Origin of the sequence: Streptomyces sp. NPDC098781 (assembly GCF_044759995.1) — a bacterium.
Lineage (GTDB): Bacteria > Actinomycetota > Actinomycetes > Streptomycetales > Streptomycetaceae > Streptomyces.
Genome location: NZ_JBIWAK010000001.1, coordinates 1051231 through 1278884, shown reverse-complemented (window position 1 = coordinate 1278884; position 227654 = coordinate 1051231). Strand labels below are relative to the sequence as shown.

Genomic DNA, 227654 nt, shown 5'->3' with positions numbered 1-227654 from the left:
CGGGCGGTGTCGGCGACGTAGGCGTCGTAGCCGGCGGCGTCCAGGGGGTGGGCTCCGTAGCGTTCGTGGGCGCGCAGGAAACTGTCCGTCTCGGCGGCGTGCACCCAGGCCAGCAGGTGCGGATCGGCCGCGTGGTAGGGCGTGCCCTCGTCCGTCGTGCCGCGGATGCGTTCGTGGATACCCCGCACATGGTCGACCGCCCGCTGGGCGTCCGCCGCGGTGCCGAACGTGGTCACGGCCAGGAAGGTGCTGGTGCGCTGGAGGCGGCCCCACGGATCGCCGCGATAGCCCGAGTGGCCCGCCACCGCCGCCATGGCGAGCGGATGCAGGGATTGCAGGAGCAGCGCGCTCAGCCCGCCGATGAACATCGAGGCGTCGCCGTGCACGGTGCGGATCGGGCGGTCGGGGGTGAACCAGCGCGGGCCGGGAGTGTGGTGGATGCGGGCGCGTGTCGCCGATCCGTCCGGGCCCGCGACGCGGCGGAACAGGGCCTGGCCCAGCTGTTCTCGGACTGCGGTCAGCACGGTCGGCCTCCCCTCTTCCCTGTAGCCCAGTGTCCGCGATACGCGGTGAAACCGGGCATGGCCGAGTGGTTCACCCACCGGCGGGCTCGGGCCGTGGTGCACGGTCGGACGCCGGCCACACGTACGGCAGGTCGTCGGGGACGCCTGGAAACAGGTCGGCGTACGCCTCGTGGTCCTTGCGGAGCAGTGCCGAGCGGTGGCTTTCGTGGAAGGCCGCGTCGCCCAGCCAGGGCGGCAGTTCCCCCGCTGCCGCCAGTTCCTCCTGGTCACGCACCGGCGCGCCCGGTCGGTCCGCGGCCAGCCCGGCGACCAGCGAGGCGGCACAACTGTCCTGATGCCCTCGCTCCCGCCAGACCCGGCAGATCTCGAGTCCGTAGCGCACGAGTGCCTCCTCGTACCCCGTCCACATCCGTACGGCCGGATGCCGGCGCCATCCGTAGCCGGGGACGGTCAGACCGCGCAGGACCTGCAAGGCCTCGACGCGCTGCTTGCCGAGCCTGCGCCGGTCCAGCAGCAGGGCGGTCTGCCGGAAGCCGGGGTCGGGCAGGAACGTCTGCATCGCTCACCCGGTCACTTCGGACGCGGCACGGTCGGCCTGGCCGCCGGCGCCGAGTGGTCCGGTGTACTCGATCGGCTGCTCGGCCTCCATACGGGGCAGCGCGCGCCGCGACACACGCAGCACCACCGGTGGCAGGGCCGCGCGCACCGGCTGGGTCAGACGCAGCCACGCCGGGGCGTACACGGCCGTACGGCGGCGCTCCAGGCCCGTCACCAGGCGGGCGGCGACCGTGTCGACGGAGTAGACCCGGCGGGCCGGCGGGGGCATGTGGGCGCGCAGTTCGCGCAGGGCGGCGTGCTGGTCGGCGTCGCGGATCATGTCGGTGTCGGTCCAGTTGATGTAGCCGATGCCCACGGCGACCCCTCGGTGCGCCACCTCCGACCGCAGGGCGTGCGCGAAGGCCTCAGCTCCCGCTTTGGAGGCGCAGTAGGCGCTCATCAGCGGAGCGGCGCCGATCGAGGCCAGCGAGGCGATCTGGAGGAAGTACCCCGCCGTGTCGTACAGGTCCGGCAGGAACGCTCGGGCCGTGTGGGCGCTGCCGGTGAGGTTGACGTCGATGACGCGGCGCCAGGCGGCCGGGTCCGAGGTGAGGAAGGGGCCGCCCTCGGCGATGCCCGCGTTCGCCACCACGGCGGAGGGGCGCCCGAGTCCAGCCCGCACCGTACGGGCCGCGGCGTGCAGTGCGTCGGGGTCGGTGACGTCGACCTCGACGGCCAGTGCCGGGCCCGGCAGGGACGCGGCCACGGCCTCCAAGGAGGCTCGCTCGTGGCCGAGCAGTGCCACGCGGGCTCCGCGCCGGGCGATTTCGTGGGACAGCGCCGCGCCGAGGCCGCGGGCGGCTCCGGTGACGGCGACCGTACGGCCGGCGAGCGGACTGCTGTGCACGGGCTGCTCCTCTCCTCGGGCTCGGGCGGGCTTCTGGTCGGCCGTACGGTCGCTCGCGGCCACGATGTGCCGGTCGGGGCGCGGCGGCTCGGTGGGCGGTCAGGGCCTGGCTCCGGTGCGGTCGCGATGGGTCAGGAGCCGTTGGGCGTGGGTGAGGCCGGGCGGTCGGCGGCGGTGCAGTGCGGCTCGTGCGGCGTTGGCGCCCGGGGCGCCGTGCACACCGCCGCCCGGGTGGGCCCCTGCGGAGGCCAGGAAGAGGCCGGGGACGGGGGTCTCGGGGCGTCCGGTGCCGGGCACGGGGCGGAAGACGAGCTGCTGGTGGATCGCGGTGGTGCCCCCGTTGATGGCGCCGCCGCACAGATTGGCGTCGAGCGCCTCGAGGGTGGGGGGTGCCAGGATGCGGCGGGCGCGGATCAGGTTGCGGAAGCCGGGCGCGAAGCGCTCCACCTGGCGTTCGACCCGGTCGGCCATGAGCTCTTGGTCCTTGGTGTCCCAGCGGCCGGTGATGCCCTCCTCGGCGGCGTCGGAGGTGATCTCCCGGGACACGTGGGTGTAGGCCCACGCCGATTCGGTGCCGAGCGGGGACCGGGTGGCGTCCGAGGTGGTCATCTGGCCGAACAGCAGGAAGGGGCGGTCCGGGACCTGCTTCATGGCGATCTGCGCGGTGAAGCGGGTGAGCTCGTCCAGGCCGTCGGCGAGGTGGACGGTGCCTGCCCGGGACGCCTGCTCGGCCTGCCAGGGCACCGGGCCGTCGAGCGCCCAGTCCACCTTGAAGGTGGCGAAGTCCCACTGGAAGCGGCGCAGGTCGTCCAGAATCTGCGGGGGCACGTGCTCGGGGTCGAGCAGATCCGTGTACAGGGCGGGCACGGACACGTCGGCCAGCACCGCCCGCCGGGCCCGCACCGCGTCACCGGCCGCGGTCCGCACGCCCAGGGCCCGCCCGCCGCGTACGACGATCCGCTCGACGCGCTGACCGCAGCGCACCTGCCCGCCCCGGGTCCGCAGGCGTCGGGTCAGCGCCTCGGTCAGCGCGCCGGAGCCGCCGACGGGGACCGGGAAGCCGTACGTCTGTCCCAGCATGGCCATCAGCCAGCCGAAGCCGCCGCTGCCCGCCGACTCGGGCGCGAGGTCGGCGTGCAGGGCGTTGCCGGCCAGCAGCAGCCGGCCGCCCTGGCCGCTGAACTCCTCCTCCCCCAGGCGGCGCACCGGCAGGACCAGGGAGCGCGCCACGCGCAGGCCGCCCGCGCCCCGCAGCCGGAGCATCAGTCGGGCCGCCGAGCGGACCGGCGGGAAGGGAGTGAACAGCGAGTTCAGCAGATCGGGCTGGAGGCGTTGCCACAGGCCGACCAGCCGGCGCCAAGCGTCCCCGTCGCCCGGTGCGAAGGCGTCCAGTGACGCCGCCGTGATGTCGACGTCCCGGTCCAGCACGGCGCAGCTGCCGTCGGTGAGGGGGTGCGCCAGCACACTGGGCGCGTGGCTCCACCGCAGGCCGTGGTCGGTCAGGCGCAGGCCGGCCAGCACCGGTGAGGCGGCCGCCAGCGGGTAGAACGAGCTGAAGAGGTCGTTGACGAAGGCGGGGTCGACGCCTCGGTCGTGGCGCACGGCACCGCCCGGCTCCGGCTGATCCTCCAGCACCTCGACGCTCCACCCGGCGTCCGCGAGCACGTTGGCGGCCACCAGGCCGTTGGGGCCGGCGCCGATCACCACGGCGTCAGGCATGACCGGCTCCCTCGACTCCACGCACCGCCGCCGCGGCGACCGCGGGACCGTCCTTTTGTGCCTGGCTCTCACAGAGTCTCGCGAGGCGGGCGAGCATGGCACGGTGGCGCAACTGGATGAAGGGCTCGAAGCCGACGTTGTGCAGTCGGCCGCCCGCTCCCTGGAGGGGGTGTTCATCCACGATCACCAGACACAGGTCCCCCCACGGCCGTAGCTCGATGGCGATCCGCGCGGTGCCCAGCGCGCCGGCGTGGGCCTCCAGCTCCAGGCGGACGCCCTCTTCGCAGTGGCGGACGACGGTGTCGTTGACCAGCTGGACGGGACCGATCCGGACCTTGTACCGGATCGCCGCACCGACGTGCGGCCACTGCCCGCGCACCGGGTGCGACTGGGAGGTTCCCACCACCCAGTCCGCATACCGGCGGCCGTCGGCGAGGACGGCCCAGACAGCACTCGGGGGGACTTTGATCAGACGATGGCGAATGGCCACGGAGACCTCCAGCTTCCTCGACCGGGTTGTCCGTCGACCAGGCCCCGAGTGCCCGCGCGTCACGGGTCCAACCAGTACCTCTGGCACCCATCGGTTTCCTGACGGCGATCCTGCGTGCGCACGCCTGGTGAGTCGGCGGTCCGAAACCGGGTGCGTACCGCCGCTGCCGTGGTGTGTGATCGGGCGCATGCCGATCGTGTTGGACAAGCCGGACGTCGACGGGCTGAGCCAGGCCGTGGCCGCGCTGCGGGAGTGGCAGGACGACGGGGCTCCGACGCAACTGCACCCGGGGGACCTGGGCTGGTTCTGGCGGTCGGGTGCGGAAGCCACCGCCGCGGCGGTCAGGACGTGGAGCAGGGACGGGCGGATTCTCGCCGTCGGGCTGCTGGACGGTCCCGGACTGCTACGGCTGACGATCGCACCCGACGCCCACCGGGACGAGGAACTGGCGCGGAGAGTGGTCGAGGACGTGACCGAGCCGGAGCGCTGCGTGCTTCCCGAGGGGCGGGCGAACATCGAGGCGCCGATGGGCGCGCTGGTCCAAGATTTGCTGTGCGCGGGCGGCTGGAAGACAGCTGAGCCATGGACACCGCTGCGCCTCGGCCTCCGCGAGCCGGTGGATGTTCCCCGCGTACGGATCGAGGTGATCGGCCCGGATCAGGCTCATGTGCGGACCGCCGTACAGCGGGCGTCGTTCGACGGGTCACGGTTCACCGACGAGCAGTGGCACGCGATGGCTGCCGGACTGCCGTACGCCGAAGCCCGATGTCTGGTCGCCCACGACGACCGGGGCCATGCGGTGGCGGCGGTCACGGTGTGGTCGGCCGGTCCGGGCAGACCTGGGTTGCTCGAACCGATGGGCGTGCACCGGGAGCATCGCCGTCATGGCTACGGCAGGGCGATCACCGTGGCCGCGGCGGCGGCACTCCGGCAGCTGGGCTCGTCGAGCGCGAACGTCTGCACGCCGAGCTCCAATACCGCTGCGGTCGCCACCTACGAGTCGGCCGGTTTCCGGCGACGCGCCGAGCTTCGGGACCGGTGCCGGGACGCTTAGGGCTGTGCCCGGGGCGCCGGCCCCTGTCGGTCGCGGCACACGGCCTCCGGTGGCCGCGGCCGCTAGCCCTGCTCGGTTCCGAAAACGTTGCGCAGGACGACCGTGGCCTGGTCGATCGCGCCACGGGCGGCTTCGGACTGACTCAGGGAGTTGATCATCATGAAGTCGTGGACCGTGCCGTCGTAGCGCACCGTGGTGACCGGAACACCGGCGCTGCGGAGCTTGGCCGCGTACGCCTCGCCCTCGTCGCGCAGCACATCGGCCTCGTCGACGAGCAGCAGGGCGGGCGGCAGGCCCGAGAGCTGTTCCGTGGTGGCTCGGTTGGGGGACGCGGTGATCTGCGCGCGCTCGTTCGGGTCGGTGGTGTAGGCGTCCCAGAACCATTCCATCGCCTCGCGGCGCAGGTAGTAGCCGGTGGCGAACTGCTCGTAGGAGCCGGTGTCCATGGCCGCGTCCGTGACGGGGTAGTACATCGACTGGTGCAGGAAGTTCACGTCACCGCGTTCCTTGGCCATGAGGGCGAGTGCGGCGGTCATGTTCCCGCCGACCGAGTCCCCGGCCACGACCATCCGCTGGGCGTCCAGCCCCTTGGACGCTCCGTCGCGGACGATCCACTGCGCGGTGGCGTAGCCCTGCTCGATCGCCACGGGGTAGTGGGCGTCGGGCGACGGCGTGTACTCCACGAAGGCCACCGCCACTTGTGCGCCGACCGCCAGTTCCCGCACCAGGCGGTCGTGGGTGCCGGCGTTGCCCAGAACCCAGCCGCCGCCGTGCATGTACACCACGACGGGCAGCATGTCGGTGGTGCCCTGCGGTTTGACGATGCGCACCCGTACGTCGCCCACGGCGGCCGGTACGGTGATCCACTCCTCGTCGACCGGCAGTTTGTCGACGGGTGCGGCCTGGAGGTCGTCGAGGACCTTGCGCGCCGCGGGCGGCTCCATCTCGTAGAGGAACGGGTGTTGCGAGGTTGCGTCGGCGAGTTCCTGTGCCTCGGGCTCTAGAACGATTGAGGCGGACTGGGCGGCCATGGGAATACTCCCTGGAAGTTCGAGAAGCGCGCTTGGTGACGAGCGAACGACGCTGTGAAAAGCGTCGCGCCGCGCTCGAGATATGGGGCGGCCGGCTCGGGCCCGCACCCTGGATCAAGCCCCCGATGGAGTTCAATCCAGCATAATCAGGCTCCTCCGTCGCTGCATTCCAGGAAACCGCCTCAGCCGGTCTGGGGATCCCTGCACGTGGGATCGCCGCATGGCGCTGCGATCAGTGACGGCGAACGGCCGCGAGTTCCGCGTCCTCGCCTTGCCCCGACGACATCTGCCAGGACCGGGGCGGCAGTTGAAGCGCGGCTCGGCGTCTCCGCCGGCCCGCGAGCTCAGAGCGCCGAAACTGGGTCGACGTAGATCGTTGCGGTACTCGATCATGCGTTCATGCCCCTGATGGAGACTCTTGCCCGAGTCGACGCGGACCTCGCCGCCGGCCGGGTTCCGATCGCACGCCAGCGTTTGCGCGGTCTCGTCTCGTCCTTCCCGTACGACCTGACGCTCCGGCGACGTCTGGCCGAGGTGTACCGGCTCTACGGCGATGCCGCCGAGGCGGGGCGCTGGATGTACCTCGAAGAGGACCGCGATGCCGACGAGGCCGCCGCTTTCGAGGCGCGGTACGGGTCTCCGGCACGGCGGATGAGGGCCCTCGCCTGGCGCGGCCCCGAGGCGATGGCGACCACTGTCTTCGCGGAGGGTCAGCTGGTCGCCGTGCGGACCGCCTGCGCGGAGGAGTTGGGGCATCCCGTCGACTGGGACGACCCGGACTCCTACCGGGACGGCCTGGAGGAAGCGTCCGAGGGGCCCTCCGAGCCGTGGTCGTTGAGCGGGGTGCTGGCGGGCGTCGGCTGCCTGGTGGGCGCGCTCGCGTTTCTCGCGGTCTGGGTGAACGGAGTCGTTGCTCTCTTCGACTGACCCGCGTCATCGGGGTCGGTGAGCGGCGCCGCGAGAGGTTCGGTGGACCGTCGTATGCCGCGGCACGACGCGGCGGAGCGACGCTCGAACGCTTCCGGGGACGCGGTCGTGTCGTGGAGCGGACGTCGGCGGCGGGAAGGTTATCGTCGCTGGCAGCGTCCCGGGTGCCGCCGACGATCCAGTGGGGTGTGCCGTGGCCTCGGGCGACGGCCGCAGCGTGACCGTCGACATCACGGCAGGCCGGTCCGACGTTGGATCGAAGCCGGATGGAGTGTCATGACATCAGCCGGGTCCGGGCAGCAGCCGTCGCGCGTCCGCGCGGTCGTCGTCGCGCGGCGCGCCAGGCTCTGGCTTGTGCCGACCGTCCTGGCCGCCCTGGTGGCGCTGTTCCTGTCGCTGCTCTACATGGGTGGCATTGTCAATCCGAACGACAGCCTGCGCGATCTGCCCATCGCACTGGTCGACAAGGACCAGGGGCCGCCCCTGCCGGGCCAGCGACAAACCGTGGGGAAGCAGTTGAGCCAGGCGGTCGTCTCATCGACTCCGTCGGACAAGGTGAAGTGGCGCAGGCTGAGCCAGGCCCAGATGGAGGACCAGATGGCGTCGGGGAAGATCTACGGCGCCCTTGTCATCCCTGACGACTTCACCGCGTCGGTGGCGGCCCTGACGACGTCGCGCGCCACGGAACGGCCCGCCCTCAGCGTCCTCACCAACCCCGGCCTGGGCAGCCTCGGTTCAGCGCTGGCCAGCCAGATCACCCAGAGCGCCGCACACCGGAGCTCCCTGGAGATCGGCCGTCAGCTGACCGCTCGGGCGACGTCCCAAGGGACCGACTCGACGCTCCGCGTTCTGCTGTCCGACCCGGTCACCGTCACCACCCGGGTGGGCCACCCCATCGGCCGCCACAGCGGCCTGGGTCTGACCGCGTTCTACTACACGCTGCTCCTCGTGCTCACCGCCTTCGTCGGCGGCAACATCATCAACAACGGCGTCGACGCGGGCCTGGGCTACACGGACAACGAGATCGGACCCTGGCACTCGCGACGCCCGACGGTCCCGATCAGCCGTACGCAGACGCTGCTGCTGAAAATGATCATGAGTGCGGGCATCGCGGTGATCACCACCAGTCTGACCATGGTCGCCACGGTCGCCATCCTCGGCATGGACGCCTCGCACCTGCCGTTGCTGTGGATCTTCTCCTACTGCGCGAGCCTGGCCGTCGGATTGGGCGTGCAGGCCATCAACGCGGCCTTCGGCGGGATCGGCCAGGTGGTGTCCATGTTCGTCTTCATCGCCCTCGCACTGCCGTCCTCGGGAGCGACGGTGCCTCTCCAGGCGGTCCCCGACTTCTACCGCTTCCTCGCCCTTTTCGAACCGTTCCGCCAGGTGACCGATGGTGTGCGCGCCATCCTCTACTTCGAAGCCCGCGCCGACGCCGGCCTGACCCGCGGCTGGACCATGATCGTCATCGGCCTCGCCGTGGCCCTGGTGTTCGGCTTCGCCATGACCCGCTACTACGACCGCAAGGGCCTGCACCGCCTGGTCCTCCAGGAAGCCTGAACAGCCCTCGCGTCGCGGGTTCGCTACGTGGTGTGCAGGGGTTCCTTGAACGACTTACGGAACACCGACCCGGCGAAGGGAATGATCGGCGACAGCATCTTCGCCTTGAGCGAGCTGGGATGCCGTTCGAGATCCACGTCGATGCGGGTGCCGTCGTCCGTCGGAGTCATGTGGAAGTTCCATCCGCCCGAGCCGAAGGGCTTCGAGTCGTGCGTGGTGACGGTGACGGTGTTCGCCGACGGGTCCCACTCGTAGCGTGCGCGCTCCCACGATTTGTCGTTTCCCTCGGTGACCTCGGCCCAGGTGTCGCCCCGCTCGTGGACCTGGAAGTGATCGGCGTCGATCGAAGGCCATTCCTCGACACGTGAGGGGCTGAAGTTGGTCAGCACCCCCATCACCTCGGAGGGGGTCATCGAGGAGTTCACATGAAAGTGCAGGGATGGCATGTCCTGCTCCTTGGTTCGAGAAGACCGCTGTTCGCCGACGGCCCGGCGCACTCCACCCCGAGTTGCGGCGCCTCGGCCTCGTGGGGGCTCATCGGGCAGGCCCTTGGGCCTGGAGGACCCACACCTCTCAGGATGCACCTGCGCTCCGCGCCGCGCACCGGCAGGTCGTGGACACGGGGGGTGCGGTCGGTCCTGGACCTGAGGGCCAAATGCCCCCTCAGCTGGACAGGGTGCGGCGGAAGAGGTAGGCGGCGTGCCGGAGTTGCTGCCGGAGACTTCTGCGGTTGCCGCGGCTCACGAGCCGAGTTACCACGTGACTACCAACTGTCAAGCGTGATCGCAGCACGCCCTGGGAGGTTCACATGGCCTTGGAGATCAAACCTCTGGTGAAGCCATCCAAATTCCGGCAGCGCGCCGGCTTGCCAGGCGAGTGCATGGCGGAGTTCCTGGGGACGTTCGTCCTCATCGCCTTCGGTACCGGCGTGGTGGCGATGGCAGTGGCAGCGCTGCCCGGCTCGGGGCGTACCGAGGGGCCCACCACGTTCTTCCTCGGCACCGGTGACTGGCTGCTCATCACCTGGGGCTGGGCCATGGCCGTGATGCTCGGCATCTACGTGGCGGGCGGCGTCAGCGGGGCGCACCTCAACCCGGCGGTGACACTGGCCTTCGCCGTTCGCCGCAGGTTCTCCTGGGCCAAGGTCGTGCCCTATTGGATCTCACAGGTGGCCGGCGCTCTGGCCGGGGCGGCGCTGGTCTACGGCGTGTACCACGACGCCATCAACACCTTCGACGACATCGTGGAAGGGCCCAAGACGAACGGGCACACACTCGCGACGTTCTCGATCTTCGCGACCTTCCCGGCCCCTTATTTCAACGGCGGGATCTGGGGCCCGCTCATCGACCAGATGGTCGGCACCGCGTTCCTGGTCATGGCGGTGGTCGCGGTCATCGACCTGCGCAACACGGCCGTGAAGGCCAATCTCGGTCCGCTGGTCATCGGTTTCGTGGTGGCGGCGATCGGCATGTCCTACGGCGCGAACGCGGGGTACGCCATCAACCCGGCCCGCGATTTCGGTCCCCGTCTGTTCACCTGGATGGCGGGTTGGCAGGATCTGGCTTTTCCGGGCAGCTTGGCCGGGGCGTTCAGCGACTACTGGTGGATTCCGATCGTCGGGCCGCTCATCGGCGGTGTGATCGGAGTTCTGGTGTACGACCTCTTCATCGGCGATGTGCTCCACGCCCGCGCGAAGCAGGGCGAGGGCCCGGAGCCGGGCCGTACGCTCCCCACCACCTCCGACGACGAGTAGCCGATCGGGGGCAGGGCTCGGTCGGCCCTGCCCCTCCTCACGTGGTCAGGCGACCTGCATCCCCGTCAGCACGCCGACGGTGGCCGCACCTGTCCCCACCAGCCAGCCGGTGAACGCTCTCAGCCCGGCGATGCCGTACAGCCCGCTCTGCGTCAGGCCCAGGAGCTCGTGCCCGAAGATGCTGAAGGCCGTGATCGCACCGCCCAGGAAGACGTAGACCGAACTCGGCTGGTCACTCGCGATCAGGGCGCCCAGAAGCACGCCGATGGTGAAGCAGCCGCCGAAGTTCACCACGAAGGCGGCCCGTGGCATCGACTCACGTGACCACACCCTGAAGAGTGCCTTTTCGAGGCCGAAGCGCAGGGCGGCGCCACCGACTCCTCCCAGGAACAGCAACAACGGCATCATGGGAAGCAGTCCTCTCAGCGACCATCGGGCAGATGTGGGGGCGAACGTCCGAGGGACGTGCCCCACCGCCTTGGAGTGTGGTCGAGCGAGGGGCCGCGGACGGGGACCGAGGGCGGCGATGCCACCGGACGTTCACCCGAAGTGCTGAACCGAGCGCGAGCGGCCCACGTGCTCGGCCGTCCGTCACCGCTCGGCGACAGCATCACGACCGGACCGTGTCCATTCTCCAAGTCCGGTTCAGACATCCCGAGTTGGTGTTCGAGAAAGCCCGTGTGCGCCAGACTCCCTTCCAGACGCACCGCCTCGACGGCGGCAGCGCATCCAGAGGGGTGGGGGGCTGGGATGACCGAGTGGAGACCGGTCGTGGCAGCGGTGGCGGGGACACTGCTGCTGGCCGGGTGCACCAATGGGTCGGACGGGGACGACGCGACTACGGGGTCGGACGGGCCCGCGCAGGCCACGAGCGGGGCGGACGGTGGCGGCTCCTCGGCGTCGGCTGCCGCCGAGCCCGAGGGCGGGAGCGCCGAGGCGACCGATGAGCCGTACACGATGTCGGACGAGCTGGCGCCGCGGACCCGGCCCGAAGCCGTGGCCTTCGTACGCGGATTGACCGCGCGTGCCGACAACTTCGGCCCCGGCTTCCGCAAGGCGCAGCCCTACGAGAGCGACCCGGCCGAGTGGGCCGTGCTCGACGAGGACTGCGTGTGGCAGCGAAGGCCGCTGCCCGGCACGGCGCTGGCCAGTCTCACCAGGCGATTCGTGCTCCCGGCCAGCGGGGACAAGGGACCGGTGCATGTGTCGCTGACGGTCACCGTCCACAAGGACACCACGGCCGCCCGCCGGGACATGGCGGTGTCCCTGGAGGAAGCGTTGCGCTGTCCGAACCAGCAGCTGAACGCCACCGAGCGGGTCCAGGGACTGTACTCACGGGCCGATCCGTTCTCCGAGGCTCGCAACGGTGTCACCGACGACGACCTCATCGAGAGCGGGAAATACCTCGTGGACGGCGCGCGGGACGCGCTGCCCTTCGACTGGTTCAAGTACCGGCTGGGTCCGGTGACGGTGGCCGCGACGGACCGTATCGGAGCGGGCCACGCCGACGAGGAGGCGACCCGGATCGCCTCGCAGGTGGCGCAGGGCGTGGCCTACACCGCCGCCGAGATCGACAGCATCGGCGGGAACCGGGCCCGGGAAGACGCGGACACGGACGGCAAGGACAGTACCGCCAGAGACGAAGCGGAGGGCTCGCGATGAGTGAACCGCTGAGGCCCACCGACCCCTCCCGCATCGCCGGCTTCCGGCTGCTGCGGCGGCTCGGCGCGGGCGGCATGGGCGTGGTCTATCTGGGTCGCCACGACGACGGCACCCTCGCGGCGGTCAAGGTGATCCGCGGCGAGAGCGCGGACGACCCCGCCTTCCGGGAGCGGTTCGCCCGAGAGGCGCGGCTGGCCCGGCGGGTGACGAGCCGTTGGGTTGTGCCCGTCCTCGGCGCGGACGCGGAGGCGCCCGAACCGTGGCTGGCCACCTCGTTCGTTCCCGGTCCCTCGCTCGTGGAGGCCGTCGCCGCGCACGGCCCGCTTCCCCGGGCGACGGCACGTTCTCTCGGCCGGTTGCTGGCCGAGGCGCTCACCGACCTGCACGCGGCCGGCCTGGTCCATCGGGACGTCAAGCCCGGCAACGTACTGCTGGCCCTGGACGGCCCCCGGCTGATCGACTTCGGGGTGGCGCGGGCCGACGACGACACGGCGCTCACGGCATCCGGCGTGGTCGTGGGCAGTCCCGGCTTCCTCTCGCCCGAGCAGGCCCGCGGCGAACCGGCCACCCCGGCGAGCGACGTCTTCGCGCTCGGCTGCGTCCTGGCGTACACGATGACCGGCCGCCCGCCCTTCGGGAGCGGCGCACCCGAAGCCCTGCTGTACCGCACCGTCCACGACGAACCCGCGCTCGACGGAATCGATGAGGACTCCCGGGCTCTGGTGGCCCGGTGCCTCTCCAAGGAGCCGGGAGACCGGCCCACCGCCGAGGAACTACGGCTCCTTCTGACCGAGGACGACAGCCAGGACGACACCGGTGAGTCGACCGAGCCCGACGGCGGCACCCCGGTCCTTCCCGACGCGGTCGCCCGCATGATCGCCGCCCGCTCCGCCGAGGGTCTCGCGCTGCCCGAGATCGAGCCGACCGAGCTGGACGACTCCGGCGCGGCACCGGCGCCCGCCGAGGGCGAACCGCGGGACGCGGCGGACCGGCGCCCGAGCCGGCGTCGGCTTCTGCTGGCCGGTGGGGCCCTGCTGCTGGCCGCGGGAGGTGCGAGCGCCGCCGCGGTGCTCGCGACCCGGGACGACGACGAGGCACCGCCGGAAAAGGCCCGTCCCGTCTATGTGCTGGGTGTGCATGTCACCGAGTCCTCGGAGGTCGTCAGCCGGGTCAGCGAGCGCGCGGCGCGGCTCGCCGTCGCCCAGCACAACGCGGTCCCGGATCGTGCGTACGACCTGAAGGTCCGCGTCCTGCGTGATCGGGGCGACGCGGCCGGCGCCCAGGACGTGGCCGGCCGGTTCACCGCCGACCGGAACGTGGTCGCCGTCCTCGGGCCCGTCACCGAACTCCCGATGCGCGCGGCCGCGAAGGTGTACGGCCAGGCCGACTTGACCCATGTGTCGAGCACGACCGGCCAGCAGGACTACTTCGTGACCTCGCCCAGGGCGTCCTTCCAGACCGGTATGGCCCACACCGCGCTCGGCGGCTGGATCGCCCTGCACGCGATGCTCACCAACCGGCTGGGGCGCATCGGCGTCGTGCTGGACCGCTCCGGCGGTACGACCATCCAGGACCAGGCCACCTTGCTGGTGCAGCAGTGGCGGGACTCCCTCGGCGGGCAAGTGGTGCCGCAGGTCGTGGCGGAGGAGACCGGCGAGGGCCCGGACGCGGTACGCGCCCTGCTGGCTTCCGGGGTGACGGCCTTCGCCTACCTCGGGCCGATGGACGCCACCGTCGCCGCTGCCGGCCAGCTCGCCGAGGCCGGTTTCGACGGCCCGCGCTGGATGCAGCACCTGCTGTACGGCACGGACTTCCCGCGCCGCGCCGGAGCCGCGGGCGAGGGCTGGTACGTGGTCGACTCGGCGGCCGATCCGTCCGCCCTCACCACCAAGGCGGCCCGGGACTTCACCGCCGCGTGGCGCACTCGGTACGGGGCCGCTCCGGAGCCGTACGCCGCGGAGGCGTACGACTCGGTGCGCCTGCTGCTCGGCGAGTTCGCCCGGACGGTGCCCGAGCGCGGGGGTGCCCGGCCGTCGCGGGCCGAACTCGGTGAGCGGATGGCGAAGGCCAAGTACGCGGGCATGGACCGGACGTACGCCTTCGGCGCGTACCACCAGTTCGACAGCAGCGGGCAGGGGTGGATGCGCAGCACGTACGTGCACGAGGTGCGGGGCGGGCGGTTCCGTCAGGTGGGGTCACTGGCGGATCTTCAGAGCGCGGGCAGTGCCCAGGGCTGAGGGGCGGGTGCCAGGTCGGGGCTCGGTGCGGGTGGGTGACCGAAGGGGGTCCGTGCGATGGAACGGCTGCTGCCTTCCGACCCGTCGATGATCGGCGGCTATCGGTTGGCGGCGCGGCTCGGTGCGGGCGGGATGGGCGTGGTGTACCTGGCGCGCTCCCCGCACGGCACTTGGTGCGCCCTGAAGTCGATCCGCTCCGAGCACGCCGACGATCCCGGGTTCCGGGCCCGCTTCCGGCGCGAGACGGAGCTGGCGGCACGGCTGAGGGGCCGCTGGACGGTGCCGGTCCTCGCCGCCGACGCCGAGGCCCGCTCGCCCTGGCTGGCCACCGCCTATGTGCCGGGCCCCTCCCTCGCCGAGGCCATCGCCCGCAACGGCCCCTGGCCGACCACGCAGTTGCTCTGCCTGGGGGCCGCTCTGGCCGAGGCACTGGAAGGCGTCCACGCGTGCGGTCTCGTCCACCGGGACGTGAAACCCGCCAACATCCTGCTCGCCGCCGACGGGCCGCGCCTGATCGACTTCGGCATCGCCCGCGCGGTCGGAGTGACCGCGCTGACCGCCGACGGCTCGGTCATCGGCTCGCCCGGCTACCTCTCCCCCGAGCAGGCTCGCGGCCGCACGGTGGGTGCGCCGAGCGATGTCTTCTCGCTGGGCTGCGTCCTCGCCCACGCGGCCACCGGCAGCCCCGTGTTCGGGGTCGGCGGCGCGGCGGGTGTCCTGTACCGAACCGTGCACGAGGAACCCGACCTGGACGCGGTGCCCGGGGCGCTCGACGGGATCGTACGGCGGTGTCTGGCGAAGGATCCGGAGCGGCGGCCGGACGTCGGCGAACTCCGGGACGCTTTCAGCCGGTTCGACGAACGGAACTGGCTGCCCGAAGGGCTGCCCGCCCTGGTGGCGGAGCGTGCGGCGCGGGTGCTGGAGCTCCCCGTGCCGCAGAGCACGGTGGCCGACGGCCCCGCGCTGGACGGGTGGGCCAACGCCGTGACGCAGGCCGCCGAACCCACGGCAGGGGCACCGACGTCTCGCCGGCGGGTCCTGGCCGCCGGCGGCGCGGTGCTGGGGGTGAGCGTGGTCGGGGTGGGCAGTTGGTGGCGTTGGGGTCGCTCGAACTCGTCCGGCGCGGCAGGGTCGGGAGCCTTGCCGCGCCGGGTGATCGGTCTCCTCGGCGACCGGTCCGACTCCGCCTTCACCGCCCATGAGCGCGGCGCCCAGGTGGCGGTGAGCGAACACAACGGCACCGCCGGGCGGGCGTTCGATCTCGTACTGCGCACCGCCGACGACGGCGGCACGGCGAAGGGTGCCGCCGCGGCGGCCGCCCGACTGGCCGTCGACCCGGAAGTGTCCCTGCTCATCGGCGCCGGCACCAACGCCACCGCACCGGCGGCGGTGGAGGCCTGCACCCGGGCGCGGGTCACCCAGTTGGTGACGCGGGCGGACACCGATGAACTCGACGCCGTCAACCTCACCACCACCCTGCTGATGCGTCCTACCAGGACCGCTGGACCACCGGCGATCCTGCGCTATCTGAACCGGGTGGTGAAACCGGTACGCACGACGATCGTCCACGATCTCACCGACGCGGCGGAGAGCGTTCAGACGGTCCGTATCGTCACCGTGCACAAGAAGCTCGACGGCGACGCCAGGGTCGAGGAGGTTGCCCCGGACCGCGGCTTCGGGGCCGTGGCCCGGCTGATCGCCGCCCGTGGCGACGACGCGGTCCTGTTCGCGGGCGTCCATCCCGAGCGGGCCGCGTCCTGCGCTCGCGCGCTGCGCGAAGCGGGGTACGGCGGCCCGCGCGTGGCCGACGAACACGTACTCGGCGGCCGTTTTCTGGCCGAGGCCGACGGCTGGATGATCGGCACGGGATACACGGACGCCACCGCCGACCCGCGCACCAAGGCGTTCGACACAGCCCACCGCGCGCGCTTCGGCACCTCCCCCGCGCCCTGGGCCGCCGAGGCCTACGACACCGTCCGCTTCGCCGCTCACGGCCTGACCGCCGCAGGCGACGACGCCCGCTCCGTGCTCCGCTCCGAACTGTTGCGCCGCCCCTGGCAGGGCATCACCCGCAGGGTCGGTTACGACGCGGACTCCGAGTTCTTCGAGGCGCGACAGGACGCGGGCGACTTCCTCTACCGGGTGACGGACCGTGCGATCCGCTTCGTGGCGAGGGCGGACGACATCGCCAAGACGGCACGGTGACCGCGCAGTTGAGGGATTGCGTGCTCGCCGGCTCTCCCGGTCAGTTCCGGCTCACGTCCGGCGCCCATCCCGGGGGCCCGAAGACATAACCCGCCCGGTCGCGCCAGCGGGTGGCCTCTCGTACGTCGTGCCAGGTGGCCGCGTACTCGTGGAAGGCGACGCGCAGCGGGTTGTAGGTGTCGATGTTCTTGGTGAGGCCGTACACGACGCGCTCACCCTCGGCTTGGAACGTGCCGAAGAGCCGGTCCCAGATGATGAGGATGCCGCCGTAGTTGCGGTCCAGGTAGGCGTTGTTGGACCCGTGGTGGACGCGGTGGTGCGAGGGCGTGTTGAAGAAGAACTCGACCGGCCGCCACAGGCGGTCCACCCGCTCGGTGTGCAGGAAGAACTGGTAGATCAGACTGACCGACTGCTGGAGCAGGATCATCCAGGGCGGGATGCCGAGCAGGGCCAGCGGCAGCCAGAACGGCAGGGTCGTCATCGGGGTCCAGCTCTGACGCAGGGCGGTGGAGAGGTTGAACCGCACGCTGGAGTGGTGGACCACGTGGCTCGCCCACAGCACCCGGACGCGGTGGTGGGAGCGGTGGAAGACGTAGTAGGCGAGGTCCTCGGCGAAGAACAGCAGGACCCAGGTCCCCACCGACGTGGGAGACAGCTGCCAGGGCGCCAGGCTGTAGAGGGCGGCGTAGGCGACGATCACCACCGCCTTCCACGGCAGCGCGATGACCTGGCTGCCCGCGCCCATCGACATGCTGGTCACGGTGTCGCGGGTCTCGTAGCCGCGTTCGTCGTCGTCCGGCAGGAAGCGGTACGACAGCGCCTCCACGGCGACGAGCAGGACGAAGGCGGGTATCGCGTAGACGACCGCGGGTATCACGTCGTGCCTCCCTCGGGTTCCCGGGTGTGGTGGGCGGCCGGAAGGCTGCGGGCCAGCAGTGCGCGCGCCGCGGCCTCGGCGCCCTGTTCGTCGCGTGAGGCGATGAGCGCGGCCAGCTTCATGTGCCCGGCGACGTCGAGGAGTTCGGTGGCGCGCAGTTCCGTCGGCACCTCGCCGGCGGTGAAACCGTCTCCGACCAGGCTGTTGAAGGCGAGCAGGTAGGCGATGTTGCCGGAGCCCTCGACGATCAGCCGCCACCAGTCGACGTCCGCCACGGCCAGGTCGGCGAGGTCGGGTCCGCGGTTGATGTACGCGGCCGCGGCACTGACGATCTCGGCCACGCTCTGGTCCGGGCACCGGGCGGCGCACAGCCGGGCCGCGTCCGCGCCGATGGAGGCCCGCATCTCCAGGACGTCGCGCCGAAGATCGTAGGACGTGGACAGTTGCTCGGTATGGGCGAGCTCCAGGGCCAGATCGAGGCCGGCGGTCCGCCGCCAGTCCAGCACCGTGGTGCGTTCGCCGTGGCTGACCTCGACCAGCCTCGCCTGCTGAAGCCGCTTCACCGCCTCACGTACCGCGTGCCGGTTCACTCCGAATTCCGTGGCCAGATCGCGTTCGGCGGTCAGGGCCGTGCCGGCCGCGAGCGCGCCGCTCAGGATGCGGTCGCGAAGCAACGTGAACAGCTGGTCGGAGACCGCCTCGCGCCGGATGCGCTGTTCTGTCATGCACACAGCCTGGCGGTGGCGGGTGGGAGTGGTCAACTGGTTGGACCAGATCGATCGGGCGTCCTTCGTACGGCAGCGGCTCCGGTTCCGGGGTGCCCAAGTGCTACTCGGGTCGGTACACGACATTCGGTCCGGCAGATCCGGGGGCGCACCCGCGGACGAAATCGCGCATATGCCGTGCGACAGTGGAAACCCGGCGGTGAAGCGTTGTGCCCCCGCGGAGGGAGTTCGATATGAGCCAGGTCAGGACGAGTGCGTCGGATCTTCCTCAACCATTGCGGGTCATCGGCTCCACGCTCAGTCGCATACCCGGCGCTGAGCAGGTGGGCAAGGTCGCCGACGGGGCGCTGGACTGGATCGGAGCGGTTTCGCCACGCAGTCGTCGGATCGCGGTCTACACCGGAGCGGGACTGCTCGGTGCGGCCGGGGTGGTGGAATGGCCCGTGGCCATCACCGGCGCGGCCATTGCCTGGGTGACGCAGCCGCACGCCCGACAAGGGGCGAAGGCGGACGCGGGCCAGGTGAACAGCGGCAGGAAGGCCGTGCGTGCCGACACGCAGCCGGACGCCGTACCCGTCTCGGAGCGGTACGGTCCCGGCGACCAGTTGGGCCCCGCCCACTTCCGCCACGACCCTGAAGCGCACCCCGCGCATGAGCAGCCCGCCAAGATCGGTGACCCCGCCACCACCTCGGCCCTCAAGCAGGTCGCGGAAGCCTCGGCACACCACGACGAGCCGGCCCCCTCCCCCGGGCAGCACTCAAGCGGTCGGGGACGCTAGCCGGCGAGTCGCCGCGTTGCGGACGCGGCGGGTTCGTCCGTGTTCCGCGAGCAGGCTGAGAGCCCTGGTCGAGGGCGCAATCCGCGGGGTCGCGAGCTGCGTCGTCACGGCCTTGCGCTGGAACCAGTCGGTGGCTGCGGTGACCTCCTCCGCGGTCCATGGGTCGCCCAGGGAGATCGCTCTGAGGAGGGCCCACTCGCGCAGGCGGAGGGTGAGGAAGTCGCGACCCGCCACGACCTCGGTCAGGGTCCGGGCCGAGCTCGTGAAGCCGGGGTCGGTGAGCAGGTCGGCGGCACGGCGGTCGATGTGGCGGACCACCGCGCTGTTCGCCATCGTCGCATCCTGGTCGCGTAGGACGGCGGCCACGAGGTCGGCCTCGTCCTCCTCGGCGACGGCCTCCAGGGCTTGGAGGTAGTCGGCGAAGCGTCGGTGCTCGGCGGGTTCCTCGTCGAGGTCGGGGTCGGGGTCGGGGTCGATCATGCCGCGATTCTTTCCCGGCGGGGCTGGGCTCGTCATCAGTACTCCGCCGCAGAGGCCACCGGCACGGCCTTGTGTCCTCGGTGCCGGTGGCCAGCAGGCGGAAGAGAAAGGGAGAGGGACGACATCGTCGTCGGCAGATCACCTTCCCCCGCTGCTCAGTTGAACGGGTCGAGGGTGAGGTAGGCCTCACGCGGGTTGCCGTCATGGACCAGCGACTCGTGGTGGCCCACGTCGTCGAAGGCGAACGCGTATGCCTTGCCGTCGGCCATCTGGGCGTGGATCGTGCGAGCGTAGTGATTGGTGACGGCGTCCTTGTAGAAGGCGGCGGCCGTGGAGTCGGGCTGGTTGGGGTTGACCAGCAGGGTGGAACGGTTGAACCCGGCGCACAGTGTGCGCGAAATGGGGCCGCGCACCAGGTCGTTCGGCGCGTCGAGCCTGCGATGACAGCCGAAGACGGAAGACGCGTCGGGCTTCTCGAAGCTGGTGACGACCGCGCCGGCACTGTTGGTGAAGTTCATGACGCCGCCCGAGACCCGGCCGTAGTACTTGGTGTTGGGCTGGTCGGCGAACGGCATGACCGTCAGCGTCGAGGACGCGTACTTCTGCCAGACGCGGTTGATGTAGTCGTCCATGACGGAGGCGGGCAGTGCGCCGGTCTCCAGGCCGTACAGCGGTGACAGGGCGCGCAGTACGGTGCCGTCGGGGCGGGTCTGGATCAGGTTGGCCCAGCCTCCCGATTGCCCCCTGAGGGCATTGAAGAAGCCGTTGTAGCCGCCGGGCTTGAGTCTGCCGGCGCTCGCGGTGCTCCCGTCCGCCCGCTGCACTCCCACGGTGTACGGCGCGGAGAACATGTCGACCTGTGTGCTGTTGATCCACAGGCCCGCGTCGTTCAGTGTGTACTCCGACCAGTTGAACAGGATGTTGCGGTTGGGGTCGCTGGGGTTCTGCACGGCGGGCTGGACCAGGCCGCCGGTGGTGAGCTTGAACACGAGTTTCTGACCGTAGGAGAAGTAGACCCGGCCCGAGAGCTTCGGCATGCGAATGGTGGCGGACCCGCCTGCCGCGGGCCCCGGGATCGCCGCGTCCGGGGCGGGGGTAGGCGGGTTCCCGCCCGCGGGCCATGGGTGGAACGTGCCGTTCGCGTCCGCCCATCCCTGGCGCCCGGACGACAGTTCGGTGCCGAGGTTGTAGATGTAGACCTGCTCGCCCCGCGCCGAGCTGTTGGTGATCTTCAGGGGGATCGTCGCCGGGACGGCGGCGTGGGCCGGCGTCTCCACTCCGGTCGCGAGCAGCGTGCCGGCGAGGACCGCGGCGAGGGACAACCCCGCGGCGGTGGCACGGCGTTTGAGTGTCCGTAACACGCTCTGTCTCCGTTCGTCTGTGGCCGATGCAGAGTTCTGAGAGCGCTCTCAGCGTTGCGCGCTGGTATGGACCTGTCAATTGGCGCGGTGGGGTCACCTGTTGTGACCTGTTGACGCACGAAGGAGGTACGGCTGCGGCACGCGGCGTGATCAGCCGATGCTCACCCGGCTGATCACGCCTCGGCCGAACTTCGGGTCGGCGCCCTTCGCAACTGCGGAGACAGGGGCGACAGGCCGTCCGCCGACTGATCCGCCGGGCGGACCCTAGTCCCCGCCGACGGGGCAACGTCGGCCGTTGTACCAGGCGTTGCGGATGGAGAGCGTGGATCCGAGCTTGGTCGTGCCGGGGCCCACGCACCGGTAGTCATCGGGCCAGTTGGGGATGTCGATCCGGATCTCGACCCACGTCCCGGTGTCCCCGGCGCAGTGGTTGTAGTAGGCGGTGCCGGTCCGTGCGAAGAAGCCGCACGGGTCGGCGGCCGCAGCGGGCGGGGCTGCCGCCAGTCCGGCTAATCCGATCAGTGCCGCGGCAAGGGCAGCGCGCAGGACACGCATTGGTCTCCCCCGTGGTGGTCTCGGGTCAGGGCACGGGCAGGCTAGCCGCTGCCCGGTGCCGCGCCTACCCCGCGTTCCCGGCGGGTCGGGGAAACCATCCGGCCGCCGCGAGGGGGACGGGCGGCGAAGTCGGTGTGCGCGGTGGCGGTGACGCCGCACGTCAGGGAACACGCCCCGTCGGCGCGGATGCCGTGCAGCCGGACGAATGACAGACTGAAGCTCTGGATTCGGGGGTCTGCGCCGGTGAGCACCGGGCATGCCCTGCACGCCCTGGCGGTCCCATGCATCCTGCGTTCCAGCGGCGATCGATCGCAGGCGCTACGCCGGCCGAAACTCGCAGAAGCCTTCGAGTCCCCATCGCGCCCCGCCCACTCATGCGGGCCGAGCACCCGGAACAGGTGAGGCGCGCTACGCCGCGGTGAGCGGATGGACGTACGTACTCAATCCGTGTTCTGAGGAGCGTGACCCCCGTGAATGGGACCGATGCAGACGCCGGTGGAGCGCGCGGAGAGCTGGCCGGGCAGACGGTCGTGGTGGTCGGAGGTACTTCGGGCATCGGGCTGGAGACCGCGCGCCAGGTACGTGCGGCCGACGGAGATGTGGTCCTCGTGGCGCGCGACGCCGAACGACTCAAGAAGGTGGCGGACGAACTCAGCGCCCTGAGCACGGCCGCTTTCGACGCCCATGACACCGACCGCCTGGAACAGTTCCTCGGCGACCTGCCCGGGCAGGTCGACCACGTGATGGTCACGGCCGGCAGCCCCTCGTACACCCCCCTCGCCGAACTCGACCTGGCCAAGGCCGGACCTGACTTCGGCGGGCGTATCGCGATGGTGCTGGCAGTGGCACGCGCCGGCAAGCACAAGGTGAAGCCCGGGGGCACCCTGCTGTTCATCGGCGGCACGGGCGGCCGGCGACCCGCACCCGGGATGGCCGTGACGAGCGCCCTCACGGCGGCGCTGCCGGCACTGACCGCCAGCCTGGCACTGGAGGTCGCCCCGGTACGGGTCAACCTCATCGCGGCCGGGTTCGTGGACACGCCTCTGTCCGCCACCCTTCTGGGTGACCAACTCGAAGCACGCCGCGAGGAGTTGAGGTCGACCCTGCCCATCCGCAGGGTGGTGGGACCGGCGGATGTCGCCGCCCTCGCCCTGCACCTCATGATCAACGGCGCTGTCACGGGGGCCACGTACGACATCGACGGCGGCCAGCAGTTCGTCGCACGATGATGTGAAGGTCTTCCTGTAGCCGCCGGAGGTTCGGGCGTGCGTCCACATGCGCCCTCATCGCCGCCGTGTCTACGCTGGACGGGGCACAGCCAGTCCGCCGGGCGCCGAGGGCGCCTCCGCGTCGGACATGGGGGCGAGACGCGCACGACGCGATCGAGTGCCGTCGGATACGTCCTTCAAGCCCGTCGCCATCGCGGATCTGGTCGTGGCCGATATCCCCTCCGACGTGGGAGGCGCAAGCCATGGACATGAAACTGGAGGTCGTCGTCGTGCCGGTGTCCGACGTCGACCGGGCCAAGGACTTCTACACGGCGCTGGGCTGGAGGCTCGACGCGGACGTCGCTCCCGAGAATGACTTCCGGGTGGTACAGGTGACACCTCCCGGCTCCCCGGCGTCGGTGATCTTCGGTGACTCGGTCACCGATCAGGCCCCGGGCTCAGCTCGTGGCCTGCACCTGGTCGTGGACGACATCGACGCCTCCCGCGACGAGCTGATGCGGCATGGCGCCGAGCCCAGCGATGTGTTCCACGACGCCGACGGCGTCTTCCACCACGCCGACGGCGAAGCCCGCGTGTCCGGTCCTGCTCCGCAGCACGGCAGCTACGGCTCTTTCCTGTCGTTCAACGACCCGGACGGCAACGGCTGGCTCTTGCAGGAGATCACCACCCGGCTGCCGGGGCGGCTGGATCCGGCGACCACCTCGTTCGCGTCGGCCGAGGACCTCGCGGGCGCCCTGCGGCGCGCCGCGGCCGCGCACGGCGAGCACGAGGCGCGCATCGGTGCGGAGGACCCGGACTGGCCGGACTGGTATGCCCGCTACATGGTCAGCGAGCGGGCCGGGACGGAATTGCCCACGTAGGTGGATGGCCGCGGTCGATGGCCGCGGTGGATAGCCGCGGTGAATGGCAGCGGTGAATGGCAGCGTGACTGTCGAAGCCCGTCTGCACGTCGGCCGGTCATGGACGGCGTCGCGATCAAGCTGAGGCCGGCGGTGTGTGCATGGAGCCGGCCCGGCACCCAGCGTGATCGCGGATGTCGGGCCGAAGCCTGCGGAGAGGCGGTCCGTCAGCCCTGGCGGGCCTTGAAGCGCGGCTCCTTCTTGTTGATCACGAAGGTCACACCCCGTCTGCGCACCACCTGCGCGCCGGGCCTGGCCTTGAGTGATCGCAGGGACTTCTTCACCTTCATCGTCGTGGTCTCCTTTCGACGGACCGGTGCCTGTGCGGTGCGTGTGGCTCGCCGACGAGAGCGTTCGTCACGGCCTCCGCCGCCGGGCACCGGGATGCCGACGTCAGCGCTGCTCGCGGAACAGGACGTGAGCGCCGGCGACCGGGTCGTACTTACGCAGGACGAGCCGGTCGGGGTCGTTGAGCCGGTTCTTGCGGGTCACGTACGTGACGCCGGTGCCGGCCGTCGACGTCAGCCTCACTACGGGTCGTGCGGTGCTGCGTGCCATGGGGGACTCCTTTCCGCCGCCACGTGAGCCGATTGGCTCGAACATGTCAGGCGACGGTTTCAACAACAACGCTGGTCGTCGCATTCCCGAGCCTTGTCACGGGGCTACCGCCGCTCGCTCGTGTCATGCGGCCAGCGTCTCGTCGTCCCGCCCGTTGCTCGTGCGATCGGCGCGGTACCGCTGAAGCAGCGCGTCCGCCGTGGCCAGAGCCTCGTCCGCGGTGCGGGCGCCGGTCAGCACGCAGAGTGTGTACGTGGCGTCCTCGAGAGCCCGGCTCGTGCGACCGGTCGGAAGCACGTCGTGCTCGATGCGCGACTCGGCGTACCGGGCCAGCGCGGCGCGCAATTCCTTCTCAGCCGGAAGGATCATGGCAAGTCCCCTCTCAAGAACGCATGCCCGCATGCCGTTCGGCGTCGCAGGCCGAACAGGCCGGATGCAGGGCTTCTCACGCAACTGCCCGGCACCGAACAGCGCCGAGCAGAACCCCAAGTGCCCAGCGTTGAAGGATTTACGCCTGAAACGGCCCCGGAGACCCCCGTACGGAGCAAGGGTCGGCCCGCCCGTCCCTTCACCGGCGTTCTCTCTCCCGTTGAACGGGGCCGACGGAACTGAATGCGGCTGATGAGCCGTCTTGGGCAGCAAGGTCAACAGATGGGACGGCATGGCGGAGACGAAGACTTCTCACGCCCAAGCGTGGCGTACGGCCTGTGGACGGGGGCATGCACTCGCCCTGCTCGCGGTCGTCACGGCCGGACTGATGGCCTTCCCTGGAGCGGTGCCCAACTCCGTGGGGCGACTGGGCAGTCTGCTGGAAGCGTTTCTCGCCTGGCTCGGCTTGTTGGTGCCGACGCTGCTCGTCCTGGCCCTGTTGCGTCGCTCGGCCACCGCGCTGATCGCGCTACTGCTGCCGGTGGGAATCTGGACGCACCTGTTCGGCGGGCTGCTGCTGCCCGGATCAGCCCCTGACCCACGTGACCTGCTGGTGGTGCAGCACAACGTCAGCGACGAGAACCCCGACCCGGCAGGCACGGCACGCGCGCTGGCCGACGCCCGGCCCGATCTGATCGCGCTGGAGGAACTGGTGTCGCCGGCACTGGCGGTGTACGCGAAGACGCTCGCCCCGGACTACCCGTACCACGCCATCCGGGGCACCGTCGGGCTCTGGTCGAAGCATCCGCTGACCGGCGCCCGGTCGATCGACATCAAACCCCGGCAGATCACCGAGCCCTGGAGCCGCGGCCTGCGGACCGTGGTCCACACCCCGCACGGCGCGGTCGCCGCCTACGTGGCACACCTGCCGTCGGTCCGTATCCGGGCGAGCGGCCTCGCCTCCTCCGCGCGCGACGAGAGCGCCCGCCTGCTGGGTGAGGCCATCGCCGGCGAGGAGCTGAGGACGGTCCTGCTGCTCGGCGATCTCAACGGCACCGTGGACGACCGTGGGCTGGCTCCGCTGACCTCACGTATGAACCCAGCGGTGCGGGGCTTCGCCTTCAGCTTCCCCGTCGCCCTGCCCCTGGCACGCATCGACCAGGTCATGGCCCGCTCAGCGACCGTTGCCCACATCCGCACTCTGTCCGCCACGGGAAGCGACCACCTGCCTGTCATCGCTCGGGTCACGCCGACTTGAACGAGAGAGCGCGAGGACAACAGACAGGATCAGGTCAGCCCTGGTTCTGACCGCCCCGCAGCACCTGGTCGGTCATGTCGGCCACCTGATCGGCGGGCGGGGCCTCGGCGTCGACCTCCGTTCCGAAGTCGGAGAACTCCATCAGCGTGCTGACCTTGACCTGTTGGGGTGAGGCGCTGGCCTCGGGCTGTGCGGAGGCCGGGGCCTTGATCGTCATGTCGACCTGCTGGCGCCGGATCCGGCCCTCGTCGTCCAGCCAGATCTGCATGGGCAACGTCGGGCCCACTTGTTGGCGGAGTCGAGCGCCGCCGGGGAGCCGGGCGACGTCGACCGAGACCTTGTAGCGGTCGGTGTTGACCCCGTCGATCTTCTCCGTGCCGACCTTGGAGACGTCGTCGTCCGTGATCGCCTTCGCGTAGGCGGCGGACTGGGCCGGGTCGCCGACCTGCTGCGGGTTCGCGCCCTGCCGTTCCGCGACCTTCTTCAGGTCGATCTTCATCCAGGACTTGCCGTCGGACGACTTCTGGCCGGGGGCCTTCTGGTAGAGGACCTGGTCCACGACGCGCTGCTCGATGGTCTTGCCCTCGGCGGTGAGGGTCATGGTGCTGTCGCCGTCGGCGAGGTCGATGGCTCCCTCGCCGTCGGATGTGACGGACTGGCCGCCCGCCGCGGCCTTGACCTCGACCGTCATTTTCGCCGTCTCGGCCTCGGCGGTCTTGTCGTAGGCGCCGCGTACCGCTGCTGTGCTCTGTTCCTCGGCACCGGCGCTCCCGCTTTCCGAGGCCGCGGGCTTTTCCGCCTTCGAACCGCCGTCGTCACCGCAAGCCGTCAGAACGACACTCCCCACGACTAGGGCCGTTCCGATCGCGGACGCCTTCAGCATTCTGCTCCGCATGAATTCCCCTTGTCCTCACGTTGCCCGACCGCCTCTGACATGCCGTCGGCTTGCAGCGTGAGTGCCCCTGAGCGGGCGCAATACGCCCACGGATATGAGGGATTGGCCGGTATCCGGGGCTTTCGGATCGCCCTCAGGACAATCTCGTGGGTGCAAGGTGTTGAAAGCTGGGAACTCCGATACTCCAAGGTGTTGTCGGAGAAAAGCGGAACTTAGTGATCCGGAATGCCCGATTGGCCAATTGAGCTGAGACCGCCACATAGTCGAGGCAGGCGTCGCGGTCACAGGAGCATCAGGATGACGCGGCCGGCCCCGCACGGTTCGGGCACTGATGCCCGGCCCGTAGGCCAATTCCATCAGGTCGGCCAGGTCGAACGCACGGTTCCGATGACCTCAGCCCCGCTCGTCCACCCCTGACACCCGCTCCCCCGCATCAGCCCCACCCCCGCCCTCCTCCACGGGCGGCATGAACGCCCGCAACCACCTCTCCGTCTGCGCGACATGCGCCTGCGCCGCGCCCGCCGCGGCGACGGGGTCGTGGTCGGCGATGGCGGTGGCCAGGACGCGGTGGTCGTCGTCGCTCTTTCGGCGCAGGTCGGGGCCTTCGGGCAGGGTGAAGACCTGGTACTTCCGGGAGCGGGCGCGGAAGACCGCCAGCAGGGAGGCCAGGGTGGGGTTGCCGCCCACGCGGGCGATCTCGGCGTGGAAGCGGTGGTCGAGTTCGGAGGCCTTGGTGGGGTCGCTGGTGGCCTCCATGTCCTCGATGAGGGAGAAGAGCGTGCGCACGGACTCCGGTGTACAGCGGGCCGCCGCCTGGGCGGCGACGTGCGCCTCGAGGACGCGTCGGATCTCGTAGACCTCCAACAGGCCTGACAGCGGGAGGAGTTCGAGCGTCAGGGAGAGGCTGCCGATCACGTCCTCGGGTCTCAGTTGCGAGACGTACGTACCGGAGCCGTGGCGCGGCTCGATGACGCCGAGGGCGGCGAGCATCCGTACGGCCTCGCGCAGCGACCCCCGTGAGACGCCCAACTCCTCACAGAGTTCACCCTCGGAGGGGATGCGCTCGCCCGGACCGAGGCGCCCCGTCGCGATCATGTGCCGTAGGCCGTGGAACGCCCTCTCGACTGCGGACATCCGTTCCCTCTTCCTCCGCTGACGGGCCCGCGACCGTGCCGCGGTCCCCTCGGAGCACTCTAGCGAGCCTCAGATGTGGCGGATGTGTGTCGCCCCAAAGTCATCTGATGACTTTCACTGTACGACCCTTGTTTCCGCCCTGGAAGCCGTGCAGGATGCCGAGTCATCATATGAGTCCCGGGAGGGCGACTGCTCTTCCAGGGGACCCGTCCTGCTCAGATGTGGAGTCCTGTGAGCGAGACCGAGGTGATCACCGCGCCGCGTCCCCTGCTGCTGGGAGACGGCAGGCCCGCCGGCCGGGCGTGGTCGCTGGATCCTGACCTGAGGCACCTGAACCACGGCTCCTTCGGGGCGGTTCCGCTGGTGGCTCAGGAACGTCAGGAGCTGCTGCGTGCGGAGATGGAACGCTCGCCCGTGGTGTGGTTCCCGGCGCTGCCGCAGCGGATCGCCGGCGCCCGTGTCGAGCTCGCCGAGTTCCTGCGGGTCGACGCCGGCGACCTCGCCCTGGTGCCGAACGCCAGCGCCGGCGCGAGTGTCGTCTACGCCGCCCTCACTCTCCGCCCCGGCGCGGAAATCGTTGTCACCGACCACGGCTACGGGGCGGTCACGATGGGGGCGGAGCGGCTGGCGCGTCGCTGGGGCGGCCGGGTCCGTACCGCCCGGGTGCCGCTCGACGCGGACCAGGACGAGGCGTACGAGGCAGTGGCCCGCGAACTCGGTGACGCCACCGGGCTCGTCGTCGTCGACCAGATCACCTCGGCCACCGCGCGCCGGCTGCCCGTGGAACGTATCGGGGCGGAGGCCCGCCGGCACGGCATCCCCGTCCTCGTCGACGCCGCGCACGCGCCGGGACTGCTCGCCGCGCCGCTCGCGGACGCGACGTACGACTTCTGGACCGGCAATCTGCACAAGTGGGGCTGCGCCCCGCGAGGCACGGCCGCGCTGGTCGCCCGCGGCCCCTTGCGCGATCTGCTGTATCCCCTCATCGACTCCTGGGCCGCGGGCGAGCCCTTCCCCGACCGCTTCGACCAGCAGGGCACCGTCGACGCCACCGCCTACCTGGCCGCGCCGACGTCCCTCGCCTTCGTCGAGAGCGCCTGGGGCTGGCCCGCCGCGCGCCGGTACATGGACGACCTGGCCGACTACGGCGCCCATGTCATCGGTGGCGCGCTGGCCGAACTGACCGGCGTGGACTGCGCGGTGGACCTCGGTATGCCCGTTCCCGGCATGCGTCTGGTGCGCCTTCCCGACGGCCTCGCAGCCGACCGGATCGAGGCCGACGCGCTGCGCGACCGGGTGGCCGGCGAGCTCGGCGTGGAGGCGGCCTTCACCAGCTTCGACGGCGTCGGCTACCTGCGCCTGTCCGCGCACGTCTACAACACCGCGGCCGACTACGAGTACTTCGCCGAGGAATGCGTCCCCGTCCTCGGCGCGTGGGCACGAGAGAACTCAGGGAAGAGGTCAGCACAATGAGAAGAAGGACGGCAGTTCTCGCGCTCGGCACCGCCGCCGCGATGGTCCTGACCGGCTGTTCCACGATGAGCCCCGGTGCGAGCGGAACCGTCACGCTCAACATGGTCGAGAGCCTGACCAATCCCACCCGCACCGATCTGCTCAAGGACCTCATAGCCGACTTCGAGCAGCAGAACCCCAAGATCAAGGTCAACCTGGTCTCCCCGCCCACCGAGCAGGCCGACCAGAAGCTCCAGCAGATGCTCCAGTCGGGCAGCGGGGTGGACGTCCTGGAGGTCCGCGACATCACCGTCGGACCCTGGTCGAACAACGGCTGGCTGTACGACATGAAGAAGGACCTCGACGGCTGGAAGGGCTGGGAGGCGATGACGGAGAACGCCGTCAACGCCTCCAAGGACGCCAAGGGCAGGACGTACTTCGTCCCCTACGGCTTCTACGGGCTCAGCCTCTTCTACCGCACCGACCTGATCAAGGAGGCGGGCTTCAGCAAGCCGCCGGGCACATGGGAGGAGCTGCTTCAGCAGGCCGACGCCATCCACGACCCGGCCGCGCGTCGCTACGGCTACGCCTTCCGTGGGGGCGCCAACTCCAACAGCAACGCCACCGCCGCGATCGAGGCCTACCTCGCCGACCAGGTCGACCCGGCGAACGGCTTCAAGCTCAAGGACGGCCGTACGATCTTCGCGGCCCCCGAGGCGCAGGACGCCATGGAGAACTACCTCAAGCTCTTCAAGCAGGCCTCGCCCAAGTCGTCGGTCTCCTGGGGCTATCCGGAGATGGTCGAGGCCTTCTCCAACGGCTCCACGGCGTTCCTGCTCCAGGACCCCGAGGTGATCGCCACGGTCTCGGAGTCCAAGGCGATCTCGAAGGGGCAGTGGGGCACCGCGCCGCTGGTGGCCGGGCCCGGGGGCAAGACCGTGCAGCCGCTGGCCACCGCCGGGTGGGGTGTCGCCCAGGGCAGTGGGCACAAGGCCGAGGCCGTGAAGCTGGTCGAGTTCCTCTCGCAGGGCGAGGCTTCGACGGCGTTCACCAAGAAGAACAGCCTGGTGCCGATCCTCAAGTCCGCGACCAGCGACCCGTTCTACAAGACCGGCCCCTGGTCCAGCTACGTCACGATGACCGAGCAGCCGGACAAGTACCTGGTCGTCACCCAGCCGCGAGGCGTCACCTGGTGGGCCGAGTGGCAGCAGAAGGCGGACGCCGACGTGCAGAAGCTGGTCCTCGGCAAGACGACGCCCAAGGAGCTGCTGGCGGGCTGGGACGCGTATTGGACCGAGAAGTGGCAGCAGGAGCAGTAGACATGTCCGTCACGTCCACAACGGCGACGAAGACGACGGCGTCCGGCGGTGGGGAGGCCTCCCGCAAGCGAGGTCTCCCCCACGGGGGCCGCCGGCGGGAGTTCACCACCCGGCGCGGCCTTCAGATCGCCGCGTTCATGGCGCCGGCCGCGGTCTTCGTGGCCGTCTTCACGTACTACCCGGTGATCGCGGGCGGCCAGATGGCCTTCCGTAACTGGAAGTTGACCGATCTGACCGACACCTCCTGGGTCGGGCTGGGGAACTTCCGTGACGTCTTCGCCGACCCCGCCTGGGGCACCGTCCTGAGCAACACCGGGGTCTGGGTGATCGGTTCGATCGTCCCGCAGCTGGTGATCGGGTTCGCGCTCGCCCTGTGGCTGCGCCGCCGGTTCCGGCTGCGCGGGCTCTACCAGGCGCTGATCTTCTTCCCCTGGGCGATCTCCGGGTTCCTCATCGGGATCCTCTTCCGCTGGCTGTTCAACAGCGAGTTCGGCGTCGTCAACGACCTGCTCCAGAAGGCCGGTCTGATCGACGAGCCGATCGCCTGGCTGGCCGACCCGAAGACGGCGATGGTGGCGGTGCTCGTAGCCAACATCTGGTACGGCGTCACGTTCTTCGCGATCATGATCCTGGCCGCGCTCCAGTCGATCCCCGACGAACTCTACGAGGCGGCGGCGCTGGACGGGGCGGGCAAGGCGCGCACGCTGTTCCAGATCACCATTCCGTACATCCGCACCACGCTGGCGCTGACCGTGCTGCTGCGGGTGATCTGGATCTTCAACTTCCCCGACCTGATCTTCGGCATGACCGGGGGCGGGCCGAACAACGAGACGCATATCGTGACCACTTGGATGATCAAGATCACTCAGCAGGGCGACTACGGCAGGGCCTCCGCGCTCGGCCTCCTCGTGGTGGCCGCGCTGCTGGTGTTCGCGGTGTTCTTCCTCCTGGCCACGCGTGAGAAGAAAGGGGTGAGGCCGTGATCGGCAAGGAGTCCGCAGCCGGCCGGGCCGTCAAGTTCACTTTCCTCGGCGTGTGGCTGCTCTTCACCGTGTTCCCGCTGTACTGGATCACCGTCACTTCGCTCAAGGCACCCGGTGACATCTTCCACTTCCCGCTCGCCTACTGGCCCGAACGGTTCTCCCTGGAGAACTACAGCGGCCTGTTCGGAACCGCGGACTTCGGGACGTATCTCACCAACAGTCTGGTGGTCTCCACCGTGGCCGGGGTGACGGCGACGGCGATCTCGATGCTCTCGGCGTATGTGCTGGCCCGTTTCGAGTTCCGCACGAAGTCCGCGCTGCTGATGGCCGCGCTGGTGACCCAGATGATCCCTTCGTTCATCGCCCTGGGACCGCTCTATCTGCTGATGACCGACCTGCGCCTGGTCGACAATCGCTTCGGTCTGATCCTCGTCTATGTAGCGGTGTGCATTCCGTTCTGCACGGTGATGCTGCGCGGGTTCTTCGAGAACATCCCGGACGCGCTCGAGGAAGCCGCCATGATCGACGGTCTGTCGCGGTTCGGGGCGCTGTTCCGGGTTCTGTTGCCGGTGATGCGCCCGGGAATCATCGCCGCGTTCATCTTCAATTTCGTCAACTGCTGGAACGAGCTCTTCCTGTCGGTGACGCTCATGAACAGCGACAGCAACAAGACCGTGCCCACGGCCCTGAACGGCTTCATCTCCAGTTTCAACATCGACTGGGGTTCGATGTCGGCGGCGGCCGTGCTCACCATTGTGCCGACCATGCTGCTGTTCGCTTTCGCCAGCCGCCATATCGTTCAGGGTCTGACTTCGGGGGCGGTGAAGGGCTGAGGGGATGAACACGTCGCCCGCCCTTCACCGTCTTCGCGAAGGAGACGACGGCGTCCGGTCTCACTCCCCCGGCCCGGGATCCGGCCGGACCGCTGATTCGATGCCGGCGCGGGCCGCTTCCAGTTGTGCGGCGAACGCGATGCCGAGGAAGAGTGCGACGGCGGTGAGGTTGGCCCACAGCAGCAGGGCGATGAAGGCGGTCAGGGGGCCGTACACGGCCCCGAAGGCGCCGCTCTCCTCGACGTACAGCGCGAGCAGCCAGGTGGCCGCCACCCACAGCAGGAGGTGCACGGCCGAGCCGAACGCCAGCCAGGTGTAGCCCGGCTGGACTCGGCGGGGCGACCAGCGGAAGATCACGGCGGAGGCCACCCAGGCCAGGGCGAGCCCCACGGGAATGTCGAGCACGCCCCACCACTGCGGTCCGCCGCCTTCCCGACCGGCGGATTCCGCCACGGCGTCGCCCACGGCCTCTCCGGCGACGAGTACGACGAAACCCAGCACCAGGGGCAGACCGGCGGCGAGCGCGAGCACCAACGCCCTGCCGTACTTGCGCGGGAAGGGCCGGTCGCGTTCGATGCCGTAGATGCGGTTGGCGCCGCGCTCGATCTGGCCCATGGCCGAGGCGAGGTTCAGCAGGGCGAAGCCCAGACCGAGCCAGAGGGCGAGCGTGCTCCAGACGTCGCCGTGAGCGGTACGCCGGGTTCCCTGGAACGCGTCCTCGACGATCTCCGCGCTGGCACCCGGCACGATCCGGCCGAGTGTGAGCTCGATGATCCGGCCCACGCCCTCCGTGTGCACCGAGGTGGCCAGCCCGACCAGCGCCACGGTGCACGGCACCAGCCCGAGCACCACCTGGAAGGCGAGAGCCCGCGCGTTGGTGAATCCGTCGGCGTAGCGGAACCTGGCGAACGAATCGGTCAGCAGGCGCAGTCCCCCGTAGTGGCGCAGCGCGGCGAAGGCCTCGTCTCCGGAGAGTTCGTCCCCGATCATGTCCCGGGTCTGCGGGACGTGGACGGCAGTGCCCATGGCGTCAAGGCTCCTCGCTGCGCGGCTGGTCCCTGTCCGGATGCCCCGTACGGCCGCTTGTCCATCCAGTCATCAGTACTCGTTGCGGCGCCGCATCCCGAAGGGCCGGCCGTCCGGGTCGATGAGCAGGCGGTGCAAAGGCGTGCAGAGCGCCTTGGTCGTACGGGGGAGGGTCGGCGGGCGATAGGCGCGCAGGCGTCCAGGTGGCCTGGGACCGCGACGGCCGTTGTCGTGCCAGGCGTCCAGGGCCGCCGCGCTCGCGGCGAAGGCTTCGAAGGCCCGCTCGGGGTCGCACAGCGGGTCGGCGGCGTCCGGTGCCGGGGATTCCTCCAGGTCCAGATGCTCTCGGGAGAGTTCCAGGCGCAGTTCCCTGGCGAAGCCGCGGGCGCCGTCCCCGAGACCGGCCGGGTCGCGGGGCTCGCGCGGGTCGGCGGTCTCGTCCAGTACGGCGCAGGTGAGTTCCGAGTCGTGGGTCCAGGAGCGGAGGTTGACGTTGTCCGAGCCGACCGAGGCCCATACGTCGTCGATCACACACACCTTGGCGTGTACGTACACCGGTGTCCCGGCGTGGTTCTCCAGCCCGTACACCGCGACGCGTCCGCCCCCGGCGCGGCGCAGGCTCTCCAGGGCGGTGATCCGGCCGATCAGGTTCATTGGCAGGGTGAGCCGGCCGTCCTGCTCGGGGACGGAGGGGATGACGGCGATCAGCCGCAGGTCCGGGTGGGCGTTCAGGGCCTCGGCGAAGCAGTCCACCACGTGCGGTGACCACAGGTACTGGTCCTCCAGGTAGATCAGGGTCCGGGCGCGTGCGAGTGCCTTGCGGTAGCCGCGCGCGATGCTGCGCTCCCCGTCGGGGGCGAAGTCGTAGCCGCGCAGCAACCGGTTGGGGTAGGTGCGCAGGACCTGGAGGGTCTGGGTGCCGCACGGCGCGGGGTCCGGGGTCTGGGGTGGCAGGCGGTCGGCGCGGGTGTCCTCGTCGTGGGCGAGTTCCCGCAGGCGGACGAAGGGACTGCGGGTGAGCGGTGCGGGGTCCTCCCAGCGTTCGCGGAAGACGGCCTCGATGTCGCCGACGGCGGGTCCGCGTATCGCGAGCTGGACGTCGTGCCAGGGCGGGTGCGGTCCGTACGCGGCGGCGATGCGCAGCGACTGCCGGTCGCCGCGGTGCGTGGCGTCGTCGTTGCGGTTGTGGCAGAGGTCGATCCCGCCGACGAACGCGACGTCGAGCTCCGGACGGTCGACGTGGCGGAGCACGACGAGCTTCTGGTGGTGGGAGCCGCCGGGGCGTACGCGCATGTCCAGCAGGCATTCGCCGCCGGCCGCCTCGATCTCCTCACCGAGGTGCCGGTTCTCGGCCTCGCTGAACTGGAAGCGGTCCAGGTGGGAGCGCCACAGCAGCCCTTTGACGATCACCTTGCGCTCGGCCGCCTCGGCCAGGACCCGGCCGATCTCGCTGCCGGGGCCGTCCAGCCGCTCGTCGGGGTCGCCCCGCCAGTCGGTGAACAACAGCAGGTCCCCGGCGCGCTGTGCTCTGATCGCGCCGAGGAGTTCCCGGAAGTACGTCGCCCCGTGGACGAGCGGGCGCACCAGGTTTCCGCGCGACCAGGCCGCTCGATCCGGGCGGCGCCTGTCCAGGCGTGTGGCACTGTTGCCGCGTTCGCGTGAGGTCAGCAGCCATTCGGTGAGTTCCACGGACCCGGCCCTCCAGACAGCCGGCCGGGTACCCACTTCGCGTGGGGAGAAGCCCATGGCCTTCGGCGGAGGGCCGGGTGGCGCGTCACGGGGCGGCAGGAGACGCCGCACCTCTGCCCTCGCCGCCGTCGGAGAGGCCCTCCGCCCGTATCCTGTAACGGCGTCCGGGAACCCGACCGAGTGCCCAGCATTTCCCAGGTCATGCGTCCCTGTCGGTGAGTTCGCTGTATTGCCGTACCCGCCCCGGCCAGGCTTTTGTTGTCGCCCGGCAACTGAGTTAACCTTCACCGGATCTTCTCATCCGATCGGACCCGTGAGCAGCGGAAACCGGCTGGTGAGTGGGCCCTTCACAGCATGGCGCGGTTCCGAGTCCTCGGTGTGGGGGCTCTTGGGGAGCGGAACGAGGGTGCGCATGACGAGCAAGACGATCGAGGCCGTCGACGGGGCCCCCGGCGAGCGGGAGCTACGGCAGCTGCTGGCCGGACTGACCGCGGTACGGGACGGTGACTTCGGCACCCGGCTGCCCTCCGACGGCGAGGGCCTGCTCGGCGACATCGCCACCGTGTTCAACGGCATGGTGGACCAGCTGTCGGTGTTCACCTCGGAAGTGACCCGGGTGGCGCGCGAGGTCGGCACCGAGGGCACCCTGGGCGGCCAGGCCGAGGTGCCGGGCGTCTCGGGCACCTGGGCCGATCTGACCGACTCGGTCAATGCCATGGCGGGCAATCTGACCACCCAGGTGCGGGACATCGCGCAGGTGGCGACGGCCGTGGCCAAGGGCGATCTGTCGCAGAAGATCGATGTGCCCGCGCGCGGCGAGATCCTCCAGCTCAAAGAGACCGTCAACACGATGGTCGACCAGCTCTCCGCGTTCGCGGACGAGGTCACCCGCGTCGCCCGTGAGGTCGGCAGCGAGGGACGCCTCGGTGGTCAGGCCCAGGTGCCCGGTGTGGGCGGTGTGTGGCGCGATCTGACCGACTCGGTCAACTTCATGGCGGGCAACCTCACTTCCCAGGTCCGCAACATCGCCCAGGTGACCACCGCGGTCGCGCAGGGCGACCTCTCGCAGAAGATCACCGTGGACGCCCGCGGTGAGATCCTCCAGTTGAAGAACACCATCAACACGATGGTCGACCAGCTCTCCGCCTTCGGTGACGAAGTCACCCGCGTCGCCCGCGAGGTCGGCACCGAGGGACGTCTCGGCGGTCAGGCGGACGTCAAGGGTGTGAAGGGCACCTGGCGCGACCTCACGGACTCCGTGAACTTCATGGCGGGCAACCTCACCGCGCAGGTCCGCAATGTCGCCCAAGTGGCCACGGCCGTGGCGCAGGGCGACCTCTCGCAGAAGATCACCGTGGACGCCCGCGGCGAGATCCTGGAACTCAAGACCACCATCAACACGATGGTCGACCAGCTCTCCGCGTTCGCCGACGAAGTCACCCGCGTCGCCCGTGAGGTCGGCACCGAGGGCAATCTGGGCGGCCAGGCGATCGTCCGGGGCGTCTCGGGGACGTGGAAGGACCTGACGGACAACGTCAATGTGATGGCGTCGAATCTGACCGGTCAGGTCCGTTCGATCGCCAAGGTCGCCACGGCCGTCGCACGCGGTGACCTCTCCCAGAAGATCACCGTCGAGGCCAAGGGCGAGGTCGCGGCCCTGGCGGACGTCATCAACACGATGGTCGACACCCTCTCCGCCTTCGCCGACGAAGTCACCCGCGTCGCCCGCGAGGTCGGCACCGAGGGACGCCTAGGCGGTGAGGCGCACGTGCCGAACGTGGCGGGCACGTGGAAGGACCTCACCGACAACGTCAACTCCATGGCCAACAACCTCACCGGCCAGGTCCGCAACATCGCGCTGGTGACCACGGCGGTGGCCAACGGCGACCTGTCGAAGAAGATCGACGTCGATGCCCGCGGCGAGATCCTGGAGCTGAAGACCACCATCAACACGATGGTCGACCAGCTGTCGTCGTTCGCCGCCGAGGTCACCCGCGTCGCCCGCGAGGTCGGCAGCGAGGGCCGGCTCGGCGGGCAGGCGGAGGTCGAGGGAGTCGAGGGCACCTGGAAGCGGCTGACGGAGAACGTCAACGAGCTGGCCGGCAACCTCACCCGCCAGGTCCGCGCGATCGCCGAGGTCGCGAGCGCCGTCGCCGAGGGCGACCTGACCCGCTCGATCACGGTGGAGGCTTCCGGCGAGGTCGCCGAGCTGAAGGACAACATCAACTCCATGGTGGGGTCCCTGCGGGAGACCACGCGGGCGAACCAGGAGCAGGACTGGCTGAAGACCAACCTCGCCCGGATCTCCGGGCTCATGCAGGGCCACCGTGACCTGCCCGTCGTCGCCGAGCTCATCATGGACGAGCTCGCTCCCCTGGTCTCGGCGCAGTACGGCGCCTTCTACGCCGCCGAGGACAGCGCGAGCGGGCCCGAACTGCGGCTCGTGGGCTCGTACGGCTATCCCGACGACTCCGACCGGCCGGAGCGCATCCGGTTCGGACGCTCGTTGGTCGGGCAGGCGGCCCGGAACCGCCGTCCTGTCAGCGTGGAGGAGCTGCCGCCGGGCTACGTGGCCATCTCCTCCAGCCTCGGGCAGGCAGTGCCCAGCGCCCTGGTGATACTGCCCATCGTCGTCGAGGACCAGGTGCTCGGTGTCATCGAGCTGGCGTCCGTCACCCGCTTCACCCAGATCCACCAGGACTTCCTGGGCCAGCTGATGCCGACCATCGGTGTCAACCTCAACACCATCGTGGCCAACGCCCGCACGGACGAGCTGCTGGACGAGTCCCAGCGGCTGACCGCCGAACTTCAGGCCCGTTCCGCGGAGTTGCAGGTCCAGCAGGACGAACTCCAGCGCTCCAACGCCGAACTGGAGGAGAAGGCGTCGCTGCTGGCCTCGCAGAACCGCGACATCGAGGCCAAGAACCTCCAGATCGAGCAGGCCCGGCAGGAGCTGGAGACCCGCGCGCAGGAGCTGGCGCTGGCGTCGAAGTACAAGTCGGAGTTCCTGGCGAACATGAGCCACGAGCTGCGCACCCCGCTCAACAGCCTGCTGATCCTGGCCCAGTTGCTGGCGCAGAACCCGTCCCGCAACCTCACGCCGAAGCAGGTCGAGTACGCGGGCATCATCCACTCGGCGGGCTCGGACCTGCTTCAGCTGATCAACGACATCCTCGACCTCTCGAAGGTCGAGGCCGGCAAGATGGACGTCACTCCCGAACGCCTCCCGCTGCGCGAGCTGCTGGAGTACGTGGAGGCGACGTTCCGCCCGATGACCTCGCAGAAGAGCCTGGAGTTCTCGGTGGCCACCGCGCCGGGCACGCCGGCCGATCTCTTGACCGACGGCTCGCGGTTGCGGCAGGTCCTGCGCAACCTGCTGTCGAACGCGGTGAAGTTCACCGAGCAGGGCGGCGTCGAGCTGCGTATCGAGCCCGCCGCCGACCGGGAGGTGCCCATGGGCGTCCTGCGCGGCGGTCCCGTCGTGGCCTTCCGCGTCAAGGACACCGGTATCGGCATCCCCCAGCAGCAACTGGAAACGATCTTCGGGGCGTTCCAGCAGGCGGACGGCACCACCAGCCGCAAGTACGGCGGCACCGGCCTCGGCCTGTCCATCACGCGGGAGATCGCGCATCTGCTCGGCGGCGCCGTCACGGTCGACAGCACGCCCGGCCAGGGCAGCACCTTCACGCTGTACCTTCCCGTGGCCCGCGCCGACTTCGAGGGCCTGCTCGAAGGCGGCGGCCGACAGGCGGAGCAGCCGCACACCACCACCGCCGAACTGCCACCGGCCTCGCCGTCGGAGGCACCCTCCATCAAGGCTCCCGAGCAGCGCAGACGCCGTCTGCTCGTCGTCGAGGGCCGTACCCGGGGACTGCTCACGCTGGTCGCCGAACGGGCGGTCGCGGACATCGCGCCCGATTCCGACGACCCGCTCGCGGCGATCGACATCATCACCGCGGTCGGGGCCCAGGAGGCGGCGAGCACACTGGCCGCCGAACCCTGCCACTGTGTCGTCCTGGAGCTGGGGATGCCCGACGACGAGGGCGCGCGACTGATCCAGGCCATCGAGGGCGACTCGGCGCTGGCGAGCGTGCCCGTGCTGGTGCACACCGGTCATCACATGGACCTGGCTGAGGAGCAGCTGTTGCGCTCGCGTGCGGACGGCCGCCCGCTGGACTTCCTCTCCAGCCTGGACGAGCTGCGCGAGCGGATCACCCTGCACCTGTCCGCCGAGGAGCCCGGTGACGTGCTGCAACTGGTGCGCGCCGAGGAACCCCAGCACGCGATCGCGCAGGTCGTCGACAACTCCCTCGTCGGCCGTACGGTGCTGGTGGTCGACGACGACGCGCGCAATCTGTTCGCGCTCAGCGGGGCGTTGGAGCTCCACGGCTTCCATGTGCTGCACGCCGACAACGGCCGCAAGGGCATCGAGACGCTGCTCGCCCACAAGGACGTCTCGCTGGTCCTGATGGACGTGATGATGCCGGAGATGGACGGTTACGCCGCCACCGCGGAGATCCGTTCGATGCCCCAGTACGCGGACCTGCCCATCATCGCGGTCACCGCCAAGGCGATGCCGGGGGACCAGGAGAAGAGCCTGGCGTCCGGGGCGAACGACTACGTCACCAAGCCCGTCGACACCAACGACCTCCTCAGCCGCGTCCAACGCTGGCTGTCCATGTGACGGTCGGTCACACCGCTGTGCACCCCAGCCGACCGCCTGGCGTCCCCGGACGTCCCAGCCGAGGAACAGGTCACCCGTGAGCCATCCCCACCATCCGGCCGAGCCGGAGACCGCCGGTGCTCCGGCGAGCGCCGAACTGCTTCCCGCCGACCGGGCCACCACGTTGGCCGGGTTCGACAGGGACGGCCGGGACGAGGAGGGTCAGCACTCCCCCGTCGGCAGGCTGGCGGCGACCGTGGAGCGGCTGCGCCGGGAGGTGCGGGAGGCCCAGGCCGAGGCGGACGGGCGGGCGCTGCTCGAGCTGGCCAAGGGCATCCTCGTCGAACGGCTCGGGTGCGGGCCGGCGCAGGCGGCGCGGCAGCTCGCCGAACTGACCGAGCAGGCGGGGATGACCCCGCTCGAATTCGCCGTCGAGGTCATCAACCAGGCCTCGCGCGACCGGCTCTCGGAGGTGACCACCGCCTTCCTCGCGAACACGGCGGGCGGCACCGACGCCACCGGCCAGGCGGCGGCCGGCTCCTCCGCCGTACGGCTGCGGGCCGCCGAGAGCGGCGCACTGGCCGCGCACGACGCGCAGGCGGTCGCCGAGTCCCTGATGGAGCACGCCCTGAGGCCGCTCGGCGCGGAAGCGGTGGCCATCTGGGCGCTGGGCGGCGACGGCTCGCTCACGCTGGCGGGTAGCGCCGGGTTCTCCGTCGCGGAGGCGGGACGCTGGCGTTATGTGCCGCCGGGCGTGGCGACCGTGGCGCGTCGCGGGCTCGGTGAGCGCGGCGAGAACTGGATCGGCTGTCTGTCGGAGACCGGGCTGCCGTCCATCGGCCAGCACCAGCACCCTGACGGCGGCCGGGCCGCTGTGCCGGCGGGCACCGGTGGGCGGATGCACGGGGTGCTGGAGATCGTCTGGCCCGCGCCGCTGGAGCCGCAGTCCCCGCAGATCGTCCGTCAGGTCGAGGCCCTGGCCGAGCTGTGCGCGCACACGCTGGAGACCTCCGCGCCGCAACACGCCGACGCCGACTGGCGGCCCGCCGTCCTGCCGGACGTCGCCGAGCTGATGGACCTGGCCGACGGTCTGCACGACCCCGCCCTGGTGCTCGTCCCGCATCTGGACGCCGCCGGGGAACTCGTCGACTTCCGTATCCACCACGTCAACAGCCACTTCCTCGATCCCAGCGGCCGGCCCCGTGGCGTCGTCAACGGTTCCCTGCTGCTGGAGGCGTACCCGATGGCGGCCGGGGAGAGCGAGCTGTTCGGGCAGATCGAACGGGTCTACGCCACGGGCGAGCCGTTCCGCGCCCAGCGGGTGCGCCTGACCGCGCTGGTCGACGAGGTGCCGCTGGCCGCGGTCGCCGACATAAGCGTCAGCAGGCACGGTGGGTGCGTGCTGCTGATCTGGCGCACGGAGAACGAGACGGCACGGCTGGCGAGCCTGTTGCAGCACGCCCAGCGCCTCGGCCGCATAGGGGGATTCGAGGAGAACCTCCTCACCGGTGAGATCACCTGGAACGTCCAGCTCTACAGCCTGTACGGCAAGTCCCCGGCGAGCGGCCCGATCCCGCTGGAGGACCTGTCGGCGCACGCCCACCCGGACGACGCGGTCGTCATCGGTCGATTCCTCCGTACCGTGCTGCACCACCGCCGTCCCGCGTCCGCGGCGTTCCGGCTCCTGCGGCCCGACGGCGTGACCCGGCACATCCGGGTGGTGGCCGAACCGGAGCTGGACTCCGACGGCCGGCTGTTCGTCGTACGGGGCGCCTACCAGGACATCTCCGCCCACCACTGGACGGAGGTCGCGCTCGCCGCCACCCGTGACCAGCTGGCCCACTCCGAGCAGCAGGCCGTGGAACGCAACCGGCTCGCCCTCCAGTTGCAGCACGCGATCATGCCGCCGGCGCAAGCGCCCCTGGCGGCGCCGGGCCTGCGGGTGGCCGTCCGCTACCGGCCGGCCGAGACCCAGCATCTCGTCGGCGGCGACTGGTACGACGCGGTGGTGCTGCCGTCGCGGCTGGTGCTGCTGTGCGTGGGGGACGTCGCCGGACACGGTATCGACGCGGCCACCTCCATGGTGGTGCTGCGCAACGCGCTGCGCGGCCTCGCGGTGACGGGCGCCGGGCCGGCGCAGTTGCTGTCCTGGCTGAACATGGTGGCCCACCATCTGACCGGCAGCATCACCGCAACGGCCGTCTGCGGCCTGTACGACCCCGAGCACCGCACCCTGCGCTGGGCCAGGGCAGGCCATCTGCCGCCCGTCCTGGTACGTGCCGGCGAAGCGTCGCCGTTGCCCCTGGTCAAGGGCCTGCTGTTGGGTGCGGTGCCCGAGGCGACGTACGAGGAACACGAGGTCCAGCTGGCCGTCGAGGACACCCTGCTGATGTACACGGACGGCCTGATCGAACGCCGCGACCGGTCGGTGGAGGAATCCCTGACGCAGCTCCTGGTGGCCGCGCGGACGGTCCCGCCGACGCTGGAGCAGCAATTGGACCGGCTCCTGACCTACAGCAAGTCCGACACGGATGACGACACCTGCATCGTGGGGGTCCGGGTCGCCTAGCCGGCGGCGAGCCTTCCTCGACGAAAGTCGATGCAGGCTGAAATGAAACCGACGTCACAGGTCTGCGATCACGAAAGCAGGGCACCTGAACTCCTACTTCATCCCTACGGAAGAGGAGTTGCGAACATGGCGCGGGACCTCACCCCCAAGTACACGGTGCCGGGCATCGAGCGCGAGGCGGCGGGTCGGCTCATCGACGTCCTCCGCCTGCGGCTGCACGCCCTCAACGATCTCCACCTCACGCTGAAGCACGTCCACTGGAATGTCGTGGGTCCCCACTTCATCGCCGTGCACCAGATGGTCGACCCGCAGATCGACCGGGTGCGCGACATGGCCGACGACGTCGCCGAGCGGATCGGCGCGCTCGGTGGGGTCGCGCAGGGCACGCCGGGCTCGCTGGTCACGGAGCGGACCTGGGACGACTACTCCATCGGCCGCGAGGACGCCATCGCCCACCTCGGTGCGCTCGACGTGGTCTACACCGGCCTCGTCGAGGACGTGCGCGCCGCGGTCAAGGTCGTCGGGGAGATCGACCCGGCGACCGAGGACCTGCTCATCGAACAGCTGCGGGACCTGGAACAGTTCCAGTGGTTCGTCCGGGCCCACCTGGAGAACGCCGGCGGCACGCTGTCGACGGCTCGGGCCGAGACGGAGGAGGACGGCGCCAAGGCCGCCAAGGCCTGACCCGCCGCGAAGCAGCCCCGGCCGTCGTAGGGCGGCCGGGGCTTTCCTGTGCCGACAGACCCCTCCGGGCCCGCCCAGGGCTCCCCGATATGTTGGGGAGCCTCACACCAGCCTGAGGAAACAATGATCACCATGGATTCGCAGGATCACTCCATGCGCCGCATCGCGCAGTGGATCCGCTCTCAACCACTGGCGGCGACGCCACCGCTCAACGCGCCTGCCTCGGAAGCGGACATCACCTCCCTCGGTCGAGCGATCGGCCGTGAGACCCCGACCCCGCTGGCGGCACTGCTGCGCTTTTCGAACGGCCTCGACTGGTACAGGTTGTTTCCCACGGGCGAAGGACTGCTGAGTGGTGCGCAGATCGCACGTACCCACAGCAGGAACCTGGAGATCGCCCGACAGAACGAGGACCAGGATTGGTGGCGGGCCGAGTGGGTTCCCTTCGCTGAACGCTACGACGGGCACGAAGGGTTCCTGATCGATGCCGGACACCCGGCGCATCCGGTCCTGAAGTACACGGAGGCGGACTATCCGCGTCCTTACACCCCTTCGATGGCCTGGCTGCTGCACGCCCTCGCCGACGCTCTGCACGGCACACAGAACAACCCGGAGCTTCCCTTCTCCGGACGTTCGGCGTCCGTCGTGGACGGTGCGATCGAGTGGGCGTGACGACGGAAACAGGTAGGGCGCCGACGGATGTCGTCGGCGCCCTACCGTTTCCTTCACCTACGGATCAGCTGGGTTTCTGCGCGTCGAGCCAGTAGTTGTCTCCCTCGATCACACGGTTCTTCGCACGCCAGTTGGGGAACTGCTGCATCGACTGCGTGTTCTGATAGTTCGACATGCTGGATCGTCCACAAGGTTCATCCCACGTCGGCACGTGATACCGCGCATCCGGAACGAGGCGCCACTTACCGTCCGTCCCCTTCTTCGCAATGGTGTTCACACACTCATCGCCGGAAGTGACCTGCTTGAAGTTCTTGCCGCCCCACGATTTCGGAGTGGCGGCACTCTGCCAGGAACGGGCGAAGGGGAACTCGTCGCAGCTCGGCTTGTCGTCCGGCCAGATGTCCGTACTCAGCGTCGCGTCCGGGCTGCGCACATACTTGGGGGGATCGGGGCATATGGTGTCCCGGTTGTAGTCGTAGATCGATTTGCTGGAGTTCGGCGGATCGGGAACGAGGACGTCGTCGCTGAGGAACGTGAGCGGCTCGCCGCCCTGGACGCCGTACTTGGCCTTGGTCTTGTTCCGGATCAGCCAGATGTGCGCGGCGGCCGCCGGGAACTTCTTGTGGTTCATGGCATAGGTGGGCTTGAACCAGGAGAAGACGCAGCCCGCGCCGACGGTGTTGAACTCGTTGTCGCAGCGGACGTCGAGGCCGGTCTTCTCGACCGTCATCGGGTTCTTGATGACGTCACCGTTCGTGCTGCCGCCGAAGGTCCAGTACGGGACGATCGGCCCGCTGTCACCCGTTGACTCGGTCCACTTCATCCTGGTGGTCACGATCGCGGTGTGAGTGTCTCCCATGACCCACTTGTCACTCCCGCTCCATGTCACGCTCTCCACGGAACAGTAGCCACGGCACTGGTATCCGAGGTCGAGATCGACCGTGGTCATGACACCGGCCATGCTGTTCAGCTTGATGGTCGTCGTCTGGGTGAACGTATCGCTCTTGACGTCCGTGTCGATCTCGTTGCGGTAGTCGAACAACGCCTGTCCGTCAGGCGATCCTGTTCGCCCGTCGACGTGGAGCACACTGAGTTCGGAGTGAATACAGGCATCGGTCCGGGTGTAGGTGACGGACTTCTCCGTCACCGAGCACGCCGCGGTGTCGCCGGCCGAAGCGGTGGTCGCCGCGAGCGCCGTCGCAGAGGACTGACTCGCAGCGGACTCGTACGGGAAGAATCCGCCCTCAACCGTGTTCGGTGTCTCGTTCGGCACCGGGTCCGCGGCGTTCGGGTCCGGGTCGGAGAAGGTGAGATCCGTGGGGATGCCCGAGTAGTCGCCGGGCACGAAAGCGACGGCATCGTAGGCGATGTCCGCGGTTCCGTTGCCTCCGTTGAAGTTGTGCAACGTGACTTCAGGAGTCATCCCGGTGAAGAAGTACGCACCCAGGTCGACCCACTTGTTGGACTGATTGGCATCCTGGGAGATCGCCTTGACGGTGGTGCCGTGCGCGTGCGTGATGCGGTATTCGGCCTTGGAGGTCTGCGCCCCGTGATCGGGAATGTGCGCGTACACCTTGGCCTGGCCGTCGTTGGAGGTGATCTGGCTCCCGAGCTTCCACGTTCCCGTCACCTTCATACGGTCGCCGGGCGCCGGAAAAGACTCGGGTGAACGGGTGTGCGTGAACCAGAAGTGGTTTCCGTACCCCGCACCGATCTGGTGCGTGTCGATCTTCCCCGGATAGGTAGTGATCGTCTGCCCGGTATCGGCATCGATGATGTCGGAGGGCTTATACGTGAGGGTGAACGTTCCGTCCGATTTCGCCGCCCCACATCCGCGCGAATCCGATCCCGCCGGCGTCGTCGCGTTGGGCACGTCGTCCACGATCAGTGCGTTCGAGGACAAGCCACTGCTACAGCGCGGCGGGTAGGAATTGGCGTCCGCCTGTTCCGGGTACGACGTGTCGAAGCGGTGAACCTGGTGGCCGCATTCGGCCGACCGGTCGCAGTCCTTCCACTGAGCCGACTTGTCCCACCAGCAGTGCAGCCAGTGCGGGTTGGTGTCGGAATCACCCGCATCGAGCCGGCAGGCGCCGAGGCCGGGATCGTTGGAGTCGTTGTCGCCGATCTTGGACGCGTCGCAGTTGTTGGAGGCGTCGCAGAAGAGGTCGATCGGCGGCTTGACGCTGCTGCGGTAGTCGTTGGTGTTCCACCAGGCACCCAGGTAGCCGGGCTTGAAGTCGCCCGGAGCGAACATCGCCGAGATCGGGCGGGCGGCCCAGCCGAGGACCTTCTCCTCATACGGCCAGTCCTGCGGGTGCGCGGCGTGACTGTAGTCGTCCCGGGACGGGTCCGTGGCGTGTTGCAGGAAGGGGACACGGTTGGCCTTCCACAGCGGGTTGGCCGGGTTGTTGGTCCAGCCCAGCCCCTTGTGCCCGGCGGAGTCAGCCGTCTCGTAGAAGCCGGAGTTGTACGCCCACAGGGCGAAGAACCAGTTCTCGATCCACTGCGGGTGGCCGTCGTTGACCTTCATCCCGGCTCGGTAGGTCTGGTTCCACTTGTCGGAGAGGATCTGCACGCCGTAGGCGACGTTGGCGGTGTAGTCCAGCGCCACGGCGTCCTGGGTGAGCGGAGACAGAGCCGTCTCGCCGTCCTTCTCCTTGCCTGCCAGCCGCATGCCGTCCGTGGCCTGCGTGATGCCGTAGCCGCAGTCGGCCTCGGAGAAGTTGATGCGCCACGGGTCGGCCTGCGTACCGTCCGAGGTGTACTCGGTGCCGTAGTAGTTGCCGACGAGGCTGTTGGCGGTGACACCGGGGACGGCGAACCGGGTGGCCTGCCACATGTTGGATTCCTGCGCGGTGACGCCGAGCATCACCTGCGAGGGGATGTGCCAGCGGTCGGTGACGTCGGGGTCCTCGTTGTCGAGGGTGCCGTTGGGGTCGCCGGCCAGCACGATCGGCGGGAACAGGCCCTGCGGCTGGTAGCCGCCCATGCCGGTGTTCTTCCAGTTCGGCGAGCGGTAGAAGTCCAGCTCACCGACGACGGCCTGGTCCACCGCCCACTCCACCTGCCGCGGGGTGGGCTGGAATGCCTGCTTCCTGACGTCGTTGCGGGCCACCGCGCAGTAGCGTTCATCGGTGCCCTCGCTCGGACCGGTCGCCGACGCGGTCAGAGCCTGGGTGCGCACCGTCTGCGTGGACAGACCCTCGCTGTCGCCGCTGACCGATCGATCCGAGGACGGCCGCTCTCCCGTCGGAAAGCCCAGCGCCGGGGAGAGACGGCTTCCGGCCTCGGCCCGCTCGGCGGACAGCTGAGGTGTGGCGTCCAACTCGGTGCGCTTGCCGGTGACGACCACGTCCAGCGTGATCCGCGCGTCCCGGACCTCCTTGGACTCCTCGGGGGTGATCAGGCTGGTCTTGCCGTCCGCCCAGGAGGTGGACACGCCCGCGTGGCCCAGACTCGACATACGGGCGCCCTTGGCGAGGTGCCCGGGGTTCTTCACGGCTCCCGGCAGGGTCCCCGTGGTCTTGGCCCTACCCGTGAGGAACACCGTCCCGCCGGGCGTGGCGGACAGGTCCCAGTCGGTGAGGTTTCCTTCAGCCACCGTCTTCGGGGTGGTCTTCTTGCCCTTCACCTGGGTGGCGTCCAGGTGCTTGGCCCAGGACTTCGCCTTGGCCTTCTCGGTGTCGGCTTCCCGGTCGATGAAGGTCACGCCGTCGCCGCTGTCGGCCGCGATCTGGAACGGCACATGCTTCGTGACAGCGAGAACGGTTTCCCTCTGTCCGTTGATGCGGACGAGCTTGTTGCCGTGGCCGGCCACGATGCCGTGCCGGGTCGGGACGGCCGAGGTGACCTGACCGGGGAAGGCGACCGGCTTCGACTGCTTGCCGGTGGCCGCGTCCACGGTGATCAGACGGGTCTTCTGCTCATCGTCCCCGTCGTAGGTCAGCTGCGTGAACACGACGTCATCCCCCGTGCCGCAGCCCGGCGAGAAGTAGGCCAGCGACGCGGTGAACGGCAGCTTGGTCACCTTGGCGCTGCCCAGGTCGACGACGGCGGTGAACGCGCCGCGCACCATCAGCTCGGGGTCGTTGGTGAACGTCCGCGGTGCATAGGCGATGGCCGCGTACTTCCCGGACTCGGTCACGCACGCGTTCCCGATCCAGGAGTCAGCGTCGAATCCGTCCTCGCGCAGGGTGGCTACGGTGGTGAACCGGTAGCCGTCCTTCTCCTTGCCCGTCAGGACATGGAAGCCCGCGCCGTCGCCGGAAGTGGACAGGGCCACGTCCTTGGAAGAAGAGTGGTTCTTGCCCAGGACGGCCGCGCGGTCGTTCTTGGCGACCTCTCGGGGCTTGCTCGTAGCTTTCGGCAGGCTCTGCCCGCCTTGAACGGCGTTGTCGGGGACCTTCGGTCCCTGAGCCCTCGCGGAGATGGACAGTGACGAGGCGAGAAGCGCAGTCGCTGCCGCTATCACGACCGCGCGTTTCCTCTGTCTCATACGCACAGTAGAGGTGTTCTCTTTTCTATTGTCGGTCGACGATGGGCGTGAATTCGTCCACGTAGATCTTCGGAACCTGCGGAACCTGGCCCATGTCTGGTGAGCCGATCACCGCAACTTCCCTACCGCTCTTGCCCGGAGGGACATCCTGAAGCCAGAACCGGTTGTGGGCGGTCCAGCCCTCACCGTCAGCGATGCTTATCTGCACCGAGTACGTCGCATCCCGCTCGTAGGTGTTGGCCACCTCGATCTCGGTCCGCACGCCGCCGCTTTCCGGCGTGGCACGTACGACCAGGTCTCCGTACTCCAATACACGCGTGCGGCCTTCGGAGTGCACCGACGGCACAGGGGACGGCCGCGCTTGTGGAGTGCTCTGCTCCGCGCTCGGTGTCTTCGGCGGCCGTGACGCGGGGGCCCGGTCAGCGGCGTCGTCCGTACAGCCGGCGGCCAGCGCACACGCCACGATCAGGTACAGGCCCCGGACCCTCCACGGTCCGGGCATTCCCGCACCGGCCTTCACTGGGCGGAAGTCGCCATCTGCTCGCGCGCGGCGCCGACTTCCTTGCCGTGCCGCTCCTTGATGCCGGTCAGCCCGCTCTTGTTGTCGGCGATCTGCTTGTCCTGGATCGCCGACTCCACACCGAACCAGATCTTCACCAGGTCCGTCTGCTTCTTGCAGTCGATGTCGTCGACCGCCAGAGCGATGGACTCCTGCGTCGGTTCCCCATCGCTGGTGACACCTTGGTCCATCGCCTTGTACGGATCGGCAAGTCCGGTGTGCCCCTTGCCGTCCATGCACGAGGACCACGCGGCGAGGGCCTTGATGACCTCGTCGTCCTTCATCGATTGCACCAGGCTGTCGCCGGCCAGCTGCGCCACGATGATCGGGTCGGCTTCCGCCGCGCCGAGTTGATCCTTGGACCAGCCGATGCAGCCGCCCGTCTTCAGCTTCTTTCCGTTGTACTCGGTCCGAGCGGGCTTCGTGCCCTGGCCTGGGGCGGCGAACGCGCCTCCCTCCTTGACTCCCTCGGGCGCTTGGGGCAGTTCGGGCTTGGTGTGGCCGGTCAGGACCTCGACCTCGACATCGGACAGATCACGCATGGTCTGCCTGGTGTGCTCCCGCAGCGCCGGCGCAAGCTCGTAGCCGTACTTCTCGGCCTCGGCTCGGTCGGTGAGGCCGTATCGGCGTTCGATGTTGGCGTCGTTGTCACTGGGAGGCGGGTTGGCGCCCGCTCGCGGCAGCGTCAGGTCGAAGCCGTAGTCCTTCATGCACGACTGCTGAAGGTCGTTGGCGGCCTGCTCGACGGTGACTTGGTCCTCGTAGGAGGCCATGAACGCCTCCAGTGGAAGGGTCAGATCCTTGGTCAGGCCGCTGGTGGGGGTCTTCTTCGGCCAGTTCTCCTTGTTGACGATCGGTCTGCCGTCAGCCGCGTTCGTCGTGGCGTCCGAAGTCGTGCCGGAGGAGCAGGCACTGACCAGGAGTGCCGAAGCGGTCAGGGCTACTGCGGCGGCGGTTCGCTTCAAATGCTGCACAGGGGTTCCTTCTTACGCGAAGTGGGAGGAGGCGTTGTTGTTCTTCAGGGCGGAGATCAGGTCGGTGATGTTGCAGTCTCCGTAGGGGCCGTTCTTCGCGAAGTACTGAGATGTGCCGCCGTAGCCGGAGTTGAAATAGACGCGGTAGTTGTCGTCTCGGGCGCAGTTCTGCACGGACGCCGCATTGTTCTTCATGTACTGGCCGTTGCCGTTGCCACCGTTGCCGAAGACGTACCGGTAGGTCGTCAGCGTCGACCCCTGGTACTGGCTCGTCCCCCAGTGGTCGTTCACGTTGCCGTAGAACAGCGTGTATGCCGACTTGTAGTAGCCGTCCTGGACGGCGATGTCCTTCGAGTTGTAGAACAGCCACAAATCACCGTACGAGCAGGTGATCCAGGCGACTTTGCAGTTGTCGGTGACGTTGTAGGTGGCCGAGTGCGCCGGGCCGGCGGTCGCCATCACGGCCGCCACGGCCGCGAAGGACGTGGCGCAGGCGGCCAGTTTCGTCTTGAGGCGGGAACCCCTCATCGCATCTCCATCGATAGATCATTTGTGCGTTGAGGATCTTCACACCACAGCAGGTGTCATGACCATGAGCGTTGCCTGATCGAGACCTACCGATCCCCGGAGAGCGGGTTGATGGCCGAGATCCGGGACGTTCGAACCCATTTCGCCGTGGACGCCCGGCGGTTGAGGGCGTAGTCGGGCTCTCGCCCAGACCCGAACACTCGCCCCATTCAGGCCAATTCGCACCCCGGGCCCCCCAGCCACACCCGCCACCGATGAGCACCCCGAAAAGCCGCTCACCTCCGCACACATGACGCAGGGTCAGCCAATCAAGCCACTGCTTCAATAGGCAATTTGGTCCGGATTGCAGCGACGCGAGCGGTTCGTTTTTTGTCCTCCGTGAAACGGGAGCAATATGGCGGGTACTTCGAGGCCTTGAGCATCCGACCAGAAGGGAGAACACACCATGCGACCGATGGCACGCTGGGCAATGACAGGAGGGCTTCTCACCGCGGCCCTGGCGGCGCCTTTGAGTACGCCCGCCCATAGCGCCCCAGCCACGCTGTACGCCCCCTCGGCCCTGGTCCTCACGACCGGCCACGGCGAATTCGCCGCCACCACGGCGCCCGAGCGCGCGGTGACGCTGAACTGTGCGTACACCACCTCCGGAACCCACCCGGACCCGCGGCGGGGATGCGCCGATCTGGACCGCGTGAACGGGGACCTCGATCGCTTGGCCGTGCTCCGCGGAAATGAGGCGGAACGGCCCTGCACAAAGGAATACCGGCCCGTTGTCGTCACCATTCAAGGCGTTTGGCGAGGCACGCGTGTGAACTACGAGCACACGTTCGCCAATTCATGCCTCAAGGAAACCCAGGGCGCCTCGGTATTCTCCTTCTGAGCCACCAGGGCTCAGCGAGCGTCAAGCGGCCGGGCCGCGGCGATGATGCCGCGGCCCGGCCGACGTGTCGGGGGAATTACCCGGGGTCAGGAGGTCCGGGAGGCGAGGTACTCCTCCACACCGGGCGCGGTGTGCGCTTCCTCCACGTTCACCGCGGCACCGACCGCCTTGGCGTCCGGCTTGTGCACGTAGGTCGAGGTGCTCGCGGGCTGCGCCTTGTCGGAGAAGTTCTGTGCGGTACCGAGACCGACGTCGACGTTGGACTGGGAACGGTGAGCCTTGACCACGTCCTCGCGCGCGAGGCTGCCCTTCTCGCAGGCCTTCTTCAGGTCGGCGCCCATCAGTTGGGCGGCGTTGTAGCCGGAGAGCACGCCGGAGTCGACGAGGGAGTCCGGGTACTTCTTCTGGTACGAGGCGACCATCTTGCGCACCCCGTCGAGGTCGGAGCTGACCGCGGGCGCGGCACTGACCACGTTCAGCATGGCGGTGAGGGCGGGCGCGGCCGGCGTCTTCATCAACTGCGGGGCGTATCCGGGGGCGCTGCTGACGACGGGCACCTTCAGGCCGCGCGAGGCCGCGACTCCGACCAGCGAGGCGGTCTGGGCGGGGCCCGCGCTGATCAGGATGGCCTTCACGCCCTCCTTGCGCAGCGCCGAGACCTGCGCGGACAGGTCGGTGTCGGTGGCCTTGATCTTCTGGCCGACGACCTTCAACCCCGCCTTCTTCCCGGCCCATTGCGAGCCTTCGAGGGCGTTCGCGCCGTAGTCCCCCTCGAAGTAGACGTGACCGATCGTGTCACCCTTCGTCAGGCCCTTGGTCCGGGTGAGAAAGTCGACCGCGGCGATCATGTCGATGTCATAGGTGGTGCCCAGGACCTGCACGGACTCCCGGTCGAGCAGGGAGGCGGCCCAGGCCTGCGGGAAGGTCAGCACCTGGTCGCGCTCGATGTCGTCGAGCAGCGCGGCCATCACGGGCGAACCGATGACCTGGGGCAGCGCCACGACGTCCGCGGAGATGTCCGCGTAGGCGGTGACGGCCTTCTGCACGTCGTAGCCGTGGTCCTTGACGACGATCTCGACGCGCCGGTCGCAGATGCCGCCCTTGGCGTTGACCTCGTCGGCCCACATCTGCTGGGCCTGCACGATGCTCTTGCCGAGGGTCGCGTACGGGCCGGTGAGGTCCGTCAGGGCGCCGAGTTTGATGGCCTTGTCGGTCACCCCTGGACCGGTCTTGACGCCGTCGGCGCCGTCGTCCGCGCTCCCGGAGGAGTTGGCCTTGGAGCTGCATCCGGTGCCCGCGAGCAGCAGGGCCGCGAGGGCCACGGCCAGAAGCGTCCTGGTGCGCGGGGCGGAGCGGTGCGGGTGGTCGTGCGTGGGCTTCACGGGGTGGGCTCCTTGGCTCGTACGGCTGACGCTGGTGGTCGGGACGGGGAGGTAGGGGGAGCGGCTGGTGGGCCGGCCCGACGGGTGCGCAGCCGTGCGCGCAGGCGGCGGACCAGGCCGTGCAGGCCGTCGGGGGCGAAGAGCAGGATCAGGACGATCGCCGCTCCGTAGAGGTAGCGGGCCGCCTCGGTGGGGCCGACCGTGCCGTCGGTGGTGCCGGGGGCGGCGACCAGCGGCAGTTGGTCGGCGTAGCGGGTCATCAGCAGGGGCAGCGCCGTGACGAAGACGGCGCCCGCGGTGGCTCCGGCCACCGATCCGAGTCCGCCGATGACGATCATGGCGAGGTAGTCGACCGACAGCACGAGGCCGAAGTAGTCGGGCACCACGCGGCGGAAGGAGAGCGCGAGCATCACCCCGGCCAGGCCCGCGTACATGGACGAGACCACGAAGGCGGCCGAGCGGTAGCGGGAGACGTCGACGCCCATGACCGCGGCGGCGGTCTCGCTGTCGCGCAGCGCGACCAGGGCGCGTCCGGGGCGGCCGCGGAGCAGTCCGCGGGCGGTGAACCAGGTGACCGCGAACAGGGCGAGCCCCAGGTACCACAGCCGTTCCTCGGCGCCGAACGGCACACCCAGCAGGACCAGTTCGGAGTCCGCGGAGAACGAGAACCCGCCGACGTCCAGCGGTGGCACCGAGCGGCCGTTGAATCCGCCGGTGACGGAGTCGGCGGTGAGCAGGACATGGTGCCCGAGGAAGACCAGGGCCAGGGTGGCGACGCCGAGGTAGATGCCGCGCACCCGGCCGGCGACCGGACTGAACAGCCCGCCCGCCGCCCCGGCGAGGAGCACGGCGAGTACGGCGGCCACTGCGGTCGGCAGCCCGGGGCCCGGCTCACCGGCCAGCCATACGTAGCCGTAGGCGCCGACGGCCAGGAAGAAGGCATGGCCGAGGGAGAGTTGACCCGCCGTGCCGGCCAGCAGGCCCAGGCCCACCGCGCCGACGGCGGCCGCCATCGAGAACAGGCCGATGCGCAGCCAGAACGCGTCGAGGTAGAAGGGCAGCGCGCACAGGACGGTGACGGCCGCGAAGGTCCAGCCGAGGCGGACGGCGCGGGCCCGGGAGAGTCGCTCAGACACGGACCGCCGCCTTTCCGCCGAACAGCCCGGTGGGCCGCACCAGCAGCACCAGGACCATCACCGCGTAGGGAGCGACGTCGCCGAACCCCTCGCCGAGAAGGTGCAGATCGGACTGGTAGCCGGCGACGAGCGCCTCGGTGAGGCCGATCAGCAGGCTGCCCGCGAGGGCGCCGGGCGGCGAGGCCATTCCGCCGAGGATCGCCGCCGGGAACGCCTTGAGCGCGATCTGTCCGGTCGTACGCTCCAGGCCGGGCGCGGGGAACGCGGCGAGGAAGACCGCCGCCAGGGCCGCGAGCGCTCCGGCCAGGCACCAGGCGAGGGTGCGTACCCGGACCAGTCGTACGCCCATCAGGGCGGCCGCCTCGACGTCCTCGGCCGAGGCGCGCAGCGACAGGCCCCAGGAGGTGTACCGGAACAGGGCGAAGACACCGGCGATGACCACGGTGGAGACGACGATCGCGGCGATCCGGCTGTCCGCGACGGTCACCGGCCCGAGCCCGGTGACCGAGTCGCCCCAGGGGTCGCCGAGGGTGAGCAGGTCGCCGCCGATGCGTCGGGACAGGTCGGTGAGGATGACGATGTCGACGCCGATGGTGACGATGGTCTGCACATGGGCGGCGTGCGGGTCCGCTCCCCCGCCGGCCTGGAGCAGGAAGCGGTCCATGGCGCCGGCCACGGCCGCGGTGACCAGGACGGACACGGCGAGAGCGCCGGCGAAGCCGAGGTCGTCGTGGAGTACGGCGGTGAGGTAGCCGCCGAGCAGGAGCAGCGAGCCGTGGGCGAAGTTCATGACGCCGGAGGCCTTGAAGATGATGACGAAGCCGAGGGCGACGAGGGCGTAGACCGCGCCGAGGGCGAGGCCGTTGAAGATGTTGTCCAGGAGGGTCGTCATGCCGCGTCCTCCTCTTCGGCGCCGGTGCCGAGGTAGGCGCGCAGCACTTCGCGGTCGCCGCGTACCTCGTCCGGGGTGCCGTGCGCGATGACCCGGCCGAAGTCGAGGACGGTGACCTCGTCGGCGAGCCGCATCACCAGGCCCATGTCGTGCTCGACCAGCACGACGGACAGGCCGAGTTCGGCGCGTACGGTGTGCACGACCTCGGCCGTGCGGGCGCGTTCGGCCGCGTTCATCCCGGCGACCGGCTCGTCCAGCAGCAGGACGCTGGGCTCCAGGCACAGGGCGCGGGCGAACTCCACGCGCTTGCGGTCGCCGTAGGAGAGCAGGGCGACGGGGCTGTCGAAGTGCCCGACGAGACCGGTCAGTTCGGCGATCTCACGGGCCCGGGCGAGGTGGTCACGCTGTTCGCGTCGCGCGTGCGGCAGGCGCAGCGCGCTGGCGGCGAACCCGGCGCGGGACAGGGCGTGACGGCCGAGCATCAGGTTGTCGGCGACCGTGCCCTGGGTGGTGACGATGTTCTGGAAGGTGCGGGCGACACCGAGGGCGGCGATGCGGTGCGGGGCGAGCCGGGTCAGGTCCGCGTCACCGAGGCGTACGGTGCCCGTGGCCGGGCGGCACAGCCCCGACAGCACGTTGAAGCAGGTGGACTTGCCGGCTCCGTTGGGTCCGATGAGGGCGTGGACGGAGCCCGGGGCGACGGTGAAGGACACCGCGTCCAGGGCGGTGAGCCCGGCGAACCTGACGGTCACGTCCGTCACGGCGAGCTCGGGCGGTGCGGTGGTGCGGACGGTCACGCGGATACCTGCCCCTCGGTGGTCCCGGCGGCCTCGGTGGCCCCGCGGTTCGTTGTGGCCTCGCCCGTCTTCGCGTCCTCGGTCGTCTCGCCCAGGTACAGGCGGCGTACGGCGTCGGTGCGGGCGAGTTCGTCGGCGCGCCCGGAGAGGCGGACCTCGCCGACCTCCAGGACGTGGGCGGTGTCGGCGAGGGACAGCGCCATGCCGGCGTTCTGCTCGACCAGCAGCACGGAGGTGCCCTGGGTGTTGATCTCGCGGACGACCTCGGCGATCCGCTGGACCATCTGCGGGGCCAGGCCCAGCGACGGCTCGTCGAGCAGGAGCAGGCGCGGGTGGGCCATCAGGGCGCGGCCGATGGCGAGCATCTGCTGCTCGCCGCCGGAGAGCAGCCCGGCGGCCTGCCGGGTGCGCTCGGCCAGCCGCGGGAAGAGAGCGAGCACCCGGTCCCTGGCCTCGGCGACCTGGCCCGGGCGGCGCCGCCCGAGGCCGAGGCCGCCGGTGCGCAGGTTCTCGTCGACGGTGAGCCCGGCGAAGACCCGGCGCCCCTCGGGGACCTGGACCACTCCGGCGCGCACCGCGGCGACCGGGTCCCGGCCGTCGAGTTCCGTGGTTCCGTAGCGGACGCGACCGGCCGTGATCGCACCGCGGTGCAGGCGCAGGGTGCCCGAGACCGCCCGCAGCAACGTCGTCTTGCCCGCGCCGTTGGCGCCGAGCAGGGTGACGACCGTGCCGTGCGGGACGGTCAGGGACACGGAACGAAGGGCGGACAGGGCGCGGCCGTAGGTCACGTCGAGGCCCTCGACGTACAGGGCGGGCTCTTCGTCCGGTGGTGCTTGGGGCATCACGTCTCCTCGGATCCGTGCCGTCGGGCACGGCTGCGTCGGGGGGAAGGGCAGCCCACGACAGCACGGGCGCGGGAGCGCGGTACAGGTGTTCGGGCCAGGTCGCTGCGTGGTCCCAACGGGGGCGGCCGGGGGTTGTGCGGCTGCCCAGGGGAAGTGCCGGGAGCAGCCGGGACGCGGATCAGCAGAGGCCGGGGCGGGCTGACTCGACGACCACGGTGAGGCCTGCGCTCGAAGCCGCCCCTACAGGCTGTGCAGGATGGTGTTGCGGCGGTCCCGGTACTCGTGATCCGTGATGGCGCCGGCCGCGCGCAACTGGTCCAGGGTTCCCAGGCGTGCGGCGATGTGATCGGCCGACCCGAGCACCGGCGCGGGCCGTACCTCGCTCCGCCCCGCGGCGGTGGCCGAAAGGCGTTGCCCGAGCAGATCCGCGAGTGCCTTCCCCTGCTCCCTCGGCACCTGCCCGATCTCGGTCCGGTCGCCGGACGCGATCACACTCAGCGTCCCCATCAGCAGTCCGCCCGACCACTGCACCGAGCTGATGCGGCTGTACGGGAAGTCCTCCACCTTCTGCGACAACACGCCGTGGGAGTAGAAGACCAACCGCTGATCCGTCATCGCCAGCAGCCCGTTGCCTCTGCCGTAGCTCCCGGTGGCGAGCATCTCCACCGTCTCGCCCTCCAGCAACACCTCGGGCAACCGCCGGACCTCGCGCCGCACGCCGAAGGAGAACACCCTGGAGGCCACCGCGTTGATCCGGGCCATCAGGCCGAGGCGGACCCAGGGCCGCCGCAGGTGCGGGACGGGTCCACGCCGCGTTCGCCTGCCAGTCATGGCGCCTCCCGCCGACCGGTCCCCCACCCCGAGTGCACCACCGGGACCGGTCACACGCATCTCCGACGGGTGTGCGGCGCCCACCCGAGCCGGCGAAAGGCCTGGTCAGCCGCGCAGCAGCCGCCGTGCCGTCAGGGCCAGGCCGATCTGCACCACGTCCACCGGGCGGGCCAGGGAGCGGCCGGTGAGCTGCTCGCAGCGGCGCAGCCGGTTCAGGACGGTGTTGCGATGGCAGTACAGGCGCTCACCGGCACGCTGGGCGGAGCCGTCGCAGACGAACCAGGCGGCCAGGGTGTCCAGCAGTACGTCCCGGTCGGCCGGGTCCAGCCGTAGCAGGGGGCCGAGAACCTGCTCGGTGAGCGTCGCGCCCAGCTCCGGGCAGGAGACCACCAGGGCCTCGGGCAGGTGCTCGGTGAGCCGGACGGTGCCGCCTTCGGGCGGGCAGATGTTCAGGGCCAGGTCGGCCAGGCGCCGGGCGTCGCCCACCGCGGCCAGTCCCGACACGGCGCTGCCGACGCCGATCCGGTCGGCGGACGTACCGTCGGAGGTCAGGCCCAGCGCTTCCACGGGGTCGCGGTCGTCCTCGCCGTCCCCTTCGTCGCCGACCAGGACGATGCCGTAGTCCACTTCCACTCCTGAGTGCCAGTACAGACTCGCGCCGGGTGGTACGGCGGCGGCGCGGACGCCCGTGGGGAGCTGCGGCCGGCTGCCGGTGACCGCGACGACGACGTACCGGCCGTGCTCCGGCAGGCGCAGTCCCTCGGCGGTCTCGGGCAGATCGGCGATCCGGCTGGTGCCGTCCAGGAGGGCCGCCGCGAGCAGCCGTACCCGGTTCTCGCGGCGCCAGGCCAGCTGCCGTTCGGCCTGCCGGTAGGCGTCGGCCACGAGGCTGCAATGCTCGTCGACGAAGTTCCACACGTCGGTGGCCACATGCACCAGGAGCCGGATGTCCTCGGGCGCCGTGCGGGAGGTCTCCTCCACCAGCCGCTGCCACACCAGGGACCCGCCCAGCCGGAACGCGTGCAGCAGGGCGTCCAGCGGCACCCCCTGCTCGGCCCTGGCGATGCCGATCCGCCAGGTGCAGCGCTGGGCGGCGTCGCGGGTGCCGCGGGGGTCGAGGAGCGAGGCCACGCTGTGCCGCAGCGAGCGGTGCACCTCCTCCCAGGTGGCGGTGCGGTCGTTCTCCAGGGCGGTCCGGTACGCCGGTTCCTGCTCGCTCAGGACCGCCAGCAGACGGTCGGTCAGCTCCGGCAGGTCGTCCAGCAGGACGCGGGCCGCCCGGTGCAGGGCCCGCAGCGCGTCGGCGTCGATCAGCGACCGGACGCGGCGTGTCCGGGGCTGTGGAACGGGCTTCGGCCCGGTGCGGATCGTCGTGCGGGTCCGTACGGCAGGATGCATCGCGGTCCCTCCCCCAACCTCGGCTTCCCGGCCCCGCCCCGGCGCCGGGCCGACTGAGCGGGGTCCGGCGGGGTGCGCTGCTGATGCGGCGGCCGCCACCCGACTCGTCCTGCTCCGAAGGATGGCATACCGTCCGGTCGGTCCCTAGGGGTGTGCAGCGGCATTCTTCCGTGCGTACCACTGGGGTCCTCCCGTGGGCTCGGGAACCCGGCTCGGCCGGGCGGGGGTTCAGCGGGTCTCCTGGTCGACCATGCGGGCGAGTTCGACGCGGGAGCGTACGCCGAGGGCAGCGAAGACGTTGCGCAGGTGGTAGTCGACCGTGCGGGTGCTGACGGCCAGCCGCTGGGCGACCTCGCGGTTGGTGGCGCCGTCGGCCACATGCCGTGCGATGCGCAGTTGTTGCGGGGTCAGCCGCGACAGGCCGCCGGCCGCCTCCGTCCTGGACACGGCCCCGTTGGCGCGCAGTTCGCCGCGCGTCTGGTCGGCCCAGGCACCGGAGCCGCAGCGCTCGAAGCCGACCAGGGCGGCGCCGAGCCGGCTCCGTGCCTCCCGCAGCCGGCGCCGGCGTCGCAGCCACCGGCCGTACAGGAGTTCCGTACGGGCGCGTTCGAAGTCGCCGCCCGAGTCGTCGTGCAGGGCGAGCGCCCGCAGGTAGAGGGCGTCGGCTCGGTCGCCCGGCGCGAGCAGGGCGCGGCAGCGCGCGAGTTGGGCCGGGGCGTGCGGGTCGGCGCCGAAAGCCGCCCACAAGGCGAGGTCGCTCAGGACCGACCGTGCCGCCTCCGGGTGCCCGGCGAGCACCGCGGCCTCCACGAAGCAGGGCACGGCGAGCATCCACACGGCGAAGTGGCCGCGCCCTGCGCCGGGCGCCACGAGCGGTCCGAGCCGGTCGGCGGCGTCCACCGGACGCCCACGGGCCAGGTCGGCGCGGGCGACGGCCCACTCGGCCAGGGTCGCGGCCTGGGCCAGGCCATGGCGGCGGGCCGTGGTCAGGGCGGCGGAGGCGTGCGCCTCGACCGCGCCGGTCTCCCCCTCGATCGAGGCCGCCAGGGCGAGCATCGCGTGGTGACTCGCCGCCGTGTTGCGGTGACCGGCCGCCAGCGCGACCCGGACGCCCTCCTCGGCGTGGCCGCGCGCCTGCGCATGGCGGCCGGCGCGCAGTTCGCCGTAGGCCAGGTATTCCAGGGCCCGGGCCTGGAACGCGGGACAGTCGGCGTTGCGGGCCGCCGCGAGGGCGCGGGCTCCGGCGGCGCGGGCCGCGCGGACGTCCCCGAGCAGCAGGGCGGCCGACGCGGCGCGCAGCAGCCGCTCGGGGCGTGCGTCGGTGCGCGCGCGGTCCAGCACCCGGCGCAGCGGCTCGACGGCGAGTTCCGGACGCCGGGTCAGCAGCGCCCGCATGCCGTCGCGGTAGTCCCGCACGAATTCGTCGCGGGCCCAGCCCGGATCCGGCGGGCCGTCCTCGTCCAGGACGGCGGCCGGCGTCGTGGCTTCGGACGTGGGCGTACGGTCGACATCCGGTACGGGGACGGAAGCGACGGTGGCTCTCTCGGTGCCGGCGATGTCCGGCCCTGCGTACCCCGCGGCGTGCCCGGCGCCGTCCGTGCCGTTCAGCGTGCCCAGGCAGGCCGCGATGTCCCCGGCCGCCCAGGCGGCGTCGGCCGCGCAGAGGCGGGCGGCCTCGGCCTGTTCGGGGGCGCCGGCGGCCAGCAGGGACTCGGCCAGCAGCAGGGACGCACGGGCGTCGCCCACCGGCCCGTCGAACAACTGCCGTCTGCCACGCGCGAGTTCGAGATGCCCCCGGTCGACCACGACCGACCCGGCACTGTCGTCTCCGTCCCGGCTCCGTTGGCGCGGAGCCGTCCGCACACTGCTCCTGTCTCCGGTCATCTCCGGGACGTTACTTACGCGTAACGAGGACCGGAAGGCCGAGGTCCACCGCCCTCGACGCCCAAATCGGTGGCGTCACCTGCGTGTTGACGGGAAACGGTGGCCGAAGGGACTGTGCGCCCGCCCAGCCGCCCACCGCCACAGCCGTGCCCCGGCACAACAGCGGCGCCGAGGAGGGCGCGTCGCGTCGACGCGTCTCCTCGGCGCCGGAGCGCGGGGCCGGGTCAGGAGGTGTGCGGGCAGTTGCCCCGGTACTCCTCGATGGTCAGGCTCGGCCTGGGCAGCGGGCAGAGGAACTGCTCGTAGCGGGTGTCGTTGTCGATGAACCGCTTGAGCCAGGAAATGCTGTACTTCGCGATCGTCGTGTTCGACGAGTTGGGCGTGAAGTGGGTCGCCGAGTTCAGCTCCAGATAGCCCCGGTCCAGCGAGGAGGACAGGCTGGAGTAGAACGGTTCGGCGTGGGAGGCGACCGGGGCGATGGTGTCGCCGTCGGCTCCGAAGATCAGGGTCGGTGTGGTGACCTCGGGCCAGGTCTTGTCGAGGTTCCACGGAGTCAGCGGAATCGCCGCCTGGAGGGCGGGACGCGACTTGGCGGCCTCCAGGCTGCCGCCACCGCCCATGGAGTGGCCCATCACGCCGAGGCGGCTCGCGTCGACGCGGCTGCGCACGGAACTGCGCTCGGTGAGATAGTCCAGCGCGGCCAGCAGCTGACGGCCGCGCGAGTCGGGCTGGTCGAGCGTGGTGAGCGTGTCGATGGTGAACACCACGAAGCCCTGCGAGGCGAGGCGCGGTCCGAGCCACGCAATGGACGACTCGTAGGCGGTGTAGCCGGGTGAGACGGCCACGGCCCCGAAGGTGCCGTCACTGGTGCTCGTCGGGTAGTAGATCGTGCCGCCGCCGAATCCGGTGACCGACAGCGAGGAGACCGACGTCTGCGACACGGCGTACGAGCCGCGCGCCGCCTCGATGCTGGACGTGGTCGGGGCCGGGCCGCGCTCGTAGGGGTTGTCCGCCGCATGGGCTCCCGGGCTGGTCAGGGTCCCGAGCCCGACGACCGCGGCGAGCGCCGCCGCGGCACCCGCCAGTCGACCGGTGCGGCGCCGGGGAGAGCCGGAGGCATGCGTACGCGGGGTGGTGTGGGGGTGAAGCTGCACGACGAGTCGTCCTCTCTGTCGTGGCGGGCACCGTGCCGCGAGCACGCATGACGTGGGGACGTCGGCCGCGTGCCCCGGCGATGGCACCGCCGTGGGGCTGGCCGTGCCACTGTCGGGGACCGGCCGCCGCACGCGGACCGGCAATGTCACCGGTCTCGCGCCACCGACTCCAACCGGACTCGAACGAACGTGCCATTCGCGGCGTACCCTGACAGAGCGGTGACGGACGGCCGTCACCCCGAACAGGGCGCACCCGATGACGACCTCCCCTCCCCCGGTCACCGAGCCGGACCCGTCCGCCCTCGTCTGCGGCGGAGACCGGGTCGGTCCGTGCGCCGTGTGCCACCGCAAGACACACAGATACGGCCGCGGCGGCGCTCCGCTGTGCCACTGGTGCATGGCGCGGGCGCAGGCGGAATGGGGTCCGAACGTGCGGTACGTCGGTATGCGCGCCTAGCGCGGCCGGGACGTACGCCGGCGACGCGGCACGCGGCGTTCCAGGCCGCCGGACCGACACCTCCGGTGTCCGCCGTTCACATCGCACGGCACGGCACAGCAGTGAGGCCGTCGCCTGCCTCCGAACCTCTCCCCCGAACATCCGCAGCCTCGTGGGACACGCCTGTCACCACCTGCGACTCGGCCGCGTGTGCGGCGGCCGGGCCGGGGCATCCGGATTGCCGGGAGGTAGGCATGAACACGAGTGCGTCGGCATGGACCGGTCGGTTGCGGGCCCGGAGGGTTGCGCGGGGTTCGGTCATCGAGTGGGCGGCACGAGCGGGGCTCGCCGCCCGGGGCGTCATCTATCTGCTCGTCGGTGCCCTGGCCCTGCGGATCGGCTTCGGCGACACGAACGAGCAGGCCGACCGGGGTGGGGCCTTGGAGGAGCTGTCGAAGCAGCCGTTCGGCGCGGTGCTGCTGTGGGCGCTGGGCATCGGCCTGGTCGGGATGGCCCTGTGGCGGTTGTCCGAGGCGCTCTTCGGCTCCGTCGGGCGGGACGGACGCAGCGCGCGCAAGCGGCTGCTGGCGACCGTCCGCTTCGCGTTCTACGTCTTCGTCGCCTACTCGGTGCTGTCGTTCGCGGTGAGCCGGGACCAGAGCGACAGCGGTTCCAGCGACCAGCAGTCCCGGGACGCCACCGCGAGGGCGCTGGAGATACCCGCCGGTCAGTGGTTGGTCGCGGCGGCGGGGATCGGCATCGTCGTGGCCGGCGGCTGGATCGGTGTACGGGCGGTCCTGCGCAAGTACCACGATGAGCTCAGGCTCGGGCAGATGAGCCGGCGCACCCGGCAGGTGGTGGATGTCACCGGTGTGGCCGGCGGCGCCGCCCGTGGGCTGGTGTTCGCGGTGGCCGGTGTCTTCGCCGTTCGCGCGGCCATCGACTACGAGCCCGACCAGGCCAAGGGGCTGGACGACACGCTGCGTACTTTCGTCGACACGCCGCTGGGCCCCTGGCTGCTGGTCTGCGTCGCGGCCGGGCTGGTGCTGTTCGGTGTGTTCTCTTTCGCCATGGCTCGCTGGCGGCGGGTCTGAATCGCGTTCTTCGGGAAACCCGTGGGGCATGAGTGAATCCGAGATTCCGCATGGCGACGGACGGCCCGTGGACCTGTACCTGGAGTTCCTGCGCATCCGGATGGACACGAAGGACTACCGCCTTCTGCTGGATGTGGTCGAGCCGATACTCAGGGCGATCGAGGAGGAACGCCTGTCCAGCCTCGATCTTCCGGTCGAGTCAGGCGCCGGCGAGGAACTGCCGCAGGAGGTGCGTGACGAGGCCGCCCTCGTCATCGCCACGGCTGCCACCGGCCGCCTGGACAACGAAGTGATCGAGATCGACGTGGACGAGACCGGCCCGGTCAGGATCGTCACGGACGCGGCCACCGCTTCCGATCCCCATCGGCTGGACGAGATCGCCGACTACATCAGGGAAAGGCACAGGCAGACGGAGGAACTGCGGGGCATCGCCGAGGCGAGCGGGATGCCGACCGACTTCTGACCGGCACCGATCTCCAGCGGCGCCCCGCAGGGCCTCTCCCACACCCTCAAGTCACACCCGCGTACTGGTCGTCTCGTGTACGGCCGGTACGCGGGACCGCGCGGTCGGGCACCGCATAGAGTCCGCTTGTGCGTTGATCCTCCGGGCGACGGCCACGCGCCGCCGCGGATGATTCCGGCGCCCTGGTCAGCCGGGGCGCCGATCCGGCCTGTCCACGATCACGCCACCGGAGCCCTCGCACATGACTGCTCAGCAGCACCTCGGCTACGACGCTTTCGTCGAGCTCGCCGCCACTGACCCGGCGGTTGTCGGACTCGTCCTCAAGGGCTCCCGCGCCCATGAGGGCATGGTCACCGAACACTCCGATCACGACCTGTACGTCGTCCTCGCCGAGGGCGCCACCTCGGCTCTCACCCGGTACGCGGGGTACCGCACGCCGGAGCTCGACGTGGTCGTCCTCACCTTGGACGAGTTCCGCGCCGCCGGAATGCCGGGCTTCGAGCGGTACGCCCTCGCCCGCGCCCGGATCTTGCTCGACCGGCTTGACGGAGCCATCCTGACGATCCTGGCCGCCAAGGCACGGCTCGACGCCGATGAAGCGTTCCGGGAGGCGGGTGGGTGGCTCGATGCCTACGCCAACTCGCTTTACCGGTCGCTCAAGAACGACCGCGACGGACACGCGCTCGCGGCTCGTCTCGATGCCGCGGACAGCATGCGTCTTCTGCTGGAGCTGCTCTTCGCTCTCGACCGCCGCCCTCGCCCCTACAACAAGTTCCTCGCATGGGAGCTCGAGCGCTTCCCGCTTCCCGGCTGGGACGGCCGCAGACTGCTCGACGAGGTCGGCCGCATCTCAGGAACGGGCGACGCATCAGCGCAGCGTTGCCTCTTCGCCCAGGTCGAGGCACATGCCCGGCGGGCCGGGCACGGCGCGGTGCTGGACGCGTGGGGCGAGGACCTGGACGTGATGCGACCGCAGTAGCAGAGCGCCCCAAGACTCCCGCCGCCCCACCCCGGCACCGTCACGCGTCGCCACAGGACGCCTCAGGCCAGTTCCCGCAACCCGTTCTCCAGCAGCGCGAACGCCTGCTCCGCGTCCGCCACCGCCCCGTCGAACCGGGCCTCCGCCGCCGACTCACCGTGCGCCAGGCGGTCGGCGTTGTCCTGTGCGAGGGCCCAGTGGACCCCGACGATCTGGACGGCGGCGATCCGTGCGGTGAGTTCGGGGGTGTCCGCCGTCTCCCGCAAGGCCTGCGCCAGGGCCCGTTCGGCGACGGATTTGAAGCGCTCCATCCGGGCCACCAGGGACGGAGCGTCGAGGATCATCCGGTGGAGCTTGCGCACCGCGGGGTGGTCGTTGAGGCCGGTGATCGGGTCCCGGTCGCGCAGGCCCCTGAGGAAATGCTCACGCACGGCTGTCAGAGGCGCCGTGCCGGGCGGACGGGCGCGCACCACGCGCGCGATCTCGCTCTCGTGGTCGGCGAGGCGGTCCAGCACCAGGTCTTCCTTCGTCGGGAAGTAGGCGAACAGCGTCCGCTTGGACACCTCGGCCGCCTCGGCCACCTGGGCCACCGAGACCTGGTTGAAGCCGTGTTCGAGGAACAGCGCGATCGCCGCGTCGGAGATCGCCGCGTGGGTCCGCTGCTTCTTTCGTTCCCGTAGCCCTGGCTTGCCGTCCACGGCGTCACCGTAGCAGATCACTTCCCCGAGGATATTTCTGCACCTGGTATACATTTACTCCGAGGCGAGAGTTGCAGAGGAGTGAAGGTGCTGTCCGAGATCGAGACCGAGGTCGTGGTCGTGGGCGCCGGCCCGACGGGGCTGACGCTGGCGCACGAGCTGGCGTTGGCCGGGGTCGACACCCTGGTGCTGGAGAAGCTCGACCGGCGGATCGAGCAGGTGAAGGGCGGGGGTGTTCAGCCGCGTACCGCTGAGCTGCTGGACTCGCGCGGGCTGCTGGAGCCGTTGCTGGAACGGGCCGTGCCGCGTGATCCGGTGGGTGGGCATTTCGCGGCCCTGCCGGTGCCGTTGGACTGCGCACCTTGGCGGACCGAGCACCCGTTCCCGATCGCGATCCCGCAGTGGGGAGTCGAGGAGGTGCTGGAGAAGCAGGCGATCGGCATCGGCGCACGTTCGCTGCGCGGGACCGCCGTCACAGGGGTCGAGGCCGGCGAGGACGGTGTCGTCGTGACGGCGGACGGGCTGCGGGTGCAGGCCGGCCATCTGGTGGCGTGCGACGGCGGGCACAGCACGGTGCGGAAGCTGCTCGGGCTGCCGTTTCCCGGCAGGCCCGGCACGCATCAGGCGGTGCTGGCCGACATCCGTCTGACCGCCACGTCGTCACTGGTGCCACGTCGGATGGGGCACATGAGCGGTCTCACCCGGCATGCGGGCGGCTACTGGGCGATGCTGGTGCCGCTCGGCGAGGACCGCTACCGGATCACCTTCGGCCACGCGGACCGCACGGACACCGACCGCGACACCCCGGTCGCCCCCGAGGAGATCGCCGCCGCGCTCACCGCCGTCTACGGCCCCGAGACCACCCTCGGCACGGTGGAGAACGCCTCCCGCTTCGGTGACGCGACCCGCCAGCTGGAGCACTACCGCGTCGGCCGTGTCCTGTTCGCGGGCGACGCGGCCCACATCCACTCCCCCCTCGGGGGCCAGGGCCTCAACCTCGGCATACAGGACGCGTTCAACCTCGGCTGGAAGCTCGCCGCGGTCATCCAGGACCGGGCGCCGGACGGCCTCCTGGACAGCTACCACACCGAGCGCCATCCCGCCGCGGCCCAGGTCCTGCACCACACCTCGGCACAACGCGTCCTGGCGGGCCCGAACCCGAGCGAGGACGTGTCCGCGCTGCGCGACATCGTCATCGACCTGCTGCGTCTGCCCGACACCAACCGGCACATCGCGGGGCTGATGTCCGGCCTGTCGCTGCGGTACGCCCTGCCCGGCGACCACTCGCTCACCGGACACCGCGTACCCGACACCGACCTCATCACGGAGACCGGTGCCGTCCGGCTCTCGTCACTCTTCCGCTCCGGACACGCGGTCCTGCTGGACCTCACCAGAACCCTGCCGGCCGACCTTCCGCTGCCACCCCGCGTCGACCTCGTCCACGCCGAATCCAGCGACGACCTCGGCGCCACAGCGCTGCTCGTCCGCCCGGACGGCTACATCTGCTGGGCCACGGACGACAGCGCCCCTCGCCCGGACGCCGCCCTTGCCGCGATCACCAGCAACATCGCGACGACGCTGCCGTCGGAGCAACCTTCTGCGACGACGTGACGCCCTCGCCCCGCAGGTCAGACGAGTTCGGGCTGCGGCGCCGGCTGGAGTGCCGTACCGGCCTTCGGTTCCCACTGCCTGGTCGTCCGCAGGTAGCCGTAGACCACCGACGCCATGGCCGCGATGAGCAACGGTCCGAACAGCCACGGAAGTCTGGCCATCTCCATCGGCAGATAGCGGTAGGACAGCAACAGCGCGGCGAACACCGTCGTGCCGTAGGCGACCAGTTGGGTTCCGGACCGGTCCCAGCCGCGTGCGAGTGAGCGCAGAGCCGTTTCGATGGTGAGCGCGAACACGACGCCTGCCACGAGGTCGACGCCGTAGTGGTAGCCGAATCCCAGGGTCGCGCCGAGCGTGGCGATCAGCCAGAACGTGCCCGCGTATCGCAGCGCCCGCGGGCCCTTGCGGGAATGCAGGAACAGCGCGGTCGCCCAGGCCGTGTGCAGGCTGGGCATGCAGTTGCGGGGTGTGATCCCGTCGAAGGGCATCGGCTGGGGCGTGGTGAAGGGTGGCGGTGTTTCCGGCCACAGGTTGCTCGCCGCCCACTGGCCGCCGTCGTCGCCGAAGGCGAAGACCGGACCGACCACCGGGAAGATCATGTAGAAGGCCGGACCCAGCAGGCCGATCACCAGGAAGGTGCGCACCAGGTGGTGGCTGGGGAAACGGCGTTCGGCCGCCACGTGCCGCAGTTGGTACAGGGCTACGGCGACCGCGGCCAGCGCCAGTTGCACGTAGACGTAGTCCAGGATGTGGGCGCCGACGGGACCGGTCGCCCGGACGAGCCGGCCCACGAGCCACGACGGGTTGCCGAGCGCGTTGTCCGCGGTCGCCACGTACTGGTCCAGCACCATCGGGCGGGTCTTCGACGTGATCAGCAGCCAGGCATCGCCCGTCTTACGGCCGGCCACGAGCAGCAGGCCCAGCCCGACGCCCTTGAGCAGCAGGGTGCGTTCCCGGCCGGTGCGGCGGGTGAGCGCGATGACGGCACAGCCCAGCATCACCAGCAGCGCGCCGTTGCCGAAGGGGTGGCCTTCCGTCACCTTCACGCCGAGTGCCCACCGGGCCAGGAGGAAGACGACGTCGATGCCGATCGCGGCGGCGGCCGCGATGAGCCGTTGCCGCCAGGTGAGCACCACCGCCGTCAGGGCCAGGCTGCCGTAGAGCAGGAAGCCCGACTTGGGCGGGAACACCACCTCTCGCGCCTGGTTGGTGAGGGGTCCCGGCACGCCGTAGCGGCGTGCGGCCGCCTCCAGCGCGATCAGGAACCCGAGGGCCACCACGGCGACCCCGGCCCACCCCATCACCCGCGGGTTCCACCGCAGGGCGAAGTTGCTTCTGCGGTCTTTTCGCGTTATTCGCGCCGTATGCGACAACCACCGCGATGATCTGTTTATCAATTGTCTTTAGCCGATATTTTCGATGTAGTTGACAGGGGCACACTTCGATTCGGACAGCACGGACTCTCCGGCGAAGCACGAACGCACATGCTCGCTCGTAAGTTCGATCATGCTAACGGAGTAGTGCACAAGAAACACACAGTTCACGCGAATGGGGGCTTGCGTTTCTGTCGTCCCTGCCGTCAGTCGAGCAAAACGCCCGGATTGAGGATGCGGTGGGGGTCCAGGGCGTCCTTGACCGCGTGCAGTGCCAGGGCGAAGGGAGCCGGGCGCTGGCGGTCGTAGCCGGGGCGGTGGTCGCGGCCGACGGCGTGGTGGTGGGTGATCGTCGCGCGGTGTCGGTGCAGGACGTCGCTCGCCACGGCCTTGATCTCGTCCCAGACCTGGACCTCGTCGCCCGGGCGGCCGGCGACGGCCACGGTGAAGTAGGGGGCGGCGCCGTCGGGATAGACGTGGGTGAGACGGCAGTTGACGGTGGCCTGCTGGCCGGTCGCCTTGAGGGCCGCGGCGCTCACCTCGGTGCGAACGGCGTCGATCAGGGCCGGAACCCTGTCCCAGGTGGCGGCGGTCTCGAAGGTCTCGACGACGGCACCCATGCGGGCCAGGCCGTCACGCAGATAGGGCATGCGAAGGAAGGCCGAGCGCCAGGCACTCACCGCCGCGTCGGACTTGCCGTCGGTGTCGGCTTTCGGGGTCCCGCCGTGGCCACCGTGGTCGCGGGCCAGCTCAAGGGCGGTCGCGAGGCGGTCGTCGACGGGGGCGGTCGCGGACTCGAAGCCCAGGACCAGGACGCTGGAGCCGTCTTTCGAAGCGCCGGACAACAGCGCCTCCCCGGGGTCGAGCAGGCGGCAGTTGGCCGGGGCGAGGTCGGACTGGGCGATGGCGCGAACGGCGTCCAGCGCGCGGTGGAAGTCGGTGAAGGTCACGGACGCGGAGGCCTTGTGCCGGGGGCGTTCCCGGACACGCATCCATGCCTCGGTGATGACGCCGAGCGCCCCTTCGCTGCCTAGGAAGAGCCGGTCGGGCGAGGGACCGGCACCGGAGGCCGGCAGACGCCAGGACGCACCGGTGCCGGCGGGCGTGACCACCCGCAGGGACTGCACGAAGTCGTCGATGTGGGTGTGGACGGTGGCGTAGTGGCCGCCGGCCCGGGTGGCCAGCCAGCCGCCGAGGGTGGAGAACTCGAAGCTCTGCGGGAAGTGGCGCAGGGTCAGGCCGTGCGGCCGCAACTGGTCCTCCAGCACCGGACCGAGCGCCCCCGCCTGGATGAGCGCCGAACGGCCTGCGGTGTCGACCTCCAGGACCCGGTCCATCGCGGTCATGTCGAGCGAGAGGACCGCCTCGTGCGTGTCCCCGCGGTACTCCACACCGCCGACCACCGAGGAACCGCCGCCGAACGGGATGACGGCCACGCCGTGCTCACTCGCCCAGTCCAGCAGGTCGGCCACTGCCTGGTCGTCGGTCGGGCGGGCGACCAGGTCCGGGATACGGCCGGGCTGTCCGCGCAGGGCCCGGATCACGTCCCGGTACGCCTTGCCCATGGCGTGGGATGCGCGCGCTTCGGGATCGGCGGTGACCACGTGCGCCAGGCTGCGCGGAGGTGTGGCGCCGGGGCGCCCGATGGCGAGGTCGGCGACCCGGGGTATCGGCAGTGGCCGAGGCAGGGTGCCCGGCAGCAGGGCGCCCATCGCGGCACATTCGGCGTCGTCGGGGTGGGCGTCGGCATAGCCCCAACCCCACCAGGAGCGGGTACGGGAGGTGCCGGCGTCGGTCGCGGTGGCGGACATCAAGGGTGCTCCCAGCGGCTCAGGGGGAACTTACCAAACGGTAAATTACCCTAGGGTAAGATCGAGGCCATGACAACGCTCCCCTCCAAAGCCGGCACCAAGGGCGTGCCGAGGGCCGCACGCGAACGGCAGGTTCTGGCCGCGGCCACCGAGGAGTTCGGCCGCCGGGGCTACGAGGCCACCACCGTCGCCGCGGTCGCCGCACGCGTGGGTGTCACCAAGCCGCTGCTGCACCAGTACTTCGGCAGCAAGCAGGACCTCTACCTCACCTGCCTCGACCCGGTCGGCGACCGCCTGCTGAACGCCGTCCGCACCGCGATGACCGAACCCGCCCAGGACGCGCCACCCACCCACCTGCGCGTACTGGACGCCCTGTTCACCGCGCTGGACGGGCAGCGCGAGGCATGGTTCGTCCTCTACGACGCCACGCTCCCGCCCGACAGTGAGGCCGCCCGCCGCGCGGCGTACTACCGGGGCGCCATCGACGACCTCGCCGCGAGCGGCACCGCCGATCTGCTGCACACGGCCGGATCCGCCGATCCCCTCGACGCGGACGCCCTCAAGTACGCCTGGCGCGGGCTGTGCACCGCCCTGGTCCGCTGGTGGATCAACCATCCCGACCAGTCGCCCGAGGCCATGACCCGACGCTGCGCACGGCTCTTCGCCGCGGCCCGGTCCATCGGATCCGCCGAGGGCGACGAGGCGTGAGCCGCATCGACGCGGGGGTGGATTTCCGAACGTGAGTCCCTGAAACGGCAGACGCCTCAGCGACCGACAGACCTACGGCCCAGTCGCATCAGCGGTACACCGGCAGCCGCGACGGCGCACACCGCCAGCGCCACGGGAAGCACTCCGGCCCACTCCGGAGCCGCCCGCAGCAGCGCCACCGAGAACCCGGCTCCCGCCACCAGGGCTGCCAGCCGAACCGGCACCCAGTGATCCGGACGGCCCGCTCCCGCGCCCTTCACGATGTACGTCGCCAGCGTGCCGGTGAGATAGGTGGTCGGGGCCGCCGCCCGTCCGGCCGCCACCATCGCCGCCGACTGGATGCCCATCGTCGCCGCGGCCCCGAACTGAAGGACGTCACGCGCCGTATGGCCCGGCTCCCCGCCCAGGGCGGCCCAGATCCCCGCGCCCACGGTCAGCAGGAGCACCTCGGCGACGAGGCAGAACATCACCGGCGGCGACCAATGCGTGACCACGCTCGCGCCCCGACGGGTGAACGCCGCGGTGACGGCCGCGCCCACGGCGAAGCCCGTCAACGCCAGCACCGCAGCGGTGACCCCCGTCCCCTGCCCCCGGCCGATCGCCATCCCGAGCAGCGCGATGTTGCTCGTCATGACGCCGGCGAAGACATGGTCCAGCGCGACGAAGGAGATGGCCTCCACGGCGCCGGAGGCCGCGACCAGAAGGACGACGGCCAGTCGCAGGGCGACGCCCGGTTCGGTCGGTGGTTGCGCCGGCTGCTCGCCGGTTCGCCCTTCCCGTGGGTCACTCACAGTGAGCGAGCATAACGACAGGTAGGGGCGAGTCGCGGTTTCAGAGACCGGCTGCGCCCGCCCGGACCTCAGGGCGGGCGCTCTCCCGGCGCAGTCGTTGCGCCTCCTCGAAGAGGCGGTTCGTGTGCTGGGCGAGCACGCCACCCAGGAGCAGCTCCGGAGAGTAGAAGGAGCTTGCCGAGGCGGCCACCTGCCGTGCGGTGAGGTCGATCTGGATGACTCCGGTGCGGCGGATCTCGTCGATCGAGCTGCCCCAGACGACGCGCCGCAGATTGGCCCATGCCATCGCGCTCATGCACATCGAGCAGGGCTCCGCGGTGGTGTAGAGGGTGGTGTCGGACCAGCCCTGGTTGCCCTGCCGGCTTACGTAGTCGTTCATCGCGACCATCTCGCCGTGCAGGACCGGGCTGACGTCCCCGGTGTTGACCCCGCTGCCCAGGATCTCGCCGGTCCGGGCGTGGACGATCACCGCGCCGAACGGCCACTGAGGGTTCTTCCGTGCCTCTGCGACGGCGAGCCGCATGAAGCGGTCATGACCTTCCGGGAGCGGGCCGTCGGGGACCGGGAAGGGCACGGCGACTCCCGTCAGCGCGGCCGCGAACCTTCCGATGAACTGACGCCTGCCCGAGTCCATGTGCTGCCCCTTGTCCCACGCCCGCCGACTCCGAAAAGTATTCGGATCGTCACAGATCGTGTCCAGCATGGCTCGGGCCCATGCCTGTCAGGGCGTCTTGGCCGGCTCCCACTCGAATCCGTCCGGGTCAGTGAAGGCGCCCGCGGTGCCGCCGAGGATCACCCGGTGCGAACCGGTGCCGTCGGCGGGGACTCCGAGGTCCTTCGCCAGGCCGCGGCGCTTGTACAGCGCGAACTTGACGGGGCCGTCGGCGGACTCGAACTCGGCGTACTTGCCGCCGAAGCTTCTCGCCACGGTCAGGCCCCGGCCGACGTAGAACTGCTTGCTCGCCTTCACGTCCTCCACGCCCAGCAGCAGGACGATCTCGTCGATCTCGGCCGTGGCGGGTCCGGTGTCCTTCTTCGCCGGGGTCGCGGCCTTCCAGATCGTCCCGTCGGGTGCCTGGACGACTCCGCCGTAGCCCCACAGCGACTTCGCGGCGGGCTTCAGGACCGTGGCGCCTGCTTTCACGGCGGTGTCCAGGAAGTGGTCGACGGTGGCCGGGCGGGACACCGTGAGCGCGAGGGTGAAGCCGCGGAAACCGGTGGAGGGCGCCTCGGATTCCCGCAGGCGGATGTGGCCGTCCACCCCGAAGGCGGCGTAGAAGCGGTGAGCGGCCTCGGTGTCCGCCACCTCGAGGGTGACGGAGGCGAGGGACGCGGTGGTCGCGGTGGCTGTGTTGGTTTCCATGGCTCACACGCTAGGCGCGAGCCGGCGGCGGGAGCTTCTCGATTCCTGACCGTCTTGTCGCCCGCTGCGCGACGGATGGGTGGGCGACGGCGTGCGCGGGCACGGTTGAAGGCACCGGCCTCGGTGATCTCCGCGGCGGCGAGCCCGCGCCGCCGCCCGGGGTGGCCGGCCGAGAGGAGGTGTGCCTGGATGGAACCGCGACGGGTGACACGACCGGTGGGGCTGTTCGTCGGCCTGTGCACGCTGGATGTCATCCAGCTCGTCGATCACGTCCCGGCGTCCGACGAGAAGCTGACCGCCCGTGAACAGACCGTGGCCGCGGGCGGCCCGGCCACGAACGCCGCCGTCACCTTCGCCCACCTCGGCGGCACCGCCACGCTGCTCACCGCCATCGGCTCCCATCCGCTGGCGCCGGCGGTCACGGCGGATCTCGACCGGGCGGGCGTGACCGTGTCGGACCTCGCGCCCCACTCGGCCGACCCGCCCGCCGTGTCGTCCATCATGGTCACAGCCGCCGGCGGACAACGAGCCGTCGTCTCGACCAACGCCGCCGCACACCGGCTCGCCCCGCCCGGCGGCCTAGACGCGCAGGTGGCCGCCTGCGACATCGTCCAACTCGACGGCCACCACATGGCGCTGGCCACCGCCACCGCGCGGGCCGCACGCGCCGCCGGCCGCCGTACCGTCCTCGACGCGGGCAGCTGGAAGCCGGGCACGGTGCGCCTCCTGCCCCACATCGACGTCGCCGTCTGTTCCGCGGACTTCCACCCGCCCGGTTCCGACCGCTCCCCCGACGGAACGCTGCGGTTCCTCCGCGGGCAGGGGGTCGCGTGGGCGGCGGTCACCCGGGGCGGGCAGCCCCTCGTGTGGGCCGGCCCCGACGGCGGCGGGACGATCGAGGTGCCCGCCGTGCCGGTGGCGGACACCCTCGGCGCCGGTGACGTCCTGCACGGAGCCCTGACGCATCACCTGGCCGGGCAGCGACAGCTGACCGAAGAGCAGTTCGTCCGCGCTCTGCGTGCCGCCGCCCTCGTGGCATCCGAGTCGTGCACCTCGTTCGGCACCCGATCCTGGATGCGCCGCCCCGGTTCGCCGTAGCCCTGGGTGAGGGGTGTCGGTAGGGCCACCCCGTGTCCGGTGTCCAGGCCCAGGGACGGGCGGCGCCGCGGCCGGGAGGATTCATGACGTCGGAAACGAGCCGACGAGATGAACCCGTCACCGGACTTCGGGGGATCCCATGAACGAGACCTTCGCCAGGCGTCTGTCGGGCCTGGCCGCCCTCTGCACAGCGGCCCTGCTGATCATCGAGGTGCCGCTGTACTTCGTCTACTCCGGTCCGCCGCCGGACTCCAACGTCCTGGCCAGGCTGCTGATCGCGATCGTCGCGCTGGCGTTCCTGATCGTGTTCGTGACGGCCTTCCGCGAGCTGATCAAGCGGGTGGACCCGGGCCATGAGTGGGTGGGTTCGATGGCGTTCGCCACCGGCCTGGTCTACGCGACGGTCACCCTGGTCTCCAGCGGGCTGGAAGCCGGGGCGGTCATCGCCGCCGACCATGCCATCGATCCGACCATCAGCGTCAGTGGCACCTACATCCTCTACGGGTCGATCGGGCGGCTGATGCTGGCGCTGTTCCTGACCGCCGTGGGCTACGGCATCTCCCGCACGAACCTCCTGCCCCGCTGGACCGGGCGCTCCGCCTACGTCCTGGCCGGGATCAACCTGGTCTTCGTACCGTCGCTGTTCTTCGGCAACGAGCCGGCGAACTTCTACGCCGCGAACGGCTGGGGCACCACCGCCTCGATGGGTGCGCTCCTCAGCTACTGGCTGCTCGCGCTCGGCATCTCGACGTACCGCAGCGCCACCCGCCGTGCGTCGTCGGCCGGGGCGCCGTCCCCGGGGCACTGACGGGGCGCCTCGCCCGACGCCACCCACCGGCCGTGCGGCCGGTGGGTGGCGTCGCTGCGGGCGCCGGGGCACGGCAGGGTGTATCCAGAACGTATGGTGCCGCGACGCCTCAAAGATCATCGTTGGTCACAGGAGCCACGCATGGCGCTGATGGCAGTGCCGATCGCGCTGATCGTGATCGTCACGGCGGTCGACATCCTGGCTCCGTCCCGCGTTCACCTCGGGCCGTTCCTGGTGGCCGCCCCCGCCGTCACCGCGTCGTTCGCCGGTCCCCGCGCGACCGCGTGCATCGGCGCGCTCGCGGTCACGGCCCAGGCCGTGGTGGCGGCCGTGCGCACCAGCCTCGTCGATCTGAACCACTCCGTGCAGCTGATCACTCTGATCCTGATGTCCGCGTTCGTGACCTACTTCGCGGCCTGGCGGGAGAACCACGAAAGGGAGCTGGTGCAGCTGCGGTCGGTTGCGACAGCCGCGCAGGAGGTCGTCCTCAAGCCGCTCCCCCAGCGGGTCGGTCCGCTGCGCATCGCGTCCGTCTATCTGGCGGCCGAGTCCGAGGCACAGATCGGCGGCGATCTGTACGCCGCCGCTCGCACCGAGCACGGGACCCGGATCGTCATCGGCGATGTCCGGGGCAAGGGCCTGGAAGCGGTCGGCGATGCCGCCCTCCTGCTCGGCGCGTTCCGGGGCGCGGCCCACAGACAGGCCGATCTCTCGGCGCTCATGGAGTTCCTGGAGGGAACCGTCTCCTCGGACCTGGACGACCCCGCGGCTCCCGAGGACGCGACCGAGGACCGCGGCGAGGCGTTCATCACCGCCGCGGCGCTGGACCTCCCCGACGCGGAGCCGCTCCTCCACCTGATCAACTGCGGGCATCCCCCGCCTCTGCTGCTGCGCCACGGCCGGATCAGCGCCCTGGAAGTGCGCAGCCCGGCGCCGCCGCTGGGTCTCACCGAGTTCGTGACGACCGAGCTGGCCGAGGAGACGTTCGACTTCCGGCCGGGCGACATCGCCCTTCTGTACACGGACGGTGTCATCGAGGCCCGCGACGGGGACGGCACCTTCTACCCGCTCGCCGAGCGGATGGCGGGCAAGGCCGGCAAGGGTCCCGACGCCCTCCTCGCCAACCTGTGCAAGGACCTGTTGCGGCACGTCGGCGGACACCTCGGGGATGATGCCGCGATGGTGGCGATCGAGCGCCTGCCGGAGTCCTCCTGACGGTGCCCGTGCCCGCCGGCGGTGCCCGGGGCGCGGCACGACGCCGCCTCGGACGGGGCCCGACGGTGCCGGCGACGCCGCCGAGTCGTCCGGTCGGCCGGTCGTAAGAGACGGGCCTCGTTCGACGGGTCGTAACCATCGCTTCTTCGCCATGGCATGGGCTGGACTCAGCCTGGGTCCCGTTCAAGACCCGTTCCGGCGGCGCCCCAGGGGGCCGTTTGAGGAGAAATCGAACGATGCTTCCTGTGATCCGGCGCAATCTCGGCGTCCTCGCCCTCGGTGCCACTTCCCTTCTCGTCCTGGCCGGCTGCGGTGAGAGCGCGGCGACGAAATCCACCACCTCGTCGGACGGAAACGGCGGTGACACGCTGGTGATGGCCGCCGTCCCGGCCGAGAACTCCACGGACCTCAAGGCTTCCTACGCATCCGTGATCAAAATGCTGGAGAAGGAGACCGGTAAGACCATCACCTTCCAGAAGGCGACGAATTACGCGGCCGTCATCGAGGGACAGCGCTCCGGCAAGATCCAGATCGCGGCCTACGGCCCGTTCTCCTATGTCCAGGCCAAGAGCTCCGGAGTGAAGGCGACGCCCGTCGCCGCCGGTGTCGAGAACAAGGGCGACAAGCCCGGCTACCGTTCCTACGCCATGGTGAAGTCGGGCTCTCCGATCAAGGATCTCAAGGGTTTCGCGGGCAAGAAGGTCTGCTTCGTCGACCCCAACTCGACCTCCGGCTACCTGTACCCGCGCTCCGGGCTGCTGGACGCCGGAGTGGACGTGGAGAAGGGCATCACCCCGGTGATGGCCGGTGGCCACGACGCGTCCGTGCTCGCCGTGAAGAGCGGCCAGTGCGAGGCCGGTTTCGCCTACGACACCATGGTCGACAAGCAGCTGATCGAAAAGGGTCAGCTCAAGAAGGGCGAGATCACCACGCTGTGGAAGTCCGACCTCATTCCCGGCTCCCCGGTGGCGATCAGTGACGATCTCGACGCCGAACTGAAGCAGAAGATCACGAACGCCTTCCGGACGATGGCCAACGTCGACTACCTGAAGGCCCACGGTTTCTGCGCCGAGGGTGGAAAGTGCGAGGTCGACGACGCCGGCGACTGGGGTTACGCGACGGTGGGCGACGCCGACTACGACGGTGTCCGCAAGGTCTGCGAGGTCACGCGGGACAAGCAGTGCGTGGAGTCCTGACCCGCACCCGCGGTTCCCATCCAGCGCGACACCCATAAGCGGCAGACCGGGATTGCGGTGCCACTCGGCCCCGCAATTCCGGTTTTCCCTACGCCAGTTCAGTTCACCGAAAGAGCCGGAGCGACCATGACCACGGACCATCTGCCCGAGACCGTCGTGCGATTCGAGGGTGTGAGCAAACAATTCGATTCCGATGTGCGCGCACTCGACGACGTCTCGCTCACCGTGCGGGCCGGGGAGATGGTCGTGCTGCTCGGACTCTCCGGGTCCGGCAAGTCGACGCTGCTGCGCCACGTCGACGGACTCCAGCGGGCCACCGACGGCACGGTCGCCGTGCTCGGCACCGACGTGGGCCGCGCCCGGGGGACGCAGTTGCGCCGGCTGCGGCGTCGGATCGGCTTCGTCTTCCAGCAGTTCCATCTCGTCGGCAGCCTCACGGTGCTGGAGAACGTGTGCACCGGCGCGCTCGGCCGGCTGCGCGGCCCGCGCCTGGGGCTCCTCACCTACCCCCAGTCGGTGCGGCGCGAGGCGCTGCGGCACCTGGAACGCGTGGGTCTGATGGGCCAGGCCTTCCAGCGGGCGGACACCCTCTCCGGCGGTCAGCAGCAGCGCGTCGCCGTCGCCCGGGCCCTGATGCAGCGACCCGAGATCCTGCTCGCCGACGAGCCCGTCGCCTCGCTCGACCCGGAGTCCTCGGCGCAGATCATGCGGCTCATCAAGGAGATCGGCGAGGAGGAGCGGCTCACGGTGCTGTGCAGTCTCCACCAGGTCGACCTGGCGCTCTCCTGGGGCCACCGGATCGTCGGCCTGCGCGGCGGCCGCGTCCTGATGGACCGTGCCGTGTCCGGTCTGACCCGGGACGATGTGATGTCGGTGTACGCCGGGCTGGGCGTCCCGTCCCCGGCGGTTCTCGCGGCGACGGCGGGCTGAGGCCGTGACCGTGTCGACCACGACGCCGCCCTCCCCCACGCCGACGAAGCGAACCGCCGACACCCACCGGACCGCGCCCCGGCCCCGGGCGGGCGGCCTCGTCGCGCTGCTCGTCATGGCCGCGCTGACCGGCTTCGCCTGCTGGGCCTTCGCCGACCTGCGGATCAACGCCGCCACCCTCGTGGACAGCGCCTCGAACGCGGCGGACTTCGCCGGGCGGATGTTCCCGCTCGACTTCCCGCCCCCGGCCGAGCTGCTGCGGCTGTGCGGGCAGACGATGGCCGTCGTGGTGTGCGCGACGCTGCTGTCGGTGCTGCTCAGCGTCCCGGTGGCGGTGCTGGCCGCCGGCAACACCACTCCGCATCCGAGCGCCCGGTTCGCCGCGCGCGGTGTCGTCGTGCTCGCCCGGGCCGTACCGGACGTGGTGCTGGCGATCGTCTTCTTCCGTGTCTTCGGGCTCGGCGCGCTGACCGGCGTCCTGGCCATGGGCCTGCACTCCGTCGGCATGGTCGGCAAGATGTACGCCGACGCCATCGAGCAGATCGACGAGGGACCGCGGACCGCCGTACGCGCCACCGGCGCCGGCCGGCTCCAGCAGCTGGTCTCCGGGGTGCTGCCCCAGGTGCTGCCGTCGCTGGTGGCCAACGCCCTGCACCGGCTCGACATCAATCTGAGGATCTCGGTCGTCCTGGGATTCGTCGGCGTGAACGGCCTCGGCTTCGAGATCGCCGGGGCGCTGAACGCCCTCGACTACCGGCGGGGCATGGCGCTCGCGCTGGTCGTGCTGGTGCTGTGCGTCCTGGTGGAACTGGTCTCCGGGGCCATCCGCCGGGCGCTGCTGCGGGGCGCCGACACCGGCGGGCGCAAACGGGGCGCCCGGACGCGGCGTGGGACGGGTGGGCGTACCGCGCCGGTCCCCGCCGGCGCCTCCCTGGCCGCCGTCCCGTCCGCCGTCGGCCCCGCCGCCGAACGGCGCGTCGGTCCGCCGTGGAACGCCCGCCGTGTCCGCCGTACCGCCTACGCGGGCGTCACCGTGCTCGCGCTGGTCGCCTCCGTGTGGGGCGCCGGTCTGGCGCCGGGCCAGTTCTTCGGGGCGCTCGGCAACATCGGCGGCACCCTCGGGCTGTTCTGGCCGCCGCAGACCGGCGGCATCATGCCCGTTCTGCTGTCCGACCTCTTCGACACGATCAAGATCGCATTCGCGGCGACCCTGATCGGCGCGGTGCTGGCGCTGCCCATCGGTGCGCTGGCCGCGCGCAATGTCGCGCCGTCGCCCGGCACGGCCGCCGTGTTCCGGGTCGTGGTGGTGCTGGTGCGCGGGATACCGGAGCTCGTCCTCGCGATCGTCTTCGTGGTGATCACGGGTCTGGGCGCGGTGGCCGGGGCGCTGGCTCTCGGCGTCGGCGCGGTGGGGCTGCTCGGCAAGCTCGTCGCCGACTCCCTGGAGGAGGTCGACCCGGGAGTGGAGGCCGCGGTGCGGGCCACGGGTGCCGGGCGCTGGCAGGTCTTCTGCTCGGCGACGCTGCCGCAGGCCGCGCCCGCGTTCGTCGGGCACGTCCTCTACCAGCTCGACGTCAACATCCGCTCCGCGACGCTGCTGGGCATCGTCGGCGCGGGCGGTATCGGTTTCGACCTCCTCAACGCCTCGCGCGTCCTGGACTTCGGGGTCGTCACCACCGTGCTGCTGATGGTGTTCGCCACCGTGCTCGCCGTGGAGCTGCTGGCGGTGTGGTTGCGCCGGGTCGTCCGCTGACGGACGGCCACCGGTCGTACGGCTCCGCTTGGACACGAGGTCTTCCGTCAAGGCATCCATGGAATCCAAGGGAAAAGGCCGTTCCGAACCGCGAAACAACTGACACGGCTGTTCACACTCCCGGTCGGAGGCGTTGGTCGGCAGCAGGTTGTCCGGACGACTTGGCCGACGAGAGTTCCTCATGTGAGTGCGACCAGGTATCTGGAGATCGCGGAGCAGTTGTCCGCCGAGCTGGCCGAGTGCCCCAGGGGCACCCGGGTCGCCAGCGAGGCAGAGATCGCCCGGCGGTTCGGCGTGGGCCGGGCCGCCGCACGGGCGGCCGTCCAGGAGTTGGAACGCCGGTTCGTCGTCCGCCGGACCCAGGGGTCGGGCACGTACGTCAACCGGCGTATCGACTACGTCATCTCGCGCAGCGTCCCACCGTCGTGGTCCGCCACGATCTCGGCGGCCGGCGCGACGCCCCGGGCGCTGGTCAAGTCGGTGCGCAGGATCCCTCTGCCCGCCGGCCTCGCGGAACGGTTCGAGCGACCCGCCGGCACGCCCGTGCACGAGGTGGAGCGCGAGTTCTACATCGACGACCTCCTCGCCTCCTGGGTCCATGAGTGGATCCCGGTGGACGAGGTGCCCGACCTGGATCTGGCGTTGCACACCGTCGACTCCCTCGACGTGGTGCTCCGGCAGATGGGGCGGGTGCGGCCGACCCGGGCCTGGTGTCGGGTCAGCATCGACGTCCCGCCGCCGGAGGCCCTGCGCGCCCTGCGGGTGGAGAGCAGCCTGCCGGCGTGGCTGGTGGAGAGCGTCAGCCGCGACGAGACGTCCGGCAACGTCCTGATGTGCAGCCGCACCTGGACCCGCGCCGACGCCCTTCGCGTCGTCGTCGAGCTCGACGAAGAGGCCGTGACCGACGTGACCGTCGCACCACAGGGCGCTCCGGCGCCACAGACAGCGAGCACCGCAAGGAACTGGGAGTAGTGGTGACACACGAGTTGAGCAGGGAGCGACGCAGTGCCCTGCTGGCCGAGGCCGACAGGGCCGAACTGATCGAAATGGCCGACGCCTGCATCGCCGACGGCGCCCGGGTACGGGTCCTGGTGGCCCCCGAGGTCGGCTGTGTGACCGCGCAGGTCCGCGAACCGGTCCTGGAACAGAGGTTCCTGCTCGGTGACGTCCTGGCCTGCCGTGCCGAGGTCGAGCTGGACGGTCATCGCGGCTGGGCCATGCGCCTCGGTGACGATCGCGCGGCCGTGCTGGCCGCGGCGGTGCTCGACGCCGAGGTGGAGGCCGGCCGGTCCCGGGCCGCCGACGTCGACCTGCTGTGCGCACGGGTCGCGGACCGCCGGGAGCGGCGGGAGAGCCAGGAGTGGGCGGAACTCGCCCCGACCGTAGTCGAGTTCGAGGAGCTGACGTGACCGCCGTCGAAACCGTGCCGAGGCCGGCCCACGACGCCTTCGGGACCGCGGAGCTGGTGAGTGCGGCCAAGCTGCGCCCCGACCAGGCGCAAGGTGTCTTCCGCGCCGTGCTGGACGCCCTCGCGCGGCCCGGCACCGTGACCCGCTTCCCCGCCTCCGTGGCCGCCGAGGTTCCACCCGCGCTGCTGCCGGTGCTCGCGCTGGCGGATCTCGGCAGTGGCATCCACGTCCTGGAGGAGGACGGCGTCCGGCGCTGGTCGGACGTGGTGGGCCTGGCGACCAACGCCCCGGTGGTGCCGCTGGAGCTGGCCCGGCTCGTAGCCGCCGTACGGGCCGTGGAGCCCGGCGAGATCCTGCGGCTGGCGCGGGGCGGCGCTCAGGCACCGGAGGACGGCGCCGTGCTGTGCCTGCCCGTGACCGCGCTGGAGGGCGGGCCGCACACCTGGCGGCTGTCCGGGCCCGGCGTCCCGGGTGAGCGGGACGTGGCTCCCGCCGGTCTGCCGGACGGGTTCGTCGAGGCACGCGCCGAGGCCGTCGGCGGTTTCCCCGCCGGGGTCGACCTGGTGCTCGCCGCACCGGACGGCAGCCTGATGGGCCTGCCGCGCAGCACCAGCGTCACCGTCATCGCCGATGCCGTGTCCGAGGAGAAGAGCTGATGGGGTACTCGGGAGCACGCGGAGGACTGGAGGCGATCCTCGCCGCCGAGGACCTCGTCCGCCGCAAGCGCGACCACGCGCCCGCGCCCTGGGCGTCCACCGAGCAGATCACGGCCCGGTTCCGGCTGGCCGTGGACCGGGTGATGGGCGAGGCCGGGCTGTACGACGAGCCGACCGCAGCCGCCGCTTTCCGCCAGGCCGAGGGCGACACGCTGGAGGCCTCGCACCTGTTGCGCGCCCAGCGGTCCACCCTGCCGCGCCTCGCGGTCAGCGAGCCCGTCGACCCGGGCGACATGACCGTGCTGCGTCGGATCGTGCCGGCGTTCCGCGAGCCGGACGGACCTCAGCTCCTCGGCCGTACCTCCGACTACACGGGCCGGCTGCTGGAGCAGCCCGAGGGCGCTCCGGAGGTTCGGCCCGAAAGTCCCGCCGCCGTGGGCACCGCCGAGCGCACCGACGAGCAGCGCAACCCGCGCCGGTTCCTCGACCTGCTGCGCAAGATGGAGCTGGTCGCCGAGGGCCGCACCGGTGACGACCCGGAGCCGCACGACATCACCCGCAAGCCGGCCCGGCCGCCGGCCGACCGGTCCGCCGTCCTGGCTGCCATGGCCCGTGCGGAGTCCGGTGCGCTGATCGCCCTGTGGTACCGCTCGGTGCTCGGTCCGGACGGCGACGTGCACGAGATCACCCTGGGCGAGCTGAGGCACGGCCGGCTGCCGCTGCGCGTACGGCACCCGTACACCGGAAACCCGGTGGCCGTGGGCGAGTTCCGGGTCACCGAGGCCGAGGCCATCGAGGACCTGGACGGCGCCGAGGAGGACCGTACCCGCTTCGACGTCGGCTACGGACTGTGCTTCGGGCACAACGAGCGCAAGGCGATCGCCATGGCCAACCTGGACATCGCCAACCGCCGGTTCGGCCGCAGCGGGCCGCTGGAGCAGCTGCTCCTGCTCACGCTGGACGGCCTCGACTCGGGCGGCTTCCTGGAGCACCTGAAGCTCCCCCACTACGTCACGTTCCGCTCGATGGTCGAGCGCAAGCAAGCCATGCGGGCGGCCGTCGAGGCGGGCGAGGACCTGCCGGACCGGGCCGCCGAGCCCGCGGGAAAGGAATGCCGATGACCACGGCACACCAGGCCTCCATCAGTGCGCTCGTCGCCGAGGCGGACGCGGGTCGCCCGCCGGCCGGGATCCTCGACGAGGACGCCAAGCGCGAGATCCGCCGTGCCTCGCTCGCCGCGGTCTGCGTGCCGGGTTACCAAGTCCCTTTCGGCTCCCGGGAGATGCCGGTCGCGCGGGGCTGGGGCTCGGGCGGACTTCAGGTCACCCTCGGTGTGATCGGCGCCGAGGACACGGTGAAGGTGATCGACCAGGGCGACGACGCCGGCGTCAACGCCACCAACCTGCGCCGGATGATCGCGCAGAGCACCGGGTGCGAAGAGTCCGCCGACACCCGTGAGGCGACGGTCGTACAGACCCGGCACCGGGTTCCCGAGGAGGCGCTCGGCGACCGGCACGTGGTGGTCTACCAGGTGCCGGTGCCCGAACCGCTGCGCGGCGTGCAGAAGTCGGTGGCCGAGTGCGCGCGGATGCACGCCGAGGGCGACTACTCCGCGATGTGGGTCAGCCTGTACGAGGACATCGTCCGCAACGGCATGATCACCGCGAGCACCGGCTACCCGGTGCTGGTCGGCGGCCGCTATGTGATGGCGACCAGTCCCATCCCGCGCTGGGACGTGCCCCGGCTGGACCAGGCGGAGCACCTCAACCTCTTCGGCGCCGGCCGGGAGAAGCGCATCTACGCCGTGCCGCCGCACACCGAGGTACGGCCCCTCACCTTCGACGACGTGCCCTTCGAGGTCGAGCACGAGCCGGGCGGGCGCTGCAAGTTCTGCGGCAGCGACGACGTCTACCTCGTGAACGCGGGGACCGAGGGCGCCTTCGCGTGCAGCGACACCGAGTGGTGCGCGCGGGTCCAGGCGGGGGACGCCGACACCGCCGCCCACCGTGAGCGCGCTCCGCTCGGCATGCTGCCCGATCCGGCGGCCCGGGCGGGGCGGCGCGCCGCCCCCGAGGCACCGACGGCCGCCGCGGACGACACACCCGCGCCGGCCCGCAAGGCCCCTGCGGGCGGCCCCGAATGGGCCCTGCGGGTCGACGGCATCGGCAAGGTGCACGGCGCGGGCGGCGCTTCGGCCGTACCGGGCACGGGTCCCGAGCACGGCACCGCGGTCAGCCCGGCCACGGGTGCGGTGGTGGCCGCCTGGGACGTCTCCTTCGACGTCGCGCCGGGCGAGGCCCTGGGCGTCATCGGTGAGTCGGGCTCCGGCAAGTCCACCGTGCTGCGCTCCGTCATCGGCGACGAGCCGGCCACGGCTGGCCGCGTGCACCTCGCCACGGTGGACGGCGGCGCGACCGACGTGCTGACCCTGCCCGCGGCGGTACGGCGACGGCTGCGCATCGACTCGATGGCCGTGGTCTACCAAGATCCGGCCGCCGGACTCGACCTGCGCGTCTCCGCCGGCGGCAACATCGCCGAGCGACTGACCGCGGCGGGCTGGCGCGGCTACCACGCCATCCGGCGCCGGGCGGCCGAGCTGCTCGACCGGGTCGAGGTGCCGCTGTCCCGGATGGACGACCCCGTGCACACCTTCTCCGGCGGTATGCGCCAGCGCGTGCAGATCGCCAAGGCCCTGGCCACCGAGCCGCCCGTGCTGCTGCTCGACGAGCCCACCACCGGTCTCGACGCCTCCGTCGCCGCCGGCGTGCTCGACCTGCTGCGCGGCCTGCTCGCCGAACGGGACGTCGCCGCCGTGGTCGTCAGCCACGACTTCTCGGTGATCGAGGCGCTGACCGACCGCACGCTCGTCATGCAGACGGGCCGGGTCGTCGAACAGGGCCTGACCGACCAGCTCTTCCACGATCCCCACCACCCCTACACCCAGCGGCTCGTCGCCGCCGCCCGGAGGTGAGCCAGGTGAGTACCGCCGCGTCCCAGGACGCCGTCCTCTCCGTACGCGCCCTGTCCAAGTCCTTCACCCTGCACAGCATCGACGGCCGTGTCGTCCCGTCCCTGCACGGCGTCGACCTCGACGTCGCCACGGGCGAGCACGTCGCCCTCGCGGGCCCCTCCGGGGCCGGCAAGTCCTCGCTGCTGCGCTGCGTGTACCGCACCTATCTGCCGGACTCCGGTTCCGTACGGCTGCGTACGGCGGCCGGGCCGGTCGAGCTGACCACGCTGCCGGACCGGGCCATGGCCCGGCTGCGCGGCCGGGAGTTCGGCTATGTCTCGCAGTTCCTCGCCGCTCCGCCGCGCACCGGCCCGCTGGAGGTGGTCGCCGCGACCGCCCGGCGCCGCGGACTCGACCGCGGTGCGGCCCGCGACGCCGCGGCGGCCGCGCTGCGCCGGCTGAACCTGGACGAAGCGCTCTGGGACGTCGACTGCGGGGTGCTGTCCGGCGGTGAGCGCCAGCGGGTGAACCTCGCCGCGGGCACGGTGCAGCCTCCCCGGCTGCTGCTGCTCGACGAGCCGGTCTCCGCGCTCGACCCGGCCAACCGGGAGGCCGCGCTGGAGCTGATCGACTCACTGGCGGGGCAGGGCGTCGCCGTGCTCGCCGTCTTCCACGACATGGACGCCATCCGGCAGTTGGCGTCCCGGGTGGTGTTCGTCAGCGACGGACGGATCGCCCGGCAGGGCACGCCGGCGCAGATGCTGGAGGCAGCCGCATGAGCACGCAACTGATCGGCAGCCGACCGGCCGAGGGATGGACGCTGGGCGGCCCGCCCGCGGACTACGTGCTCGGGCACGTACGGGCGGTGCTGCCCGACCGGGTGCTCGACGACGCGCTCGTCGCCGTGCGCGACGGCCGGATCGCCGCCGTCGAACCGCACCCGGCCGGTGTCGAGGCCGACGTCGACGGGCAGGGCCTGCTGTGTCTGCCCGGCCTGGTGGACGTGCACAGCGACGGCCTGGAGAAGGAGATGCTGCCCCGGCCCGGCGCCGAACTGCCGCTGGAGTTCGCGCTGTTGTCCTTCGAGGGCAAGCTGCGCGCGGCCGGGGTCACGACCGCGTTCCACGGCGCGGCGTTCGAGGAGAGCGGCGGGCGCGGGATGCGCCGCACCCTGGAGAACGCGCGGCGGATCTGTACGGCCGTGGAGAGCCGGGGCGGCGAGGGGCTGGTGGACCACCGGGTCCTGCACCGCCTGGACGTCCGCTGCCCCGAGGGTCTGGCGGGGCTTCGGCAGCGGCTGGAGGAGGCCGACGGGGAGCCGGTGCTCGTGTCGCACGAGGACCACACGCCCGGCCAGGGCCAGTACGCGGACCGGGCCTACTACGAGCGGTATCTGGTCGGCACCCGTGGGGTCACCGAGGACGAGGCGCGTGCCTACGTCGACCGGCTGATCGTGGAGCGGGACGGCCGGCTCGACGTCCGTGAGGAGGCGATGGACTGGCTCGGCGAGCAGGCCCGCGCGGGCCGGATCCGGCTGCTGGGCCACGACCCCAGCTCGCCCCGGGAGATCGAGGAGCTGTGCGAACGGGGTGGCTCGGTCGCCGAGTTCCCCACCACGACGGACGCCGCCAAGGCGGCGCGCGAGCACGGCATGCCGGTGGTGATGGGCGCGCCGAACGTCCTGCGCGGCCACTCGCACAACGGCAACGCCTCGGGCCGGGAACTGGTCGCCCGTGGTCTGGTCACCGCGCTCGCCTCCGACTATCTGCCGTCGGGACTGCTCGGGGCGGCGCTGCTGCTCGCCGAGGAGGGGCTGGCTCCGCTGCCGGAGGCGGTCGGTCTGGTCACCGGCGGTGCCGCGGACGTCGCCGGTCTGCGTGACCGGGGGCGGCTGGAGGCGGGTCTGCGGGCCGACCTGGTGCTGGCGGAACCGGGGCGCCCCTGGCCGGTCGTCGCGGCGGTGCTGCGCGCGGTCCCGGGAGGTGGTGCGGCATGAGCGGCCTTATCACCTGGCCGGTGCCCGAACCGGTGCTGCCGTCCGGCGTCCACCCGGCGCTGGCCGAGGCCACCCGGGCCGCCGTGGGCGCGTTCCGGACGGCGCGCGAGACGTACGACCGGGCCCAGCTGGCCGAGAAGGTGCAGCAGGGCGCGGACGGGACGCCGACGATGCGGCTGGACATCCTGGTGGACACCGCGATCGCCGAGGTCGTGGACGCCCACCGGATCAACCTGCTCAGCGAGGAACTGGGGCACATCGACAACGGCTCCGCCGTCACACTCGTCACCGACCCGGTGGACGGCACGGCGAACGCCGCCTCGGGTGTCCCGCTGTCCGCCTTCGCGGGCGTCATCGCCGTGGACGGCGTGCCGACCGAGGCGCTGACCTGCTGGCTGGACACCGGGCGCTGCTGGCACACGGTGGCCGGTCAGCCGTCGCCGTACCGCACGACCGGCCGCACCGAGCTGGACGGCGCCGCGGTCAGTCTCCTGCGCCCCCAGCCGCACATCGCCGACGCCTGGTGGCGGGTGGCGAACCGGGCCGCCAGGATCCGCATCCTGTCGACGAGTTGCCTGGAGGCGGTACTGGTGGCCGAGGGCTCGACGGACGCCTTCGCCGACGCCGGCTCCGACACGCACCGGATCGTGGACCTGGCGGCCGCGATGCTCACCGTGCCCGCGGCGGGCGGCGCGGTCATCGATGTGCACGGCCGCCCCCTGGAGATCGACCCCGATCTCACCCGTCGCTGGTCGGGCGTGGTCGCGGCGACCCCGCGGCTCGCCGAGGAACTCGCGGAGACGATCCGCACCACGGAGGAACGATGACCACCCACACCCCTCAGGCTCCGCTCTCGGACGAGGAACTGACCGCGCTGATCGACGGCCTGGCGGGCCTGCCGTACGGCGGTGAGGCGGTCGACCAGCGCACGCACGCGCTCCAGACGGCCTGGCTGGCGGCGGACGCGGGAGCGGACGACGAACTGGTCGTGGCGGCGGCGCTGCACGACATCGGACGCGCCCGGCCCGTGCGGACCGAACACCCGGGCCTGCCGCACGAGTTGGCGGGTGCCGCGTTCGCCCGGCGCCGGCTGGGTGAGCGGGCGGCGTGGGTCATCGCCCAGCACGTGCCGGCCAAGCGTTACCTGGTGGCGACCGACCCGGCGTACCGCGCCCTGCTGAGCCCGGTGTCCATCGCCTCGCTGAAGGTGCAGGGCGGCCCGATGGACGAGGACGAGGTGGCCGAATTCGCGGCGCATCCGCTGGCCGAGGAGGCGGTGGCGCTGCGCCGCTGGGACGACGCGGCAAAGGACCCGGACGGCCCGCTGCTCCCGATGCCGGCGCTGCTGGCGGCCCATGCCCGCTGCATCGCCTGGGGGCGGGACTGACCAGGGCGGTTCAAGGACCGTGCCGCGGTTCCCGGGCCTGCGCGCCCGGGTCCGCGGTGTCCGGTCGTGGAGGTGCCACGGGCTCCAGGGAGAGGGCGAGGACGGCTCGGTCGTCCTCGTCGGACGCGGCCGACCAGCGTTCCGCGTCCCTCCGTACGAAGGACACCACGGTCTCCGGGTCGGGTGCGCGCTCGCCGGAGAAGCGTTCGTCGAGCCGGTCCAGGACCGGGTAGAAGACACCGTCGGCGTCGCGGGCCTCGCTCACCCCGTCCGTGTGCAGGACCAGTACCTCCGACGGCTCCAGCCGGTGCACGGTCGTGGCGTCCCCGTCCGGCGCCAGCGCGCCCAGCCCCAGGGGCAGTCCGGGCGCCGTGGACAACCGCCGGGCGCCGTGCGGGCCGACCACGAGGGGCGCGGGGTGGCCGCGGTCGACGATGCGTACCTGGCCGCCGTCCGGCGGGAACTCCAGCACCAGCGCGGTCACGAAGAGTTCCGGGTCGCCGCCGTCGCCGGCCGGACTGTTGCGGGCGATGCTGAGTTCCAGCCGCGCGGCCAGGCTGCTCAGGCTCCGCCATTCGTGGGCCGAGACCCGGAAGCTGCCCAGCACCGCCGCGACCGTCTGAACGGCGTCCAGCCCTTTGCCGCGGACGTCACCGATGATGACCCGCACCCCGAAGGGCGTCTCGCACACGTCGTACAGATCCCCGCCGACCATCGTGCCGCCCTCCCCCGCCTCGTAGAACCCGGCGGCGCGCACCGGGCCGAGTCTGCGCGGTACCGGGCGCAGCAGGGTCCGCTGCACGGCCTCCGCGACGGAGTTGGCCCGGATCAGATGCTGCCGGGCCCGCTCCCGCTGCCGGGCGAGCGCGACGCTCGCGATGCCGATGAGGGCTGTGGCGATGTAGGCGGCGACGTGGTGCTGTTCGTCGAGGTGGCCGGGCCGGCGGCCGGCCATCCACATCTGTAGTCCGAGGCACACCACCGTCGACAGGGCGGTGCCGCGCGGGCCGCGCGTCGCGGCGGCCAGCGGCGGTACGGCGATGAGCATGAAACTCACCGGCTCGCGGCCCCGCACGATGAACTCGGCGGCCACGTCGACGACCACCGCGGCCAGCGGCAGCCACCACACCCACCCGCGGACCGTCGGGGGCCGCAGCTCGGGGGGCACGCTCGGGCCGCTCATGGCGTGCCCTGGCTTCCGTGCCGGGGTCCGGGGGTGCCGGCGGCGGCCGGCGGGCCGGGTGGTGTCTGGCCGACGGCTTCGGGCAGCTCGGCCTCGACGCGGGTGAACTGGCGGGAGAGGCTGCGCAGCCACACATCGAGGTCGACCGAGGCGGGCAGCGGCAGCGGGGTCGGCTCCGACGGCATGGGCCGGGCGCGGTGCGGCGGCGGCCGGTCCCCGTCGCACAGGGCGGCGAGCCGGTCGGTGGTCCCGGCGAGCGCGTCGGCGCCGGCCCGTGCCCGGTCGGCGGCTGCCGGGGGCAGTGGGGTCGCGGGTCGGTCGAACCGGGGCAGCCACTCGGCGCCGAGCAGGATCTGGTTGGACGCGATCAGAACGGCGTGCCAGTCGGCGCTGACGGGCGCCTGGCTCCTCGGTTCGCTGCGGAACTGGGCGTAGGCGGACTCGGCGAGGTGCAGCCGGTGCAGGAGGGGGAACGTCGACGGGGCGGGCGCGGAGCCCGGCGGCAGGGCGGTCAGGGCGCCGACGACGCCCTTGACCAGCGGACCGCACTCCCGCAGCAGTCCCGCCATGGTGCGGCGGACCTCCCGGTGGGCGCCCGCCGGCCAGGCGAGCGTCGCGCACAGCAGTCCGATGGCGCTGCCGGTCACCACGGCCACGATCCTTGCCTCGGCCAGCAGCCAGGAGGCCGGCGCGATCTGGGCGAACGCGGTGGCCACCACCAGCGTGAACAGGCCCTGGGCCCAGGCGATGCCGAGCAGCGGTCCGACCGAGAAGGCGATCAGCATGGCCGGGGCGAGGATCGCCGCGTAGGCCTCGGTGTGCCGGTCGAGGCCCAGCAGCAGCGCCCCCGCCGCGACCGCGCCCACGAGGTTGCCGAGGACGGCCGACCGGATGGCCGACCAGGTCGCCCCCACCGTGGTCCGGCTCAGCGTCAGCACCGCCAGCAGCACCCAGAAGCCATGGGCCAGATCGAGTGAACCGGCGACCAGCCGGGCGGCGGCGAGCGCCACCGCGATGCGCGCGGCGTTCTGGAACTGCACCGAGCTCGGCGTGATGTTGCCCTTGATCCGCCGCGCCCAGAGCCGGACCGTGGCGGCCTGGGTGTACCAGAAGAGCTCGCGGGGTTCGATCGGCGGGGTGCGCCGCCCCTCCAGGCCGACCCGTACGGCGATCTCCAGGATGCGCACCGACTCGGCGACGGCCAGCAGCGCCGCCTGCCGGCGCAGCACCGCCACGGGGGGCACCTCGTCGGCGGGGCCCGACACCTGTCGGCTCCGCGTCTGCTGGAAGGCGTCGATGGCCTTGTCCATGCGTTGCGGGCCAGGGGCGGTGCGGCCCGTGCGCAGGGCGGCTACGGTCCGGTCGCACAGTGCCGACACCTGCGTCAGGAGCGAGCCGGAGGCGGGGTCGGTACGGCTCCTGCCGGGTGCGCCCGCCCCGGAGCCGTACCGGACGAGTTCGCGCAGCACCCCCATCTCGGTCAGATGGGCCAGTTGTTCGAGCAGCCGACGGGTGGCGGACCCCGCTTGGGCGAGGCCACGGACCGCGCGCCCCGGTCCCGCGGGACGTTCCGCGGGCGGGATGCATGACAGGCGCAGTCGCGCGCCCGCCGCCCGCAGAGCCTCGGGCGAGAGGTCGGTGCGTCCGGCGATGGTGTCGCCCGCCGTCGTGAGGACCTCGGCGAGGGTGGTCCGGTACGTCGGGTCGGGCGGCTGCGGCAGCAGGAACAGCTCGCACAGCGCCAGCACCAGTACTCCGAAGGTGAGTCCCCCGAGGCGCAGCCAGAGGGTGCCGGGTTCGTAGGGCGGGAAGCAGGCCAGGATGTAGAAGAGCTGGAGGCCGGGCGCCGCTCCGGCCGGGCGTGGGCCGGCGACGGCGGCGAAGGCGAGCAGGAAGCCCACGACGAGCATGCCCAGCACTGCCGCCCAGGTCCGCACCGCCAGCGCGGTTCCCAGCGTCACCAGCAGCAGGCCGACGGGAAGCGCCTTGAGCATCACCTCGGCCCGCTGCCGCCCGGAGCCGGGGATCGGTGACAGCAGGCCGAGGGAGATCGCCGCGAACAGGGAGTACAGCGCCGGCACCGGTTCGTCGAGTCCGTACACGAAGAGGTAGAAACCCGCGGACGCGGCGAGGCTCACCCGGATGGACCGGTGCAGGATCGGTGTCCACTGCGCCCGGCCCGTCACGGCACGCGCCCGCCTCGTGGCACCCGTGAGCCGAGCGGGGGGACTCTGCCGAGGACCACGAGCCGGTGCCGTACGGCCATGACGACCACGGAAGCCGCCAGGATCACCAGGCCTCCGAGGCGCAGGACGGCGTCGTAGGCGGCTTCCGGCGAGCGTTCCGGCACCATCGCCGTGATCGCGGCCGCCGCCGCGGCCAGCGCGACGCCGCCGAGCGTGACCAGGAACGTCAGCAGCACGCCCGAGGCCTCGCCGGCCCTCTCGGGCGGCACGACCTGCTGGGTGGCGACGCTGGCGAAGGTCCAGCCGAGTCCGAGGCCGAGGCCGCACCAGGCGAGCACCGGTACGTACAGCCACCAGTCGGTGACCTGGGCGAGCGCGATCATGCCGGTGCCGGCGACCGCTCCGGCCAGCGCCATCACCACCGTCGGCCGCAGGTGCGCGGACAGCCGCGCGCCGAGCGGCCCGCTGAGCGCCACGAGCACGGCGGGCGCCAGGAACACCACGCCCGCGTCGAGCGGGGAGAGCCCGCGCACCTGCTGGAGGTACAGCGTCGAGACGAAGACGGTGACGGCGTAGCCCATGTTGGTGACGGTTCCCGCGCCCGTGACCAGCACATAGGGCGTGTTGCGGAACAGGCTCAGGTCGATGAGGGGGTGCCGGGCGCGTCGCTCCCGTCGCAGGAACAGGGCGCCGGCCAGCACGGCGATGCCCAGCAGCGTGAGCGTGCGGGCGTGGTCCCAGCCCCACACGCTGCCCCGCTCCACGGCCAGCGTGATCGCCGCCAGGGCGCAAACGACGGTCAGGGCGCCGGTCAGATCGAGCTGGCGCGGGGCCGCGGGATCCCGGGAGTCGGGGACGTACGCGTACGCCACGATCAGCGCCAGCACGCTCAGGGGCGCCAGGAGCCAGAAGATCCAGCGCCAGCCGGGCCCCTCGGTGAAACCGCCGCCGACGAAGGGCCCCAGTGCCGTGCCGACGTTGGCGATCCCGAACACCGCTCCCAGCGCGCGTGCCCGGACGGTGTCCGCGAAGGCGTTGGTGATCACGGAGACCGACACCGGGAAGACGAAGCCCGCGCCGACCCCCTGCACGATCCGTGCCCCGACGAGCGCCCACAGGTCGGGCGCGAGCGCACAGCCGACCGACCCGGCCGCGAACAGCGCCGTCCCGCCGAGCAGGGCTCCCCTGCGGCCGAAGACATCGCCGACGCGGCCGCCCACGATGAAACAGCAGCCGATGGCGAGCATGTACGCCGACAGCGTCCACTGGGCGACGGACGGCGTGACGGCGAACTCGTCGGCGATCCCGGGCACGGCCAGGTTCAGCGCGAAGAAGTCGAGCTGGATGCAGAACAGGGCGATCGCCACCGCGATGAAGGCTCCTGTCCGCGCGGCCTGCGAAGACTCAGCGCGCATGAGCACGTTCCTCTCGTGCCGACGCGCCGCCGCGGCGGCGTGGTCGGGCCGGGCAGGCGATCCACTGCCCATTGTCGGCCGACCCGGTGGGGACCGCAGCCCGACGTCCGCCTACGGAAGGATGGAGTCGACGTACCCGCCGTCCACGCGCAGCGCACCGCCGGTGGTGGCGGAGGCCTGGTCGGAAGCGAGGTACACCACCATGTTGGCGATCTCCTCCGGTTCGATCAGCCGCTGGAGCAGGCTCTGCGGGCGGTACTCCCGCATGAACGCCCGCTGGGCCTCGTCCCAGGGCAGGTCGCGGTCGACGAGTTCGTAGACGAAGTCCTCGACGCCGCCCGTGTGGGTGGGCCCGGCGATGACGGAGTTCACGGTCACTCCGGTGCCGGCCGCCTGCTTGGCGAAGCCGCGGCTGACCGCCAGCAGCGCCGTCTTGGACATGCCGTAGTGGATCATCTCGGCGGGGATGACGATCGCCGAGTCGCTGGCGATGTACTGCACGCGTCCCCAGCCGCGTTCGGCCATGCCCGGCAGGAAGAGCCGCGTCAGCCGGACGGCGGACAGCACGTTCACCTCGAAGTAGCGGCGCCACTCCTCGTCGGTGATCTCCAGGGGGTCGGCGGCGCCGAACGTACCGAGGTTGTTGACGAGGATGTCCACGTCGGGCAGCGTCTCGGCCACCTTGTCCGCGCCCTCCTGGGTGGTCACGTCCGCCGGCACCGGCACCCACTCGGCGCCGGGCACCTGCCGGGCCAGTGCGGCGACGCTCTGCTCCACCCGCTCCGGGTTGCGGCCGTTGACGCCCACCCGGGCCCCGGCACGGGCCAGACCGGCGGCGATCGCCGCGCCGATGCCCTGGGTGGAACCGGTGACCAGCGCGGTGTGGCCCTTCAGATCGATCTGCATGCCTGGCAGCCCCTTTCGCGTGCGGATGTGATCGACGAGTACCCGGGAGACCGGTGGCGCACGCGGCCCGCCCGCCTACGTCCGCGCGGGCTTCGGCGGCACGCTCGCGTACGCCAGGATTGCGGCGGTCAGATAGGCGAGCGCGCCGATCGCCATGCTGACGCGCAGTCCGGTGCCGGGGTCGGCGGACGTGGCGAGCAGGCTGCCGCCGAGGGCGACGCCGGTGGCGCTGCCGATCTGCCGGGTGGTGTTGAACAGTGCGGACGCGGTGCCCGAGTAGCCGGGAGGCGCGGCGCCCATCACGGTGGCGGTCGAGCCGGTCAGGGCGAAGGAGGTGCCGAATCCGGCGGCCATCATCGGGGCCACGAGCAGACCGTAGGCGGGGTCGGCTCCGGCCGCGGCCCAGCCGGCCAGTCCCAGCGCGGCCAGCAGCATTCCGGAGATCACCAGTGGACGGTCGCCGGTACGGCGGGTCAGCCGTCCGGACAGGACGGAGGCGAACATCGTCATCGCCACCGCCGGGAACAGCGCCACGCCGGTTTCGAGGGCGCTGTAGTGGCGCTCGTGCTGGAAGTCCAGGCTGGCCGTGAACACCATGCCGTAGAAACCGAAGTTGAACAGCAGGCCGATGACGGCTCCCCCGCTCATCGCGCGGGAGCGCAGCAGGTCCAGCGGCAGGGCGGGTGACCGGGCGAGCCGCTCGCGCACCGCGAACGCCACGGCGGCCGTCACGGCCAGCCCCAGCCCGGCGAGCACGGCGGGATCGGACCAGCCCCGCCGTCCGGCCTCGTTCAGGGCCGCCGTGAGCAGCGCCACCGCCGCCACGACCGCGCACTGGGCCGGCCAGTCGAGGGTCCGGTCCGGGCGCCGGGGCGAGCGTGCCACGTGCCGGAGTGTCAGTGCGACGCAGCCCGCGCCGACGGGCAGGTTGATGAGGAACACCCAGCGCCAGCCGACCGTGGAGACCAGCAGCCCGCCCAGCAGTGGGCCGGCGGAAGCCGCGATGCCGGCCATCGAGCCCCACAGTCCGAAGGCCCGTGCGCGTGCGGCCGATTCCGGGTACGCCTGCTGGAGCAGGGCGAGCGATCCGGGCACGATGAGTGCCGCGCCGAGTCCCTCCACGAGGCGGGACACCACCAGGAACGGGGCGTTGGGCGCGAGTGCGCACGCGGCCGAGGACGCCGTGAACACCACGACGCCCGAGCAGAAGATCCTGCGGTTGCCCAGCCGGTCGCCCAGCGCGCCGCCGGTCAGCAGGAATCCGGCGAAGACCAGGGTGTATCCGTCGGTGATCCACTGGATGCCGGTGAGTGAGGCGGACAGTTCCCGGCCGATCACGGGCACGGCGACGTTGATGACGGTGACGTCCAGGATGACCATGAAGTACCCGGCGCAGACGGCCAGCAGCGGGGCCCGGGACCGGCGTTCGGTGTCGGGGGCGGAGGCGGGCTTCGAGGGGGGCGCCGGCTCGCCTCTGCCGCCCGAATCCGCGAAGGCCACGGCCCCAACTCCATCCGTCCACGGCAGTGCTGTACCCGACGGCCACAGTAGGGGACGTATGCCGCATATCAGTGGATAGCTCACCCGGCGTCATGGGCAGGGGACTGAGACAGCCGGCCGAGCGTCCGGTCGGTGGCGCTGGGGCGGTCCAGGTCGAGGGCCACGGTGAGGTGGTCGAAGCGCCGCCGCACGAAGGGTGACCGGGCGTCGCGCTTCCCGCAGCAACCCCACCCGGGCCTCAACGACCGTCGAACCCGCCGGTCAGGGCCGCTTCGCGGACAGGCGGGGGCACCCGGACTCTCGCGTGACATGCTGGGAACAGGGCCCGACCGGGTCGGACCGAGAGGTGGATGCGATGGACTGGCCTCGGTTCGCGCAGAACATGGCGTCGATGGCCCGGGATCTGCTGGCCCAGGAGTCGGTCGACGCCACTCTGGAGCGGATCACCAGCTCGGCGATCGAGCTGGTGGAGGGGTGTGACGCGGCCGGGATTCTGGTGCTGCACAGCAAGAAGGTCCAGACGCTGGCGCCCACACAGCAACTGGTCGTCGACAGTGACATGCTTCAGGAGCGGCTGGGTGAGGGGCCGTGCTTCGACGCCGCCCGCACCAAGCAGGGCGAGCGGGTGTTCCGCATCCCGGACTTCACCAAGGACCAGCCGAAATGGCCCAAGTTCGGGCCCGCGGCCCACCGGCTCGGCGTGGGCAGCATGATGGGTTTCCTGCTGTACACGGAGGACGAGGACCTCGGCGCGCTGAACATCTACTCGTACAAGCCCGGGTCCTTCACGGACGCCAGCGAACTGGCCGGCTGGCTGCTGGCCTCCCACGCCGCGGTCGCCTTCTCCAGCGCCCGCACGCATGCCCAGATGGAACACGCCGTGGCCACGCGTCACATGATCGGTGAGGCCATGGGCATCCTCATGGGCAGCCATGAACTCACCGAGGACCAGGCGTTCGACGTGCTGCGCCGCTATTCGCAGGAGAACAACGTCAAGCTCCGTGAGGTGGCGCGCCTGATCTGCGAGCGCGGCAGCCTCACCTGACTCCCCCTGCGGCTCCTCCGGCTCACGGTCTGAACCAGAGGAGCCTGGCCGGACCAGCCCCCAAGGGGTACGCCGCTGAGCCCGGCCTTATGGCCAAGTCCCCAGCCCGTCCGCTTTCACTCGGACCAGGACCGACGGAGTCGATGTCGGAAATTCCACTGGAGACGAGACGGTTCGTTTTGTTATGGTGGGCGCATGGCTTTCTTCTACTTCCTCTGAGCCCGGGCACGGCCCGCGTCGCCGTCACCGCCGCCCGTAGACCCTTCGTATCCCCAGGGGAAGTCACATGCGCGAACGCGCCCATACCGCCATGCCCGCTGCCGTGGCGCAGCTGTCCGTCAAGGACGTCACCAAGACCTACGGCACCCGCACCGTCCTCGACCTGGTCTCCTTCACCGTCCGCCCCGGCGAGAAGGCCGCCGTCATCGGTGAGAACGGCTCCGGCAAGTCCACCCTGCTACGGCTGCTCGCCGGAGCCGAGCCGCCCGACGCCGGGGACCTCACCGTCGTCTTCCCGGGTGGCGTCGGCCATCTCGCCCAGACCCTCGACCTCGACCCGGACTGCACCGTGCAGGACGCCGTCGACCTCGCCCTCGCCGACCTGCGCGACATGGAGCGACGGCTGCGCGCGGCGGAGGAAGGGCTCGGTGCGGCGTCGCAGGACGAGCTCGCCGCCTACGGTGAGCTGCTGATCGCCTACGAGGAACGCGGCGGGTACGAGGCGGACGTACGCGTCGACGCCGCGATGCACGGCCTCGGGCTGGCCGGGATCGCCCGCGACCGGGTGCTCGGCTCGCTGTCCGGCGGCGAGCAGTCGCGGCTGGCGCTCGCCTGTGTGCTGGCCGCCGCGCCCGAACTGATGCTGCTGGACGAACCGACGAACCACCTCGACGCCGCGGCCGTGCACTGGCTCCAGGAGCATCTGCGCGCACACCGGGGCACCGTCGTCGCGGTCACCCATGACCGCGGGTTCCTGGAGCGCGTCGCCACCACGATCCTGGAGGTGGACCGGGACGCACGCGCGGTGCGTCGCTTCGGCGACGGCTGGGCCGGGTACCGCGCCGCGAAAGCCGCCGCTCGACGGGGTGCGGAGCAGGAGCACCGAGAGTGGCTGGAGGAGGTGGCCCGGATCGAGGAGCTGCTCGACCACGCCGGGAGGCGGCTGGCCGGCACCGGCAAGGACCCTCGGCAGGGCTTCGGCAAGCACCGGCGCTCGCACGAGGCCAAGCTCGGCGGGCAGGTGCGCGCGGCCCGGGAGCGGCTGGCCCACCTGCACCGCAACCCGGTGCCGGCGCCACCGCAACCCCTGCGGTTCACCGCGGCCATGACGGTGGCCGGCGACGAGCGGCCCGAGGCCCGTCTCCCGCTGGCCGAGCTCGACGGCGTGGCCGTGGGTGAGCGGCTGCGCCTGGACGGGCTGCTGACCGTGCGGCCGGGTCAGCGGCTGCTGGTCACCGGCGAGAACGGAGCGGGCAAGACGACACTGCTGCGTGTCCTGGCCGGTGACCTGGAGCCGGACGAGGGCACCGTACGGCGCCCCGCCCGGATCGGGTACCTCGCGCAGGAGCTGCCGGCGCGCTCCACGCGGCTTCCGCTGCTCGCGGCCTTCGCGGCCGGCCGGCCCGGGCTGCCGCACGAGTACGCCGAGCGGTTGCTGGCGCTGGGGCTGTTCCGCGAGGAGGACCTGCACGTACCGGTCGCGGCGCTGTCCGCGGGGCAGCAACGGCGGCTCCAGCTCGCCCGTCTCGTCACCCGGCCCGCCGACCTGCTCGTACTGGACGAGCCGACGAACCATCTCGCGCTCGACCTCGTTGAGGGCCTGGAGGCGGCGCTGGCGGCCTATCCGGGAGCCGTGGTGGCGGTCTCGCACGACCGCGGCTTCCGGGAGCAGTTCCCGGGAGAACGGCTGGAGTTGCGGGGTGGGCGCACGCGGTGACCGGGCCGTGCGGGGCACCGGGCTGTCGGCGGGCTCAGGAGGAGGCCGCGCCCCACTCGTGGGCGAGGGCGGCGGCCTCTCCGCGGGAGCTGACGCCGAGCTTGTCGAGGATGTTCGCGACATGGAACTTCACCGTGGACTCGCTGATGTGCAGGTCCTGGGCGATGTCCCGGTTGCGGCGGCCCCGCGCGAGATGGCGCAGCACCTCCAGTTCCCGTTCGCCGAGCGCGGTCAGTGGGTCCTCGCGCGGGGTCTGGGGCGCGGCCAGCGGCACCCGGACCGTCACGGTCGTGCCCCAGCCGGGTACCGCGTCGAGTTCGACGCTCCCGCCCAGGGCCGACAGCCGCTCCCCGACCCGTCGCCGGTCCAGGGCGGCGCGGGAAAGGATGCCGGGCCCGTCGTCCCGTACGGTGGCGCGCAGTTCGTCGGAGTCGGCCTTGAAGGCGATGTGCACCCGCCGTACGGTCTGCTCCTCGCCGTCCGCCGTCGGCCCGGGCCCTGCTCCCTGGTCGTCCAGGGCGGCGTGGACGACCGCTCGGACCACCGCCTGGGCGGTGTTGGACACGTCGGCGGGCAGCACCCGGTCGGCGCCCTCCTCCGCGCCGGGCGTGCCCAGGTCGAGACGTACGCCCCGGGCGCGCAGCGACGGACGCAGTGAGTCGGCGAGCCGGGCGAACGCGTGGTCCGTGCGCTGCTCCACCAGCGCCTGGTCCCGCTCGCCCTCGGCGCGCAGGTCGATCAGCGCCACGGAGGCCAGGTCGATGGCGCGGGACCGGGCCGTCGCGTCGTCGAGGTCGCGGCGGCGCAGGACGTCGAGCAGGGCGGTGAGCGAGGCGCCGTGCGCGTCGCCGAGTTCGGCGATGGCCGCCGCGCGGGCCGCGGCCGCCGCCCTGGACGGCGCCAGGGTGCCCGGTACCGCCTCCATGACCATGCGTTCGCGGTGCGCGGTCATCAGGTCCCACAGCGCCTGAGCGGCGGCGAGCCGGTCCGCCGGCACGGGGCTGTCCTCGGTGCGGACGAGCACCAGCCAGGCGCCCCGTTCGGTCAGGTCGCTGGCGAGGACCAGCACGGGCACCTCCGCGCCCGCGATCCGGGCCCGCCCCTGCCAGGTGCCGCGCACCGGGACGAACTCCCGCAGGGCTGCCACGTCGGCGGTGGTGATGACGGATCCGGGCCGGCCCGGTGGGGGGCCATGGGTCTTGAACGGCGAGTGCGGGCAGTTGCTCGCCAGCTCGGCCGCCGCCGTGTGCGGGATCTCCTCGCCGAGCACGGCGGACAGCCGCGGCAGTGTCTCGCTCAACGGTGCGCGGATCACGTCGACTGCTCCGGTGAGGTCCATGCACACCACCGTAACCAGCCGCTTCCCCCCTCACCCTGTCCTTTCGACGAGCCCGAACCGGCCGAAAGGACAGCCCGGTGCCGGGCGCGCCGACCAACCATGGAGTCGTGACCCGCGGTCCTCGGAAACCGACGGACCGCACACTTACCGATCATGAGGAGTGGCTGAGATGAAGGCGATCGTCTACGACGAGTACGGCGGCCCCGACGTGTTGCGACTCGCGGAGTACGAGGAGCCGCACGCGGGCCCCGGCCAGGTGCGGATCCGGGTGAGGGCGGCGGCGGTCAACCCCATCGACCACAAGATCCGCCGCGGCTGGGTGCCCGTGCTGGCCCCCTCCACCTTCCCCGCGATCCCCGGTGTGGAGGCCGCGGGCGTCGTCGACGAGGTGGGCGAGGGCGTGACCGGCGTCGCGGTCGGGGACGACATCCTCGGCTGGACGGAGACCGGCGCCTACGCGCCGTACGCCCTGCTGAGCGACTTCGCCGCCAAGCCGGCCGCGCTGGACTGGGAGACGGCCGCCGCCCTGCCGGTGGCCGGCGAGGCGGCGATCGGTGTGCTGGAGCTGCTCGGTGTCACGGAGGGCGAGACGCTGCTGTTGCACGGGGCCGCGGGCGCGGTCGGTTCGCTCGCCGTGCAGTTGGCCGTGGCCCGGGGCGTGACCGTGATCGGCACCGCGTCGCCCGGCAACCACGATTATCTGCGGTCGCTCGGCGCGGTGCCCGTGGCCTACGGCGAGGGGCTGGCCGACCGGGTCAGGGCGGCCGCTCCGCAAGGCGTGGACGCGGTGTTCGACGCGGCCGGCTCGGGCGATCTGCCCGCCCTGATCGAGCTGCGCGGGACCACGGACCGCGTCGTCACCATCGCCGACCCACAGGCCGCGGAGCACGGCGTCCCGTTCCACACCGGCGGCGCGCCCCACGTGGACGCCCTCGCCGAGCACGCCCGGCTGGCGGCCGAGGGCCGGCTGCGGATCCGCGTCGCCGAGAGCAGCCCCCTCGCGGACGCCGTCCAGGTCCACGAGCGCAGCGAAGCGGGCCATGTGCCGGGCAAGTTGATTCTGGTGCCCTGAGCGCCGATAGCCCTTGTCGGAGACGGTCCCCCCGGGTGTCCCGGGGGGCCGAATCTCCACGGGTCTCACCCCCTCCGTCCTAAGGGACTGTTAGGACTTCGTTCGCGATCTTGAACGGCCGTCTCGCTCCGCCGACTCTGTGTGCCTCCGGGCCGCAGACAAGGGAGTTCTCGATGGCCACACAGACCACGACCGAAGGCGCGGCGGGCTCGCGCCGCGGCGAACGCAGAGTCGTCAGCAACATCCTGCGCGGATCGATCGGCAACCTGATCGAGTGGTACGACTGGTACGCGTACACCGCGTTCAGCGTGTACTTCGCCGCCGCGTTCTTTCCCTCCGGCGACCAGACCGCCCAGTTGCTGAACACCGCCGCGGTGTTCGCCGTCGGGTTCCTGATGCGCCCGATCGGCGGCTGGGTGCTGGGGCGGTACGCCGACCGCCGGGGGCGCCGGGCCGCGCTGACGCTGTCGGTGACGCTGATGGCGGCCGGCTCGCTGATCGTGGCGTTGACACCGTCGTACGACGCGATCGGTGTCGTCGCGCCGGTGCTGCTGGTGACCGCACGGCTGTTGCAGGGCCTGTCGGTCGGCGGGGAGTACTCGACGTCGGCCACCTATATGTCCGAGGTCGCCTCACCCGGCCGGCGCGGTTACTACTCCAGCTTCCAGTACGTCACGCTCATCGCCGGCCAGCTGACGGCGCTCGGGCTTCAGATCGTCCTCCAACAGGCGCTCAGCGGAACGCAGATGGAGGCGTGGGGCTGGCGGATCGCGTTCGTCGTCGGTGCCGCCGGGGCGATCGTCGTGCTGTGGCTGCGGCGTGGCATGGACGAGTCGGAGAGCTTCGAGCGGGTGGCTGCCGAGGACGCGGAAGTCGAAGAGGGACGGCCGGCGCGTGGCAGTCTGCGGATGCTGCTGTCCTACCCTCGCCAGTGCCTGGTCGTCGTCGGGCTGACCATGGGCGGCACGCTGTTCTTCTACACGTACACCACGTACTTGCAGAAGTTCATGGTCAACACCAGTGGCATCGCGAAGCCCACGGCGGCCTGGATCAACTTCTTCGCGCTGCTGGTGTTCGTGGTGCTCCAGCCGGTCATGGGCTTGCTGTCCGACCGGGTGGGGCGGCGTCCGATGCTGATCGCGTTCGGCGTGCTCGGTGCCGTCGTCGTGGTGCCGTCGCTCACGCTCCTGTCGCACACCAGCGATCCCGTGTACGCGTTCCTGCTGATGGTCGGTCCGCTCGCGGTCAGCTCCCTGTACACCTCGATCAGCGCGGTGGTGAAGGCCGAGCTGTTCCCGACGTCGATCCGGGCGCTGGGCGTCGGGCTGCCGTACGCGCTGACCGTGGCCGTGTTCGGCGGGACCGCCGAGTACATCGCGCTGTGGTTCAAGGACGCCGGTCACGAGAGCTGGTACTTCTACTACGTCACCGCCTGTGTCCTGGTCTCGCTGCTCGTCTACATTCGGATGCGCGAGACGTCGGACGGATCGCCGCTGGAGAGCGAGGCCAAGGACTGACCGGGAGGGTGGCGAGCGTGCGCGTACTGCTGGCCGAGGACGACGACGGGGTGGCCGCGGCGCTCACCGAGGTCCTGCACGAGCACGGTCATCTGCCCACCCGGGTGCGGCGCGGCGAGGACGTCCTCGCCCGCCACCGCCAGACCGATCTGCTCCTGCTCGACCTGGGCCTGCCCGACCTCGACGGCCTCGACGTGCTGCGCAAGCTGCGGGCGGTGAGCGGTCTTCCGGTGGTGGTGCTCACCGCGCGCGGCGACGAGCGGTCGGTGGTGCGGGGACTGCGGCTGGGCGCCGACGACTACCTGGTCAAGCCGGTACGGCTGGCCGAGCTGCTGGCCCGGATCGAGGCCGTCACCCGCCGCGCCGCCACCCGGGCCGCGCCGGCGCCGCGCACGGTGTGCGCCGCCGACGTCGAAGTCGATCTCGACGCCCGGCGAGTGACCGTGGGCGGTGCCGACGTGCGGCTGACCACCAAGGAGTTCGCGGTGCTGGCCGCGCTGGCCGCCCGGGCCGGCACGGCCGTCAGCCGCCAGCAGCTGATGGACGAGGTGTGGGGCGACGCGTATCTGGCGGTGTCCCGCTCGCTCGACGTCCATCTCACCCAGCTGCGGGCCAAGCTCGGCCGGCCGGAGGTGCTGACCACCATCCGCGGTTTCGGCTACCGGTTCGGCGGCTGAGCGGGCCCATGCGTACTCGGGTGCTGACCGTCGTCCTGGCCTTCGCGGTGCTCGCGGTGGCCGGGTTCGCCGTGCCGCTGCTCGGCGTCACCGCCACCCAGCGCACCGAGCAGCTCGTCGCGGCCCGCACCGGGGACCTCGACCGCTTCGCCGGGCTGGCCGAGCAGGCCGCGCAGAGCGGTGACACCGCGGTGCTGGCCGCCGAGGTGGACCGGTACTCCGAGCTGTACGGCGAGGCGGTCGTGGTCGTCGACACGCGGCGCGCCCCGGTCGTGCGGAGCGGCGGCATGCGCGCGGCGGACCCTGCCGTGGCCCGCCTGGTCGACGCGGCGCTGCGCAACCAGCGGGTGGCGCCCGGCGGGACGCTGCGCCCCTGGTCCCGCGGCACCCGGCTGCTCGCCCGCCCGGTGGGCACCGGCACCCGGGTGTCCGGCGCGGTGGTGCTGCGGGCGTCGGTCCGGGCGGCCGCGGACGACATCGCGCTGCGCTGGGCGCTGGTCCTGGCCGGTGCGGGTCTGTTCGCCGTGGCCTGCGTGCTGCTCGCCCGCGCCGCCACCCGGTGGGTCGTACGCCCCCTGCATCATCTGGACCGGGCGGTCGGCACGCTGGCGGCCGGGCTGCCCGCCGAGCACGCGCACGCGGGTGGGCCGCCCGAACTGCGGCAGCTGGCCACCGGCTTCAACCGCATGGCCGACGCCGTGACCACCGCGCTGGAGCAGCAGCGCCGCCTGGTGGCGGACACCTCCCATCAGCTGCGCAACCCGCTCGCCGCGCTGCGTCTGCGCATCGACTCCCTCCAGCTCCGTCTGCCCGACTCCGCCACCCGCACCTACACGGGCGTCACGGCCGAACTCGAGCGCATGGAGCACCTCCTCGACGACCTGCTCGCCCTGGCGAACGCCGAGCACCGGGCGGGAGAGCTGGCCGTCACGGAGGCGGCGCAAGCGTGCTGCGACGCGGTGGCGGTCGCCGTCGCCCAGGCACAGCTGTGGCACCCGGTGGCCGAGCAGGCCGGGGTGCGTCTCGACACCGTGCCCGGCCCGCCCGTCCTGGTCGCCTGCGCGGAGCCCGAACTGGCCCAGGTCGCCGACATCCTGCTCGACAACGCGATCAAGTACGCGGGGCGCGGGGCCCGCGTCGCCACCCACTGCTTCACCGACGGCACGGACGCGGTGTTCGAGGTACGGGACGACGGCCCGGGCCTGGTCGCGGCCGAACTCTCCGAGGCGGGAACCCGTTTCTGGCGCTCGGAACGCCACCGTGACGTGCGTGGCAGCGGTCTCGGCCTGGCCATCGCCGAACAGCTCGCGGCCGGCCGTGGCGGGCATGTCGAGTTCACGTCGGCCGAGCCGCACGGCCTGCGGGTCAGGGTCGTGCTGCCGCGCGCCGACGCGCGCACGCCACGGCCGCCCTCGGCGAAGGGCCGTACGCCATGAGCCGCCCAGGTCGTCGCACCGCCCTGCGCGCGGCCCTCGCGGCGGCGTGCACCGGTGTGCTCGCCGCCGCCGGGACGGCCGACGCACGGCACGCGGACCGTGGCCCGCAAGGCAGGGTGCGGATCGCGACGGGCGAGTCCGGCAACTTCTACGCCGCCTTCGGGCGACTGCTCGCCGACCAGGTGCGGGCCGTGTACCCCCGGCTGTCCTGCGAGGTCGTCAACAGCGAGGCCAGCGTGGCCAACATACGGCTGCTCCAGGAGGGCCGCGCCGAGGTGGCGCTGGCCCTGGCCGACATCGCGTGGGCCGCGCACGCCGGTTCGGCGCCCTTCGCCCGCCCGGTCCCCCTGCGGGCGATCGGCCGGGTCTACGAGAACTACCTCCAGCTGGCCGTGCGCGCCGACACACCGGTCCACACCGTCGCCGACCTGGCGGGGCGCACGGTTTCCCTGGGCGCTCCCGCCTCCGGGGGTGCCGTGCTCGGCGACCGCCTGATACGCGCGGCCGGGCTGACTCCGGGCGCCGACGTCCAGGTCCGTCACCTGTTGCTGCCGCAGGCGGCACGGGCGATGGGGGACGGCGCGATCGACGCCCTCCTCGTGTCGGGCGGCATCCCGCTGCCGACACTCTCCGACCTCGACAGCCGGCACGGCGTCCGCCTGCTGCCGCTGGCCGATCTGCTCCCCCGGCTGCGCGCCGGCACGGATCGATTCGGATCGGGCCTCGAGGCGGTGACGGTGCCGGCCGGGGCGTACCGGGGCACCCCAGAGGTGGCCACCATCGGGGTGGCCAACCTCCTTCTGTGCGGCCCCGATCTCCCCTCCCCCATAGCGGCCGCCCTCACCGACGTCCTGGTACGCCGGGCCACCCGGCTCGTCCCCGCGACGGCCCTCGGGACACAGTTCCTCGACGCCCGAAGCCTGATCTCGACGGGCGCCGTGCCGCTGCATCCGGGGGCGGTCGTGGCGTACCGGGAACTGCACGGCTAGCCGAGGGAGGCGGACTCGGTGAGGGCTTCGTCCGGCTGAGCGCTGTCCACGATCCAGATGCCGCGCCTTCGATCAGCCGTCACGGCCGACAGCGCCAGCAGGAACGCGAGGGCGGCGACCGCGACGGCCACCAGGAGCGCGCCGTCGCTGCCGTGGCTCTCGGCGAGCGCGCCGGAGGCGGCCTGTCCCACCGCCGTACCGAGGGGACCGCCGGCACACAGGACGGTCATCGCGAGGGCGGCCCGCTCCGTGGGGGCGAGTCGCTCGGTCAGGGCGTAGAGACTGATCATGTACGGCGCCACGGCGAACCCGGCCACGGCGACGGCGGCGGGCAGGGACACCAGACGCGCACCGGCGAACAGTGCGAGCGTTCCCGCGAGAAGGGTCGCGGCGAACGTGAGATAGCGGGCGCGCGGCGAGAACCTCTGGGGCAGCCAGGCACATGCGGCTCCGGCCAGGGCGCTGCCGATGCCGAACTCGGCGTAGAGGAGTCCCCACGCGGCGGGCTCTCCGATGCTGTCGGCGTAGACCGTGACGGCGGTCTGGAGCGCACCGAAGACGGCGCCCATCGCCACCATGGCCAGGAACATGACGGTCAGGGGGCGGCGGGGCAGCCGCGCCGCGCGGCGATCCGCCCCGGGTCGCCCGAGAACGGCGCGGTGGGAGTGGAGCAGGGCGAAGGGCAGGGTGGTGGTCGCGATCAGGGCCATGATCAGGGCCGCGGGTGCGAGGGGGCCGGCCACCGCCAGCAGGCCGACGAGGGCCGGTCCGGCGACGAAGCTCAACTCGTCGGCGGACGCCTCGTACGCGAGGGCCGTGGTCAGCAGCCGGCCCTCACCGCGCGCCCGGAGAAGCCGTGACCAGTGCACTCGGACGAGCGGGCCGACCTGCGGCTGGGTCAGCCCGACTGTGACCGCGGTGCCGAGCATCCCCGCCCGGGTGCCCTGGCTCGCGGCCAACAGGGTTGCCCAGGCCGCGAAGTTGGCGAGCGTGGCGAGGGCCGCGACGGTCCGGTGGCCGTGGCGGTCGGCCAGGACACCGACCACGGGCCCGCCGACGGCGATGGCGATGCTCTGCGCCGCGGCGGCGAGCCCGGCGAAGGCGTAACTGTGGGTGGACGACTGGAGCAGGACCAGCGTGGCGAGGGCCGAGGACGCGTACGGCAGCCGGGCCAGGAATCCCAGCGGGAAGAAGCCGACGCCTGAAACGCGCAGCAGGGAACGATAGGACACGGACGTCTCCATCGGGCATGTCGAGGAGACGCGCTACCCAGCCACCAGCGCGCCGACGGGCCCGATTCCGCTCGCAACGTAGGCCACCCGACGGACGGCTGTACAGATCCCTGGTGCGCCGCCGGCCTCGGCGTCTGACCTATCTTGGCCTGCATGCAGGCATACACGATCGGCCAGGCCGCACGGCTGCTCGGCGTCAGTCCGGACACCGCGCGACGGTGGGCGGACGCGGGGCGGGTGGCGACCCATCGGGACGAGGGCGGCAGGCGGCTCATCGACGGGAAGGACCTGGCCGCCTTCTCGGTGGAGCTGGCCAAGGGCGGCGGCGAGGAGGACGCCTCCTACACCTCGGTCCGCAACGCCTTCCCCGGCATCGTCACCGCGATCAAGCTGGGTGACGTGGCGGCCCAGGTGGAGATCCAGGCCGGACCGCACCGGCTGGTGTCGCTGCTGACCCGGGAGGCCGTGGAGGAGCTGGGGCTGGAGGTCGGGATGGAGGCCACCGCCCGCGTGAAGTCGACGAACGTGCACATCGACCGGGTCTGAGGCTGGCAGGCGGGCAGGCGGGCAGGCGGGGGCGGCCTGTCCCTGCACGTCCCGGAACAGCACTCCCGTACAAACGCACATGCCACGCCTGTCGCCGGATGATCCCGCTCATGCAATGCGACAAGAGACTTTCACCTCGCACTTGCGGCACTATCATCGGCGTATGCACACCTACCGGGCGTGGCCAGGGGCGCTGGACCCTGGCCGAGTCCGTTCAGGCCCAGAGGGAGTGGACCCGTGATGACCCGTTCCGTGCGCCGGACCCGCCGGATGCTGAAGGTGACCGGCGCAGGTGCCGCCGCCCTGCTCGCCCTGAGCGCCTGCTCGTCCTCCGACTCGGACTCCTCCGCCGACTCGGACTCGGCCGCGTCGGCCTCCGCCTCGGACAAGCTGTCCGGCGAGGTGATCGTCTTCGCCGCGGCGTCCCTGAAGGAGAGCTTCACGACACTGGGCGAGCAGTTCGAGAAGGAGCACCCGGGTACGAAGGTGACCTTCAGCTTCGGCGGCAGCGACGCCCTCGCCGCGAGCATCACCGGCGGTGCGCCCGCGGATGTCTTCGCCTCCGCCAGCCCCAAGACAATGAAGATCGTCACGGATGCCGGGGACGCTTCGGGCACGCCCGCGACCTTCGTCCGCAACCAGCTGGAGATCGCCACCCTGCCGGGCAACCCCGGCAAGGTCGCTTCCCTGAAGGACCTCACCAAGTCGGATCTGAAGGTCGTGCTGTGCGACAAGACGGTGCCGTGCGGTGCCGCCGCCCAGAAGGCCCTGGACGCGAGCAAGCTGAAGCTCACGCCGGTCTCCTACGAGGAGGACGTCAAGTCCGCCCTCAACAAGGTGGTGTTGAAGGAGGCCGACGCGGCCGTCGTCTACAAGACCGATGTGAAGGCGGCGGGTGAGAAGGTGGAGGGCGTGGAGTTCCCGGAGTCGGCCGACGCCATCAACGACTACCCGATCACCCTGCTCAAGGAGTCGCGGAACACCGAGGCGGCCAAGGCGTTCATGGCGCTGGTGCGGTCGCCCGAGGGCCAGAAGGTCCTGACCGGAGCAGGGTTCCTCCAGCCGTGACCTCCTCGTCCTCCCCGGGCAAGGCCGGCGCCGCGGACACCCTGACCGGTGGCCCGCGGCGCCGCCGCGTGCGAGGGGACGGCCGACGCGGCCCGCGCGGCCGCGGCGGCGCCCCCTTGCCGCTGCTCGTGCCCGCGCTGATCGGCCTGGCCTTCCTGGTCCTCCCGCTCGTCGCCCTGTTGATCCGCGCCCCCTGGCGCAGCATGCCCGATCTGCTGACCAGTTCGGAGGTGTGGCAGGCGCTCCAGCTGTCGCTGGTCTGCGCCACCGCCGCCACCGCGGTGAGCCTGGTGATCGGGGTGCCGCTGGCCTGGCTGCTGGCCCGGGTCGAGTTCCCGGGCCGCGGAATCGTCCGGGCCCTGGTCACCCTGCCGCTCGTCCTGCCGCCGGTCGTCGGCGGTGTGGCGCTGCTGATGGCGCTGGGCCGCAACGGGGTCGTGGGCCGGTGGCTGGACGACTGGTTCGGGGTGACGCTGCCCTTCACGACGGCGGGCGTGGTGGTGGCGGAGGCGTTCGTGGCGATGCCGTTCCTCGTCATCAGCGTGGAGGGCACCCTCCGAGCCGCCGATCCGCGCTACGAGGAGGCCGCCACGACCTTGGGCGCGTCGCGCTTCACGGCGTTCCGCCGGGTCACTCTGCCGCTCATCGCGCCCGGTATCGCGGCCGGCGCCGTCCTCGCCTGGGCGCGGGCGCTCGGCGAGTTCGGCGCGACGATCACCTTCGCCGGGAACTTCCCGGGCCGTACCCAGACCATGCCGCTCGCCGTCTACCTCGCCCTCCAGAACGACCCGGAGGCGGCGATCGCCCTCAGCCTGGTGCTGCTCGCCGTGTCGGTCGCGGTGCTGGCCGGGTTGCGTGACCGATGGATGACCGCCTCATGACCGACCTGGAGAGAATCACCACCGATCACCCGGTCCCGGCCGGTGCGGGGCTCGACGCCCGCCTCGTGGTGGAGCGCGGCTCGTTCCGCCTCGACGTGGCGCTGGGCGCGGCGCCGGGTGACGTGGTGGCGCTCCTCGGCCCGAACGGCGCGGGCAAGACGACCGCCCTGCGGGCCCTCGCCGGTCTCGTCCCGCTGTCCGGCGGCCATCTCCGGCTGGACGGCGAGGACTTGGACCGTACGCGACCGGAGTCGCGTCCGGTCGGCGTGGTCTTCCAGGACTACCTGCTCTTCCCGCACCTCACCGCTCTGGACAACGTGGCCTTCGGGCCGCGCTGCCACGGCGTCGGCAAGGCGGAGGCCCGGGCCCAGGCCGCCGGGTGGCTGGAGCGGATGGGTCTCGCCGACCACGCCGGGAGCAAGCCCCGCAAGCTGTCCGGCGGTCAGGCCCAGCGCGTCGCCCTCGCCCGGGCCCTTGCCACCCACCCGCGCCTGCTGCTCCTCGACGAACCGCTCGCCGCGCTCGACGCCCGGACCCGCCTCGACGTGCGCGCCCAGCTCCGGCACCATCTGGCCGACTTCGAGGCGGTCGCGGTACTCGTCACACACGACCCGCTGGACGCGATGGTGCTGGCCGACCGGCTGGTCGTCGTCGAGGACGGCCACGTCGTCCAGGAGGGCACACCGGCCGACATCGCCCGCCGTCCACGCACCGACTACATCGCACACCTGGTCGGTCTGAACCTCTACCGGGGCGAGGCCGACGGGCACACGGTCCGTGTCGACGGCGGTCCCGCGATCACGACCACCGAGGACCTCACCGGCCCGGTCTTCGTCGCCTTCCCGCCCGGCGCGGTCACCCTGCACCGCGATCACCCCACCGGCTCCAGCGCCCGCAACCTCTGGCGCTGCGAGGTGGCCGGTCTGGAGACCCACGGCGACCAGATCCGCGCGGACCTGACCGGCGAACTGCCCCTGGCCGCCGACCTCACGACCATCGCCGCCGCCGAACTCGATCTCCACCCCGGAGCCACGGTGTGGGCGACGGTCAAGGCGGCCCAGACGCACGCGTACCCCGCCTGAGGCCGAGTTGCGAGGGACCCTCGGGGTCTCGCCTCGCGGTTGCGACGGGGTTCCCGCGGGGAGGGACTCCGCCCGATTACGGTGGGCCTCACAGCACCCCCAAAGCGGGCAAATCGCCGCCACACTCTCACCTGCGAGGCGTACGACCATGACCCTGACCATCCGCAACCAGATCCCCGGCACCGTCACCTCCGTCACCCAGGGGGAGGCGATGGCGACGGTCAGGGTCCGCCTCGACGGCGGCCAGGACGTCACCGCCGCCGTCACACTCGACGCCGTCAAGGACCTGGGCCTCGCGGAGGGGTCTGCCGTACGCACCCTGATCAAGGCCACGGAGGTCTCGCTGGCGACCGGCCCGGTGCAGGGCCTGTCCATCCGCAACCAGCTGCCCGGCACCGTGCGCGAGGTCGCTGCGGGCGCCGCCATGGCCTCGGTCAAGGTCTCGGTCGACGGCGGCGAGGTGACCGCCGCGATCACTCAGGACGCGGTGGCCGATCTCGGACTGGCGGCGGGCTCCGCGGTCACCGTGCTGTTCAAGTCGACGGAGGTCTCGCTCGCCACCGTGTGAGACCGAGGCTCGCCACCGTGTGAGCGGGCGCGCTCGCCTCACCGAGTACGCCTCGGCTCATGTCGGGGAAGGACCCTTGGGTGCGCCGCCCTCGCCCAGCGCCCCTCGCCGCGCTCATCCGCCGGTCGACGCCAGCCACTTCTCGCCGCCGACGGGGAACTCGTACGCCGGCCGGCCGTTGTTGCCGCTCGTGCGGAACGGCCTGCCGCCGTCGTCGACGACCAGCGTGCCCTTCCGGCCGCCGCTCGACCACGCCAGCTCCAGATACCAGCTCACGTCGTACGCCGACGCGTCGGCCGTGATCTTCAGGACCTCCGGTTCCGACTCGCTGACCTTGAACGGGAAGTCCCGCTGTCCGGCCCCGGCCTCGACGCTGGGCCGCGCCGCATCCAGCGCGACGGTGAAGGGCCGGGTCGGCACATCTCCCCCGCAGCCGACACCCATGACGTAGTCGTTCCAGTTCAGGGGCCTGTCCTTGCCGACCACACGGACCTTCAGACTGTCCAGGACCACCGTCTCCCGGCCCGTTCCCTGGACGGTCACCGTCACCAACTGCTCCCCGGCCGACACGGCCTTGTAGGCCCCGACCCAGGCCGGCGCGTCCTGTTCCACCGGGGGCGGGCCGACCTCGGTCTCGGGCCGGTCGATCAAGTAGTGCTGGGAGCACGGGTGTTCCCAGGTGAACGGACCGCTGTTGACGGTGAGCGGAGGCCCGGCGTCCGACTCGTCGGCCGTGCCGGCCCCGCCGTCGGCGGTGCTCCTCGCTGAAGGGGCCGAGCGGGACGGGGAGTTCTTCCCGTCGGGTTCGGCGCTCTTGGAAGGGGACTTGGGCCCGGTCCGCGTCGGCTGGGCCGTGGCTTCCTTCGACGCGGCGGCACCGACGGGGCTGCGCCGGTCCTCGTCGCCTCGCGCCCCGCCCGAAGGGAGGTTCACGGCCAGCGCGACGGCACCGAGAACGACGGCCACCCCCACGGCGGCCATGACGGCGGTACGGCGACGGGGGCGGCGGGCGGTGACGGGGCGCTTGGGAGGCGCGGGCGACTCGGCGGGGCCGGAGGTCTCGGCAGGGACGGACTCGGCGTTCGTCTCGACTCCGGCTTCGGCCTCGGCCTCGGGTGGGGTGGCCGGGACCGCGCCGTCTTCGGGGAGGGCCACCGCGCCTTCCGGAGCGGTCACCCCCGCCGCCCTCTGCCCCCGCATCGCGTCCGCCCGCACCCACCGCCGGTGCAGCTCCACGAGTTCGTCCGGCGTGGCCTTGCACAGCCGGGCCAGCCGTTCCACGGGCGCGTAGTCGGTGGGGACGGCGTCCCCGTTGCAGTACCGGTGCAACGTCGAGGTACTCATGTGCAAGCGTTTGCCGAGGACTCCGTAACTGAGTCCCGAGCGGTCCTTCAACTGTCGCAGCAGCGCCGCGAAATCGGCTGCCGCAGTGCCTTCCGACACCGTTCCTCCATCCCCCGTGTCCCGTTCCCCCGTTCCAGGGGACGGACATAGCGCCAGGTCAGACGTGTTCCAGCCGTTCCAGTGTCCCTGATCGTCCGCCGGGGATGGCGGCCGGGACAGGAACCGGATCAAGCTCTGGTCATCCAAGCACGCCGCTCCCGGCAACCGGTCGAGCGGATGCCTCAATCCCTTTGCACGGACAAGGAATCAGCCATGCGCACCTTCCGCCACGCCCGCCTTCTCGCCGCCACCGGAGCGGCCCTCACGGCCCTCGCCCTCACCGCGTGCCAGAACGGCTCCGGCACCCGTGACGAGGGCGCGGCCGCGTCCGAGTCGGCGACAGCGAGCGCGAACGTGTCGAAGCCCGGGCAGGACCAGGCGTCGCAGCAGACGGGCCAGAACAGCGGGTCGGGACAGTCTTCGGACAAGTCCGTTCAGCCGGGCGAGTCGGCGCCGAAGAACACCACCGGCAACGCCGGTCAGGCTGCCGGGAGCGAGGGCGGCGACGCCCCGCAGGACCTGGCCGTCTGCAACGGGTCCAACACGAAGACCACGGCCCAGCCGGTCCCCCGCCCGCTGAACCACATGCTGCTCACGGTCACCAACACCGGCTCGAAGCCGTGCGCCCTGATGTACTACCCGGTGCTCCGCTTCGACGAGATGCAGTGGGTGCCGCAGGCGATCGACGGCACCAAGCCGCAGGCCGTGCCGACGCTGGAGCCGGGTGCGTCGGGCTATGCGGGCGTCCTGCTCAGCGCGGCCGACGGCAGCGGCACGGGCGGCGACACCGGCCGTGAGCTGACCGTCGCCTTCCAGGGCCGGACCCCGAACAGCGACGGCGGCCCGTCGGCCAAGCCCTCCCTGCCCGCCAAGGGCGTCCACTACGACAGCGCCCTGAGCGTCACCTACTGGCAGTCGGACGCGGAGACGGCTCTCAACTGAGCCCGGCTGTACGTATCTCCACGTACGGCCCCTGGAGTGGTTCGCGCGCCCGGCAGGCCGGGCGCGCGTCGCCCGCGTGAGGGCGGGCGGACGCAGTAGCGTCGGTCGCGGGCAGCCGCCCCGGAAAGGAGCCACGATGGAACCCACCGGCATCACGGCCAACCTCCACGTCCCGGACATCACGGCCGCACGCGACTTCTACCTGGGCTACCTCGGCCTGAGCGACGAGGCCATGAACCTCGGCTGGGTCGCCCGCTACCAGTCACCCGACGGGCGGGCGCAGATCCAGCTGGTGACCCGCGACGCGACGGCCCCGGAACTGGCCGCCGTCTCGGTCCGGGTCGGGACGGGCGTCGACGCGGCGTACGCCGAGGCGCTGCGGCTCGGATACGAGATCGTGCACCCGCTCACCGACGAACCGTGGGGTCTGCGGCGCTTCCACGTCCGCGCCCCCGACGGGAACGTCCTCAACATCGTCAGCCATCGGGACGACTGAGGGGCGTGGCGGGTCAGGTGCGGGGCTCGTGCGTCGCCGCGAACTCGTCCGCGCCCGCCAGGTCGAAGTCGCCGTGGTCGCTGCCGAGCCCCTGCGCGACCAGTGCCGCCGCCGCGCAGCCGAGGACGGCGGAGTCGTACGGCGTGCGGCCCAGCCCCATGCCGCGCACGAAGCCGGCCGAGAACGCATCGCCGCAACCGGTCGTGTCCACCACGTCGATCGCGAAGGCGGGCACCTTCCGGGTGCCGTCCGGGGTCACCAGCAGCGCTCCTTCGCCGCCCAGCGTGACCGCCACCAGACCGGCGCCGGCCGCGAGGAGTTTCCGCGCGCCTGCCACCAGGTCCGTCTCGCCGGTGAATCCGATGACCTGGTCGTCGTTGGGCAGCATGTGGTCGATGTACGGCAGCGCGGACTCGATCTGTTCGAAGCCGCCGAGGACGCCTGGTGCGAGCAGGTCCACCGAAGTGGTGACGCCGTGCTCCCTGGCGTACGACAGGATGCGGGTGGCGGTGTCGACGCCGATCAGTTCGGGGCCGCCGAGGTGGAGGTGGGTCGCGTCGGCGATCGTCTCCCAGGGCACGTCCTCGGGGCCGTAGGTGATGTTGGCGCCGAGGAGGTGGAGCGAGGGGCGGTCGCCGTTGGGGCGGATGGGCAGGACGCTCGCGGAGGTCGCCGTGTCCGTGCGGCGGACGAGGTGGGTGGTGTCGATGCCGGCCGCGCCGAGCAGTTGGACCAGCAGGTCACCGGTGGGGTCGGATCCGATGGCCCCCGCGCTGTGCACCGAGGCTCCGAGCTTGGCGAGGGTGAGCGCGGTGCCGCCGGCCGTCCCGGCCGCGGTCATCCGGATGTCCTCGACCAGGGTCGCGCCCTGGCCCTCGGGTATGGCCTCCACCGGCCGCACGAGTACGTCCAGCACATGCACGCCCAGCGTGACGACCTTCATCGCTTTCCCTCCTGGACGGGTGGTACGGGGTGAGTGGTGCCGTAGTCGCGGGCGAGCGCGGCCTCGATGACCGCGAGTTGCTGGTGTTCGTCGAGGACGCGGGGTGTGCCGAGGGCGGCGGCGTGCTGGTAGACGCCGCACGCCCACTCCAGCAGCAGCGCGTGTTCCACGGCCTTGTCCAGCGTCGGAGCGTGCGTGAGCGCGCCATGGCTGGCCATCAGTGCGGCGCTACGGCCTTCCAGTGCCGTCAGCACGGACTCGGCGAGCTCGGGTGTGCCGAAGGTGGCGTAGGGCGCCACCCGTACCGAGCCGCCCAGCGCCAGCAACTGGTAATGAACGCAGGGTAGTTCGTCGAGCACGCAGGACAGCGCGGTCGCCATCGGCGCGTGGGTGTGGACGACCGCGCCCGCGCCGTAGCGGTGGTAGACGCCGAGGTGCAGGTCGAGTTCGGAGGTGGGCCGATACGTCCCGGCCACCACGTTTCCATCGAGGTCGACCACGCTCACCTGGTCGGCGGTGAGTTCGGCCAGCACGGCTCCGGTGGCCGTGACGGCGACCCGGTCCTGCACGCGCACGCTGACGTTCCCGGCCGTTCCGATGAGCAGCCCCTCGGCCCCCAGCCGACGGCACGCCTCGGCCACGGCCGTACGCTCCTGACCCAGCACCGAGCTTGAGCCTGTCATGTTCGCGACGCTAGCCTAAACCTGAAACAAAGTCACGTTCACTTTCGGAGGCCGCATCCATGGGCGACCCGACCCCGGAGCCCGACCACACCTGGCAGGTCCCCCTGCGCCGCACTCCGCAACAGGCCCGCAGCAAGGCCCGGTTGGCCCGGGTCCTCCAGGCCGCGGAACGTGTCCTGGTCCGCGAGGGTGCGCAGGCCCTGACGACGACCCGGATCGCGGCGGAGGCCAAGGTCTCGGTCGGGTCGCTGTACCAGTACCTGCCCGACCGGGACGCCATCATCGACGCTCTGGCGGCCGGCTACCTGGCTCGGCTGGAGGCCACGATGGACGACCTGGTCCGCGCGGCGGCGGCCGAGCGATGGGACGACCCCGTGGACGTGCTCATCGACACCTACGCCGGGATCTACCGTACCGAACACGGCTTCCGGGCCCTGTGGTTCGGCAGCAGTCTCACCGACCAGACGCGCGCGGCCGACCGCGAGCACAAACGCCGTATGGCGGACGGGATCCGGCGCGTCCTGCTCGCGCTCGGCGTCGGCCGCGACGACGAGGCGCTGGCCCGCGCCTGCCACGCCGCGATCCTCGCCGCCGACGCCCTGGCCCAGGAGGCGTTCCGCCGGGACCCCGAAGGCGATCCCGGGCTCCTCGGCGAGGCCAAGCTCATGCTGCGCGGGTACCTCGCCGCCATCGCCGCCCGCTCTCACTGATGTCGGGGCCCCGGCGCGACGAATCGGGACTCTGCCATGCTGTCGTGGTGCTGCAACCCACACCTGTCACACCGGACGCGCCCGCCGGCATACGCATGCCCCTGCTCACCCAGGAGTGGCTCGACCTCGCCTTCATCCACTGGGCCGTGGAACCGGACGTCGTGGCCGGGCTGCTGCCCACCGGGACGGTTCCGGACACACACGACGGTCTCACCTACGTCGGCCTGGTCGCGTTCCGGATGCATCGGGTCGGCTGGCTGCGGCTGCCCGGGGTGCCGTATCTCGGGACCTTCCCCGAGACCAACGTGCGCCTGTACTCGGTGGACGAGCACGGGCGGCGCGGCGTCGTGTTCCGGTCGATGGACGCCGCACGGCTGATCCCGGTGATGATGGGGCGCGTCGGGTTCCGGTTGCCGTATCTGTGGTCCCGGATGACCGTCCGCACCGAGGGCGACACCGTCACCTACACCAGTTCCCGCCGCTGGCCCGGCCCGCGCGGCGCGTCGAGCCGTATCACCGTACGCACCGGCGAGCGCATCGAGGAGCCGACCGAACTGGAGCACTTCCTCACCGCCCGCTGGGGCATGCACAACGCCTTCTTCGGCGGGCCCACGCCGGTGGCGTACCTGCCCAACCATCACCCCCGCTGGCCGCTGTACCGGGCCGAGCTGCTGACCTGCGAGGAGAACCTGGTCAGCGCGGCCGGGCTGCCCGCTCCCAGCGGCGCGCCGGTGAGCGTCCTGTACTCCCCCGGCGTACCCGTCCGCCTGGGTCGTCCGGCGCGGCCCGCGGGCATCCCCACACCCTGATCCGCGCGCGGGTGTCGAATTCCGGGTCCCGGCGCCGACGTACCGGATGAGGGCTGGGTCGCGCCGCGCGGCCCGGAGGGGCTACGGCCCGACCGGAACGGAGATCGAGATCATGCTGCTCAAGGACAAGGTCGCGGTGGTGTACGGCGCGAGTGGTCCCATCGGCGGGGCCGCGGCGCGCGCTTTCGCCCGCGAGGGAGCGCGGGTCTTCCTCGCGGCGCGCGACTCGGCCGCGCTGGAGAGGCTTGCCGGGGACATTCGTGCCGAGGGCGGCACGGCGGAGGCGTCCGTGGTCGACGCGCGGGACGCGACCGCGGTGGACTCCTTCGTGGACGGGATCGCCGCGAGGACGGGGCGCGTCGACGTCTCGTTCAACGCCATCGGTTACGGGGATGTCCAGAAACCGCTGATGGAGATCTCGGAGGCGGACTTCCTCCAGCCCATCGTGACCGCGACGCGCTCACAGTTCCTGACGACCCGGGCGGCGGCCCGGCACATGATCGCCCGGCGCACGGGAGTGATCCTCTCCTTCGGCGGCGGTGGCCCGCAGACGCTGCCCGGACTCGGCGGTTTCAAGATCGCGCTGGACGCGTTGGAGGGCCTGCGTCGCCAGTGGGCCGTCGACTTGGGTCCGCACGGCATCCGGGTCGTGACGCTGAAGTCCGGCGGCGTGCCGGAGACCCTGCCCGAAGGGTTGCCCGGCCGGGACGCGATCGTCGACAGCCTGGTCGAGGCGACGCAGCTCGGCCGGGGCGCGACCCTCGCGGACGTCGGGGACGTGGCCGCCTTCGTCGCCTCCGACCGGGCGCGCACCCTCACCGCGACGGACGTGAACATCTCCTGCGGCGCCATCGTCGACTAGGGCGCGGGCGACGGGTCAGGGCCGGGAAGGCGAAGGGCCCGGACCGGGGAGGCCGGTCCGGGCCCTGTCGGGACGTCAGCGCGTCGTCCCCGTCATCGGGCGCTGCGCCTGCTGCGGATCAGCACCAGGAGGCCGCCCATGAGGAGGACGGCGCCGGCCGCGGCCGGCCACAGCGTGGTGCCCGTCTCGGCCAGGTCACCGGAGACCGCCTGCGGCTTCGTCCCCAGACTGTCTTCGGTGTCGTCGGCCCCGCCGACGGGCTGCGTCTGCGCCGCGGCGCCGCCCTCGTCCGCGTCGTCGTTGCCCGATCCGCCCTGTGCGGCGGCACTGGCCGACGGCGTGCCATAGGACTTGGGCGCCACCGTGCTCGACACGGTGGGCTTGTCGTCCTTCGGCTGGTCGGTGGCGGGTGCCTCGTCACCGGGCTCTTCGGTCGCCGGCTCGTCGTTCGCCGGGTCCTCCGTGGCCGGGTCCTCGGTGGCGGGCGCCTCGGTCGCCGGGTCGTCGTTCGCCGGCGGGTCGGTCTGCTCGCCTCCCTGGTCGCCGTTCCCGTTGCCCGGCTCGGGGTCGTCGTCCCCGGCCGGCGGAGTCGTGGGAGCCTCGGTCGGCTCCTGGGTCGGCTCCTCCTGGCCCGGGTCGCCGCCCTCGTCGGCGCCGACGCCGCACTCGCGGCCCGCGTTGATGCAGTCGACCATCTCGCTCATCAGGTCCTCGTCGAAGACGTTGATGAAGTCGCCGTGGTCGGTGACCGGCTTGTGCAACTGCTCCGGGAAGGAGTCCACCGCGAACAGCGGAGTCGTCTTGCCGCCGTCCTGGAGGCTCGGCGTGTCGACGTCGTAGACGATCCGCTGCACCAGCTGCGGAATGGCCTTGAAGCCGTTGGCGCAGCTGCCGTCCGCCGCGGCGAACGCCACATGGGTGCGGTGGTTGGCGCTGTCGATGTTCTGGCCGTCCCAGCAGCTCTGGAACTTGAAGGTGCGCACCACGTCACTGCCCTGCGGGCACAGCGGGTACTTGTCCTTCAGCTGCCGGTCCTCGAAGCCCGTGCAGCTCCAGGAGGCGTTGGCGTTGGCGGTGCCGTTGACGAACGCCTTGGCGTCACCGGTGATGATGCGCAGCAGACGCGGCATCTCGGTGACCTTGCTGCGCGGGTTGCCGACGAAGTTCAGCGTCACTTCCTTGGGAGTGACGATCTCGCCGGCGTTGCCCTCGATGCCGCCGCCGGGCGAGTTGGCGTCCTGCTCCTGCGCTCCGTTCTGGAGCCGGATCACGGGCCAGTAGTACGTGGACTTGTCGCCCTGGTCGACACAGCTCGTCTCGGCGTTCGCCAGGTCGTCGTCGCTCGCGAAGGCGTCGTTGGACTGGTTGCCGATGTAGTCGTGGAAGTGGTGGGCGCCGTTGGAGACACCGGGGGCCACGATGACGTTGTCCGAGTTGAACAGGCCGTTCTCGTTGACGCCGCAGCTGGTGGCGAAGGTGCCGCGGGAGGCGTCGTTCGTCAGCGCCGGGGCGGCCACGTTCGGCTGCACGGACTTGATGTCCACGTAGTCCGCGGCGACGGGGCCGTTGCCGGCCTGTCCGCCGTTGCCGTTCTGACCGCCGTCGCCCTGCTGTTGACCGCCCTGGTCGGCGCCACCCTGGTCCGCGCCGTCCTGTTCGCCGCCGTCCTGGGCGCCGTCCGCGCCGTCACCGCCGCCGACCTGGTCCGCGGGGACGTTCTCCGGTGCGCGCAGGGTGCAGGCGGCGAGGGCGTCCAGGCCCTCCGGCCGGTCTGCCACCCGGTCCACGGCGATGGCGATCCGCTCGATCGTCGCGCCGCGCTTCTCCTTCAGCGGATTCATGATCGCGTTGTCGGCGAAGGCGGCGTCCTGCTGGATCGCCTGGGCCGAGTCGAGCAACCGCTGGTAGGCGTCGGCGATCTGCTGGTCCAAGAGGGCCAGCTCCTTCGCGACGTCCTCCTTGGCCCCGTCGGGCACCTCCGTCAGCTTGTCGCCGACGTCCGGGCAGTCGATCGTGCCTGCCGGAGTGGACAGCGTCCGAGCGGAGTCCGCTCCGTCGTCCTCCGTCGCCGAGGCATAGACGTTGGCCCCTACCAGGCCGCCGCCGCCCAACATCAGCGCGACCGCTGCAAAGGTCGCGCGCCGTGCGCCCGTTGGGCGTCTTCGCGTGCTGCGTCCCAAGGAAGTACTCCTACGCCTCGTGATCGGTCAGGGCATCAAAATCCCCTGGCCCTATACGGAGGCCGGCCCCATGGTGTTCAACCGCCTCGGGAATTCACAGAAATATCTTATGAGCTCCGTAAACCTCACCCGAGCATGGAGGTTCGGTGCCCTCATCCCCCCTGCTCACACGGGTGGACGCGGCGCGCTCACTCCATCAGTCCGGCCGCGAGCGTCGCTCCCAGTTCCCAGCAGGCCTCGATGTCGGCCTTGCCGGGCTCGCCCGTCACCGTCACGGGCTGGGCGGCGCGGCGCCAGGCGAGGCCGGTCGTGATCGAGTCGATCGCCCGCACGGCGCCGGTCACGTCGCTGCCACCGTGGACGTAGTAGCCGAAGGGCCGGCCCCGGGTCGCGTCCAGGCACGGGTAGTAGATCTGGTCGAGGAAGTGCTTGAGGGCCCCGGAGATGTAGCCGAGGTTCGCCGGGGTGCCCAGGAGGTAGCCGTCGGCCTCCAGCACGTCCGAGGCGGTGGCCGACAGCGCCGGCCGCCGCACGACCTCGACGTTCTCGATCTCGGGTGCGGTCGCGCCCGAGACGACGGCTTCGAGCATCGCCTGGCAGTTGGGCGAGGGCGTGTGATGGACGATCAGCAAGGTAGGCACACCCAGAACCCTGCCGTCGCGCCGCCGATCAACGCAACCGCGACTCTCCGGCCTCCGAGTTGACCCTCGCGACCGCGGTCGACAGCTGATCACGCATCCCGTCCGGCAACGCCTCGCCCTGCACCGCGGTGACCAGGTCCCCGGCGAGGGTGTGCAGTTTGGTGTTGGTGTTCTGCGAGACGGTGACCAGCACCGTCCAGGCGTCGGCAGGGCTCAGGTTGAAGGAGGCCATGAGGATGCCCCGGGCCAGGTCGATGGCCGGCCGGGTCTGCATGGCCCGGCGCAGCTGGGCGACCTCGATCCGCAGGTCGTCGTCGAAGTCATCGGCGCTGCGCGTCTCCTCGGCCGCCGCGCTCTGCCCGTCCGGGCCGGCGAACAGCGCCCGCGTGCCGGTCAGGGCGAACAGCCGGTCGACGGTCGCGCTGCTTGCCTGAATGGCCACGGTCTTGCCCTGCTTCAGCGCGCGTTGGCGCAGGCCGAGCAGGATGTTGAGGGCGGCGCAGTCGCAGAAGGAGACGTTCTCCAGGTCCAGATCCACGCCGCGGACCGAGCGGCTCAGCGCCTCACGCAGGGCGCCGCGGAACCGTTCGCTGGTGTCGAGGTCCAGTTCTCCGCGCACCTTCACCATGATCCGGTCGCCGTCCGCGCGCAGCGCGGTGGTCAGCGCATGCGCCGATGGCGCCTGTGCCGCCCCCGCGGTGTTCGCACGGCCGTCTGCGTCCCCTGCGGGCTGCGTGAAGGACGTGAGCTCGGGCATGACCGCCTCTCTCCCACAGTTGCTCCCCGTCTCCTCACCAGGGTGACCCGAACTGCGGAACACGTCAACAGATACATGAAATGGAGTGCGTGTTTTTGTATACGTGAACTCCAAGTCGTAGTCTTGGGCCATGGATGCAGTTCCTGAGCCGCACACCGGATGGACATTCCTGACCAATCACGCTCGCGTACTCGCGACCATCGCCGACAACCCGGACGTCCGAATCCGGCAGATCGCGGCCCACTGCCGCCTCACCGAACGGGCCGTTCAGAAGATCATTTCCGACCTGGAGCGGGACGGGTATCTCTCGCATGTCCGCGAGGGCCGCACCAACACCTACCGCATCGAGCCCGGCAAGCTGCTGCGGCACCCCGCCGAGGCCGGGCTGCCGGTGGCCGCGCTGCTCTCGCTGCTCATCCAGGACGCCGACGATCGAGGCGACGCGCCCGACCAGCTCAGCGCAGCCCGCCCGCGGATCCCCGTCGAGGGCTCGTGAGGGTGGTGCGCCGAAGGGGGGCCGGCGCGCGACACGCGCGTGTCGGGCTCAGCACAGCACGCGCAGGGCTCCCGGCAGGACTCTGACGGTGACCGGGAGGGTCGCCTCGACCTCGCCGTCGGCGCCGTAGGGCACCTCGCGGTCGGCGGTGATGCGGATCTCCTTGCCGCGCAGGATCTCCACCTGGGGGCGGCGGACATGGGCGCCGGTCTTGAGTTCGTTCATCAGGGCGAAGAAGAGGCGGCGCGGTGCCTCTCGAATCATCACGACGTCCAACAGGCCGTCGTCCACGCGCGCGTCCGGGGCGATGAGGCGACCGGAGCCGTAGAAGCCGGAGTTGGCGGCCACGACGGTGTAGCCGGTGTGCGGGTGCTCCTGGCCGTCGACGGTGACCCGGTAGCGTGCGGCGCGCCAAGTGGTGACGGCGCGCAGTCCGCCCGCGTAGTAGGAGGCGGCGCCGCGCAGCACAGTGGCGTTGTTGGCATGGCGGTTGGCCAGGGCGTCGACACCCGCGTAGACGCTGCCGAGGACCACGGTGCGCTGGTGGACGGCCGACTCGACCTCGATGGTGTCCACCCTGCGCGGCTCGTGGTGCAGCAGCACCTCGGCCAGGGCTTCGGGCTCGGTCGGCAGTTCCAGCGCGCGGGCGAAGTCGTTGCCGCGCCCGGCGGGGACCAGGCCGAGCAGGACGTCGGTGCCGCTGAGGGCGCCGCCGATGCCGCCGGCCATGCCGTCGCCGCCGACGGCGAGCACCACCCGGCCCCGCTCCCCGGCGTCCCGCGCCAGCTCCTGGGCGTGGACCAGACTGCGGCTGTACTGGGTCTCCAGGTCGGCCCCGGCCTCCCGCAACGGCCGGGCGACGTCCAGCAGGGCGGCCGCCGAGGCGGATCCGCCGGCCGTGGGGTTGACGATGGCGGTGAACTGTCGCATCGGTGTGCCTTTCGGGCCGACGGGCGCTGCCGGAGGCGGGCGGGGTGACGGATGAGCGGGAGTGGTGCGCGAGCGGGAGTGAAACCTACGTGAGCCGGGTCAGTCCAGGGGCAGCAGGACGCCCGGGTTCAGCAGGCCGGCCGGGTCCAGGCGGCGCTTGACGGCACGCAGCGCCTCGATGCCCAGGGGGCCCGCTTCGCGGACGTACCAGTCCCGGTGGTCGGTGCCCACGCCGTGGTGGTGGCTGATGGTGCCGCCCGCCGCGAGGATCGCCTCGTTGGCGGCGCGCTTGGCCTTCTCCCAGTGCGGGAGGGGATCGTCGCCCTGCGCCGAGACGACGGTGAAGTACAGCGAGGCGCCGTTCTCGTAGACGTGCGAGATGTGGCACATGACCAGGGGCGGGGTGCCGGCCTCGGTGAGCGTGCCGTTGAGGGCGTCGCGGACGGACGCGTACAGCTCGGGCACGCCCGACCAGAAGGTCGCCGTCTCCAGGGTCTCCACGAAGGCCCCGGCGTCCAGCAGCGAGTCCCGCAGATACGGCGCCGAGTAGCGCCCGTGCGCCCAGCGCTCGCCCGGTTCCTCACCCAGCGGGGTGCCGCCGCAGGCGCGCAGGACGGCGGCGGCCCGCTCCCTGCGGTACGAGGTGTCCTCCTCGGTGCCCTCGTAGCCGGCGATCGCCATGCATCCCACGGACTGCTGCCCGGCGCCGATCGCGTCGGGCTGCGCGAGGCCGATCAGCGTCTCGGTCTCGTCGGACAGCCGCATCACCGTCGGGCGCGGGCCGTCCTGGGCGAGGCGGCGCAGCGCGGCGGCGCCGGCCTCGAAGGAGTCGAAGCGCCAGCCCTCGTACACGCACGTCGCGGGGACGGGCCGGATCCGTACGGTGACGGACGTGATGACGCCGAACGCGCCCTCCGAGCCGAGCAGCAGCTGCCGCAGGTCGGGGCCGGCCGCCGAGCGCGGTGCGCGGCCCGTGTCGACGGTGCCCTCGGGGGTGGCGACGGTCATGCCGAGGACCATCTCGTCGAAGCGGCCGTAACCGGCGGACGCCTGGCCGCTGGAACGGGCGGCGGCGAACCCGCCGATGCTGGCCCACTCGTAGGACTGGGGGAAGTGGCCGAGGGTGAAGCCCTGTTCGGCCAGCAGCGCCTCGGCGTCGGGCGCGCGCAGGCCGGGTTGCAGGGTGGCGGTGCGGGAGACCGGGTCGAGGGCGAGCAGCCGGTTCATACGGCGCAGGTCCAGGGCGACGAAGGGGCCGCGCCGGGACGGCGCGAGGCCGCCGACGACGGAGGTGCCGCCGCCGAACGGGACGACGGCCAGGCCGTGTTCGGCGCATGCGCGCAGCGCGGCGAGCACCTCGTCGTGGCCGCCGGGGAGCACGACGGCCGCGGGGATGTCGTCGACCTCGCCCTCGCGGATGCGCAGCAGATCGGGAGTGGACTTGCCGCGGGTGTGCCGGACCCGGCTCTCCGCGTCGGTGCGCACGTGCGCCTCGCCGCCGACCGCGGCGGCGAGTGCCTCGCGTGCGGCGGGTTCGAGTCCCGGCTCCGGTACGGCGATGTCCTCCAGGGCGACCGGCGCGGTGGAGCGGGGCTTGACCCCGAGGAAGTCGCGCAGGAGGCCGATCACGTTCTCGGGCAGCGGCGCCGCCTTGGCCGGGTCGCCCCAGCCGCTCCAGAGCATGTCCATGGATCTCGTCCTCACCGGTCGATTCGAGCGATGCCGTGTTCTCGTCGGCCCCGCAGGCGTTACACTGTGACACATGACGCCTATTCGTCACAACCACTCGGACAGCGACGCGGTCCTCGACGCGGTGCGCGACTGTGTCCTGGCCGTAGGGGTCCGCCGTACGACGCTGACCGACGTGGCCCGCAGAGCGGGTGTCTCCCGGATGACGCTGTACCGGCGCTGGCCCGATGTACGGTCCCTGGTGGGGGACTTGATGACCCGTGAGTGGGTCGCGGTCGCCACCGGGGCGATGCCCGAACGGCGGCCGGGCGCGCCCACGCGCGGTCTGATCGTCGACGGGCTGGTGGCCGGTGTGGAGGCCTTCCGCGCCCACCCGCTCTTCCGGAAGATCGTCGACGTCGACCCCGAACTGCTGCTCCCTTACGTCCTCGACCGCCGCGGCGCCAGCCAGCAGGCCCTCCTCGCCCTGCTCGCCGACGCCCTGCGCGAGGGCCACGCCGACGGATCCGTACGTGACGGCCATGTCGAACGGCAGGCGCGGGCCCTGCTGCTGATCGTGCAGTCCTTCACCCTGTCCCTGCGGACCATGACCGACGAGGACGACGCCGACCTGGGCAGTGAGGCCTTCCTGGCGGAACTGCGCAGCATCCTGGAGAGGACCCTCACGCCATGACCCCTGCCACTCCCCCGGTTCCCGGATCGTCGCTGTCCGCGGCCCGGCGTGCGCGCGAACTGGCCGAGACCGTCGGGGGCCCGGCGGTGGACGTCCTCGTCGTCGGCCTGGGCGCCACGGGCGCCGGAGTCGCGCTGGACGCCGCCGCCCGGGGTCTGACGGTGGCCGCCGTCGACGCCCACGACCTGGCCTTCGGCACCTCGCGCTTCAGCAGCAAGCTCATCCACGGCGGGCTGCGCTATCTGGCCTCCGCGCAACTGGACGTGGCCCACGAGAGCGCCGTGGAGCGCGGGGTGCTGATGGAGCGGACGGCACCGCATCTGGTGCGGGCCCAGCCCTTCGTGCTCCCTCTGACGCCCCTGGTCTCCCGCGCCCAGTCCACCCTGGCCTGGGCCGGGTTCCGGGCCGGCGACGCCCTGCGCCTGGCCGCCCGCACGGCCCGCGCCACCCTGCCCGCACCGCGCCGCCTCTCCACCGTCGAGACCCGGCATCTCGCGCCCGCCCTGCGCACCCAGGGCCTGCGCGGCGGCCTGCTGTCCTGGGACGGCCGGCTCACCGACGACGCCCGTCTGGTGACGGCGATCGCCCGCACCGCCGCCGCGCGCGGCGCGCGGATCCTGACCCGCGTCAGGGCGCTGGAACTCACCGCGTCCGGCGCCCGGATCCGCGACGAACTCACCGGCGAGGAGGGCGAGATCAGGGCCCGTGCCGTCGTCAACGCCTCCGGCGTCTGGGCGGACGGCCTGGTGGACGGCATCCGGATCCGCCCTTCGCGCGGCACCCATCTGGTCCTGCGCTCCGAGCACCTGGGCCCGCTCCCCGCGGGGCTGCACGTCCCGGTCCCCGGCGAGACCAACCGCTTCGTCCTCGTCCTGCCCCAGGGCGACGGCCGGGTCTACGTCGGCCTCACCGACGAGCCCGTCGAGGGAGACATCCCGGACGTCCCGGAGGTACCCGAGACGGACGTCGGGTTCCTGCTCGACGTCCTCGGTTCCGTCCTGGACGTCCCCGTCCGGCGGGACGACGTCGTCGGCGCGTTCGCGGGTCTGCGCCCCCTGCTCGACACCACTGCGCCGGCAGGCTCCGGCGAGTCCGCGCGGACCTCCGACATCTCACGCCGGCACGCGGTCCTCACCTCCTCCGAGGGTGTGATCACGGTGGTCGGCGGCAAGCTCACCACCTACCGCCGGATGGCACAGGACGCCGTGGACACCGCCGTCGCCACCCACCGCCTCGGGGCCGGCCCCTCGCCCACGGCCTCCCTCCCTCTGGTCGGCGCCGCGTCACACGCCGCCCTGGGCACCCTGCGGGCTCCGCGCCGCCTGGTCCAGCGCTACGGCACGGAGGCACCGGCCGTTCAGGCGCTGGGCGCGCGCGATCCCCGGCTCGACGAACCCGTCCTGCCGGGGCATCCCGTCACCCGTGCCGAACTCCTGTGGGCCGTACGTCACGAAGGCGCCCTCGACGAGTCCGACCTGCTGGACCGACGCACCCGCATCGGGCTGGTGCCGGCCGACCGGGCGGCGGCACTGGATGCCGTACGGGAGGCACTGGGTGAGGTGTCGGCGCAGGTGGGTGAGCCTTAGGGGCATGAGCGGAGGGGCCCCGCCGGCTCGTACGGCGTCAGGATGCGGGCAGGCGCCAGGTGGCGAGGGGCTTAGAGGTGGGTTGGGCGGAGCCCGCGCTCGGTTCGACGGTGATGGCGAGTGCGGCGGCGGGGCCTGGCGGGGGGAGTGCCATGGCCTGGAGGGCGGATCGGGACGGGAGGAGCCCGGCGGAGCGGACGTGGTTCCCGGCGGCGACGTACCAGAGCTGGTAGGTCTTGTCCGCGGGCAGCGGAGCCAGGTCCTGGCAGAAGTAGGCCGCCTGGTCCAGCCGGCGTGACACCGCGACGGTGCCGGAGCCGCCGTAGGCCACGTCCTGCTTGACGAAAGTCGTGTCGGGGGCCGCCACGAGCCGGGCGAGATCGGCGGACTGGCTCTGGGCCTCCTGGCGTGTCTGCCGCTCCTCCTGGTGCTGCCAGGCCGCCAGACCACCGAACGCGGCGGCCGCGGCCAGGCACGCGGCCAGCGCGAAGTACAGCAGGCGTGGCGTGGACCGCCGGCCGCCGGCCCCGCCCGGCTCGCGGGGGGTCGTCGGCGGGAGCTGGGGGGTCCGGTCCACCGCGTCGAGGACGCGGTCCTTCAGACCCGGTGGGGGTGTTCGGGCCGCCCCCAGGGCGAGCCAGGCCGCGGCCTCCTGCTGGCCCGCGGTCTCCTCGGCGCATTCCGGGCAGTCGGCGAGATGTCGCCGGAACGCCTCCCGCTCCGCCCGGCTGAGGGCGTCAGCCGCGTAGGCACCCGCGAGCTCGTGCGGGTCGTCGGGGATCAAGGGAGGGCTCCCAGACAGTGCCGCAGGCGGGTGAGTGCCCTGCGCAGGCGGCTCTTCACGGTGCCCAGCGGCAGCGACAGCGCGGCGGCGATCTCGGTGTGGGTCAGGCCCTGGTAGTACGCGAGCACCACCGGTTGCCGCAGCTCGGCGGTGAGCTCCTTCAGGCAGGAGCGGACCTGCTCGCGTTCGCCGAGCGACTCCACCGTCTCCACGACGTCGTCGAAGGCGGGAGTCGACTCGTGCTCGGAGACGGCACGCTCGCGGTCAGCGGACCTTCGGACGGTCCGGACGATGTCGACGGCGCGATGGTGGGCGATGGTCAGCATCCAGGTCATGGCGTGCCCGCTCTCGGGTCGATAGCGGGGGGCGCTCTGCCAGACCTCGAGCATGACCTCCTGCGCGACCTCCTCGGCGCGTGCCGGGTCCCGGAGGACTCGGCACGCGATTCCGTAGATGGGGCCGACCGCCACGTCGTACAACCGGCTGAAGGCGTCCTTGCTGCCGGCAGCGACGGACATCAGCAATCGGTCCGTCTCGGATGTACCGATGTGCCTGGCCCCGGCCGCCTGCCGCTTCGCCACACCCTCTCCCGTGTGCGTGTTTGCCCCAAACCCTCATGGTGGGTGTCACCCGCTCTCTTCCACAGTGTCCGAGGCCCGGACGTCGTTCGCATCCCGCAAGGAGCCGGGTGAGCGCGGACCTGGGCCTACGGACGTGATGTCACCGGTCCACGCTTCGTCCTCGGGGCGCCGGGCCCGCAGCCGGGGTCCCGGCGCGAGCACCGGGGGCACCAGGTCGGCGGTGTCCGAGCCGTCGGGGCGGAGCACGTCCTCGCCGTAGAGGTCCTGGACCCAGTTGGCCTGGTAGACCGTCTCCAGGTAGCGCTCGCCCAGGTCAGGGGCGATGGCCACCGCGGTGAGGCCGGCCGAGTCGTGCGCGGCCAGCCAGCGCATCGCCCCGCTGACGACGGTGCCGGTGGAACCGCCGAAGAGGTAGCCGCGGCGGGCCAGGTGGTGGCAGGCACGGATGGTGTCGGCCTCCTCGACCCGCACCGCCTCGTCGACGAAGGACTCGTCGAGCAGCGGAGGGGTGACGCTCATACCCAGGCCGGGAAGCATGCGACGGCCGGGGGGACCGCCGAAGGTCACCGAGCCGACGGTGTCCACCGCGACGATGTGGACCCGCCGGTGCCACTGCCGGAAGTAGCGGGCGCAGCCCATCAGCGTCCCGGTCGTGCCGGCCCCGACGAACAGGACGTCCAGCCCTGGGAACGAACGGGCGATCGCCGGCCCCGTCCTGCGGTAGTGCGCTCTCCAGTTGCCCGGGTTGGTGTACTGGCTGAGCCACACGTAGCGGTCGTCGAGGTCGGACAGCCCGCGGACGTAGTCGAGTCGCGCCCGCAGGAAGCCGCCGTGGGCGCGCGGCTCGGTGACCACGTGCACCTGGGCTCCCAGGGCCTCCATCACCAGCCTGGTCGACAGGTTGCAGCGGGAGTCCGTCACGCACAGGAAGCGGTAGCCCTTGCTCGCCGCGATCATGCTGAGCGCCACGCCCATGTTTCCCGACGAGGACTCTACGAGGACCGACCGCGGGGTCAGGACCCCCGACTGTTCGGCGGCCTCGATCATCTCCGTGGCGGGCTTCAGCTTGATCGAGCCGGCGAAGTTGAAGCCCTCGCACTTCAGGAAAAGCCTGCGTCCCAGGATCGACTGGAGGTCGACGTAGAGGTCCTCCTCGTTGAAGGTGTAGGGGGCGGATATGACTGACACGATGGCCTCCGCGGATCGAAGGGGCCGGGCCGGGGTTGTTCATCCGTACCGGCGCAGCTCATGGAAGAAGCCGTCCACGACGTGCAGTTCGCCGGAGCCGGCGACCTCGTCGTAGACGTACTTGCCGACGGCCAGGTCGAGCACCCCGAGGCCGAACGGCGAGAACACCACCGTCCGGTCGGCCGACGGTGTCACCTGCCCGGCCATCACGTTCGCCAGCGTTCCCGTCAGGAAGTCGCGGCTGCCCGTGAGCCGTTCGGCGAGGTGGACGGAGGTCTCCGCCCTGAGACAGTGCTCGATGTCGTCGACGATGTTGTCCGAGGCGAGCACCACCTCGGGAGCCAGGTCGCGCAGCGACACGTGCAGCACGAGCGGATGGTGCGCGAACCAGGACGGGTCGAAGATGTGCGGCCGGGCGGCGACCGTGGCGAAGACGACCAGGTCGCTGCCGCGGATCAGCTCCTCGGGGCTGTCGTGCACGACGATCCAGCCGTCGGCGCCGGACTGCTCCAGGTAGCAGCGGAAACCGGCGGCGCTGTCGGCGGACACGTCGTGTATGCCGATGGTGTCGAACGACCAGCCGGTACCGGAGAGATGGGTGTGGATGTAGCGGGCGATCAGACCGGTTCCGACGAATCCGATGCGCGTGGGGCGCCCTCGGCCACGACTGAGCGTGTCCGCCGCCAGCGCCGCCGACGCGGCCGTCCGCGTGGCGCTGATGATCGAGGCTTCCATGCAGGCGAACGGATAGCCCGTGTGAGGGTCGTTGAGGATGAGCACCGCCGAGGCCCTCGGGACCCCGGCCGCCACGTTCTGCGGGAAGCTGGAGATCCACTTCAGGCCGTCCACCCCCGCCGCCCCGCCGATCGAGGCGGGCAGGGCGATGATCCGGGACGTCGGGCGGTCGGGGAAGCGCAGGAAGTGGGACGGCGGGTTCACCGAATCACCGGCGTCGTGCAGCCGGTAGGTTTCCTCGACGACGTCCACTATCTGCTTCTCCCGCCCTTGCAGCGCTCGTTGGACCTGGCCGCCCGGCACGACCGCGAACGGCGGCACGGTGACCGGCCCGGGCGGTGCCGGGTGCCAGGTGCCGGAACTGGTGGCGGTCATGGGGTGGTCACCTCCTCGCTCGGCGGGCAGTCGGCGGCCCGCACCGGGTCCGCCATCGCGACGAGCACTTCGCGGGGCCCCTCGTACGGCTCTCTGCTGTGGGCGGTGCGGATGTTGTCGACGAGCATCAGATCGCCGGACTGCCACGGCTCGCGCACGGTGTGGGACTGATAGACCTCGTTGAGCAGCCGCACGGTGTCCTCGCCGATCGGCGCGCCGTTGCCGTAGCGGGTGTTGAACGGCAGCCCGTCGGCGCCGTAGACGTCCACGAGGTACTCGTGTATCTCGGGGGCGAGCGTCCACTCGTTGAGGAACGCGATCTGGTTGAACCAGCACGACCGGCCGGAGACCGGGTGCCGCACCACGGCGCTGCGGCGCTGCCAGGTCCGCAGTCCGCCGTCGGGTTGCCACTCGAACTCGATGGCGCTCGCTCGGCAGTAGCTCTCGACCGTGCCCGGGTCGTCACTGCCGAAGGCGTCGGTCAGGGACGCGCCGATCTCGTCGTTGTAGTTACGGGTGAGCAGCCAGCCCTCTCGCAGGAATCGAACGACGAGATCGGTGGGCAGCGCGCCCAGCACGGTGGGTGCGTCGGCCAGCGCGGTCGCCCCGCCGGCGGCGGGGGCGGTGAGGCAGGCGAACAGCATCAGGCCCGGGAATTCCAGGGTGTAGCTGAGTTCGTGGTGCATGCACATCGGCTGCTGCTGCGGCCACTTGGACGAGGAGTACACGCCGTCGGCATAGTTCTGCCGGGACGCGAAAGCCTCCTTCTCCGTCATCAGACCGGTGGCCAGCCGCCGGAAGACGGCCGCGGTCTCGTCCTGTTCGCCCAGCCCGAGGCCGCGGATCAGGACCGCGCCGTGCTCGGTGACGAGGGCGCGTACCGCGTCCCGGTGCTCGGCGGCCCAACTCGGCGCGTCACCGGCGGAGTCGGCACGAAGGATCGGGGGCTTGCCGGGCTCCAGGTCGACGCCCGGCATCGACAGGGACAGCGAGGACGGCATCTCGGTCTCCTTTCGGTTCTCGGTTCAGGAGGAAGCCGGTGGTGCGGTGCCGACCGTGGCGGGGGCCGACGGCCGGCCGGCCCGGGATCTGCCGTTGACGACGTGGGCCAGGTCGGCGAGGACCGGGTGGTGGGTGAGGTCTTTGATGTCCACGGCACGGTCCAGGGCGATCGCGAGCCGCACCGCCGCGAGCGAGGTGCCGCCACGGTCGAAGAAGTGGTCGTGCCGGCGGATGGTGTGTTCCGGTATGTCCAGCACCTGTGCCCACAGGGCGGCCAGCCGCCGTTCGGTCGGCGTGCTGGGCGTGTCGCGGTCTTCGTCGGCGGCGCGGGCGAGGTCCGGTGCCACGGCACCGAGTTGTGCCGCGAGCGCGGTCAGGGCCCTCCTGTCGACCTTGCCGTTGGCGGTCACCGGCAGGCTCTCCCGCCAGTGGAACTCCGAGGGGACCATGTACGCGGGCAGCGACCGGCCCAGCTGTTCACCGAGGACGCCGTCCTCCAGCGGGCCGGGCCCGGAGTAGAAGGCCACCAGGCGACCGCCCTGGCCGCCGGAGCCGTCGACGGCCACCACCGCCGCGTCGCGGACCCCGGGTGTGCGCAGCACGGCGCTCTCGACCTCGCCGATCTCGATCCGGAAACCGCGGATCTTGACCTGGGTGTCCTTGCGGCCGAGGAACTCCAGCTTGCCCTCGGGCGTCCAGCGGCCGTTGTCGCCGCCCCGGTAGAGCCGTAGGCCGGGTCGGTGCGGATCAGCCGAGAACGCCTGCCGGGTGCGCTCGGGGTCGTTGACGTAGCCGCGGCCGACGCAGATCCCGGAGAAGACGATCGCACCCGGGGCGCCGAGGGGCACCGGTGACAGGTGCTCGTCCACGACGTAGACACGCACGTTGCTGATGGGCGGGCCGAGGGAGATCCGTCCGTCGTCCGGCGCCCGGTCCATCACTTCGTGGTTGGTGTCGTCCGATGTCTCGGTCAGTCCGTACGCGTTGACCAGCCTGACTCCGGGCTCGGCGGCGAACCAGCGCTGCACGAGCTCCCGTTTCAGCGCCTCGCCGGTGACCGACACACACCGCAGGTCCGGCAGCGCGCGGGGATGCCGTTCCAGATAGGCCACGACGGCGTCCAGGTACGACGGCACGACCTGGAGGACGTTGACACCGCCGCGGGCGATCGTGTCGACGAACCGCGGGACGTCGAGGATCGCTTCCTGTTCGACGAGCACGGTCCGTCCGCCGGTCAGAAGCGCGGAAGCCAGTTGCCACAGTGAGATGTCGAAGCACTGGGGCGCGGTCTGGGCGACCACGTGCCCCTCGCCGATCCCCAGGTCGTCGATCTTGGCGTGGAGGTGGTTGAGCATGCCCGCGTGCTCACACATGGCTCCCTTGGGCTCCCCCGTGGAGCCGGACGTGAAGTAGATGTAGGCCAGTTGGTCCGGCTCGACGGCGACGCCGAGGTCGGCATCCGGGTGGCCCTCCGCGTAGGCCGCGTCGACGGAGAGCGCCCGGACCGCGGGCAGCGTGTCGAGGGCCCGGTCGAGCATCGTGGTGCTGCCCGGCTCGGTAAGCGCGAGGCGGCAGCCGGCACGGGAGAGCATGGTCGCGATGCGCGCGGCCGGGAAGTGCGGCTCGACGGGCAGGTACACCCCGCCGGCTTTGAAGACCGCGAGGACGGCGGCCGCCCAGTCCAGGTTCCGCTCCATGACCACCGCGACGACGCCTTCCCGGCCCAGCCCGCGTGTCCGAAGGGCCCGCGCGAGCCGGTTGGCCCGCGCATTGAGCTCCCGGTAGGTCCACCGCTCGTCACCCCGTACGGCCGCGACGGCGTCCGGATGCGCCCCGGCACGTTCCTCGAACAGCTCGTGGAAGCGGCGGTCGGGCAGTTCCCGGTCGGGTCCGGCGAGTCCTTCGAGCTGGTGGCGGCGCTCATCGGTGGAGAGCAGGCTCTGCGGCCCGTGCGCGGCGTCCGGATCGGCGGCGATCAGGGTGAGGGCGGTGAGGTGGTAGCCCGCGATCCGCGCGGCGCAGGACGCGTCGAGTGCGTCGGCCCGGTACTCCAGTCGCAGCGTGAGCGCGTCGCCGCGTGGCGTGGTCCCCACCCGCAGCACGGCGTTCTCGGCGAGCTCGCCCCCGTCGCCGATCGGGTCGAACTCGGCCTCGCTGGACGGTCCCGGCAGGTCCAGCTCACGCCGGAGTCCGTCGACGGGGAAGTCCTTGTGCAGCAGCAGCTCCGACTCGGCCCGGTGGGCGTGGTGCACCAGCGTCCGCCACGAGTCGTCGGCGACGGTCAGCCGACAGGGCAACGGCGGCCTCCCGCCCGGTTCGACGACGTACCCGGTGGTGACCTCCTGCTCGCCGGTCAGAGCGGCGAGCACCTTGGCGTGCGCGGCCAGCAACAGCGAGCTCAGCGGCACCGAGAGATCGTCCATCAGGCGGCTCAACGCCTTCGTCAGCTCCCCGGGAAGCGTCGCCTCGTGCTCGGCGGTGCGGGGCACCGGGTCCAGGGTCCACCGCGGGACCGTGGTCACCCCACCGCCGGCGAGCACGCCGCGCCAGAAGTCCCGGCCGGTCTGCGCGGACGTCGTCATGGCCGACATGCGCCCAGCCTCCTCTCGTCCTCGCCGTCGGGGCGGATCGGCAGTTCGTCCTCGCCGTCCGGGCGGATCGGCACCGCCGGATTCCCGCCCCACGACGCCTGCTGCGGGACGACCTCCCCCTTCATCAGGAAGGAGTCGGGGCCGAGCACGGCACCGTCGCCCACCGTCACGCCGTAGTGGACGAAGGCGCCGACGCCGAGGGTGCACCGGGAGCCGACCGTGCTCCGGTCGGACTTGAAGGCGCCGTCCTCCTGCGAGTGGCACTGGACCACGCTCCCGAAGTTGAGCGTGCAGCCGTCCCCGATGGCGGTCATGGCCCGTTCCGTCAGGAAACAGCCGTCGTCGAAGACCATGCGGCCGATCCGCACCCCGAGCAGCCGCCAGATCAGGTTCTTGAAGGGGGTGCCGTTGAGCGCCTTCATGTACGTCTCCGACGGCACCTTCCAGTAGCGCTCGTGCTGCCAGAAGTCCTGGGTGTAGATCGAGCAGAACAGCGGCCTCAGGGGACGGACCGCCGTGACGACGCGTTCCACGAGCACGAAGTACGCGAGGGTGAACAGCACGGCGAGCAGGTCGGCCAGCACGATCCCGGTCACGCCGAGGGGCCCGTACAGCTCCGCGGCGCCTGTGAGGAGCAGGGTGAGACCGAAGACGTAGATCCAACGCGTCAGCAGGTACCACGCCATGGTGGCGGCGTTGTGCCGGTTCTTGGCGGCAAGGCCGCGCCGCAGGTCCTGGGGGCTCTTGAGCCGGTCGAAGGTACTGTCCCGCAGCACCGAACGCGGAATCTCGAAGCTGGGTGAGCCCAGCAGCCCGACGCCCTCGCGGACCTCCCCGTCGACCGGCACCATCACCTTCGTCGCGAGGAGGCAGTTGTCGCCGGTCCTGCCCCGCGAGGGGTACGCGATCCGGTTCCCGAGGAAGTTGCGCGGCCCGATCGACACCCGGGACACACGGAACGCGGTGCTGGAGAAGTCTGCGTTCATGATCGACAGGCCGTCCGCGATCATCGTGCCGCGCCCGACGGAGCTCAGGTAAGGCGTCTCGTGCTTCATCTCCGTGCCGAAGTTCGAGCCGGTCTGCTCGACGCGGGAGAGGTCGTAGCCGAGGCCCCGCAGGTAGTGGACGATGGCGGAGCTGTCGCCGAACAGGCGCTTGAGGAACTTCCAGTTGGTCAGGAGCGCGATCGTGCGGTGGGCCTCGAAGTGGACTCCGTAGAGTCGGTAGGTTCTGCCCGGCTTGAGGAGCAGGCTGAGCAGACGGGGAACGGCGGTCAGGACGAGGAGACCGGCGGGCACGGCTCCGAAGACGAGCGTGAAGGAGATCACCAGAGCTTCGAGGTAGAACGTCCCGTCGCCGAGGACCGCGGGTCCCGGCTCCAGAGCCGTACTGAGCTGCGGGACCTCTACGAGCAACGCGACCACGCCACCGACCGCCACCGGCATGTACACGGCCAGCGCGACCAGCAGTTGGACGACGCTGTGAGCGGCCCTGCGCACCGCTCCGCAGCGGGCCGACCCCACCACCTGGTAGTCCACGTCGGTCGGCTGTGCCGGGGATCCGTGCCAGTGCTCGCCGTCGGGCACCGCCTGCCCCCGGTGCAGCGAGGAGGCGTGTCCGAGCTGTGCCCCGTCGCCCAGCGATGTGTCGATGTCGAGCACCGTGGCCTCGCTGACCAGCACGTCCCTGCCGAGGGTGACCGGGCCCGGCTGGATCACTCCGGCGTGCGCCCGGTAGCAGGAGAAGAACGAGTCCTTGCGGATGACCGTGCCGTCCCCGATGGCGAGCAGGTCGGTGCACACGGGCACGTTCCGGGACAGGACCACGGCGCCCCGCCCGACCTTCGCGCCCAGTGCCCGGAGGTAGAGCAGATAGAGCGGCGAGCCGCTGAACAGCACCAGGGGGTCCGACCGGACCAGTGTCTTGACGATCCAGAAGCGGACGTACGCGAGGCTCCAGACGGGGATGTGCCGGGTCTTCCACCTGCCGACGAGTGTCCACTTCGCGAGGACGGGGAGGGCACACAGGACCAGGAAGGCGATGCCCCCGAACAGGACCGATCGCAGGTAGGTGTCGAGCACCCCGGATCCGGCGGAGATCCACTCGTAGCCTCGGGCGGTGCCGAAGGCGATGAGGTAGACGTATCCGAGGAAGGCGAGGAGTTGCAGGGCACCGCACAGGACGTACTGGTGCCTGCCCGCCGGGGACGGCGCCGCCACCGGCGCGGGGGCCGGCTCTCCTGCCGGTGCCCCGGCCGGCGGCTCCGCCCGCGGAACGGGCGGGGCGTCCGCGAGCGCCGTCGCCAGGCTTCTGATCGTCGGGTACCGATAGACGTCCTTCATCGACACCGACGGCAGGTCGGCCCGCTTTCTGACACGCGCGCAGAAGTGCGCCATCAGCAGCGAGTCGGCGCCCAGGTCGTCGAAGAAGTTCCCGTCCACCGGCACCTGTTCGGTGCGCACGACCGAGGCCAGGACCGCGGCGAGGGTCGTCTCGATTGCGGAGGGTTCACCGCCACCGTCCAGGAGGGCCGTGGATCGCTCCCGAGCGGTGGGCAACGTTTCCGCCGGATTGTCACCCATGCACTTGATTCGACGCCGGGAGGCGGGCGGATCTCCCGGACCGCAAAATTCTCATACCGGACGCGATATTCGAGGCCGGGCATCAGGCATCGGGCGTCAGGCCTGGGGCATCAGGCGTCAGGCATCAGCCCGCCGGAAACGCCACACGTTGTCCTCCCGGAAGCCTTCCGCGCCCTCGGGCGACTTGTGTGCGCTGCGCACCGCCTCCAGCGTCTCCACGGTCCACTCCGCCTCGGGCAGCGCGAGCTCCGCCAGGACGCCGTCCAGCGTCGGGAAATCCGCCTCGAAGGGCGGTTCGCTCTGCCACGACGGCCAGCCGCCGTGCATGACGATCAGCAGCGTGCCACCGGCGGCCACGGCGTCGGCGGCCCGCTTCAGAACGCGCCGCCGGTCGAGTTCCACCGGCGACTGTAGGAACTGGGCGTTCACCAGGTCGAACGAGCCCTCCGGGAACGTCTCCCCGAGCACATGACGTTCCCAGACCGTACGGTCGCTCACTCCGGCCTCCGCGGCATGCCGTGCGGCGCGCTCCAGGGCCGTGTGGGAGATGTCGGCGCCGGTGACCCGCCAGCCACGCGAGGCGAGCCACACGGCGTCGGCACCTTCGCCGCATCCGAGGTCGAGCGCGCGGCCGGGCGCGAGGTCGCCGGCCTCACGGACGAGCAACGAGTTGGGGCGGCCACTCCACAGCCGGCCGTTGTCGCGGTAGCGGGCCTCCCAGAACTCGGCGGCCTCGAGGGGGTGGGTGTCGGTCATGTCGCCTCCGGGTGCGCAGGTGTCGTAGCGGCGGGACCGGGTCGCAGCGCGGGCTGCCCGGGCCTCGTTCAGGAAGCCTGCGCGAAGCACCCCAGGAGTGACAAAGAGTATTGCCGGTTCGGCAAAGTCGTTCACCCCGCCCCAGCCGGCCCGCTCACTCCTGCGGTGCCTCCAGCCAGAAGCCGGCGCGGGTGCGCCAGAGGTCGAGCAGTGCCGTGTCCCCCTTCGTCTCGACGGCGGGTGCGGGGCGCTTGTAGAAGAACAGCAGCAGGTCGGTCACCGGGCCGCGCGCGGTCGCGGTCGCGGCGTCGGAGCCAGCGCGCAGAACGGGCCGCTCGCCGGTGAGGTCGACCAGCCACTGCCCGGCGCCGGGCGCGTCGAAGTGGAGCGTGCGGTCGGAACCGAGCAGGTCGGGCAGGTCCGGCCGGGGTTCGAACGCCTCGGGGAAGGTGGAGTACTCCAGCCACTCCTCCACCGCGTCGATGGCGAGATCGGCGTGCAGGCGGAACTCGGCGCCGGCGGCGAGGGCCGCGTCGGCCCGGTGCACGACCGTCTCGTACGTCATCCGCCGGGCCCAGAAGGTCAGGGGCGCCGACCGCTCGTCGGAGGGGTTCCAGGCGAGGGCGTCGGGTCCGGCCGCGCGAAGGGTGGCGCTGAGCCGTGCCGCTCCCTCGGTGAGCCACGGGACGAGGACGGCGGCGTCCTCGTCGGTGTACGCGGTGAGGTCGTTGACCCCGTCGTCGGGGACCGGACCGGTGGCCCCGGTACGGACGATCTCCTCCGCCCAGCGGTGGTCGCCGCCGACGTGCCGCAGCAACTGGCCGAGGTTCCAGCCGGGGCAGGAGATCACCGGGGTCTTCATGTCCGCGCCGCGCACATGGGCCGTGAGCCGTTCGGTCTGGGAGACGATCTCGTCGCAGTGACGGTCGAAGCTCAGCGAGGTCATCACCTCATGATGCCGGAGGACCCGGACCGGCCCTGTCGGTGGTCTCGGATACTGTGTGCCGCCTGAGCAAGATCGGGTGGGGAGAGAACACCATGCAGGTGGGGGCGGGAAGAGTACGGCGAAGACTGGCCCAGGCGGCTTTGCTGGCCGGGGTGTTGACGGGCTGTGCGGGGGCGGCGGACGGCGACGCGAAGACGTCGACGAGTGCGTCGGCGTCGGCGGACGCGGAGCGTGCGAGCGATACGGCGGTCAGGAGCGCGGGGAGCATCGGCGCGGCCGGCTCGGCCTGCGAGCTTCCCGTCACCTTCGACATCGCCGAGGACTGGAAGGCGGAGGCCATCGACACCGGGACGGGTGACGGTTCCGCCGAGCCGGAGAGCGAGTTGGCCCAGGAGGTCGCCGACGCGCTCCTGCACCAGGGGCCGGTCACGGCCGCCTGCGAGGTCGACGCCAAGCCCGCGGGGAACATCGGCTTCCTGCGCGTCTGGACGGGCGAAGAGGGCGGCGACGACGCCCGCGCCGTGCTGGAGGACTTCGTCGCGGCGGAGAAGGGCGCGAGCAAGGCGAAGTACAGCGCCTTCGCAGCGGGAGGTCTCAAGGGTGTGGAGGTGAAGTACCTCTACACGAGCAAGCTCCTGGAGGAGACGAAGGAGGAGGCCGCGCTGGCCGTCGCGACGAAGCAGGGGCCGGTCGTCATCCACCTCGGCGGGATGGACACCGACGAGCACCGGGCGATGCTGCCGGCGTACGAGCTCGCCAAGCGGACGCTGCGCGCCGGCTGAGCGGTGTGGGTCCTGCACGGGCACCGGGCGAAGGGCGCCCGCGCCGGACTCGGATCACCGTCGTGGGTCGGCGCCGCTCAGGATGCTGAGCAGGAACCGATCGCGGGGGCCGCGCTGTTGCCGTTCTTCATGACGGTGAAACCGAAGCTGGTGGACGCTCCGGCGGCCAGTGTCCCGTTGCCGTTCGGCCTCACCGTCATGACGTTGCCGCTGCTGTCCCAGCTGGGCGTGCCGTTCCAGGTCGCGGAGACCTTCTGCGGGACCGTCACCGTGACGTTCACGCTCCAGGTGCTGATCGCCGAACTCCCGGCCGTGATGGTGACCTTGCCGTTGAAGCGGTCGCTCCATTCCTCGGCCTTGCTGTAGCCGGCCGTGCAGGCCGTGCCCGGCGTGCCGCCGCCGGAGGAGCCGCCGAGCGCGGTCAGCACCGCGCTGTACGCGGGCTTCTTGGCGTAGTTGCCGTCGAACAGCAGCGGTGTGCCGCTCGCACGCCAGGAGTACTTGTCGGTGACGCCCCACACGGTGATGCCGGTGCAGCGCGAGACGGCGAGGCAGGCCCGCACCACGCCGCCGTAGCTGTTGGCCTGTGCCGTGCCCGAGCCCTCGATGTCCAGCTCGGTGATCTGCACGTCGACGCCCAGGTCGGCGAAGCGCTGGAGGTTGGCCTGATAGTCGGACGGCACCGGCGAGGCGCTGTTGAAGTGGGACTGGAAGCCGACGCAGTCGATCGGCACGCCACGGGACTTGAAGTCCCTGACCAGGTTGTAGACGGCAGTGCTCTTCGCGTTGACGCCGTCGGTGTTGTAGTCGTTGTAGCAGAGCTTGGCGGCGGGGTCCGCGGCGCGGGCGGTGCGGAACGCCTCCTCGATGAAGCCGTCGCCGAGCTTGTCCTGGAAGGGCGAGCTGCGGCGGGCGCCGCTACCGCCGTCCTGGAAGGCCTCGTTGACGACGTCCCAGGAGTTGATCTTGCCCTTGTAGTGCTGCATGACCTGGGTGATGTGGTTGTGCATCGCCGATCTGAGGTCGGCCGTGCCGAGGCCGGCGACCCAGCTCGGTAACTGGGAGTGCCAGACCAGGGTGTGGCCGCGGACCTTCATGCCCCGGCTCTGGGCGTGGTTCACGATCTGGTCGGCGGAGCCGAAGGTGAAGGTGCCGCGGGTGCGCTCGGTGGCGTCCCACTTCATCTCGTTCTCCGGGGTCACCGAGTTGAACTCGGTGTCGAGCGTCGAGGAGTAGGCGGCTTCGCCCAGGTGGTTCGCCGCGACCGCGGCACCGAAGTAGCGGCCCTTCTCGGCGGCTGCCGCGCCGAGAGTGCTCGCTGCCTGGGCGGTGCCCGCGAGGGCGGTGACGCCGGCCGTGGCGAGGAGGCCGGCCATGCCGAGGGCCAGTAAGGATGTGCGGGTCACCATCTCGTCCCCTTCTTCGGGTGATGGGGCAGGGGTCATGGAGCCGAAACATTCGGAGCTCATTCCGAATTTCGCGGCAGAACCTAGGAGTCCTGCCCTCGGCCGTCAACAGACGTCACACCCGCTCGCCCGAGTTGGCCGAAGAATGCACCACCAGCCACGACACGCACGAGGGGGTCGAAAGTTTCGACCCCCTCGACGACCTATCCGCAGTCCCGCGTAGGACTCGGCCCCGCGTAGGACTCGGCCCCGCGTAGGACTCGGCCCCGCCTAGGACTCGGCCCCGGTGTAGAACGCGATCGTCGCCGCTGTCGTGGCCGCGACGACCTCCTCGTCCGCGCCCGACGCCGCGTAGGCCTCGCCCCACAGCTCGCCCGACCTCGTCGCGTACGCCTTGCCCTCGTCCGAGAGCTGCCAGGCCTCGGATTCCTCCCTGCTCATCCCGCCACCACCGGCGAGGTGCATGCCGAGGCCGAGCAGCGCGCCGTCCCAGCCGACACCCACGGCGCCCGGCCCGAAGCGGTCCCAGAAGTCGGGCGGCACCACGGCCACATGCTCCAGCTCCAGCACCGTGCGCTCGGCCCCTTCCGGGGTGAGCCGCACCTCGACCTCACTGAAACCCGGATCGGGCCCGAACAGCCAGCTGACGCGCAGCTTGGACGGCTCCTGGCACTCCAGGATCTCCCCGCCGGCCTGACCCTCCAGCTGGTAGCGCCCGCCCACCTTGAACTCCCCGCTCACGGGCAGGAACCAGCGGCCGATGCGCTCCGGCGACGTCACCGCGTCCCACACGTCGGCGACATCGGCGTCGAAGGTCCGCCGCATCAGCACCGTCCGGGCCTCGCCGGCCTCGACCTGCCGTACACCGACCTGCCGGTGCAGTCGGTTCAGCTCGTCGACGATCTCACTCATCCTCGTCCGCTTCCTTTCTCAGTCTGCGCTCGCGCCTGCCTCGCGCGAGTTCCGTTCCGAGGGCGTCCAGTCGCTGCTCCCAGAAACCCCGGAACCTCTCCAGCCATGCGTCCACCTCGCGCAGCGGAGCGGCGTCGACGGCGTACAGCCGCCGGGTGCCCTCCGCCCGCACGGACGCGAAGCCGCTCTCGCGCAGCACCCGCAGGTGTTGCGAGACGGCAGGCTGCGAGATCCCGAACTCGTCCTGGATCACGGCACTGATGTCGCCCGACGCCTGCTCGCCGGACGCGAGCAGCTCCAATATCCGGCGTCGCACCGGATCACCCAGCACATCGAAGGCGTGCACGGATGCCACTATGCCAGCACCCGCTTATATAAGGCAAGGCTTAAATAGAACCCGGGGGCGGGCCGGGGCCCGGACGGGGTGCGCAGTGGCTATGCGCGGTCGGTGAGGAAGCGGTCGAGTGCCGTCGTCAGCTCGGCGGGCTTCTCCACGGGCAGTTCGTGGCCGGCGTCGACGACGCGGACGACCGCGTCCGGGTAGGCCTTGGCCATGCGCAGCATCTGGGACAGGGGCAGCTGGATGTCGTGGTAGCCGTGCACCATCAGCGTGGGCGTCGTGATGTCGCCGACCTTGTCCAGCACGTCGAAGGCGCGCATGGCGCCGTAGAGCGTCATGACGACGTCCCGCGGTGTGTCGGCGGAGGCGCGGATGTACTCGCGGATCTCCTCCCGCGGGTACCCGGGGGCGAAGGCGCGCTGGATGTTGGTGGCGACGAACAGCTTGAACGGGACGAGCGTGGAGGCGGCCATCAGCAGGGCGCGGCCACGGCTGTAGGCCATCTTTCCGATGGAGTTCACCAGCACCATGCGCTCGACCCGCTCGGGGTGGGCGAGCGCGATGGTCTGGGCGATCATGCCGCCCATGGAGTGTCCGACGATCACGAACCGCTCGATCTCCAGGTGCCCGAGGAGCGCGAGGACGTCCTCGGCCAGGGCGTCGATCGTGCGCACTCCCGCGCCGCTGCTCTCGCCGTGTCCGCGCAGGTCGAGCCGGACGACGCGCCGCGTCTTGGAGAAGTGGGCCAGCTGGTGGTCCCAGCGGTGCCGGTCCGCCGTCCAGCCGTGGACGAACACCAGGGGCACACCCTCGCTGTCGCGGGGGCCCTCGTCGTCGTACGTCAGTCTCGCGGCGTCGACTTCGAGCTGCGGCATGGCTGGCCTCCTGGAGTGCGCTACCGGTTACTGACCGGTACGGTATCCGTCCGTCCCGGCTCCCGTCACCGGCGTTCACCCAGGAAGTCAAGGATGTGACCCGGGCACGTCGAGGGCCGCTCCCTTGCCGACCCGACCTCGCCATCGAGGCCCTCCGGGCAGCAGCGGGTGCCCGTCCGGACCGGCGAAAGCCCGGACACCCTCGGTGTTCGAGGTGTCCGGGCGTTGAGAACGGGGCTCGATTCAGCCGTCGCCAGTACCCGTCGTCCGACCCGGCACACGACGCGGAAGCGGCCATTCCCACACCCTCCGGCCAGGGCTCGCGAAACCACCGATCGGCGTCAACTCGGCTGTGGCGTAAGGAAATCGAGATAGTCACCGCAGAAGCGAGCAGAACCCCGTCACTTTCGAAGCGAAGTAGCCGTCCACCGTGCGAGATCGATCGATGACGGTGTGTACTGTGCTCCGAGCGGCTCGCCCGACGGCCCTCGGAACCAGCCCTGCCCGACTGCCCCGAACCGACCTCTGGACCGACTCGATGATCGAATTACCGGACCTGGCCACCGGCGGTCTCGCCGTCGGCATGGTGTCCGCACTCGCCTTGGGCGGCGGGCTGCTGCGCGCACAGCGGCAACTGGCGCGCAGACGCGCCGAGATCGCCGATCTGCGCAGGCAACTCGACGGCGCGGTGCACGCGTTCACCGCCGAGATCGAGCATCTGGCGACCCGGCGTGTCCCGGCCACCGCCCAGCAACTCGCCCACCCGCACGTCCCCGTCCCCGGTCCGCTGCGTCCGCAGACCGCCGCGTCACCGCTGGGCCCGGCCCTGGAGCAGGTCCTGACCGGGCTGCGCACCGAGCTGGCCGGGCAGCGCACACGCATCGACGCGGCCGCGCAGGCCGGTATGCGCGGTGCGACCCGTGAGATCCAGGCGGCCCTGTACCGGCTCCAGGACGCGCTGCGCGGGTTGCAGCAGCGGTACGACGACCCCGAGTTGGCGCAGACCCTGTTCCAACTGGACCACGAGAACGAGCAGTCGCTGCGGCGGGCGCAGGTCGCGGCCGTGGTGTGCGGCGCCTGGGTGGGGCTGGCGCGCGAGGAGTCGCACCTGGTGGACGCGGTGACCGGCGGCCAGTCCCGGCTCGACGGCTACCACCGGGTCCGGATCCACCACCACCTCACCGCGGGCACCGCGCTGGTGTCGCACGCGGTGGAGCCCGTCGCGATCATCGTCGCCGAGCTCGTCGACAACGCCCTGCGGCACTCCGCGCCGGACACCGACGTCGTGGTCAACCTGGAGCACGTCCACCACGGCGTCTGCGTCACGATCGACGACGCGGGCCTCGGCATGACCCAGGACGAACGCGCCCGCGCACAGCGGTTGGTGGCCGGCTCCGAGCCGATTCTGCTGACCGAGCTGGGCGATCCGCCGCGCATGGGCCTCGCCGCGATCGGGCAGCTGACCCGGCAGTTCGACCTGGAAGTCGATCTGTCCTCGCCTTCGCCGTACGGCGGAGTCCGGGCCGTGCTGCGGGTGGACAGCGGGCTGCTCAGCCGTATCGACCCCGACGAGCGGCCGCCCGCCGCCAGCGCACCGCGCTCCACGCGCCCGGCCTCCCGGGACGAGACACAGGTCGTCTCAGGGAACGGGACACCCGGCGCGCCCGACTCCTCGCCGACCGACGCGCCCGCGCCGGTGACCGCCCGGCCTGCCACCTCCTCTCACGGATACGGGCCCGACCACGACGAGGACGGCTCCGGCACCCCGTCCGGCCACCACGGGCCACGGGACACCGGCGGCCTGCCGCAGCGCCGGCGCCGCACACGGGTGTCCGGCGCATCCGGTTCCGCCGACACGCCGGCACCGAGGACCGCGGCACGCGGCGCCGAGCGGGCCGCCGCGGCGCTGGGCGCGCTCCAGGCCGGCACCGCGGCGGCGAGGTCGGCGGCCGGGGAGCCGGTGAACGGCGACGCCTCAGCCGCCGTACCGGAGTCCGCGGGGCCGGAGGGGCGGCGACCGGAAGCGAGCGGGGACGACCCAGACCGAACCGCACATGACCACGAAGGGGGAACGGCCCGATGACCAGCCGCGATGCGGGGGACACCGCATGGGTGCTCGATCCGATCGTGCAGGTGCCGCACGTGGTGGCCGCCGTACTGCTCACCCGGGACGGACTGGTGACCGGGTACACGGACGCGCTCACCCGGCCCACGGCCGAGCGGGTGGCCGCGATCACCAGCACCGTGCAGGGGGCGTGCCGGACGGCCGCGGCGGCCTTCGCCGACCGGGAGGGGGCCGAGGTGCGGCAGGTCGTGATCGAGTCGGACCACGGGTACGTGCTGATCGTGCCGACCGACCACGGCACCTGTGTGGCGGCCTACGGGGACGAGGAGGTGCGCCTGGACCTGCTCGCGCACCGGGTGCACTCGCAGGTGGCGCGGCTGGGTGAGAAGGCGATGGCCGCCGCGGCCAGAGGTACCGACGGCGGCGCGTCGGCATGACGGGGCGCCGTCCCGGCCGCCCCCTGGTTCCCGCGTATCTTTCGACCGGCGGTGTGGCCCGGCCCAGCCGGCCCCAGTTGGAGCGGCTGTCGGTGCTCACGCGCACCGAGGCATCCGCGCCCACGGGTCTGCCCGCCGCCCAACTCGCCCTGCTGGACAACCTGGACGACGGTTCGCTGACGGTCGTGGAGGCCGCCGCGCTGCTGCGGCTGCCGGTGTCCGCCGTGCGTGTCCTGGCGGGCGAACTCATCGACCGGGACCTGGCGTCGGCCCGTCCGCCGATCCCGCCCGCCGAACGCTTCGCCCCCGACCTGCTGGAGAGAGTGGCCGATGGCCTTCGCGCCCTCAAGCACACCTAGCGCCGCGCCCCCGGGCCGGTCCGGGGACGTCCACCTGCCCGACACCGCCCGCGACCTGGTCAAGATCCTGGTCGCCGGGCCGTTCGGCGTGGGCAAGACGACCCTGATCGGTTCCGTCTCCGAGATCCGCCCGCTGCACACCGAGGAGCCGATCAGCGAGGCGTCCGCGCCGCTGGACGATCTCGCCGGGGTGCGGGACAAGGCGACCACCACCGTCGCCGTCGACTTCGGCCGGATCAGCCTGCCCGGCGGGGTCGTGCTGTATCTGTTCGGCACACCCGGGCAGGAGCGGTTCAGGGCGCTGTGGGACGACATCGCCTACGGCGCGCTGGGCGCTCTGGTGCTGGTCGACAGCCGTCGGGTCGACGCGTCGTTCGACGTGCTGGGCCTGGTGGAGGAATCGGCGCTGCCGTACGCCGTCGCCCTGAACGCGTTCCCGGACGCGCCCCGGCACCACACCGTGGAACAACTGCGCGCCGCCCTGGACCTGGCGGCGGACACGCCGATGGTGACGTGTGACGCGCGGGACGCCGACTCGTCCGTCGACGCACTGCTCGCGCTGGTCCAGCATCTGATCGACCGTCACGCTCCGGAGGGCCGTTGACCACCCACTCCCCCGACCGGCAGGCCTTCTCCCGCTCGGCGCCCGTGCGGCTGTGGGAGGACGGCTTCGCACTGGATCCGTACCGCTACTACGACGCCCTGCGCGCCCAGGGACCGGTCGGCTGGGCCGAGTTGGCGCCGGGCGTGCCCGCGTACGTGGTGACCGACCGGCGGGCGGCGCTGGAACTGCTGCACGACACGGACACGTTCTCGCACGACCCGCGCCCGTGGGAGGCCACGGTCGCCGACGACTCGCCGGTCCTCGGCATGATGCGCTGGCGGCCCAACACGCTGTTCGCGGACGGGGCCGCCCACGTCCGGTACCGGACCACCCTGATCGACACCTTCGACCGGATCGAGCCGCACGACCTGCGGGCCCGGGTGCACCGGGCGGTGCGGGTGCTGGTGGGCCGGTTCGGGCCCGAGGGGGAGGCCGATCTGGTGGCCGACTTCGCCCGGCCGCTGATGGCGCTGGTCTTCAACAGCCTCTTCGGGATGCCGGACAGCCAGAGCGACCGGCTCGACACCGCGCTCGGCAAGATGATGGAGGGCGGCGCCGAAGCCGCCGAGGGCGAGGCCGAGTTCGGCGGCTACGTACTGGAGCTCATCGCGGCCAAGACACAGCAGCGCGGCGAGGACCTGCCGAGCCGGCTGCTCGACCACCCCGCCGGGCTCACCCCCGAGGAAGTCACCTGGCAGGTCTTCCTCACCCTCGGCGCCGGGCACGAGCCGACGGCCAACCTGGTGTCCAACGCGCTGTCCCGCATCCTCGGCGACGCGCGCTACTACTCCACCCTCACCAGCGGCGCCCGCCCGGTGACGGACGCGGTGGTGGAGGTGCTCCGCCACGAGACACCGCTGGCCAACTACGGCATCCACTACGCGCGCGGGCCGGTGTCCTTCCACGGCACCTGGCTGAGGGCAGCGGTACCGGTGGTCGTCTCGTACGGGGCGCTCGCGCACTTCGCCGAGAAGGAGAGCACCGGCGACCGGCACCCCCGGGACGCCTCGCACCTGTCCTGGTCGGCCGGTCCGCACGCCTGCCCGGTCCGGCAGCACACGCTGCTCATCGCCACCGAGGCGATCGAGCGGCTCACCCAGTGGCTGCCCGACCTGGAGCCGGTGCTGCCCCGGGCGCTTCTGACCTGGCGTCCCGGCCCCTTCCACCGCTCGCTGACCTCGCTGCCCGTCCGGTTCAGCCCTCGCTCCCCCGACCAGCCAGGAGTTCCGCAGTGACCGTGTCCGACCGTATCGACCGCGTCGCCATCGACCCGTTCGGCGCCGACATCCCCGCCGAGAGCGCCCGGCTGCGGGCCCTCGGCCCGATCGTGCCCGTGGAGCTGCCCGGCGGCATCCCCGCGTGGGCGCCGACGGGCTACGACACGCTCAAGGGACTCATCCTCGATCCCCGGGTCAGCAAGGATCCGCGGCAGCACTGGCGGCTGTGGCCGCAGATCGGGGAACACCCCTCCTGGGGCTGGATCCTGGGCTGGGTGGGCGTGGTCAACATGCTCTCCACGTACGGCACCGACCACACGCGGCTGCGCAAGCTGGTCGCGCCGAGCTTCACCCAGCGGCGCACCGAGGTGATGCGGCCACGGGTGGAGGCGATCACGGCGGAGCTGCTCGACGTCCTCGACAAGGGCGAGGCGGAGGTCGATCTCAAGGCGGGGTTCGCCCATCCCCTGCCGATGCGGATGATCTGTGAACTCTTCGGCGTTCCCGACGAGTTGCAGGAGTCGACCGCGACCCTCATCGCGGCGATCATGGACACCACCGACCCGAGTCCGGAACACGCCGCGTTCGTGCAGGAGCAGATCGGTACGGTGCTGCCCGCGCTGATCGGCTACCGCAGCGAGCACCCCGGGGACGATCTGACCACCGAGCTGATCCGGGTCCGGGACGAGGACGGCGACCGGCTCAGCGACGAGGAACTGCTCTACACCCTGCTGCTGGTGATCGGCGCCGGGTTCGAAACGACGGTCAACCTCATCGGCAACGCGGTCGTCGCCCTGCTGTCCCACCCCGAGCAGCTGGCCTTCGTACGCGCCGGCAAGATCGGCTGGGACGCGGTGATCGACGAGACGCTGCGGGTGCACCCGTCGATCGCGTCGCTGCCGCTGCGGTTCGCGGTGAGCGACATCGAGGTCGGGGACGTCACCGTCGCGGCCGGCGACGCCATCATCACGACGTTCGCCGCCGCGGGCGTGGACCCGGCTCACTACGGCCCGGACGCGGACACCTTCGACGCGTCACGCGGGGCCGACGACCATCTGGCCTTCGGGATCGGTGTGCACCGGTGCATCGGGGCGCCCCTGGCCCGCGTCGAGGCCCTGACGGCGCTGCCCGCGCTCTTCGACCGCTTCCCCGGCATGGAACTGACCGTCGGCGCGGACGAGCTGCGCCAGGTCCCGTCGTTCATCGCGTTCGGCTGGCAGGAGATACCGGTCCGGCTCCGCGGTTGACGCGCTCGGGCACGGGGACCCGACCGGTCCCCCGTTCCGGTCGTGTCCCCGCGGAGAGACGAACCTACGTCTGCGGCGGCCGGATTGGGTATCGCGTCGATGCCCACTGTGCCGCCGGCGGGACTCACCCGTGCACAGATGAGTCCTAAAGGCCCGGTTTCGCACCGTGCAGGGCGGGCTGATCGAGGTCGCCGAGCGCCAGATGCGCGAGGACGACCTCGTACAGGTCGGTGCCGCCGGCCAGGAGCTGGCGTTCGAGGACGGGTTCGGCGCTGCGCACGTGCTCGCGGACGGTCTGGGCGTGGACCCCGAGGGTCTGCGCGGTGCGTTCGGCGTTGCCGCCCGCCGCGATCCAGGTCCGCAGGGTGCGCCGCAGATCCCTGGTGTCCCGGTCCAGCCGGGCGAGGAGGTCCTGCGCCCACGTCCGCATGGCGGGCCCGGACAGCAGGTCGAGGGAGGCGGACGCAGCGTCCCGGGTGCCGGTGCCGACCGGGGCGTCCCCCCGGCTCACCTGGATGTTGAGCGCGAGGTGGACCACGGCCCGGGCGGTCAGATCGGCGAAGTCCGCGCACAGCAGGGACTCCACGCGTTCCATCCGGGCGCGGACGGTGTTGCGGCTGACGCCGAGGATCTTGGCCGCGTTCACGGCGGTGAACTCCAGGCCCAGCCGGGTGGTGGCGAGCAGTTCCGCCCGGGTGTGGTGCGGCAGGGCGTCCAGCGGTCGCAGCAGCCGGTCGGTCCAGTCGCGCAGCGCCACCGGGTCGACGAGGCGCTCGGGGTGGGTGCGTTCGGCGTAGACGGCGGCCTTGTCGGGCCGGAAGTGGGCGACGGCGAGGGCGCTCACGGCCTGTCCGTACGCGGTGGCGGTGCGGGCCAGGCTGTGCCGGGCGCTGCCGCCGAGGAAGGTGCGCGGGCGCGGGCCGATGAGCGAGCGCAGTTCGCGGGCCTCGGCCTCGCCGGGCGTCACGACGATCACATGCTGGTCGACCGCCGGGCACAGCACGACCAGTGCCCGCTCGCCGGTGGCGTCGATGCATTCCTCGGCGAGCCGGTCGCGTTCCTCCACCGTGCCCTCGACCACGTGGACGGACGCGGTGTCCGTGTCCAGCAGGCCGGGCCACAGCCCCGCGGCGACGCGGCGCGCCGAGACGGTGTCCTCCACCATCAGCAGCTGAAGGATCGCCAGCCGCAGGTCGGACGTGGCCTGTTCGAGCCGGAGCCCGGCGGCGGTCGTCTCGTCGGCCCTCAGCAGCAGTTCGATGACCTGGACGGTGTGGGTGACGATGTCGGCGGCGCGCCGGTCGAACGGTGACTCACGGGACACGGCGAGGACGCCCGCCGCCGATGAGTTCGGACACGTCACCCTGACCAGCCGCAGGTGCAGGCCCTGGCCGTCCCAGGCGGCCGAGGCGATGCGGCCGGCGGCGACGGCCTGGACGAGATCGTCGTCGAGCGGCTGCCGGGTGCCGGCGAGGTGCGTGCCGGTGTCGTCCTGGAGCGAGACGACGCCGCGCACGGCGTCCGCCAGCCAGCTGACGACCTGACGGACGTCCCGCCCGTTCGGCCGCAGATGCCCCAGCAACTCCTCCGCCCACGCCGAGCCGTCGGCGTGCCTCATCCCGGCCTGACGGTTTCCGTCCTCTCTGCCAGCCACGTCGGCCTTCACCTCGTCCTGCACCGTTCCACGACGTACCGGTCGGGGACGTTACCTCACGTGTCCATGACCATGGGATGGGCGGGACGCCGACTCGAAGGTCCAGACGTTGCCGGTGTTTCGGCCACCCCGGCGCATGACGGTGCCCAACACGGCGGTGAGGTCGGTCTCGACCTCGGCGAGCAGCTCGGCGCCGAAGACACAGAGTGACTCCTCCCCGGGGTGCCAGAAGGTGCCCAGGCGCAGGTCCGCGGTCAGGTACTGGTGATAGTCGCCCGGTTGGCAGACTGCCCTGGGCCAGGCCGGCGCACCGGTTCCACCGACGCGGTCGGGGTCGAAGACGTAACCCTCGTGGTGCCGGTCGGCGGAGTAGAGCCGCTCGCCTGGGCGGAGGCGGGCGAGCAGGCCGCGCTCGACGATCGCCTGCACCAGCCGGACCGGGTGCTGGTCCGGGAGGTCGGTCGGCCGCCCGACCACGGTGTCGCCGAGGTCGCCCACGTGCCAGGTCACCGAGGCAGCCGGCTCCTCGATACCCGGGTGGTGCGTGAGGCTGGGCCTGAACGAGAACCTCTCCTCGAAGGCGTCCAGCAGAGCGGTGTACTCGGGTTCGGCGAGCAGTGCCCGCACCGGGCGAGTGGTGGCCGGGGTGGATCCGGGCGGCTCCCAGCGATACGTCCGTACGCTCGACACCTCCTCGAACCCCGCTTCGATCAACGCCGCCTTGAGCTCGCTGTCCCCCGTCTCGGCGGCGGCGTGTGTGACGGAGCCGGATGCCCACCGCACCCACTGGGGCAGGAACTCGGGGTGCGGACCGGTCATCCCGTGGATCAGGAGGAAGCCGGCATCCCGCAGCCGCTCGGCCCATCCCACGCCGGTGAGTCGCGTCTCCGACTCCAGCAGCTGCACGTGGACCTGGTGGTACAACCCCACATGGTCGGCCCGCAGTTCCGCGTAGGCCGTGCGGTACCGGCCGCCGCGCGCCGCCATCGCCGCGACCTCGCGGGTCCGGTGGTCGCCGTGACGCAGCCCCCGCACACGGTGGCGCGGCGGGGGCTGCGCACCGACGCTCAGACACGACAGACCGGCGATGAACAGGGACCGTTCGGGTCCGGGGCGGAAGCCGGCCGTGCGCAGGGGTTCGTGCAGTGACACCTCGTCATGGGCGTAGGCCCGTCACTCCACCGGCTCGTTCCGCCCGGCGCACACCTGCTGCTGCCGGCGGATCGATCCGGCCACCTCCGTCGGCGTGGTCGTGCGAGGCAGGGGTGCGTGCCGCACGGTCGCGTGGGTGCCGTAGTGGACGCGCAGGATCGGGCCGTCCTGGGCGAGCACCGCTCCGACGGGCGGGCACGACGGGACATGTCCGCGCACCTGTGCGTCGTACGCCGCCGACAGCGCAGCCATCTCGCCCCCTCCCCCTCCGTTACCCGGGCCGGGGTCATTCTGCTGCCGACCGCACCCGTTCACCAGCGATTTTTCGTCCGCGCGGACCCCCGCCGGACCCGGCCTGCGCGGACGCCGGGCATCCAGGGCATAGGCTCGTCCAATGGCGAAGTACTTCGATGTGCACCCCGACAACCCCCAGCCGCGCACCATCGCCCAGGTGGCCGACAGCATTCGCTCCGGCGCGCTGATCGCGTATCCGACGGACTCCTGTTACGCACTGGGCTGTCGGCTGGGCAGCCGTGACGGCATCGACCGGATCCGGTCGATTCGCCGTCTGGACGACCGGCACCACTTCACCCTCGTCTGCCAGGACTTCGCGCAACTGGGCCAGTTCGTGCGGATCGACAACGACGTGTTCCGGGCGATCAAGGCATCGACGCCGGGCAGCTACACGTTCATCCTGCCCGCGACGAGGGAGGTGCCGCGCATGCTCCAGCATCCGAAGAAGAAGACGGTGGGCGTGCGCATTCCCGACCATGTCGTCACCCAGGCGCTGCTCACGGAGCTCGGGGAGCCACTGCTGTCCAGCACGCTGCTGCTGCCCGACGAGGAGGAGCCGATGACCCAGGGCTGGGAGATCAAGGACCGGCTCGACCACGTGCTGGACGCGGTGGTGGACTCCGGGGACTGCGGCACCGAGCCCACGACGGTGATCGACTTCTCGTCCGGTGAGGCCGAGGTCGTGCGGAAGGGAGCGGGTGACACGTCCCGGTTCGAGTAAAGCCGTGCCCAAGTGGGAGGGGGTGCGGCGGCCGGTTTGGATGGTACGTGCAACCATGCGTGCGGCCCGATTCCGCCGGGTCGGCGACCGGTTCGCCGTGGACTGCGCAGAGAGGCAAGCCCCATGACCTCCGTACAGGGAACAGACGTGGACGTCCCCACCGAGGACGGCGTAGCGGACGCCTACCTCGCTCATCCGGGCGACGGCCCCCACCCCGGTGTCCTCCTCTACCAGGACGCCTTCGGGCTGCGCCCTCATCTCAGCGCGATGGCCGACCGGCTGGCCGGCGCCGGCTACACGGTCCTGGTGCCGAACGTCTTCTACCGGCACGGACGCAGCCCGGTCTTCGACCTGCCCGAGCACATCGACCCCGCCGCGCGGCCGGAGCTGTGGGAGAAGATCGCCCCCGTCATCCAGTCCCTGACACCCGAGCTCGCGATGCGCGACGCCGGTGCCTATCTGCGCTGGATGGCCGAGCGGCCCGAGGTCGCCGACGGTCCGGTCGCCCTCACCGGTTACTGCATGGGCGCGCGGCTCGCGCTGCGGACGGCCGGCGCCTACCCCGACCGGGTGGCGGCCGCGGCCGGTTTCCACGGCGGGCAGTTGGCGACCGACGCGCCGGACAGCCCGCACCTCGCTGCCGAACACATCACGGCCGAGCTGTACTTCGGGCACGCCGACGCGGACCACTCGATGCCGCCCGAGCAGATGGAGCGCCTCGCGACCGCGCTGACCGCGGCCGGCGTCCGCCACCAGTACGAGGTCTACGAGGGCGCGCACCACGGCTACACGCAGGCCGACACCAGCGCGTACGACCACGGCGCCGACGAGCGGCACTGGGAGGCGTTGCTCGATCTGCTGAAGCGGACTTTCTGAGTCCGCGGGGCACGGTCCGCCGGAACTCCGACCGCGCCCGCGATGCCTGCGTGTCCGGGTCGGCGTCACCGGGTCCACGGCATGCGGTCGTTGGACGACGGTGGGGCCTGCCCCAGCGGTCTTCGCGGGTTGTCCCCAGTGACCCCGGCGACCGGCCCTCGACACACTCGACCCATGAGGACCCCATCGAGCCCGAGGATCATGTCCGTGCTGCTGCTGGTGGTCGGGGCGCTGCTCCTGCCCGGCCCGCCGGCGGTCGCCGACTCGCGCGAGAGCCGGCTCCAGCGTGACCTGGACGCGTTGCGCGACCTGGGCGTCACCGGGGCGCTCGCGCGTCTGGAGACCGACGTCGGTGCCGAGACCGTGCGCAGCGGCGTGGCCGAACTCGAAACCGCCCGCCCCGTGCCGGAGGATCCGTTCCTGCGCGCCGGCAGTGTGACGAAGACCTTCGTGGCCACCGTGGTGCTGCAACTGGTCGCGGAGGGAAGGCTGTCGCTGTCCGACTCCGTGGAGCGGTGGCTGCCGGGGGTCGTGACCGGCAACGGCAACGACGGCCGCCGGATCACCGTACGGCAGCTGCTGCGGCAGACCAGCGGGCTCCACGACTACGCCGGTGACATCTACCCGACGCTCACCACGCCCGAGGACTACCGGCGCAACCGTTGGCGAACCGCCCGCCCCGACGAGCTCGTCGCGACGGCGATGCGGCACGCGCCCGCGGAGCAGACCTGGGCCTACTCCAACACGAACTACGTCCTCGCCGGGATGCTGATCAGGTCCGTCACCGGCCAGGACTGGACCACCGAGGTCCAGGAGCGGATCGTCGGGCCGCTGCGGCTGCGGCACACCACCACGCCCGGCACCTGGCCGTTCCTCCCCCACCCGCACGCCCACAACTACCAGCAGTGGACGCCCGGCGGCCCGCTGGTCGACACCACGATCGCGGTGCGGGCCCTGGACAGCGGGGCGGACGGGTCGATCGTCAGCACGGCCGAGGACCTGAACGACTTCATCGCGGCGCTGATCGGCGGCCGGCTGCTGCCAGCGGCCCAACTCGCCGACATGCGGAGCCTGGTGGACATCCCGAGCGATCCACGGGGGCACACCGGATACGGGCTCGGGCTGTACTACCACCCCCTGCCGTGCGGCGGTGGCTCCTGGACCCACGGTGGCAACGGCTTCGGCTACAACGTCGAGGTGGTGGCGAGCGACGACGGCTCCCGGCGGCTGACCGTCGCGGAGTTCAGCCGGTCGTTCGACCCCGCAACGGAGGACGTACGAGCGGCGGCGCGGCGGACGCTGATCGAGCGCGCGCTGTGCGACTAGACCTCACACGGTCCCGTGGTCCGGCAGCCGCTGTCACATTCGCCGGGCCGCCGGTGTCTTCATGTCGAACTCGCTGACATACAAGGAGGACACCATGGCGCTTCGCCTTCCGAAGGCCGAGCTTCCCGTCGAGCTCAAGGAGAACCTGATCGAACAGCTCGGGGCCGTGCCCGAGAACATCGAGGTGGTGTGGCACAGCCCCGAAGTCGCGCAGGACAACCTGGAGTTCGGCGGCAAGGTGGGCGCGTGGAAGGCGGCTGACGCGAGCCTGAAGACGTTCGCGCACATGGCCGTCGCCGCGCAGGTCGGGTGCAGCTGGTGCCTCGACGTCGGCTACTTCCAGGCGCGGAACGAGAATCTGGACCTCGGCAAGGCGAGCCAGGTGCCGATCTGGCGCGAGTCCGAGGTGTTCACGCCGCTGGAGCGGGACGTGATGGGGTATGCCGAGGCCATGACGAACACACCGCCGACCGTGACCGACGAGCAGTACGCGACGCTCCTGGAGCGGCTCGGCGCGGCGGCGATGGTCGAGCTCACGGCGTACATCGCGTTCGTCAATCTCGCGACGCGGGCCAACGTGGCGAACGGCGTCACATCGCAGGGCTTCTCCCACGCGTGCGAGATCCCGCTCACGGCACGGCCCGGCAAGTCCGGTGCGACGTCGGCGTGATGACCGGGGATCCCTTCGTCGCCCACCGCAGCCTGCTCTTCACGCTCGCCTACGAGATGCTCGGCTCGGCGGCCGACGCGGAGGACGTGTTGCAGGAGTCCTGGCTGCGGTGGGCCGAGGTCGACCAGGCGCAGGTCCGTGACCCGCGCGCGTACCTCGTGAGGACCGTCACCCGGCAGGCGCTGAACCGGCTGCGGTCGCTGGCCCGCAGCCGCGAGGAATACGTCGGCGAATGGCTGCCGGAGCCGCTGCTCACCAGTCCCGACGTCGCCGAGGACGTCGAACTCGCGGAGAGCGTCTCGATCGCGATGCTGACCGTGCTGGAGACGCTCGGGCCGGTGGAACGGGCGGTGTTCGTGCTCCGCGAGGTCTTCGACCTGCCGCACGGCGAGATCGCCGAGGCCGTCGGCAGGTCCGCGCCGGCGGTGCGGCAGATCGCGCGGCGGGCCCGCGAGCGCGTGGCTGCCCGGCGGCCCCGGGTGCGCGTGAGCCGGTCGGAGCAGCAGGCCGTGCTGGACCGGTTCCTGGCCGCGCTGCGCACCGGTCGGTTGCAGGACCTCATGGAGGTCATGGCGCCCGATGTGGTCCTGATCGCCGACGGCGGCGGAGAGGCAGCCGCCGCGTCGGCTCCGGTCCACGGGGCCGAGCTCGTGGCGAGGCTGCTGGCGCGCTCGGACCGGTCCGCGTTCTCGACCACGGCCGTGTGGCTCAACGGCGCGCCCGCGGCACGGGTGGAGACCGACGGCCGGTCGGCCGCGGTGAGCCTCGTGGTCGAGCACGGCCGGGTGACCCGCATCTACGCGACGGCGAACCCGCGCAAGCTGACACGGCTGGAGGAGCTGGTCGAGCTCACCAGGTGATCCGGAGGCGGCGTCGCGTGGTGGGTGTTCCGGGCGGCGCGCAACGTCCGGGACGCTCACCCCGTAGGCCGTTCCCGGTGTGCGGCAGCGGCCGATGTCGTGCGGATGACATGCGACCCCCTTGGCGGGGGAGCAAGCTGGAGGCGCACCCGCCCGCAGCACGAGCCCCATGGGGAGGCAACGGATGACCTCGATGGCGAACCTGCCGGACGTGGTGTCGCGTGCGCAGTGGACGGCGGCCCGCAGGGAGCTGCTGGCCAAGGAGAAGGAGCTCACGCGGGCGCGCGACCGGGTCAACGCCGAGCGGCGGCGGCTGCCGATGGTCCGCGTCGACAAGCCGTACGCCTTCGAGGGGCCCAGCGGGAAGGTCGGTCTGCTCGATCTCTTCGAGGGACGGCCCCAGCTCGTCATGCACCACTTCATGTGGACGTACGACATCGACGCCGACGGCACCGAGCACCCCCGCGACACGGGCTGCACCAGCTGTTCCTCGGCGGCCGACCAGATCCCGGCCTCGCTGCGGCAGCTGAACGTCCGCAACACCACGCTGGTCGCGGTCACCCGGGCGCCGTACGGGAAGCTCGCCGCCTACCGCGAGCGGATGGGGTGGACGTTCCCCTGGTACTCCTCGGCCGGCAGCCACTTCAACTACGACTTCCATGCGACCGTCGACGAACGCGTCGCCCCGGTGCAGGTCGCCCATCGCACCGCTTCCGAGCTCGCCGAGGCGGGAGAGCCGTGGGAGGAGTGGATGCGGGGCGACTATCCGGGAATCAGCGCGTTTCTGCGCGTGGGGGACGAGGTGTTCCACACGTACTCCACGTTCGGCCGGGGCATCGAGGAGTTCCACAACGGCTACCCGTGGCTCGACCTCACCCCGCTCGGCCGCCAGGAGGAGTGGGAGGAACCCCGGGGCCGCGCACAGCCGCTGGGACTCCAGGTCGGCGGGCCGGGATTGCTGCCGCCCGACGAGTACGACGTCTGAGCATGGCGAGGAGCGACGTCGCCGGGGGCCGGGGCCTCGCCGTTCGCCGGGGGTGGCGGGCGTGTCTGCTCGGCGGTGCCGTGTTCGCCGTGGGCATGGCCGGCACCACGCTGCCGACCCCGCTCTACGGCCACTACCAGGACAAGTTCGGGTTCTCCGAGCTGACGGTCACCATCGTGTACGCCGTGTACGCCTTCGGAGTCATCGGTGTCCTGCTGCTCGCGGGCAACGTCTCGGACGTCGTGGGCAGACGTCCGGTCATCATGGCGGCCCTGGGGTTCGCCGCCGCCAGCGCCGTCTGCTTCCTCCTCGCCACCGCACTCGGCTGGCTGTACGTGGGCCGGCTGCTGTCGGGACTGTCCGCCGGTCTGCTCACCGGAGCCGCCACCGCCTATGTGATGGAGCTGGCGCCTCCTGAGGGCGCCGCCCGCGCCACCTTCGTCGCGACCGCCGCCAACATGGGTGGCCTGGGCTGCGGTCCGCTGCTCGCCGGCGTGCTGGCGCAGTACGCTTCCTGGCCGCTGTATCTGCCGTTCGCCGTGCATCTCGCCCTGGTGGTCTGCTCGGCGGCCGTCGTGCTGCGGCTGCCGGAGACCGTCGGGGAGCGGCGCCCGCTGAACACCGTACGGCCGCAAGGGGCGAGTCTGCCGCCGCAGGTCCGGTCGGTCTTCGGACCGGCGGCCACCGCGTCGTTCGTGGGGTTCGCCCTGTTCGGGGTGTTCACGTCGGTCAGCCCGGCGTTCCTCGCGGAGTCCCTGCACGAGCGCAACCACGCCGTGAGCGGACTGGTCGTGGCGCTGGCGTTCTTCGCCTCGACCGCCGGGCAACTGGCCGTCGGCCGCGTCGGGGTGAGCCGGTCGCTGCCGCTGGGCTGTGCCGCGCTCCTCGCCGGGCTGGCGCTGCTGGCGGGCGCGCTGTTCTGGGAGCTGCTGTCCTTGGTGGTGGCGAGCGCGCTCGTCGGCGGCGCCGGTCAGGGGCTGTCGTTCCGCGCGGCGCTGTCCTCGGTGGCCGGTGCGTCCCCGGCGGACCGGCGGGCCGCGGTCATCTCGACCTTGTTCGTGGTCGCGTACTGCGGCATCTCGCTCCCGGTCGTCGGGGTGGGGGTGCTGACGGGTCCCATCGGTCTGGAGGGCGCGGGGCTGGTGTTCATCGCCTGTATGACGGTCCTGGTCGCGACGGCGGCCGGGTATCTGCTGCGGCGGCCGGTGCCGTCGGCCGGTCGGTCGGCCTAGGGCCTGTCGTTTGGATCAGGTCGGCTGAGAGGGACTGCGCCTCTCGGCCGAGCCGAGCGGGGTCTGGTGCGTGCAGCTGCAAGGCGGAGGAGGGAGTCGACGCGGAGCGTCGGCGAGTGACGACAACGCGGCAGATGTGCGCACCAGACCCCGCGACGCCGGCATGATCCAAACGACAGGCCCTAGCTGTCCGGCAGGGCGGCGAGCCAGTCGAGGAGCAGGCGGTTGGTCTCCTTCGGGCGTTCCTGCTGGATCCAGTGCCCGCAGTCGTCGAGGACGTGCGAGGAGACCAGGCCGGGCAGGGTGGTGGGGTAGGAGTCGATCGCGTCGGCCAGCCAGGTGGTGGAGGCGTCCAGGGCACCGCCGAGGAACAGGGAGGGCTGGGTGACGGGGGCGCCGGCGTGGGCGGCGAGGTCGGTCCAGTCCCGGTCCATGTTCCGGTAGCGGTTCAGGGCTCCGGTCATGCCGGTGCGTTCGAACTCCCCGGCGTAGATGTCCAGGTCCGACTCGTCGAGCCAGGCGGGCAGGCGTCCGGCGGGGAAACGGTCGCGCAGGGTGCCGCCGGGAGTGACGAAGTGCGGGTCGGGGGCCCCGGGGGCAGGCATGGTGTCGGCGGACAGGGCGGCGTAGAAGCCGGCGAGCCAGCCCCGCACGTCGGGCTCGATCTCCGCCTCGGCCCGGCCGGGCTGCTGGAAGTAGGAGACGTAGAACTCCTCGGGGCCGCCCATCCGCGCGAACACCTCGCTCGGCCTCGGTCCGCCGGGCGGGGTGTAGGGCACGCTCAGCAGCCCTACCGCGCGGAACACATCGGGGCGCAGCAGTGCGGAGGCGGCGGCGATGTTGGCGCCCCAGTCGTGCCCGACGATGACGGCGGACCGCTCGCCGAGCGCGTCCACGACGGCGACGTTGTCCGCCACCAGCTCCAGCATCCGGTAGGCGTCCTCCGGCCCGGGCCTGGAGGACCGGCCGTAGCCCCGCACGTCCAGGGCGACCGCCCGGTATCCGGCCGCCGCCAGCGCCGGCAGCTGGTGGCGCCAGGAGTACCAGCACTCGGGGAAGCCGTGCACGAGGAGAACGAGGGGGCCCGTCCCCTGCTCGGCGAGATGGAGCCGGCCGGCGGGTGCGGGCACCAGTCGGTGGGTGATGTCCGCTTCCGGGTGGGCTGGGTGCGGCATGTTTCCTCCGGTTTCCTACGGGCTGCGCGGGTGCCGCCATCCTGCTCGGGCCCGGCGGAGCTTCGCGAGGCTCTTTGCCGGTTCGGCAAAGTCGTGCCGGTCTGCCGACTCAGGATCCGGCGCGTGCCGACAGGGCCCGGCGCAGGCTCCGGGCCAGGCGGCCGGCGATCGTGCCGTCCGGGTCGAGACGGGGGTTGAAGATCGTCACGTCGAGCCCTACGGCGGCGGGGTCGCCCAGTGCCGTGGTCAGCACGATCTCCAGTTCCTCCCAGGTCAGCCCGTCCGGCTGCCGGTAGTCGACGGCGGGCATGATCGCGTCGTCCAGGACATCGACGTCGAGGTGCACCCAGAACCCGTCGTTCGGTCCGGCGGTGAGCCGTTCGACGGCCCGCCGCGCCGCCGTGGCCGCACCGGACGCGCGCACGGCGTCGAGGTCGGCCGTGTGCAGTTCGGCGGGCAACGGCTGCATTCCGGCCCCGGCGGACTCGTCGGCGTCGCGGAAGCCGAACGCGACGACGTCCTCGTCCCTCAGCAGCGGGCCGCGCCCCTCCAGGTCGGTGAGCAGCCGGGGGCCACGCCCCGTGGCCAGGGCGAGTTCCATCGAGGCCGCTTCGCCGTTCGGCTCCGCCGAGGGCTGGTAGAAGTCGGTGTGCCCGTCGAGGAACAGCAGTCCCGGACGTCCACGGCGGCGCAGGGCGAGGAGGTTGCCGAGCAGGACGGTGCAGTCCCCGCCGAGGACGACCGGGAACCGGCCCCCGTCGACGGCGTCCGCGACGGCGTCGGCCAGGCGGACGGAGTACTCCGCGATGCCGTGGGGATTGAGCACGCCGGTCGTGGCGTCCCTCGTCGGGTCGTACGGCGGCGGCTCGACCCTTCCGGCCCGTACCGCGTCGAGATCGGTGAGCAGTCCGGCCCCCAGCAGCGCGGCCGGCAGTTCCTGGACCCCGGACGGGCGCAGGCCCAGCACGGACGGCGCTTCGATGATCACCAGTTCCCGCATGCCCGGCCCCTTCCACTGCCTTCGGCGTACGTCTTCCACCCTCCCGCTACCGGAACCGGGTCGCCATATGGCCGAATCTCGTCCCTGCGCGGCCGAAGTTGACTCACGGTAATGAAGAATTCAACTGCAACTGACAGCAAAGGCTTGCTTCACTCCCCCCACACCGTCCACATTTGCTCCACAACTGGCCATGGCTCTGGGGGGAGTTGGCTTATGCAAGGCACGGTTGACGGGTTCCGCTACGGTGCGGTGACCCCGGTGGCGGCCTATCTGATGGCCTGCCTGGGCGGGGCGTTGGGGCTGCGGTGCATCGTGCGGTCCCTGGTCGGCGAACGGTCGTGGAAGCCGGGTTGGCTGGCGCTGGGCGCCGTGGCGATCGGTTGCGGCATCTGGACCATGCACTTCATCGCCATGATCGGCTTCCAGGTCGAGGAGACCCGGATCGGCTACGACACCGGGCTCACGGTGCTCAGTCTCGCCGTGGCGATCGTCGTCGTGGGCATCGGCGTGTTCATGGTGGGCTACCGGGGCGCGGGAAGGAGCGCGCTGACCGGCGCCGGCATCACCACGGGGCTCGGTGTGGCGGCCATGCACTACCTCGGCATGGCGGCGCTGCGCCTCGACGGCGACATCCGGTACGACGCGCTCACCGTCGGACTGTCCGTCCTGATCGCGATCGTCGCCGCGACCGCCGCGCTGTGGGCTGCCGTCACCGTCCGCGGCTTCCTGGCCAGTCTGGGGGCGAGCCTGGTCATGGGCGTGGCCGTCTCCGGGATGCACTACACGGGCATGGCGGCCGTCAGCGTGCACGTCCACGGCACGACCGGCGGGTCCTGGGCGGGTGAGTCGCCCAGTTCGCTGCTGCTCCCCATGCTGTTGGGGCCCGTCATCTTCCTGGTGCTGGCCGGAGTGGTCGTGATGTTCGATCCGCTCCTGGTGCTGGGCGACGGCGAGTGGAGCCGCCCGGGCATGGGCCGCCGGGCCGATGCGGACACAGCCACGGGGCAACCGCCCGGCCGGGTACGGGTGTTGAACGACCGGCCCGACAACCGGCGTATCCGCGGCGTGACGTACGCCCGCGAACGGTGACGCCAGGGAGGAGGGGGCGGGCGACGCGCCGCGTTCCCGCTCCCCCTCTCGGCGTTCTCTAGATCATTGTTACGGTGCACCGGTGTCTGACTCCTCACGCGATACCGCCGAAGGCGCCGGCTGGGGCGCCACCGAACTCGGCACGTACCAGCGGCTGATGCCGCCCCAGGTCGAGAAGATCTCCTGGCTCAACCCCAAGTTGCTGTGGGCCGCGCGCAACGGTGTGCTGGCGTCCTGGTTCGGGGACCCCACGGGCCGCACCCGAAGCCGCTGGGTGGCCCAGCGGGCGGCAGCCGGAGCGCCCGCCGACAAGGTGATCCGACGGGACGACCCCGACCGGTTCTCCTTCCTCGTCATCGGTGACACCGGAGAGGGCGACGACTCCCAGTACGCCGTCGTGCCAGGGCTTTTGAAGGTGGGGCAGGACACCAGGTTCACGGTCCTCGCCAGTGATGTGATCTATCCCGTCGGCAGCGCCGACGACTACGGCCCCAAGTTCTTCCGCCCGTACCAGGACTACCAGGCTCCCATCTACGCGATACCGGGCAACCACGACTGGTACGAGGACCTGGGCGCGTTCATGCGCGTCTTCTGCGACGACGCCCCGGCCCTCGAACCGGAGCCCGCGGCACGCCCGCTGAGCCGGGCCTGGCTGCGGCGACTGCTGTGGCACCACCCCCGCAAGGGCGACGGTCAACGCCTGGACCAGGCACGGCAGTTGCGGTCCGAGGCCGGTCAGCGGGCGGTCCAGCCCGGGCCGTACTGGGCGATCGACGCCGGGCCGCTCCGGATCATCGGTCTCGACACGGGGCTGCTCGGCACGATCGACGCCGAACAGGGTGCGTGGCTGCGTGAGGTGTCGAAGGACCCACGCCCGAAGATCCTCGTCACCGGCTCGCCCCTGTACGTGGACGGTGAGCACCATCCCTGTGCGATCGAGGGCGGCGGCACCGTCGACGAGATCGTCCGTGACCCGGCCCACCGCTATGTCGCGGCGATCGGCGGCGACATCCACAACTACCAGCGCTACCCGGTCGACGTCGACGGCCGCACGATCCAGTACGTGGTCTCGGGCGGCGGCGGCGCGTTCACGCACGCCACCCACACCATCCCCCGGGTCGACGTAGAGAACGTCACCGAGAAGGAGTTCCGCTGCTATCCGCTGCGCGGCGACTCCCTGGCCTTCTACAGCAGGCTCTACGGCCGCCGACTGCGCCTGCGCCGCTTCTTCACCCTCAGCGAGGCACAGGCCACGGCCGTCATCGCGGAACGGCTGGAGATCCAACCGGGGCGTGCCGCACCCCCGGACGCCCGCATCACCTGGCGCACCCGGCTGGTCGCGGGCCTGCTCGGCACCGGCCGCCGGCCCGACCGGGCGAAGCGGTTCCGCCTGCCCGTGCGCAAGATTCACACCCAGCTGTTCTCCCCGAGCTCGGCGACGTACAGCCCGCCGTTCTTCAAGCAGTTCCTCCGCCTGGACGTCACCCCGGAGGCCGTCCATCTGCGCTGCTACGCGGCGACGGGGGCCCTCGCGCAGGAGGTGGACCCGCCGGTCGAGGACGAGGTGACGATCCCCTTGATCTGACCGCGGGCGGCGGTCAGATCAAGGGTCGGCCGTACGAGAGCCGAGCGCGGATGCTCACCGGTCTCCCGGCCCGGTCGGGTCCGGTCCGGGCCGTGCGCCCGGCGGCAGGAGGGGCTGGACCGCGTCCTCGGCGACGACGCGGTCCAACAGGTGCAGCGGGGCGGGCCGGATCCCGGCCGCCTCGGCCGCGTCCCAGTGGGCGAGGGCCCGGGGCAGGTCCACCAGGCCGTGGATCAGGGGCAGTTCGCCCGGGGGACGGCCGGGCTGGGTGAGGTGGGCGTGCAGCAGTGACTCCAGTCGGCACGAGGCCAGGGTGCCCGGGATTCCCGGCCGCATGGCGAAGCCGGCGCTCGCCATCGCCGGCAGGTCCTCGCTCAGCCGTGTCCGCGTGGCGCCGACGGCCAGCAGTCCGCCGCCGACGACGAGGACGTCCCGGTCCCGGCTCATCCGGTCCAGGGCGCTCGTGGTGTCGAAGCAGTGCGGGAAGGAGTCGTCGACGACTATCGTGCCGGGGCGCAGACGAGCGACGTCCAGGATGTCCGTCGCGCCGCTGACGGCGGTGACGATCACGTCGGCCGCGTAGACGGCCGGCGGCAGCGTCCGCCCCGACTCGACGACTTCGACCCGTGTCTGCGGCCGCTCGGACGACAGCTCAGCCGCCAGCTGTCGGAGTCGTGCGGTACTGCCCGGTACGTCGCACAGCACGAGCCCGGCCGGTGGGTGCGAGGCCGTGGCCAGCAGCAGTCGTAGGGACGAGGTCCCGATCGAACCGCAGCCGACGACGGCGAGCCACGACTCGTCGAGCCTACGCCCCGTCGCCGCGAGCGCGGCCTGGACGGTCTTCACCACGGCGACGGTCGTGGTCGCGTGTCCGGTGGTGATCGCCGCGCGGGTCGTGGTCTCGCGCAGCACGTCGTAGCCGTAACCGGTGAGCGACGGGATCATGCCCGCGAGCGAGACACAGCGCGCGCCGAGTGAGGCGGCGTGCTCGACGGCGCGGGCGGTGCGGGCCGCCAGATCGGCCGCCGGGGCCAGTTCGTCGGCGAAGAACGGCACGGCGACGAACCCGGAGGTGCCCAGCGGAGTTCCGGTCTCCTCCAACAGGCGGGCGCGACCGTCCGGGAAGAGGAGTGAGCGGATCTCCTCGCGGCCGAAGCCGGGGCTGTCGGAGGGGAGTCCGGCCAGGGCGGCGAGGTGCCGCGGGGCGGGCAGGTAGCCGACAAGGGCGGCGTCGAGCCGGGGACGCCGGCGTCGGCCCGGAGCGGCGACGGCATCGCTCAGCTGTCGCCCCATCGCCTCGGCGAACCGGGTCACTTCAGCCGAGGTGAGGGCAGCCGCCCGGGCGCGGACGGTGACACGCAGCCCCTCGCCGTCCGCCGTCGGCCGCACCGCGAGAAACACATCCGTGCCGAGCGGCGGCGGAGCGAGGGAGGTGTCGGACTCGTCCGAGTGCAGCGTCAGACCGCCGGCCGACTCGGAGCCCAGGGCCGTGAAGTCGAGGAAGGTGAAGAAGAACTGGGCGTGGTACGGCAGCCCCGCCGACGTGCGCGTGTCGACGGGCCCCTCGGCACGGGCGAGGTCCACCTCGGCGGCCAGCCGCCGCAGGTCGTCCGCGAAGGCGACCGGCCGGCCCTCGGTCACACCCGCGTCTGGCGAGGCGGGGCGCAGGGCCACCGCCTCCGCGAACGGGCCGAACACCCGATGCGCGTCCGCCGTGGAGTCCTCGCGTCCGGTGACGGCGAGCCCGAGCATCAGGTCGCGCCGGCCGGTCAGGTCCGCCAGCGCGCGGTAGTAGGCGGTGAGCAGCGGCGCGTACATGGTGCGGTGCGCTGCTCGGGCGAGTCGTCGCAACCCGCCGGTCGCGGCCGCGTCCAGAGTGAACCCCGCGGTGTGGAACGCCGGTTGCGCGTCGGCGTCCTCGGTGGCCGGCCGGCGCAGCGCGGGCGGGGTGTAGGGCGCGCGGAGACGGGCGCGGTACTCCTCGGCCTCGGGTCCTTGCGGGCGGGGCCGTGCCGTCGCTCGGGTCACGTGGTCGCGGAAGGTGCTGTCGAGCGGCGGAAGACCGTGCGGCAGGCCGCGGTCCAAGTGGTCGTAGGCGGTGAGGAGTTCCCGGGTGAGGAGCGCGGCGCTGTAGCCGTCGCCGATGAGGTGGTGGGCGTGGACGACGAGGACGTGCTCGGTGGGCGCCACGGTGAACAGCCGCAGCCTGAGCAACGGCCAGGCCCACGGCTCCAGTCGGCGCCGCGCCTCCTCGGCGATCCGCCCCTCCAGCAGGTCGGGGTGGGCGAGGGTCTCCGACTCGACCGGCAGGCGCAGCGAGTCCGGCAGCTCCTGCTGCACGGGCGGACGGGCGCCCGCGGGGAAGAGGGTGCGCAGCATGGGATGCCGGGCCACGAGCACGTCCACCGCGCGCTGGAGCACGTCCTGGCGCAGCGGCCCGCTCAGCCGGAACCGGGCGAGCCAGCCGGAACCGGCGTCGGGGTCGATGGTGTCGGCGAGCAGGAAGCCCCGCTGGGAGGGCGTGAGGGGGTAGGGGCCGGCGGGTTGCCCGGGGGCGGCCTCCGGCGTCGGGCGGGGCGCCGCCGCGTCGACGGCGGCGGAGTCGATGGCCGCCGCGAGGGCGGTCACCGTGCGGTGGGTGTAGACGGTGGTCGGGCGGGGCACGGCGGGCAGTTCCGCGCGCAGCCGGGCGAACAGTTCCAGCACCATGATGGAGTCGCCGCCGAGCTCGAAGAAGTCGTCCTCGCGGGTGACGTCCGGTACGTCCAGCAGGGCCGACAGGATGCGGGCCACGGTGTGCTCGGTCGGGGTGGCGGGCGGGGTTCGTCGTCCGTCGTTCGGGGGCTCCGGGTGCGCGGGCGCGTCGGTCGCCGCGCTGTCGGGGGCGAGCCGCTTCCGGTCGATCTTGCCGGTGCCGGTCAGCGGCAACGCCGACTGGACGCGGATGCGTCCGGGCAGCATGTACGGCGGCAGCAGCCGGGTCAGGAAGGCGCGCACCTCGCGGGTGTCGGGCTCGTCCGCCCCGGACCGGGGCTCGATGTGGGCCACCAGCCGTCCGTCGGTGAGGAGCACGGCCGCGCGGGCGACGCGGGGGTGGCTGAGCAGCGCGGCCTCGACCTCGCCGAGTTCCACTCGGTGACCGCGGACCTTGACCTGGTCGTCGCGGCGGCCGAGGAACTCCAGTACGCCGTCGGGGCGTCGACGCACCCGGTCTCCGCTGCGGTACCAGCGGCGGCCGTCGCGTTCGACGAAGGCCTGCGCGGTGAGCCGCGGGTCGCCGAGGTAGCCCGGGGTCAGTCCGGTTCCGGCGATGAGCAGTTCACCGGACTCGCCGGGGGCGCACGGGCGTCCGTCCTCGGCGACCACGGCGAGTTCGGTGCCGGCGACGGGGCGGCCGATGGGGAGGTGCCGTACGTCGTCGGCCGGGCGGGCGTCGATGATGTGGCAGGTGGCGTTGATGGTGGCCTCGGTCGGGCCGTACAGGTTGGAGATCCGGTGCTCGGCTCCCCCGCGCGCGTCCAGCAGGTCGAACCACCGGCGTACATGAGCGGCGGACAGCGCTTCACCGCCGACGTGCACCCAGCGCAGGGCCGACAGGTCCGCAGGGGTGCCGTCCTGCCCTGCCCGTGCCTCGGCGGCCGTCAGCAGCCGCTCCCACAGCGTGGGCACCGAGCTCCACACCGTGATCCGGTCGGCGACGAGACGGTCCAGGAGCGCCTCGGGATCGCGCAGCAGGTCCCGGGTGAGGGTGTGGACGGTGGCGCCGGACAGCAGCGGTGCCAGCAACTGGCGTACGGAGGCGTCGAAACAGACGGACGCGGTCTGCACCAGGCGGTCGCCGGGGCCGTAGCCGAAGGTCGCCAGTGACCAGTCGAGGTAGTTCAGCATGGACCGGTGGGTGATGGGGACCGCCTTGGGCCGTCCCGTGGAACCCGACGTGAAGATGACGTAGGCGATGGCGTCCGGGTCGGCCGGCACCGGCTCGATCGCGCTCCCTGCGGGCGGGATCGCGTCCTGGGCGGTGACCGGGGTGACGCCGTCCAGCGCGTCCGCCGTCTCGCGTGTCTCGGCCTGGCAGACCACGGCGCCGACGCCGGTGCGCGTCACCTGGTCCCGCAGCCGGGCTACGGGATGGGCGGCGTCCAGGGGGACCCAGCCCGCGCCCGCCCGGAGAATGCCCACCACGCCCACGACGACGTCCGGGCCCGGTTCGGTGAGCAGGCCGACCAGATCGCCGGGCCGTACGCCGTTCGTGCGCAGCCGGGTCGCGAGGGACGCGGAGGCGGCGTCGAGTTCGGCGTAGGTGAGCGTGGTGCTGCCGGTGTCCACCGCGATGGCCTGCGGTGTCGCCCGGAAGCGGGAGCGGAGCCGGGCGACGATCCCGCGGTCGCCGTCGTGCGGCCGTGCGGGTGCGGACCGCTCGGTCGCGGCCCGCAGTTCGCGCACGTACTCCTCGGCCAGGCGCATGACGGTCTCGCGGCGGAAGAGGCGCTCGGGGTGGTTCCAGGAGAAGTGCAGTGCCTCGTCCGACTCCCAGCACAGCAGTCCGAGCCTGGTCGACGCGGAGGCGGTGGCCGCGGCGGTCGGGGTCACGGTGACCGGCCAGTCCCGGCCGTGGCTCACGGGGAAGCGGGCGAAGCTGAACCCGGCCGGGGCGACCGTGCGCGGGGCGGGGCCGGTGGCGGGCAGGAGTGCGGCGATGTCGGGGCTGGTGAGCGTGCCGTGCGACTCCGCTTCGGCCCAGGTGTGCCGCAGCCGCCCGGCCAGCTCGGTCACGGGCTCGTCCGGGTCGACGGTGACGAAGACGGGGAGCGTGTCGGCCAGCGGCCCCACGAGCCGGTCGATCCCGGGCAGCGGCGCCTCCCGCCGGGCCCGCGCCACGTTCACCGCGACGGCCCGCTGTCCGCCCCAACGGGCCAGGCAGCGGCCGTACACCGCGAGGAGAAGGTGGAAGAGGGAGACCTCGTGCCGGGCGGCCGTCTCCCGCAGTGCGGCCGTGAGCGAGGCGTCGACGGTCGACTGGTGGTGAGTGAGGGGCGGCGCCGGAAGGGCTTCGGGGTCGCCGTCGTACGGCAGTGCCGGAGCCGTGCCCGCCGCCGTGTGCTGGGCGATGCGGTCACGCCAGTACCGCTGGTCCGTCGCGAACGCCGGTGACTCGCGGCCGGCGGTGAGGAGAGCGGCGTAGTCGGTGAACTCGGTGCGTGGGGGCGGGAGTTCGAGGGGGCGGGCATGGACGAGCGCACTGTAGTGGGACCAGAGGTCCTCGCAGAGGATCTTGAGGCTGTAGCCGTCCGCCGCGCTGTGGTGCACGACGAGCAGCAGGTGCGCGAGGTCTGGGTCCCCGCCGTCGCGGACGAGGACCGCGCGGGCCGGGGCTTCGGCGGTGAGGTCGAACGGGCGGTTGTACAGCCGCTGTTCGAGCTCGGGCAGGGCATGCGTGCTGGTCGCCTGCTCATGCACCTCGTACCAGCCGGGAGCCTGGTCGGTGGGCTCGGCGGGCTCGGTGTACTGCCGCCGTGACGTGCCGCTCTCCGTGACGCGCAGGCGCAGCATGGGGTGGTGTGCGGCGAGGTGGGCGAGGGCCCGGCCGAGGAGGCCGGGGTCGAGGGGGCCGCGGACGGTCTGGCGGATGTAACCGTAGGCGGTGACGCCGTCGTACAGCGCCTCGGTGGTGAGGAAGGCGAGTTGCAGCGGCGTGAGGGGGCTCGGCGCGTTCGTCCGGGGACGGCCCACGGGAGCGGGCCCGGCCGGGGCCTGGGGCCGCTGGGTGCTCAGGTGGGCGGCCAGTTCGCCGACCGTCCGGTACTCGAAGAGCAGCGTGGCGGGCAGCGGCAGGCCGAGTTCCCTCTCCAGGCGGCGCGCGAGGTCCACGGCGGTGAGGGAGTCGAGTCCGAGGCTGAGGAACTGCTCGTCCGCGCCAATGTCCTCGGGGGCGCGATGGAGCGCCTCGGCCAGGAGGCGGCGTATGAGTTCGGTGACGCGGGCGGGTTCGCCGAGTGACGTGGCCGTCATGACGGTCGGGCGGTCCGGCGCCGCGGGCGTGGAGGCCACCGGGCGAGGTACGGCGGCCTGTGCGGACGTCACCAGCGAGTGCGCGGCATCGGCGGCCACCGCCGTCCGCAGGGCCGTGATCGCGTCCCGCGTGCTCATGGGGCTCAGACCGCGGGCGCGTATGCGTGCCTCGGCCGCCGGTCCGGCGGCCAGGCCCGCGTCGGCGACGGGTCCGAAGCCGACCGCCTGCCAGCGGCGGTCCGCCGCGCGCTCGGCGGCGGCGAAGGCGTCCAGGAAGGCGTTGGCCGCCGCGTAGTCGCCGAGCGCGCCCGCCAGGCCGGGCAGGACCGAGGAGACGGAGGAGAAGGCGACGCACACGGCCGGTTCCTGGCCGTGGCGGCGCAGCGCCTCGGCCAGCAGGACGGTGCCGCGCACCTTCGCGGCGAGCACCTGCCCGATCTCCTCGTCCGTCTTGGCGCGCAGGGTGCCGGGCCGGACCGTTCCGGCGGCGTGGAAGACCCCGTCCAGCGGGGGCAGTACGGCGAACAGCGCGTCGACGGCGGCTTCGTCGGCCACGTCGGCCGCGTGGTACCGGGCCCGGGCGCCGTGGGCCCTGAGCTCGGCGAGGAGTTCGTCGGGCTCCTGGTCGGAACGTCCGGTGAGGATCAACTCGCGGGCACCGCGCCCCGCCAGGTCACGGGCGAGTCCGGAACCGAGCCCTCCGGCTCCCCCGGTGATGAGGTAGGTACCGCCCGGAGGCAGGTCCGTGGGAGTCTGCGTCTCCACCACATCGGCCGGACGACGGCTGAGCCGGCGCCCCGAGCGCCAGGCGACCGTGCCCTCGGCGCCCGCCTCCTGAGCCGCGTACAACTCCCCCACCAGGGCGTCGACTCGGGCTGCTGGTGTGTCGGCGGAGGACAGGTCGACACCGAGTGCGGCGAGCCCCGGGTGCTCGTCCGGGAGCGCCAGGGCGAAGCCGTGCGGGAGTGCCTGCGCGGGGTTCGGCCGTTCAGGGTCCGAGGTGCCGGTGACGTAGGCGTCCTCGGTGACCACCAGGAGGCGGGAGCAGTCGCGCACCAGGTCGAGGACGTGGCGCAGGGAGGTGACGGCGGCCTTGGTGGCGGCGTCCAGGCCCTGTGGGCCGCCGTCCCGCGCGGCGTCTTCGTCTGCCAGCCACACCACCGTGTCCGCCGGCGTGGCGAGGGCGGCGTCGTCGCCCAGGACCGTCACCCCGCGGCCGACGAGCCGCTCGGTCAGCGCCCGCCCGAGCGCCCGGTCGCCGCCGAGCAGCCGGACCACGCCTGGCCCGGTGCCGGGCGCGAGCGGTGCGTCCGCCCAGTCGAGGCGCCGCACCACGGACACCGGGCCGGTCCGGCGCGGCCAGTGACGGGTGCGCTGGAAGGGGTACGTCGGTACCGGCACCCTGGGCCGCCCGGCAGCCGGGGTCCGGTCCAGGGTCGCGCCACGGGCCCAGAGGCGACCGGCGGCCTCCAGCAGAGCCCGTCCCGCGCCGCCGTCGGCGTCGCTGTCGCCCGCCCCCGGGGAGACGCCGGCCGACAGCACGGCCACGTCGGAGGCGTCCCGCTCACCGGCCACGGCACGGACAGCTCCGCCCAGGGTGTTCCCGGGGCCGAGTTCCAGGAAGGTGTCGTAGCCCTCGTCCAGCAGGCGTGCCACGGCCGCCCCGAACCGCACCGGTTCGACCGCGTGCGCCTGCCAGTAGGCGGGCGTGAGAGCGGGCTGCCAGTCCCCGGTGACCGTGCTCAGCATCGGTACGACCGCCGGTTTGACCGTCAGTGCCTTCGCGGCGTCCCGCAGCGGGTCGAGGACCGGCTCCAGCAGCGGTGAGTGGAAGGCATGGGAGACCCGGAGCCTGCGCGTGGCCACACCGCGTCGCGTCAGCTCGGCGAGGGCACGGTCCACGGCGTCCTCGGCACCCGAGATCACCACCTGTCCGGGCCCGTTGACGGCGGCGACGTCGACCGGTCCAGGGAGATCGGCGACGGTCTCCTCGTCGCCGCGCACCGCGGCCATCGCTCCGGGCAGGGCCAGCTCGCCCACCAACCGCCCGCGTTCCGCGGCGAATCCCACCGCCTCGGCCAGGCTCAGCGAACCGGCGACACACGCCGCGGCGATCTCGCCCACGCTGTGTCCGGCGACGGCGTCGACGGGCACGCCCCACGCCGTCAACTGCCGGGCCAGGCCCACCCCGAACGCGACGAGCAACGGCTGGGCCACCTCCGTCCGGGCCAACTCCTCAGGATTCGTGTGGGGGTCGAGGCACCACTGGGCGAGCGACCGCCCGAGCACGGGCCCGGTCAGCGACGACGCCTCGTCGAGCACCTCCCGGAACACCGGTGCCGACCGGTACAGCGCGCTCCCCTGGCCGGGTCGCTGGGCTCCCTGGCCCGGCAGCAGGAACACCGTCCGGGGCCGGGACCTGGCGAGGGTGAAGTCGGTCGCTCCGGCGGCGTCGAGTCGGTCCGCGAGGTCACCTTCGGAGACCACTGCGAGCCGGTGGGGGCCCTCGTCGCGGGCGGTGTTGACGGTGGCGCAGACGTCCGCCTCCCGCAGTTCCGGATGTGTACGCAGATGCGCGGCGAGTTCGGCGGCGGCCGCCCGCAGGGCGTCGGGGCCGTGGGCGGACAGCGTCAGGAGGTGCGGGCCGTCGGCGGCGGACGCCGGTGGCACCATCGGTGCGGGTGCCTCCTCCAGGACGGCGTGCGCGTTGGTACCGCCGAAGCCGAAGGCGTTGACACCCGCGACCAGCGGTCCCGGTGCCCGCCACTCCCGCTCCTCGGTGACCAGCCGGAAGCCGGGGGCGACGCGCTCCAGGTAGGGGGCGGGCCCGGTGGTGTCCGGGGAGGGCGGGACCTGCCGGTGCTGGAGTGCGAGGACGGTCTTGACCAGGCTAGGCATGCCGGCGGCGTTGAGCAGGTGGCCGATGTTCGCCTTGACCGAGCCGAGCAGGCGCGGAAGTCCGTCCGCGCGGGGCGGGAAGGCATGGCCGAGCGACTGCGCCTCGACGGGGTCGCCGACCGCGGTGCCGGTGCCGTGCGCCTCGACGTACGACACGGTGCCGGGGTCGACACCGCACTCGTCGTACGCCCGCGTGATGACCTCGCGCTGGGTGCGCGGGTTGGGGGCGAGCAGGCTCAGCGACCGGCCGCCGTTGTTGACGGCGGTGCCCCGGAGCAGGGCGAGCACCGGATCGCCGTCCCGCAGCGCGTCGTCCCTGCGGGCGAGGACGAGGGCGGCGCCGCCTTCGCCGGGCACGATTCCGTCGGCCGTGGCGCCGAAGGGCCGGCTGCCGCCCGTCGGGGACAGGGCGCCCGCGCGGGCGAGCAGACGGTGGCCGGTCGGGGTGAGGGCGAGGTGCACGCCGCCGACGACGGCGACGTCGCACTCGCCGTTCTGAAGGCTGCGGCGGGCCAGGTGGAGCGCCACCAGCGCCGAGGAGCAGGCGGTGTCCACGGCCAGGGCGGGGCCGTCGAGGTCGAGTGCCTGGGAGAGACGGGCGGCGATCAGATTGGGCAGGTTGCCGGTGAGGGCGCCTGGATGGGCGGCCAGATCACCGTCGGCGGCCTCGGCCAGGATCTCGCGGTAGCCGCTGTCGCCGACAGCCGCGAACACGCCGACCCGGCGTCCGGCGCGGCGCGCTCCCGCGTATCCGGCGCGCTCCAGCGCCTCGTGGGCGAGTTCCAGGAAGATCCGCGCCTGGGGGTCGGTGGCGTCGGCCTCCTCGTCGTCCATGCCGAAGCGGGCGGCGTCGAAGTCCGCGGGGTCGGGGAGGAAGGAGCCGTGGAAGCCGGGGGCGCCCTGCCATCGGTCGTCGGGTACGGCCGTCAGCGTGTCGCGGCCGGAGAGGAGCAGTTCCCAGAAGGCTTCGGGCGTGTCCGCGCCGGGGAAGCGGCAGGCCATGCCGAGCACGGCCATCGGGCTGTTCTCCGCGCGTCGGCCGGGCTGTTCCGGGGCGCGATCCTCGGCGGGCCGGTCGTGCGCGTGGGCCGGGACCTCTGCCCGGTGCGCCTCCCCCGCGGCCCCTGACGCGCTGTCAGTTTCCGTGAGGAGGGCCAGCACCTGCCCGGTCAGTTCGGCCACGGTGTCATGGTCGCGGAGCACCCGGGGCTCCACCCTCACGGAGAAAGTGTCCTCGACGGCGGCGAGCACCGCCATCGCCTTGAGCGAGGAGCCCCCGAGGGCGAAGAAACGGTCGTCGCGGTCGATGGCCACCGGGGAGAGGTCCAACACCTCGGCCCAGATCCGCCGTACCGCTTCCTCGACGTCACGCGGCGACCCGGCTCTCTCGGGACCGCCCCGCTGCTGCCCGGAGGAACCCACGGCCCGCTCGTTCGCCACCCGTTCCTCGACCGCCGTGTAGGCGCCCGCCTCGAACCGGTCCCGCATCAGCGCTCGGCGCAGCTTGCCGCTGGTCGTCTGGGGAAACGCCCCCGGCGGCAGGGGCAACACCCGTACGTCGTCGTGGCCCAGCGCCTCCCGCACCCGGGCCGCCGCCAGGTCCAGCACCGGAAGTGCCGTGGCCAGGGCGGGCCTTGCCCACTGCACGAACAGCACCACCCGGTCGCTCCCGGTGTCCGGGTCCGGGGACCCGATCGCCGCCACCGCCCCCTCCGGCAGGCCCGGAGTGGCGGCGGCGGTCTGCTCCAGATCGGATGCGTGGAAGGTACGGCCGCCGACGAACACGACGTCCTTGTGCCGGCCGGTGACACAGAGCCGGCCCTCGCTCAGGAAGCCCAGGTCACCGGTGCGCAGCCAGCCGTCGCAGAACGCGGCCGTGCTGGCCTCGGGTGCGCGGTGGTAGGCGCGTGCCACCTGGGGGCCGCGGACCTCGATGTGGCCGACCCGGCTCTCGCCGAGCGGCGCACCGGCATCGTCGGTGACGCGGATCTCGCAGTCCGGGACGGGGCGGCCCACGTCCATGAACTCGACGGCGTCCGGGCCGGGGCCGGAAGGGACGGCCCGGCCGCGGCTCAGCGCCCGCCGGTCCAGCCGCAGGGGTGCGGCGACCTCCCCCAGCGGGGGCACGGTCACGGCGAGCGTGGCCTCGGCCAGTCCGTACACCGGAAGCATGGCCCTGGCGTCCAGCCCGGCCGACTGCGCCCTGGCGCTGAACTCCCGCCACACACGCGGGGCGATGGGTTCGGCACCCACCAGCATCAGACGGACGCGGCTCAGGTCGTGGGCGGCCCAGGCCGATTCCGGCAGGCGGCGCACCGCGAGCGCCAGCGCGAAGTTCGCCGCCGACAGCAGGGTCGCCCCGTGCCGTGCCACCGAATCCAGCCACAGGGCCGGGCGTTTGGCGAAGGTCAGGGGTTCGAGCCGTACCTGCTTCAGGCCGGCCGCCATGGGGACGAGGTGCGTGCCTATCAGGCCCATGTCGTGGAAGTAGGGCATCCACGTGGCCACGACGTCGTCGGGTGTGATCGCCATGGCGGCGCGGATCTGCCGGAGGTTCGCGAGGACGGCCTCGTGGGTGAGTTCCACGCCCTTGGGGGCGCCCGTGCTGCCCGACGAGAACTGGAGGAACGCCAGATCCTGGGGGTCGCGGCGTGGCAGCGTGCCCGGCGGGCGGCCCTCGCGCAGGTCGCGCAGCCGCAGCGGGCGCACCTGAGCGGGGAGTTCGGCGAGCAGATCCTCGGTGGCGTCGTCCACTAGGACGGCGGGCCTGCCCAGGAACTCCCACACCGGCCCCGCCCGTCGCGCCTCGGGGGCGAGCGGCACGGGCACCAGCCCCGCGGCCAGCGCTCCCCAGAACATCGGCTGGAAGTCCTCGCCGAGAGCGGCGAGGACAGGGACGGGCGTGCCGGGTGCCAGTCCCGCCGCGCGCAGGCCGCCCGCCACGCGCAGGGCGTCGTCGCGGAGTTCGGCGAAGGTCACGGTGTGTTCGCTGCCGTCTCCCCGGACATGGACGACGACCTGACCGGGGTGCTCCTCGGCGGCGTACAGGAGTACGTCGAGGAGCGTGGCGGCGGTACGGGGCCCCGGAGACGGCATGTGCTTCCTTCCTCGTCGCACGCGGCGAGGGCACGCGGGCGCGCTCTGCCGACGGCGGGTACCCGGCGGGAGCGTTGTCGATCATTCACCTGTACGACGACGAGTCTCGTTCATCGGTTCACCAGGGAGCTCATCGGTCGGCCGCCTGTTCGTGGTCCGTAATGTTCGCGGCGAGCTCCTCCAAGTAGGCCGAGACCGGCCCGAGGGTGAGCAACCCGCTGCCCGCGCCCGCCAGTTCGTGCGCCGCGGGGGTGAGCGCGGCGTGGGCGCGGGCCATGGTGGGGCGGTCGTCGAGGAGCGACGCGGCGCGGGCGGTGAGGCACCAGAGGGCTTCCTGGAGGAGGTCGCGAGGCGGTTCGGGGGTCGCGTGCAGGGCGTCGGCGGCTTCGGCGCGGCGGCCCCGGTCGAGGAGCAGCAGAGGGTGCGCCCAGGGGGCGTACGGGCCCCAGTCGGTGTGTTCGTCGAAGGCGAGCGGCAGGGTGTGCCGTACCCGCAGGCACAGCAGGGCGAGGGGCGGCAGGCCGTGGGCGAGGCCGGGCATGCCCGCCCCGTCGAGCAGAGCGGCCGCGTTCCGGTAGCCCGCTTCGACCTCTGGTACGGGTGCCCGGCCGGTGGCGTCCAGCCGCAGCGCCGCGTACCACCCGGTGAACACGGCCACGAGGGGGTGTTCGTGGCGTGCGGCCAGGGCGTTCGCGGCGGCCGCGTGGTGGTCGGCCGTGGTGAAGTCGCCGAGAGCGCCGCGGGCCTGGAGGCGGACGAGGTGACCGAGGATCTCGAAGGTGGACAGGCCGTGCCGGGCGGAGAGCGCGATCAGTTCCGCGCCGATCGCGTCACGGCGCGACGCCAGGCCGGTGCGGTCGAAGCTCTGCATGAACGATGCGTTGAGGGCGAACGCGAGCAATGCCGGGTCGTCCAGTCGGCGGGCGATCTCCTCGGCCCGGCGGGCGGCCTGGGGGCCCCGCGCGAGCCGGGTGCCGCGCGATTCCAAGGCGATCGTGGCGAGCAGGCGGGCCTTGTCCGCGTCGTGGCCCTCGGCGGGGAGGGCGGTGAGGGTGCGTTCGGCGGCGGCCACGACGCGCGCGGTGTGTTCCGGGTCGTCGAGGCGGGTCCAGATCGCGGGGACGTCGTAGGCGCCGATGACCCGGGCGGTCAGTTCGGCGTCGCCCAGTTCCTCGGCGGCCTCGACCGCGGCGACCCGGTGTTCACGGGCGGCCGGAAGTCCGCTGCCACCGGTGACGGCGAGGTTGCGCAGCAGGCCGGCCGTGGACTCCAGGCGGGCGCGGGCGCCGGGGGCGACGGTGCGGTCGTACGCCGCTGCGACCTGCTCCCAGACCCGGCCGGCGGAGTTGTCCGCCCGGCCCAGATGGTCGGCCTGCCGGAGGATGTCGGATTCCAACGCGCGCAGGGCGGGGCCGGGGTCGATGCCCAGCTGCTCGGCGAGCAGCCCGCGCGCCCTGCGCAGGACGTCCAGGGCGTCGGCCTGGCGGCCCGTGCGGTACAGCGCCAGGCCCAGCAGGCGCCAGGCGTTCTCCCGCCAAGGGTGCTCGGCGGCGTGCGCCCGCAGGTCCGCCGCCGCGCGGTCGGCCTGGCCGAGGGCCAGCAGTGACTCGGCGCGTACCTCCACGGCGTACTGGCGCAGCTCGGCCAGGCGACGGCTCTCCGCCCGGGCCCACGGCTGCTCGGCGAACTCCGCGTAGGCGGGGCCGCGCCACCAGCCGAGTGCCTCCTCCAGCCGTACGACCGCTTCCCTGGGCGGCAGCGTCGGGGCGTCGGCCACCGTCCGCTCGAACCGACGGGCGTCGACCGCGTCCGTGGCGACCCGCAGGGCGTAGCCCGGGCCGTCGGTGACCAGCAGCCGGGCCGGGGTGCGCGGCGGGCGGTCGGGTTCGAGGGCGCGGCGCAGAGCGGCGACGAAGGTCCGTACGGCGCCGACGGCGTCGCCGGGCGGGTCCGTCCAGAGGTCGTCGACCAGGCGGGCGACGGGCACGACGCGCCCCCGGGCGAGGATCAGGCGGGCCAGTACCGACCGGTGTCTCGGCCCCTTCAGGGCGATCGCGTTCCCGTCCGCGTCCCAGGCCGCGACCGGCCCGAGCACACCGAAACCAGTGCCCACGTCTGCCACCGCCCTCCACGTCGCGGGTCACCGGCTGCCGACGGAACGGGGGTCCGAGGCACCTTGCATGGTTCCGTGGGCCTTCCACGATCTCCGTGGCGTCTTCCCAGACTAGGCCGTGTCCCGCGGCTGATCCTTGGGGGCGAAAAGCCGTTGATCCGGCGGACGGCGCACCTGAAGACTGCCGCCTGTTCGAGAAGGACTTCCGGGGCGCCGGCATCCGGAACCGCCCGTGGCCGGACGACGAGCGGGAACGGCTGGGCCGCATCGTCAGGGACGTCACGTACTGGGCCTGCGACGGACACGACGAGGAGCCGCATGACCTTCGGCTGGACGAGAGCCGGATGCGTGAGGCGGACGAGGCCTGGGTGCCGGTGCGCACACCGGACGGGCCGGGAGTGCTGGTCTGGTTCAACTCCGACTGATACGCGACCGGGTGCGGTCGGGGCGAGCCCGTCGGAGACGCCGGATGTGAACGGATGACCCTGGTGTGAACTGAAACGTTTGCGGGACGATCCGCCTCTATACCTGGTGACCGGGAAACGCACAGGAGAAGAGATCATGCCCGACAAGGACGTTGAGACCGACGAGAAGCCTGCGTACGTCGAGGAGCCCTGGTGGGCCGATCTCGGGCCACGAGGAGCTGTCACGCTGATCGTCATCGGCGTCCTCGCGGCAGCCTGGGCCGTCGTCGCTCCGCGGGCCGGACTCGACTCGCTGCCCTTCACCCCGGACAACCTGGCGACCGGCCTCTACCAGGCCGGCATCCCCGTCGCCATCGGCGTGGTGATCCTGGTGACCGCCTTCCTGAACCGTCGGCGGGAGGGCCGGCAGCAGGAGGGGGACTGAACGTCAGGTCAGTGCCTGTTCCGCCCAGATCGTCTTACCGGTCGCCGTGTGCCGCGTGCCCCAGCTGCTGGTGAGCTGGGCGACCAGCAGCAGCCCTCGGCCGCCCTCGTCGAGAGTACGGGCCCGGCGCAGGTGCGGTGAGGTGGAGTTGCCGTCGGAGACCTCGCAGATGAGCGTCCGGTCGTGGATGAGCCGCAGTTGGACCGGCTCGGCGCCGTAGCGGATCGCGTTGGTGACCAGTTCGCTCACCACGAGTTCGGTGACGAACGCGGCCTCGTCGAGGCCCCAGGCCTGGAGTTGGGCCAGGGCGAGCCGGCGTGCCTCGGAGACCACCTCGGCGTCGGCGGCGAGGTCCCACACCCGCACCTGCCCGGCGGTGAGTGCCCTGGTGCGCGCGAGGACGAGGGCCACGTCGTCACGGGAAGGTCCCGGCAGCAGCGCCGTGAGCACGGTGTCGCAACGGCTCTCCAAGGAGGTGCCGCTGTCCGAGTCCGCGAGTACCTCGCACAGCCGGGCGATCCCGGTGTCCAGGTCGTGGTCGGCGGCCCCCACCAGTCCGTCCGTGAACAGCGCGACGAGGCTGTCCTCGGGCAGTTGGACCTCCGTGGCCTCGAAGGGCAGACCGCCGACGCCGAGTACCGGGCCGACGCCGACGTCGAGGACGCGGCTGGTGCCGCCGGGTTCCAGGATCACGGGCGGCGGGTGCCCGGCGCTGGCGGTGGTGAGTCCGCGCGACACCGGGTCGTAGACGGCGTACAGGCAGGTGGCGCCCGTCGCGCCGGTCTCATCCACTCCGGTGCCCGCGTCGTCGGCGGTGAGCCGGAGCACCAGGTCGTCCAGGTGCGCCAGCAGTTCGTCGGGCGGGAGGTCGACGTCGGCGAGGGTCTGGACGGCGGTGCGGAGCCGCCCCATGGTCGCCGATGCCTGGATGCCGTGGCCGACCACGTCACCGACCACGAGACCGACGCGCGCTCCGGAGAGCGGGATGATGTCGAACCAGTCGCCGCCGATGCCTGCCCGGGCGTCGGTGGGCAGATAGCGGCAGGCGACGTCCGCGGCGGACTGCCGGACGGAGCCGCGCGGCAGCAGGCTGCGCTGAAGGGTCAGGGCGGTGGTGCGCTCGCGGGTGTAGCGGCGGGCGTTGTCCACGCTCAGGGCCGCGCGTCCGGCGAGTTCCCGGGCCAGCGTGGAGTCGTCCTCGTTGAACGGGTCCGGCCGGGTGCGCACGAGGATCGCGACGCCGAGCGTGGTGCCGCGCGCGATCAGCGGGACCGCGAGGACGGCTGTGACGGTCACACCCCGTGCCCTGCTCTCGCGCAGCTTCGCGGCCCGGGCCGGCAGGGCCTGCAACCAGCGTTCGAGGTCCGCGTCGCCGCCGGTGCGGAGCACCGCCTGCCCGGTGCGCAGGGCCCGCACAAGCGGTGAGTACGGCGGGTACACGTCCGTGTCGCCCAGTTCGATCGCCGCTTCGGGGGTGCCGGGTTCGAGGGACGCGTGGGCGACGCGGCGCATGGTGACGAGGTCGGCCCAGCCCTCGGACGACGTGGGCTCCTCGCCCTCCGTCACCGACTGGAACAGGTCCACGCTGGCGAAGTCCGCGAACCGGGGCACCACGAGGTCGACGAGTTCCTGTGCGGTACGGGTGAGGTCGAGGTTCCGGCCGATGCGGACCGCCGCCTCGTCGAGCACCGCGGGGCGCTGCCGCGCCCAGTGCTGCTCACTGCTGTCGAAGGCAGCCATGCCGACCGCGCGCACAGCGCCGTCGCCGTCGCGGACGGGCCAGAGCTTGACGTTCCAGGCGTGCTCGCGGATGCCGGACGGGGCCCGGGTGAAGCTCTCGTAGTGCGTGGGCTCGCCCGTCGCGGCCACCGCCCGCAGGGCCTGGAGCATGCCCTTCTGATCCACGTCCAGCGGAACGCCATGGGGGTAGGTGCGGCCGCGCAGCGCGTCTTCCGCGACCCCCATGACCAGGCAGGCCTCCTGGTTCAGCAGGAGGTAGCGCTGGTCCGGGTCGAAGAGCGACATCGAGAAGGTCGCCTGGCGAAACGCCTGCTCCACCAGCGCCCGGTCGTCGTCCTCCCGCGCGGGCTCCATGCGATCAGTGTGCTCCGGGACGCAGGGCACAACAACCGAGCCCCGAGCCACCCACCGTCGACACCACCGCTCGCCCCGGGACCGGAGTGCGACGCGGTGGTGTCGAGGTGTCCGCTAGAACCCGGCTCAGTCCTGCGGGTTCTGCCACGCCTTGTAGGTGAACTCGAGGCTGTACCCATCGGGGTCGAAGACGCCGGCCGCGTAGTACCCCGGAGCGTAGTAGGGGCGCTCCGCGGGTGCGCCGTTGTCGGTCGCGCCCGCCGCGACGGCCGCCGCATACGCCGCGTCGACCGCCTCCTTCGAGGGCGCGGTGAAGCCGACGTGCGCGGCACGGCCCTCGCTGACGCCGTCGCGCAACCAGAACACGAAGGCCGTCTCGGTACCGAAGCCCTTCAGGTCGGGGTGCCCTTCCGGACCGGTCGAGCCGTCGAAGTCGATCACGTGACTCAGGCCCAGTGGCTTCAAGGTGCGGTTGTAGAACTCGATCGAGCGGTCCATGTCGCTCACGGTCAGGAAAACATGATCGATCATTGTCTGTACGCCTCTCTCCATTGTCGAAGTCGTCCAACGCTCGGCCGCCGGTCGGCCGGCCCGCTGTTCAGCCGTTGAGAAACTGCATCTGCTCGGGGGCGTACCGGTCCCCGGAGACGATCCCGTGCGGGGCGACCGCGTCGATCGCGGCCAGTTCGTCCGCGGTGATCGCTATCGCGGCAGCGGCCCTGTTCTCCTCCAGGTAGCGGCGGCGCTTGGTGCCGGGAATCGCGACCGCGCCCTGGTGGATGACCCAGGCGAGGGCCAGCTGGGACGGTGTGACCTGCTTGGCGGCGGCGATTCGGCGGACCTCGTCGACCACCGCCAGGTTGCGGTGGAAGTTCTCGCCCTGGAAGCGGGGGTCGGTGCGGCGGTAGTCGTCGGTGGCGAAGTCCGCCGGGCCGGTGATCGTGCCGGAGAGGAAGCCGCGCCCCAGCGGCGAGTTGGCGACGAGGCCGATGCCGAGTTCGTTCAGGGTGTCCATGACCCCGTCGTGCTCGACGCCGCGCTCGAAGAGCGAGTACTCGGTCTGGACAGCGCTCAGCGGATGGGTGCGGTGCGCGCGGCGGATGGTCTGCGGCGCGGCCTCGGACAGGCCGATGTGGCGGACCTTGCCGGCATGCACCAGCTCACCCATGGCGCCGACGGTCTCCTCGATCGGCACCTGCGGGTCGACCCGGTGCAGGTAGTAGAGGTCGACGTAGTCGGTGTTCAAGTGGCGCAGGGAGCGGTCCAGAGCGTGACGGATGTACTCGGGGCGCCCGTTGAGGCCGCCCGGCGAGCCGTCGTCGCCGATCTCGATTCCGGTCTTGGTGGCGATCACGGCCCGCTCGCGCCGACCGGTGAGCGCCGTGCCGATGAGCCGCTCGTTGGTGAAGGGGCCGTAGATCTCGGCGGTGTCGAGCAGGGTCACGCCCAGTTCCAGGGCCCGCTCGATGGTGGCCAGCGATTCGGCGTCGTCGGTGCTGCCGTAGAAGGCGCTCATGCCCATGCAGCCGAGCCCTTGGGTGGAGACGGTGAGGCCCTGGCTGCCGAGTGTGCGGAGTTCCATCGTGATCTTCCTTGTGTCGCGCTCGCCCAGCCGTATGTAACTAACTGGATAGATTCAGAGTGGAGCACGCCTCCGGGAATGTCAATAACTGGATAGTTACTTGTTAGGGTGGCCCCATGCCCCGAGACTCCACCGCGACGAAAGCCCGTCTGCTCGACGCCGCCGCCGCCGAGTTCGCCGCGTACGGCCTGGCCGGCGCGCGCGTGGACCGCATCGCCGAGGCGGCCAACGCGAACAAGCGGCTGATCTACGTCTACTTCGGCAACAAGGAGCAACTGTTCGACGCCGTGATCGAACGGGTGCTCGCCGTGGGCGCGGAGACAGTGTCCTTCGACGCCGGGGACCTCGCAGGCTTCGCGGGACAGGTCTTCGACGACCTGGTCGCCCACCCCGACCTGATGCGGCTGCTCTTCTGGAAGCGACTGGAGCGCCCTGGCGCCACCGACGAGGAGGTCGCCACGTACCGCGCCAAGACCGCGGGCGTGGCCACGGCCCAGCAGCAGGGCCGCGTCGACCCCGCTCTCGATCCGGCCGATGTGGTGGCTCTGGTGCTGGCGCTGACCCAAGCCTGGTTCACCGTCGCGGAGGACATGACCCCGACGGACGGAAGCCACGCGCGGTCGACAAAACGACTGGCCCAGCACCGCGCCGCCGTCGTCGAGGCCGTACGGCGGATCACCGCGCCACCCGGATAGCCGGGGCGGCCGGCCCAGCCCCGTGACCGGCAGCACGGACCGCCCCCACCCCGCCGCTCATCCGCTGCTCATCCACCGCCGGGAGGATCAAAGGCAGGAGCAGGAGGAGTCCCCGGGCCCCTCCGCGAGCCCTCCCACCAGCACCCTCGATGAGCAGCGGAAAGAGCAGGCCATGCCCCCAGTCATCCCCGGCTTCGACCAGCACCGCGTCCCCGTCGCCGACGGCGTGGCCCTGCACACGGCCGTCGGCGGCTCGGGACCGCCCGTCGTCCTGCTGCACGGCTTTCCGCAGACCCATCTGATGTGGCGCCATGTGGCCGCCGACCTCGCGGCCGATCACACGGTCATCTGCCCGGACCTGCGCGGCTACGGCGCCAGCGACAAACCTGCGGAGACCGACGGCACCGGCTACGCGAAGCGGACCATGGCCGCGGACATCGTGGCCCTGGCCCGCGCACTCGGGCACGAGCGCTTCGCCCTGGCCGGGCACGATCGCGGGGCCCTGGTGGCGTTCCGCGCCGGACTCGACCACCCGGACACGGTGACCCATCTGGCCTGTCTGGACGTCCTGCCGACCCTGGACATGTGGGACGTGATGCGGGGCGTGACGGCCGCCGTCGGCTTCCACCTCTATCTCATGGCTCAACCCCCCGGCCTGCCCGAACACATGATCAACGCCGCCCCGGACGCCTTCTTCGGCCACTTCCTGGACATCTGGAGCACCGACCGGCACGCGATCCCGGACGAGGTGCGCGCCGCCTATCTGGCGGCCTGCCGTGCGGCGGTGCCCTCGATCGTCGCCGACTTCCGGGCTTCGGCCGGCGTCGACGTCGAGCACGACCGGACCGACCGGGAGGCAGGAGGCACGCTGCGGATGCCGGTGAGCGTGCTCCAGCAGGACTGGGGCGCGGCACTCGGCTTCGACGCGGCAGCACTGTGGCGTGCCTGGGCGCCGGATCTGCGGCACACGACCGTCTCCTGCGGCCACTTCATGGCCGAGGAGGCGCCGGACGACGTCGCGAAGGCGCTGCGGGAACTGTTCGCCCGCTGAAGCACACGCCCCCCGCCCCGGCCGGCTGCTACCAGCGCCCCGGTTCCGTCCCGGTCACCGCCTCCGACGGCTTGCCGTCCACCCCCACCGGTACGTCACCGGTGAGCATCACCCGGTGCATGATCCGGGGGAAGTCGAGGTGGGCGTTGTCGCCGGGCGCGAGGTGGATGGTGGCCCGGTTGTCCCAGAAGGCCACGCTGCCGGGCTCCCAGCGGAAGCGGACCGTGTACTCGGGACGCACCGCCTGCTCCAGCAGCATGTCGAGGATCGCCCGGCTCTCCGGCCGCGAGAGCCCGGCGATCTGCTCGACGTAGTAGCCGTTGACGTAGAGCACCCGCTCCCCCGTCTCCGGGTGGACGCGCACCAGGGGATGCAGCGAGGCGACCTGGTGGTCCAGCAGATGACGGACATAGGTGTCCTCGCCGGGCCGCGGCTGGTAGCCGACGCCCAGGCGGTGCTCGGCACGCAGTCCGTCCACGAACTCCCGCACCGGCTCCGACAGTCCGGCGTACGCGGCCGCCAGGTTGGACCACGTGGTGTCGCCGCCGTAGGGCGGTACGGTCTCGGCGCGCAGGATCGTCGCGGCGGGCGGGTCGATGCGGGCGCCGTGGTCGCAGTGCCAGCCGCGCAGCAGGGTGTGGCGGCGGCGCCGCAGCCACTCGTCGTGCTCCATCCCGAACTTCCCGCCCAGCTCCAGCCGGTCGGCGGTCGTCTCCACCTCGGGGAACTCCGCCGGAGACGCGCTCCCCCGCTTGCGCAGCACGACCGGTTCCCCGAACCGCCGCGCGAACGCGACATGGCCGGTGTGATCCAGCCGCTGCCCCCGGAAGAACACGACCTTCCAGCGCAGCACGGCCGCCCGGATCGCGGCGACCACCGCGTCGTCCAGCTCCCCCGCCAGGTCGACCCCCGTGATCTCGGCCCCGATGTACCCGGCGACCGGGTTCACCTCGATCCCGGTGGGCGACTTGGTCCCGTCCGCCGTGGCCCTGTCCATCGTCATCCGCACGCTCCGTCGGTCGTCGGACCGGCTCCGGTGCGAGCCGGTTCCAGGAAGATCGTGACAGCGTTCGGCGAACGTGGCGACAGGGCCTCAGCCGGCGAACTCCCGTATCACCGTGTTCCGGAAGACCGCCGTGCCGTCGATCGTGAACAGCGCGAGCCCGGTGTCGATCAGATACGGGAAGACCGCCGAGGAGTGGACGTGACGCCCGTCGTCCACGAACATCTCGACGGACGTACGGTCGACCAGGATCCGCAGTTTGACTGTGCGGGCGGACGGGTCGAACGGGCTGTGGCTCTCCTGCCATCTGCCGGAGGCGTCGGGGTTGACGGTGGGGCGACGGTTGAGGAACGCGTAGTCCTCGTAGATCCCGGCGTCGATGTGACGGGTGCCGTCGAGGGACCGGCGCAGTTGGAGGCCGGCGCCCCTGAGCTGGTCCCAGGTGATCTCGCAGGTCACTTCGTAGGCCGTGCCTCGGTGGTCGAGCACTCGGGTGCCGCTGACCTCCAGGTCGCCCAGGTGCACCGTGCGGGAGACATGGTCGTCCAGCGCGGCGACCGGTTGTGAGGCTAGGTAGTGGGTCCCGTCGGAGCCGCGCCGCAGGGTGAGTTGCCGGACGATCGAGTCGGTGCCGTTGAAGCCGTCGCAGTCGATCGTGGGGGTGACGCCGGCGTAGTCCCAGTTGTTGAGCCAGCCCAGGGCGTAGCGGACGGACGGGTCGACCGAGCCGTCACCGCGGTGCCTGTCGAAGGTGACGGCCGCGTACCAGTCCCAGCCGTGGTCGAGCCATTGCGGGTCGGCGGCATCGGCGGTGAAGACGCTGCCGTCGAAGGAGCCCGTCCAGTAGGCGTATGTGTTGGGCAGCCCGGCCCCTTTGCCGTTCGCGCTGACGCCGAGGACCCACTTCGCGGTGCCGTCGACGGCGGTGATGCGGAACAGGTCCGGGCACTCCAGGACGCCGATGCCGCCCTTGACGAAGCCGCTGACGTACGACCAGGACTTCAGGTCGGTGGAGTGGTAGAAGCCCACCTTGTCGTTCTCCGCGAGGGCCATCACCCATCGCCCGCGCTCCTCGTCGCGGATCACCTTGGGATCGCGGAAGTCACGGACGCCGGGGTTGGGCAGCACCGGATCGGTGCCGTGGTTCACGAAGGTCCGGCCACCGTCGGACGAGTGGTACAGGTACTGCGCCTGGGTGACCTCGTCGGGCGCCATGGTGGCGATGACGATCACCGCGCCCGCGCCGAAGCCGGCCGTGTTCTGCGTGTCGATCACCGCCGAGCCCGACCACAGGTCGCCGTTGGGAGTGGTGTCCTTCGGCACGGCGATCCCCTGGTCGGTGAAGGTCACCAGGTCGGTGCTGGTGGCCAGCCGCCAGGCGGTCCCCGCGGTGGTGCCGCCGGTGAAGTAGTCCGGGTTGTACAGGTAGTAGTAGCGGTATTCGCCGTCGATCCACACCGGGCGCTGCGGGTCGTTCTTCCACTGGTCGGGGACCGTGAAGTGGTATTCGGCCCGGTAGCTCGCGCAGGTGGCGGCGGTTCTCGCGGGTTTCGCGGCGGCCGGGGTCGCGGTCGGCAGGAGGGCGGCCGAGGCCCCCACGGCCGAGCCGGCCAGCAGGGCTCTCCTGGTCATGGCGCGCATCACGGATGTTCCTCTCGTCGGACGTCCAGGACGTCGGGAGGGCGGCTCATGGGACCAGGACTGTGGGACCTAACTCGTTAAAGGTCAAGTGGTTCACGCCTATTGACAGGGCCGTGACGCCCTTCCCATCATCTGGGGCATCACCTCTCGACTAACACGAGTTAGGCCCCCGTATGACCGACTCGCATCCCACCCGCCGCACCCTGCTGCGGTACGGCGCCTACGGCGCGGGAGCCGCCGCGCTGGCCGGTACCGCCGCGAGCTGGGAGCGGCTCACCGGAGCCGACATCCCCGGCCGCGACGACGGTTCGCTCGTCGTCGCCACACTCGGCCCCGCCTACGGCCCGGCGGCCGTCCGTACGCTCACCGAGGGCTTCAAGAAGGTCCACCCCGACATCAAGCTGCGGATCAACGCGGTGCAGGCCGTCGACTGGTCGGACTTCTTCGCGAAGATCCTCACCCAGATCGCCGCGGGCACCGCGCCCGATCTGGTGTACGTCGCCACCGAGGGCGTCCAGCTGTTCGCGCAGCGCCTCGGGGTCCCGCTGGACGACTGGGTGCGGCGGGACGCCGAGGAGCTGCGCGAGTACTTCGCCGACGTCCATCCCTCGCTGGTGGAGTCGATGATGTACGAGGGGAGCCTGTACCAGCTGCCGGTCGAGTTCAACGCGGCCGAAATCTACCTCAACCACCAGGTGCTGAAGCGGGCGGGCGCGGACTTCCCCGCCGCCGACTGGACCCGCGACGACTTCACCGCGCTGCTGCGGGACATGAAGAGCTCCAGCGGCGCCCAGTTCACGCCGTACTTCTGGACCAACCGGCTGTGGGGCGGAGTGGTGCCCTGGCTGTTCGCCAACGACACCAATCTGCTCACCGAGTCCAAGGCGCCCGGCGGCGACTGGCTGTGGGACTCCTTCTACCCGGCCGCCGACCGGGCCGGCCGCGGGGGCGGCTTCCGATGGACGACCCCGCAGGCCACGGACGCGCGTGTGGAGGAGACGTACGACTATCTCGCCTCGCTCATCGAGGACGGGCTGTGCACCCGGCCCGAGGGCGGCAACGGGCAGAACCTCATCGGCGTGTTCTCCACCGGACGGGTCGGGGTCACGCCCGCGGGTGGCTTCTGGGCGGGCGGTCTGCATCTGGCCGGCATGGAGGCGAACGGCTTCGACGTGCAGTACTTCCCCCGCTGGCGCACCCAGCGCATGCAGTACGGAGCCGCCGGCTACGCGCTGCTGCGCACCTCCCAACGGCAGGAGGAAGCCTGGGAGTTCATCAAGTACGCCGCCCGCAGGGACACCCTGATGCGGCTGTTCTCCACGAATCAGACCACCCCGGCGCGCCGCTCGATGCTGACCGCCGAGCGCTACCGCGAGACCGGCCCGAGCAACTGGCCGGTCTTCTACGACACCCTCGACAAGTTTCCCGACACCGGGCCGATCCCGGCTCCGCCGCAGGTCGCCGAGGTCGAGCAGGTGCTGCTCAAGCACACCGGCACCGCGCTCGCCTCGCGCCGCTCGGTGGCGCCCGCGCTGCGCAGGATGCAGAGCGATCTGGAGAAGGCCATGGAGCGTGACGTATGACGAACACCCGGACACCGCCCGCCGTACGGCCGGAGCGACCGGCCCGGCCGCCGGCCGGCTCCGCGCCCCGGCCCTCGGCCCGCGACCGCGGCTCCCGGTTGCTGGCCACGCTGTTCCTCGCGCCCACGATCGTCGGCATCGTCGTCTTCACGGTGGTCCCGATCGTCGGCTCGGTGGTGCTCAGCCTGTTCCACTGGAACGTGATCGACGATCCGAGCTTCGCGGGCGCCGCCAACTACCGTGAGGTCTTCACCGATTCGACCGTGCTGGTCTCCTTCGGCAACACGCTGGTGTTCATGGTGTTCGCAGTCGCCCTCCAGCTGCTGATCGCGCTCACCCTGGCGCTGGCCGTGAACGGGCGGATGCCGGTGTGGCTGCGCTCGGTGTTCCGGTCGGCGTTCTTCTTCCCGCTGGTGCTGTCCGCCGCGTCGATCTCGGTGGTAATGAAGTACCTGTTCAACCAGGACTTCGGCGTAGTGAACTGGCTGCTCGGTCTGGTCGGCGTAGCGCCGGTGCCCTGGCTGACGTCCGAGAACGCGGCGATGGTCACGGTGGTCCTGGTCTATGTCTGGCAGCAGTTCGGGTTCTCGTTCCTGCTGTTCGTGGGCGGTCTGAACAACATTCCCAAGGAGATCCACGAGGCCGCCTCGCTCGACGGCGCGACCGGGCTGCGCAAGCACCTGAGCATCACGCTGCCGCTGCTGTCACCCACGCTGCTGGTCGCGTCGGTGGTCGGCATCATCAACGCGCTCCAGGTCTTCGAGCAGCCGTACGTCCTCACCAACGGCGGTCCCGGCGACGCCACCCGCACCGTGGTGATGGTCATCTACGAGAGCGCGTTCGAGCAGCTCCGCTTCGGCGCCGCCTCGGCCGTGGGCGTGCTGCTGTTCGTGCTGATCATGGCGGTCACCGCCCTCCAGTTCCGGCTCAGCCGGCGTTTCGTCCACTACCAGTGAGCCGGTGAGTCCCTGATGAGCCAAGCGACCTACTCCCTGAGCCGCACCCGGCACTCCCTCGCGCCCTGGGCCCGGATCGCCGGCCTCACCGTGTGCGCGCTCCTCACCCTCGGGCCGGTCCTGTGGACGGTGTCCACCTCGCTGCGCACCCCGGCCGAGGCCTTCGACCTGCCGCCGAGCATCATCCCGACCGACCCGTCCACCGAGGCCTACCGCGGGGTCTTCGGCCAGATCGACGTCTGGCTGCTCGCCCTGAACTCGACGCTGGTGACCGCGCTCATAGCCGTGGGTCAGATGATCACGGCCGGCCTGGCCGGGTACGCCTTCGCGCGCCTCGAATTCCGGTTCAAGAAGCCGCTGTTCGGGCTGGTCCTGGCGACCATGATGGTGCCGCTCCAGGTGACCATCGTGCCGGTGTTCCTGGTGCTGAAGTCGATGGGCCTGACCGACACCCTGCTGGGTCTGATCGTCCCGGCCTTTCCGACCGCGTTCGGGACGTTCCTGATGCGCCAGTACTTCCTGGGCATGCCCAAGGACCTGGGCGAGGCGGCGATGCTGGACGGCTGCGGGCCCTGGCGGACCTTCCGGTCCGTGTACGCCCCGCTCGCCGCGCCCGGCCTCGCGATCGTCGGCGTACTGGCCTTCAACTACCACTGGAACGAGTTCTTCCGCCCCCTGATCCTGGAGACCTCGGCGCAGAACTACACCCTTCCGCTGGGCCTGGTCTCCCTCCAGGGCAACCTGGGCACCGGCTCCATCTCGGTGGTGCTCGCCGGTGTGGTCCTCTCCATGATCCCCGCCGTCGCCGTGTTCGTCGTCGGTCAGCGCCCTCTGCGTGAGGGCATCACGTCCGCAGGAGTCAACCGTTGAGCCTCGCAGCCCGGTCCACGGATCCCGGCGCCCCGCGCTTCCGGGTCCGTCCCCCCGCCAACTGGATCAACGACCCGAACGGGCCCTTCCGTTGGCGCGGCCGTCATCATCTCTTCTACCAGCACAACCCCGACGCGCCCGTGCACACGAACGTCCACTGGGGCCATGCCTCCAGCCCCGACCTCGTCCACTGGGAACACCATCCGATCGCGCTCACCCCGACACCCGGCGGGCCGGACGAGGCGGGCTGCTGGTCGGGCTGTGTGGTCGACGACGACGGCGTGCCGACGGCCGTCTACACGGGCGTCGACCGGCACCACACCGGCCTCGGCTCGATCTGCCTGGCGCGGTCCCTGATGCCTCAGGACGAGACACTCACCGACTGGCGGCCGCTGCCCGAGCCGGTCGTGACCGGGCCGCCGCCCGGGCTGGACGTGGTGATGTTCCGCGACCCGTTCGTCTTCAGCAGCGGCGGGCGACGGTGGGCGCTGGTCGGCGCGGGACATGCGGACGGGACCCCGTCGGCCCTGCTGTACGACTGCGACGACCTGGCCGACTGGCGGTTCGCCGGGGTGCTGCTCGACGGCCATGACCCCGTCGCCGCGGATGCCTTCGGCGACAAGGCGGTCGGCTGGGAGTGCCCGCAGCTCTTCGAGACGGGCAGGGGGGAATGGGTGCTGGTGCTGTCGCTGTGGGACGGGAACCCGTGCGAGACCGGGTATCTGACCGGCCGTCTACGGCCGCACGCCCAGGGCGAGTTGCGCTTCGAACCCCGCGCGGGCGGGCGACTGGACCACGGCCGGGACTTCTACGCGCCCGCCGTACTCCAGGAGCGGGACCGGGCGTTGATGTGGGGCTGGTCGTGGGAGGCGCGGGAGCGGGAGGACATCGACCGTGCGGGCTGGGCCGGCGTCCTCACCGCCCCCCGCGTGGTGGATGTCCATGCCGACGGTTCCCTGTGTGTCGCTCCGGCGCCGGAGCTCGAATCGCTGCGTGCCGCCGAGCCGTTCGTCTCCGCACCCGACCTGCGCGCCGCCCTGCCGGAGGCCTACGACCTGACGGTGACCGCGCCCGGCCGCACCGCCGTGAGTCTGCTGCGGTCCGCCTCGGGCGCGGAACTGACGGTCGTGCTGGACCCGGACGAGGGCACCGTGACGCTCGACCGGGGTGGCTGGCCCCGGACCCGGCCCGACGGCTGCGCCCCGATCGTGGTGCGGGCGCCGGCCGGCGAGGTACGGATCCTGGTCGACGGGTCGCTGTTCGAACTGTTCGTCGGCGACCGGGCGATGGTGACCGAGCGGGTCTACCGGCGGGCGGACGACGTCGCGGAACTCTTCGTGACCGGGGCCGGGGCCACCGTCACCGGCTGGGCGCTGGTCCCACCGACGCCCGGCTGATCACCGGACAGGCCAGGCGCCGTACCGTCGCGGGCGGCGTCCGGCCCGTGTCGATGGCCTCCAGGAGCAGGCGCGTGGCGGCCTCGCCCATCGCCCGGTGGGGCAGGGCGATGGTGGTCAGGGGCGGCGTGAGGAAGGCCGCCATGTGTTCCTGGTCGTCGTAGCCGACCACCGACAGCTCGGCCGGGACGCCGATGCCGAGCCGGGTCGCGGCGTGCAGGGCGCCCGCCGCGACCCGGTCGTTGTAGCAGAAGACCCCGGTGGGACGCCGGTCGGCGGGGATGCCGTCGAGGACGCGCCTCGCGCCCTCGTATCCGCCGGCGATCTCGCCGCCGCTGCGCACGACCCACTCCTTGGGGACGGTGATCCCCTCGGCGCGCAGCGCGTCCCGGAAGCCGCGCAGCCGGTCGACGGAGGCGATGTCGTCCTGCCCGCCCACCATGGCGACCCTGCGGTGCCCCTGGTCCAGCAGCAGCCGCGCCGCCGTACGGCCGCCCGCGCGCTCGGCGGGGATGACGGCGGGCAGCGAGTCGTCCTCGGGCAGACAGTTGGCGAGGACCGAGTGGGTGCGGTGCAGTCCCTCGGGGACACGGACGCGGCGCAGCGACATCGCGGCGTAGATGATGCCGTCCACGCGCCGGTCGAGGAGTTCGGCGACGGCCGCGTCCTCCTTGGCCGGGTCGCCACCGGAGTCGATGGTCAGGACGAGGTGCTCGCTGTCCCAGGCCGTCTCCATGGCGCCGCGCAGCAGCCGGCCCGCGAAGGGTGAGGAGGCGATCTCGTCCGTGACCAGGCCGATGACGGCGGTACGGCGGCGGCGCAGACCGCGGGCCACGGGGTCGGGGCGGTAGCCGAGCTCGGTGGCGGCGCGGCGGATGCGTTCCTGGGTGGCGGGCGACAGATTGCCGTCGGCGCGGCCGTTGAAGACGAAGGAGACCGCCGTGTGGGACACCCCGGCCAGCCGGGCGACGTCACGTGACGTGGGACGCCCGGGTCCCGCCGGCTGCTTCTCCTCGGTGCCGCCCATGCCGTCCGCCGCCCTCGTCCCCACCCGCCAGGTTGATCGATCCTCACCCTATCCGTGACGCTGGGTGTACGGCACAGTCGAGGGAAGGTCCCACAGTGATCGGCATTCCGCTCCACACGCTCAACGACGGTACGACGATCCCCGGCATCGGCCTGGGCACCTGGCCGATGGACGACGCCCAGGCGGAACAGGCGGTTGTCGACGCCCTGGAGACGGGCTACCGGCTGGTCGACACCGCGACGAACTACCGCAACGAGACGGGGGTCGGCCGGGGCGTCGCCCGCAGTGACGTGCCGCGTGAGGACGTGGTCGTGACCACGAAGCTCCCGGGCCGGCACCACGGCTACGACGAGACCCTCGCCTCCTTCGAGGAGTCCCGCGGCCGACTGGGCCTCGACTATGTCGACCTGTACCTGATCCACTGGCCGCTCCCCCGCGTCGACAAGTACGTCGACTCCTGGCGGGCCATGATCAAGCTGCGGGAGGAAGGCCTGGTCCGCTCGATCGGCGTCTCCAACTTCACGCCCGAGCACATCGAACGGCTGGAGCGGGAGACCGGGGTCCTGCCCTCCGTCAACCAGATCGAACTGCACCCGCTGTTCCCGCAGGACGAGCTGCGCGCGTTCCACTCCGGCAAGGGCATCGTCACCGAGAGCTGGAGCCCGCTCGGCCGCGGCACGAGCCTCCTGGACGACCCGGTCGTCAAGGGCATCGCCGACACCCTCAAGGTCACCCCCGGCCAGGTCGTGCTGCGCTGGCACACCCAGCTGGGCGCCCTGCCCATCCCGAAGTCGCAGAACCCGGAACGGCAGCGCGAGAACCTCGACGTCTTCGGGTTCACCCTGGACGCCACACAGATGGCCGCCGTCGCCGACCGGGCCCCTCGCCGGCTGGGCGGCGACCCCGAGACGCACGAGGAGTTCTGAGCGGGAGCGAGAGCCACGGGCGGCGGGAGTCGTGGGCGCCGCCCCTGGGTACTCGGAGCGCTCGGATAGGAGGCGCTCGTGGTGGAGAAGAAGGACCATCTGCGGGAGTACCACGGCAAGCGTGACTTCGGTCGGACGCGGGAGCCGGAGGGACGCTCCGCCGCCGCCGGTGAGGCGCCGCGGTTCGTCGTGCAGATCCATGACGCCCGCACGCTGCACTTCGACTTCCGGCTCCAGGTGGACGACGTACTGAAGTCCTGGTCGGTGCCGAAGGGGCCCTCCGACGACCCCCACGACAAGCGGCTGGCGATGCCGACCGAGGACCATCCGCTGGAGTACGAGGACTTCGAGGGCGTGATCCCGAAGGGCGAGTACGGCGGCGGCACGGTGATCGTCTGGGACCACGGCACGTACGAGCCGCTCAGTCACGACCGCAAGGGCAGGCCCGTCGACTTCGGCGAGTCGCTGGAGCGCGGTCATGCCACGTTCCGGCTGAGCGGGTCGAAGCTGCACGGCGAGTACGCCCTCACCCGGATCCGCGGCAGCCAGGACGACCGGGAGGCATGGCTGCTGGTGAAGGCCGGCAAGGGGCACTCCGGTGCGCACGGCACCCCCGATCCGTACCGGGCCCGTTCGTCCCGGACCGGCCGCACCCTCGCCCAAGTCGCGGCGGACGGCGACGAGGGCTGACCGGTGGCGGCCGGACTGCTGGACACGCTCCCCGACGAGCAGCGCCGGCTGCTGCGCACGGCGCGGCCCGGGGCGGACCTGGCCGCGCGGCCGATGCTGGCCACGCTGAGCGACCGGCGGGACTTCTCCGGCGAGGACTGGGTATTCGAGCGGAAGCTGGACGGGATGCGAGTGCTGGCGGTGCGTGAGGGCGGCCGGACCTCGCTGCTGTCCCGCTCGGGTCGCCGGATCGACGCCGGCTACCCGGAGGTCGTGGCCGCGCTCGGCGAGCAGTCCTGCAAGGACTTCACCGTCGACGGGGAGATGGTCGCGTTCTCGCGGGGCCGCACCGACTTCTCCCGGCTCCAGCAGCGGATGGGCCTGACCCGGCCGGAGGACGTCGAGGCGAGCGGTGTCGCGGTGACTTACTACGTCTTCGACCTGCTCAGAGTGGACGGACAGGACACCACCGGGCTGCCGCTCAGGGCCCGCAAGTCGCTGCTGCGGCGGGCGCTGTCCTACGGCACACCGCTGCGGCTGTCGGCCCACCGCAACGAGGGCGGGGCGGACCTGCTGGCCGACGCCTGCTCCCGGGGCTGGGAGGGGCTGATCGCCAAGCGGGCCGACGCGCAGTACCAGCCGCGCCGGTCCAGGGACTGGCTCAAACTCAAGTGCGCGCAGGGGCAGGAGTTCGTCGTGGGCGGGTTCACCGAGCCCGCCGGGAGCCGGGTGGGGCTCGGCGCGCTGCTGCTCGGCTACCACGAGCGCGGGCGGCTGCGGTACGCCGGGAAGGTGGGCACCGGCTTCGACCGGCGCACGCTGCTGGAGCTGCGCGAGCGGCTGGACGGGATGCGGGTGTCGCGCTCGCCGTTCGACGGGCCGGTGCGTGAGGCGGGCGCACGGTGGGCGAGTCCCGAGCTGGTGGCGCAGATCGACTTCACCGAGTGGACGCGGGACGGCATGCTGCGGCACCCGCGCTATCTGGGGCTGCGGGACGACAAGGCGGCCGAGGACGTCGTACGGGAGCGGCCGGCGGGGCGGGCCTGAGCGCGGACCGGGACTGCCGGGATCGGCGGATGTTCCGGTTCAGCCCTCAACTTCCGTGCGGGGCCTCTATGTTCACGGCGACAGCCGCTCTCGCCCCAGGAGGCTCCTCGTATGCGCTCCGCGCTCCGCACCGCCGTGACCGGCGCCGTCCTTGCCGCCACCGCTCTCGTCGCCGCGCCCGCCCAGGCCACTCCGCCCGGACCCGGCGTCTCCGCCCGGACGATCAGTCAGAAGACCGTCGGCGGTACCGACTACATCCTTCGGGAGATCACCATTCCGCCGGGTCAGGCCACCGGCTGGCACTACCACGACGGCCCGCTGTACGCCTTCGCGCAGCAGGGCACGCTGAGCCACTACGACTCCACCTGCGCCTCCGACGGCGTCTACCCCAAGGGCAGCTTCATCCAGGAGCCGGCCGGGCCCGGCAATGTGCACATAGGGCGCAACGAGGGCACCACGCCGGTCGTCCTCGACGTGCTCTATGTCCTGCCGCACGGCGCGCCGTTCTCCCAGGACGCGCCGAACCCCGGCTGCCCGTTCGAGTGATCACACCGGCGGCAGCGGCTGCTCCGCCCAGATCGTCTTGCCGCTGCCGGTCTGCCGGCTGCCCCAGCGCTTGGTGAGCTGGGCGACCAGCAGCAGCCCGCGGCCGCCCTCGTCGTAGGCGTGGGCCCGGCGCAGATGCGGGGAGGTCGAACTGCCGTCGGAGACCTCGCAGATGAGGGTGCGGTCACGGATCAGCCGGAGCTGGATGGGCGGGGCGCCGTACCGGATGGCGTTGGTGACGAGTTCGCTGACGACGAGTTCGGTGACGAAGGCGGCCTCGTCCAGTCCCCACGCGGTCAGCTGGTCCGTGGCCGCCTGCCGGGTGGCCGCCACCCGCTCGGGGTCGGGATCCACGTCCCAGGTGGCGATGCGGTCGGCGCCCAGGGCCCGGGTGCGGGCCAGCAGCAGGGCCACGTCGTCGCTGGGGTCCTCGGGCAGGACGGCCTTGAGCACGCCGTCGCACAGCGCGTCGAGGGTCTCGGCGGGCGCGGTCAGGGCCCGGCACAGTTCGGCGGTGGCGTGGTCGATGTCGCGGTCGCGGTCCTCGATCAGACCGTCCGTGTACAGGGCCACCAGGGCGCCCTCGGGCAGCTCCACCTCCATGGCCTCGAAGGGCAGTCCGCCGACCCCGAGGGGCGGCCCGGCGTTCATGTCGACGACCCTCGCGGTGCCGTCGGGCAGGACGACGGCAGGGGGCGGATGGCCCGCGGCGGCGAAGCTCAGGCGGCGGGTGACGGGGTCGTAGACGGAGTACAGGCAGGTGGCGCCGAGTTCGGCGACCTCCTCCGTGTTGTCCCCGGCCAGATGGGTGACGAGGTCGTCGAGGTGGGTGAGGAGTTCGTCGGGCGGCAGGTCCACGTCGGCGAGGGTGCGTACGGCCGTGCACAGCCGGCCCATGGTGGCCGACGACGGGATGCCGTGTCCGACGACGTCGCCGACGACGAGGGCGACCCGGCTGCCGGACAGCGGGATCACGTCGAACCAGTCGCCGCCGATCCCGGCCTGCGACCCGGAGGGCCGGTAGCGGTGGGCCACTTCGACGGCCGCCTGTCCGGACAGGCCCCGGGGCAGCAGGTTGTGCTGGAGGGCCAGCGCGGTGGTGCGTTCGCGGGCGAAGCGGCGGGAGTTGTCGATGCAGACGGCGGCCCGGCTGGCGAGTTCCTCGGCGAACACGGCGTCTTCGTCGCAGTAGTCGTCGGACTGTCTGATCCGGACGACGACCGCGACGCCGAGTGTGGTGCCACGGGCGCGCAGCGGCACCGCCATCATCGAGTGGGCGCCCACGCGGTGGCGCCGGCCGTCCGGGGCGCGGGAGTCGCGTTCCGCGATCCAGCGCATGAACGCCGGCTCGCCGGCCTGGCTCTGCATGACCCGGCTTTCCAGGATCGCCCGCGCCGGCGGCGAGAACGGCGGGTAGTAGTCGACCTCGCCCAGGTGCACGGCCGCCTCGGGGGTGCCCTCGGTGCCGGAGCCGTGGGCGATCCGGCGCAGGGCGATGTCGGTGCCGGCCAGCGCGGGCGGCTCCTCCGAGCCCAACACCCAGTCGAACAGGTCGACGCTGGCGAAGTCGGCGAACCGGGGCACCACGACCTCGACCAGCTCCTCGGCGGTGCGCACCACGTCGAGGGTGGTACCGATGGTGGCGGCCGCCTCGTTCAGCAGGGCCAGCCGCTGTCTCGCCCAGTACTGCTCGGAGCTGTCGAACGCGGCGAGCGCGGTCCCGATCAGCTCACCGGAGGAGTCCCGCACCGGCCACATGTCGGTGGTCCAGGCGTGATCGCGGTTGAGGGCCGGCGCTCCGGTGAAGCTCTCGTAGCGCAGCGGCCTGCCCGTCTCCGCGACCTGGCGCAGATGCCACAGGAAGCCACGGCTGTGGACCTCGTCCGCCACGGTCTCCGGGAAGTGACGGCCGACCAGCGTCTCCTCGGGTACGCCCATGACCTTGCAGGCGGCCTCGTTGAGCCGCAGGTAGCGCTGCCGGCTGTCGAAGACGGACATGGACATGGAGGCCTGTTGGAAGGCCCGCTCCGCCAGCGTGAGCTGGTCGGCGTCGGGTGGGTCCGCCGTGATCACGTAGCCGTCGGGGCGGCCGTCGTCGCCCAGCACGGCGCACGCGGACACGTTCACGGTGCTGGTCGAGCCGTCCCGGTGGCGTAGTACGGCGGCCCCGGCCAGCGCCGCCACGGCCTCGGGCGTCGGCTGCTCGGCGAGCAGGTCCCGCGCAGGTCTGCCCACCGCGTCCGCGGCTTCCAGGCCGGTGAGCCGCCGGGCACCCTCGCTCCACCCCTTCACCACACCCTGGGCATCGAGGATCACCGCGGCGGAGACGCGCTCCATGTCGTCCAGCATGAGTCCTGTGCCGCACCGCATCAACCGCGACGCCCGCCCGGGGTGACCGGGCGCTCACTTGCGCAGCGCGGCCAGGGCCCGGTCGGCGTGGGTGTTCATCCGCAGTTCGCTGCGGACGACCTCCAGGACGGTGTGGTCCTGCCCGATGACGAAGGTGGCCCGCTTGGTGGGGGCCAGCGAGAAGCCGCGGGTCACCCCGAACCGGTCGCGGACCGTGCCGTCCGCGTCGGACAGCAGCGGCATGCCGAGGGTGTGGCGGTCGGCGAACTCCTGCTGGCGGGCGACCGCGTCGCCGCTGATGCCGACGGGCCGGGCGCCGACGGCGGCGAACTCGGCGGCGAGATCACGGAAGTGGCAGGCCTCGGCGGTGCAGCCGGGGCTGAGGGCGGCGGGGTAGAAGAAGAGCACCACCGGTCCCTCGGCGAGCAGTTCGGTGAGGCTGCGGAGCGTGCCGGTCTCGTCCGGCAGCTCGAAGTCCTCGACCTTGTCGCCGATCTTCAGCTGTGCGCTCATGACTTGTCCTCCGCGCTCTTCGCGACGCCTCGGGCCCAGAGCACGAGGGGGATCTGGAGCGGCAGCCGGCCGAAGGCGGCTGCCCGCTGCGGGGCGGGGCGGTGGCGCCAGTCGACGGCCATCTTGACGTTCGCGGGGAGCACGCCGACGAAGAAGGCCGCCGCGGCTGTCGCGGCGGCCTTGCGGGTGCGCGGGAGGGCGACTCCGGCGGCGAGGGCGAGCTCGGCGACGCCACTGGCGTACGTCCAGGTCCGGGGGTTCCCCGGCAGGCTGCGCGGCACGATCGCGTCGTACGGGCGCGGGACGGTGAGGTGGGCGACCCCGGCGGCGGCCAGCAGGCCGGCGAGCAGCAGGGGCGAGCGTTGGGACCGGGGCACGGTTCCTCCTTGGATGACCTGCCGCCGGATGCTACCGGAGGGTAGGTCGAGGTCCGCCGGTCGCCCCCGTCTGTTCATCCGCCCTGCCGCGCCCGGCGGTTGTGGGCGCCGGGGGTGTATCCGAAGGAGCGGTGGAAGACATCGATGAAGGCGCTGGCGGAGGACCAGCCGCAGCGGTGGGCGACCGTGGTGACGGGTGTGTCCTCGGCGAGCAGACGCAGCGCGTGGTACAGGCGGGACTGGGTGCGCCACTGCGGGAAGGTCATGCCGAACTCGCCGCGGAAGAGCCTGCTCAGGGTGCGTTCGCCGACACCGGTGGCGGCGCCGAGCGCGGCGAGGGTGCGGGTGTCGGCCGGGTCGGCGTGGACGAGCGCGCAGACCGCGGCCAGCCGTGGATCGCCGGGCGTCGGCAGCCGCAGCGGCTGCTGGGGCGAGGCCCGCAGCTCGTCTCGCAGCACGGCGAGCAGCCTGCGGCGCTCGGGGCTGTCGTCGTCGGGGTCGCGGGTGTAGGCCAGGATCAGCTCGCGCAGGAGCGGGCTGACGGCGAGCACGGTGGGGGCGTCCAGGGAGTCCGGGGGAGGGTTGTCGTCGGCGGGCAGGCCGACGAGGTGCAGGTCGAGGTGGCCGTGGGCGCGATGCGCGTGCGCGGTTCCGGCCGGGACCCAGATGGCGCGGTTGCCGGGCGCGAACCAGGTGCCGGCGTCGGTGGTGACGGCGAGGACGCCGGAGCCGGCGTAGACGATCTGGTGGTCGTCGTGCCGGTGCGCGTCGATGCGTTCCCCGGCGGCCAGGACCTTGGCGCGCGTCGGCGCGGTCGGGGTGTGGCGGACGGTCGGCCGGTCGGGGTGCGATTGGCGGATGTTCGACACAGTTGGGCAGATTATCGGAAGCGGGCCAGAGCCGGGGACGGCGACGATCACGGGGTGACCGTGAAACGCCGTGGAGCCATCACCCTGATGTCCCTGGGCCATGCCTGTGTCGACGTGTACCAAGGTGCCGTCGCGGCCCTCGTCCCCTACTTCGTCGCCGAGCGCGCCTACAGCTATGCCGCCGCCTCGGGTGTCGTCCTCGCGGCGTCCTTGCTGTCGTCGGTGGTGCAGCCGCTGTTCGGGGCCCTCACCGACCGCTGGGCGATGCCCTGGCTGCTGCCGCTGAGCGCGCTGGCCGGGGGTGCGGGGGTGGCGCTCAGCGGGGTCACGGGGTCCTACGCGCTCACGCTGGCGGTCGTGGCGGTGTCGGGCATCGGGGTCGCCGCGTACCACCCGGAGGCGGCCCGCGCGGCCCGCGCCGCCTCGCAGGGCAGCCATACGGCGATGGGCTGGTTCTCCCTCGGCGGCAATCTCGGTTTCGCCCTCGCGCCGCTGCTGGTGGCGGCGGTGGTCGCCACCGGCGGACTCGGCGCCACTCCCCTCCTCTTCGCGCCCGCCGTCGTGGGGGCGGCCCTGTGCGCGGCCGCGGTGCGTTCGACCGCGGCGGGCCGTGGGACCGCCGCCGGAAGGGACGAGGGCGCCGGCACCGACGACTGGCCGTCGTTCCTGCGGCTGTCGGGCGCGATCATGTGCCGGTCGATCGTGTTCGTCGGCCTGAGCGCCTTCGTCTCGCTCCACGTGCGTCAGCGGACCGGCGGCGGGGCGGGTGCCGGCACGGCCGCGCTGTGCCTGCTCTACGCGGGCGGAGCGGTGGGCACCGTGGCCGGTGGCCGGCTCGCCGAGCGGTTCGGCCGGCTCACGGTCGTGCGCCACGCGTACGCGCTGTCGGTGCTCGCGGTGGCCGGCGTGGTGTTCGCGCCCGGGCCGGCGGTGTATCCGTTCGTGGCGCTGACGTCGGCCGGCCTGTACGTCCCGTTCTCGCTGCACGTCACCCTCGGCCAGGACTACCTGCCCCGGCGGGTGGGCACCGCGAGCGGTGTCACGCTGGGGCTGGCCGTGAGTGTCGGCGGGCTCGCCGCGCCGGCCCTCGGCGCGCTGGCCGACGCCACCTCGCTGCGGACGGCGCTGCTCCCGCTGATCGCCCTGCCGGCGCTGGGCCGGCTGCTGCTGAGCGGGTTGCGGGAGCCGGCCGCGCCCGGACGGGCCACCCCCGCCGCCGGCCCGGCCGGTCAGGGCCGTCGCGCGGCCTCCGCCTGAGCGGCCGGTGCCGTCGGCCGCTGTTCGCCGTCCTCGTCGACGGCGTGGGACAGGAAGTCGTCGACCATGCGGTGGAAGAGGGTGGCCAGCTGACGCAGTTCCTCGGGCTTCCAGTCGGCCAGGGCGAGCTGCATGCCCCGGGCGCCGGCCTCGCGGACCCGGGCGATGGCCTCCCGCCCGGCCTCGGTCAGCTCGATGCGCTGGGCGCGGCGGTCCTGCGGGTCCGGGACCCGGGTGACGTAGCCGGACTTCTGCAACTGCTGCACCGTGCGCGTGACGTGCGAGGCCTCCACACCCAGCCGCGCGGCGAGTTCCCCGGGGCGCAGCGGCTCGGTGTCGGCGACCTGGCGCAGCAGGGCCACGGCGGCCCGGTCGAGTGGCACGCCGGCCAGGGTCATCAGCCGGTCGTGCTGCCGGGCCCGCGTACTCAGATAGGTGATGCGGGTGAGCGCGCGCTCGATCTCGACCACTTCCGGGGACGCGGGTGTGGCGGGGAGTTCGGGGAGCGGTGGTGGGGGCATGCCGGCCACTTTACCAGCTCGTTGCGTAACTCAATTAATTTGCGATGGCATCGACCCCCAGCGCCTCCGTCCAGCTCGCACCGGACGCGATGGCCTGCCGCCACCGCCGGATCGCCTTGGGCGGCATGCCCACCGCGAGCGCGCCGGTCACCCGGTCGCCGGCGCGGTAGGCGGCCACGAACCGGCGTTCCGTCAAGTCGCCCTCCACCACGGCGACTTCGTCGTGGCCGCGCAGGTAGCCGTACGCCTGGATCTTCAGGTCGTACTGGTCGGACCAGAAGTACGGCACCGGCGCGAACGGCTTGCGGGCCTCCGGGTGGAGCAGATTGCGGGCGGCGGCCATGCCCTGCTCGGCGGCGTTGGTGCGGTGCTCGATCCGCATCGACCGCCCGAACAGCGGGTTGTACCAGCGGGCGACGTCCCCGGCGGCGTACACCTGGCGCGCCGCCTCGCAGTACGCGTCGCACACCACGCCGTCGCCGACGGTGAGCCCGCTGCCGTCCAGCCAGTCCGTGTTGGGCAGCGAGCCGGCCGCGATCAACACCTCGTCGGCGTCGACGAGTCGGCCGTCGGCGAGCCGCACCCCGCCCTCGGCCACCTCGGTGACGGTGACCCCGCAGCGCAGGTCGATCCCCCGCTCCAGGTGGGCGCGCGTCAGCATCTCGCCGACCTCGGTGCCGACGGCGTGGGCCAGCGGCACCGGGGCGGGTTCGAGGAGGGTCACCTCGCAGCCCGCCAGCCGGGCGACGGCGGCGGCCTCGGCCCCGAGGAACCCGGCACCGACGACCACGAGCCGGCTGCCCGGCGTCAGCCGGTCCCGCAGCCGCACGGCGTCGTCCAGGGTGCGCAGCACATGCCCGCCCTCGCCGGGCAGCCGGCGCGGCCGTACCCCGGTGGCCACGATCAGTCCGTCGTACGCGGCCGTCGAGCCGTCGGCCAACTCGACCTCGCCGTCGGCGAGCCGCAGACCCGTCGCGGGTGTGCCGAGCCTCAGGTCGAGGTCGAGTCCGGCCAGGTCGTCGGGGGTGCGCAGGGCGAGCCGCCCGGGTTCCCAGGCGCCGGACAGCACCTGCTTGGACAGGGGCGGGCGGTCGTACGGGGCGAGCGGTTCGTCCCCGACGAGGGTGAGGGTGCCGTCGTAGCCCTCACGGCGGAGCGTCTCGGCCGCCGCCAGTCCGGCGGCCGAGGCACCCACGACGACGATGCGCCTCACCGGTCGACCAGTCGGATCGCGGCGGCCGGGCAGACCGCCACTGCTTCCCGTACGTCGTCGAGCTGTTCGGCGGGGGGCTGCTCCTCGAGGAGGATCGCGATGCCGTCGTCGTCCTGGTCGAAGACGTCCGTCGCGGCGAGCACGCACTGCCCGGAGGCGACGCACTTGTCGGCTTCCAGCTCCACCTTCATGATCGGGTTCCCTTCCTCGGTCGTGCGGTGTGCGGGTGGTGGATGAGCGGTCACCAGGACACGGGCAGTGCGTGGACGCCGTAGATGAACGCGTCGGTCCTGAACCGGACGTCCTGAAGGTCGCAGGCGAGCTTCAGCGTCGGAATGCGCCGGTAGAGGGTTCCGTAGACGACCTGGAGCTCCATCCGGGCCAGCGGCTGGCCCAGGCACTGGTGGACGCCGAAGCCGAAGGCGACGTGCCGGCGGGCGTCGCGGGTGAGGTCGAGGCGGTCGGGGTCGGCGAAGGCCTCGGGGTCGCGGTTGCCGATCTCGTTGACCATGATCACGCCCTCGCCGGCCCTGAGCACCTGGCCGGCGATCTCGATGTCCTCGGTCACCGCCCGGCGTCGGCCGAGGTGGGTGATGTGCAGGTAGCGCAGGAGTTCCTCGACCGCCGACGCGACGAGTTTCGGTTCGTCGCTCTCGCGCAGGAGGGCGAGCTGGTCGGGGTGCCGGAGCAGGGCCAGGGTGCCGAGCGCGATCATGTTCGCGGTGGTCTCGTGCCCCGCGATCAGCAGGAGCAGGGCCATCTCGGTGGCCTGCTGGTGGGTGAGTTCACCGGCGGTGATCCGCGCGGCAATGCTCGACAGCAGGTCGTCCTTCGGGGCGGCGATCCGCTGGCCCAGCAGTCCGGCGAGGTAGCCCGCGACCTCACGGCTCGCCGCGCCCCGTTCCGCGGGCGTCGCGGTCGTGCGGACCATGGTTTTGGTGTTCTCCTGGAAGAAGTCGTGCTCCTCGTACGGCACGCCCAGCAGCTCGCAGATCACCAGGGACGGGATCGGCAGGGCGAAGGCGTCCACCAGGTCCACCGGGGCCGGACCGGCCAGCATGCCGTCGATCAGTCCGTCCACGATGCGCTGCACGGCGGGCCGCAGGGCCTCGACCTTCTTCACGGCGAACGGCGCCGTCACCATCCGGCGCAGTCGGGCGTGTTCGGGGTCGTCCATCATGATGAAGCTGAGCTTGCCCTCGCCGCCCTCGGGGCTGGCCTTGGTCGGATACCCGGGCCGGTCGGTGTCGGCGCTGACGCGCGGGTCGCCCAGCAGGGCGCGCTGCTCGGCGTACCGGGTGACGAGCCAGGACTCGCTGCCGTCCCACAGCCGCACTTTGCTGAGCGGCCCCGCTTCTTGCAGACCCTTGAGGGCGGGCGGCGGGTCGAAGGGGCAGCGCGGCTCCCTGGGCATGGGGAACTCGGGGATGGCGTCGGGTGCTTGGCGGTTGACGTCGGTCTGGGTGTCGGCCATGGCTCACCTCGGCTGTGGGGGGCGGTGTCGATGAGCACATGCAAACAGAGGGGTCTGACGCCTTCCGGTCAGTTTCCTGACAGGAGCCTGACGTGGCCCAGATCACATGACGGATGGCCTCAACTGCCGTCCTTCTCAGGCGGATCGGGTTCGGACCGGCCCAGCCAGTACCCGAAGCCCCGACGGGTGTGGATCAGCGCCGGGGCGCCCCGGTCCACCTTGCGGCGAAGCCTGGAGACGAGTTGCTCGATCGCGTTGTCGCCGCGGTGCTCGCCCCAGACATGCCGGCCGATCTGCTCCTTGGACAGCACCCGGTGCGCGTTGACCAGCAGATGGCGCAGCAGCCGGTACTCCGCGGGCGTGAGGTCGAGCGCCCGCGTCCCACGGCGTGCACGGCACACGGAGTCGTCCAGGACCAGGTCGCCGTAGTGCAGTGGATTGCCCCTGGCCCGGCCGGGCCGGGCGTCGCGCATCAGGACCTGGATCCGGGCGAGGACCTCGGCCACCCGGAACGGCTTGGTGACGTAGTCCCGCTCCCCCAGGCCGAGTTCGGGCACGAGCCGGGGCAGGGAGTCGCACCCGGTGAGGAGGAGGACGGGCGGGCGGTGCGGGAGCCGGGGCCGGCGCTCCCCGCCGAACCTGGGCTGGTCCGGCACGTCGGTGTCGAAGACGACCAGGTCGAAACGGCGTTTGACGACCCGCGCGAGCGCGTCGGCGCCGCTGCCGCTGAGGCTGATCCGGTAGCCGGCCAACTCCAGGGTGGTGGCGAGGAGTTCGGCGAGGTCGGTAGCGCCGGTGACGACCAGGACGTGCTGGCCGGCGCCGCGTGCGAGGGCGGGCCTGTCGGGGGTGATGTCGTCCGCGAGCGGGGGCGTGCGCCGGGTGCTCATAACCCGCCCCGTCCGCCGGTGGTCGCTTTCACGCTCGTTGCTCCTCGGGCGGTGGTGTCAGCGGGTGGGTGTGACGGGTGCCAGCCACATGCCGACGACGGCGTCGGTGAGGCCGGTGGCTGCCGCGTCCCAGGTGGGGCGGGCCGTGGGGGTGTGCTCGGCGAGGGCCCGCTCGCGTTCGGAGGCCACGTGCACGATCAGGTGGCGGACCATGTCGCCGCGCTCGGCGCGGACCTCGGCCGGGAGGTCGGGCAGGCACCGGTTCAGGCCCTCGATGATCGTCTGGAGGGAGGGGGCGGTGAGGGCCTCCTCGACCATGATCCGGTGCAGCGCGGGATCCGCGACGACCTGGGCGCAGAACCGCGCGTACCAGGTGGGGCTGCCGAGCGCGGCGAGATGTTCGAGGGAGGGCCGGACCAGGCAGTCAACCCAGCCGCGGATGTCGTCCGGGTCGGCCAGGTCGGCCACCAGACGGGCGCGGATCTCCTCGATGCGCACCGAGTGCCGGCGGACGATGGCGCGGACCAGGTCGGTCTTGGTGCCGAAGTGGTAGCCGACGGCGGTGTTGTTGCCCTGGCCCGCGGCCTCGCTGACCTGGCGGTTGGAGACCGCGTACACGCCGTGCTCGGCGAAGAGCCGCTCGGCGGCGGTCAGCAGCAGCTCCCGGGTCGCGCCCGCCTGTTCCTCTCGCAGCGTCCTGCCTGCCATGATCACCACCGCACCGGGACTTCGCACCGCAGGTCGGCGGCCAGTCCCTCAGGCCGCCGCGGTTTCACCTCCGTACAATCTAAGTCACGTGATTGAACAGGACGTGAGCATGGTGGAGCCGACCACGACCGCACCCCGGGCGCCAGGCGTGCGGGACATGCGGACCGCGGTACGGCGGGCCGGGCGCGCGACGGTCCATCTCCTCATTGCGGCCGCCATGGCCTTCGGAACGTACCTGTTCATCACCGTGCTGCTGATCACGGTCGTCGGCACGCTCGCCGTGGTCGGCGCCTGGCTGCTGCCGGAGACCGTGCTGCTCGTCCGGCGCATCGCCGGGGCGAAGCGGCGGCTGACCACCGCCTGGACGGGGCGGGGGATCCCCGAGGCGTACCGGACGATCGACGGACCGCTGACTGAACGGCTGCGCACGGCTCTGCGCGACCCCGGCACCCGCACCGATCTGCGCTGGATGCTCGCCCACTACGTCTACGGCACGCTGATCGTGCTCGCCCTGCCGCTGTGGCCGGCCGGACTCGTCGTGGACGGTGTGCGGTGCGGGCTGCTGCGCCGACGGGCCGTCGTCCTGCCCTGGATCGTGCGCCTGGCGGATCTGGAGGCCGGCTGGTCGACCGCGCTGCTCAGGCCGTCCCCTGAGGCCCTGCTGGCCGCACGGGTCGAGCAGCTGAGCGCGACCCGGGCGGACGCCATCGCCGCGCACGGCGCCGAGCTGCGCCGCATCGAGCGCGACCTGCACGACGGCGCGCAGGCCCGGCTGGTGGCGCTGTCCATGCGGATCGGGCTGGCCAAACGGGCCTATGACCGTGATCCGGACGGCGCGCGCAAACTGCTGGACGACGCCCAGGAGCAGGCCGAGGAGGCGCTGACCGAGCTGCGGCAGGTGGTCCGCGGCATCCATCCGCCGATCCTGACCGACCGCGGGCTGACCGGCGCGGTACGGGCGCTCGCGGCGAGCAGCGGGCTTCGGGTGACGGTGGACGTGGACGGGCTGGCGGACCACGGTCCCAGGGCGCCCGCCGCGGTGGAGGCGGCCGGCTACTTCGTGGTCGCCGAGGCGCTCACCAACGTGGCCAAGCACAGCGGCTCCCGCACGGCCACCGTCCGGCTGACCCGGACCGGACGGGGCCTGCGGGTCGCCGTGGCCGACGAGGGCCGGGGCGGGGTGGACGAGTCGGGCGGCTCCGGTCTGCTCGGGGTGCGGCGGCGGGTGGCGGCGCTCGACGGGCGCGTACGGGTGTCGAGTCCGGCCGGGGGGCCGACGCTGGTCGAGGTGGAGCTGCCGTGCGTGTGGTGAGCGGGGCGGTTCCGCTCCCCCTCGCGGATGACCTCGCCCGTGGCGCCGTACTGCGTTCCGAGTACCGGCTTGTCGGCGCACGCACGACGACATGCCGCGGTGTTCCCTGGATGCTGTAGCCGACCGCCCCGGAACCGGAAGAACCCGCTCATGACCATCCGCGTACTGCTCGCCGACGACCAGGCCCTGCTGCGGGCCACCTTTCGGATCCTGATCGACTCCTGCGCGGACATGGAGGTGGTCGCCGAGGCCGCCGACGGCGCCGAGGCCGCCGACCTCGCCCGGACCCATCGCCCCGACCTGGTCCTGATGGACATCCGCATGCCCGGCACCGACGGACTCGCCGCCACCTCCGCGATCTGCGCGGACCCGGGCCTCGCGGCGGTACGGGTGCTGATCCTGACCACGTTCGAGATCGACGAGTACGTGGCGCAGGCGCTGCGGGCCGGGGCGAGCGGCTTCCTCGGCAAGGACGTCACCGCGGACGTGCTGCTCGACGGCATCCGGACCGTGGCCGCCGGCGACTCCCTGCTCTCCCCCACGGCGACCCGCACCCTGATCACCCGGTTCCTGGCCTCTCCCGCCGAGAGCTCCCAGTCCGCCGCCCCGGACGGCCTCGCCGCCCTGACCGCGCGGGAGCGTGAGGTGATGGCCTGGGCGGCCGAGGGGCACTCCAACGAGGAGATCGCCGAGAAGCTCTTCGTCAGCCCGCTGACCGTACGCACCCATGTGCACCGCGCCATGACCAAGCTGGGCGCCCGCGATCGTGCCCAACTCGTCGTGATGGCCTACCAGTCGGGCCTGGTGCGCGCCGTGCCGCCGAGCGCGGACCAGTGACGTCCGGGCCTCCGATCAGGGGAAAACGACCGCCGGGGCGCGTGAGGGAGGGCGGGTCCGTCGAGAACTGACCCGTGACCCTGCCGCTGATCCCGCCCATGCTCGCCACTCCCGGCACCCTGCCGCCCGCCGCGCAGGACGCGCGCTGGGCGTACGAGACCAAGCAGGACGGCCAGCGCGCGGTGGTCTATCTGGAAGGGGACGGCACCCTGCTGCTGCGCGCCCGGTCGGGCGAGGACATCACGGCCGCCTACCCCGAGCTGCGGCCGCTCGGTGACGCGCTCGGCACGACGCGCGCCGTGCTGGACGGGGAGATCCTGGCGCTGGACGAACAGGGGCGCGCGAACTTCCAGTTGCTCCAGTCCCGTATGGGCCTGGTGCACGCGCCCGCACGGGCCGCCAGGATGGCCGCGCGCACTCCCGTCCACCTGGTGCTGTTCGACGTGATGCACCTGGCGGGCCGCTCGCTGCTCAAGGTCCCCTACTCCCGGCGCCGCGGACGGCTGGAGGACCTGGACCTCGGCGGGTCGTACTGGTCGACGCCGGGAGCCATCGTGGGCCACGGCGCCGAGGCCCTGGAGGCCACCCGTGAGCACGGCCTGGAGGGGCTGGTGTGCAAGCGGCTGGACTCGCTGTACGAGCCCGGGCTGCGCTCCCGCGCCTGGATCAAGATCCGCAACATGCACAACGAGGACGTGGTGGTCGGCGGCTGGCTGCCCGGCAAGGGACGGATCACGGGCCTGCCCGGCTCGCTGCTGGTCGGACAGTTCACGGCCGGGGGGCGGCTGCGGTACGTCGGCGGCGTGGGCACCGGCTGGAGCGAGGCCGAGCGGACCGAACTCGCCGAACTGCTGCGGGCCGACGCGACGGACGTGTGCCCCTTCGACCCGGTGCCCCATGTGGCGGGCGCGCACTGGGTGCTGCCCCGGCTGGTCGGCGAGGTGCGCTACAGCGTCCGCACCCGGGCCGGACTGCTGCGCCAGCCGTCGTGGCAGCGGCTGCGGCCGGACCTGATGCCGGAGGAGTCGGCGGCCCACCTGCCCGACGACGCCTGACGCACAGGTTCGGCGGCAACTATTGTGCTGGCCTTCACCGTTGGTACGCCCGTGACTCTTGGCGCGTAAGTCAATCCTCGGGATCCTGAACTCCCCTTTCCCCCACAGCCGTTGGGCTGCGCCCGGACCCCCGAGGAGACGCAGTGTCGTCACAGAAGTTCCGCACGCACCGCAACAGATTGCTCACCGGTCTCGCCGGTGCCGCCGCGCTCGTCATCGCCTTCCCCAGCGTCGCCCTCGCCGCCCCTCCCACCGCGCTGCCCGCCAACGCCGAGGCGGCCGAGAACACGTACCAGCCCGCGTTCGACTACGACACCGACGGCTGCTACTCGACGCCCGCGATCGGCCCGGACGGCACCCTGAATGGGGGCCTCAACCCGACGGGCGCGCTCAACGGCAACTGCCGTGACGCCTCGGACCTGAACAACACCAACGGGTACTCGCGCTACAAGTGCAACAACGGCTGGTGCGCCTACATGTACGGCCTGTACTTCGAGAAGGACCAGGCGATCTCCGGCAGCAGCATCGGCGGGCACCGGCACGACTGGGAGCACGTCGTGGTGTGGGTGCAGAACAACGCGGTGCAGTACGTGTCGACGTCCAACCACGGTTCGTTCACGGTGCACGCCGCGTCCTCGGTGCGCTTCGACGGCACGCACGCGAAGGTCGTCTACCACAAGGACGGCATCAGCACGCACTGCTTCCGCCTCGCCAACTCCAACGACGAGCCGCCGGAGAACCACGAGGGCACCTGGCAGTACCCGCCGCTGGTCGGCTGGAACGGCTACCCGTCGGGCATCCGCGACAAGCTGGTCGCGGCCAACTGGGGCAGCGCCAACTTCGGCCTGAAGGACGGCAGCTTCGCCTCCCACCTGGCCTCGGCGAAGCCGTCCGGCATCGCCTTCGACCCGAACGCCTGATCCGGGCGGCGATCGACGTCAAGCGGCCCCTGGGCCGACGTCCCCCTCGACGAGGGCGTCGCCCAGGGCCGTTCGCGCGTACAGGACGTGGTGGCCCTGGCGCCGTGACTCCAGCAGACCGGCCTCCCGCAGCACCGCGAGGTGGGCCGAGACGGTCGACGCGGCCAGGCCGTGCCGACGGGCCAGCGCGGTCGTCGACGACGGCGCCGTGAGACCGGCGAGGACGGCGGCGCGCTGCCGGCCGAGCAGCCGGCCCAATGCCTCCGCCGGGCGCGCCGGCGGTGCGGCGTGGGCGCGGCCCATGCCCCGGGCCGGATAGAGGACGGTCGGCTGCCAGGGCCGGGCGAACCCGCTCACCACGTCCGGCCACACGAACACACTCGGCATGAGCAGCACGCCCCTGCCGTCCGGGCGTTGCGCGTCCGGCAGATCCTCGTACCGGCGCAGGGTGAGCGTACGACCGGCCCATTCGACGGCCGGGTGCAGGCCCGTCAGCAGTGCGTCGAGGCCACCGTCGGCCGCCCCGCGCGAGCGCTGCGCGATGTCCGCCTCCAGCACCGCCCGATGACGCGGCCAGTCCGGGGCGAGCAAGGCACGCCAGGCCCGTTCGGTGAGGTCGGCCAGCCGCTGGACGGTGGCGGCCGGGTCGTCGAGCACGGCACGCCCCTGGGGTGACTCGATCAGGCCCGGGGTGCAGCCGAGGGAGCGGGTCATCTCCGCGTGCGCCAGGGCGGGGTCGGTGGCCCGCATCCGGGCGAGCTCGTCGTCGAAGGACGGGTACGGCTCCTCGGGAGGCGCGCCGAGGAAGTCGGGTGTGTAGCCGCCGGCCGGCGGGACGAACAGCCACAGCGGCGCCAGGTCGAGTCCGGCGACCGTACGGCGGAACCGGCGCAGCCAGCCGCGGTGGTAGCCGTGCCGACCGGTCCTGCGGAGCATGCGCAGCGCCTCGTGGGTCTGGCACAGCGGTGAGATCGCGAACCGGCAGCGGGTGAGGTCGTCGGTGCCGAGGTGCAGGGCGAGCGGCATGGCGACCCCCGTCGTGCGCGTCGATTCGTCCTGGACCGAAAGAGTAGAGGCCGTCCGCATCGGCCCGACACGCTGTCCCCAAATCCCCCTGACGGAAAGGCAGTTGGATGGACGGCGTACATCCGGCACCTTGGCGGCGTTCCGCCGTCGTCGCGGCGCTGATGCTGGCGGCGTTCACCTTCAACACCACGGAGAACCTGCCGGTCGGGCTGCTCGCCCTCATGGCGGACGATCTGCGGGTGTCGCTCACGGCGGTGGGCGCTCTGGTCACCGGCTACGGCCTGACGGTGGCCGTGGCCTCGCTGCCGCTCGCGCAGGCCACCCGCTCGGTGCCGCGCCGGTATCTGCTCACGGGGATTCTGGGACTGCTGGCCCTGGCCAGTTGGGTGTCGGCGCTGGGAGGTGTGTCGTACGGGTCGTTGCTGGCGGCGCGGGTGGCGACCGCTGTGGGGCAGGCGGTGTTCTGGTCGGTGATGGGGCCGGTCGCGGTCGGCATGTTCCCGCCCGAACGCCGGGGGCGGGTCATCGGGCTGCTGTCCGTCGGGGGCTCGCTGGCCACGGTGGCCGGGGTTCCGGCGGGGACGTGGCTCGGCGGTCACGCCGGCTGGCGCACGCCCTTCGCGCTGCTCGGCGTGCTGGCGCTCGTCTCGCTGGTGACCGTGGCCGTCCTGCTGCCGTCCGCCCGCCCGCAGGACGGCCACTGCGCGTACGGCGCCGCCCCGGACCGGCGCGGGTTCCGCGTCGTGCTGGCGGTGACCGTCCTGTCGGTGACCGGTGCCTTCACCGGGTTCACCTACGTCGTCGCCTTCCTCACCGAGGTGAGCGGATTCGGCGAGGACGCCGTCGGCGCCGTGCTGTTCGCGTTCGGCGGGGCGGCGCTGGCGGGGGTCACCGTGACCGGGCCGCTGCTCGACCGCCACCCGCGTGCCACGCTGACCCTGCCGGTGGCGGCCCAGGCGGTGGCGCTGCTCGGCCTCTGGGCGGCCGGCCCTGACCCGGTGGCGAGCGTCGCGCTGATCATGATGCTGGGCGCCTCGGTCGCGACCGCGTTCCTGGCGACGCAGAGCCTGATGCTCCAGGTGGCCCCGGGCCGCACCGAGATCGCCCTCGCCGCCAACTCGGCCGCCTACAACGTGGGCATCGCCGCGGGTGCGCTGCTCGGGGGCGGCCTGCTGCCCCTGGTCGGGGTGCGCGGCACGTTCCTGGTCGGGGGGCTGTGCACGGTGGCGGCGCTGATGGTACTCACCTCGCCGCGGCCGGCGCGGGACGGCGCGGTAATCGGGTGGTGGCGTGCGAACGCGGGGTTCTGACGGTCTATCGTGTCCGCATGTCCGTGCCTGAACTGATCCGTATCGTCTCCCGCGACTCGCCGATGGCACTCGCTCAAGTGGAGCGTGTCCGTGCCGAGTTGACGGCCCTGCACCCCGGTGTGCGCACCGAGGTCGTGCCCGTGAAGACGACCGGTGACAAGTGGATGGGCGACCTGTCCAAGGTCGAGGGCAAGGGCGCGTTCACCAAGGAGGTGGACGCCGCCCTGCTGGCGGGCGAGGCCGACCTGGCCGTGCACTGCGTCAAGGACATCCCCGCCGACCGTCCGCTGCCCGCCGGGACGACGTTCGCCGCGTTCCTGAAGCGGGACGACATCCGGGACGCGCTGGTGCATCCGGGCGGACTCACGCTGGACGAGCTGCCCGCCGGGACTCGCGTCGGCACCTCCTCGGTGCGCCGGGTCGCCCAGCTGGCCGCCACCCATCCGGAGCTGGAGTGTGTGCCGTTCCGGGGCAACGCCAACCGGCGGCTGGCCAAGCTCGCCGCCGGTGAGGCGGACGCGCTGCTGCTGGCGGTGGCGGGTCTGGAGCGCATCGACCGCCGTGACGTGATCAGCGAGGTCCTCTCCCCCGAGGTGATGATGCCGCCGATCGGCGCGGGCATCCTCGCCCTCCAGTGCCGGGAGGGCGACGCCGAGCTCATCGACGCCGTCAGCGGACTCGGGGACCCCGACACCCATCGGGAGGCCACCGCCGAGCGCATGTTCCTGCATGTCCTGCAAGGGCACTGCAACAGCCCCATCGCCGGGTACGCACGCGTGGACCGCGGCGGCGAACTGTCCCTGCGGGCGTGTGTGTTCACCCCGGACGGCAAGACGCGCCTCAACGCCCACGAGTGGGCGGGCCGGCTGGACCCGGCGACGCTGGGTACGTCGGTGGCGGTCGCGCTGCTGCGTCAGGGCGCCCGCGAGATCATCGACGGCATCCCGCACTGAGCCGGACGGCCCGGAGGGCGCCCACCGGTCAGGCGGTGCCCTCTTCGGCCTGCTCCCGCAGGAAGTTGCTGACCTGGAGCGCGAGGCCGTCGCGCAGGGTGGCCGCGTGGGCGCCGACGGAGTTCTCCTGGAGGCCGAGGCCACCGGTCCACAACCGGCGGTCGGACCACTCCTCCTCCACCCGCAGCTGGATCTGGACGTCGACCTGCCCCAGGCCCGCCTCCGGGCCGGCCGCGTAGAGCACGGCCGTGGCCCGGCGCAGCGGGTAGACGTCGAAGCCCTCGATGAACTGCGAGTTGCGCCAGTCGATGAACGCGGCCTCGCCGTCGCCGCCGATCCGCACGTCGATCTGGCCGTCCTCCAGGTGGATGCCGAGGTGCCGCTCGCCGCGGTTCTCGACGGTGACGCGGACCCTGAAGTACGTCAGCCCCTCAGCGGCGTCGTCCCGTCCGCGCGGCGGCTCGGCGGCTTCCAGGCGGTGGACGCGGACACGCAGACCGGCATGCTCGTCGTACTCGTGCCAGTCCCCGACCACGTTCGGCTCGTACACAATCCACCTCTCGACCCAGAGAGCTGCTTCCTATCTTCGTGCTCAGTGCACTGTCAAATGAGCAGAATGCGCTGTGGCCAGCCCATTCGCCCCCTTGATCACCGATCAAGCCGTGGGCAGGAACAATCCGCCGACGGGTGGTGCGGAGGGTGTCACCCACGTGCCGCACATCACGTTCCGCGCACCTTGTTCCGTGCACCTTGTTACGCGCCAGGATCAGCGGGCCAGCCGGCCCAGCAGCGAGGAGGCCGCGGTGATGCCGAGCGCGGCGGCGACGAGCAGGACGGCGAAGTCGAGCGCCAGGTGGGCGGGGGTGCCGAGGAGGAGTCCGCGCAGCGCGTCGACCTGGTAGCTGAGCGGGTTGGCCTTGCTGACCGCCTGGAGCCAGCCCGGCATCACGGACAGCGGGTACAGGGCGTTGGAGCCGAAGAACAGCGGCATCGTGATGGCCTGTCCGAACCCCATCAGCCGGTCGCGGCTGAGGACGATCCCGGCGATGGTCATCGACAGGCAGGAGAAGAACGCGGAGCCCAGGACGACGACCGCGCCGACACCGAGCAGCTTCAGCGGGTTCCAGGTCAGCGCGACGCCGAGCACGGCGGCGATCAGGATCACGACGACCGCCTGGACCAGGGACTTCACCCCGGCCGCGAACGCCTTGCCGGTGATCAGGGCCGACCGCGGCGTCGGGGTGACCAGCAGCTTGTTGAGGATGCCGGCGTCGCGCTCCCAGATGATCTGGATGCCGTAGAAGATGGCGATGAACATCGCGGACTGGGCGATGATGCCGGGCGCGAGGTAATCGATGTAGGGGATGCCGCCGGTGGGGATGGCCTTGATGCGGGTGAAGGTCTGGCCGAAGATCAGCAGCCAGAGCGCGGGCTGGACCGCGCGGGTGTAGAGCTCGGTCCGGTCGTGGCGCAGCTTCTGGAGTTCGACGGCGCACATCGCCACGACCCGGGCGGGCAGCAGTCGCCAGCCGGCCCGTGGCTCGGGTGGCCGCAGCAGCAGGTCGATGCCGGCGGCGCGGTTCCGGTCAGCCGACGCGGCGGGCGGTGCGGCGGGTGCTTCGGACATCGCGGAAGTCTCCTGAACTCTCGTCGAGGCCGCTGCCGGCGATCTCGCGGAAGACGTCCTCCAGCGTGGGCAGCGGGTCGGTGACGGCGGCCCCCTCGGCCCGCCGGCGGGCACCGAGGCCCGCCCTGAGCTCGGCCGGGGTACCGAGGGCGCGGATACGGCCGTGGTGCATCAGGCCGACCCGGTCGCAGTACTGGTCGGCCTCGTCCATGTAGTGGGTGGTGACCAGGACCGTCATGCCGGTGGCGGCGCGGACGGCGCCGATGTGCTCCCACACTCCGGTACGGGCGATCGGGTCGAGGCCGATGGTCGGCTCGTCGAGGATCAGCAGCCGGGGCGCGCTGACCAGGGCCTGGGCGAGTTCGAGGCGGCGGACCATACCGCCGGAGTAGGTGCCGGCGAGCCGGTCCGCGGCGTCGGTGAGGCCGACGGCGCCGAGGGCCTGGCCGACCCGTGCGGCGCGTTCGCGGCGGGGTACGTCGAAGACGCGGGCGAACAGGGCGACGTTCTCCCGGCCGGTGAGGCTCGCGTCGGCGGACAGCTGCTGCGGGACGTAGCCGAGCAGCCGGCGTACCGCCATACGGTCGTCCGCCGCGTCGTGCCCGAAGACGCGGACCATCCCGGCCGGCACCGGCAGCAGGGTCGTGATGCAGCGGATCGCGGTGGTCTTCCCGGCTCCGTTGGGACCGAGGAGACCGAAGACCTCGCCCTCCCGCACCGTCAGATCGAGTCCGTCGACCGCGTTGGTCTCACCGAAGGAGTAGGCGAGCCCGGTGCAGGCCACGGCCTCGGTGGAGTGTCGTGTCATGGTCCCTCCGTCTCCTCACGCAGGCTGCCGGCCAGTCTGCGCAGCGCAGGCACCGCCGCTAGCAGCGCCGCTCGGTCCGCCTCGTCCAGCCGGGACATCTGACGCCGTACGAGGTCCGCGCGTCGTTCGCGCCACTCGCCCAGCCGTGCCTCGGCCGCCGCGGTGGGCAGCAGCCGGGCGGCCCGCCGGTCGGCCGGGTCCGTCTCGCGGGCCAGATAGCCCTGCCGGGCCAGCTGGTTGACGAGCGTGGAGACCGAGTTGCCCGCCAGATACAGCTCCTTGGCGGCCTCCGAGATCCGGATGCCGGGGCGCTCCGCGACCAGCCGCAGCAGCTCCACCTCGCCGCTGCGCAGCGGCGGAGCGGGCATCTCCCGGCGCAGTCTGCGTCGGATCAGCCGCTGGACGCCGACGAGCGCGTCGGCCAGTTCCTCCGGAAGATTCTCCCGTTCCGCACCGGTTTCCACCCTGGTGAGATTACCTCTGTAGCAGAGGTAATGAGCCCAAGGAAAAGTCAAGGTCACGGGTCGGGTCGGACTGACTGTCACCGGCGGCAGCAACATGTAGTCGCATTCATGAAATACGTTTCGTGTACCATATGGGTGGGAATTCATTCCCCTGTGCTTCGGACAGGAGGCACTTCCGTGGGAGCCGGTCCGCCCCCTGGGTGTCCTCCGTGGTCCGAGTCCGCGCCTCCCATGGTGTCTGTCCAATCGGCACCTGCTTGAGGAGGTGCACTCGGATGAGTGCCACCACCAGGACGAAGCAGCATCCCCACGACGACGCCCCTGACACCGCAGAAGCCTTCGGCCGGCTCGTGGGCCTGCCCGACGGGCCGGAGCGCAAGGCGCTCAAGGACGAACTGACCGAGGCCTGGCTCCCCATGGCCGAGCGGATCGCCGTCCGGTTCAAGGGCCGCGGCGAGTCCCTGGAGGACCTGTACCAGGTGGCCGCCCTCGGCCTGGTGAAGGCCGTCGACCACTACGACCCGGCACGTGGTCACGCCTTCGAGGCGTACGCGGTCCCCACCATCACCGGCGAGATCAAGCGGCACTTCCGCGACCACATGTGGACCCTGCATGTGCCGCGCCGGGTGCAGGACCTGCGCAACCGGGTGCGCGGCTCGGTCAAGGAGCTGTCCCAGCTGACGCCCGGCCGGGCGCCCACCGTCGCCGAGATCGCCGAGCACGCGCAACTGAGCGAGAGCGAGGTGCGCACCGGCATGGAGGCCCTGGACTGCTTCTCCGCGCTGTCGCTGGAGGCGGAGATGCCCGGCACCGACGGCTACGCGCTCGGGGACGCGATCGGCGGCCCGGATCCGGCGTACGACGTGGTCGTGGACCGCGTGTCCGCGTCCCCGTATCTGCAACGGCTCCCCGAGCGGGAGCGGACGATCCTCTATCTCCGCTTCTTCGTCGGGATGACCCAGAGCCGCATCGCGCGACAGCTGGGCATCTCCCAGATGCATGTCTCGCGGTTGCTCAGCGGCTGTTTCGCCCAGCTGCGTGAGGAGCTGCTCGCCGAAGTACGGTGACCTGACCCGGAAGGGGTGCGTCACTCCTTGGCCGACCCCGGGATCTGTGTCGGGCCGTAGCGCTCCAGGGCGTCTTCGAGTTCGACGCGGATCTCGGTCGGCATCTGTCCGTCCCGGCCCCAGATGAGGATCAGCTCCGCCACATTGCGGAGCTTGATGTTGGTGTGCTGGGAGACGTCCTTGAGCACCGACCAGCCCTGGTCCGGGGCGACCCGGCCGAGCGCCACGATCATCCCGATGGCCTGGTCGACCACGGCGTGCGAGAACAGCGCCCTTTTGAGCTGGTCGACTTCCTCTTCCAGCTCAACGATGCGTCGAGTCTCGTCGGCGGGCTCGCCAGGTACCGGTGCCACGCCCCCATCCTCGTTCTTTCCCGGGTCGGCTGCCAGTGACGTGCGGCCCGGCATCGGCCGTTTCGGCGCACGGCCGGGGGTACTCGGCAGGCCCACGGGCCCATCCGGCCGGACACTGGGAGCAGACCGGTGGCCGCCGGTCGGGCGAGACCAGGACGCGACTGCCATGAACGATGCGAGAACTCCCGGGAGCACGGCCGACGTCGTGTCCACACACTCCGTGTTCGGCGCACCCTGCTGGGTGAGCCTCACCAGCCGTGATGTGGAGGCGACCGAGGCGTTCTACTCGGCCGTGCTGGGCTGGCGCTGGCGGCCGGCCAAGCTCGGGGACCGCTTCCGGGTCGCGCTGGCCCACAACGTGCCGGTGGCCGGCATCGGCGCGGTCGCCACGATGTGGCAGATGGCCGTCGCCTGGACGCCGTACTTCGCCGTGCGCAGTGCGGACGAGGCGGTGGCCCGGGTGCAGGAGCGCGGCGGCACCGCGGCCGTCGGGCCGCTGTCCCTGCCGCCCGGGCGGGCCGCGCTGCTCGCCGACCGGGACGGGGCCACGTTCGGCATCTGGGAGGGCGAACTCATCTCCAACTGGGAGACCTGGCGCCGCGCCGCACCCACCTTCATCCGGCTGCACACCCGTGACGCCTTCGACGCCGCCCTGTTCTACGGCGAGGTCTTCGACTGGGCGTCGGGGCAGGAGGGCTGCTGCGAGGTCCGCTACGAGGGTGGCGAGGTCGTGCTGCGCAGCGGCGGCGATGTGGTGGCGCGGATCGAGTCGGGGGCATTGGAGGCCGCGCCCGATCCCACGATCCGGCCGCACTGGCAGGTGCACTTCGCCGTCGAGGATGTGTCGGAGTGCGCGCGGGCCGCCGAGTTGCACGGGGGGAGCGTGCTGTCCAAGGGCAGCGACGAGGCGGTGCTGCGGGACGCGGACGGGGCACAGTTCACGGTGACTTCAAGGCGTGAACGGTAGGCCGATCCGGCCCGCTCCCCCCATCGGCTACCGGCGCGCCGCACGCGACGGTCTCGACAGGAGTACCAGGCTGCGGCGTTCGATGAGCAGGGCCGTGCCCGCCTTGTGTTCCGACTCGTCCGGCGGGCCCTGCTGTTCGGCCGTGTCGATCAGTGTCGTCCAGCGGTCCCCGTAGGCGATGTCCGGGAGCTGGAACTCCACCGGCTCCCAGTAGCCGTTGAACAGCAGCAGGAACGAGTCGTCCACGACGGGCTGTCCGCACCAGTCGGGTTCGGCGATGGCGTCGCCGTTGAGGAAGGCGGCGACGGCGTGCGCGTCGGAGCGGTCCCAGTCGTCGGCCGTCATCTCGCCGCCGTCGGGCAGGAACCACACCAGGTCGGGCAGCGGCTGCTCGGGGTTGGTCGGTGTCTCGCCTTGGAAGAAGCGGCGGCGGCGCAGGACGGGGTGGGCGGCGCGCAGGGCGATCACGTAACGGGTGAAGTCGCTGAGCGCGCGCTGTTCGTCGGTGAGCCGCCAGTCGATCCAGGAGACCTCGTTGTCCTGGCAGTAGGCGTTGTTGTTGCCGCCCTGGGTGCGGCCGAGTTCGTCGCCGTGGCAGAGCATCGGGATGCCCTGGGACAGCAGCAGTGTGGCGAGGAAGTTGCGCTGCTGGCGGGCGCGCAGCGCGAGCACGGCCGGGTCGCGGGTGTCGCCCTCGGCACCGCAGTTCCAGGACCGGTTGTGGCTCTCGCCGTCCCGGTTGCCCTCGCCGTTGGCCTCGTTGTGCTTGTCGTTGTACGACACCAGGTCGCGCAGGGTGAAGCCGTCGTGCGCGGTCACGAAGTTGACGCTGGCCCGCGGGCGGCGCCGGCTGTGCGCGTACAGGTCGGACGAGCCGGTCAGCCGGGAGGCGAACTCACCGAGCGAGCCGGGCTCGGCGCGCCAGAAGTCCCGTACGGCGTCCCGGTACTTGCCGTTCCACTCGGACCACAGCGGCGGGAAGTTGCCCACCTGGTAGCCGCCCTCCCCCACGTCCCACGGCTCCGCGATCAGCTTGACCCGGCTGATCACCGGGTCCTGCTGGATCAGGTCGAAGAACGCCGAGAGCCGGTCCACCTCGTGGAACTGCCGGGCCAGGGTGGCCGCGAGGTCGAAGCGGAAGCCGTCGACGTGCATCTCGGTGACCCAGTACCGCAGCGAGTCCATGATCAGCTGAAGCACGTAGGGGTGGCGCATCAGCAGGCTGTTGCCGGTGCCGGTGGTGTCGTAGTAGTGCGCCCAGTCGCCGTCCACCAGGCGGTAGTACGAGGCGTTGTCGATGCCCCGGAAGGACAGGGTCGGGCCGCGCTCGTTGCCTTCGGCGGTGTGGTTGTAGACGACGTCGAGGATCACTTCGAGCCCGGCCTCGTGCAGCGCCTTCACCATGGACTTGAACTCGTCCACCTGCTGACCGCGGGTGCCGTGGGCGGCGTAGGCGTTGTGCGGGGCGAAGAAGCCGATCGTGTTGTAGCCCCAGTAGTTGGCCAGTCCCCGGTCGAGCAGTACGCCGTCCTGGACGTACTGGTGCACCGGCATCAGTTCCACGGCCGTCACGCCGAGGGAGGTGAGGTGCTCGACGACCGCGGGGTGCGCCAGACCGGCGTAGGTGCCGCGCAGTTCGGGCGGGACGTCGGGGTGGCTCCGGGTCAGGCCCCGTACGTGTGCCTCGTAGATGACGGTGTCGGCGTACGCCCGTCTGGGCGGCCGGTCGTCGCCCCAGTCGAAGGTCGGCTCGGTCACCACGCCGAGCATCGTGTGCCCGGTGCTGTCCGCCGGGGACGGGCCGCCCGGGGTGCGCTCGAAGAGCGAGGCGTGGTTGTCGACCTGTCCGTCCACCGCCCGGCTGTACGGGTCGAGCAGCAGCTTCGCCGCGTTGCAGCGGTGGCCGAGGCCGGGGTCCCAGGGGCCGTGCACCCGGTAGCCGTAGCGCTGTCCCGGGCCCACGTCGGGCAGATAGCCGTGCCACACGAACCCGTCGACCTCGGTCAGCGGTACGGCACTCGACCGGCCCTTGTCGTCGACCAGGACCAGTTCGACGCGTTGGGCGACCTCGCTGAACAGGGCGAAGTTGGTGCCCTGCCCGTCGTAGGAGGCGCCCAGCGGGTAGGGGTGCCCACTCCAGGCGGGCACCCCTTTGCGGCTGCGTCGCGCCGTCACCGGGCCTCCTCCAGGACGCCGTCCCGGATGCCGGCCGCGTCGGCGATGGTGGTGACGGGTACCTCGCGGGGCACCTGAAGGGCCTCGCGCAGGTTGGGCGTCGGGGCCGTCGGCACGAGCGGGGCGCGCTCGCCGGCGCGGGCCCGCTGCGAGAACCAGATGACCTTGCCGCCGCTCGCGGTGGCGCAGCAACCCCAGCCGTCGCTCACCGCGGCGAGGCGCCGCAGGCAGTCGCGCAGTTCCTGGTCCGGGCGCAGGGCCCGGTCGTTGTCGCCGATGGCGGTGATGAGGTGGTGACGGTTCCACCACATCTCGATCGAGGTGCTCTTGTCCGTCGCGTGCTCGTCGATCGCCCGCAACAGCATCTCCGTGCTGTGGCAGACGGGCTCGACAAGCGTCTCCAGGTCCCAGTACCGGAGGTGGGCGGCCAGAATTCGGCTGACCTGACCCACCCGTTCGGGGCTGACTTCCACGTCGAGGTGGTAGTAGCAGGGCACTGCGGTCTTCACCGTCGTTACCTCCTCACCGCGAAAGCTCCCGCTCTCCTCGCCCCTGCGGGACGGGCCCCGAATACGGAGCGTGAGCGCTGATCGCTTCTGAGTCACTTCAGGGTGGGGGCGGTACGCCATTCGTGCAACAGGAGGACACGGCACGAATGGTTGAAGATCCAACAGGACGTTGAGTGGTCAAGCGTGCACCATGTGTGAAGACCTCGATGCCCGTAACGGAACCCGTGCGTGTGCGCGCACGGGTTTTCCGCCCGACGGTCGGGAAACGCGCCATCGAGCCCGGAAGGTGAACGGGGCCATGCTGCTACCGGCCAAAGCCGAAGTCGCCCGGCAACTGCGGCGATACCGGGCCTGGGAACGAGCCATGCTCGCGGCCCCGGCCGACCTCACGGTGCGCGCCACCTTCGAGGACACCGGCTACACCCTCTGCGTTCTGATGGGAAAGCGCTGCGCCCGAGAGGCCGCGGACGCCGCCGAGCGCTATCTGCGCATCACTCCGGCCGCCTATCTCCGGGAGCAGGACGAACGGCCGCGCGCGGCGAGCGTCTCCGCGCGACGCGGCCCCCCGAGCAAGCGGCGGCGGCGTTTCCACGCCGGGAGGTAGAGCGGCTTCCGGCACAGATCGAAATTTCCGGCCGGGCCTTGTGCCCGGCCTCGAGCACGGTGGAGGTGAACCATGGGCAGGACCAAGAGCAGGGCCGGTGCCGGCACCGGGACCATCGGCCGTTTCCCGGTACGGGACGTACGCCCGGCCGTGGAGGGCGGCAGGCATCCGGCGAAGGCGGTCGTGGGTGAGACCTTCGAGGTCACCGCCACCGTGTTCCGCGAGGGCCATGACGCCGTGGCCGCCAATGTCGTGCTGACCGGCCCGGACGGCCGTCCCGGCCCGTGGACCCGTATGCACGAACTGGCCCCCGGCAGCGACCGCTGGGGCGCCAAGGTGACGCCGTCCGCGGTGGGCCGCTGGACGTTCCATGTGGAGGCCTGGAGCGATCCGGTGGCCACCTGGCGCCGCACCGCCCGGATCAAGGTCCCCGCCGGGATCGACGTCGGGCTGGTGCTGGAGGAGGGCGGCGAGTTGTACGAGCGCGCCGCCGCCGGCGTGCCCGAGAAGGCCGAGCGGGCGACCCTGCTGGCCGCGTCGGAGGCGTTGCGGGACGATTCGCTGCCGCCGGTGTCACGGCTCGCGGCGGCGTTCGCGGCGAACGTGGACGGGGTGCTCGGGCGGTATCCGTTGCGGGACCTGGTCTCCGCGTCGGATCCGTTGCCGCTGCTGGTGGAGCGTGAACGCGCCCTGTACGGCTCCTGGTACGAGTTCTTCCCCCGCTCCGAGGGGACGGCCGCCCAGCCGCACGGCACCTTCGAGACCGCCGCGCGCCGGCTCCCGGCGATCGCCGCTATGGGCTTCGACGTCGTCTACCTCCCGCCGATCCACCCGATCGGCACCACCTTCCGCAAGGGCCCCAACAACACCCTCTCCGCCGGCCCCGACGACGTCGGCGTGCCCTGGGCCATCGGCTCCCCCGAGGGCGGCCACGACGCCGTCCACCCCGACCTGGGCACCCTCGACGACTTCGACCGCTTCGTCGCGAAGGCGGGCGAGCTGGGCCTGGAGATCGCCCTGGACTTCGCCCTCCAGTGCTCCCCGGACCACCCCTGGGTCGACAAACACCCCGAGTGGTTCCACCACCGGCCCGACGGCACCATCGCCTACGCCGAGAACCCGCCGAAGAAGTACCAGGACATCTACCCCATCGCCTTCGACGCCGACATGGACGGCCTGATCACCGAGACCCTGCGGGTGCTGCGGCACTGGATGTCCCACGGCGTGCGGATCTTCCGCGTCGACAACCCGCACACCAAACCGGTCGTCTTCTGGCAGCGGGTGATCGCCGACATCAACCGCACCGACCCGGACGTGATCTTCCTGGCCGAGGCCTTCACCCGCCCGGCGATGATGCACACCCTCGCCCAGATCGGCTTCCAGCAGTCCTACACGTACTTCACCTGGCGCAACACCAAGCAGGAACTGACCGAGTACCTCACCGAACTCTCCGGCGAGGCCGCCTCCTACATGCGGCCCAACTTCTTCGCCAACACCCCCGACATCCTGCACGCCTACCTCCAGCAGGGCGGCCGCCCCGCCTTCGAGGTCCGCGCCGTGCTCGCCGCCACCCTCTCCCCGACCTGGGGCCTCTACAGCGGCTACGAACTGTGCGAGAACACCCCCCTGCGCCAGGGCAGCGAGGAATACCTCGACTCGGAGAAGTACCAGATCCGCCCCCGCGACTGGGAGACCAGCGAGCGAGAGGGCAGGACCATCACGCCCCTGATCACCCGCCTCAACGCCATCCGGCGGTGCCACCCCGCTCTCCACCGGCTGCGCAACCTGCGCTTCCACCAGACCGACAACGACGCCGTCATCGCGTACAGCAAACGCACCGGTCAGGACACGGTCCTGGTGGTCGCCAACCTTGATCCACACCACACCCAGGAAGCCACGGTCTCGTTGGACATGCCGCAACTCGGCCTGGACTGGCACGCCTCCCTGTCCGTGCACGACGAACTGACGGGTGAGTCCTACCGCTGGGGCCAGGGCAACTACGTACGCCTGGAGCCCGGCAGGGCGCCCGCGCACGTGTTCCACGTCCAGGCATCGCCACCGCAGATCGGAGGGTCTTGAGCGTCATGACCGTCAACGAGCCCGTGCTGGACACCTTCGAGGACACCCCTGCCAAGGATCGTGACCCCGACTGGTTCAAGCGTGCCGTCTTCTACGAGGTCCTGGTCCGCTCCTTCCAGGACAGCAACGGCGACGGCGTCGGCGACCTCAAGGGCCTGACCGCCAAACTCGACTACCTGCAATGGCTCGGCGTCGACTGCCTGTGGCTGCCGCCCTTCTTCAAATCCCCGCTGCGCGACGGCGGCTACGACGTCTCCGACTACACCTCCGTCCTGCCGGAATTCGGAGACCTCGCCGACTTCGTCGAATTCGTCGACTCCGCCCACCAGCGCGGCATGCGAGTCATCATCGACTTCGTCATGAACCACACCAGCGACCAGCACCCGTGGTTCCAGGAGTCCAGAAAGGACCCCGACGGCCCCTACGGCGACTACTACATGTGGGCCGACGACGACAAGCAGTACGCCGACGCCCGCATCATCTTCGTCGACACCGAACCCTCCAACTGGACCTACGACCCGGTCCGGGGGCAGTACTTCTTCCACCGCTTCTTCTCCCACCAGCCGGACCTGAACTACGAGAACCCGGCTGTCCAGGAAGAGATCCTGGCCGCCCTGCGCTTCTGGCTCGACCTGGGCATCGACGGATTCCGGCTGGACGCCGTGCCCTATCTCTACGCGGAAGAGGGAACGAACTGCGAGAACCGTCCCGCCACTCATGAGTTTCTGAAGCGTGTGCGCCGCGACATCGACGCGATGTATCCGGACACCGTGCTGCTGGCCGAAGCGAACCAGTGGCCGGAGGACGTGGTCGACTACTTCGGTGACTACGCCGCCGGTGGCGACGAATGCCATATGGCGTTCCATTTCCCCGTCATGCCGCGCATCTTCATGGCCGTACGGCGGGAATCCCGCTATCCCGTCTCGGAAATCCTCGCGAAGACCCCGGCCATTCCCTCGGGCTGCCAGTGGGGCATCTTCCTGCGCAACCACGACGAGCTGACCCTGGAGATGGTCACCGACGAAGAACGCGACTACATGTGGGCGGAATACGCCAAGGACCCCCGCATGCGCGCCAACATCGGCATCCGCCGGCGCCTGGCCCCGCTCCTCGACAACGACCGTCATTCGATCGAGCTGTTCACCGCCCTGCTGCTGTCCCTCCCTGGCTCGCCGATCCTCTACTACGGCGACGAGATCGGCATGGGCGACAACATCTGGCTCGGCGACCGCGACGCGGTGCGCACCCCCATGCAGTGGACCCCGGACCGCAACGCCGGCTTCTCCACCTGCGACCCCGGGCGGCTCTGCCTGCCGACCATCATGGACCCGGTCTACGGCTACCAGGTGACGAACGTCGAGGCGTCCATGGCCTCGCCGTCCTCTCTCCTGCACTGGACCCGGCGCATGATCGAGATCCGCAAGCAGAACCCGGCGTTCGGACTCGGCTCCTACACCGAGTTGCACTCCTCCAACCCGGCGGTCCTCGCGTTCCTGCGCGAGTACGAGGACGACCTGGTGCTGTGCGTGCACAACTTCGCCCGCTTCGCCCAGCCGACCGAGCTCGACCTGCGCGAGTTCAGCGGGCGCCACCCGGTCGAGCTGTTCGGCGGCGTGCGCTTCCCGGCCATCGGCGAACTGCCGTATCTGCTGACCCTCGGGGGCCACGGCTTCTACTGGTTCCGGCTCACCCGAGTCGCATCCCGCATCGGCAGACGACTTTGAGCGTGAGCTTCGAGCGTGTGCCGAGGAAAGGACGCGTCACCATGCAGAAGACCGCATCTCCCCGCCCGACCCGTACGGTCGACGCCAACCCGATGGCCTCGCTGGCCGGGCTGCTGCGCGAGTGGCTGCCGCGGCAGCGCTGGTTCGCGGGCAAGGACCGGCCCGTCACGGACCTCGTGCTGCTGTCGATGACGGAGCTGTTCCCGGGCTGTCTGCATCTGCTGGTGCACGCCGGTCACTCGGCGGTGCCCTCGCCCGGCGGCGCACCCCCGGCCGGCGACTGCTACCAACTCCTGCTCGGCGTACGGCAGCAGCTGTCGCCGCGCCTGGGGAAGGCACTCATCGGCCGGGCGGAGGAAGGTCCGCTCGCCGGGCTGACGGTGTTCGACGCGCTTCAGGACCCGCGCTCGGCCCAGCTCCTCCTGGATCGTCTGCGGCACCCCGGGACGGCCGGTCCGCTGCGCTTCGAGGCGGACCCGTCCGTGTCGGTGCCGGCGGGGCTGGTGCCCCGGGTGCTGGACGCCGAACAGTCCAACTCCTCGCTGGTGTACGGCGACTCGTTCATCCTGAAGCTGTTCCGGCGCATCCAGCCCGGCGTCAATCCCGACCTGGAGCTGTCCGGCGCGCTGGCCCAGCAGGGCTGCGGCCGGGTACCGGCCCCGGTGGCCTGGTTCCGGACGACGCATCCCTGGGAGGCGACGCTCGGGGTGCTCCAGCCCTTCCTGCGGGACGCCTCGGACGGCTGGACGCTGGCGCTGGACGCGCTGGCCTCGGGTGACGACTTCACCGCCGAGGCCCGTCAGCTGGGGCGGGCCACGGCCGAGGTGCACCTGGCGCTGGCTTCGGCGTTCCCCTCCGGGGCGCATGCCGAGAATGCCCGTACCGCGGCCGCGATGACCGAGCGCCTGGAGCTCGCGGCACACTTCGTCCCCGCGCTCCAGCCCTACGTCCCCGGCCTGCGCACCGCCTTCGGTGCCCTCGCCGGCTGCGATCCCGGCCCGGCCGCCCAGCGCATCCACGGCGACCTGCACCTCGGTCAGGTGCTGCGGGCCGGCCGGGAGTGGTTCGTCATCGACTTCGAGGGCGAGCCGTCGCGCCCGCTCGCCGAGCGGCGTGGCGTGCACTCCCCGGTGCGGGACATCGCCGGCATGCTGCGCTCCTTCGACTACGCCGCCCGGCAGCGCCGGCCGTGGCGTCCGGAGTGGGCGCGCCGCTGCCGGGAGGCCTACTGCGCGGGCTATGCCGCCCGCGCCGGGTGGGACCCCCGCAAGAAGCACGGCCTGCTCCGTGCCTACGAGACCGACCGTGCCGTGTACGAGGTGCTGTACGAGGCCCGGCACCGCCCCGACTGGTTGCCCGTACCGATGGCGGCGATCGAACGCCTCGCCGTGAGAGGAGCCTGACCCATGGCCCTGCACGAGACCACGCGCCCCGAGTCGGCCGGACCGGCTCGGGCGGTCACCGCGCCCGCCCTCGACCCGGGCGACCGCGATCGCCTGCTGTCGGGCGCCCACCACGATCCGCACGCGCTGCTCGGCGCCCATCCGGTGCCGGGCGGGATCGTCTTCCGGGCGCTGCGCCCGTTCGCGCGGACGGTGAGCGTGCTGGTCGGCGCCGAGCGCACCGCGCTGGTCTCGGAGGGCGGCGGCCTGTTCTCGGCCGTACTGCCGCTGGACGCGATCCCCGCGTACACGCTGCTGGTGTCGTACGCCGAGGACGGGTCCGACGAGCGCGAGGTCCACGACCCGTACCGCTTCCTGCCCGCCCTCGGCGAGTTCGACCTGCACCTGGTCCGCGAGGGCCGGCACGAGGAGCTGTGGAAGGCGCTCGGTGCCGAGCCGATGACCCATCAGGGCGTGGCCGGCACCCGGTTCACCGTGTGGGCGCCGAACGCACAGGGCGTCCGGGTCGCCGGGGACTTCACCTGCTGGGACGGGACGGCGTTCCCGATGCGGTCGCTCGGGGCGTCCGGGGTGTGGGAGCTGTTCCTGCCCGGCATCGGCGAGGGCACCCGGTACAAGTTCGAGATCACCTCCCGGTACGGTCACCGCTTCCTCAAGGCCGACCCGATGGCCCGCCGTGCCGAGGTCCCGCCGGACACGGCGTCGATCGTGCACGCCTCGCACTACGAGTGGGGCGACGGGCACTGGATGGCGCACCGCGGTGACGTGCCGGTGCACCAGGCCCCGTTCTCGGTGTACGAGGTCCATCTCCCGTCCTGGCGGCCGGGGCTGACATACCGCCAGCTCGCCGCCGAGCTGCCCGCGTATGTGAACGAGCTCGGCTTCACCCATGTCGAGTTCATGCCGGTCGCACAGCATCCCTTCGCGGGGTCCTGGGGCTACCAGGTCACCGGCTTCTACGCGCCCACGGCCCGGCTCGGCACGCCCGACGACTTCAAGTTCCTGGTCGACTCCCTGCACCGGGCCGGCATCGGTGTGATCATGGACTGGGTGCCGGCCCACTTCCCCAAGGACGACTGGGCGCTGAGCCGGTTCGACGGGGACCCGCTGTACGAACCCGGGGACGCGCGGCGGGCCGAGCACCCGGACTGGGGGACGTACGAGTTCGACTACGGTCGGACCGAGGTACGCAACTTCCTCGTCGCCAACGCGACGTACTGGTGCGAGGAGTTCCACATCGACGGGCTGCGGGTGGACGCCGTCGCCTCGATGCTCTACCTCGACTACTCACGTGAGCCGGGGCAGTGGGAGCCGAACAT

General features: G+C 71.7%; 200 protein-coding genes and 1 pseudogene (2 of these 201 only partly in view). 103 read left to right on the top strand and 98 right to left on the bottom strand.

Annotation, left to right across the window (positions count from 1 at the left end; all coding sequences use genetic code 11):
* The 5 genes from ACIQWG_RS05515 to ACIQWG_RS05495 form a co-directional block, all read right to left on the bottom strand.
* Positions 1-524 carry the 5' portion of an oxygenase MpaB family protein gene (locus ACIQWG_RS05515; RefSeq protein ID WP_404090491.1) on the bottom strand. Its footprint begins 337 nt before the window's first position, so 524 of the gene's 861 nt are visible here — the first part of the coding sequence; the start codon lies at positions 522-524; its stop codon lies beyond the left edge, outside the window.
* 70 nt (positions 525-594) lie between these two features.
* The gene (locus ACIQWG_RS05510) at positions 595-1083 is read right to left on the bottom strand and encodes an MSMEG_6728 family protein (protein ID WP_404090488.1); all 489 of its coding nucleotides are present in this window, start codon (positions 1081-1083) and stop codon (positions 595-597) included.
* 3 nt (positions 1084-1086) lie between these two features.
* On the bottom strand, positions 1087-1968 hold the full coding sequence (locus tag ACIQWG_RS05505; RefSeq protein WP_404090486.1) for an SDR family oxidoreductase: 882 nt from the start codon (positions 1966-1968) through the stop codon (positions 1087-1089).
* Positions 1969-2067: 99 nt separating this feature from the next.
* Complete coding sequence (locus tag ACIQWG_RS05500) at positions 2068-3687, bottom strand: phytoene desaturase family protein (RefSeq protein ID WP_404090484.1); 1620 nt, start codon at positions 3685-3687, stop codon at positions 2068-2070.
* Complete coding sequence (locus tag ACIQWG_RS05495; protein WP_404090482.1) at positions 3680-4177, bottom strand: SRPBCC family protein; 498 nt, start codon at positions 4175-4177, stop codon at positions 3680-3682. Before ACIQWG_RS05495 ends, ACIQWG_RS05500 begins: the two co-directional genes overlap by 8 nt.
* Positions 4178-4364: 187 nt before the next feature.
* Between ACIQWG_RS05495 and ACIQWG_RS05490 the strand changes: the two genes are divergently transcribed.
* On the top strand, positions 4365-5231 hold the full coding sequence (locus ACIQWG_RS05490) for a GNAT family N-acetyltransferase (RefSeq protein WP_404090479.1): 867 nt from the start codon (positions 4365-4367) through the stop codon (positions 5229-5231).
* A gap of 62 nt (positions 5232-5293) precedes the next feature.
* Here the strand turns inward: ACIQWG_RS05490 and ACIQWG_RS05485 are convergent, their stop codons facing one another.
* Complete coding sequence (locus tag ACIQWG_RS05485; RefSeq protein WP_404090477.1) at positions 5294-6262, bottom strand: alpha/beta hydrolase; 969 nt, start codon at positions 6260-6262, stop codon at positions 5294-5296.
* Positions 6263-6661: 399 nt separating this feature from the next.
* Between ACIQWG_RS05485 and ACIQWG_RS05480 the strand changes: the two genes are divergently transcribed.
* Both ACIQWG_RS05480 and ACIQWG_RS05475 read left to right on the top strand, forming a co-directional pair.
* A complete protein-coding gene (locus ACIQWG_RS05480; RefSeq protein ID WP_404090474.1) occupies positions 6662-7189 on the top strand; it encodes a DUF6584 family protein in 528 nt (175 codons plus the stop codon).
* Between the two features lie 276 nt (positions 7190-7465).
* The gene (locus ACIQWG_RS05475; protein WP_404090471.1) at positions 7466-8749 is read left to right on the top strand and encodes a DUF3533 domain-containing protein; all 1284 of its coding nucleotides are present in this window, start codon (positions 7466-7468) and stop codon (positions 8747-8749) included.
* A gap of 23 nt (positions 8750-8772) precedes the next feature.
* On the opposite strand, the gene ACIQWG_RS05470 is transcribed toward ACIQWG_RS05475, so the two are convergent.
* Positions 8773-9195: a hypothetical protein gene (locus ACIQWG_RS05470; RefSeq protein ID WP_404090468.1), complete on the bottom strand. Its 423-nt coding sequence runs from the start codon at positions 9193-9195 to the stop codon at positions 8773-8775.
* Positions 9196-9557: 362 nt separating this feature from the next.
* Between ACIQWG_RS05470 and ACIQWG_RS05465 the strand changes: the two genes are divergently transcribed.
* On the top strand, positions 9558-10502 hold the full coding sequence (locus tag ACIQWG_RS05465; protein ID WP_404090466.1) for an MIP/aquaporin family protein: 945 nt from the start codon (positions 9558-9560) through the stop codon (positions 10500-10502).
* Between the two features lie 45 nt (positions 10503-10547).
* Here the strand turns inward: ACIQWG_RS05465 and ACIQWG_RS05460 are convergent, their stop codons facing one another.
* Positions 10548-10910: a CrcB family protein gene (locus ACIQWG_RS05460; RefSeq protein WP_404090464.1), complete on the bottom strand. Its 363-nt coding sequence runs from the start codon at positions 10908-10910 to the stop codon at positions 10548-10550.
* 342 nt (positions 10911-11252) lie between these two features.
* Between ACIQWG_RS05460 and ACIQWG_RS05455 the strand changes: the two genes are divergently transcribed.
* From ACIQWG_RS05455 to ACIQWG_RS05445, 3 genes are read left to right on the top strand one after another with little or no spacing between them, the layout of a single operon-like run.
* Positions 11253-12164: a hypothetical protein gene (locus ACIQWG_RS05455; protein ID WP_404090462.1), complete on the top strand. Its 912-nt coding sequence runs from the start codon at positions 11253-11255 to the stop codon at positions 12162-12164.
* Positions 12161-14401, top strand: coding sequence for a bifunctional serine/threonine-protein kinase/ABC transporter substrate-binding protein (locus ACIQWG_RS05450; protein WP_404090459.1), 2241 nt, complete (start codon positions 12161-12163; stop codon positions 14399-14401). The genes ACIQWG_RS05455 and ACIQWG_RS05450 overlap by 4 nt, the downstream gene beginning before the upstream one ends.
* Positions 14402-14458: 57 nt before the next feature.
* Positions 14459-16606, top strand: a complete 2148-nt coding sequence (locus ACIQWG_RS05445) for a bifunctional serine/threonine-protein kinase/ABC transporter substrate-binding protein (RefSeq protein ID WP_404090458.1) — start codon at positions 14459-14461, stop codon at positions 16604-16606.
* Positions 16607-16646: 40 nt separating this feature from the next.
* On the opposite strand, the gene ACIQWG_RS05440 is transcribed toward ACIQWG_RS05445, so the two are convergent.
* Positions 16647-17483 (bottom strand): sterol desaturase family protein, encoded by an 837-nt coding sequence (locus ACIQWG_RS05440; protein WP_404090455.1) that lies wholly within the window; start codon positions 17481-17483, stop codon positions 16647-16649.
* On the bottom strand, positions 17480-18208 hold the full coding sequence (locus tag ACIQWG_RS05435) for a FadR/GntR family transcriptional regulator (protein WP_404090453.1): 729 nt from the start codon (positions 18206-18208) through the stop codon (positions 17480-17482). The genes ACIQWG_RS05440 and ACIQWG_RS05435 overlap by 4 nt, the downstream gene beginning before the upstream one ends.
* Before the next feature lie 233 nt (positions 18209-18441).
* Between ACIQWG_RS05435 and ACIQWG_RS05430 the strand changes: the two genes are divergently transcribed.
* Complete coding sequence (locus ACIQWG_RS05430) at positions 18442-18987, top strand: hypothetical protein (RefSeq protein WP_404090450.1); 546 nt, start codon at positions 18442-18444, stop codon at positions 18985-18987.
* Here ACIQWG_RS05430 and ACIQWG_RS05425 read toward each other — a convergent pair.
* From ACIQWG_RS05425 to ACIQWG_RS05415, 3 genes are all read right to left on the bottom strand, one after another.
* Positions 18967-19467, bottom strand: a complete 501-nt coding sequence (locus ACIQWG_RS05425; protein WP_404090447.1) for a hypothetical protein — start codon at positions 19465-19467, stop codon at positions 18967-18969. The genes ACIQWG_RS05430 and ACIQWG_RS05425 overlap by 21 nt on opposite strands.
* A 155-nt stretch (positions 19468-19622) precedes the next feature.
* Positions 19623-20828, bottom strand: coding sequence for a glycoside hydrolase family 64 protein (locus ACIQWG_RS05420; protein WP_404090445.1), 1206 nt, complete (start codon positions 20826-20828; stop codon positions 19623-19625).
* 264 nt (positions 20829-21092) lie between these two features.
* A complete protein-coding gene (locus tag ACIQWG_RS05415) occupies positions 21093-21383 on the bottom strand; it encodes a DUF6355 family natural product biosynthesis protein (RefSeq protein WP_404090442.1) in 291 nt (96 codons plus the stop codon).
* Between the two features lie 470 nt (positions 21384-21853).
* On the opposite strand from ACIQWG_RS05415, the gene ACIQWG_RS05410 reads away from it, so the two are divergent.
* Together ACIQWG_RS05410 and ACIQWG_RS05405 are read left to right on the top strand one after the other, a co-directional pair.
* Positions 21854-22612, top strand: coding sequence for an SDR family oxidoreductase (locus ACIQWG_RS05410; RefSeq protein WP_404090440.1), 759 nt, complete (start codon positions 21854-21856; stop codon positions 22610-22612).
* Between the two features lie 242 nt (positions 22613-22854).
* Entirely contained in the window at positions 22855-23472 is a 618-nt protein-coding gene (locus ACIQWG_RS05405; RefSeq protein ID WP_404090437.1) for a VOC family protein, read from the top strand.
* A 206-nt stretch (positions 23473-23678) separates the two neighbouring features.
* Here the strand turns inward: ACIQWG_RS05405 and ykgO are convergent, their stop codons facing one another.
* From ykgO to ACIQWG_RS05390, 3 genes are all read right to left on the bottom strand, one after another.
* The gene (gene ykgO, locus ACIQWG_RS05400) at positions 23679-23801 is read right to left on the bottom strand and encodes a type B 50S ribosomal protein L36 (protein ID WP_404090434.1); all 123 of its coding nucleotides are present in this window, start codon (positions 23799-23801) and stop codon (positions 23679-23681) included.
* A 103-nt stretch (positions 23802-23904) separates the two neighbouring features.
* Positions 23905-24069 (bottom strand): 50S ribosomal protein L33, encoded by a 165-nt coding sequence (gene rpmG / locus ACIQWG_RS05395; protein WP_404090431.1) that lies wholly within the window; start codon positions 24067-24069, stop codon positions 23905-23907.
* Between the two features lie 123 nt (positions 24070-24192).
* The gene (locus ACIQWG_RS05390; protein ID WP_404090428.1) at positions 24193-24438 is read right to left on the bottom strand and encodes a DUF5133 domain-containing protein; all 246 of its coding nucleotides are present in this window, start codon (positions 24436-24438) and stop codon (positions 24193-24195) included.
* Positions 24439-24826: 388 nt separating this feature from the next.
* Between ACIQWG_RS05390 and ACIQWG_RS05385 the strand changes: the two genes are divergently transcribed.
* Positions 24827-25696, top strand: a complete 870-nt coding sequence (locus ACIQWG_RS05385; RefSeq protein WP_404090822.1) for an endonuclease/exonuclease/phosphatase family protein — start codon at positions 24827-24829, stop codon at positions 25694-25696.
* A 34-nt stretch (positions 25697-25730) separates the two neighbouring features.
* Here the strand turns inward: ACIQWG_RS05385 and ACIQWG_RS05380 are convergent, their stop codons facing one another.
* Together ACIQWG_RS05380 and ACIQWG_RS05375 are read right to left on the bottom strand one after the other, a co-directional pair.
* Positions 25731-26591, bottom strand: a complete 861-nt coding sequence (locus ACIQWG_RS05380; RefSeq protein ID WP_404090425.1) for a hypothetical protein — start codon at positions 26589-26591, stop codon at positions 25731-25733.
* Between the two features lie 393 nt (positions 26592-26984).
* Positions 26985-27725, bottom strand: a complete 741-nt coding sequence (locus ACIQWG_RS05375) for a FadR/GntR family transcriptional regulator (RefSeq protein WP_404090423.1) — start codon at positions 27723-27725, stop codon at positions 26985-26987.
* 231 nt (positions 27726-27956) lie between these two features.
* On the opposite strand from ACIQWG_RS05375, the gene ACIQWG_RS05370 reads away from it, so the two are divergent.
* Genes ACIQWG_RS05370 through ACIQWG_RS05355 form a run of 4 tightly spaced genes read left to right on the top strand, consistent with a single transcriptional unit; the run spans position 27957 to position 32312 of the window.
* On the top strand, positions 27957-29198 hold the full coding sequence (locus tag ACIQWG_RS05370) for an aminotransferase class V-fold PLP-dependent enzyme (protein WP_404090420.1): 1242 nt from the start codon (positions 27957-27959) through the stop codon (positions 29196-29198).
* Positions 29195-30496 (top strand): extracellular solute-binding protein, encoded by a 1302-nt coding sequence (locus ACIQWG_RS05365; protein WP_404090417.1) that lies wholly within the window; start codon positions 29195-29197, stop codon positions 30494-30496. Before ACIQWG_RS05370 ends, ACIQWG_RS05365 begins: the two co-directional genes overlap by 4 nt.
* Before the next feature lie 2 nt (positions 30497-30498).
* The gene (locus ACIQWG_RS05360; protein ID WP_404090416.1) at positions 30499-31479 is read left to right on the top strand and encodes a carbohydrate ABC transporter permease; all 981 of its coding nucleotides are present in this window, start codon (positions 30499-30501) and stop codon (positions 31477-31479) included.
* Entirely contained in the window at positions 31476-32312 is an 837-nt protein-coding gene (locus ACIQWG_RS05355) for a carbohydrate ABC transporter permease (RefSeq protein ID WP_404090415.1), read from the top strand. Before ACIQWG_RS05360 ends, ACIQWG_RS05355 begins: the two co-directional genes overlap by 4 nt.
* A gap of 60 nt (positions 32313-32372) precedes the next feature.
* Here ACIQWG_RS05355 and ACIQWG_RS05350 read toward each other — a convergent pair whose 3' ends face one another.
* Positions 32373-33338: a YihY/virulence factor BrkB family protein gene (locus ACIQWG_RS05350; RefSeq protein ID WP_404090412.1), complete on the bottom strand. Its 966-nt coding sequence runs from the start codon at positions 33336-33338 to the stop codon at positions 32373-32375.
* A 72-nt stretch (positions 33339-33410) separates the two neighbouring features.
* Positions 33411-35027, bottom strand: a complete 1617-nt coding sequence (locus ACIQWG_RS05345; RefSeq protein WP_404090411.1) for a phospholipase D family protein — start codon at positions 35025-35027, stop codon at positions 33411-33413.
* A 412-nt stretch (positions 35028-35439) separates the two neighbouring features.
* Here ACIQWG_RS05345 and ACIQWG_RS05340 point away from each other — a divergent pair, with 412 nt between their 5' ends.
* From ACIQWG_RS05340 to ACIQWG_RS05325, 4 genes are all read left to right on the top strand, one after another.
* The gene (locus ACIQWG_RS05340; protein ID WP_404090408.1) at positions 35440-39711 is read left to right on the top strand and encodes a HAMP domain-containing protein; all 4272 of its coding nucleotides are present in this window, start codon (positions 35440-35442) and stop codon (positions 39709-39711) included.
* Between the two features lie 76 nt (positions 39712-39787).
* A complete protein-coding gene (locus tag ACIQWG_RS05335; protein ID WP_404090405.1) occupies positions 39788-42259 on the top strand; it encodes a SpoIIE family protein phosphatase in 2472 nt (823 codons plus the stop codon).
* Positions 42260-42385: 126 nt separating this feature from the next.
* Positions 42386-42943, top strand: a complete 558-nt coding sequence (locus ACIQWG_RS05330) for a Dps family protein (RefSeq protein ID WP_404090402.1) — start codon at positions 42386-42388, stop codon at positions 42941-42943.
* Positions 42944-43075: 132 nt separating this feature from the next.
* Entirely contained in the window at positions 43076-43615 is a 540-nt protein-coding gene (locus ACIQWG_RS05325; RefSeq protein ID WP_404090399.1) for an SMI1/KNR4 family protein, read from the top strand.
* 64 nt (positions 43616-43679) lie between these two features.
* Here the strand turns inward: ACIQWG_RS05325 and ACIQWG_RS05320 are convergent, their stop codons facing one another.
* The 4 genes from ACIQWG_RS05320 to ACIQWG_RS05305 all read right to left on the bottom strand — a co-directional run bounded on the left by ACIQWG_RS05320 (position 43680) and on the right by ACIQWG_RS05305 (position 50171).
* The gene (locus ACIQWG_RS05320) at positions 43680-48110 is read right to left on the bottom strand and encodes a hypothetical protein (RefSeq protein ID WP_404090396.1); all 4431 of its coding nucleotides are present in this window, start codon (positions 48108-48110) and stop codon (positions 43680-43682) included.
* 25 nt (positions 48111-48135) lie between these two features.
* On the bottom strand, positions 48136-48447 hold the full coding sequence (locus ACIQWG_RS05315; protein ID WP_404090395.1) for a hypothetical protein: 312 nt from the start codon (positions 48445-48447) through the stop codon (positions 48136-48138).
* Between the two features lie 179 nt (positions 48448-48626).
* Entirely contained in the window at positions 48627-49643 is a 1017-nt protein-coding gene (locus ACIQWG_RS05310) for a hypothetical protein (RefSeq protein ID WP_404090392.1), read from the bottom strand.
* 12 nt (positions 49644-49655) lie between these two features.
* The gene (locus ACIQWG_RS05305) at positions 49656-50171 is read right to left on the bottom strand and encodes a hypothetical protein (RefSeq protein ID WP_404090389.1); all 516 of its coding nucleotides are present in this window, start codon (positions 50169-50171) and stop codon (positions 49656-49658) included.
* 445 nt (positions 50172-50616) lie between these two features.
* Here ACIQWG_RS05305 and ACIQWG_RS05300 point away from each other — a divergent pair, with 445 nt between their 5' ends.
* Positions 50617-51051 (top strand): subtilase-type protease inhibitor, encoded by a 435-nt coding sequence (locus ACIQWG_RS05300; RefSeq protein WP_404090386.1) that lies wholly within the window; start codon positions 50617-50619, stop codon positions 51049-51051.
* 86 nt (positions 51052-51137) lie between these two features.
* Here ACIQWG_RS05300 and ACIQWG_RS05295 read toward each other — a convergent pair whose 3' ends face one another.
* From ACIQWG_RS05295 to ACIQWG_RS05255, 9 genes and pseudogenes are all read right to left on the bottom strand, one after another.
* Entirely contained in the window at positions 51138-52433 is a 1296-nt protein-coding gene (locus tag ACIQWG_RS05295) for an ABC transporter substrate-binding protein (RefSeq protein WP_404090384.1), read from the bottom strand.
* Positions 52430-53569, bottom strand: coding sequence for a branched-chain amino acid ABC transporter permease (locus tag ACIQWG_RS05290; protein WP_404090382.1), 1140 nt, complete (start codon positions 53567-53569; stop codon positions 52430-52432). The genes ACIQWG_RS05295 and ACIQWG_RS05290 overlap by 4 nt, the downstream gene beginning before the upstream one ends.
* A complete protein-coding gene (locus ACIQWG_RS05285; RefSeq protein WP_404090380.1) occupies positions 53562-54461 on the bottom strand; it encodes a branched-chain amino acid ABC transporter permease in 900 nt (299 codons plus the stop codon). The genes ACIQWG_RS05290 and ACIQWG_RS05285 overlap by 8 nt, the downstream gene beginning before the upstream one ends.
* The gene (locus ACIQWG_RS05280) at positions 54458-55258 is read right to left on the bottom strand and encodes an ABC transporter ATP-binding protein (protein ID WP_404090377.1); all 801 of its coding nucleotides are present in this window, start codon (positions 55256-55258) and stop codon (positions 54458-54460) included. The genes ACIQWG_RS05285 and ACIQWG_RS05280 overlap by 4 nt, the downstream gene beginning before the upstream one ends.
* Positions 55255-56100 carry an ABC transporter ATP-binding protein gene (locus ACIQWG_RS05275; RefSeq protein ID WP_404090374.1) on the bottom strand — a complete coding sequence of 282 codons (846 nt, stop codon included), beginning with the start codon at positions 56098-56100 and terminating at the stop codon, positions 55255-55257. Before ACIQWG_RS05275 ends, ACIQWG_RS05280 begins: the two co-directional genes overlap by 4 nt.
* Positions 56101-56343: 243 nt before the next feature.
* A complete protein-coding gene (locus ACIQWG_RS05270) occupies positions 56344-56934 on the bottom strand; it encodes a PH domain-containing protein (RefSeq protein WP_404090371.1) in 591 nt (196 codons plus the stop codon).
* A 105-nt stretch (positions 56935-57039) separates the two neighbouring features.
* Positions 57040-58332, bottom strand: a complete 1293-nt coding sequence (locus ACIQWG_RS05265; protein ID WP_404090368.1) for a helix-turn-helix domain-containing protein — start codon at positions 58330-58332, stop codon at positions 57040-57042.
* Positions 58333-58560: 228 nt separating this feature from the next.
* Positions 58561-60138: pseudogene (locus ACIQWG_RS05260) on the bottom strand (LuxR C-terminal-related transcriptional regulator); the annotation flags it as partial.
* 302 nt (positions 60139-60440) lie between these two features.
* The gene (locus ACIQWG_RS05255; protein WP_404090366.1) at positions 60441-61370 is read right to left on the bottom strand and encodes an alpha/beta hydrolase; all 930 of its coding nucleotides are present in this window, start codon (positions 61368-61370) and stop codon (positions 60441-60443) included.
* A gap of 256 nt (positions 61371-61626) precedes the next feature.
* Here ACIQWG_RS05255 and ACIQWG_RS05250 point away from each other — a divergent pair, with 256 nt between their 5' ends.
* The 4 genes from ACIQWG_RS05250 to ACIQWG_RS05235 all read left to right on the top strand — a co-directional run bounded on the left by ACIQWG_RS05250 (position 61627) and on the right by ACIQWG_RS05235 (position 64342).
* Positions 61627-61827: a hypothetical protein gene (locus tag ACIQWG_RS05250; RefSeq protein ID WP_404090363.1), complete on the top strand. Its 201-nt coding sequence runs from the start codon at positions 61627-61629 to the stop codon at positions 61825-61827.
* A 233-nt stretch (positions 61828-62060) separates the two neighbouring features.
* Positions 62061-62900 (top strand): DUF1206 domain-containing protein, encoded by an 840-nt coding sequence (locus ACIQWG_RS05245; protein ID WP_404090360.1) that lies wholly within the window; start codon positions 62061-62063, stop codon positions 62898-62900.
* Between the two features lie 28 nt (positions 62901-62928).
* Positions 62929-63363, top strand: coding sequence for a hypothetical protein (locus ACIQWG_RS05240; protein ID WP_404090358.1), 435 nt, complete (start codon positions 62929-62931; stop codon positions 63361-63363).
* A gap of 241 nt (positions 63364-63604) precedes the next feature.
* The gene (locus ACIQWG_RS05235; RefSeq protein WP_404090355.1) at positions 63605-64342 is read left to right on the top strand and encodes a hypothetical protein; all 738 of its coding nucleotides are present in this window, start codon (positions 63605-63607) and stop codon (positions 64340-64342) included.
* 62 nt (positions 64343-64404) lie between these two features.
* On the opposite strand, the gene ACIQWG_RS05230 is transcribed toward ACIQWG_RS05235, so the two are convergent.
* Positions 64405-65040, bottom strand: a complete 636-nt coding sequence (locus ACIQWG_RS05230) for a TetR/AcrR family transcriptional regulator (RefSeq protein WP_404090352.1) — start codon at positions 65038-65040, stop codon at positions 64405-64407.
* Between the two features lie 87 nt (positions 65041-65127).
* Here ACIQWG_RS05230 and ACIQWG_RS05225 point away from each other — a divergent pair, with 87 nt between their 5' ends.
* A complete protein-coding gene (locus ACIQWG_RS05225) occupies positions 65128-66651 on the top strand; it encodes an FAD-dependent monooxygenase (protein WP_404090349.1) in 1524 nt (507 codons plus the stop codon).
* A gap of 17 nt (positions 66652-66668) precedes the next feature.
* On the opposite strand, the gene ACIQWG_RS05220 is transcribed toward ACIQWG_RS05225, so the two are convergent.
* Both ACIQWG_RS05220 and ACIQWG_RS05215 read right to left on the bottom strand, forming a co-directional pair.
* The gene (locus ACIQWG_RS05220) at positions 66669-67952 is read right to left on the bottom strand and encodes a phosphatase PAP2 family protein (RefSeq protein ID WP_404090346.1); all 1284 of its coding nucleotides are present in this window, start codon (positions 67950-67952) and stop codon (positions 66669-66671) included.
* A gap of 278 nt (positions 67953-68230) precedes the next feature.
* The gene (locus ACIQWG_RS05215; RefSeq protein WP_404090344.1) at positions 68231-69835 is read right to left on the bottom strand and encodes an FAD-binding oxidoreductase; all 1605 of its coding nucleotides are present in this window, start codon (positions 69833-69835) and stop codon (positions 68231-68233) included.
* A 69-nt stretch (positions 69836-69904) separates the two neighbouring features.
* Here ACIQWG_RS05215 and ACIQWG_RS05210 point away from each other — a divergent pair, with 69 nt between their 5' ends.
* Positions 69905-70543: a TetR/AcrR family transcriptional regulator gene (locus tag ACIQWG_RS05210; RefSeq protein WP_404090342.1), complete on the top strand. Its 639-nt coding sequence runs from the start codon at positions 69905-69907 to the stop codon at positions 70541-70543.
* Positions 70544-70599: 56 nt separating this feature from the next.
* Here the strand turns inward: ACIQWG_RS05210 and ACIQWG_RS05205 are convergent, their stop codons facing one another.
* The 3 genes from ACIQWG_RS05205 to ACIQWG_RS05195 all read right to left on the bottom strand — a co-directional run bounded on the left by ACIQWG_RS05205 (position 70600) and on the right by ACIQWG_RS05195 (position 72697).
* Positions 70600-71334 (bottom strand): YoaK family protein, encoded by a 735-nt coding sequence (locus ACIQWG_RS05205; protein ID WP_404090339.1) that lies wholly within the window; start codon positions 71332-71334, stop codon positions 70600-70602.
* 40 nt (positions 71335-71374) lie between these two features.
* Positions 71375-71968 carry a nucleoside deaminase gene (locus tag ACIQWG_RS05200; protein ID WP_404090337.1) on the bottom strand — a complete coding sequence of 198 codons (594 nt, stop codon included), beginning with the start codon at positions 71966-71968 and terminating at the stop codon, positions 71375-71377.
* A gap of 87 nt (positions 71969-72055) precedes the next feature.
* Positions 72056-72697, bottom strand: coding sequence for a glyoxalase (locus ACIQWG_RS05195; protein WP_404090334.1), 642 nt, complete (start codon positions 72695-72697; stop codon positions 72056-72058).
* A gap of 189 nt (positions 72698-72886) precedes the next feature.
* Here ACIQWG_RS05195 and ACIQWG_RS05190 point away from each other — a divergent pair, with 189 nt between their 5' ends.
* From ACIQWG_RS05190 to ACIQWG_RS05120, 15 genes are all read left to right on the top strand, one after another.
* Complete coding sequence (locus tag ACIQWG_RS05190; RefSeq protein WP_404090332.1) at positions 72887-73795, top strand: PfkB family carbohydrate kinase; 909 nt, start codon at positions 72887-72889, stop codon at positions 73793-73795.
* A gap of 139 nt (positions 73796-73934) precedes the next feature.
* The gene (locus ACIQWG_RS05185) at positions 73935-74603 is read left to right on the top strand and encodes a hypothetical protein (RefSeq protein ID WP_404090329.1); all 669 of its coding nucleotides are present in this window, start codon (positions 73935-73937) and stop codon (positions 74601-74603) included.
* Positions 74604-74744: 141 nt separating this feature from the next.
* A complete protein-coding gene (locus ACIQWG_RS05180; RefSeq protein WP_404090326.1) occupies positions 74745-75818 on the top strand; it encodes a PP2C family protein-serine/threonine phosphatase in 1074 nt (357 codons plus the stop codon).
* A gap of 236 nt (positions 75819-76054) precedes the next feature.
* Positions 76055-77014: a phosphate/phosphite/phosphonate ABC transporter substrate-binding protein gene (locus tag ACIQWG_RS05175; RefSeq protein ID WP_404090324.1), complete on the top strand. Its 960-nt coding sequence runs from the start codon at positions 76055-76057 to the stop codon at positions 77012-77014.
* Between the two features lie 126 nt (positions 77015-77140).
* Positions 77141-77944 (top strand): phosphonate ABC transporter ATP-binding protein, encoded by an 804-nt coding sequence (gene phnC / locus ACIQWG_RS05170; protein WP_404090322.1) that lies wholly within the window; start codon positions 77141-77143, stop codon positions 77942-77944.
* A 4-nt stretch (positions 77945-77948) separates the two neighbouring features.
* The gene (gene phnE / locus ACIQWG_RS05165) at positions 77949-79697 is read left to right on the top strand and encodes a phosphonate ABC transporter, permease protein PhnE (RefSeq protein WP_404090320.1); all 1749 of its coding nucleotides are present in this window, start codon (positions 77949-77951) and stop codon (positions 79695-79697) included.
* A 183-nt stretch (positions 79698-79880) separates the two neighbouring features.
* Entirely contained in the window at positions 79881-80669 is a 789-nt protein-coding gene (locus ACIQWG_RS05160; RefSeq protein ID WP_404090317.1) for a GntR family transcriptional regulator, read from the top strand.
* A 2-nt stretch (positions 80670-80671) separates the two neighbouring features.
* Positions 80672-81106 (top strand): phosphonate C-P lyase system protein PhnG, encoded by a 435-nt coding sequence (locus ACIQWG_RS05155; protein ID WP_404090315.1) that lies wholly within the window; start codon positions 80672-80674, stop codon positions 81104-81106.
* The gene (gene phnH, locus ACIQWG_RS05150) at positions 81103-81762 is read left to right on the top strand and encodes a phosphonate C-P lyase system protein PhnH (protein ID WP_404090312.1); all 660 of its coding nucleotides are present in this window, start codon (positions 81103-81105) and stop codon (positions 81760-81762) included. The genes ACIQWG_RS05155 and phnH overlap by 4 nt, the downstream gene beginning before the upstream one ends.
* A complete protein-coding gene (locus ACIQWG_RS05145) occupies positions 81762-82883 on the top strand; it encodes a carbon-phosphorus lyase complex subunit PhnI (protein ID WP_404090309.1) in 1122 nt (373 codons plus the stop codon). The genes phnH and ACIQWG_RS05145 overlap by 1 nt, the downstream gene beginning before the upstream one ends.
* Positions 82880-84733: an alpha-D-ribose 1-methylphosphonate 5-phosphate C-P-lyase PhnJ gene (locus ACIQWG_RS05140; protein ID WP_404090306.1), complete on the top strand. Its 1854-nt coding sequence runs from the start codon at positions 82880-82882 to the stop codon at positions 84731-84733. Before ACIQWG_RS05145 ends, ACIQWG_RS05140 begins: the two co-directional genes overlap by 4 nt.
* 5 nt (positions 84734-84738) lie before the next feature.
* Positions 84739-85491 carry an ATP-binding cassette domain-containing protein gene (locus tag ACIQWG_RS05135; RefSeq protein ID WP_404090305.1) on the top strand — a complete coding sequence of 251 codons (753 nt, stop codon included), beginning with the start codon at positions 84739-84741 and terminating at the stop codon, positions 85489-85491.
* On the top strand, positions 85488-86708 hold the full coding sequence (locus ACIQWG_RS05130; RefSeq protein WP_404090303.1) for an alpha-D-ribose 1-methylphosphonate 5-triphosphate diphosphatase: 1221 nt from the start codon (positions 85488-85490) through the stop codon (positions 86706-86708). The genes ACIQWG_RS05135 and ACIQWG_RS05130 overlap by 4 nt, the downstream gene beginning before the upstream one ends.
* Positions 86705-87535, top strand: coding sequence for an inositol monophosphatase family protein (locus tag ACIQWG_RS05125; RefSeq protein ID WP_404090301.1), 831 nt, complete (start codon positions 86705-86707; stop codon positions 87533-87535). Before ACIQWG_RS05130 ends, ACIQWG_RS05125 begins: the two co-directional genes overlap by 4 nt.
* Positions 87532-88095 (top strand): HD domain-containing protein, encoded by a 564-nt coding sequence (locus tag ACIQWG_RS05120; protein WP_404090299.1) that lies wholly within the window; start codon positions 87532-87534, stop codon positions 88093-88095. Before ACIQWG_RS05125 ends, ACIQWG_RS05120 begins: the two co-directional genes overlap by 4 nt.
* Positions 88096-88105: 10 nt before the next feature.
* On the opposite strand, the gene ACIQWG_RS05115 is transcribed toward ACIQWG_RS05120, so the two are convergent.
* From ACIQWG_RS05115 to ACIQWG_RS05095, 5 genes are all read right to left on the bottom strand, one after another.
* Complete coding sequence (locus ACIQWG_RS05115; protein ID WP_404090297.1) at positions 88106-89278, bottom strand: PP2C family protein-serine/threonine phosphatase; 1173 nt, start codon at positions 89276-89278, stop codon at positions 88106-88108.
* Complete coding sequence (locus ACIQWG_RS05110; RefSeq protein WP_404090295.1) at positions 89275-91464, bottom strand: FUSC family protein; 2190 nt, start codon at positions 91462-91464, stop codon at positions 89275-89277. The genes ACIQWG_RS05115 and ACIQWG_RS05110 overlap by 4 nt, the downstream gene beginning before the upstream one ends.
* A complete protein-coding gene (locus tag ACIQWG_RS05105) occupies positions 91461-92879 on the bottom strand; it encodes an MFS transporter (RefSeq protein ID WP_404090294.1) in 1419 nt (472 codons plus the stop codon). The genes ACIQWG_RS05110 and ACIQWG_RS05105 overlap by 4 nt, the downstream gene beginning before the upstream one ends.
* Before the next feature lie 111 nt (positions 92880-92990).
* Positions 92991-93785, bottom strand: a complete 795-nt coding sequence (locus tag ACIQWG_RS05100; protein WP_404090292.1) for an SDR family NAD(P)-dependent oxidoreductase — start codon at positions 93783-93785, stop codon at positions 92991-92993.
* Positions 93786-93860: 75 nt separating this feature from the next.
* The gene (locus tag ACIQWG_RS05095) at positions 93861-95285 is read right to left on the bottom strand and encodes an MFS transporter (RefSeq protein WP_404090290.1); all 1425 of its coding nucleotides are present in this window, start codon (positions 95283-95285) and stop codon (positions 93861-93863) included.
* 355 nt (positions 95286-95640) lie between these two features.
* Here ACIQWG_RS05095 and ACIQWG_RS05090 point away from each other — a divergent pair, with 355 nt between their 5' ends.
* Both ACIQWG_RS05090 and abc-f read left to right on the top strand, forming a co-directional pair.
* Positions 95641-96330 (top strand): GAF and ANTAR domain-containing protein, encoded by a 690-nt coding sequence (locus ACIQWG_RS05090; RefSeq protein WP_404090288.1) that lies wholly within the window; start codon positions 95641-95643, stop codon positions 96328-96330.
* A gap of 310 nt (positions 96331-96640) precedes the next feature.
* A complete protein-coding gene (gene abc-f / locus ACIQWG_RS05085) occupies positions 96641-98266 on the top strand; it encodes a ribosomal protection-like ABC-F family protein (protein WP_404090819.1) in 1626 nt (541 codons plus the stop codon).
* Positions 98267-98300: 34 nt separating this feature from the next.
* Here abc-f and ACIQWG_RS05080 read toward each other — a convergent pair whose 3' ends face one another.
* Positions 98301-99605: a LuxR C-terminal-related transcriptional regulator gene (locus ACIQWG_RS05080; RefSeq protein ID WP_404090286.1), complete on the bottom strand. Its 1305-nt coding sequence runs from the start codon at positions 99603-99605 to the stop codon at positions 98301-98303.
* Positions 99606-99774: 169 nt separating this feature from the next.
* On the opposite strand from ACIQWG_RS05080, the gene ACIQWG_RS05075 reads away from it, so the two are divergent.
* The 5 genes from ACIQWG_RS05075 (at position 99775) to ACIQWG_RS05055 (ending at position 105296) form a co-directional block, all read left to right on the top strand.
* Positions 99775-100677, top strand: coding sequence for an NADP-dependent oxidoreductase (locus ACIQWG_RS05075; RefSeq protein WP_404090284.1), 903 nt, complete (start codon positions 99775-99777; stop codon positions 100675-100677).
* A 173-nt stretch (positions 100678-100850) separates the two neighbouring features.
* Entirely contained in the window at positions 100851-102194 is a 1344-nt protein-coding gene (locus tag ACIQWG_RS05070) for an MFS transporter (RefSeq protein ID WP_404090282.1), read from the top strand.
* Between the two features lie 17 nt (positions 102195-102211).
* Positions 102212-102871: a response regulator transcription factor gene (locus ACIQWG_RS05065; RefSeq protein ID WP_404090280.1), complete on the top strand. Its 660-nt coding sequence runs from the start codon at positions 102212-102214 to the stop codon at positions 102869-102871.
* A gap of 8 nt (positions 102872-102879) precedes the next feature.
* A complete protein-coding gene (locus ACIQWG_RS05060) occupies positions 102880-104307 on the top strand; it encodes an ATP-binding protein (protein ID WP_404090278.1) in 1428 nt (475 codons plus the stop codon).
* A complete protein-coding gene (locus ACIQWG_RS05055) occupies positions 104304-105296 on the top strand; it encodes a TAXI family TRAP transporter solute-binding subunit (RefSeq protein WP_404090276.1) in 993 nt (330 codons plus the stop codon). Before ACIQWG_RS05060 ends, ACIQWG_RS05055 begins: the two co-directional genes overlap by 4 nt.
* On the opposite strand, the gene ACIQWG_RS05050 is transcribed toward ACIQWG_RS05055, so the two are convergent.
* Complete coding sequence (locus ACIQWG_RS05050) at positions 105293-106528, bottom strand: MFS transporter (protein WP_404090275.1); 1236 nt, start codon at positions 106526-106528, stop codon at positions 105293-105295. The two genes, ACIQWG_RS05055 and ACIQWG_RS05050, sit on opposite strands and share 4 nt — an antisense overlap.
* A gap of 153 nt (positions 106529-106681) precedes the next feature.
* Here ACIQWG_RS05050 and ACIQWG_RS05045 point away from each other — a divergent pair, with 153 nt between their 5' ends.
* The 5 genes from ACIQWG_RS05045 to ACIQWG_RS05025 all read left to right on the top strand — a co-directional run bounded on the left by ACIQWG_RS05045 (position 106682) and on the right by ACIQWG_RS05025 (position 110673).
* On the top strand, positions 106682-107074 hold the full coding sequence (locus ACIQWG_RS05045) for a molybdopterin-binding protein (RefSeq protein ID WP_404090273.1): 393 nt from the start codon (positions 106682-106684) through the stop codon (positions 107072-107074).
* Between the two features lie 240 nt (positions 107075-107314).
* On the top strand, positions 107315-108142 hold the full coding sequence (gene modA, locus ACIQWG_RS05040) for a molybdate ABC transporter substrate-binding protein (RefSeq protein ID WP_404090271.1): 828 nt from the start codon (positions 107315-107317) through the stop codon (positions 108140-108142).
* The gene (gene modB, locus ACIQWG_RS05035) at positions 108139-109023 is read left to right on the top strand and encodes a molybdate ABC transporter permease subunit (RefSeq protein WP_404090269.1); all 885 of its coding nucleotides are present in this window, start codon (positions 108139-108141) and stop codon (positions 109021-109023) included. The genes modA and modB overlap by 4 nt, the downstream gene beginning before the upstream one ends.
* Positions 109020-110105 (top strand): ABC transporter ATP-binding protein, encoded by a 1086-nt coding sequence (locus ACIQWG_RS05030; protein WP_404090267.1) that lies wholly within the window; start codon positions 109020-109022, stop codon positions 110103-110105. The genes modB and ACIQWG_RS05030 overlap by 4 nt, the downstream gene beginning before the upstream one ends.
* A gap of 148 nt (positions 110106-110253) precedes the next feature.
* Positions 110254-110673 (top strand): molybdopterin-binding protein, encoded by a 420-nt coding sequence (locus tag ACIQWG_RS05025; RefSeq protein WP_404090265.1) that lies wholly within the window; start codon positions 110254-110256, stop codon positions 110671-110673.
* 114 nt (positions 110674-110787) lie between these two features.
* On the opposite strand, the gene ACIQWG_RS05020 is transcribed toward ACIQWG_RS05025, so the two are convergent.
* The gene (locus ACIQWG_RS05020) at positions 110788-112116 is read right to left on the bottom strand and encodes a helix-turn-helix domain-containing protein (protein ID WP_404090263.1); all 1329 of its coding nucleotides are present in this window, start codon (positions 112114-112116) and stop codon (positions 110788-110790) included.
* Between the two features lie 213 nt (positions 112117-112329).
* Here ACIQWG_RS05020 and ACIQWG_RS05015 point away from each other — a divergent pair, with 213 nt between their 5' ends.
* Both ACIQWG_RS05015 and ACIQWG_RS05010 read left to right on the top strand, forming a co-directional pair.
* The gene (locus ACIQWG_RS05015) at positions 112330-113058 is read left to right on the top strand and encodes a DUF4232 domain-containing protein (RefSeq protein ID WP_404090261.1); all 729 of its coding nucleotides are present in this window, start codon (positions 112330-112332) and stop codon (positions 113056-113058) included.
* 136 nt (positions 113059-113194) lie between these two features.
* Positions 113195-113554, top strand: a complete 360-nt coding sequence (locus ACIQWG_RS05010; protein ID WP_404090259.1) for a VOC family protein — start codon at positions 113195-113197, stop codon at positions 113552-113554.
* A gap of 13 nt (positions 113555-113567) precedes the next feature.
* On the opposite strand, the gene ACIQWG_RS05005 is transcribed toward ACIQWG_RS05010, so the two are convergent.
* Positions 113568-114497: a carbohydrate kinase family protein gene (locus ACIQWG_RS05005; RefSeq protein WP_404090257.1), complete on the bottom strand. Its 930-nt coding sequence runs from the start codon at positions 114495-114497 to the stop codon at positions 113568-113570.
* Entirely contained in the window at positions 114494-115180 is a 687-nt protein-coding gene (locus ACIQWG_RS05000) for a class II aldolase/adducin family protein (protein WP_404090255.1), read from the bottom strand. The genes ACIQWG_RS05005 and ACIQWG_RS05000 overlap by 4 nt, the downstream gene beginning before the upstream one ends.
* 59 nt (positions 115181-115239) lie before the next feature.
* On the opposite strand from ACIQWG_RS05000, the gene ACIQWG_RS04995 reads away from it, so the two are divergent.
* From ACIQWG_RS04995 to ACIQWG_RS04985, 3 genes are all read left to right on the top strand, one after another.
* Positions 115240-115890: a TetR family transcriptional regulator gene (locus ACIQWG_RS04995; protein ID WP_404090253.1), complete on the top strand. Its 651-nt coding sequence runs from the start codon at positions 115240-115242 to the stop codon at positions 115888-115890.
* Between the two features lie 95 nt (positions 115891-115985).
* Positions 115986-116699, top strand: coding sequence for a YqjF family protein (locus tag ACIQWG_RS04990; RefSeq protein WP_404090816.1), 714 nt, complete (start codon positions 115986-115988; stop codon positions 116697-116699).
* Between the two features lie 112 nt (positions 116700-116811).
* Complete coding sequence (locus ACIQWG_RS04985) at positions 116812-117561, top strand: SDR family NAD(P)-dependent oxidoreductase (protein ID WP_404090252.1); 750 nt, start codon at positions 116812-116814, stop codon at positions 117559-117561.
* A 92-nt stretch (positions 117562-117653) separates the two neighbouring features.
* Here ACIQWG_RS04985 and ACIQWG_RS04980 read toward each other — a convergent pair whose 3' ends face one another.
* From ACIQWG_RS04980 to ACIQWG_RS04970, 3 genes are all read right to left on the bottom strand, one after another.
* Positions 117654-119675, bottom strand: coding sequence for a DUF1996 domain-containing protein (locus ACIQWG_RS04980; protein WP_404090250.1), 2022 nt, complete (start codon positions 119673-119675; stop codon positions 117654-117656).
* A 254-nt stretch (positions 119676-119929) separates the two neighbouring features.
* Positions 119930-120382: a flavodoxin family protein gene (locus tag ACIQWG_RS04975; protein ID WP_404090248.1), complete on the bottom strand. Its 453-nt coding sequence runs from the start codon at positions 120380-120382 to the stop codon at positions 119930-119932.
* A gap of 28 nt (positions 120383-120410) precedes the next feature.
* Complete coding sequence (locus ACIQWG_RS04970; RefSeq protein WP_404090246.1) at positions 120411-121139, bottom strand: anti-sigma factor antagonist; 729 nt, start codon at positions 121137-121139, stop codon at positions 120411-120413.
* 130 nt (positions 121140-121269) lie between these two features.
* Here ACIQWG_RS04970 and ACIQWG_RS04965 point away from each other — a divergent pair, with 130 nt between their 5' ends.
* Positions 121270-121635 (top strand): helix-turn-helix transcriptional regulator, encoded by a 366-nt coding sequence (locus ACIQWG_RS04965; RefSeq protein WP_404090244.1) that lies wholly within the window; start codon positions 121270-121272, stop codon positions 121633-121635.
* A gap of 48 nt (positions 121636-121683) precedes the next feature.
* On the opposite strand, the gene ACIQWG_RS04960 is transcribed toward ACIQWG_RS04965, so the two are convergent.
* Both ACIQWG_RS04960 and ACIQWG_RS04955 read right to left on the bottom strand, forming a co-directional pair.
* On the bottom strand, positions 121684-122565 hold the full coding sequence (locus tag ACIQWG_RS04960) for a YegS/Rv2252/BmrU family lipid kinase (protein WP_404090242.1): 882 nt from the start codon (positions 122563-122565) through the stop codon (positions 121684-121686).
* Positions 122566-122664: 99 nt separating this feature from the next.
* Positions 122665-124254, bottom strand: a complete 1590-nt coding sequence (locus ACIQWG_RS04955; RefSeq protein WP_404090240.1) for an FAD-binding oxidoreductase — start codon at positions 124252-124254, stop codon at positions 122665-122667.
* Positions 124255-124327: 73 nt separating this feature from the next.
* Between ACIQWG_RS04955 and ACIQWG_RS04950 the strand changes: the two genes are divergently transcribed.
* Both ACIQWG_RS04950 and ACIQWG_RS04945 read left to right on the top strand, forming a co-directional pair.
* Positions 124328-124927 carry a TetR/AcrR family transcriptional regulator gene (locus ACIQWG_RS04950; protein ID WP_404090238.1) on the top strand — a complete coding sequence of 200 codons (600 nt, stop codon included), beginning with the start codon at positions 124328-124330 and terminating at the stop codon, positions 124925-124927.
* Positions 124924-126513, top strand: coding sequence for a glycerol-3-phosphate dehydrogenase/oxidase (locus ACIQWG_RS04945; protein ID WP_404090237.1), 1590 nt, complete (start codon positions 124924-124926; stop codon positions 126511-126513). Before ACIQWG_RS04950 ends, ACIQWG_RS04945 begins: the two co-directional genes overlap by 4 nt.
* Before the next feature lie 37 nt (positions 126514-126550).
* Here ACIQWG_RS04945 and ACIQWG_RS04940 read toward each other — a convergent pair whose 3' ends face one another.
* The 9 genes from ACIQWG_RS04940 to ACIQWG_RS04900 form a co-directional block, all read right to left on the bottom strand.
* Entirely contained in the window at positions 126551-127297 is a 747-nt protein-coding gene (locus ACIQWG_RS04940) for an anti-sigma factor domain-containing protein (protein WP_404090235.1), read from the bottom strand.
* Positions 127294-127878: an ECF RNA polymerase sigma factor SigK gene (sigK, locus tag ACIQWG_RS04935; protein WP_404090233.1), complete on the bottom strand. Its 585-nt coding sequence runs from the start codon at positions 127876-127878 to the stop codon at positions 127294-127296. Before sigK ends, ACIQWG_RS04940 begins: the two co-directional genes overlap by 4 nt.
* Positions 127879-127923: 45 nt before the next feature.
* Positions 127924-129066 carry a 2,3-diaminopropionate biosynthesis protein SbnA gene (gene sbnA / locus ACIQWG_RS04930; protein ID WP_404090231.1) on the bottom strand — a complete coding sequence of 381 codons (1143 nt, stop codon included), beginning with the start codon at positions 129064-129066 and terminating at the stop codon, positions 127924-127926.
* A 39-nt stretch (positions 129067-129105) separates the two neighbouring features.
* Complete coding sequence (gene sbnB / locus ACIQWG_RS04925; RefSeq protein ID WP_404090229.1) at positions 129106-130176, bottom strand: 2,3-diaminopropionate biosynthesis protein SbnB; 1071 nt, start codon at positions 130174-130176, stop codon at positions 129106-129108.
* Positions 130173-131177 carry a TauD/TfdA family dioxygenase gene (locus ACIQWG_RS04920; protein WP_404090227.1) on the bottom strand — a complete coding sequence of 335 codons (1005 nt, stop codon included), beginning with the start codon at positions 131175-131177 and terminating at the stop codon, positions 130173-130175. The genes sbnB and ACIQWG_RS04920 overlap by 4 nt, the downstream gene beginning before the upstream one ends.
* A 24-nt stretch (positions 131178-131201) precedes the next feature.
* Complete coding sequence (locus ACIQWG_RS04915) at positions 131202-133760, bottom strand: amino acid adenylation domain-containing protein (protein WP_404090813.1); 2559 nt, start codon at positions 133758-133760, stop codon at positions 131202-131204.
* Complete coding sequence (locus ACIQWG_RS04910) at positions 133757-136351, bottom strand: Pls/PosA family non-ribosomal peptide synthetase (protein ID WP_404090225.1); 2595 nt, start codon at positions 136349-136351, stop codon at positions 133757-133759. The genes ACIQWG_RS04915 and ACIQWG_RS04910 overlap by 4 nt, the downstream gene beginning before the upstream one ends.
* Positions 136352-136468: 117 nt before the next feature.
* The gene (locus ACIQWG_RS04905) at positions 136469-137107 is read right to left on the bottom strand and encodes a class I SAM-dependent methyltransferase (RefSeq protein ID WP_404090223.1); all 639 of its coding nucleotides are present in this window, start codon (positions 137105-137107) and stop codon (positions 136469-136471) included.
* Between the two features lie 154 nt (positions 137108-137261).
* The gene (locus tag ACIQWG_RS04900; protein WP_404090221.1) at positions 137262-138053 is read right to left on the bottom strand and encodes a maleylpyruvate isomerase family mycothiol-dependent enzyme; all 792 of its coding nucleotides are present in this window, start codon (positions 138051-138053) and stop codon (positions 137262-137264) included.
* Positions 138054-138145: 92 nt separating this feature from the next.
* Here ACIQWG_RS04900 and ACIQWG_RS04895 point away from each other — a divergent pair, with 92 nt between their 5' ends.
* Positions 138146-138835, top strand: coding sequence for a lipoprotein (locus tag ACIQWG_RS04895; protein ID WP_404090219.1), 690 nt, complete (start codon positions 138146-138148; stop codon positions 138833-138835).
* A 77-nt stretch (positions 138836-138912) separates the two neighbouring features.
* Here the strand turns inward: ACIQWG_RS04895 and ACIQWG_RS04890 are convergent, their stop codons facing one another.
* The 4 genes from ACIQWG_RS04890 to ACIQWG_RS04875 form a co-directional block, all read right to left on the bottom strand.
* A complete protein-coding gene (locus tag ACIQWG_RS04890; protein WP_404090217.1) occupies positions 138913-140244 on the bottom strand; it encodes an endo-1,4-beta-xylanase in 1332 nt (443 codons plus the stop codon).
* 267 nt (positions 140245-140511) lie between these two features.
* Positions 140512-141153, bottom strand: a complete 642-nt coding sequence (locus tag ACIQWG_RS04885) for an SRPBCC family protein (protein ID WP_404090215.1) — start codon at positions 141151-141153, stop codon at positions 140512-140514.
* Positions 141146-141508 carry an ArsR/SmtB family transcription factor gene (locus ACIQWG_RS04880; RefSeq protein WP_404090213.1) on the bottom strand — a complete coding sequence of 121 codons (363 nt, stop codon included), beginning with the start codon at positions 141506-141508 and terminating at the stop codon, positions 141146-141148. Before ACIQWG_RS04880 ends, ACIQWG_RS04885 begins: the two co-directional genes overlap by 8 nt.
* Positions 141509-141588: 80 nt before the next feature.
* The gene (locus tag ACIQWG_RS04875; protein WP_404090211.1) at positions 141589-142368 is read right to left on the bottom strand and encodes an alpha/beta fold hydrolase; all 780 of its coding nucleotides are present in this window, start codon (positions 142366-142368) and stop codon (positions 141589-141591) included.
* Positions 142369-142906: 538 nt separating this feature from the next.
* Here ACIQWG_RS04875 and ACIQWG_RS04870 point away from each other — a divergent pair.
* Genes ACIQWG_RS04870 through ACIQWG_RS04845 form a run of 6 tightly spaced genes read left to right on the top strand, consistent with a single transcriptional unit; the run spans position 142907 to position 148297 of the window.
* Positions 142907-144451 carry an ATP-binding protein gene (locus ACIQWG_RS04870; protein WP_404090209.1) on the top strand — a complete coding sequence of 515 codons (1545 nt, stop codon included), beginning with the start codon at positions 142907-142909 and terminating at the stop codon, positions 144449-144451.
* Positions 144448-144870, top strand: a complete 423-nt coding sequence (locus ACIQWG_RS04865; RefSeq protein ID WP_404090207.1) for a roadblock/LC7 domain-containing protein — start codon at positions 144448-144450, stop codon at positions 144868-144870. The genes ACIQWG_RS04870 and ACIQWG_RS04865 overlap by 4 nt, the downstream gene beginning before the upstream one ends.
* Positions 144867-145229, top strand: coding sequence for a DUF742 domain-containing protein (locus ACIQWG_RS04860; RefSeq protein WP_404090205.1), 363 nt, complete (start codon positions 144867-144869; stop codon positions 145227-145229). The genes ACIQWG_RS04865 and ACIQWG_RS04860 overlap by 4 nt, the downstream gene beginning before the upstream one ends.
* Complete coding sequence (locus ACIQWG_RS04855; protein ID WP_404090203.1) at positions 145201-145833, top strand: GTP-binding protein; 633 nt, start codon at positions 145201-145203, stop codon at positions 145831-145833. The genes ACIQWG_RS04860 and ACIQWG_RS04855 overlap by 29 nt, the downstream gene beginning before the upstream one ends.
* Positions 145830-147068, top strand: a complete 1239-nt coding sequence (locus tag ACIQWG_RS04850; protein WP_404090201.1) for a cytochrome P450 — start codon at positions 145830-145832, stop codon at positions 147066-147068. The genes ACIQWG_RS04855 and ACIQWG_RS04850 overlap by 4 nt, the downstream gene beginning before the upstream one ends.
* Complete coding sequence (locus ACIQWG_RS04845) at positions 147065-148297, top strand: cytochrome P450 (protein WP_404090199.1); 1233 nt, start codon at positions 147065-147067, stop codon at positions 148295-148297. The genes ACIQWG_RS04850 and ACIQWG_RS04845 overlap by 4 nt, the downstream gene beginning before the upstream one ends.
* Positions 148298-148442: 145 nt before the next feature.
* Here the strand turns inward: ACIQWG_RS04845 and ACIQWG_RS04840 are convergent, their stop codons facing one another.
* From ACIQWG_RS04840 to ACIQWG_RS04830, 3 genes are read right to left on the bottom strand one after another with little or no spacing between them, the layout of a single operon-like run.
* Complete coding sequence (locus ACIQWG_RS04840; protein WP_404090197.1) at positions 148443-149951, bottom strand: helix-turn-helix domain-containing protein; 1509 nt, start codon at positions 149949-149951, stop codon at positions 148443-148445.
* Positions 149952-150002: 51 nt separating this feature from the next.
* Entirely contained in the window at positions 150003-151103 is a 1101-nt protein-coding gene (locus ACIQWG_RS04835; RefSeq protein ID WP_404090195.1) for a DUF2716 domain-containing protein, read from the bottom strand.
* Between the two features lie 21 nt (positions 151104-151124).
* Positions 151125-151355: a hypothetical protein gene (locus tag ACIQWG_RS04830; protein ID WP_404090194.1), complete on the bottom strand. Its 231-nt coding sequence runs from the start codon at positions 151353-151355 to the stop codon at positions 151125-151127.
* 142 nt (positions 151356-151497) lie between these two features.
* Between ACIQWG_RS04830 and ACIQWG_RS04825 the strand changes: the two genes are divergently transcribed.
* The 7 genes from ACIQWG_RS04825 to ACIQWG_RS04795 all read left to right on the top strand — a co-directional run bounded on the left by ACIQWG_RS04825 (position 151498) and on the right by ACIQWG_RS04795 (position 158067).
* The gene (locus ACIQWG_RS04825; RefSeq protein WP_404090192.1) at positions 151498-152118 is read left to right on the top strand and encodes an L-threonylcarbamoyladenylate synthase; all 621 of its coding nucleotides are present in this window, start codon (positions 151498-151500) and stop codon (positions 152116-152118) included.
* Positions 152119-152241: 123 nt separating this feature from the next.
* Positions 152242-152994, top strand: coding sequence for a dienelactone hydrolase family protein (locus ACIQWG_RS04820; RefSeq protein WP_404090191.1), 753 nt, complete (start codon positions 152242-152244; stop codon positions 152992-152994).
* 174 nt (positions 152995-153168) lie between these two features.
* Positions 153169-154320 carry a serine hydrolase domain-containing protein gene (locus ACIQWG_RS04815; RefSeq protein ID WP_404090189.1) on the top strand — a complete coding sequence of 384 codons (1152 nt, stop codon included), beginning with the start codon at positions 153169-153171 and terminating at the stop codon, positions 154318-154320.
* A gap of 94 nt (positions 154321-154414) precedes the next feature.
* A complete protein-coding gene (locus tag ACIQWG_RS04810; protein ID WP_404090187.1) occupies positions 154415-154990 on the top strand; it encodes a carboxymuconolactone decarboxylase family protein in 576 nt (191 codons plus the stop codon).
* Positions 154990-155850: an RNA polymerase sigma-70 factor gene (locus ACIQWG_RS04805; RefSeq protein WP_404090185.1), complete on the top strand. Its 861-nt coding sequence runs from the start codon at positions 154990-154992 to the stop codon at positions 155848-155850. Before ACIQWG_RS04810 ends, ACIQWG_RS04805 begins: the two co-directional genes overlap by 1 nt.
* A 184-nt stretch (positions 155851-156034) precedes the next feature.
* Positions 156035-156835 (top strand): DUF899 domain-containing protein, encoded by an 801-nt coding sequence (locus ACIQWG_RS04800; protein WP_404090183.1) that lies wholly within the window; start codon positions 156035-156037, stop codon positions 156833-156835.
* A gap of 2 nt (positions 156836-156837) precedes the next feature.
* A complete protein-coding gene (locus tag ACIQWG_RS04795) occupies positions 156838-158067 on the top strand; it encodes an MFS transporter (protein ID WP_404090181.1) in 1230 nt (409 codons plus the stop codon).
* A gap of 182 nt (positions 158068-158249) precedes the next feature.
* Here ACIQWG_RS04795 and ACIQWG_RS04790 read toward each other — a convergent pair whose 3' ends face one another.
* The gene (locus ACIQWG_RS04790) at positions 158250-159242 is read right to left on the bottom strand and encodes an alpha/beta hydrolase (RefSeq protein WP_404090179.1); all 993 of its coding nucleotides are present in this window, start codon (positions 159240-159242) and stop codon (positions 158250-158252) included.
* A 109-nt stretch (positions 159243-159351) separates the two neighbouring features.
* Complete coding sequence (locus ACIQWG_RS04785) at positions 159352-160242, bottom strand: arginase family protein (protein WP_404090177.1); 891 nt, start codon at positions 160240-160242, stop codon at positions 159352-159354.
* Positions 160243-160455: 213 nt separating this feature from the next.
* Between ACIQWG_RS04785 and ACIQWG_RS04780 the strand changes: the two genes are divergently transcribed.
* Positions 160456-161331 carry an MHYT domain-containing protein gene (locus ACIQWG_RS04780; protein WP_404090175.1) on the top strand — a complete coding sequence of 292 codons (876 nt, stop codon included), beginning with the start codon at positions 160456-160458 and terminating at the stop codon, positions 161329-161331.
* Between the two features lie 82 nt (positions 161332-161413).
* Complete coding sequence (locus ACIQWG_RS04775; protein WP_404090173.1) at positions 161414-162916, top strand: metallophosphoesterase family protein; 1503 nt, start codon at positions 161414-161416, stop codon at positions 162914-162916.
* Positions 162917-162970: 54 nt separating this feature from the next.
* Here the strand turns inward: ACIQWG_RS04775 and ACIQWG_RS04770 are convergent, their stop codons facing one another.
* Positions 162971-174922, bottom strand: a complete 11952-nt coding sequence (locus ACIQWG_RS04770; RefSeq protein WP_404090171.1) for an amino acid adenylation domain-containing protein — start codon at positions 174920-174922, stop codon at positions 162971-162973.
* Positions 174923-175052: 130 nt separating this feature from the next.
* Positions 175053-177035 carry a BTAD domain-containing putative transcriptional regulator gene (locus ACIQWG_RS04765; protein WP_404090169.1) on the bottom strand — a complete coding sequence of 661 codons (1983 nt, stop codon included), beginning with the start codon at positions 177033-177035 and terminating at the stop codon, positions 175053-175055.
* A gap of 95 nt (positions 177036-177130) precedes the next feature.
* Between ACIQWG_RS04765 and ACIQWG_RS04760 the strand changes: the two genes are divergently transcribed.
* Together ACIQWG_RS04760 and ACIQWG_RS04755 are read left to right on the top strand one after the other, a co-directional pair.
* The gene (locus ACIQWG_RS04760) at positions 177131-177460 is read left to right on the top strand and encodes a DUF6210 family protein (RefSeq protein ID WP_404090167.1); all 330 of its coding nucleotides are present in this window, start codon (positions 177131-177133) and stop codon (positions 177458-177460) included.
* Positions 177461-177596: 136 nt separating this feature from the next.
* On the top strand, positions 177597-177884 hold the full coding sequence (locus tag ACIQWG_RS04755; RefSeq protein ID WP_404090165.1) for a hypothetical protein: 288 nt from the start codon (positions 177597-177599) through the stop codon (positions 177882-177884).
* A gap of 3 nt (positions 177885-177887) precedes the next feature.
* On the opposite strand, the gene ACIQWG_RS04750 is transcribed toward ACIQWG_RS04755, so the two are convergent.
* The 3 genes from ACIQWG_RS04750 to ACIQWG_RS04740 form a co-directional block, all read right to left on the bottom strand.
* The gene (locus ACIQWG_RS04750) at positions 177888-179978 is read right to left on the bottom strand and encodes a SpoIIE family protein phosphatase (protein ID WP_404090163.1); all 2091 of its coding nucleotides are present in this window, start codon (positions 179976-179978) and stop codon (positions 177888-177890) included.
* 126 nt (positions 179979-180104) lie between these two features.
* Entirely contained in the window at positions 180105-180509 is a 405-nt protein-coding gene (locus ACIQWG_RS04745) for a VOC family protein (protein WP_404090161.1), read from the bottom strand.
* 67 nt (positions 180510-180576) lie between these two features.
* Entirely contained in the window at positions 180577-181560 is a 984-nt protein-coding gene (locus tag ACIQWG_RS04740) for an aldo/keto reductase (protein ID WP_404090159.1), read from the bottom strand.
* Between the two features lie 116 nt (positions 181561-181676).
* On the opposite strand from ACIQWG_RS04740, the gene ACIQWG_RS04735 reads away from it, so the two are divergent.
* Both ACIQWG_RS04735 and ACIQWG_RS04730 read left to right on the top strand, forming a co-directional pair.
* Positions 181677-182255: a TetR family transcriptional regulator gene (locus ACIQWG_RS04735; protein WP_404090157.1), complete on the top strand. Its 579-nt coding sequence runs from the start codon at positions 181677-181679 to the stop codon at positions 182253-182255.
* 172 nt (positions 182256-182427) lie between these two features.
* On the top strand, positions 182428-183306 hold the full coding sequence (locus ACIQWG_RS04730; protein WP_404090155.1) for an alpha/beta fold hydrolase: 879 nt from the start codon (positions 182428-182430) through the stop codon (positions 183304-183306).
* Positions 183307-183334: 28 nt separating this feature from the next.
* On the opposite strand, the gene ACIQWG_RS04725 is transcribed toward ACIQWG_RS04730, so the two are convergent.
* A complete protein-coding gene (locus ACIQWG_RS04725; protein ID WP_404090153.1) occupies positions 183335-184309 on the bottom strand; it encodes a TauD/TfdA dioxygenase family protein in 975 nt (324 codons plus the stop codon).
* A gap of 90 nt (positions 184310-184399) precedes the next feature.
* On the bottom strand, positions 184400-185950 hold the full coding sequence (locus tag ACIQWG_RS04720; RefSeq protein WP_404090151.1) for a glycoside hydrolase family 32 protein: 1551 nt from the start codon (positions 185948-185950) through the stop codon (positions 184400-184402).
* A gap of 173 nt (positions 185951-186123) precedes the next feature.
* Between ACIQWG_RS04720 and ACIQWG_RS04715 the strand changes: the two genes are divergently transcribed.
* Genes ACIQWG_RS04715 through ACIQWG_RS04700 form a run of 4 tightly spaced genes read left to right on the top strand, consistent with a single transcriptional unit; the run spans position 186124 to position 190756 of the window.
* Positions 186124-187533 carry an extracellular solute-binding protein gene (locus tag ACIQWG_RS04715; protein ID WP_404090149.1) on the top strand — a complete coding sequence of 470 codons (1410 nt, stop codon included), beginning with the start codon at positions 186124-186126 and terminating at the stop codon, positions 187531-187533.
* Complete coding sequence (locus ACIQWG_RS04710) at positions 187530-188489, top strand: carbohydrate ABC transporter permease (RefSeq protein WP_404090147.1); 960 nt, start codon at positions 187530-187532, stop codon at positions 188487-188489. Before ACIQWG_RS04715 ends, ACIQWG_RS04710 begins: the two co-directional genes overlap by 4 nt.
* A 15-nt stretch (positions 188490-188504) precedes the next feature.
* Complete coding sequence (locus ACIQWG_RS04705) at positions 188505-189359, top strand: carbohydrate ABC transporter permease (RefSeq protein WP_404090145.1); 855 nt, start codon at positions 188505-188507, stop codon at positions 189357-189359.
* Positions 189356-190756 (top strand): glycoside hydrolase family 32 protein, encoded by a 1401-nt coding sequence (locus ACIQWG_RS04700; protein WP_404090143.1) that lies wholly within the window; start codon positions 189356-189358, stop codon positions 190754-190756. The genes ACIQWG_RS04705 and ACIQWG_RS04700 overlap by 4 nt, the downstream gene beginning before the upstream one ends.
* On the opposite strand, the gene ACIQWG_RS04695 is transcribed toward ACIQWG_RS04700, so the two are convergent.
* Entirely contained in the window at positions 190719-191783 is a 1065-nt protein-coding gene (locus ACIQWG_RS04695; RefSeq protein WP_404090810.1) for a LacI family DNA-binding transcriptional regulator, read from the bottom strand. The genes ACIQWG_RS04700 and ACIQWG_RS04695 overlap by 38 nt on opposite strands.
* Before the next feature lie 95 nt (positions 191784-191878).
* On the opposite strand from ACIQWG_RS04695, the gene ACIQWG_RS04690 reads away from it, so the two are divergent.
* The 4 genes from ACIQWG_RS04690 to ACIQWG_RS04675 all read left to right on the top strand — a co-directional run bounded on the left by ACIQWG_RS04690 (position 191879) and on the right by ACIQWG_RS04675 (position 194971).
* Positions 191879-192709, top strand: a complete 831-nt coding sequence (locus ACIQWG_RS04690; protein ID WP_404090141.1) for an aldo/keto reductase — start codon at positions 191879-191881, stop codon at positions 192707-192709.
* Between the two features lie 81 nt (positions 192710-192790).
* Positions 192791-193399, top strand: coding sequence for a DNA polymerase ligase N-terminal domain-containing protein (locus ACIQWG_RS04685; RefSeq protein ID WP_404090809.1), 609 nt, complete (start codon positions 192791-192793; stop codon positions 193397-193399).
* A gap of 3 nt (positions 193400-193402) precedes the next feature.
* Positions 193403-194425, top strand: a complete 1023-nt coding sequence (gene ligD, locus ACIQWG_RS04680) for a non-homologous end-joining DNA ligase (RefSeq protein ID WP_404090139.1) — start codon at positions 193403-193405, stop codon at positions 194423-194425.
* Between the two features lie 111 nt (positions 194426-194536).
* Complete coding sequence (locus ACIQWG_RS04675; RefSeq protein WP_404090138.1) at positions 194537-194971, top strand: cupin domain-containing protein; 435 nt, start codon at positions 194537-194539, stop codon at positions 194969-194971.
* Here the strand turns inward: ACIQWG_RS04675 and ACIQWG_RS04670 are convergent, their stop codons facing one another.
* The 4 genes from ACIQWG_RS04670 to ACIQWG_RS04655 form a co-directional block, all read right to left on the bottom strand.
* On the bottom strand, positions 194972-197308 hold the full coding sequence (locus ACIQWG_RS04670; RefSeq protein WP_404090136.1) for a SpoIIE family protein phosphatase: 2337 nt from the start codon (positions 197306-197308) through the stop codon (positions 194972-194974).
* A 66-nt stretch (positions 197309-197374) separates the two neighbouring features.
* A complete protein-coding gene (locus tag ACIQWG_RS04665; RefSeq protein ID WP_404090134.1) occupies positions 197375-197833 on the bottom strand; it encodes a peroxiredoxin in 459 nt (152 codons plus the stop codon).
* Complete coding sequence (locus ACIQWG_RS04660) at positions 197830-198210, bottom strand: hypothetical protein (RefSeq protein ID WP_404090132.1); 381 nt, start codon at positions 198208-198210, stop codon at positions 197830-197832. Before ACIQWG_RS04660 ends, ACIQWG_RS04665 begins: the two co-directional genes overlap by 4 nt.
* Positions 198211-198284: 74 nt before the next feature.
* Positions 198285-199079, bottom strand: coding sequence for an AraC family transcriptional regulator (locus ACIQWG_RS04655; protein WP_404090130.1), 795 nt, complete (start codon positions 199077-199079; stop codon positions 198285-198287).
* An 87-nt stretch (positions 199080-199166) separates the two neighbouring features.
* Between ACIQWG_RS04655 and ACIQWG_RS04650 the strand changes: the two genes are divergently transcribed.
* The gene (locus ACIQWG_RS04650; RefSeq protein ID WP_404090807.1) at positions 199167-200336 is read left to right on the top strand and encodes an MFS transporter; all 1170 of its coding nucleotides are present in this window, start codon (positions 199167-199169) and stop codon (positions 200334-200336) included.
* Here the strand turns inward: ACIQWG_RS04650 and ACIQWG_RS04645 are convergent.
* From ACIQWG_RS04645 to ACIQWG_RS04620, 6 genes are all read right to left on the bottom strand, one after another.
* Positions 200309-200857 (bottom strand): MarR family winged helix-turn-helix transcriptional regulator, encoded by a 549-nt coding sequence (locus tag ACIQWG_RS04645; RefSeq protein ID WP_404090128.1) that lies wholly within the window; start codon positions 200855-200857, stop codon positions 200309-200311. The two genes, ACIQWG_RS04650 and ACIQWG_RS04645, sit on opposite strands and share 28 nt — an antisense overlap.
* Positions 200858-200891: 34 nt before the next feature.
* Positions 200892-202070 (bottom strand): NAD(P)/FAD-dependent oxidoreductase, encoded by a 1179-nt coding sequence (locus ACIQWG_RS04640; RefSeq protein ID WP_404090126.1) that lies wholly within the window; start codon positions 202068-202070, stop codon positions 200892-200894.
* Positions 202067-202261 (bottom strand): ferredoxin, encoded by a 195-nt coding sequence (locus ACIQWG_RS04635; protein WP_404090124.1) that lies wholly within the window; start codon positions 202259-202261, stop codon positions 202067-202069. The genes ACIQWG_RS04640 and ACIQWG_RS04635 overlap by 4 nt, the downstream gene beginning before the upstream one ends.
* 50 nt (positions 202262-202311) lie before the next feature.
* Positions 202312-203544, bottom strand: a complete 1233-nt coding sequence (locus ACIQWG_RS04630; RefSeq protein ID WP_404090122.1) for a cytochrome P450 — start codon at positions 203542-203544, stop codon at positions 202312-202314.
* A gap of 119 nt (positions 203545-203663) precedes the next feature.
* Positions 203664-204434, bottom strand: coding sequence for a response regulator transcription factor (locus ACIQWG_RS04625; protein WP_404090120.1), 771 nt, complete (start codon positions 204432-204434; stop codon positions 203664-203666).
* A gap of 57 nt (positions 204435-204491) precedes the next feature.
* On the bottom strand, positions 204492-205142 hold the full coding sequence (locus ACIQWG_RS04620) for a TetR/AcrR family transcriptional regulator (protein WP_404090118.1): 651 nt from the start codon (positions 205140-205142) through the stop codon (positions 204492-204494).
* Positions 205143-205299: 157 nt separating this feature from the next.
* On the opposite strand from ACIQWG_RS04620, the gene ACIQWG_RS04615 reads away from it, so the two are divergent.
* The 4 genes from ACIQWG_RS04615 to ACIQWG_RS04600 all read left to right on the top strand — a co-directional run bounded on the left by ACIQWG_RS04615 (position 205300) and on the right by ACIQWG_RS04600 (position 209266).
* Positions 205300-206454: a histidine kinase gene (locus ACIQWG_RS04615; RefSeq protein WP_404090804.1), complete on the top strand. Its 1155-nt coding sequence runs from the start codon at positions 205300-205302 to the stop codon at positions 206452-206454.
* Between the two features lie 150 nt (positions 206455-206604).
* Entirely contained in the window at positions 206605-207291 is a 687-nt protein-coding gene (locus ACIQWG_RS04610) for a response regulator (RefSeq protein WP_404090117.1), read from the top strand.
* A 74-nt stretch (positions 207292-207365) separates the two neighbouring features.
* Positions 207366-208346, top strand: a complete 981-nt coding sequence (locus ACIQWG_RS04605) for an ATP-dependent DNA ligase (RefSeq protein ID WP_404090115.1) — start codon at positions 207366-207368, stop codon at positions 208344-208346.
* Between the two features lie 143 nt (positions 208347-208489).
* Positions 208490-209266 (top strand): NPP1 family protein, encoded by a 777-nt coding sequence (locus tag ACIQWG_RS04600; protein ID WP_404090113.1) that lies wholly within the window; start codon positions 208490-208492, stop codon positions 209264-209266.
* Positions 209267-209284: 18 nt separating this feature from the next.
* Here the strand turns inward: ACIQWG_RS04600 and ACIQWG_RS04595 are convergent, their stop codons facing one another.
* Complete coding sequence (locus ACIQWG_RS04595; RefSeq protein WP_404090111.1) at positions 209285-210292, bottom strand: DUF5937 family protein; 1008 nt, start codon at positions 210290-210292, stop codon at positions 209285-209287.
* 107 nt (positions 210293-210399) lie between these two features.
* Between ACIQWG_RS04595 and ACIQWG_RS04590 the strand changes: the two genes are divergently transcribed.
* Both ACIQWG_RS04590 and hemC read left to right on the top strand, forming a co-directional pair.
* The gene (locus tag ACIQWG_RS04590) at positions 210400-211602 is read left to right on the top strand and encodes an MFS transporter (RefSeq protein WP_404090109.1); all 1203 of its coding nucleotides are present in this window, start codon (positions 210400-210402) and stop codon (positions 211600-211602) included.
* A 17-nt stretch (positions 211603-211619) separates the two neighbouring features.
* Positions 211620-212555, top strand: a complete 936-nt coding sequence (gene hemC, locus ACIQWG_RS04585) for a hydroxymethylbilane synthase (protein WP_404090107.1) — start codon at positions 211620-211622, stop codon at positions 212553-212555.
* 28 nt (positions 212556-212583) lie between these two features.
* Here the strand turns inward: hemC and ACIQWG_RS04580 are convergent, their stop codons facing one another.
* From ACIQWG_RS04580 to ACIQWG_RS04565, 4 genes are all read right to left on the bottom strand, one after another.
* On the bottom strand, positions 212584-213105 hold the full coding sequence (locus ACIQWG_RS04580; RefSeq protein ID WP_404090105.1) for a hypothetical protein: 522 nt from the start codon (positions 213103-213105) through the stop codon (positions 212584-212586).
* Positions 213106-213321: 216 nt separating this feature from the next.
* Entirely contained in the window at positions 213322-214182 is an 861-nt protein-coding gene (locus ACIQWG_RS04575) for an ABC transporter permease (RefSeq protein WP_404090103.1), read from the bottom strand.
* Positions 214142-214990: an ABC transporter ATP-binding protein gene (locus tag ACIQWG_RS04570; protein WP_404090101.1), complete on the bottom strand. Its 849-nt coding sequence runs from the start codon at positions 214988-214990 to the stop codon at positions 214142-214144. Before ACIQWG_RS04570 ends, ACIQWG_RS04575 begins: the two co-directional genes overlap by 41 nt.
* Positions 214987-215454, bottom strand: coding sequence for a MarR family winged helix-turn-helix transcriptional regulator (locus ACIQWG_RS04565; protein ID WP_404090099.1), 468 nt, complete (start codon positions 215452-215454; stop codon positions 214987-214989). The genes ACIQWG_RS04570 and ACIQWG_RS04565 overlap by 4 nt, the downstream gene beginning before the upstream one ends.
* A 275-nt stretch (positions 215455-215729) precedes the next feature.
* Here ACIQWG_RS04565 and ACIQWG_RS04560 point away from each other — a divergent pair, with 275 nt between their 5' ends.
* Positions 215730-216521, top strand: a complete 792-nt coding sequence (locus tag ACIQWG_RS04560) for a SigB/SigF/SigG family RNA polymerase sigma factor (protein WP_404090097.1) — start codon at positions 215730-215732, stop codon at positions 216519-216521.
* Positions 216522-216541: 20 nt separating this feature from the next.
* Here the strand turns inward: ACIQWG_RS04560 and ACIQWG_RS04555 are convergent, their stop codons facing one another.
* Positions 216542-216874, bottom strand: a complete 333-nt coding sequence (locus tag ACIQWG_RS04555; RefSeq protein ID WP_404090095.1) for an ANTAR domain-containing protein — start codon at positions 216872-216874, stop codon at positions 216542-216544.
* 166 nt (positions 216875-217040) lie between these two features.
* Between ACIQWG_RS04555 and ACIQWG_RS04550 the strand changes: the two genes are divergently transcribed.
* Positions 217041-217841: a VOC family protein gene (locus ACIQWG_RS04550; RefSeq protein ID WP_404090094.1), complete on the top strand. Its 801-nt coding sequence runs from the start codon at positions 217041-217043 to the stop codon at positions 217839-217841.
* Positions 217842-217868: 27 nt separating this feature from the next.
* Here the strand turns inward: ACIQWG_RS04550 and glgX are convergent, their stop codons facing one another.
* On the bottom strand, positions 217869-220016 hold the full coding sequence (gene glgX / locus ACIQWG_RS04545; protein WP_404090092.1) for a glycogen debranching protein GlgX: 2148 nt from the start codon (positions 220014-220016) through the stop codon (positions 217869-217871).
* Positions 220013-220525, bottom strand: a complete 513-nt coding sequence (locus tag ACIQWG_RS04540; protein ID WP_404090090.1) for a pep a2 — start codon at positions 220523-220525, stop codon at positions 220013-220015. The genes glgX and ACIQWG_RS04540 overlap by 4 nt, the downstream gene beginning before the upstream one ends.
* A 298-nt stretch (positions 220526-220823) precedes the next feature.
* Here ACIQWG_RS04540 and ACIQWG_RS04535 point away from each other — a divergent pair, with 298 nt between their 5' ends.
* The 5 genes from ACIQWG_RS04535 to glgB form a co-directional block, all read left to right on the top strand.
* Positions 220824-221129: a DUF5133 domain-containing protein gene (locus ACIQWG_RS04535; protein WP_404090088.1), complete on the top strand. Its 306-nt coding sequence runs from the start codon at positions 220824-220826 to the stop codon at positions 221127-221129.
* A 72-nt stretch (positions 221130-221201) separates the two neighbouring features.
* A complete protein-coding gene (locus ACIQWG_RS04530) occupies positions 221202-223208 on the top strand; it encodes an alpha-1,4-glucan--maltose-1-phosphate maltosyltransferase (protein WP_404090086.1) in 2007 nt (668 codons plus the stop codon).
* Between the two features lie 5 nt (positions 223209-223213).
* Positions 223214-224932, top strand: a complete 1719-nt coding sequence (gene treS / locus ACIQWG_RS04525) for a maltose alpha-D-glucosyltransferase (protein ID WP_404090084.1) — start codon at positions 223214-223216, stop codon at positions 224930-224932.
* 41 nt (positions 224933-224973) lie between these two features.
* Positions 224974-226335 carry a maltokinase gene (locus tag ACIQWG_RS04520; RefSeq protein ID WP_404090082.1) on the top strand — a complete coding sequence of 454 codons (1362 nt, stop codon included), beginning with the start codon at positions 224974-224976 and terminating at the stop codon, positions 226333-226335.
* 3 nt (positions 226336-226338) lie between these two features.
* Positions 226339-227654: the 5' portion of a 1,4-alpha-glucan branching enzyme gene (gene glgB / locus ACIQWG_RS04515; RefSeq protein ID WP_404090080.1), read on the top strand. The gene runs 901 nt beyond the window's last position; only the first 1316 of its 2217 coding nucleotides appear in the window; its start codon is at positions 226339-226341; its stop codon lies off the right edge, out of view.

Excerpts from the sequence above, each read along its gene's own strand:
- ACIQWG_RS05510 (WP_404090488.1), bottom strand. The coding sequence starts at position 1,083 with ATGCAGACGTTCCTGCCCGACCCCGGCTTCCGGCAGACCGCCCTGCTG.
- ACIQWG_RS05500 (WP_404090484.1), bottom strand. The coding sequence starts at position 3,687 with ATGCCTGACGCCGTGGTGATCGGCGCCGGCCCCAACGGCCTGGTGGCC.
- ACIQWG_RS05490 (WP_404090479.1), top strand. The coding sequence starts at position 4,365 with ATGCCGATCGTGTTGGACAAGCCGGACGTCGACGGGCTGAGCCAGGCC.
- ACIQWG_RS05485 (WP_404090477.1), bottom strand. The coding sequence starts at position 6,262 with ATGGCCGCCCAGTCCGCCTCAATCGTTCTAGAGCCCGAGGCACAGGAA.
- ACIQWG_RS05480 (WP_404090474.1), top strand. The coding sequence starts at position 6,662 with ATGCCCCTGATGGAGACTCTTGCCCGAGTCGACGCGGACCTCGCCGCC.
- ACIQWG_RS05475 (WP_404090471.1), top strand. The coding sequence starts at position 7,466 with ATGACATCAGCCGGGTCCGGGCAGCAGCCGTCGCGCGTCCGCGCGGTC.
- ACIQWG_RS05470 (WP_404090468.1), bottom strand. The coding sequence starts at position 9,195 with ATGCCATCCCTGCACTTTCATGTGAACTCCTCGATGACCCCCTCCGAG.
- ACIQWG_RS05465 (WP_404090466.1), top strand. The coding sequence starts at position 9,558 with ATGGCCTTGGAGATCAAACCTCTGGTGAAGCCATCCAAATTCCGGCAG.
- ACIQWG_RS05460 (WP_404090464.1), bottom strand. The coding sequence starts at position 10,910 with ATGATGCCGTTGTTGCTGTTCCTGGGAGGAGTCGGTGGCGCCGCCCTG.
- ACIQWG_RS05455 (WP_404090462.1), top strand. The coding sequence starts at position 11,253 with ATGACCGAGTGGAGACCGGTCGTGGCAGCGGTGGCGGGGACACTGCTG.
- ACIQWG_RS05450 (WP_404090459.1), top strand. The coding sequence starts at position 12,161 with ATGAGTGAACCGCTGAGGCCCACCGACCCCTCCCGCATCGCCGGCTTC.
- ACIQWG_RS05445 (WP_404090458.1), top strand. The coding sequence starts at position 14,459 with ATGGAACGGCTGCTGCCTTCCGACCCGTCGATGATCGGCGGCTATCGG.
- ACIQWG_RS05435 (WP_404090453.1), bottom strand. The coding sequence starts at position 18,208 with ATGACAGAACAGCGCATCCGGCGCGAGGCGGTCTCCGACCAGCTGTTC.
- ACIQWG_RS05430 (WP_404090450.1), top strand. The coding sequence starts at position 18,442 with ATGAGCCAGGTCAGGACGAGTGCGTCGGATCTTCCTCAACCATTGCGG.
- ACIQWG_RS05425 (WP_404090447.1), bottom strand. The coding sequence starts at position 19,467 with ATGATCGACCCCGACCCCGACCCCGACCTCGACGAGGAACCCGCCGAG.
- ACIQWG_RS05415 (WP_404090442.1), bottom strand. The coding sequence starts at position 21,383 with ATGCGTGTCCTGCGCGCTGCCCTTGCCGCGGCACTGATCGGATTAGCC.
- ACIQWG_RS05405 (WP_404090437.1), top strand. The coding sequence starts at position 22,855 with ATGGACATGAAACTGGAGGTCGTCGTCGTGCCGGTGTCCGACGTCGAC.
- ykgO (WP_404090434.1), bottom strand. The coding sequence starts at position 23,801 with ATGAAGGTGAAGAAGTCCCTGCGATCACTCAAGGCCAGGCCCGGCGCG.
- rpmG (WP_404090431.1), bottom strand. The coding sequence starts at position 24,069 with ATGGCACGCAGCACCGCACGACCCGTAGTGAGGCTGACGTCGACGGCC.
- ACIQWG_RS05390 (WP_404090428.1), bottom strand. The coding sequence starts at position 24,438 with ATGATCCTTCCGGCTGAGAAGGAATTGCGCGCCGCGCTGGCCCGGTAC.
- ACIQWG_RS05385 (WP_404090822.1), top strand. The coding sequence starts at position 24,827 with ATGGCCTTCCCTGGAGCGGTGCCCAACTCCGTGGGGCGACTGGGCAGT.
- ACIQWG_RS05380 (WP_404090425.1), bottom strand. The coding sequence starts at position 26,591 with ATGCGGAGCAGAATGCTGAAGGCGTCCGCGATCGGAACGGCCCTAGTC.
- ACIQWG_RS05375 (WP_404090423.1), bottom strand. The coding sequence starts at position 27,725 with ATGTCCGCAGTCGAGAGGGCGTTCCACGGCCTACGGCACATGATCGCG.
- ACIQWG_RS05365 (WP_404090417.1), top strand. The coding sequence starts at position 29,195 with ATGAGAAGAAGGACGGCAGTTCTCGCGCTCGGCACCGCCGCCGCGATG.
- ACIQWG_RS05360 (WP_404090416.1), top strand. The coding sequence starts at position 30,499 with ATGTCCGTCACGTCCACAACGGCGACGAAGACGACGGCGTCCGGCGGT.
- ACIQWG_RS05350 (WP_404090412.1), bottom strand. The coding sequence starts at position 33,338 with ATGGGCACTGCCGTCCACGTCCCGCAGACCCGGGACATGATCGGGGAC.
- ACIQWG_RS05340 (WP_404090408.1), top strand. The coding sequence starts at position 35,440 with ATGACGAGCAAGACGATCGAGGCCGTCGACGGGGCCCCCGGCGAGCGG.
- ACIQWG_RS05330 (WP_404090402.1), top strand. The coding sequence starts at position 42,386 with ATGGCGCGGGACCTCACCCCCAAGTACACGGTGCCGGGCATCGAGCGC.
- ACIQWG_RS05325 (WP_404090399.1), top strand. The coding sequence starts at position 43,076 with ATGGATTCGCAGGATCACTCCATGCGCCGCATCGCGCAGTGGATCCGC.
- ACIQWG_RS05320 (WP_404090396.1), bottom strand. The coding sequence starts at position 48,110 with ATGAGACAGAGGAAACGCGCGGTCGTGATAGCGGCAGCGACTGCGCTT.
- ACIQWG_RS05305 (WP_404090389.1), bottom strand. The coding sequence starts at position 50,171 with ATGAGGGGTTCCCGCCTCAAGACGAAACTGGCCGCCTGCGCCACGTCC.
- ACIQWG_RS05300 (WP_404090386.1), top strand. The coding sequence starts at position 50,617 with ATGCGACCGATGGCACGCTGGGCAATGACAGGAGGGCTTCTCACCGCG.
- ACIQWG_RS05285 (WP_404090380.1), bottom strand. The coding sequence starts at position 54,461 with ATGACGACCCTCCTGGACAACATCTTCAACGGCCTCGCCCTCGGCGCG.
- ACIQWG_RS05275 (WP_404090374.1), bottom strand. The coding sequence starts at position 56,100 with ATGCCCCAAGCACCACCGGACGAAGAGCCCGCCCTGTACGTCGAGGGC.
- ACIQWG_RS05270 (WP_404090371.1), bottom strand. The coding sequence starts at position 56,934 with ATGACTGGCAGGCGAACGCGGCGTGGACCCGTCCCGCACCTGCGGCGG.
- ACIQWG_RS05265 (WP_404090368.1), bottom strand. The coding sequence starts at position 58,332 with ATGCATCCTGCCGTACGGACCCGCACGACGATCCGCACCGGGCCGAAG.
- ACIQWG_RS05250 (WP_404090363.1), top strand. The coding sequence starts at position 61,627 with ATGACGACCTCCCCTCCCCCGGTCACCGAGCCGGACCCGTCCGCCCTC.
- ACIQWG_RS05245 (WP_404090360.1), top strand. The coding sequence starts at position 62,061 with ATGAACACGAGTGCGTCGGCATGGACCGGTCGGTTGCGGGCCCGGAGG.
- ACIQWG_RS05240 (WP_404090358.1), top strand. The coding sequence starts at position 62,929 with ATGAGTGAATCCGAGATTCCGCATGGCGACGGACGGCCCGTGGACCTG.
- ACIQWG_RS05235 (WP_404090355.1), top strand. The coding sequence starts at position 63,605 with ATGACTGCTCAGCAGCACCTCGGCTACGACGCTTTCGTCGAGCTCGCC.
- ACIQWG_RS05220 (WP_404090346.1), bottom strand. The coding sequence starts at position 67,952 with ATGGGGTGGGCCGGGGTCGCCGTGGTGGCCCTCGGGTTCCTGATCGCG.
- ACIQWG_RS05215 (WP_404090344.1), bottom strand. The coding sequence starts at position 69,835 with ATGTCCGCCACCGCGACCGACGCCGGCACCTCCCGTACCCGCTCCTGG.
- ACIQWG_RS05210 (WP_404090342.1), top strand. The coding sequence starts at position 69,905 with ATGACAACGCTCCCCTCCAAAGCCGGCACCAAGGGCGTGCCGAGGGCC.
- ACIQWG_RS05200 (WP_404090337.1), bottom strand. The coding sequence starts at position 71,968 with ATGGACTCGGGCAGGCGTCAGTTCATCGGAAGGTTCGCGGCCGCGCTG.
- ACIQWG_RS05195 (WP_404090334.1), bottom strand. The coding sequence starts at position 72,697 with ATGGAAACCAACACAGCCACCGCGACCACCGCGTCCCTCGCCTCCGTC.
- ACIQWG_RS05190 (WP_404090332.1), top strand. The coding sequence starts at position 72,887 with ATGGAACCGCGACGGGTGACACGACCGGTGGGGCTGTTCGTCGGCCTG.
- ACIQWG_RS05185 (WP_404090329.1), top strand. The coding sequence starts at position 73,935 with ATGAACGAGACCTTCGCCAGGCGTCTGTCGGGCCTGGCCGCCCTCTGC.
- ACIQWG_RS05180 (WP_404090326.1), top strand. The coding sequence starts at position 74,745 with ATGGCGCTGATGGCAGTGCCGATCGCGCTGATCGTGATCGTCACGGCG.
- ACIQWG_RS05175 (WP_404090324.1), top strand. The coding sequence starts at position 76,055 with ATGCTTCCTGTGATCCGGCGCAATCTCGGCGTCCTCGCCCTCGGTGCC.
- phnC (WP_404090322.1), top strand. The coding sequence starts at position 77,141 with ATGACCACGGACCATCTGCCCGAGACCGTCGTGCGATTCGAGGGTGTG.
- ACIQWG_RS05145 (WP_404090309.1), top strand. The coding sequence starts at position 81,762 with ATGGGGTACTCGGGAGCACGCGGAGGACTGGAGGCGATCCTCGCCGCC.
- ACIQWG_RS05140 (WP_404090306.1), top strand. The coding sequence starts at position 82,880 with ATGACCACGGCACACCAGGCCTCCATCAGTGCGCTCGTCGCCGAGGCG.
- ACIQWG_RS05130 (WP_404090303.1), top strand. The coding sequence starts at position 85,488 with ATGAGCACGCAACTGATCGGCAGCCGACCGGCCGAGGGATGGACGCTG.
- ACIQWG_RS05125 (WP_404090301.1), top strand. The coding sequence starts at position 86,705 with ATGAGCGGCCTTATCACCTGGCCGGTGCCCGAACCGGTGCTGCCGTCC.
- ACIQWG_RS05120 (WP_404090299.1), top strand. The coding sequence starts at position 87,532 with ATGACCACCCACACCCCTCAGGCTCCGCTCTCGGACGAGGAACTGACC.
- ACIQWG_RS05115 (WP_404090297.1), bottom strand. The coding sequence starts at position 89,278 with ATGAGCGGCCCGAGCGTGCCCCCCGAGCTGCGGCCCCCGACGGTCCGC.
- ACIQWG_RS05105 (WP_404090294.1), bottom strand. The coding sequence starts at position 92,879 with ATGCGCGCTGAGTCTTCGCAGGCCGCGCGGACAGGAGCCTTCATCGCG.
- ACIQWG_RS05100 (WP_404090292.1), bottom strand. The coding sequence starts at position 93,785 with ATGCAGATCGATCTGAAGGGCCACACCGCGCTGGTCACCGGTTCCACC.
- ACIQWG_RS05090 (WP_404090288.1), top strand. The coding sequence starts at position 95,641 with ATGGACTGGCCTCGGTTCGCGCAGAACATGGCGTCGATGGCCCGGGAT.
- abc-f (WP_404090819.1), top strand. The coding sequence starts at position 96,641 with ATGCCCGCTGCCGTGGCGCAGCTGTCCGTCAAGGACGTCACCAAGACC.
- ACIQWG_RS05080 (WP_404090286.1), bottom strand. The coding sequence starts at position 99,605 with ATGGACCTCACCGGAGCAGTCGACGTGATCCGCGCACCGTTGAGCGAG.
- ACIQWG_RS05075 (WP_404090284.1), top strand. The coding sequence starts at position 99,775 with ATGAAGGCGATCGTCTACGACGAGTACGGCGGCCCCGACGTGTTGCGA.
- ACIQWG_RS05070 (WP_404090282.1), top strand. The coding sequence starts at position 100,851 with ATGGCCACACAGACCACGACCGAAGGCGCGGCGGGCTCGCGCCGCGGC.
- ACIQWG_RS05060 (WP_404090278.1), top strand. The coding sequence starts at position 102,880 with ATGCGTACTCGGGTGCTGACCGTCGTCCTGGCCTTCGCGGTGCTCGCG.
- ACIQWG_RS05055 (WP_404090276.1), top strand. The coding sequence starts at position 104,304 with ATGAGCCGCCCAGGTCGTCGCACCGCCCTGCGCGCGGCCCTCGCGGCG.
- ACIQWG_RS05045 (WP_404090273.1), top strand. The coding sequence starts at position 106,682 with ATGCAGGCATACACGATCGGCCAGGCCGCACGGCTGCTCGGCGTCAGT.
- modA (WP_404090271.1), top strand. The coding sequence starts at position 107,315 with ATGACCCGTTCCGTGCGCCGGACCCGCCGGATGCTGAAGGTGACCGGC.
- ACIQWG_RS05030 (WP_404090267.1), top strand. The coding sequence starts at position 109,020 with ATGACCGACCTGGAGAGAATCACCACCGATCACCCGGTCCCGGCCGGT.
- ACIQWG_RS05025 (WP_404090265.1), top strand. The coding sequence starts at position 110,254 with ATGACCCTGACCATCCGCAACCAGATCCCCGGCACCGTCACCTCCGTC.
- ACIQWG_RS05015 (WP_404090261.1), top strand. The coding sequence starts at position 112,330 with ATGCGCACCTTCCGCCACGCCCGCCTTCTCGCCGCCACCGGAGCGGCC.
- ACIQWG_RS05010 (WP_404090259.1), top strand. The coding sequence starts at position 113,195 with ATGGAACCCACCGGCATCACGGCCAACCTCCACGTCCCGGACATCACG.
- ACIQWG_RS05005 (WP_404090257.1), bottom strand. The coding sequence starts at position 114,497 with ATGAAGGTCGTCACGCTGGGCGTGCATGTGCTGGACGTACTCGTGCGG.
- ACIQWG_RS05000 (WP_404090255.1), bottom strand. The coding sequence starts at position 115,180 with ATGACAGGCTCAAGCTCGGTGCTGGGTCAGGAGCGTACGGCCGTGGCC.
- ACIQWG_RS04995 (WP_404090253.1), top strand. The coding sequence starts at position 115,240 with ATGGGCGACCCGACCCCGGAGCCCGACCACACCTGGCAGGTCCCCCTG.
- ACIQWG_RS04990 (WP_404090816.1), top strand. The coding sequence starts at position 115,986 with ATGCCCCTGCTCACCCAGGAGTGGCTCGACCTCGCCTTCATCCACTGG.
- ACIQWG_RS04985 (WP_404090252.1), top strand. The coding sequence starts at position 116,812 with ATGCTGCTCAAGGACAAGGTCGCGGTGGTGTACGGCGCGAGTGGTCCC.
- ACIQWG_RS04980 (WP_404090250.1), bottom strand. The coding sequence starts at position 119,675 with ATGTTGGGCGGCGGCGGCCTGGTAGGGGCCAACGTCTATGCCTCGGCG.
- ACIQWG_RS04970 (WP_404090246.1), bottom strand. The coding sequence starts at position 121,139 with ATGCCCGAGCTCACGTCCTTCACGCAGCCCGCAGGGGACGCAGACGGC.
- ACIQWG_RS04965 (WP_404090244.1), top strand. The coding sequence starts at position 121,270 with ATGGATGCAGTTCCTGAGCCGCACACCGGATGGACATTCCTGACCAAT.
- ACIQWG_RS04960 (WP_404090242.1), bottom strand. The coding sequence starts at position 122,565 with ATGCGACAGTTCACCGCCATCGTCAACCCCACGGCCGGCGGATCCGCC.
- ACIQWG_RS04955 (WP_404090240.1), bottom strand. The coding sequence starts at position 124,254 with ATGGACATGCTCTGGAGCGGCTGGGGCGACCCGGCCAAGGCGGCGCCG.
- ACIQWG_RS04950 (WP_404090238.1), top strand. The coding sequence starts at position 124,328 with ATGACGCCTATTCGTCACAACCACTCGGACAGCGACGCGGTCCTCGAC.
- ACIQWG_RS04945 (WP_404090237.1), top strand. The coding sequence starts at position 124,924 with ATGACCCCTGCCACTCCCCCGGTTCCCGGATCGTCGCTGTCCGCGGCC.
- sbnB (WP_404090229.1), bottom strand. The coding sequence starts at position 130,176 with ATGACCGCCACCAGTTCCGGCACCTGGCACCCGGCACCGCCCGGGCCG.
- ACIQWG_RS04920 (WP_404090227.1), bottom strand. The coding sequence starts at position 131,177 with ATGCCGTCCTCGCTGTCCCTGTCGATGCCGGGCGTCGACCTGGAGCCC.
- ACIQWG_RS04915 (WP_404090813.1), bottom strand. The coding sequence starts at position 133,760 with ATGACGACGTCCGCGCAGACCGGCCGGGACTTCTGGCGCGGCGTGCTC.
- ACIQWG_RS04910 (WP_404090225.1), bottom strand. The coding sequence starts at position 136,351 with ATGGGTGACAATCCGGCGGAAACGTTGCCCACCGCTCGGGAGCGATCC.
- ACIQWG_RS04905 (WP_404090223.1), bottom strand. The coding sequence starts at position 137,107 with ATGACCGACACCCACCCCCTCGAGGCCGCCGAGTTCTGGGAGGCCCGC.
- ACIQWG_RS04900 (WP_404090221.1), bottom strand. The coding sequence starts at position 138,053 with ATGACCTCGCTGAGCTTCGACCGTCACTGCGACGAGATCGTCTCCCAG.
- ACIQWG_RS04895 (WP_404090219.1), top strand. The coding sequence starts at position 138,146 with ATGCAGGTGGGGGCGGGAAGAGTACGGCGAAGACTGGCCCAGGCGGCT.
- ACIQWG_RS04890 (WP_404090217.1), bottom strand. The coding sequence starts at position 140,244 with ATGGTGACCCGCACATCCTTACTGGCCCTCGGCATGGCCGGCCTCCTC.
- ACIQWG_RS04885 (WP_404090215.1), bottom strand. The coding sequence starts at position 141,153 with ATGAGTGAGATCGTCGACGAGCTGAACCGACTGCACCGGCAGGTCGGT.
- ACIQWG_RS04875 (WP_404090211.1), bottom strand. The coding sequence starts at position 142,368 with ATGCCGCAGCTCGAAGTCGACGCCGCGAGACTGACGTACGACGACGAG.
- ACIQWG_RS04870 (WP_404090209.1), top strand. The coding sequence starts at position 142,907 with ATGATCGAATTACCGGACCTGGCCACCGGCGGTCTCGCCGTCGGCATG.
- ACIQWG_RS04865 (WP_404090207.1), top strand. The coding sequence starts at position 144,448 with ATGACCAGCCGCGATGCGGGGGACACCGCATGGGTGCTCGATCCGATC.
- ACIQWG_RS04860 (WP_404090205.1), top strand. The coding sequence starts at position 144,867 with ATGACGGGGCGCCGTCCCGGCCGCCCCCTGGTTCCCGCGTATCTTTCG.
- ACIQWG_RS04855 (WP_404090203.1), top strand. The coding sequence starts at position 145,201 with ATGGCCTTCGCGCCCTCAAGCACACCTAGCGCCGCGCCCCCGGGCCGG.
- ACIQWG_RS04830 (WP_404090194.1), bottom strand. The coding sequence starts at position 151,355 with ATGGCTGCGCTGTCGGCGGCGTACGACGCACAGGTGCGCGGACATGTC.
- ACIQWG_RS04825 (WP_404090192.1), top strand. The coding sequence starts at position 151,498 with ATGGCGAAGTACTTCGATGTGCACCCCGACAACCCCCAGCCGCGCACC.
- ACIQWG_RS04820 (WP_404090191.1), top strand. The coding sequence starts at position 152,242 with ATGACCTCCGTACAGGGAACAGACGTGGACGTCCCCACCGAGGACGGC.
- ACIQWG_RS04815 (WP_404090189.1), top strand. The coding sequence starts at position 153,169 with ATGAGGACCCCATCGAGCCCGAGGATCATGTCCGTGCTGCTGCTGGTG.
- ACIQWG_RS04810 (WP_404090187.1), top strand. The coding sequence starts at position 154,415 with ATGGCGCTTCGCCTTCCGAAGGCCGAGCTTCCCGTCGAGCTCAAGGAG.
- ACIQWG_RS04805 (WP_404090185.1), top strand. The coding sequence starts at position 154,990 with ATGACCGGGGATCCCTTCGTCGCCCACCGCAGCCTGCTCTTCACGCTC.
- ACIQWG_RS04800 (WP_404090183.1), top strand. The coding sequence starts at position 156,035 with ATGACCTCGATGGCGAACCTGCCGGACGTGGTGTCGCGTGCGCAGTGG.
- ACIQWG_RS04795 (WP_404090181.1), top strand. The coding sequence starts at position 156,838 with ATGGCGAGGAGCGACGTCGCCGGGGGCCGGGGCCTCGCCGTTCGCCGG.
- ACIQWG_RS04790 (WP_404090179.1), bottom strand. The coding sequence starts at position 159,242 with ATGCCGCACCCAGCCCACCCGGAAGCGGACATCACCCACCGACTGGTG.
- ACIQWG_RS04785 (WP_404090177.1), bottom strand. The coding sequence starts at position 160,242 with ATGCGGGAACTGGTGATCATCGAAGCGCCGTCCGTGCTGGGCCTGCGC.
- ACIQWG_RS04780 (WP_404090175.1), top strand. The coding sequence starts at position 160,456 with ATGCAAGGCACGGTTGACGGGTTCCGCTACGGTGCGGTGACCCCGGTG.
- ACIQWG_RS04770 (WP_404090171.1), bottom strand. The coding sequence starts at position 174,922 with ATGCCGTCTCCGGGGCCCCGTACCGCCGCCACGCTCCTCGACGTACTC.
- ACIQWG_RS04755 (WP_404090165.1), top strand. The coding sequence starts at position 177,597 with ATGCCCGACAAGGACGTTGAGACCGACGAGAAGCCTGCGTACGTCGAG.
- ACIQWG_RS04750 (WP_404090163.1), bottom strand. The coding sequence starts at position 179,978 with ATGGAGCCCGCGCGGGAGGACGACGACCGGGCGCTGGTGGAGCAGGCG.
- ACIQWG_RS04745 (WP_404090161.1), bottom strand. The coding sequence starts at position 180,509 with ATGATCGATCATGTTTTCCTGACCGTGAGCGACATGGACCGCTCGATC.
- ACIQWG_RS04740 (WP_404090159.1), bottom strand. The coding sequence starts at position 181,560 with ATGGAACTCCGCACACTCGGCAGCCAGGGCCTCACCGTCTCCACCCAA.
- ACIQWG_RS04735 (WP_404090157.1), top strand. The coding sequence starts at position 181,677 with ATGCCCCGAGACTCCACCGCGACGAAAGCCCGTCTGCTCGACGCCGCC.
- ACIQWG_RS04730 (WP_404090155.1), top strand. The coding sequence starts at position 182,428 with ATGCCCCCAGTCATCCCCGGCTTCGACCAGCACCGCGTCCCCGTCGCC.
- ACIQWG_RS04725 (WP_404090153.1), bottom strand. The coding sequence starts at position 184,309 with ATGACGATGGACAGGGCCACGGCGGACGGGACCAAGTCGCCCACCGGG.
- ACIQWG_RS04720 (WP_404090151.1), bottom strand. The coding sequence starts at position 185,950 with ATGCGCGCCATGACCAGGAGAGCCCTGCTGGCCGGCTCGGCCGTGGGG.
- ACIQWG_RS04715 (WP_404090149.1), top strand. The coding sequence starts at position 186,124 with ATGACCGACTCGCATCCCACCCGCCGCACCCTGCTGCGGTACGGCGCC.
- ACIQWG_RS04710 (WP_404090147.1), top strand. The coding sequence starts at position 187,530 with ATGACGAACACCCGGACACCGCCCGCCGTACGGCCGGAGCGACCGGCC.
- ACIQWG_RS04705 (WP_404090145.1), top strand. The coding sequence starts at position 188,505 with ATGAGCCAAGCGACCTACTCCCTGAGCCGCACCCGGCACTCCCTCGCG.
- ACIQWG_RS04695 (WP_404090810.1), bottom strand. The coding sequence starts at position 191,783 with ATGGGCGGCACCGAGGAGAAGCAGCCGGCGGGACCCGGGCGTCCCACG.
- ACIQWG_RS04675 (WP_404090138.1), top strand. The coding sequence starts at position 194,537 with ATGCGCTCCGCGCTCCGCACCGCCGTGACCGGCGCCGTCCTTGCCGCC.
- ACIQWG_RS04670 (WP_404090136.1), bottom strand. The coding sequence starts at position 197,308 with ATGGAGCGCGTCTCCGCCGCGGTGATCCTCGATGCCCAGGGTGTGGTG.
- ACIQWG_RS04665 (WP_404090134.1), bottom strand. The coding sequence starts at position 197,833 with ATGAGCGCACAGCTGAAGATCGGCGACAAGGTCGAGGACTTCGAGCTG.
- ACIQWG_RS04650 (WP_404090807.1), top strand. The coding sequence starts at position 199,167 with ATGTCCCTGGGCCATGCCTGTGTCGACGTGTACCAAGGTGCCGTCGCG.
- ACIQWG_RS04645 (WP_404090128.1), bottom strand. The coding sequence starts at position 200,857 with ATGCCCCCACCACCGCTCCCCGAACTCCCCGCCACACCCGCGTCCCCG.
- ACIQWG_RS04635 (WP_404090124.1), bottom strand. The coding sequence starts at position 202,261 with ATGAAGGTGGAGCTGGAAGCCGACAAGTGCGTCGCCTCCGGGCAGTGC.
- ACIQWG_RS04630 (WP_404090122.1), bottom strand. The coding sequence starts at position 203,544 with ATGGCCGACACCCAGACCGACGTCAACCGCCAAGCACCCGACGCCATC.
- ACIQWG_RS04625 (WP_404090120.1), bottom strand. The coding sequence starts at position 204,434 with ATGAGCACCCGGCGCACGCCCCCGCTCGCGGACGACATCACCCCCGAC.
- ACIQWG_RS04620 (WP_404090118.1), bottom strand. The coding sequence starts at position 205,142 with ATGGCAGGCAGGACGCTGCGAGAGGAACAGGCGGGCGCGACCCGGGAG.
- ACIQWG_RS04615 (WP_404090804.1), top strand. The coding sequence starts at position 205,300 with ATGCGGACCGCGGTACGGCGGGCCGGGCGCGCGACGGTCCATCTCCTC.
- ACIQWG_RS04610 (WP_404090117.1), top strand. The coding sequence starts at position 206,605 with ATGACCATCCGCGTACTGCTCGCCGACGACCAGGCCCTGCTGCGGGCC.
- ACIQWG_RS04595 (WP_404090111.1), bottom strand. The coding sequence starts at position 210,292 with ATGCCGCTCGCCCTGCACCTCGGCACCGACGACCTCACCCGCTGCCGG.
- ACIQWG_RS04590 (WP_404090109.1), top strand. The coding sequence starts at position 210,400 with ATGGACGGCGTACATCCGGCACCTTGGCGGCGTTCCGCCGTCGTCGCG.
- hemC (WP_404090107.1), top strand. The coding sequence starts at position 211,620 with ATGTCCGTGCCTGAACTGATCCGTATCGTCTCCCGCGACTCGCCGATG.
- ACIQWG_RS04575 (WP_404090103.1), bottom strand. The coding sequence starts at position 214,182 with ATGTCCGAAGCACCCGCCGCACCGCCCGCCGCGTCGGCTGACCGGAAC.
- ACIQWG_RS04570 (WP_404090101.1), bottom strand. The coding sequence starts at position 214,990 with ATGACACGACACTCCACCGAGGCCGTGGCCTGCACCGGGCTCGCCTAC.
- ACIQWG_RS04560 (WP_404090097.1), top strand. The coding sequence starts at position 215,730 with ATGAGTGCCACCACCAGGACGAAGCAGCATCCCCACGACGACGCCCCT.
- ACIQWG_RS04550 (WP_404090094.1), top strand. The coding sequence starts at position 217,041 with ATGAACGATGCGAGAACTCCCGGGAGCACGGCCGACGTCGTGTCCACA.
- ACIQWG_RS04535 (WP_404090088.1), top strand. The coding sequence starts at position 220,824 with ATGCTGCTACCGGCCAAAGCCGAAGTCGCCCGGCAACTGCGGCGATAC.
- ACIQWG_RS04530 (WP_404090086.1), top strand. The coding sequence starts at position 221,202 with ATGGGCAGGACCAAGAGCAGGGCCGGTGCCGGCACCGGGACCATCGGC.
- treS (WP_404090084.1), top strand. The coding sequence starts at position 223,214 with ATGACCGTCAACGAGCCCGTGCTGGACACCTTCGAGGACACCCCTGCC.
- ACIQWG_RS04520 (WP_404090082.1), top strand. The coding sequence starts at position 224,974 with ATGCAGAAGACCGCATCTCCCCGCCCGACCCGTACGGTCGACGCCAAC.